168 protein-coding genes, 1 tRNA gene and 2 pseudogenes (1 of these 171 running past the window's edge) are annotated in these 170,542 nt (G+C 68.1%); 93 read left to right on the top strand and 78 right to left on the bottom strand.

What is annotated here, in order from left to right; all coding sequences use genetic code 11:
• Positions 1–190: 190 nt before the first annotated feature.
• The gene (gene pabB, locus G7043_RS42485; protein ID WP_166054451.1) at positions 191–2,188 is read left to right on the top strand and encodes an aminodeoxychorismate synthase component I; all 1,998 of its coding nucleotides are present in this window, start codon (positions 191–193) and stop codon (positions 2,186–2,188) included.
• A gap of 123 nt (positions 2,189–2,311) precedes the next feature.
• Here the strand turns inward: pabB and G7043_RS42480 are convergent, their stop codons facing one another.
• The gene (locus G7043_RS42480) at positions 2,312–2,653 is read right to left on the bottom strand and encodes a histone-like nucleoid-structuring protein Lsr2 (RefSeq protein ID WP_030476951.1); all 342 of its coding nucleotides are present in this window, start codon (positions 2,651–2,653) and stop codon (positions 2,312–2,314) included.
• Positions 2,654–2,977: 324 nt separating this feature from the next.
• On the opposite strand from G7043_RS42480, the gene G7043_RS42475 reads away from it, so the two are divergent.
• From G7043_RS42475 to G7043_RS42460, 4 genes are all read left to right on the top strand, one after another.
• Positions 2,978–3,259, top strand: coding sequence for a metal-sensitive transcriptional regulator (locus tag G7043_RS42475; protein WP_030466675.1), 282 nt, complete (start codon positions 2,978–2,980; stop codon positions 3,257–3,259).
• 52 nt (positions 3,260–3,311) lie between these two features.
• Positions 3,312–3,385: transfer RNA gene (locus tag G7043_RS42470), tRNA-Leu, on the top strand.
• Positions 3,386–3,749: 364 nt separating this feature from the next.
• Positions 3,750–4,205: a hypothetical protein gene (locus G7043_RS42465; RefSeq protein ID WP_166054449.1), complete on the top strand. Its 456-nt coding sequence runs from the start codon at positions 3,750–3,752 to the stop codon at positions 4,203–4,205.
• Positions 4,206–4,383: 178 nt separating this feature from the next.
• Positions 4,384–5,607: a hypothetical protein gene (locus G7043_RS42460; RefSeq protein WP_166054447.1), complete on the top strand. Its 1,224-nt coding sequence runs from the start codon at positions 4,384–4,386 to the stop codon at positions 5,605–5,607.
• Between the two features lie 71 nt (positions 5,608–5,678).
• On the opposite strand, the gene G7043_RS42455 is transcribed toward G7043_RS42460, so the two are convergent.
• Positions 5,679–8,108: a zinc carboxypeptidase gene (locus tag G7043_RS42455; RefSeq protein ID WP_166054490.1), complete on the bottom strand. Its 2,430-nt coding sequence runs from the start codon at positions 8,106–8,108 to the stop codon at positions 5,679–5,681.
• 407 nt (positions 8,109–8,515) lie between these two features.
• Here G7043_RS42455 and G7043_RS42450 point away from each other — a divergent pair, with 407 nt between their 5' ends.
• The 6 genes and pseudogenes from G7043_RS42450 (at position 8,516) to G7043_RS42425 (ending at position 14,327) form a co-directional block, all read left to right on the top strand.
• On the top strand, positions 8,516–10,099 hold the full coding sequence (locus G7043_RS42450; RefSeq protein WP_166054445.1) for a LamG domain-containing protein: 1,584 nt from the start codon (positions 8,516–8,518) through the stop codon (positions 10,097–10,099).
• A gap of 95 nt (positions 10,100–10,194) precedes the next feature.
• Positions 10,195–11,451 (top strand): tetratricopeptide repeat protein, encoded by a 1,257-nt coding sequence (locus tag G7043_RS42445; RefSeq protein WP_166054443.1) that lies wholly within the window; start codon positions 10,195–10,197, stop codon positions 11,449–11,451.
• A 168-nt stretch (positions 11,452–11,619) separates the two neighbouring features.
• Positions 11,620–12,456, top strand: coding sequence for a cellulose-binding domain-containing protein (locus tag G7043_RS50220; protein WP_207312454.1), 837 nt, complete (start codon positions 11,620–11,622; stop codon positions 12,454–12,456).
• A 106-nt stretch (positions 12,457–12,562) separates the two neighbouring features.
• Positions 12,563–13,068: pseudogene (locus tag G7043_RS50480) on the top strand (SMP-30/gluconolactonase/LRE family protein).
• A gap of 57 nt (positions 13,069–13,125) precedes the next feature.
• The gene (locus G7043_RS42430; protein WP_166054439.1) at positions 13,126–13,740 is read left to right on the top strand and encodes a ClpP family protease; all 615 of its coding nucleotides are present in this window, start codon (positions 13,126–13,128) and stop codon (positions 13,738–13,740) included.
• A complete protein-coding gene (locus G7043_RS42425; RefSeq protein ID WP_166054437.1) occupies positions 13,737–14,327 on the top strand; it encodes a ClpP family protease in 591 nt (196 codons plus the stop codon). The genes G7043_RS42430 and G7043_RS42425 overlap by 4 nt, the downstream gene beginning before the upstream one ends.
• On the opposite strand, the gene G7043_RS42420 is transcribed toward G7043_RS42425, so the two are convergent.
• Positions 14,324–14,671, bottom strand: coding sequence for a helix-turn-helix domain-containing protein (locus G7043_RS42420; protein WP_166054435.1), 348 nt, complete (start codon positions 14,669–14,671; stop codon positions 14,324–14,326). The genes G7043_RS42425 and G7043_RS42420 overlap by 4 nt on opposite strands.
• A gap of 149 nt (positions 14,672–14,820) precedes the next feature.
• Here G7043_RS42420 and G7043_RS42415 point away from each other — a divergent pair, with 149 nt between their 5' ends.
• Together G7043_RS42415 and G7043_RS42410 are read left to right on the top strand one after the other, a co-directional pair.
• The gene (locus tag G7043_RS42415; RefSeq protein WP_166054433.1) at positions 14,821–15,624 is read left to right on the top strand and encodes a calcium-binding protein; all 804 of its coding nucleotides are present in this window, start codon (positions 14,821–14,823) and stop codon (positions 15,622–15,624) included.
• Positions 15,625–15,671: 47 nt separating this feature from the next.
• Positions 15,672–16,424 carry a hypothetical protein gene (locus tag G7043_RS42410; RefSeq protein ID WP_166054431.1) on the top strand — a complete coding sequence of 251 codons (753 nt, stop codon included), beginning with the start codon at positions 15,672–15,674 and terminating at the stop codon, positions 16,422–16,424.
• On the opposite strand, the gene G7043_RS50215 is transcribed toward G7043_RS42410, so the two are convergent.
• The 4 genes from G7043_RS50215 to G7043_RS42390 are packed head-to-tail and all read right to left on the bottom strand — an operon-like array spanning position 16,396 to position 22,381.
• Positions 16,396–19,380 carry a BTAD domain-containing putative transcriptional regulator gene (locus tag G7043_RS50215; RefSeq protein WP_166054429.1) on the bottom strand — a complete coding sequence of 995 codons (2,985 nt, stop codon included), beginning with the start codon at positions 19,378–19,380 and terminating at the stop codon, positions 16,396–16,398. The two genes, G7043_RS42410 and G7043_RS50215, sit on opposite strands and share 29 nt — an antisense overlap.
• A 43-nt stretch (positions 19,381–19,423) precedes the next feature.
• A complete protein-coding gene (locus G7043_RS42400) occupies positions 19,424–20,920 on the bottom strand; it encodes a tripartite tricarboxylate transporter permease (protein WP_166054427.1) in 1,497 nt (498 codons plus the stop codon).
• Entirely contained in the window at positions 20,913–21,404 is a 492-nt protein-coding gene (locus G7043_RS42395) for a tripartite tricarboxylate transporter TctB family protein (RefSeq protein ID WP_166054425.1), read from the bottom strand. The genes G7043_RS42400 and G7043_RS42395 overlap by 8 nt, the downstream gene beginning before the upstream one ends.
• Complete coding sequence (locus tag G7043_RS42390) at positions 21,401–22,381, bottom strand: Bug family tripartite tricarboxylate transporter substrate binding protein (protein WP_166054423.1); 981 nt, start codon at positions 22,379–22,381, stop codon at positions 21,401–21,403. The genes G7043_RS42395 and G7043_RS42390 overlap by 4 nt, the downstream gene beginning before the upstream one ends.
• 145 nt (positions 22,382–22,526) lie before the next feature.
• Here G7043_RS42390 and G7043_RS42385 point away from each other — a divergent pair, with 145 nt between their 5' ends.
• Complete coding sequence (locus G7043_RS42385; protein WP_242643286.1) at positions 22,527–24,098, top strand: ATP-binding protein; 1,572 nt, start codon at positions 22,527–22,529, stop codon at positions 24,096–24,098.
• Positions 24,095–24,766, top strand: coding sequence for a response regulator (locus G7043_RS42380; protein ID WP_166054419.1), 672 nt, complete (start codon positions 24,095–24,097; stop codon positions 24,764–24,766). The genes G7043_RS42385 and G7043_RS42380 overlap by 4 nt, the downstream gene beginning before the upstream one ends.
• On the opposite strand, the gene G7043_RS42375 is transcribed toward G7043_RS42380, so the two are convergent.
• Complete coding sequence (locus G7043_RS42375) at positions 24,751–24,984, bottom strand: hypothetical protein (protein ID WP_166054417.1); 234 nt, start codon at positions 24,982–24,984, stop codon at positions 24,751–24,753. The genes G7043_RS42380 and G7043_RS42375 overlap by 16 nt on opposite strands.
• Before the next feature lie 157 nt (positions 24,985–25,141).
• Here G7043_RS42375 and G7043_RS42370 point away from each other — a divergent pair, with 157 nt between their 5' ends.
• The 6 genes from G7043_RS42370 (at position 25,142) to G7043_RS42345 (ending at position 31,965) form a co-directional block, all read left to right on the top strand.
• Positions 25,142–25,627, top strand: coding sequence for a very short patch repair endonuclease (locus G7043_RS42370; protein ID WP_166054415.1), 486 nt, complete (start codon positions 25,142–25,144; stop codon positions 25,625–25,627).
• Positions 25,628–25,784: 157 nt separating this feature from the next.
• Positions 25,785–27,878 (top strand): helix-turn-helix transcriptional regulator, encoded by a 2,094-nt coding sequence (locus G7043_RS42365; protein WP_166054412.1) that lies wholly within the window; start codon positions 25,785–25,787, stop codon positions 27,876–27,878.
• Positions 27,875–28,858, top strand: a complete 984-nt coding sequence (locus tag G7043_RS42360) for a hypothetical protein (protein WP_166054410.1) — start codon at positions 27,875–27,877, stop codon at positions 28,856–28,858. Before G7043_RS42365 ends, G7043_RS42360 begins: the two co-directional genes overlap by 4 nt.
• Positions 28,858–29,751, top strand: coding sequence for a DUF6339 family protein (locus G7043_RS42355; protein WP_166054409.1), 894 nt, complete (start codon positions 28,858–28,860; stop codon positions 29,749–29,751). Before G7043_RS42360 ends, G7043_RS42355 begins: the two co-directional genes overlap by 1 nt.
• Positions 29,738–30,814, top strand: coding sequence for a DNA cytosine methyltransferase (locus G7043_RS42350; RefSeq protein WP_242643284.1), 1,077 nt, complete (start codon positions 29,738–29,740; stop codon positions 30,812–30,814). The genes G7043_RS42355 and G7043_RS42350 overlap by 14 nt, the downstream gene beginning before the upstream one ends.
• Positions 30,815–30,861: 47 nt before the next feature.
• Entirely contained in the window at positions 30,862–31,965 is a 1,104-nt protein-coding gene (locus G7043_RS42345; RefSeq protein ID WP_207312451.1) for a DNA cytosine methyltransferase, read from the top strand.
• Positions 31,966–32,046: 81 nt separating this feature from the next.
• Here G7043_RS42345 and G7043_RS42340 read toward each other — a convergent pair whose 3' ends face one another.
• Positions 32,047–32,571 carry a M23 family metallopeptidase gene (locus G7043_RS42340; RefSeq protein ID WP_166054407.1) on the bottom strand — a complete coding sequence of 175 codons (525 nt, stop codon included), beginning with the start codon at positions 32,569–32,571 and terminating at the stop codon, positions 32,047–32,049.
• A gap of 133 nt (positions 32,572–32,704) precedes the next feature.
• Between G7043_RS42340 and G7043_RS42335 the strand changes: the two genes are divergently transcribed.
• From G7043_RS42335 to G7043_RS42325, 3 genes are all read left to right on the top strand, one after another.
• Positions 32,705–33,268 (top strand): DUF4232 domain-containing protein, encoded by a 564-nt coding sequence (locus G7043_RS42335; RefSeq protein ID WP_166054405.1) that lies wholly within the window; start codon positions 32,705–32,707, stop codon positions 33,266–33,268.
• A gap of 70 nt (positions 33,269–33,338) precedes the next feature.
• On the top strand, positions 33,339–33,962 hold the full coding sequence (locus tag G7043_RS42330) for a LysE family translocator (protein WP_166054403.1): 624 nt from the start codon (positions 33,339–33,341) through the stop codon (positions 33,960–33,962).
• Positions 33,963–33,981: 19 nt separating this feature from the next.
• A complete protein-coding gene (locus G7043_RS42325; RefSeq protein ID WP_166054401.1) occupies positions 33,982–34,590 on the top strand; it encodes a LysE family translocator in 609 nt (202 codons plus the stop codon).
• Between the two features lie 223 nt (positions 34,591–34,813).
• Here the strand turns inward: G7043_RS42325 and G7043_RS42320 are convergent, their stop codons facing one another.
• From G7043_RS42320 to G7043_RS42305, 4 genes are all read right to left on the bottom strand, one after another.
• A complete protein-coding gene (locus G7043_RS42320; RefSeq protein WP_166054399.1) occupies positions 34,814–37,051 on the bottom strand; it encodes an ATP-binding protein in 2,238 nt (745 codons plus the stop codon).
• Positions 37,052–37,115: 64 nt separating this feature from the next.
• Entirely contained in the window at positions 37,116–39,566 is a 2,451-nt protein-coding gene (locus G7043_RS42315) for a rhomboid family intramembrane serine protease (protein ID WP_166054397.1), read from the bottom strand.
• A complete protein-coding gene (locus G7043_RS42310) occupies positions 39,563–40,858 on the bottom strand; it encodes an alpha/beta hydrolase-fold protein (protein ID WP_166054395.1) in 1,296 nt (431 codons plus the stop codon). Before G7043_RS42310 ends, G7043_RS42315 begins: the two co-directional genes overlap by 4 nt.
• A gap of 92 nt (positions 40,859–40,950) precedes the next feature.
• The gene (locus G7043_RS42305) at positions 40,951–41,889 is read right to left on the bottom strand and encodes a maleylacetate reductase (RefSeq protein ID WP_166054394.1); all 939 of its coding nucleotides are present in this window, start codon (positions 41,887–41,889) and stop codon (positions 40,951–40,953) included.
• 101 nt (positions 41,890–41,990) lie between these two features.
• Here G7043_RS42305 and G7043_RS42300 point away from each other — a divergent pair, with 101 nt between their 5' ends.
• Together G7043_RS42300 and recQ are read left to right on the top strand one after the other, a co-directional pair.
• On the top strand, positions 41,991–43,841 hold the full coding sequence (locus G7043_RS42300) for a Xaa-Pro dipeptidyl-peptidase (RefSeq protein ID WP_166054392.1): 1,851 nt from the start codon (positions 41,991–41,993) through the stop codon (positions 43,839–43,841).
• Between the two features lie 39 nt (positions 43,842–43,880).
• Positions 43,881–45,860 (top strand): DNA helicase RecQ, encoded by a 1,980-nt coding sequence (gene recQ / locus G7043_RS42295; RefSeq protein WP_166054390.1) that lies wholly within the window; start codon positions 43,881–43,883, stop codon positions 45,858–45,860.
• A 20-nt stretch (positions 45,861–45,880) separates the two neighbouring features.
• Here the strand turns inward: recQ and G7043_RS42290 are convergent, their stop codons facing one another.
• The 5 genes from G7043_RS42290 to G7043_RS42270 all read right to left on the bottom strand — a co-directional run bounded on the left by G7043_RS42290 (position 45,881) and on the right by G7043_RS42270 (position 51,583).
• Entirely contained in the window at positions 45,881–46,576 is a 696-nt protein-coding gene (locus tag G7043_RS42290) for a hypothetical protein (protein WP_166054388.1), read from the bottom strand.
• Positions 46,577–46,628: 52 nt separating this feature from the next.
• Positions 46,629–48,665, bottom strand: coding sequence for an NACHT domain-containing protein (locus G7043_RS42285; protein ID WP_207312450.1), 2,037 nt, complete (start codon positions 48,663–48,665; stop codon positions 46,629–46,631).
• Between the two features lie 54 nt (positions 48,666–48,719).
• Entirely contained in the window at positions 48,720–50,222 is a 1,503-nt protein-coding gene (locus G7043_RS42280; RefSeq protein WP_166054384.1) for a galactose-binding domain-containing protein, read from the bottom strand.
• Between the two features lie 161 nt (positions 50,223–50,383).
• Positions 50,384–50,572 (bottom strand): antitoxin, encoded by a 189-nt coding sequence (locus G7043_RS42275; RefSeq protein ID WP_166054381.1) that lies wholly within the window; start codon positions 50,570–50,572, stop codon positions 50,384–50,386.
• Positions 50,573–50,626: 54 nt separating this feature from the next.
• Complete coding sequence (locus G7043_RS42270; protein ID WP_166054378.1) at positions 50,627–51,583, bottom strand: ABC transporter permease; 957 nt, start codon at positions 51,581–51,583, stop codon at positions 50,627–50,629.
• Here G7043_RS42270 and G7043_RS42265 point away from each other — a divergent pair.
• Together G7043_RS42265 and G7043_RS42260 are read left to right on the top strand one after the other, a co-directional pair.
• On the top strand, positions 51,582–51,911 hold the full coding sequence (locus G7043_RS42265) for a hypothetical protein (RefSeq protein ID WP_166054376.1): 330 nt from the start codon (positions 51,582–51,584) through the stop codon (positions 51,909–51,911). The genes G7043_RS42270 and G7043_RS42265 overlap by 2 nt on opposite strands.
• Positions 51,912–51,961: 50 nt before the next feature.
• The gene (locus G7043_RS42260) at positions 51,962–52,666 is read left to right on the top strand and encodes a peptidylprolyl isomerase (protein WP_166054374.1); all 705 of its coding nucleotides are present in this window, start codon (positions 51,962–51,964) and stop codon (positions 52,664–52,666) included.
• Here G7043_RS42260 and G7043_RS42255 read toward each other — a convergent pair.
• The 6 genes from G7043_RS42255 to G7043_RS42230 all read right to left on the bottom strand — a co-directional run bounded on the left by G7043_RS42255 (position 52,663) and on the right by G7043_RS42230 (position 59,319).
• Positions 52,663–53,205 (bottom strand): TetR/AcrR family transcriptional regulator, encoded by a 543-nt coding sequence (locus G7043_RS42255; RefSeq protein ID WP_166054372.1) that lies wholly within the window; start codon positions 53,203–53,205, stop codon positions 52,663–52,665. The genes G7043_RS42260 and G7043_RS42255 overlap by 4 nt on opposite strands.
• A 103-nt stretch (positions 53,206–53,308) precedes the next feature.
• Positions 53,309–54,481 carry an acyl-CoA dehydrogenase family protein gene (locus G7043_RS42250; RefSeq protein WP_313888354.1) on the bottom strand — a complete coding sequence of 391 codons (1,173 nt, stop codon included), beginning with the start codon at positions 54,479–54,481 and terminating at the stop codon, positions 53,309–53,311.
• 1 nt (position 54,482) lies between these two features.
• Positions 54,483–55,568, bottom strand: coding sequence for a CaiB/BaiF CoA transferase family protein (locus tag G7043_RS42245; RefSeq protein ID WP_166054370.1), 1,086 nt, complete (start codon positions 55,566–55,568; stop codon positions 54,483–54,485).
• Positions 55,565–56,683, bottom strand: a complete 1,119-nt coding sequence (locus G7043_RS42240; RefSeq protein WP_207312449.1) for a Glu/Leu/Phe/Val family dehydrogenase — start codon at positions 56,681–56,683, stop codon at positions 55,565–55,567. Before G7043_RS42240 ends, G7043_RS42245 begins: the two co-directional genes overlap by 4 nt.
• 10 nt (positions 56,684–56,693) lie before the next feature.
• Positions 56,694–57,791, bottom strand: coding sequence for an NAD(P)/FAD-dependent oxidoreductase (locus tag G7043_RS42235; protein ID WP_207312476.1), 1,098 nt, complete (start codon positions 57,789–57,791; stop codon positions 56,694–56,696).
• Positions 57,792–57,834: 43 nt separating this feature from the next.
• Complete coding sequence (locus G7043_RS42230; RefSeq protein WP_166054367.1) at positions 57,835–59,319, bottom strand: aldehyde dehydrogenase family protein; 1,485 nt, start codon at positions 59,317–59,319, stop codon at positions 57,835–57,837.
• An 81-nt stretch (positions 59,320–59,400) separates the two neighbouring features.
• Between G7043_RS42230 and G7043_RS42225 the strand changes: the two genes are divergently transcribed.
• Positions 59,401–60,318, top strand: a complete 918-nt coding sequence (locus tag G7043_RS42225) for a LysR family transcriptional regulator (protein WP_166054365.1) — start codon at positions 59,401–59,403, stop codon at positions 60,316–60,318.
• A 7-nt stretch (positions 60,319–60,325) separates the two neighbouring features.
• The gene (locus G7043_RS42220) at positions 60,326–61,054 is read left to right on the top strand and encodes a HEAT repeat domain-containing protein (protein ID WP_166054363.1); all 729 of its coding nucleotides are present in this window, start codon (positions 60,326–60,328) and stop codon (positions 61,052–61,054) included.
• Between the two features lie 11 nt (positions 61,055–61,065).
• Here G7043_RS42220 and G7043_RS42215 read toward each other — a convergent pair whose 3' ends face one another.
• From G7043_RS42215 to G7043_RS42205, 3 genes are read right to left on the bottom strand one after another with little or no spacing between them, the layout of a single operon-like run.
• A complete protein-coding gene (locus tag G7043_RS42215) occupies positions 61,066–61,551 on the bottom strand; it encodes a DinB family protein (protein WP_166054361.1) in 486 nt (161 codons plus the stop codon).
• An 18-nt stretch (positions 61,552–61,569) separates the two neighbouring features.
• On the bottom strand, positions 61,570–62,949 hold the full coding sequence (locus G7043_RS42210; protein WP_166054359.1) for an ArnT family glycosyltransferase: 1,380 nt from the start codon (positions 62,947–62,949) through the stop codon (positions 61,570–61,572).
• Positions 62,950–62,977: 28 nt separating this feature from the next.
• Positions 62,978–64,564 (bottom strand): thiamine pyrophosphate-binding protein, encoded by a 1,587-nt coding sequence (locus tag G7043_RS42205; protein WP_166054357.1) that lies wholly within the window; start codon positions 64,562–64,564, stop codon positions 62,978–62,980.
• 548 nt (positions 64,565–65,112) lie between these two features.
• On the opposite strand from G7043_RS42205, the gene G7043_RS42200 reads away from it, so the two are divergent.
• From G7043_RS42200 to G7043_RS42185, 4 genes are all read left to right on the top strand, one after another.
• Positions 65,113–65,469 carry a PLDc N-terminal domain-containing protein gene (locus tag G7043_RS42200; RefSeq protein WP_166054477.1) on the top strand — a complete coding sequence of 119 codons (357 nt, stop codon included), beginning with the start codon at positions 65,113–65,115 and terminating at the stop codon, positions 65,467–65,469.
• A complete protein-coding gene (locus G7043_RS42195) occupies positions 65,466–66,068 on the top strand; it encodes a signal protein (protein ID WP_166054356.1) in 603 nt (200 codons plus the stop codon). Before G7043_RS42200 ends, G7043_RS42195 begins: the two co-directional genes overlap by 4 nt.
• Positions 66,069–66,266: 198 nt before the next feature.
• The gene (locus tag G7043_RS42190; protein WP_166054354.1) at positions 66,267–67,085 is read left to right on the top strand and encodes a hypothetical protein; all 819 of its coding nucleotides are present in this window, start codon (positions 66,267–66,269) and stop codon (positions 67,083–67,085) included.
• Between the two features lie 42 nt (positions 67,086–67,127).
• Entirely contained in the window at positions 67,128–67,739 is a 612-nt protein-coding gene (locus tag G7043_RS42185) for an ANTAR domain-containing response regulator (RefSeq protein WP_166054351.1), read from the top strand.
• 1 nt (position 67,740) lies between these two features.
• On the opposite strand, the gene G7043_RS42180 is transcribed toward G7043_RS42185, so the two are convergent.
• Entirely contained in the window at positions 67,741–69,372 is a 1,632-nt protein-coding gene (locus G7043_RS42180; RefSeq protein WP_166054349.1) for a hypothetical protein, read from the bottom strand.
• A 351-nt stretch (positions 69,373–69,723) separates the two neighbouring features.
• Between G7043_RS42180 and G7043_RS42175 the strand changes: the two genes are divergently transcribed.
• The 5 genes from G7043_RS42175 to G7043_RS42155 all read left to right on the top strand — a co-directional run bounded on the left by G7043_RS42175 (position 69,724) and on the right by G7043_RS42155 (position 75,066).
• Complete coding sequence (locus G7043_RS42175) at positions 69,724–70,821, top strand: branched-chain amino acid ABC transporter substrate-binding protein (protein ID WP_242643281.1); 1,098 nt, start codon at positions 69,724–69,726, stop codon at positions 70,819–70,821.
• A gap of 78 nt (positions 70,822–70,899) precedes the next feature.
• Entirely contained in the window at positions 70,900–71,814 is a 915-nt protein-coding gene (locus tag G7043_RS42170) for a branched-chain amino acid ABC transporter permease (protein WP_166054346.1), read from the top strand.
• The gene (locus G7043_RS42165; RefSeq protein WP_166054344.1) at positions 71,811–73,547 is read left to right on the top strand and encodes a branched-chain amino acid ABC transporter permease; all 1,737 of its coding nucleotides are present in this window, start codon (positions 71,811–71,813) and stop codon (positions 73,545–73,547) included. Before G7043_RS42170 ends, G7043_RS42165 begins: the two co-directional genes overlap by 4 nt.
• A complete protein-coding gene (locus G7043_RS42160) occupies positions 73,544–74,353 on the top strand; it encodes an ABC transporter ATP-binding protein (protein ID WP_166054342.1) in 810 nt (269 codons plus the stop codon). The genes G7043_RS42165 and G7043_RS42160 overlap by 4 nt, the downstream gene beginning before the upstream one ends.
• Positions 74,350–75,066 (top strand): ABC transporter ATP-binding protein, encoded by a 717-nt coding sequence (locus tag G7043_RS42155; RefSeq protein ID WP_166054340.1) that lies wholly within the window; start codon positions 74,350–74,352, stop codon positions 75,064–75,066. The genes G7043_RS42160 and G7043_RS42155 overlap by 4 nt, the downstream gene beginning before the upstream one ends.
• Positions 75,067–75,117: 51 nt before the next feature.
• Here the strand turns inward: G7043_RS42155 and G7043_RS42150 are convergent, their stop codons facing one another.
• The gene (locus G7043_RS42150; RefSeq protein ID WP_166054338.1) at positions 75,118–76,290 is read right to left on the bottom strand and encodes a lipase family protein; all 1,173 of its coding nucleotides are present in this window, start codon (positions 76,288–76,290) and stop codon (positions 75,118–75,120) included.
• A 76-nt stretch (positions 76,291–76,366) separates the two neighbouring features.
• A complete protein-coding gene (locus G7043_RS42145; protein ID WP_166054336.1) occupies positions 76,367–76,726 on the bottom strand; it encodes a hotdog fold thioesterase in 360 nt (119 codons plus the stop codon).
• A 154-nt stretch (positions 76,727–76,880) separates the two neighbouring features.
• On the opposite strand from G7043_RS42145, the gene polA reads away from it, so the two are divergent.
• From polA to G7043_RS42130, 3 genes are all read left to right on the top strand, one after another.
• A complete protein-coding gene (gene polA / locus G7043_RS42140) occupies positions 76,881–79,505 on the top strand; it encodes a DNA polymerase I (protein ID WP_242643300.1) in 2,625 nt (874 codons plus the stop codon).
• A gap of 129 nt (positions 79,506–79,634) precedes the next feature.
• Positions 79,635–80,792: a glycosyltransferase gene (locus tag G7043_RS42135; RefSeq protein WP_166054334.1), complete on the top strand. Its 1,158-nt coding sequence runs from the start codon at positions 79,635–79,637 to the stop codon at positions 80,790–80,792.
• Between the two features lie 64 nt (positions 80,793–80,856).
• Entirely contained in the window at positions 80,857–81,912 is a 1,056-nt protein-coding gene (locus G7043_RS42130) for an Hsp70 family protein (RefSeq protein ID WP_166054332.1), read from the top strand.
• Here G7043_RS42130 and G7043_RS42125 read toward each other — a convergent pair.
• Together G7043_RS42125 and G7043_RS42120 are read right to left on the bottom strand one after the other, a co-directional pair.
• Positions 81,902–83,119, bottom strand: a complete 1,218-nt coding sequence (locus G7043_RS42125) for an aminotransferase class V-fold PLP-dependent enzyme (protein WP_166054331.1) — start codon at positions 83,117–83,119, stop codon at positions 81,902–81,904. The genes G7043_RS42130 and G7043_RS42125 overlap by 11 nt on opposite strands.
• Positions 83,106–83,579 carry a DUF1453 domain-containing protein gene (locus tag G7043_RS42120; protein WP_207312448.1) on the bottom strand — a complete coding sequence of 158 codons (474 nt, stop codon included), beginning with the start codon at positions 83,577–83,579 and terminating at the stop codon, positions 83,106–83,108. Before G7043_RS42120 ends, G7043_RS42125 begins: the two co-directional genes overlap by 14 nt.
• Positions 83,580–83,642: 63 nt before the next feature.
• Between G7043_RS42120 and G7043_RS42115 the strand changes: the two genes are divergently transcribed.
• Positions 83,643–84,245 carry a TetR/AcrR family transcriptional regulator gene (locus G7043_RS42115; protein ID WP_313888352.1) on the top strand — a complete coding sequence of 201 codons (603 nt, stop codon included), beginning with the start codon at positions 83,643–83,645 and terminating at the stop codon, positions 84,243–84,245.
• Here the strand turns inward: G7043_RS42115 and G7043_RS42110 are convergent.
• Positions 84,202–84,816, bottom strand: a complete 615-nt coding sequence (locus tag G7043_RS42110) for a class I SAM-dependent methyltransferase (protein ID WP_166054330.1) — start codon at positions 84,814–84,816, stop codon at positions 84,202–84,204. The genes G7043_RS42115 and G7043_RS42110 overlap by 44 nt on opposite strands.
• Positions 84,817–84,900: 84 nt before the next feature.
• On the opposite strand from G7043_RS42110, the gene G7043_RS42105 reads away from it, so the two are divergent.
• Positions 84,901–85,812: an Lrp/AsnC family transcriptional regulator gene (locus G7043_RS42105; RefSeq protein ID WP_313888351.1), complete on the top strand. Its 912-nt coding sequence runs from the start codon at positions 84,901–84,903 to the stop codon at positions 85,810–85,812.
• Here G7043_RS42105 and G7043_RS42100 read toward each other — a convergent pair.
• Positions 85,799–86,245, bottom strand: a complete 447-nt coding sequence (locus G7043_RS42100; protein WP_166054328.1) for a winged helix-turn-helix transcriptional regulator — start codon at positions 86,243–86,245, stop codon at positions 85,799–85,801. The genes G7043_RS42105 and G7043_RS42100 overlap by 14 nt on opposite strands.
• A 76-nt stretch (positions 86,246–86,321) precedes the next feature.
• Between G7043_RS42100 and G7043_RS42095 the strand changes: the two genes are divergently transcribed.
• Positions 86,322–86,834 (top strand): GNAT family N-acetyltransferase, encoded by a 513-nt coding sequence (locus tag G7043_RS42095; protein WP_166054327.1) that lies wholly within the window; start codon positions 86,322–86,324, stop codon positions 86,832–86,834.
• A gap of 230 nt (positions 86,835–87,064) precedes the next feature.
• Entirely contained in the window at positions 87,065–88,531 is a 1,467-nt protein-coding gene (locus G7043_RS42090) for a hypothetical protein (RefSeq protein ID WP_166054326.1), read from the top strand.
• Positions 88,532–88,590: 59 nt separating this feature from the next.
• Here G7043_RS42090 and G7043_RS42085 read toward each other — a convergent pair whose 3' ends face one another.
• Both G7043_RS42085 and G7043_RS42080 read right to left on the bottom strand, forming a co-directional pair.
• Entirely contained in the window at positions 88,591–89,100 is a 510-nt protein-coding gene (locus G7043_RS42085) for a hypothetical protein (RefSeq protein ID WP_166054325.1), read from the bottom strand.
• Positions 89,101–89,155: 55 nt separating this feature from the next.
• Positions 89,156–90,058: a nucleoside hydrolase gene (locus G7043_RS42080; protein WP_166054324.1), complete on the bottom strand. Its 903-nt coding sequence runs from the start codon at positions 90,056–90,058 to the stop codon at positions 89,156–89,158.
• Between the two features lie 166 nt (positions 90,059–90,224).
• Between G7043_RS42080 and G7043_RS42075 the strand changes: the two genes are divergently transcribed.
• The 10 genes from G7043_RS42075 (at position 90,225) to G7043_RS42030 (ending at position 98,285) form a co-directional block, all read left to right on the top strand.
• Positions 90,225–91,490, top strand: a complete 1,266-nt coding sequence (locus tag G7043_RS42075; protein WP_166054323.1) for a Gfo/Idh/MocA family oxidoreductase — start codon at positions 90,225–90,227, stop codon at positions 91,488–91,490.
• A gap of 34 nt (positions 91,491–91,524) precedes the next feature.
• Complete coding sequence (locus G7043_RS42070) at positions 91,525–92,766, top strand: ABC transporter substrate-binding protein (protein ID WP_166054322.1); 1,242 nt, start codon at positions 91,525–91,527, stop codon at positions 92,764–92,766.
• Positions 92,766–93,581 carry a carbohydrate ABC transporter permease gene (locus G7043_RS42065; protein WP_390829426.1) on the top strand — a complete coding sequence of 272 codons (816 nt, stop codon included), beginning with the start codon at positions 92,766–92,768 and terminating at the stop codon, positions 93,579–93,581. The genes G7043_RS42070 and G7043_RS42065 overlap by 1 nt, the downstream gene beginning before the upstream one ends.
• The gene (locus tag G7043_RS42060) at positions 93,578–94,405 is read left to right on the top strand and encodes a carbohydrate ABC transporter permease (RefSeq protein ID WP_166054321.1); all 828 of its coding nucleotides are present in this window, start codon (positions 93,578–93,580) and stop codon (positions 94,403–94,405) included. Before G7043_RS42065 ends, G7043_RS42060 begins: the two co-directional genes overlap by 4 nt.
• Entirely contained in the window at positions 94,402–94,890 is a 489-nt protein-coding gene (locus G7043_RS42055) for a hypothetical protein (protein WP_166054320.1), read from the top strand. Before G7043_RS42060 ends, G7043_RS42055 begins: the two co-directional genes overlap by 4 nt.
• Before the next feature lie 5 nt (positions 94,891–94,895).
• On the top strand, positions 94,896–95,945 hold the full coding sequence (locus tag G7043_RS42050; protein ID WP_166054319.1) for a Gfo/Idh/MocA family protein: 1,050 nt from the start codon (positions 94,896–94,898) through the stop codon (positions 95,943–95,945).
• Positions 95,946–95,981: 36 nt separating this feature from the next.
• Positions 95,982–96,497 (top strand): hypothetical protein, encoded by a 516-nt coding sequence (locus G7043_RS42045; RefSeq protein WP_166054318.1) that lies wholly within the window; start codon positions 95,982–95,984, stop codon positions 96,495–96,497.
• Between the two features lie 177 nt (positions 96,498–96,674).
• On the top strand, positions 96,675–96,878 hold the full coding sequence (locus G7043_RS42040) for a cold-shock protein (protein ID WP_086665400.1): 204 nt from the start codon (positions 96,675–96,677) through the stop codon (positions 96,876–96,878).
• A 325-nt stretch (positions 96,879–97,203) separates the two neighbouring features.
• Positions 97,204–97,776, top strand: a complete 573-nt coding sequence (locus G7043_RS42035) for an AAA family ATPase (protein ID WP_166054317.1) — start codon at positions 97,204–97,206, stop codon at positions 97,774–97,776.
• Positions 97,773–98,285, top strand: a complete 513-nt coding sequence (locus G7043_RS42030; protein ID WP_313888350.1) for a hypothetical protein — start codon at positions 97,773–97,775, stop codon at positions 98,283–98,285. The genes G7043_RS42035 and G7043_RS42030 overlap by 4 nt, the downstream gene beginning before the upstream one ends.
• 3 nt (positions 98,286–98,288) lie before the next feature.
• Here the strand turns inward: G7043_RS42030 and G7043_RS42025 are convergent, their stop codons facing one another.
• Positions 98,289–98,735, bottom strand: a complete 447-nt coding sequence (locus G7043_RS42025; RefSeq protein WP_166054316.1) for a hypothetical protein — start codon at positions 98,733–98,735, stop codon at positions 98,289–98,291.
• A 145-nt stretch (positions 98,736–98,880) separates the two neighbouring features.
• On the opposite strand from G7043_RS42025, the gene G7043_RS42020 reads away from it, so the two are divergent.
• Both G7043_RS42020 and G7043_RS42015 read left to right on the top strand, forming a co-directional pair.
• Positions 98,881–99,435 carry a DUF4328 domain-containing protein gene (locus G7043_RS42020; protein WP_166054315.1) on the top strand — a complete coding sequence of 185 codons (555 nt, stop codon included), beginning with the start codon at positions 98,881–98,883 and terminating at the stop codon, positions 99,433–99,435.
• Positions 99,435–99,941 carry a hypothetical protein gene (locus G7043_RS42015; protein WP_166054314.1) on the top strand — a complete coding sequence of 169 codons (507 nt, stop codon included), beginning with the start codon at positions 99,435–99,437 and terminating at the stop codon, positions 99,939–99,941. Before G7043_RS42020 ends, G7043_RS42015 begins: the two co-directional genes overlap by 1 nt.
• On the opposite strand, the gene G7043_RS42010 is transcribed toward G7043_RS42015, so the two are convergent.
• The 5 genes from G7043_RS42010 to G7043_RS41990 all read right to left on the bottom strand — a co-directional run bounded on the left by G7043_RS42010 (position 99,938) and on the right by G7043_RS41990 (position 104,905).
• Positions 99,938–100,513: a TetR/AcrR family transcriptional regulator gene (locus tag G7043_RS42010; protein ID WP_166054313.1), complete on the bottom strand. Its 576-nt coding sequence runs from the start codon at positions 100,511–100,513 to the stop codon at positions 99,938–99,940. The two genes, G7043_RS42015 and G7043_RS42010, sit on opposite strands and share 4 nt — an antisense overlap.
• Entirely contained in the window at positions 100,510–102,435 is a 1,926-nt protein-coding gene (locus G7043_RS42005; protein ID WP_166054312.1) for a YhgE/Pip domain-containing protein, read from the bottom strand. Before G7043_RS42005 ends, G7043_RS42010 begins: the two co-directional genes overlap by 4 nt.
• Entirely contained in the window at positions 102,432–103,061 is a 630-nt protein-coding gene (locus tag G7043_RS42000) for an ATP-binding cassette domain-containing protein (protein ID WP_166054311.1), read from the bottom strand. Before G7043_RS42000 ends, G7043_RS42005 begins: the two co-directional genes overlap by 4 nt.
• Positions 103,062–103,139: 78 nt before the next feature.
• Positions 103,140–104,060, bottom strand: coding sequence for a GNAT family N-acetyltransferase (locus G7043_RS41995; protein WP_166054310.1), 921 nt, complete (start codon positions 104,058–104,060; stop codon positions 103,140–103,142).
• Positions 104,061–104,071: 11 nt separating this feature from the next.
• A complete protein-coding gene (locus G7043_RS41990) occupies positions 104,072–104,905 on the bottom strand; it encodes a class I SAM-dependent methyltransferase (protein WP_166054309.1) in 834 nt (277 codons plus the stop codon).
• A gap of 179 nt (positions 104,906–105,084) precedes the next feature.
• Here G7043_RS41990 and rpsA point away from each other — a divergent pair, with 179 nt between their 5' ends.
• The 4 genes from rpsA (at position 105,085) to coaE (ending at position 109,598) form a co-directional block, all read left to right on the top strand.
• Positions 105,085–106,575, top strand: coding sequence for a 30S ribosomal protein S1 (rpsA, locus tag G7043_RS41985; protein ID WP_166054308.1), 1,491 nt, complete (start codon positions 105,085–105,087; stop codon positions 106,573–106,575).
• Positions 106,576–106,781: 206 nt separating this feature from the next.
• Positions 106,782–107,693, top strand: coding sequence for a hypothetical protein (locus G7043_RS41980; RefSeq protein ID WP_166054307.1), 912 nt, complete (start codon positions 106,782–106,784; stop codon positions 107,691–107,693).
• Positions 107,694–107,818: 125 nt separating this feature from the next.
• On the top strand, positions 107,819–108,439 hold the full coding sequence (locus G7043_RS41975) for a hypothetical protein (protein WP_166054306.1): 621 nt from the start codon (positions 107,819–107,821) through the stop codon (positions 108,437–108,439).
• Between the two features lie 10 nt (positions 108,440–108,449).
• The gene (gene coaE, locus G7043_RS41970; protein ID WP_166054305.1) at positions 108,450–109,598 is read left to right on the top strand and encodes a dephospho-CoA kinase; all 1,149 of its coding nucleotides are present in this window, start codon (positions 108,450–108,452) and stop codon (positions 109,596–109,598) included.
• Here coaE and G7043_RS41965 read toward each other — a convergent pair.
• Positions 109,574–110,092, bottom strand: coding sequence for a DUF402 domain-containing protein (locus G7043_RS41965; protein ID WP_166054304.1), 519 nt, complete (start codon positions 110,090–110,092; stop codon positions 109,574–109,576). The genes coaE and G7043_RS41965 overlap by 25 nt on opposite strands.
• An 88-nt stretch (positions 110,093–110,180) precedes the next feature.
• Positions 110,181–110,690, bottom strand: coding sequence for a DUF402 domain-containing protein (locus tag G7043_RS41960; protein ID WP_166054303.1), 510 nt, complete (start codon positions 110,688–110,690; stop codon positions 110,181–110,183).
• A gap of 50 nt (positions 110,691–110,740) precedes the next feature.
• Here G7043_RS41960 and G7043_RS41955 point away from each other — a divergent pair, with 50 nt between their 5' ends.
• The 5 genes from G7043_RS41955 (at position 110,741) to G7043_RS41935 (ending at position 117,116) form a co-directional block, all read left to right on the top strand.
• Positions 110,741–111,847: a DUF5685 family protein gene (locus G7043_RS41955; protein WP_166054302.1), complete on the top strand. Its 1,107-nt coding sequence runs from the start codon at positions 110,741–110,743 to the stop codon at positions 111,845–111,847.
• Positions 111,848–111,902: 55 nt separating this feature from the next.
• Positions 111,903–114,065: an excinuclease ABC subunit UvrB gene (gene uvrB / locus G7043_RS41950; protein ID WP_166054301.1), complete on the top strand. Its 2,163-nt coding sequence runs from the start codon at positions 111,903–111,905 to the stop codon at positions 114,063–114,065.
• Positions 114,066–114,638: 573 nt separating this feature from the next.
• Entirely contained in the window at positions 114,639–116,282 is a 1,644-nt protein-coding gene (locus G7043_RS41945; RefSeq protein WP_166054300.1) for a hypothetical protein, read from the top strand.
• Between the two features lie 50 nt (positions 116,283–116,332).
• Entirely contained in the window at positions 116,333–116,764 is a 432-nt protein-coding gene (locus tag G7043_RS41940; RefSeq protein WP_313888349.1) for a MarR family winged helix-turn-helix transcriptional regulator, read from the top strand.
• A 13-nt stretch (positions 116,765–116,777) separates the two neighbouring features.
• On the top strand, positions 116,778–117,116 hold the full coding sequence (locus G7043_RS41935; protein ID WP_207312467.1) for an MmcQ/YjbR family DNA-binding protein: 339 nt from the start codon (positions 116,778–116,780) through the stop codon (positions 117,114–117,116).
• Here G7043_RS41935 and G7043_RS41930 read toward each other — a convergent pair.
• Positions 117,113–117,493, bottom strand: coding sequence for a VOC family protein (locus G7043_RS41930; RefSeq protein WP_166054298.1), 381 nt, complete (start codon positions 117,491–117,493; stop codon positions 117,113–117,115). The two genes, G7043_RS41935 and G7043_RS41930, sit on opposite strands and share 4 nt — an antisense overlap.
• Positions 117,494–117,549: 56 nt before the next feature.
• Here G7043_RS41930 and G7043_RS41925 point away from each other — a divergent pair, with 56 nt between their 5' ends.
• Positions 117,550–117,942, top strand: a complete 393-nt coding sequence (locus G7043_RS41925) for a VOC family protein (RefSeq protein ID WP_166054297.1) — start codon at positions 117,550–117,552, stop codon at positions 117,940–117,942.
• On the opposite strand, the gene G7043_RS41920 is transcribed toward G7043_RS41925, so the two are convergent.
• Genes G7043_RS41920 through G7043_RS41910 form a run of 3 tightly spaced genes read right to left on the bottom strand, consistent with a single transcriptional unit; the run spans position 117,939 to position 121,937 of the window.
• Positions 117,939–118,865 (bottom strand): ABC transporter permease, encoded by a 927-nt coding sequence (locus tag G7043_RS41920; RefSeq protein ID WP_166054296.1) that lies wholly within the window; start codon positions 118,863–118,865, stop codon positions 117,939–117,941. The genes G7043_RS41925 and G7043_RS41920 overlap by 4 nt on opposite strands.
• A complete protein-coding gene (locus G7043_RS41915) occupies positions 118,862–119,113 on the bottom strand; it encodes a hypothetical protein (protein WP_166054295.1) in 252 nt (83 codons plus the stop codon). The genes G7043_RS41920 and G7043_RS41915 overlap by 4 nt, the downstream gene beginning before the upstream one ends.
• Positions 119,106–121,937, bottom strand: a complete 2,832-nt coding sequence (locus G7043_RS41910; protein WP_166054294.1) for an alpha/beta fold hydrolase — start codon at positions 121,935–121,937, stop codon at positions 119,106–119,108. Before G7043_RS41910 ends, G7043_RS41915 begins: the two co-directional genes overlap by 8 nt.
• A gap of 356 nt (positions 121,938–122,293) precedes the next feature.
• Between G7043_RS41910 and G7043_RS41905 the strand changes: the two genes are divergently transcribed.
• Positions 122,294–123,292 (top strand): TerC family protein, encoded by a 999-nt coding sequence (locus tag G7043_RS41905; RefSeq protein ID WP_166054293.1) that lies wholly within the window; start codon positions 122,294–122,296, stop codon positions 123,290–123,292.
• Between the two features lie 69 nt (positions 123,293–123,361).
• Here G7043_RS41905 and G7043_RS41900 read toward each other — a convergent pair whose 3' ends face one another.
• Entirely contained in the window at positions 123,362–124,570 is a 1,209-nt protein-coding gene (locus G7043_RS41900; protein ID WP_166054292.1) for a metal-dependent hydrolase family protein, read from the bottom strand.
• An 89-nt stretch (positions 124,571–124,659) separates the two neighbouring features.
• Here G7043_RS41900 and G7043_RS41895 point away from each other — a divergent pair, with 89 nt between their 5' ends.
• Positions 124,660–126,519, top strand: a complete 1,860-nt coding sequence (locus tag G7043_RS41895) for a S9 family peptidase (RefSeq protein ID WP_166054291.1) — start codon at positions 124,660–124,662, stop codon at positions 126,517–126,519.
• Here G7043_RS41895 and G7043_RS41890 read toward each other — a convergent pair.
• From G7043_RS41890 to G7043_RS41880, 3 genes are read right to left on the bottom strand one after another with little or no spacing between them, the layout of a single operon-like run.
• Positions 126,509–127,867: a hypothetical protein gene (locus G7043_RS41890; RefSeq protein WP_166054290.1), complete on the bottom strand. Its 1,359-nt coding sequence runs from the start codon at positions 127,865–127,867 to the stop codon at positions 126,509–126,511. The genes G7043_RS41895 and G7043_RS41890 overlap by 11 nt on opposite strands.
• A gap of 54 nt (positions 127,868–127,921) precedes the next feature.
• Positions 127,922–128,578, bottom strand: a complete 657-nt coding sequence (locus G7043_RS41885; protein ID WP_166054289.1) for an RES family NAD+ phosphorylase — start codon at positions 128,576–128,578, stop codon at positions 127,922–127,924.
• Positions 128,579–128,606: 28 nt separating this feature from the next.
• A complete protein-coding gene (locus tag G7043_RS41880) occupies positions 128,607–129,191 on the bottom strand; it encodes a DNA-binding protein (RefSeq protein ID WP_166054288.1) in 585 nt (194 codons plus the stop codon).
• Positions 129,192–129,347: 156 nt separating this feature from the next.
• Here G7043_RS41880 and G7043_RS41875 point away from each other — a divergent pair, with 156 nt between their 5' ends.
• Positions 129,348–130,517 carry a glycosyltransferase 87 family protein gene (locus G7043_RS41875; RefSeq protein ID WP_166054287.1) on the top strand — a complete coding sequence of 390 codons (1,170 nt, stop codon included), beginning with the start codon at positions 129,348–129,350 and terminating at the stop codon, positions 130,515–130,517.
• Here the strand turns inward: G7043_RS41875 and G7043_RS41870 are convergent.
• The gene (locus G7043_RS41870; protein ID WP_166054286.1) at positions 130,459–131,004 is read right to left on the bottom strand and encodes an HdeD family acid-resistance protein; all 546 of its coding nucleotides are present in this window, start codon (positions 131,002–131,004) and stop codon (positions 130,459–130,461) included. The two genes, G7043_RS41875 and G7043_RS41870, sit on opposite strands and share 59 nt — an antisense overlap.
• Before the next feature lie 53 nt (positions 131,005–131,057).
• Here G7043_RS41870 and G7043_RS41865 point away from each other — a divergent pair, with 53 nt between their 5' ends.
• Positions 131,058–131,582 (top strand): hypothetical protein, encoded by a 525-nt coding sequence (locus G7043_RS41865; protein ID WP_166054285.1) that lies wholly within the window; start codon positions 131,058–131,060, stop codon positions 131,580–131,582.
• Positions 131,583–131,585: 3 nt separating this feature from the next.
• Here the strand turns inward: G7043_RS41865 and G7043_RS41860 are convergent, their stop codons facing one another.
• The 7 genes from G7043_RS41860 to G7043_RS41830 all read right to left on the bottom strand — a co-directional run bounded on the left by G7043_RS41860 (position 131,586) and on the right by G7043_RS41830 (position 139,626).
• A complete protein-coding gene (locus G7043_RS41860) occupies positions 131,586–132,491 on the bottom strand; it encodes a hypothetical protein (RefSeq protein ID WP_166054284.1) in 906 nt (301 codons plus the stop codon).
• Between the two features lie 96 nt (positions 132,492–132,587).
• On the bottom strand, positions 132,588–133,016 hold the full coding sequence (locus G7043_RS41855; protein ID WP_166054283.1) for a hypothetical protein: 429 nt from the start codon (positions 133,014–133,016) through the stop codon (positions 132,588–132,590).
• A 4-nt stretch (positions 133,017–133,020) separates the two neighbouring features.
• Positions 133,021–133,506, bottom strand: a complete 486-nt coding sequence (locus G7043_RS41850) for a hypothetical protein (RefSeq protein ID WP_166054282.1) — start codon at positions 133,504–133,506, stop codon at positions 133,021–133,023.
• The gene (locus tag G7043_RS41845) at positions 133,451–138,238 is read right to left on the bottom strand and encodes a hypothetical protein (RefSeq protein WP_166054280.1); all 4,788 of its coding nucleotides are present in this window, start codon (positions 138,236–138,238) and stop codon (positions 133,451–133,453) included. The genes G7043_RS41850 and G7043_RS41845 overlap by 56 nt, the downstream gene beginning before the upstream one ends.
• The gene (locus G7043_RS41840) at positions 138,238–138,540 is read right to left on the bottom strand and encodes a type VII secretion target (protein WP_207312444.1); all 303 of its coding nucleotides are present in this window, start codon (positions 138,538–138,540) and stop codon (positions 138,238–138,240) included. Before G7043_RS41840 ends, G7043_RS41845 begins: the two co-directional genes overlap by 1 nt.
• A gap of 37 nt (positions 138,541–138,577) precedes the next feature.
• Entirely contained in the window at positions 138,578–139,108 is a 531-nt protein-coding gene (locus G7043_RS41835) for a YbaB/EbfC family nucleoid-associated protein (protein ID WP_313888348.1), read from the bottom strand.
• Between the two features lie 143 nt (positions 139,109–139,251).
• A complete protein-coding gene (locus G7043_RS41830) occupies positions 139,252–139,626 on the bottom strand; it encodes an FKBP-type peptidyl-prolyl cis-trans isomerase (RefSeq protein ID WP_166054278.1) in 375 nt (124 codons plus the stop codon).
• A gap of 169 nt (positions 139,627–139,795) precedes the next feature.
• Between G7043_RS41830 and G7043_RS41825 the strand changes: the two genes are divergently transcribed.
• Both G7043_RS41825 and G7043_RS41820 read left to right on the top strand, forming a co-directional pair.
• On the top strand, positions 139,796–140,602 hold the full coding sequence (locus G7043_RS41825) for a S1 family peptidase (protein WP_166054277.1): 807 nt from the start codon (positions 139,796–139,798) through the stop codon (positions 140,600–140,602).
• 73 nt (positions 140,603–140,675) lie between these two features.
• Positions 140,676–142,637 carry a beta-propeller domain-containing protein gene (locus tag G7043_RS41820; RefSeq protein WP_166054276.1) on the top strand — a complete coding sequence of 654 codons (1,962 nt, stop codon included), beginning with the start codon at positions 140,676–140,678 and terminating at the stop codon, positions 142,635–142,637.
• On the opposite strand, the gene G7043_RS41815 is transcribed toward G7043_RS41820, so the two are convergent.
• A complete protein-coding gene (locus G7043_RS41815) occupies positions 142,627–143,382 on the bottom strand; it encodes an EI24 domain-containing protein (RefSeq protein ID WP_166054275.1) in 756 nt (251 codons plus the stop codon). The genes G7043_RS41820 and G7043_RS41815 overlap by 11 nt on opposite strands.
• A 98-nt stretch (positions 143,383–143,480) precedes the next feature.
• On the opposite strand from G7043_RS41815, the gene G7043_RS41810 reads away from it, so the two are divergent.
• The 3 genes from G7043_RS41810 to G7043_RS41800 all read left to right on the top strand — a co-directional run bounded on the left by G7043_RS41810 (position 143,481) and on the right by G7043_RS41800 (position 145,318).
• Positions 143,481–144,809, top strand: a complete 1,329-nt coding sequence (locus G7043_RS41810; protein ID WP_166054274.1) for a helix-turn-helix domain-containing protein — start codon at positions 143,481–143,483, stop codon at positions 144,807–144,809.
• 84 nt (positions 144,810–144,893) lie between these two features.
• A complete protein-coding gene (locus G7043_RS41805) occupies positions 144,894–145,055 on the top strand; it encodes a hypothetical protein (RefSeq protein ID WP_166054273.1) in 162 nt (53 codons plus the stop codon).
• Positions 145,052–145,318, top strand: coding sequence for a hypothetical protein (locus tag G7043_RS41800; protein ID WP_242643280.1), 267 nt, complete (start codon positions 145,052–145,054; stop codon positions 145,316–145,318). The genes G7043_RS41805 and G7043_RS41800 overlap by 4 nt, the downstream gene beginning before the upstream one ends.
• Here the strand turns inward: G7043_RS41800 and G7043_RS41795 are convergent.
• A complete protein-coding gene (locus tag G7043_RS41795; RefSeq protein WP_207312442.1) occupies positions 145,301–146,053 on the bottom strand; it encodes a GNAT family N-acetyltransferase in 753 nt (250 codons plus the stop codon). The two genes, G7043_RS41800 and G7043_RS41795, sit on opposite strands and share 18 nt — an antisense overlap.
• Before the next feature lie 61 nt (positions 146,054–146,114).
• Here G7043_RS41795 and G7043_RS41790 point away from each other — a divergent pair, with 61 nt between their 5' ends.
• The gene (locus G7043_RS41790) at positions 146,115–146,477 is read left to right on the top strand and encodes a hypothetical protein (protein ID WP_166054272.1); all 363 of its coding nucleotides are present in this window, start codon (positions 146,115–146,117) and stop codon (positions 146,475–146,477) included.
• Here the strand turns inward: G7043_RS41790 and G7043_RS41785 are convergent.
• Together G7043_RS41785 and G7043_RS41780 are read right to left on the bottom strand one after the other, a co-directional pair.
• Positions 146,448–147,374, bottom strand: a complete 927-nt coding sequence (locus tag G7043_RS41785) for a YihY/virulence factor BrkB family protein (protein WP_166054271.1) — start codon at positions 147,372–147,374, stop codon at positions 146,448–146,450. The two genes, G7043_RS41790 and G7043_RS41785, sit on opposite strands and share 30 nt — an antisense overlap.
• Complete coding sequence (locus tag G7043_RS41780; protein WP_166054270.1) at positions 147,361–147,546, bottom strand: hypothetical protein; 186 nt, start codon at positions 147,544–147,546, stop codon at positions 147,361–147,363. The genes G7043_RS41785 and G7043_RS41780 overlap by 14 nt, the downstream gene beginning before the upstream one ends.
• 91 nt (positions 147,547–147,637) lie before the next feature.
• On the opposite strand from G7043_RS41780, the gene G7043_RS41775 reads away from it, so the two are divergent.
• Positions 147,638–149,239, top strand: coding sequence for a hypothetical protein (locus tag G7043_RS41775; protein ID WP_166054269.1), 1,602 nt, complete (start codon positions 147,638–147,640; stop codon positions 149,237–149,239).
• Here the strand turns inward: G7043_RS41775 and G7043_RS41770 are convergent.
• Genes G7043_RS41770 through G7043_RS41760 form a run of 3 tightly spaced genes read right to left on the bottom strand, consistent with a single transcriptional unit; the run spans position 149,232 to position 151,645 of the window.
• Positions 149,232–150,374: a cysteine desulfurase-like protein gene (locus tag G7043_RS41770; RefSeq protein WP_166054268.1), complete on the bottom strand. Its 1,143-nt coding sequence runs from the start codon at positions 150,372–150,374 to the stop codon at positions 149,232–149,234. The two genes, G7043_RS41775 and G7043_RS41770, sit on opposite strands and share 8 nt — an antisense overlap.
• A gap of 4 nt (positions 150,375–150,378) precedes the next feature.
• Complete coding sequence (locus G7043_RS41765; RefSeq protein WP_166054267.1) at positions 150,379–150,975, bottom strand: TetR/AcrR family transcriptional regulator; 597 nt, start codon at positions 150,973–150,975, stop codon at positions 150,379–150,381.
• A 13-nt stretch (positions 150,976–150,988) separates the two neighbouring features.
• The gene (locus tag G7043_RS41760; protein ID WP_166054266.1) at positions 150,989–151,645 is read right to left on the bottom strand and encodes a YqeB family protein; all 657 of its coding nucleotides are present in this window, start codon (positions 151,643–151,645) and stop codon (positions 150,989–150,991) included.
• A gap of 90 nt (positions 151,646–151,735) precedes the next feature.
• Here G7043_RS41760 and G7043_RS41755 point away from each other — a divergent pair, with 90 nt between their 5' ends.
• The 3 genes from G7043_RS41755 to G7043_RS41745 all read left to right on the top strand — a co-directional run bounded on the left by G7043_RS41755 (position 151,736) and on the right by G7043_RS41745 (position 154,469).
• Positions 151,736–152,239: a DinB family protein gene (locus tag G7043_RS41755; RefSeq protein ID WP_166054265.1), complete on the top strand. Its 504-nt coding sequence runs from the start codon at positions 151,736–151,738 to the stop codon at positions 152,237–152,239.
• Positions 152,240–152,319: 80 nt separating this feature from the next.
• A complete protein-coding gene (locus G7043_RS41750; RefSeq protein WP_166054264.1) occupies positions 152,320–153,234 on the top strand; it encodes an NADP-dependent oxidoreductase in 915 nt (304 codons plus the stop codon).
• Between the two features lie 71 nt (positions 153,235–153,305).
• Positions 153,306–154,469, top strand: coding sequence for an endonuclease (locus tag G7043_RS41745; RefSeq protein WP_166054263.1), 1,164 nt, complete (start codon positions 153,306–153,308; stop codon positions 154,467–154,469).
• Here G7043_RS41745 and G7043_RS41740 read toward each other — a convergent pair.
• Positions 154,456–154,911: an NUDIX domain-containing protein gene (locus tag G7043_RS41740; RefSeq protein WP_166054262.1), complete on the bottom strand. Its 456-nt coding sequence runs from the start codon at positions 154,909–154,911 to the stop codon at positions 154,456–154,458. The genes G7043_RS41745 and G7043_RS41740 overlap by 14 nt on opposite strands.
• A gap of 17 nt (positions 154,912–154,928) precedes the next feature.
• Here G7043_RS41740 and G7043_RS41735 point away from each other — a divergent pair, with 17 nt between their 5' ends.
• Entirely contained in the window at positions 154,929–155,990 is a 1,062-nt protein-coding gene (locus G7043_RS41735) for a DNA polymerase IV (protein WP_166054261.1), read from the top strand.
• Between the two features lie 28 nt (positions 155,991–156,018).
• Entirely contained in the window at positions 156,019–156,234 is a 216-nt protein-coding gene (locus G7043_RS41730; protein WP_166054259.1) for a hypothetical protein, read from the top strand.
• Positions 156,235–156,236: 2 nt separating this feature from the next.
• Here the strand turns inward: G7043_RS41730 and G7043_RS41725 are convergent, their stop codons facing one another.
• A complete protein-coding gene (locus G7043_RS41725) occupies positions 156,237–156,977 on the bottom strand; it encodes a class I SAM-dependent methyltransferase (protein WP_166054258.1) in 741 nt (246 codons plus the stop codon).
• A gap of 71 nt (positions 156,978–157,048) precedes the next feature.
• On the opposite strand from G7043_RS41725, the gene G7043_RS41720 reads away from it, so the two are divergent.
• The 4 genes from G7043_RS41720 (at position 157,049) to G7043_RS41705 (ending at position 161,117) form a co-directional block, all read left to right on the top strand.
• Positions 157,049–157,876 (top strand): hypothetical protein, encoded by an 828-nt coding sequence (locus G7043_RS41720; RefSeq protein ID WP_166054257.1) that lies wholly within the window; start codon positions 157,049–157,051, stop codon positions 157,874–157,876.
• A gap of 156 nt (positions 157,877–158,032) precedes the next feature.
• On the top strand, positions 158,033–158,212 hold the full coding sequence (locus G7043_RS41715) for a DUF397 domain-containing protein (RefSeq protein WP_166054256.1): 180 nt from the start codon (positions 158,033–158,035) through the stop codon (positions 158,210–158,212).
• 168 nt (positions 158,213–158,380) lie between these two features.
• On the top strand, positions 158,381–159,247 hold the full coding sequence (locus G7043_RS41710; protein WP_313888347.1) for a helix-turn-helix domain-containing protein: 867 nt from the start codon (positions 158,381–158,383) through the stop codon (positions 159,245–159,247).
• 283 nt (positions 159,248–159,530) lie between these two features.
• Positions 159,531–161,117, top strand: coding sequence for a toll/interleukin-1 receptor domain-containing protein (locus G7043_RS41705; protein ID WP_166054254.1), 1,587 nt, complete (start codon positions 159,531–159,533; stop codon positions 161,115–161,117).
• A gap of 172 nt (positions 161,118–161,289) precedes the next feature.
• Here the strand turns inward: G7043_RS41705 and G7043_RS41700 are convergent, their stop codons facing one another.
• From G7043_RS41700 to G7043_RS41690, 3 genes are read right to left on the bottom strand one after another with little or no spacing between them, the layout of a single operon-like run.
• Positions 161,290–162,171, bottom strand: coding sequence for an SRPBCC domain-containing protein (locus tag G7043_RS41700; RefSeq protein ID WP_313888346.1), 882 nt, complete (start codon positions 162,169–162,171; stop codon positions 161,290–161,292).
• A 4-nt stretch (positions 162,172–162,175) separates the two neighbouring features.
• A complete protein-coding gene (locus G7043_RS41695) occupies positions 162,176–162,487 on the bottom strand; it encodes an ArsR/SmtB family transcription factor (RefSeq protein WP_086664002.1) in 312 nt (103 codons plus the stop codon).
• A 37-nt stretch (positions 162,488–162,524) separates the two neighbouring features.
• Positions 162,525–162,980, bottom strand: a complete 456-nt coding sequence (locus G7043_RS41690) for a GyrI-like domain-containing protein (protein ID WP_166054253.1) — start codon at positions 162,978–162,980, stop codon at positions 162,525–162,527.
• 74 nt (positions 162,981–163,054) lie between these two features.
• Here G7043_RS41690 and G7043_RS41685 point away from each other — a divergent pair, with 74 nt between their 5' ends.
• Positions 163,055–164,191, top strand: coding sequence for an aminotransferase-like domain-containing protein (locus G7043_RS41685; RefSeq protein WP_166054252.1), 1,137 nt, complete (start codon positions 163,055–163,057; stop codon positions 164,189–164,191).
• Positions 164,188–164,811 (top strand): class I SAM-dependent methyltransferase, encoded by a 624-nt coding sequence (locus G7043_RS41680; RefSeq protein WP_166054251.1) that lies wholly within the window; start codon positions 164,188–164,190, stop codon positions 164,809–164,811. Before G7043_RS41685 ends, G7043_RS41680 begins: the two co-directional genes overlap by 4 nt.
• Here G7043_RS41680 and G7043_RS41675 read toward each other — a convergent pair.
• Entirely contained in the window at positions 164,806–165,219 is a 414-nt protein-coding gene (locus G7043_RS41675; RefSeq protein WP_166054250.1) for a PPOX class F420-dependent oxidoreductase, read from the bottom strand. The genes G7043_RS41680 and G7043_RS41675 overlap by 6 nt on opposite strands.
• 102 nt (positions 165,220–165,321) lie before the next feature.
• Here G7043_RS41675 and G7043_RS41670 point away from each other — a divergent pair, with 102 nt between their 5' ends.
• Together G7043_RS41670 and G7043_RS41665 are read left to right on the top strand one after the other, a co-directional pair.
• Entirely contained in the window at positions 165,322–166,014 is a 693-nt protein-coding gene (locus tag G7043_RS41670) for an SDR family NAD(P)-dependent oxidoreductase (protein WP_166054249.1), read from the top strand.
• Positions 166,014–166,805: a helix-turn-helix transcriptional regulator gene (locus G7043_RS41665; protein WP_166054457.1), complete on the top strand. Its 792-nt coding sequence runs from the start codon at positions 166,014–166,016 to the stop codon at positions 166,803–166,805. The genes G7043_RS41670 and G7043_RS41665 overlap by 1 nt, the downstream gene beginning before the upstream one ends.
• Positions 166,806–167,055: 250 nt before the next feature.
• Here the strand turns inward: G7043_RS41665 and rnhA are convergent.
• From rnhA to G7043_RS41650, 3 genes and pseudogenes are all read right to left on the bottom strand, one after another.
• Positions 167,056–167,493 (bottom strand): annotated as a pseudogene (rnhA, locus tag G7043_RS41660) (ribonuclease HI); the annotation flags it as partial.
• 11 nt (positions 167,494–167,504) lie between these two features.
• Positions 167,505–167,882, bottom strand: a complete 378-nt coding sequence (locus G7043_RS41655) for a DUF1801 domain-containing protein (protein ID WP_166054248.1) — start codon at positions 167,880–167,882, stop codon at positions 167,505–167,507.
• Positions 167,883–167,886: 4 nt separating this feature from the next.
• Complete coding sequence (locus G7043_RS41650) at positions 167,887–168,477, bottom strand: TetR/AcrR family transcriptional regulator (RefSeq protein ID WP_166054247.1); 591 nt, start codon at positions 168,475–168,477, stop codon at positions 167,887–167,889.
• Positions 168,478–168,538: 61 nt separating this feature from the next.
• On the opposite strand from G7043_RS41650, the gene G7043_RS41645 reads away from it, so the two are divergent.
• Positions 168,539–169,081, top strand: a complete 543-nt coding sequence (locus tag G7043_RS41645) for an NADPH-dependent FMN reductase (RefSeq protein WP_166054246.1) — start codon at positions 168,539–168,541, stop codon at positions 169,079–169,081.
• Here G7043_RS41645 and G7043_RS49005 read toward each other — a convergent pair.
• Both G7043_RS49005 and G7043_RS50475 read right to left on the bottom strand, forming a co-directional pair.
• A complete protein-coding gene (locus G7043_RS49005) occupies positions 169,078–169,734 on the bottom strand; it encodes a hypothetical protein (protein WP_242643279.1) in 657 nt (218 codons plus the stop codon). The genes G7043_RS41645 and G7043_RS49005 overlap by 4 nt on opposite strands.
• Positions 169,735–169,776: 42 nt before the next feature.
• Positions 169,777–170,542, bottom strand: partial view of an amidase family protein gene (locus tag G7043_RS50475; protein WP_166054245.1) — the 3' portion only. It continues 212 nt past the right edge of the window; the window shows 766 of its 978 coding nt (coding positions 213–978); the start codon falls outside the window, past its right edge; it ends in the stop codon at positions 169,777–169,779.

Here is a 170,542-nt window from a genome sequence, read left to right as displayed (position 1 = left end):
TACCCAGCCTCGAACAACGCGACAGCAGCCTCCCGCTGCCGCTCACACAACGAACTTCGTGGATGCAACGAACCGCTCCCCGGAGAGTCGGAACTGGATACCAGTCCAACTTCCGGGGAGCGGTTCATTTGTGGCCGCCCTCTCTCGTTGCTCTTTTAGGGTGTTTTGGCAGGTAGAGTGCCGTCCTGCAATGCGCACTCTGCTCATCGACAACTACGACTCGTTCACGTTCAACCTCTTCCAGCACCTCGCTGAGGTGAACGGTGCCGAGCCCGTGGTCGTCCACAACGACGACCCGCGATTTCGGCTGGCCTCACTGCGTTCGTTCGACAACGTGGTGATCTCGCCCGGACCCGGCCGGCCGGGCAATCCCGCCGACTTCGGCATCTGCCGCGCGGTGATCGAGCACGCCGAGATTCCGTTGCTGGGCGTGTGTCTCGGACACCAGGGACTGTGTCTTTCCTACGGCGCTGTGGTCGGCCCTGCGCCCGTGCCGCGCCATGGGATCGTTTCCCCCGTCACGCACACGGGCGTGGACGTGTTCGCCGGGTTGCCGTCGCCGTTGGACGTCGTGCGCTACCACTCGTTGGCGGTCACGGACCTGCCTTCTTCTTTGGAACCCGTCGCGTGGAGCGACGACGGCGTGCTGATGGGTGTGCGCGCTCTCGACCGACCCGCGTGGGGTGTGCAGTTCCACCCCGAGTCCATCTGCACGGACTTCGGGCGCGAGATGCTCGCGAACTTCGGCGCGCTGACCCCCACGCGGACGGTCGCGGTGCCGGAACCGGTGCTGGTTCGTCGAGAGCCTCAGCGGCGCGCTGTGCACGTCCGGCGCCTGGACCTGCCCGTCGACGCCGAGGCGGCGTTCGCGGCGCTCCACGGGGCGTCTGAGGCCGCGTTCTGGCTGGACAGCGGGTCCGGTGGGCGGTTCTCCTTCATGGGGGACGCCTCGGGGCCCCTCGCGCGCGTCGCGCAGTACTCGGTGCCGGACCAGGAACTCGTGCTCGACGGCGAACGGTTGTCCTGTCCGTCCTTCTTCTCGTGGCTGGACGACGACCTCGCGCAGTGGGGCGTGGAGCAGCCCGATGTGCCGTTCGACTTCGCACTGGGGTGGGTCGGGTATCTCGGCTACGAGTTGAAGGCGGAGTGCGGCGGCGACTTCGCACACCGCGCGGAACAGCCTGACGCGTCGTTCGTCTTCGCGGACCGTGCCGTGGTCATCGATCACGTTGATGATTGCGTCTATTTGCTGTCGTTGACCGACGACTCCTGGTTCGGCGACGTTTCTGCCGTCCTGGCGGACTTGAGGCATTTGGGTGAGCCTTTGCGGCCGGTCGTGTCCGATGTGACGCTGCGGCATCCGCGTGCGCACTACCTGAAGCTGATCGGTGCCTGCCAGGAAGCGATCACGGCGGGGGAGACGTACGAGGTGTGCCTGACGAACATGATGTCGTGCACGACGCCGGGACCCGCCTCGTTCGACCCGTGGGACACTTATCGGCTGCTTCGTGCCGCAAATCCCGTTCCGTTCGGGGCGTTGCTGCGTTTCGGTGAACTGTCCGTGCTCAGCACGTCACCCGAACGATTTATCCGGATCGACCGAGATGGCGTCGTGGAGTCATCGCCGATCAAGGGCACCCGCCCTCGCGGTGTTGATGAGCCGGCCGACGAGATGTTGCGCACTGCGTTGGTCCGTTCGGTCAAGGACCGGGCGGAGAACCTGATGATCGTGGACCTCGTCCGCAACGATCTCGGCACGTGCGCGGAAGTGGGTTCGGTCGAGGTGACGCGGTTGTTCGACGTCGAGACCTATGCGACCGTGCACCAATTGGTGAGCACCGTGAGGGCCAGGCTTCGGCCGGACAGTTCTGCCGTCCGATGTGTTCGAGCCGCGTTTCCCGGTGGATCCATGACCGGTGCACCGAAGATCCGGACCATGCAGATCCTTGATGGGTTGGAAGCCGGTCCACGTGGGGTGTACTCGGGAGCGCTCGGTTACTTCTCGCTCAACGGAGCCGCCGACTTCAGCATCGTCATCCGAACCCTCGTCGCGAACGGCGACCAGGTCAGTTTCGGTGTTGGCGGAGCTGTGATCTCGCTGTCCGACCCTGACGAGGAATTCGAGGAGACAGCGGTCAAGGCAACAGCGGTGTCACGCCTGTTCGGAGCGGACTTTCCCGGTCGTTGATCCCACGTTCCGGGGATGGTGTGAACGAACCGGACTGTGTTTGATCCTGATGGATCGCAAACCTCGGGTTAACACGTCGGCCGGCGACCCGGCCGACGTGTGGAAACCTCGCATGTGCGCAGGTCAGGAGGCGTGCGCTTCCTGGAACTGCACGACCAGGTTCTGCGGAATGCGACCACGGTCCGAGATCTGGTGCCCCTGTGCGCGGGCCCAGTCACGAATGCGCTGCGCCTCGGCCTTGTCGGTGGCCTTCACCGTCGACTTGCCGGTGCCCTTGCGCTGCTTGCGGCCACCCGCACGACGGGCCTTGCCGACGAAGTCTGCCAGCGACTCGCGAAGCCGCTCCGCATTTCCCTTCGACAGGTCGATGGCGTACTCGACACCGTCAAGTGCGAAGGTCACGGTCTCGTCGGCTTCTCCGCCGTCGAGGTCGTCGATGAGTTGGACGACGGTCTGCTGTGCCACTGTTCCTCCGTTGGGTACTCACATAGCACGCGGATCCTCGACGTAACCACGTGCTTCGACAACACCATAGTCCAGATGAGGAAAAACGGCGAACCTTTCGCCGCTAAAATGTGACCCAACCGCCCGGTCGGGTCATTTACCCGGTGAAACCGCAGGGGTGTTATGGGTCCAAAATGTGCAGCTAGTCGTCTCACATCGACCCGTTGCTGGGCTTGCTGGCCGCTTCGCCATTCCCGCTGACGGAGCAGCGTTGCACATAACGCACCCCCAACCGGTGCGGGTATCCTCGACATACCCGCCAGGGGTAGGGAAGGTCAGGGGCAGATGCACGGGTACACCGCGGACAAGGACGCATACCTCAAGCGACTGCGCCGCATCGAGGGACAGATCCGCGGTCTCCAGCGCATGGTCGAGAACGACGAATACTGCATCGACGTCCTCACTCAGATCTCCGCGGCCACGAAGGCGCTGCAGGCGGTGTCGCTCGGGTTGCTCGACGAGCACCTGAAGCATTGTGTGGCGCAGGCCGCCGCCGAGGGCGGGCCGGTGGCGGAGGAGAAGCTCGCGGAGGCGTCAGCGGCCATCGGACGGCTCGTCAAGTCGTAGGGGTCCCCTGCGGAAACCTGTTGGCCTGATCCGCTAGAGTTCACTCCGCTACGCCCCCGTAGCCCAATCGGCAGAGGCAGCGGACTCAAAATCCGTCCAGTGTGCGTTCGAGTCGCACCGGGGGCACGGACTTCGGGCGAGGTGTGTTCGCGGAAAGCGCGAACCATGCCTCGCCCGTGGTGTTTTCTGGGGGCCGAGCCCCCAGACCCCCAGCCGGGGCGCTGCGCCCCCGGACCCCCGCTTCGGGTCGTCGCTTCGCTCGACCCCCGCTTCGGGTCGTCGCTTCGCTCGACCCGGAGCCCGCCTGGGCTGTGCGCTGAGGCGGTCGGGTTGTTGTGATCGTTTTGGTTCGGCAACGGGAACGATTGACACGAACTTCAGTGGGGCTGTCGGACTGCTGGGTATTCCAGGTGTGGTCGACAGCGGCAACCCGATTGGGGTCGGTTTCCGTCCTTTTGGTGTGGCGGTTGGGCCGGAGGAAGGAATTGCCGTGAGCGCTCGAATAATTTGGTGCCTGTGTGCTGGTTTCGCCCTGCTGGTCGGTTCGTGTGCGGCCGGAACTGACTCGGCGCAGCAGCCTCGGACGCTCGGTCCGCTCGCCGTGCTCGAAGATCCGGCGCAGGGCGAGTCGACGAGCTTGGGCGGCACCGGGCGGGTGCACGTCACCGAACGGTGTGTGGAGCTGGAGGTGGCCGAGACCGGTGCGCGCAGGCTGCTCGCGTGGCGATCGGCGCAGGTCGAGTGGGATTCCGGTGCGATCACGTTCATCAGGGCCGACGGCGATCGGCTGACGATCAAAGCCGGTGACGCGGTGACCGTCAGCGGCGAGGACCTCGTCGGTGACGAGCCGGTCGAGCGCCGTGTTCGCTGGGTTGCGGAGCCGGACGCGAGCTGTGCTCGCGACGTGTTCGTCGTCCACGACGCGAGGCGGGTGGAGCCGAGCTGATACTCGTATTATCAAGTGAATACTCTCCGGTTGGTGTCACGATCCGTTGATTTATCTCGCATCGGAAAGATTTCGAATCGCTTTGGTGCGTACATAAGGCGGTACCTGGTGGCGATGTGGCCTGTCAGGGTTCCTGGCCGAGGACGTCTGTTCCTCATTCGTCATCAGGGGAGTCGCCGTGAAGTTTTCGAGGATTCCAATAGCACTCGCATCGTGCGCGCTCGTCGGCGCCGCGTTCACCGCACCGGCCACCGCCGGTCCGCTGGGTACGGGCAGCGGACCGGCGGTCGTCGAAGGTTCGACGGGACCGGAGGCGTTGGCCACCGATCTGGCGCTGGTCGCCAAGAGCAGAGGCTGGACGGTCGAACAGGCCGCCGCGCAGCACGCGGTGGCCGAGGCGTTCGGCAAGGTGCAGCAGGAGATTTCGGTCAAACGCCAGGACGCCTACGCCGGTGCGAAGCTGTCCGAGACGCCGGGAGGCGCGCCGACGCTCTACGTCAAGGGCAAGGCCGACGACGATCTGCTGGCGCGGGTCCGCGCCTCGGGCGTCGCGGTCGAGATCGCCGACAACCGGCCGCATTCGTGGCTGGAGCTCGAGGAACGGTCGATCCGGCTCAACCACCGGCTGGTCGGCATCGGCTTCCAGGACGTGGTCACGTCCTTCGACGAGACGACCTCGACGGTCGAGGCCGTGGCGACCAGGAGACCTAACCTGCCCGCCCAGGCCCAGCAGGTCCTCTCCCGCCTCTCCGCGGACGAGGCGCGAGGTGTCCGGCTGGCGCTGATCGACGACGACGTCGCGTCCGACGAACAGGCTTTCGGCGGAATGTCGGTTCAGGACGACGGTGTCTTCGAGTGCACCAGTGGCTGGGCCGTGCAGAACGGCTCCGGCACCACCGGCGTGACCACGGCGGGGCATTGTGACGGCATCAACCAGATCGTCGATCCCGCCGTCGGCACCCACGCGGTGGTCCACCAGGCCGAGCACCGCGGCGAGTGGGGCGACGTCGAGTGGAAGACCTCCGCGGTGGCCGAGCCCGACGACTTCTACGCCAGCGCGACGGAGGTGCGGGACGTCGCGGCGGTGGAGCCGCGTGCCTCGATCACCGTCGGCGAGGCGGTCTGCGTCTACGGGCGCTCGTCCAACTCGCGTGACTGCGGCGACACCGTGTTCCGGACGTCGATCTCCTGCACCAACAGCGGTGTGTTCAACGACCGCCTGGTGGCGATGAACGCGAAGAACACCACGATCGGTGGCGACAGCGGTGGCGGCTGGTCGTTCAACTTCACGGCCTTCGGCTCGCACAAGGGTGGCTGCACCGTCGACGGCTCGGTCCGCAACGTCTTCAGCGTCGCGGACCTCTACGACGAGGCATTGGGTGTCAGCGTGCGCACGAGCTGAGTGAACGCTTGACGTTGTTCCTGCGGCGGCCGGTGCCGAGTTGCACCGGCCGCCGCAGGACTTGACTGCTGTTACCTGCGTTCCTTGGCGGTGCTGGCCGAGCGGGTGCAGACGTCGCCCACGTCGGTGGTCTGGCCGCGGTCCACGTAGATCTCCGCGAGGCCGACCAGCCGGCCGCGCGAGTCGCTGCACGTGAGGGTGTACGGCTCCTTGGGGCCGTAGGTCATGGGCAGCGGTGAGGAGAACTCGACGGCCAGGTTGGACCAGTCGTCCGTCTTCGCCGGATCGGCCTGGGAGTAGTTGACCAGCACGGCGGTGTAGTCACCGGCGGGCGGGTCGAACACCCTGGCCTTCTCGGAGTTGGTGCCGCCGGTGGCCGACGACGTGACCAGGTTGCCCGCCGAGTCGAAGACGTAGAGGTCCCAGTCGGTGTCGGCCTTGGCCCAGTTGACGCTGATCTCCATCTTGCCGTTGTCCGCGGTGGGCATGCCCTCGACTCGGAACGGGATGCGCTCGGCGACCGGGTTGTTCGGGAAGTCCGTGTTGGTCGCCGGAACGCCGTCCGGGTTGGCCAGCACCAGCTTCTGCTGGGCCGGGCCCTGCGGGTCGCGGCCGTAGTTGCCGGCGACGTACGGACGGGTCGAGGGGTTGACCGCCCAGTTGAACTTGCCGCCGGTGCTGACCAGGTCGGACTTGATCACGTCGGCCCACTGGATCGGGTCGGACGTGGTGCCGCCCGGCTGCATGATCCGCGAGGTCGGCGTGCTGAAAGCCTTGCGCACCTGGAGCTTGTAGCCCTTGGGGGCCGAACCGACGAGAGTGGAGTGCGCGGTCTGGTCCGCGGTGTTCGCGAGCATGTCGACGAACGCCTGCCGGTTGCCGCCCTTGCCCTCACCCGCGGCCGGAGCGAGGCCCGCGTACTCGGCGACGACCTTGCTGAACTGCGGGTGGAACTCGTCGGGGCCGACCTCGAACGTGAACGCCCAGCCGCCCGTCGCGTAGTACGACCAGTCCTCCAGGCCGCCGGTCGCGTCGTACAGCTGCCACACCGGCTGGCTCTTGTAGCCGTTGCGGGAAGCCAGCTTGTCGCCCAGTGCGCGGTAGGCCGGCTCGTCGAGCGGAGGCCGGACGTCGGCGACGCCGGGCACGCGCAGCACCAGGTTCGAGTAGGTGTGCAGGGTGATCAGGTTGGTCACCGCGTGGGTGGAGACGATCGAGCGGACGTTGCGGGTCTCCGGCTCGGAGAACGGCCCGGAGCCGCGGTAGGTGTCGCTGCTCCACTGGAAGGACGCGCCGGGGCCACCCCAGAGACCCGCGTAGTTGCGGTTGGGGTCGGTGCCGCGCAGCCGGCCCGCGGGGTTCGCCCCGCAGGCACCGGTCCGCAGTTCCTCCGGCGAGTCGGACACGTTGCAGTTCTTGCGCTTCATCTCGTAGTCGAACTGGCTGAAGTCGCCCTTGGGCTCGGCCTCGCGGGAGACGCTGAACCCGTCCGGGTTCACGATCGGCACCACGATGTTGCGCGTCTTCTGCACCAGCGACTTGAGCTCTCCGCCCGCTCGGAAGCCCTTCACCAGTTCGTACGCCCACTCCACGGCGTGCTCACCGGCCGGCCATTCCCGCGCGTGGTGCACGCCCATGGTGAAGTTGACGGGCTTGCCGTCACCCACCTTGGTGACCGGGGTGGCGATCTCCACGCCGACGACGTCGCGGCCTTCCCTGGTCGGTTCCGGCAGGGTGAAGGCCCTGACCAGACCGGGGTTGCGGCGGGCCAGCTCCTTGAGCTCGTACTCGTACTCGTACAGGTGCCGGTAGGAGGTTCGTCCCGACGGCAGAACGGACTTCTCGGTGCGGGCGTCGTACTCGACGTCCGCTTTCGCGTTCTCGATGGACTTCGCCGAGAGGTTCGGCTGCACGACGGTGGACCGCATGCCGCTGTCGCTCAGCTTCTTGCGGTCCTCCGCGCCGGCCAGCACGACCTCGACGCCGGTGGCGTCGGCCTTCTCGGTGACGTCGAGGCCGAGCGCGAACAGGTGGTCCTTCTGCTTCCTGGTGGGCGTTTCCACGCGCACGATCTCGGCCTGCTGCGCGGAGTCGCGCGGCGCGACGGCGAGGAAGTCCACGCCGAGGGTGACGGTGCGGGAGGAACCGGACAGGCGGCAGGCCTGGACGACGAGCTGCTGGCCCTTCTTCACGAAGCTCTCGGCGAGCTCGGCGCTGCGCAGCGCGGCGGAGGCCGCCACGACCGCGCCGGTGTCCCGGTCGAACACGGCGACGTCCCAGTCGCCGGACCCGCTGCCGTGCGGGCGGAGCCGCGCCTGGACGAGACCGTCCACTGTGGAGGTGACCTGGTGCAGGGCGACGCCCCGGTCGCGCTTTGTCAGCGGCTTCTCGAAGCACGAGCGCGCGACGGCCTGGTCGCTGCGCAGAGTGCTGTCCTGCGCGCTGGCGGTCGACGCGGTCAGCCCGGCGACCACAAGACCGCTGACGCCGAGCGCGGTGATCGTCCGCCAGGCGGGCAGCCGCGTTCTGGAAGAGCCGCCGGAACGATCTGGAGCAGGTGAGTTGGGCACAGGGTCTCGCACGATGAATTCTCCGAATTCCCAACGAAGTCGCGTAGCGGGGTAGAGGCGCGACGGTAGCAACGAGTTGCGTCTCAATTGAGAGCCGGAAGGATGGTTCCCTCCTTGGTGTGCAACTGTTCCTGCGGTTGGGCGGGTCGTCTTTCGCGGCCTGACGTGCCGGGAGGTTTCCGCGAAGGGCGGAATTTTTTCTGCGGTCCACACTGCTCGTGCGCGCTGTTGTACAGGCGGGAGTGCGCGTGCGAGGCTTCGGGCGGATTGACGTTTCGCGGGTTGTCGGGGGCGCGCGCGGATCGCTTGGGGGCTTCGTCTTGAGACGTGTATTTGTCGTGCGCGCAGTGCTGCCGGTGGTGGCGGCGTTGTCGCTTTTGCAGGTGGTCCAGGCGCCGGCGGCGATGGCCGCGCCGGACGCGCCCACGTTCTCCTCCTCGGTGTACAAGACGTCGGGCTGTGCCCCGGAGGGGTGCGGCGGGATCGGTGTCGAGGACACGTTCGTGTTCTCGAGCTCACCCGACGTCGTGAAGTACCGCTGGGGCTTCACCGACCCGCCGTCGACGACGGTCGCTGCCGGCACTCCAGTGCAGTGGACCCCGGACACGCACGGCTCGAAGAACCTCTACATCGAGGCGGTCGACGCTCAGGGAGCGTGGACCCGCAGCATGTTCGAGTTCTACGTGGCGGGTCCGACGCCTCCCGCGGCGCGATGGTTCCTCGATGACGACCCCGCGTTCGACGGCACTGGCAATGGTCACGACCTGGTGCTGACCGGTCTGGACACGGCTCGCGCCGGCCGGACGGTCGCGGGGTGGGGTGCGATCGGGTTCGACGGTGTGACGTCCAACGGCGCGACGACGGCGAAGGTGTTCGAGGCCGGTCCTGGGATCTCGGTGTCCGCCTGGGTTCGTCTTGCCGACGACACGGCCAGCCGGACGGTGGTGAGCCAGCAGGGTTCGGTGGAGTCAGCGTTCCGGCTCGGCTACGACGCCGCCTCGCACAAGTGGGAGTTCGCGTTGGCTGAGGAAGACGCCGCGAACGCCGAACAGAAGGCGGCAGAGTCGAACGCACCCGCCGCTGCGGGTGTCTGGACGCATCTGATCGGTGCGTACGACAGCGCGAGCCGCGAGGTGAAGCTGTACGTGGACGGCGTCTTGCAGAGCACGATCGCGGTGGTGAACAACGGGTTCGTTGCCAACGGTGAACTGTGGATCGGCAAGGCGCTGCGCAACTCCGCGGCAACCGAGGCGTGGCACGGAGATCTCACCGAGATGATCGCGTGGAACCGCGCGATCATGCCGCAGGAAGTCCGGAAGATGACCGACGCCGCCGAGGTCAGCGAGGTTGGCCGCTGGATGTTCAACGAAGAAACCGGCTCGCTCGCGCGCGACAGCTCGCTTTACTCGCGTGACCTGAGGCTGAACATTGCCGGTGGCGCCAAGTGGGGTGCGGGTGTCGCGGGTGCCGCGGGTCTGGAACTCACCGGCGGCACCAGTTCCGCGAGCACGAGTGAACCTGTGCTGTACACCGATCAGTCGTTCGCGGTGGACATGTGGGCCAAGCTCAACGACACCGGCACCGCCCGCACGGTGGTGGCCCAGCGCGGGTCGTCCGGAGTGGACCCGTTCACGCTGAAGTACGACGGCTCGCGGTGGAGCGCCGAGATGCCGAACGCGGCTGCAAAGACAGACGCGGTCGTGAACAAGTGGACTCACCTCGTGGCCAGCTACGACGCGAGCGCGCGCACGCTCACGCTGACGGTCGGTTACCAGGACAGCCCTGACGTGCTGAAGAGCGTTGTCAGCGGTGTGGTGGGCTGGAACTCCGACGGTGTGCTGTCGGTCGGTCGTGGCAGCACGGGCGAGTCGTTCAACGGCAACGTCGACGAACTGACGGTGCTGCAGGGCGTGTATCGCTGACGTATCGAAATCCGGATACGCGCCGGCAACGTGCCGTCCCCTTGACTCGACCACAGGTCTGAGGAATTGGGGGCAAGACTTTGACTGGTGAAGGAATGTGGGATCGGCGTTCGATCCTTCGCGCCGCTGGTGTGATGGCCGCGGCCGCGCCACTGCTGGGGGGCACGGCCTCGGCGTCACCGGGCGACGCGGACGCGTTGTTCAAGGCCGGGAAGTTCGAGCAGGCCGGCCGTGCGTACGAGGAAATCCTGAGGAACGACCCCCGGAACGTGCACGCCGCGAGTCAGCGCGGCTATGTGGGGTTGCTGGCCAACAGGTTCGCCGACGCCGAGAAGTACCTCAAGATCGCCGTGGACCTGGCACCCGGCGACAAGGCGATCCACCGGTTCCTGGCCGACTGCTACACGCGGCAGGACAAGTTCGCCGCGGCCGCGCCGCATTGGCGTGCTGCCGACGAGGAGAGCTACGCCAAGGTGTCCGAGGCGATCGGACCCGAGCCGTACCGGATCAACGGCGACATCGGGCGCGCGCCGTGGTCGGCGCTGGATCCGATGGCGTTGATGCCGGTGTCGCTCAACGGCGGGTCGCCGAAGAGCTTCGCCTTCTACACCCGCATCGGGCCGATGAACATCTCGGCGGCTGCGGCGCGGGAAGCCGGGCTGCACGCGGTGGCCGAGGAGGAGTACGAGTACCTCGGCAAGATCCGGCGGGCCTACGCCGGGATCCTGAGCTCCTTCCGGCTGGGTGACATCGAACTGTGCAACGTCCCGGTGCGCTGGCCGGAGGTGGACGACGGTCCCGGCCCGGACGGGATGATCGGCACGTGGGTGCTCTACCACTTCCTGAGCACGATCGACTACGCCGGCCGGTCGCTGATCCTGCGCCGCAGAACCCCCGAAACGGCCCGGCAGGCCCGTGTCGACGCGGGGTCCGAGCCGTTGCCGCTGTGGCTTGCCCGCGAGCAGCTGACGTTCAGCAAGGGCAGCTTCGCCGGCTCCGGGCCGAAGGTGATCGGACTGCACCTCGGTGGCATCGGCAGCAACGTCGCGGGCATGTGGGAGGGGACGGCGAAACAGTTGCGCATCCGCACCGACCACGACCGTCCTGAGGAGACTTCGGCCGGCGGTCAGGCGATCGTCGTGCATCCCTGTTACCCGAACGAGATCCGCCTCGGCACCGCCACCGCCAAGGGCGCCTACTCCGTCGCGAGTGTGCGGAACCTGCACGACGGCCACGGGTTTGACGTGCTCGGGGACCTCGCGCACAGCTTCTTCAAGCCCTATCGCGTCACCCTCGATTTCGTCGACATGATGGTCCACATCGCACGAGGTGCGGCTGGCTCGCGTAGTTGATCAAGTCCGAACGGCGGAGTGAGCGAAGCTCGCAAAACGATACGGTCGTCAAAGTTTCAACGACCGCGTCGGGAGCTCTTGGTGGTCCGGAAGTTCTTGTCAGTTCTCATGGTTCTCCTGACGTGCGCGTGCACGACGGAGAGTCCAGCGCCCCCTGTGGACACTCGGGTGTGGACGCGGCCGCCGACGTTGGTGACCGATGCGCAGGAGAACGTGCCCAGGTTCGTGCGCGAGGTGATCGACGGCCGCACGGTCGTGCTGGACACCGGTGAGCGCGTCCAGATCTCGTTGCTCGCCCCGGCCGCGGAGTGCTGGGCCGCGGCCGCGATCGCCTTCGCGACGAAGACCTTGGTGGCCAAGCCGGTTCGGATGACCTCGTTCATCCCTGGTGAGATCAACCTGTGGCTCGAGGACGGCACCGACTACGCGCTCCTCGCCGTGCGGGAGGGAGTGCTGCGCGCTCAGGGCGCGGCCGGTGCGCTGGCCGAGGCGGAAGCCGCCGCGGCGCGCGAAGACCGTGGCCTGTGGGGACTTCCGTGCAACGGCATGGATGTCACGCCGACGACCACCACCACTGCGCCGAAGCGGGTCCAGCAGCCGGAACCGGTCGTGACGACCACTGCCGCGCCTCCGGTGGTTACCACGACCACTCCGCCACCACCGCCACCGCCTCCGCCCGCCGCGCCGCCGTGCGCTGTCATGTACCGGATCAGCGGGCAGTGGCCCGGCGGGTTCCAGGGCGGCGTCACGATCAGGAACACCGGCAGCGCGGCGATCAACGGGTGGACGCTGGCGTGGTCCTTCGCCGACGGTCAGACCGTGAACCAGATGTGGAACGCGACCTCGTCGCAGCGCGGTGCGACCGTCAGCGCGGCCAGCGTGCACTACACGGCGACGATCGCGCCGGGGCGTGAGGTGTCGATCGGGTTCCTCGGATCCATGCGCGGCAAGAACACCGCCCCCGCGTCGTTCACGCTCAACGGAACGGCCTGCTCGACGAGCTGACTGTTGGCCCCTGTGGTCGACCATGGCAAGATAAATTAGTAATTAACTACTGATTTGATCATGTCAGGGACGAACTGTGCAGGTCGCCAGGGTTGTGCCGCTGCCGATGGCCTACGGCACCGAACCCGGCACCGGCGCCGTGCACCGGCTCGGGACGCCGTCTCCCGTCCTCAAAGGACTGACGATTCCGAACGGCCCGGCGTTCACCGGCGACGGCAGGCTCATGTACCTCGCCGACAGCGCCCGCGGCCTGGTCCACCGCTTCGACGTCGACCGCGACGGCGAACTGAGCGGCCGCCACGTCTTCTGCACACCCCGCAACACACCCCGGACGGCATGACCACCGACGTGGCGGGCAACGTCTGGATCGCGTTCTGGGGCTCGTCCTTCGTCCGCCGCTACCACCCGGACGGCACGCTGGACCGGGAAATTCGCCTGCCCGCCAGCCAGCCCACGAGCGTCTGCCTCGGCGGGCCGGACATGACCCGGCTGTTCATCACCACGGCCAACTACGGCCTGCACCGCTCGACGCCGCACGACGGCGCGTTGTTCGCCGTCGACGTCGACATCCCCGGCCGCCCGGCGAACGAGCACGTGCCTGCTGTGGGCTGATCTGCCGACAGCAGAGAAAGCGGCGGGCGACCTCGTCGAGTGGGCATCGTCAGCACCATGACGAACAACGAGAAGCTGTTCAGCCCCGGGCTGCGGGAACGGTTCTTCGGTCAGCGGGTGCTGATTCTCGACGGCGCGCTCGACGACGACAACGGCACGGTGCTGGCGACCCAACTGCTGTCGCTGGCGAGCGAGGACCCGCGGCAGGACATCGCGCTGTGGATCAACTCGCCGGGCGGTTCGGTGCCCTCGATGCTGGCGATCCGGGACGTCATGCGGCTGGTGCCGTGCGACGTGGCGACGCTGGCACTGGGACTGGCGTGCAGCGCCGGGCAGTTCCTGTTGTCCGCGGGGACTCACGGCAAGCGGTTCGCGTTGCCGCACGCGCGAATCCTGATGCACCAGGGGAGTTCGGGCATCGGCGGCTCGGCCGTCGAGGTGGAGGTGCAGGCGGACGACCTGCGCTACACCAGGGACACCGTGCTCGGGCTGATCGCCGAGGACACCGGGCAGCCGTTCGACCGGATCTTCACCGACTCGCTGCACGACCGGTGGTTCACCACGGCGCAGGCGCTCGAATACGGGTTCATCGACCACGTCGTCAGCGATCTGGCTCAGGTCGTACCTGTCCGCACGCACAAGCTGGGACTGCACTCGGGGGCTGTCGCATGAGCACTTACACGATTCCCAACGTCATCACGCGGGACGCTCGCGGCGAGCGGGTCATGGACGTCTACTCGCACCTGCTGTCCGAGCGGATCGTCTACCTCGGCACCGGGATCGACTCCGGGGTGGCCAACGCGTTGATCGCCCAGTTGTTCCACCTGGAGGCGGACAACCCGGACCTGGAGATCAACCTCTACATCAACTGCGAGGGCGGCGACCCGTCGGCGATGCTCGCGTTGTACGACACCATGCGCTACATCAAGGCACCGGTGGCGACGACGTGCGTGGGCCAGGCCGTCGCGGCCGGAGCGGTGCTGCTCGCCGCCGGTGCGGAAGGGCGCCGGTCCGTCCTGCCGCACTCCAGGGTCGTGTTGCACCAGCCGGCGGCGCAGGGGCGCGGCACGATCCCGGACCTCATCCTCGCGGCGGACGAGGTGGTCCGGGTGCGCACGCAGCTGGAGGAGATCCTGGCTCGGCACACCGGCCGGGACGTGGCCCAACTGCGCCACGACACCGACCGCGACCGCGTGTTCGACGCACCCGGTGCCGTCGAGTACGGACTCGCGGACCAGGTGCTCGACCAGCGGGCCTAAGCCACCAGGGCGAAAGCCATGGCGACCGGGCCCGAGGGACGACCCATCGGACGTGAAGTGTGGAACTGTTGTGCGCGTTGAACGAGGCGAACCTGGCCGGCGATGCTGATCAGCAGGTCGGCCAGGTCGATGCCCAGCGCCCCGGTGACCGCGGCGATCATCTCGCTCGACGGCTCCTTGCGGCCGCGTTCGATCTCGGACAGGTACTGCACCGAGATGCCGGCCCGGTCGGCGACGTCGACCAGGCGGTCGCCCCGCTCCTCTCTGGCCTCGCGCAGCTTCCGGCCCAGGGCCTCACGCCACAACGGTTCAGGAGCGCGCTTGAAGTCCAGAATCTCCGCCATGTCGTCATGGTGACAGCACCGCGACCACCGCAAAGGGCCGTTCTGCTACGAGCAGAAAGACAGCCCTAAAACAACCCGAAGGTGGCGGAAAGACCGCTGAGCAGGCTGTTCCCCGTACACAGCAACAACCACCAAGGGGAGAAAACAGCATGAGGATGCTCATCGGTCTGGGTGCCGCCACCCTCGCCGCGATCGCCATGCCCGCCGTTGCGCACGCCCAGCCGCACACCACGGTGTACGTGCAGAACAAGGTGCTGATCGTCGAGGCGGAGGCCGGCAAGACGAACAACATCACCATCGGCCTGGACCCGGTGCTCCACCGGCTCACCGTCACCGACTCCGGTGACCTGATCGCCGTCGGCGCCGGTTGTTCGCTGGGCGGAGCGAACGCGAACTGCACCTACGAGTCCGGTGCCACGAAGCTGATCACGTCGATCCAGGTCCGGGCGAACGACCTCAACGACCGCATCAACATCGCGTACGACAACACCAACGCGGACGCGATGCCGGCCCACGTGTACGGCGAAGCGGGCAACGACGTGATCGAGACCCGTGCCAGGGGCACGATCAGCGGCGGCGACGGCGTCGACCAGCTGCGGCCGAAGCGCGGCGGTGTGTCGGTGTACGGCGGTGCCGGCGTCGACCGCGTCGACTACAGCATCGGCAGCTCGCTGCACCCGAACTCGGGTGTCTCGGTGACCATCGGCTCGGGCACCGACGACGGCTACGACACGTTGGCGCTCAAGGACTACGTCGCGGGTGACGTCGAGAACCTGACCGGCACCAACTTCGTCGACCACCTGGTCGGCAACGGTCTGGCCAACAGCATCTCGGCTCTCAACGGCAACGACCTCATCTGGGGTGCGGCCGGCAACGACACCCTCAACGGCGGCCTCGGCGTGGACACCTGCCTCGACGCCGCGGACGGCGACACGCTGGTCAGCTGCCCCTGACCGGGCGACCTTAAGACCGCTTTAAGCGAGCTCGACATCCTTCGGGCATGAACGCGAAGGTGATGAGCACGGCCCTGTTCGTGCTGAGCTTGACGAGCCCGGCCGTGGCGAACGCGGCCACCGACGAGGTCGTGCAGGTGCAGAACACCAGCGCGGCCTCGTCGGCTGCCAAGACCGTGTCGGTCAGCTGCCCGAGCGGGACGAAGGTCGTCGGCACCGGCGGTTCGGTGACCGGGGAACGGACCACGATCACGCGGGTGCGGCCGAGCGCGGACCTCACCAGCGTGGAGGTCACGGCGGTCGAACACGGGGCGGGGACCGTGCAGTCGTGGACGGTGAAGGTGCGGGCGAACTGCGCGCCCGGCGACTTCACCCTGGTGTCCAAGAGCGGCACGAAGAACGCGGAGGCGACCTGCCCGGACGGCGAGAAGTCGCTCGGCGTCGCGGGCGAGACCGACGGCGTGCACCTGACCAGGTCGGCGCCCAAGAGCAATCTCAAGGGCGCCCTGGTCGAGGCACCTGATTCGGCCACCGTCACGGCGCACGCGATCTGCGGCACCCGGCCGGGACTGGTTCTGCGCGGCGGCACGTCGTCGGTCGTGATGACCAAGACCGCGACGAAGTCCGTTGCGTGTCAGGGAACCGAGCAGCCCGTCAGCGCCGGCGGTGCGGTCGGTGGCGCGGTCATCGACGACGTCGTCCCGGACAGCACCGGCGCGTCCGTCACCGGTGAGGCGGCGAGCGCGCAGGGGCAGGCAATCCGCTGGTCGATCACGCCCTACGTCGTGTGCTCGCAGTGAAAATTCCTGGGAACGGGCGCGGATCCACTTCGATCTCGCGCATCCGCGTGACGTAGGTCTGGTAGCACCGCCGTGCCTCGCCGTGGCTCCCTGCGGCGGCGAGGACGCGCACCAGCATCAGGTGCGCCGGCTCGTCGTACGGGTCGCGTTCCAGTACGCGCAGGCAATACCTGCTGGCCAGCGCGTACTCCCCACCGGACTCGGCCCGTGCGGCGAGCACCGCCACCACCTGCAGGTAGATCAACCGGGCTTCCTCGCGCAGCCTGCCCGCCCAGTCCTCGTACGGGTCCTCCTCCAGGAAGTCGCCGTGGTACGCGGACTCGGCGGCCGCCAGCAGTGACTGCGCCTCGGACGAATTGCGTTGTGCCGCAGCGAGTCCCGCTCGTGCGTCGGCGAGGAACGCGACCACGTCGACGGGCAGCACGTCCGGGTCGAGCCGGATCGCGTCCCCCTCGGCCACGATTCCGGTGCCGGCCCGCAACACACTGCGTGCCGTGGACAACGCCACCGCGAGCCGGTTCGCGACCTTCTCCGGTTCCTCGTCTGGCCACAGCAGGTTTCCCAGGCCCTCACGGGTGATCGGCCTGCCGCGCCGGGCGATGAGGATCTTCACCAGGTCCCTGGCCTTGCGCGACTGCCACGCGGCGGGCGGCAGCGGTTCGCCGTCGCGCAGCACCCGGAACCCGCCCAGGGTTTGGATGAACAACTCGGGTCGGCTCGCCTTCCGGCAGGTTTCGGCCACCGCTGCGGCCTCCTCGGCGAGCACTCGCGCGCCGAGATCCGCGGCCTGCTGCCGTGCCTCACCGGCGAGTTGTTCTCCGGCCGCACCACCGATCAGCATCGCCTGCGCCGTCCGCACCCGGATCTCACCGAGCGGGTTGCCGATCTCGCGCCACAACGTCAGCGCCTGGTCGAGCAGCACCGAGTCGCGTTCCAGCACTCCCCGCAGCCGCAACGACCGCGCGAACCCGGCCCGGTCACCGCGCCGGGGCGCGATCTCCGCGGCCTCCTGGCACAGGTCCTTGTCGTGGTCGAGCCATCCCAGCACGAGCAGCGCTGCCACGTTTTCGCCGTGTTCCAACGCTTCGCGTGCGTGCTCACGTGCCAGGTCGGGGTCGTCGTCGGAGAACAGCTCGGCCAGCCCGACGTGCGCCAGCACCATGTGCGGCACGGTGTTCTTGGCCGACGCGAGCCGCAACGCCTCGTGCAGCGCGAATCCCGCCAACGCCCGGTCGCCCCGTTTGCGGTGCACCTCGCCCAGGTAGACCAGCGGTGCCGCGGCGAGCCAGCTCCCGGCCTGGTCGAACACCTTCTGCGCCGCCAGGAAATCAGCGGCCGCCTCGTCCAACCGGCCGAGCCCGAGCAACGCCTCACCGCGGTTGTGCAGCCCGATCGCCCGGTACGTCGCGAACCCGGTGACGTCCGCGAGCGGCAGCATCTCCTCGATCTCCTGCAACGCCGCCCGGTGCTCACCCGCCTCCACGTGATGCGAGGCCCTGTTCGAGCGGATGCGGATGACGCCGAGGACGTCCCCGGCCTTCTGCGCGTGGTCCAGCGCGATGTCGTAGTGCTCGGTCAGCTCGTCGCGTTTTCCTTGTGCCGCAGCGACCATCGCGAGCACGGTGTGCGCGGTGCCGATCGCGGCGTCGTTCGTCGCCGTCTTCAACGCCCCGGTCGCCTTGTCAGACGCGGCTTCGATGTCGCCCAACGCCCAATGCGCGCTGGCGGCCGTGCTCAGCAGCATCGACTCCGCCGTCGGATCCGAGCCGTCCGGAACGTAGTCGTCGCAGATCTTCAGCGCGTCCTGGGGTCCACCGCGCAGATGCTGGATCCACGCCATGCGCCACGCCAGTTCGGCCGTGAGCCCGTCCTCGGTGGCCTGAGTGAAGCGGTCCGCCGCCTGCCGCCACTCACCGCGCAACTGGTGCGCGACACCTTCGAGCTGCCACACCTCGGCCGTGCGTTGGTCCTCGGGAACCAGGCTGGTCGCGGCGAGCACCGCGTCCGCGCCACCCGTCCGCAGCACGTCGTCGAGCAACGCCGTGACGCCGGACCAATCCTCCAGCGCGGCAAGGGAATCCACCGCGCGGACGTACTCGCCCTTCGACGTGAACCAGTGCGCCGCCGCCGCGTGCACGTCCACCGCGGGCTCCAGGAACTCCCGCGCCAACGGCACCAGCGTGAACCACCCCGGTTCTGCCCGGACCTGTTCGACGAAGAGCCCGCGCCTCGCCAGGTCGGTCAGGATCGCCGAGGCCTCGGCATGCCCCAGCGACGTCAGCAGATCGGACGTGAACCGATCGAACGCGGCGGCGGTCCTCAGCAACGAACGGGTCTGCTCCGGTTCCCTGCCAACGACTTCGTCGACCAGATCGCCGAGTTCCTCCACCGTGCCCGTCTCCGCCACCAGACGCACCGCGATCGGCCACCCGCCGGTCACCTCGTGCACGTCGTGACCAGCGACCACGGTGGTCTCCTCAGCGGTGAACGCGAGCTGGGCCGCGTTGACCTCGGTCAGCTCGCCGTCGACCTTCAGCCGCCGCAACGAGAAAGGTGGCAACGTCCGTCCGGAGAGAACCACTCGGGCGCTCTGCGGCAGTTGCAGGCACAACGCCTCCACCAGCTGCGCGGCCGAATCTCCCCGTCTGAGCACGTGCATGTCGTCCAGCACGAGCAACACGTCGTCCGGCCACGCGTCCGCCAGCAGCCCGGCGATGGCCTGCGCCCGGCCGGCTTCGTCCTCACCGGACACCGACGGCACGCTGGTCCACCCGGCGGACAAGGCAATGGCCATCGGCTGCAACAGCCGATGGCCTTCCTGGCAGGTGTGCCACACGACCGGACGGTCGGTGTCGGCTTGCGTCAGCAGCGTCGTTTTGCCGTAGCCGGCGGGTGCGACGAGAGTCGTGAGCCTCGTCGTGCAGAGCAGCCCCTCGAGCCGGGGCCGCCGGATCACCGTTGTCCTCCCACGCCCCAAGATCGTCGCTGACGCGGTTGTGTTACACCAGGACCTTCGCCTTCTTCCGGCGCACTCGAACCACGACCGCCACCGCCAGCAGCACCGCGAGCACGCTGTACGCGACCGCGGCGAACGGGCTGGTGACGAGGGCGCTCAACGAGCCCTCGCTGATCTGCAGCGTGCGCCGGACCTGTTCCTCCGCCATCGGTCCGAGGATCAGCCCGACGACGAGCGGCGCGACCGGATATCCGTGCCGCCGCATGAAGAACCCGGCCACACCGATGATCAGCAGCACGATCAGGTCGTCCACCACGAAGTTCACCGCGTAGGTGCCCAGCGCCGCGAACAGCAGGATCCCCGCGTAGAGGTACGGCCGCGGGATCTGCAGCACCTTCACCCACATCTTCACCAACGGCAGGTTCAGCACGAGCAGCATCACGTTGCCGATGTACAGCGACGCGATCAACGCCCACACCATCGCCGAGTTGTTGGTGAACAGCAACGGTCCCGGCTGGATGCCGTAGCTCTGGAACGCCGCCACGATCACCGCGGCCGTCGCCGACGTCGGCAGGCCCAGCGTCAGCAACGGCACCAGAACGCCCGCCGCGGCAGCGTTGTTGGCCGCCTCGGGACCCGCCACGCCCTCGATCGCGCCGTGGCCGAACTCCTCCGGCTTCTTCGAGAGCTTCTTCTCGGCCGCGTAGGACAGGAACGTCGACACATCGGCGCCACCGGCCGGCACGGTGCCGATCGGGAACCCGATGAACGTGCCGCGCAGCCACGGTTTCCAGGAGCGCGACCAGAACTCGCGGTTCATCCACTTGCCGCCGATCGGGATCACCTCGATCGGCCCGTGCCGCAGCCGTGACGCCACGTACAGCGCCTCACCGACCGCGAACACACCGACCGCCACCACGACCACGTCGATGCCGTCGGCCAGCGTCGACACCCCGAGGGTGAAGCGCTGCTGCCCCGACAAGGTGTCCGTGCCGATCAGGCCGATGAACAGCCCGAGACCCAAGGACGCCAGCCCGCGCACCGGTGACGAGCCGAGCAGTGCCGCCACGGTCGTGAACGCCACGACCATCAGTGCCACGTAGTCGGCCGGACCGAGCGTCACCGCGATGTCCGCGATGGTCGGTGCCAACAGGGTCAGCAACACCGTGGCGATCGTGCCCGCCACGAACGACCCGATCGCCGCCGTCGCCAACGCCGCCGCGCCCTTTCCGGCGCGGGCCATTTTGTTGCCCTCTAAGGCAGTGACGATCGATGCGGACTCACCCGGCGTGTTGAGCAGGATCGACGTGGTCGATCCGCCGTACATGCCGCCGTAGTAGATGCCCGCGAAGATGATCAGCGCCGCCGTCGGGTCGAGCGTGTAGGTCAGCGGCAGCAGCAACGCCACCGTCATGGCCGGTCCGATGCCCGGCAGCACGCCGACGGCCGTGCCGAGCGTGACGCCCAGCAGCGCGTACAGCAGGTAGGTGGGCTGCGCGGCGGTCGCGAAACCCTCCAGCAGAGCGGTGATGCTATCCATCGAGGAACGGCACCCCTTCGAAGATCCCGGCGGGCAGTGAGAGACCCAGACCGGACGCGAACACCACCTGCACGACCAGCGCGAGCACCACCGCGATCGGCAGCGCGCGCCACCAGACCGCGCCGAGCGTCCACGCCGCGCCGAAGAACAACACGGTCGCCGCGACCGGCCAGCCGGCGATGTCGATCAGCACCAGATGTGCGACCAGCACGGCCACGAGCTTGCCCACGGTGACCCAGTCGGTGCGGACGTCCGCGTCGACGTCCTCACCCTCCTCGGCCTGGCCGAGCTTGCCGCGGGCGGTGGCGATGATCGCCGCCAGGCCCGTGGCGACGAGCAGAGCACCTACGGCGTAAGGAAAAGCACGCGGTCCGACCGCGTTGTCCGCACGCGCGGCGATCGTGGTCGCGTCGACCAGGGTGAAGACCCCGATCGCCGCGACCAGACCGCCGAACGCGTACTCCTCGACTTTTTCCGAGATCACTTCACGAGCCCGATGTTCTGCAGCGCCGGGCGGATGCGGCCGATCTCCTTGTTCAGGAACGTGGAGAACTCGCTACCGGTGAGGAACGTGTCGGTCCAGCCCTTCTTGGTGAGCTCTTCCTTCCACTGCGGGCTCGCGTGCATGTCGGTGACGAGCTTGGTCAGCCGGTCCTTGGCCTCGGGCGTGATCCCGCCCGGCGCCACGACGCCGCGCCAGTTCGTGAGCTCGACACCGAGGTTGAGCTCCTTGAAGGTCGGCACCTTCAGCGTCGGGTCCTGGTTGGGCCCGGACGTGCCGAGCGCGCGCAGCTTGCCCGCCTTGATCTGCTCGCGGTACTCGCCGATGCCGGAGATGCCGGCGTCGACCTTCTTGCCCAGCAACGCGGCCAGCGACTCGCCACCGCCCGAGTAGGGCACGTAGTTCAGCTTGTCCGGGGCGATGTCCTTCGCCTTGAGCAGCAGCCCGGCGAGGATGTGGTCGGTGCCGCCGGCCGAACCGCCGGTGATCGAGACACCCTTGCCCTTCTCCGCGATGGCCGCGAGCAGGTCGTCGACCGACTTGTACGGCGAGTCGGCGGGCACCACGAGCACCTCGTCCTCGGCGGTGAGCCGGGCGATCGGCGTGGTGTCCTCCAGCCGTGCCGTGGACGCGTTCGTCTCCACCGCGCCGACCATGACCAGGCCGGTGATCATCAGGTACGACGTGGACTTCTCGTTCGCGAGCTTCTGCAGGCCGACCGTGCCACCTGCCCCGCCGACGTTGCTGACCTGCACGGATCCGGCGAGCTTCGCCCCGGACACCGCCGCGGACATCGCCCGCGCCGTCTGGTCCCAGCCGCCACCGGGGTCGGCCGGCGCCATGATCTCCAGCTTGCCGATGGCGTCACCGCCGCCAGAGCTCTTGGCAGCCTGACCGCATCCCGCGAGCACCAGTCCGACGGCGGTCAACGCGACCGCTCGTCTCCAGCCTGCACCCATCGAGCCCACTCCTCAGCTTCGTTGCCGGACGTTGGGCGGGAACGGTAGGTATGTCGGCTGCGTAAACGTGTGCATCGGTCGTAAAAGACGTATTGGTCGTTTAGTTCGTGACCTGATTCACACGCGTTGCGCAAGAATGCACTCCATGTTTCGCCGGTCTCTCTCACTGGGCGTGTCGCTCCTGGTGTTGCAGGTGGTCATCGTGCTGATGACGACCTGTGCCGCCGGGTTGTTCGCGGCCAAGTTGCAGAGCGACCGGATCCGCGAGGCGTACAAGGACCGGATGCTGTCCGTCGCGTTGAGCGTGGCCCGGCTGCCGACGGTGGTGCAGGCGTTCGACTCGCCAAACCCGTCCGCGACCATCCAGCCGCTCGCCGAACTGATCCGCAACGCCTCCCAGGTCACCTACGTCGTGGTCACCGATCACAACGGCGTCCGGTACGCCCACCCCGATCCGAAACGCATCGGCGAACGCGTCTCGACCGATCCGAGCACGCCGCTGTCCGGTGACGTGTTCGTCGGCACCGAGACCGGCACGCTCGGCACGTCCCTGCGGGCGAAGGTGCCGGTGCGGGCCGAGGACGGACGGATCATCGGCATGGCCTCGGTCGGCATCCTGGAGAGCCAGCTGTCCGACGACCTCGCCGAGGACCTGCCCGAACTGATCGGGTGGCTGGCCGCCGCCGCGTTGGTCGGGGTGCTCGGCGCGGCACTGGTCACGCAGCTCGTCCGGCGCCGCACGTTCCGGCTCGAACCGGCCGAGATCGCGCAGCTGCTGGAGACCAGGGACGCGATGCTGCACGGCATCCGCGAGGGCGTGGTGGCCGTGGACGACCGGCAGCGGCTCGCGTTGGTGAACGACGAGGCGATGCGGTTGCTCGGCCTCACCGACAACCCCACGGGACAGCCCGCCGAGGAAGTCCTCGACGACGGGCTGCTGGATCTGGCGCGCTCGGTGGACGACGTAGCGGACCGGCTCGTTCTCGCCGGCGAACGGGTGCTGGTCGCGAACCGGATGACCGCAAAGACGCACGACCGTGCGGTCGGTGTGGTGCTGACGTTGCGCGACCGCACCGAGCTGCACGACGCGTTGCGCGAGTTGGACGGCCAACGGACCGTCACCGAGGTGCTACGCGCGCAGGCCCACGAGTTCTCCAACCACCTGCACGTCATCGGTGGACTGCTGGATCTCGAACGGCAAGCCGACGCCGTCGCCTACATCGAACGGGTCGGCGGCGCCGGCTCGCTCACCGCGGACATCATCGACGGCGCGAACGCGGACCCGGCGCTGGCGGCGTTGCTGCTGGCCAAGTCCTCCACCGCGCACGAACGCGGCGTGGAACTGCGGCTGGATCCGGAGAGCTCGGTGGACATCCGCGCGGGCGACGACGCGTTGACCGTGCTCGGCAACCTGGTGGACAACGCGGTGGACGCCGTGGAGACCGGGGGTATCGTGCGCGTGCTCGTGCGCTCGTCGGTCACCGGTGTGCGCGTGGTCGTGGACGACGACGGACCGGGGGTGGCGGAGTCGCAACGCGGACGTATCTTCGACCTGGGCGTCAGTTCGAAGGACGCTGAGGGAGCGCACGGCCGGGGGATAGGACTCGCATTGGTGTCGAGGGTGGTCACCCGGCGCAGCGGCCAGGTGGCGATCACCGACTCGGAACTCGGCGGCGCGTCGTTCGACGTGTGGCTGCCGGAAACGGGGAACCGATGAGCGTGCGGACGCTGGTCGTCGACGACGACTTCGCCGTGGCCGCGATCCACCGCGGTTTCCTGGAGGCGATGCCCGAGTTCGAGGTGGTCGGCGAGGCCCACCGCGGCGGCGAGGCGTTGCGGGCGGTGGAAGCGCTGCGGCCCGACCTGGTGCTGCTGGACATCCACCTGCCCGACATGTCCGGGCTCGAGGTGCTGGCCCGGTTGCGCGCCCGCAGCGGACCGCCGGTCGACGTCATCGCGGTCACCGCCGCGCGCGAACGGGAGACCGTGCGGCAGGCCATGTCCCGGGGCGTGGACAACTACCTGGTCAAGCCGTTCACGCGGACGGCGTTCATCGACCGGATGCGGGAGTACCTGGCCCAGCGGATCGAGGTGCAGCGGCTCGGGCAGGTGCTGGACCAGGACGAGGTCGACCAGCTGATGCACCACCGTCCGCGCAACCTGGTGATGCCCAAGGGGTTGTCGGCCGTGACGCTGCGGCTCGTGACGGATGCGTTGCGCGACAGCGACAGCGACCTCTCCGCACAGGAGGTGGGGGAGCGCGCCGGGATGTCCCGGGTGAGCGCGCGCCGTTACCTGGAGCACCTGGTCACGATCGGCAAGGCCGAGGTGCAACCGCGGTACGGCATGGCGAACCGGCCCGCGCACGGCTACCGGCTGACCTGAGCGTCCCAGTCGATCCGGTACTGCTGGTCCTTCGTGAACGCCTTGGCCCCGAACGTCTTCATCACGATCGGCATCAGCAACCGCGTGAAGAATCCCGTTTCCCGCTTATCGCTGTTGGTCCTGGCCGCGCGCGCCGTGATCCGTACGTCGTACTCCACCTTGACCTGATGGGACACAGTCAGCTCGCGCAACCGTTGGTAGAGCTCGGCCCGCGTCACGACGCGTCTCGTCTCCTGCCAACTGTTCGTCCCTGAGCATTGGCCATCACCATGTGGTGCAAGGGTTCGCCGAAGTCAGAAGCCAGCCCGACGTAGCCACACGCCGGGCTGTACAGCAGCAGTCGCACTGAGACCGAGCGTTGCTCAGGAGACCGGCATGTGGAAGGCGGCGAACAGCCTGTGCGATCCGACCGGGGATGTGGCCGGACAGAATGGGTCCGTGGATTCCCTGGAGACGACGCCCCAGACCCGAGTTCGTATGAGCAGGCAGAAGTCGAAGGACACACAGGTGGAGATCGCCCTGCGCAAGGCGCTGCATGCTGCGGGGCTCCGCTACCGGGTGCATCAACGTCCGGTAAGCGGAGTGCGACGTGAAGCGGACGTTGTGTTCACAGCGGCCAAGGTCGCGGTGTTCGTCGACGGTTGCTTCTGGCACGGATGTCCTGAGCATGCGACGTGGCCGAAGAACAACGCTCAGTTCTGGCGGGACAAGATCGAAGGAAATCGGCGACGCGACGTCGACACCGACGCACGTTTGGCGCAGGAGGGATGGTTGGCCGTTCGGGTGTGGGAGCACGAGTCGGTCGAGGTTGCCGCTGATCGGGTGAAGGAAGCGGTCGTGGGTCGAAGGAGGCCGAAGTAGCACAACCCGCCATGGCAGCGATGAGACCCGTACGGGGGACAAGCAGGCGGCCTGTATGTCGAAATTTGATTCCCGTAGCGCTGTCAAAATTCAGCTGATAGTGTGACGTGGCCCGCCCCAGCCGGAGCGAGCTACGGGACTGGAGGCTGTTGCTGCGATGAGTCCACAGCAGGGAGAGAAGTTCGGCTCCTGGTTGGCACGCCAGCTCCGCCGGGCGGGCATGAACCAGGCAGAGCTCGCCGACGAGCTCGAGATGACCCGTGCCGCGGTGTCGGCTTGGATCAACGACCGCGCCGAGCCACGTCCAGAGACGCAACGCAGGATTGCCGCCATTCTCGGCACCGACTCGGCGTCGATCTACAACAGGACCGATGTCGCACCGGATCTGCCGCTTCAGTGGCATCACCGATCCGCGTACAAGGACGGTGGTCGTGAGTACGGCAACGCCGCTGCCTTCGCGTTCAACGCCGATCTGTCGGCACTGGCTCGCGAGGCGACGCAGAACTCACTGGACGAGCGGTACGACGAGCGGAAACCCGTTCGGGTGCGCTACACGTTGGAAGAGCTGACCGGCGAACACCTCGACCAGTTCCTCGCCGCACTCCACTGGGACGAGCTTCGAGAGCACTACGACGAGGCTGCGTTGTTGGAGCAGAAGGTGTCCCGAAGCCTGAAGGCCGCGCTTCGCGACCTGGACGAGAACAAGAGCCTGATCCTGCTCCGCGTCGACGACTACAACGCGGCAGGCCTCACCGGTGACGAATACGGCGACGGTCGGTACACCGCTGTGGTCCGAAGGCAGCTCGACAGCCGCAAGGAGTCAGGTGCGAAGGCGGGCGGGTCGTACGGGCTCGGCAAAGTTACTCTCTGGGCCACCAGCCGGTTCAACCTCGTGCTGATCAATTCGACGCTTTCCGAGTCGTACGAGGGGCGTACCGAACGGCGCGTCGTGGGTCGGGTGGACCTGCCTTGGCGCAAAGTCGGGAATGAGGCCTACGCGGGTCCTGCCTGGTTCGGCCAAGCCGACACGGAACCGAACCGACAGCAGGTCTCCCGATCGTGGTGGGCGGACGAGCAGACTGTCCGCGATCTGCATCTGGATCGATTGTCTGATGAGCCTGGCACGTCGTTTCTCATCGTGGGGGCGCATGATGCGTCCGGAACCGCCGAGTCTTTGAAAGACATGCACGAGAAGCTGGTCATCGCGCTGGCCGAGGGGTTTTGGGCGGCCATGGTCGGCGGCAATGACGGTGGTCCGTTGTTGGAAGCCAGCGTCGTGGCGATGCGGAACGGTCGTGTCGTTGTCGACGAGAAGCGGGTCGATCCGCATACCAGCCACCCGGCGTTGAGCCGGGCGTTCAAGGCGTACCTCGACAGGGACACGGTCGAGGAATTGACGACGAGCACTCAGGTTGCGCGGGCCGATGTGACGCTCGTCGTTCCGCCGCGCAAGTCGGACAAACGGAAGCAGGGCGGCGGGCATCATCGCGCTGTTCTTCTTGTCACTCCCGCTGGCGAAGATGACGATCCGGTCAACCAGGTCGTGTACATGCGGGGAAATCGCATGACGGTGATGAGCAAGCGACCACGTGAGCTGCCGCTTGGCGCAACTCGATTCCACGCGGTGTTGCTGGCCGGGTACGCCACCGAGCAGACCGGTGCCGACGTCGAACTCGCCGAGGAGTTCCTCCGCGCCTCGGAGCCCCCCGAGCACAACGACTGGAAGCACACCGAGGAGCTCACGTCGGTCTACGCCCGTGGTGCCCTGAGCCGACTCCGGGAGTTTCGTGTCGAGATCGACAAAGCGGTCCGTCAGCTCGTAGGGCGCCGCACGACTGTGCGAGGCGAAGGGCCTGCGGCGTTGCGGGAACTGCTGAAACTGGATGTGTTCGGACCTGCCGGCTCCCGTAGCAGGCGGAACGTTCCGCTGGTGGAAATCACCCGAGGTGACCTCGATGACACCGGAGCGTGGAACGTCTGGGTTGATCTCAAACTCCCGGAATCGGACAGCACCTGGCGGCTGACCCCGATCGCGAAGTTCGACGTGCGGTCTGGGGGGCGGCCCGTGGTCGCGTGGAAGGAGATCGTGCCCAGGGACAACTGCCGTGAAGAGGACGGAAACTTGGTGATCGAAGCCGGTGTGCGGTTGGCCTCGTTCTCCGGCATCACGGATCCGTCCTCGCATCCGGTTCACGGCAATCTTGCCGGGTTGATCATCGACATCCAGAAGTCGCGCGGAGGTGCGCTGTGAGGCCCTTCCTCAGCTACCCGAGGATTCCTGACACGGTCGAACTCGAGATCGTCTCTGTTTCCGTGGACGGCAGGGATCTGCCGTACTCGCAGATCTCCCGAACCGAGAAGACCGTGGCGCTGCACCAAACCGGGCGCGGTGACTGGGACTTGGCCACGTTGCACCTAAAGGCCGTTCTGCCGGATCAAGAGATCGCCGACGGACCGTGGTCCGACGTCGTGTGTTTGGCCGTGCTCTCCGAGAACAGCACGAACGTGCGATCCACCGCACGGCTCGCCAAGGGACGCGACGGCACTTGGCAAGGGAAGATCGAACTGGTGCGAGGCCGACACCTCCGCAGGGCGGTCCTCTCTCTCGCTGTCGTCGGCGAGGTCAACGGAGTGCCGGGTCGCGCCATCGGCAAGTCGGAAGCTCCCTGGTACCTCGACCTGAAGGAGTCGACGCCGCGTCGCCAACGCGAGATCAAGATCGTGGAGGCCGACTTCCGTGAGGCATCTGAGGAGTGGCTGCGTGGGTTCAAGGACTCCGCGTGGGTGGTTGCGACGGTCGAAGATCCGGAGATCCCGATCGTCTACCTGAACACGTCCGGGGTGGAGGGGCTTGTCGAGGTCCTCAACGGCACCAGCGGTTCCGCGGCGGAAAAGGTGCTGCGGGACACAACGACGAGCCAAATCGCCCAAGATGCCTGGATCGCCATGTTCCACACGGCGGTGAGCAACCTCGACCAGGACGACGACGGGACGCCGATCATGCCGACCGGCTGGCAGGAGCCCGTCCTGAAGATGATGTTGCCCGATGTCTTGCCAGGCAGACAGCTGACCGACGCGTTGCGCGAGATCAACGAATGTCGGACCAGCGGTGCCGGATGGGCGGAGCTGCAGACGAACATCCAGTTCGCAGCGGGCAAACGCAGCCAGATCGCGAAGAAGTTGACCGGCGCGGTGCGCACCGTCGACCGCGAGGAGAGGAGCGAACCCTGATGAGTGAGTTGCCTGCAGTGGACTTCCCAGCTGTGCTCGGACTTCTCCCCGACACGGCCGTGACCAAGCATCTCAGCCATGCGGTGCAGGCCGGCAAGGACTTCTTTGTGCCGTCGGCGCTGCGCAGAGCGGTTGACGCCGAGTTTGAGGACCAGCCCAGGTGGCACGTGGGACCCGTGCGCGTGCTGGTGGACGAGGCGATGGACCGGTTCGAGGGGCGGAGGTCCAAAGCCGATGTCTGGCTTGCACCACGACTTCACGCGACGTTGCGCATGACTCGTGCGGAGGCGGCCGACAGCCGGCTCTGGAACTATCTCGCGATGCTCGTCGCCCCTGACTACGTGGTGTGGCGACACCGGGGCTCGAAGAGCGGGATCGCGAAAACGTCACGGTTCAGCGGTCGTCACGACTTGCAAGCGTTCGCACGGTTGTGGTGGTCGGCCGAGCTGTTCCGTGACGGCTCCGACTACCGCCCGGTGGAACCATTTTGGGCGTACCAGGACGCCGTGAACAGCATCATGCGATTGGAGATCATCGACCACCGCCCAACCGCGGCGGCGATGGTTCGCATCGTGGAGCGGTTGGCCAACGAAGGCGTGCCCAACGCTTCCGACCACGTCAACGGCTTGTCCAAGGCGGTCAACGCCGCAGGCAGCACGCTGGTGTTCGACGTCATCGCGCCTGACTCGCCCGTTGACCACGATGCGCGCCTCGACTGGATCGCCGAGTCCGCTCACGCGGCCGAGGTTCCCTGGGACAGGTTGCCGGACGGCCCGGACGACGGGGCGGTGGACAAGCGTGCTGTGGACGTCCTGGTGCCCATGTTCGAGAAGCTTCTTGCCGAGGCTCCACTCAGGGTGCGCTCGAAGAAGGACGCGGATGACGACGACTGACCACCGGCATTCGCAACAACAGGATTCAAAGGGGCGGAACATCCACATGACGGCAGTGTCGGACATAACTTCGGAAGATGATCGAGGGCGGGCTCGCCTCAGGTCGTTGGAGCTGTGCGCCGGTGCCGGGGGGCAGGCGCTCGGACTTGAGAGCGCGGGGTTCGACCCGGTCCTGCTCATCGACAACAAGGACTACGCGGTCGAGACCTTGCGGATGAACCGTCCGAGTTGGGACGTCCGTGAGATGGAACTCGCCGGCTTCGACCCGGCTGAGGACCAGCGCGCTTACGACGTCGACCTGCTGTCCGCGGGCCTGCCCAGGGTGCAGGCCTCGGCTGACCGCAAGCGGTCTCGCGGCAGCGCCACGGAGCTGGCGGTACTGCGAGACACCGTCCTGCTCATGCACGGTGTGCAGCCTCGGGCGTTGCTGATCGAAAACGTTCCGGAGCTCGTCACGAAGGACATGTACCAGGATGCGAGGACGGACGTCGAAGCAGAGCTCGAGCACCTAGGTTATGGATTCCGTTGGCTGGTGATCAACGCCGCTGACTACGGGGTGCCCCAGGATCGAAAAATGGGCGTTCTCGTTGCGTTCAAGAACAAGTGTGCGGACTCTTTCGAGGTGCCGCCGATACAGGACTCTCAGCCCACGGTCGGCAGCGCGCTGTTCGAGTCCATGGCGTCTCGGGGATGGGAGCAAGCTGCAGAATGGGCTGGGCAGGCGGATCGACTCGCCCCCACTCTGGTGGGTGGTTCGGAGGACAGGGGAGGGCCTGACCTCGGACCACGCGGATCGAAACGTTTGTGGGCTGCGATGGGTGTGAACGGAGGCTCCATCGCGGACGTTCCGCCCGGAGCCGGTTTCCGGTGGGATCCGAACGCCGGAACCGAGAGCATGATCAAGCTCACTGTAGGCCAGACCGCGCTCATCCAAGGATTCCCGAAGGACTGGCGGTTCGCGGGCGGCAAGACCAAGCAATGCCGTCAGATCGGCAACGCTCTGCCTCCGCCGGTGGCGCACGTACTTGGGCAGGCGATTCGCGGGGTGTTGGAAGAACACTGACCCGCCCTCACCTGGCTGCGGCGCAACACCGGATAAACTCCCGCTCCATGATCCCTGAACAGTCTGTGTCCCATGAGCCTGGGAAGATCCACATGGTGGATCTCTTCGCCGGGCCCGGTGGGCTGGACGTCGCCGCACACTGGTTGGGCATGGCGGTGGATGGGATCGAATGGGACGCGAACGCGTGTGCCACCCGAGCCGAGGCCGGGCTGGCCACCTGGCACGCCGATGTGCGGCACCACAAGCCTGCGGACTTTGAGAAAGCCACGGTCCTGGCAGGTGGCCCACCTTGTCAGACCTACACCGTGGCAGGTGGCGGCGCCGGTCGCCGTGCGCTGGACCAAGTGCTTCGATACGTGAAGCGCATGGCGGCCGGTGAGAACGTCAAGGAGAGCTTGGCCGACCTGGACGACGAACGCACCGGACTCGTGCTGGAGCCGCTGCGGTGGGCGCTGGAGGCCGTCCACGAAGGCCGTCCCTACGAGGCGATCATCCTCGAGCAAGTCCCTGCGGTGCTTCCCGTGTGGAATGCAGTGCGTGAAGCGCTGGAAGGCGTTGGGTACAAAGCCGATTGCGGCATCTTGCACACCGAGATGTTCGGGGTGCCGCAGACGCGACGCCGGGCGATTCTGATTGCGCGGCGTGACTGCAAGCCAAGCCTTCCCATGCCGACGCATCGACGCTACCGCAAGGGTGTTCCTTCCTCAGAAGGGGATGCTCAGCTGTTGCCGTGGGAAACTATGGGCAGCGCAGTCAAGCGGGAATCGCCGTACATGGTGATTTCCAACTACGGCACCGGAGGGGACCCCAAGCTGCGCGGTAGGCGCACGTCCGACGAGCCGTCTGCCACCGTCACCGGGAAGGTGTCGCGCAACCGCTTGGTCACGTTCGATGAGCACGAGCTCGAGCTTGACCGGTTTACCGAGCAGGAGGCAGGACGTCTGCAGACGTTCCCTCGCGACTACCCGTGGGCAGGGAAGGATCGCTCCCAACAGATCGGCAATGCCATCCCCCCGAGACTCGCGGCTCATGTTCTTGCTGCGGCGATGGGATGGAAACTTGACGAGAAAGCCCTTGACGCTGCTGTTGACGGTGACTGGAAAGTCACCAAGAAGAGCATGCCTCTGGCCGTGAAGAAGATTGAAGAATAGCGACAACTGCGTGTTGCGTGAACTGTCCATCGTGGACAAATGGTGAGTCGGTGTCGGATGACACCGACTCACCGAGGCTGCTCAGCAGTTGTAGCTCTTCGTCGAGATGTCGCCGTAGTACGTCACGGCCTTGCCGTGCAGGATCGCCTTGACGTCGTTGTCGTTGAGGCGCTGTTCGTAGTGCAGGTGGGTGTAGGTCTGACCGCCGCTCTTGCCGACCGTGCCGACTCGCGCGCCGCGCGCGACCTTCTGGACGTCCTTCACCGCGACCGAGCCGAGGTGGGCGTAGTAGGTGGTCCAGCCGCCGCCGTGGTTGATCACGACGTAGCCCGAGGCCGCGTAGCGCACGTCGACGGTGCCGCCGGCGCTGGCGATCACCGGTTTGTCCTTGTCGGAGTCCCCGCTGCCCATGTTGAAGTCGATGGCGTACAACGGTTTGTGGTTGGAGCGCGTGCCGGCGCGCCAGATCTGGCCGCACGGGAACGGCATCTCGAACGCCGGTCGCGCGACAGCGTCCACAGTGGACTCTTCGGCGGTGGCGGTGGTCGTGAACGCGAGCGGTGCCAGCAGCGCGAGCGCCGCGGCGGCCGGGCGACTGATCCTCATGATTTGCCCCTCTCCAGGCGAAGATCCCGATGGCTGAAGGCTGGCAGCGGGGCTCGACCGGGACCAGAGAGGGAAATCCCTCCCCTGTGACATGATCGGTCGCATGAGACCTGGGGGCAGGATTCTTGGACTGGTGGCCGCGCTCTTGAGCCTGGCCGGATGTACGAGTCCGGAGATTCTGCCGGATTGGGAACCGGAGGTCGCGCGGCCGATCACGGTGACGACCACGCCTTCGTCCGTGCCTTCGTCCACGCCGCCGTCGTGCGACACCGGGCTGCGGTTCACCGAGGTCGGCGGCGACTCGGCGATGGGCCTGCGCATCCGAGGGATCGAAGTGGTCAACTGCGGCGCGCAACCGCTTGAGCTGAACGGATACCCGCAGGTCAAGCTGCTCGACGAGCAGTGGCAGCAGCTGGACGTGCAGATCCTCGACGGGTCCGGCGGCATCGCGTCGGTCGAGGGCTTCGACACCCCGCCGCAGCCGATCACCCTGCAACCGGGAGAGCGCGCGAAGAGCGCGTTCATGTGGAAGAACACGAACACGTCGATCGACCCGCCGCTGGTCGGCCGCCACGTCGACATCGCGGCCGTGCCGGGCGGCACCTGGCAGCCGCTGGTGCCGATGCCGCCGGGCGACGACTTCCACGTCGACCTGGGCAGCACCGGGCGAATGGGCGTCCGCGCCTGGTACCGCTAGTCGCGGTGCTCTTCGTGTCGGGCCGGTTAACTCTTCTGGCAGAACGGCACTTCCGTGTTCTCATGACGACATGTCGACCACCGCGCTCCTGAGCTTCACGTTCGTCGCGCTGCTGACCGTCATCACGCCGGGCCTGGAAACGTTGCTGGTGCTCAGGACCGCGCTGCTGGTCGGCCGCCGCGCCGCGATGGGCGTCGTGGTGGGGAGCACCCTGGGCTGCCTCGTGTGGGCGACCGCCGGACTCGTCGGCCTCACCGCGCTGCTGCAGGCGTCCGAACTGGCCTACGACATCGTCCGCTGGCTCGGCGCCGGCTACCTGATCTACTTGGGCGCCAAGGCGTTGTGGCAGTCGTTTTTCTCGAGGCACCGGCATCCCGCCGAGGCTGACGAACCCGCGCCGGTGCCGTCGGTGCGCGCGGCCGTCCGGGTAGGACTGCTGACGAACCTGCTCAACCCGAAGCCGGGTGTCTTCTACCTGTCGCTGCTGCCGCAGTTCCTGCCCGTCGGACAGCCCGCGTGGGGCGGCGTGCTCGTGGCCATCCACCTCGGCATCGGCCTGTTGTGGTTCCCGATCGTGATCACGGCCGCCGGCCGGGCGCGTGCTTTCCTGCTGCGGCAACGGACTTTGCTGGACCGCCTCTCCGCGTCCGCACTGATCGCCTTCGGTCTCAAAACGGCGGCGGACGCGCGCTGACGTGTGATCTGATGTGCTCATGTCGACTGCCGCACTGCTGAGCTTTTCGCTGGTCGCGCTGCTGACCGTCATCACGCCCGGCCTGGACACGGTGATGGTGTTGCGGACGGCGTTGCTGAGCGGCAAGCGCGCGGCGTTGGGCGTCGTCCTCGGGATCACGCTGGGGTGCCTGGTCTGGGCGGTGGCGAGTCTCGCGGGCCTGACGGCGCTGCTCACCGCGTCCGAACTGGCCTACGACATCGTCCGCTGGCTCGGTGCCGCCTACCTGATCTACCTGGGCGCCAAGGCGTTGTGGCACTCGCGGAAGGCCGTGTCACTCGACGACTCGCGTCCGGTGCCGGGCGCCGGGGCGTCGTTGCGCGCCGGACTGCTGACGAACCTGCTCAACCCGAAGGTCGGCGTCTTCTACCTGTCGCTGCTGCCGCAGTTCATGCCCGCCGGACAGCCCGCGTGGGGCGCGGCACTGGTGGCCGTCCACCTCGGCTTCGGCCTCGTGTGGCTGCCGATCCTGATCGCGATGGCCGGTCGCGCCCGTGCTTTCCTGTTGCGTCAACAGGTCCTGCTGGACCGCCTGACCGCATCGGTGTTCGTCGCACTGGGGCTGAAGCTGGCGTTCGAAGCGCGCTAGTAGTCCAGTCGGGTGAACATCGGCTACCCCGATCAGAATGCGCAATTTTGCCGATGCGTTCGTATGAGGGCCTGGGTGAGATTGATGGTCCGGCGTCGAGCTCAGCGTCGGACGGGCACTCCCGGTGGGTTGGGTCGGCCACGGTGATGACCGTGATCATCCGGGGGGAAGTGATCGCGGGGCGTTGGCTCAGCACACCGGGTGCCCGTGCAAGTCTCAGGTTTCAGTGCTGGCCGGTGGCGGTGCGGTGCCAGGCCGCGAGCGCCACCCGGTTCGGCAGCCCCAGCTTCGCGCGGATGTTGACCACGTGCCGGTCCGCCGTCCGCGGCGAGATGAACAGCCGGGCCCCTATCTGCTTCGACGTGAGGCCGTCCGCGACGAGCCCGGCGATCGTGAACTCCTGCCTGGTCAGCCCACCCGGCAGGGCGGGTTTGGCCGGTCGCCGCTCGGAGTCCGGCACCGGTTCGAGAGCGAACTCCATCGCCTGCTCGTACCGCAGGTCGGCGCCCAGCGTCATGATCACCGGGTAGTCGTCGCCGAGCGCCCGGCGGACGGTCCGGTCGGCGCGTTCCAGCATCTTGTGGAACGGCCTCATGCTCCCGAACGAGACCCGCGAGATCCGCTCCTGCGAGCGCAGCGCACCGAGCAGACGGGCCGCACGGTCGTGCGCACCCAGTTCCGCGCACGTGCAGGCGAGCAGCCACAGGTTGTACGCGGGACCCCACGCGTCGCCGAGCACGAGCTGGATCCGCAACGCCTCCAGTGCCAGCGGGTGCACCTGCGCGGGGTCTCCGTGCACCAGCTCGTAGAGACCCTGCTGCCAGAGTCCCCAGGCGTGCGCCCAGTCCGCGCCGCTGTCCTCGCCCAGCCTGACCAGCCCGGCCGTGGCCTTCTCCGCCGCCTCGGCGTCCTGCAGGAAGCACGCGGCCATCGTGTGCAGCAGCTCGGTGATGTAGGTGTCGCCCGGCGACGCGAAATCGCGCGAGAGCTCGACGACGTGCGCGTACAAAGGCACGCAGTCCGCTGAACCCTCCACGTAGAAGAGGTGCGTGGCCTCGACGAACACCAGGTGCACGTCGGTCATCGGCAGCCGCGGCAACGCACTGGCCTCGTTCATCAACGGGATCGCCGCCGCCATGTCCCCCTGCGTCTGCGCCAGGTAGGCGATGTGCGCGAGCAGCGACGTGCGCAGCGGCGGCTCGGTGATCACCTTGAGCGCCACCGCGAGCAGGTCGCGCGCCTGGCCGAGCATGCCCGCGAACGACGTGAACCGGGTGCGCTGCACGTTCATCGCCATGAGCGTGCCGATCTCGGCCAGGTCCGGGGTCTCGAGCGCGTACCCGATCGCGGCGCGGATGTTCGGCCACTCCTCGCGCAGCCGCCCCATCCACAGCGCCTCGTCCGGCGAGAACCACGAACGGGTCGCCTCGTCGACGAACTCGCTGTAGTGCAGCACGTGCCGGCGCAACGGCTCGTCCGCGCTCGCGAGCAGCCGGGCGCCGAACTGCGCCACGGTGTAGAGCAGCCGGTAGCGCGTGCGCCGCGTGACCGGACTCGTCGTCGCCACCACGATCGACTTGCGGACCAGCGCGGACAACGGCTCCAGCACGTCCGCGCCCACCACCGCCTCGGCCGCGGCGCGGTCGAAGTCCGCGGGGAACACCGACAGCGTTCCCCACAGCTGCCGTTCCTCGTCCGTGCAGTGCCGCGCCGACCACTCGAACGCCCGCTCCAGGGTGGCGTGGTGGGCCGGTCCGTGCGTGTCGCCGATCAGCAGGTCGAACCGGCGGTCGAGCTGGTCGAGCACATCGGTCAGTGACATCTCGGCCAGCCGCGCGGCCGCGAGCTCGATCGCGAGTGGCAGCCCGTCCAACGCCCGGCACAGTGCCGTGACCTCGGGCAGGTCGTGCTCGGTCAGCATGGCGCCGGCCGCGTCCGCCCTCTCCAGGAACAGCTGCACGGCGTCCTCGTCGACGGTCAGCGGCGGCACGCGCAGCAGATGTTCGCCGTAGACGCCGAGCTGTTCCCGCGAGGTCGTGAGGATCGTCAGGCCCTCGCAGTCCCGCAACAGGTGGTGCACGAGGTGCCGCACGGCCTCCAGCAGGTGCTCGCAGTTGTCCAGCACGAGCAGCAAGTGCTTGTCGTACAACGACTCCACCAGCCGGCCGAGGCCGGCGTCCGGCGAGTTGTCGACGATCCGCAGCTCGGCCGCGACCGTGCGCGCGAGCAACGCCGGATCCTTGAGATCCGCGAGCCGCACCTCCCAGACCCCGTGCTGGAACGCGGACGCCCGTGTCATGGCGCGCCCGGTCTCCACGGCGATGCGTGTCTTGCCCACACCGCCGGCACCCACCAAGGTGACCAGCCTGGCCTTGCCGAGGAGCGCCTCGGTTTCGGCGAGCACCGCCCGGCGGCCGATGAACGTCGTGGTCTGGGCAGGCAGATTGCCCCGCACGGTCATCGGCGCATCTTCGCTCAGTGACGCTCAGGTGTGATGATGAGGCTCGCCTCACCACCCTTTCGGCCTAGCGGGTTCGACCGTGCGTGGTGGCCCGCTCACGAGTACGAATGATCATCTTGGTCGCCAGTCGCAGCCCCTGGCGCGCGTTGAGGTGCGGCAGGTAGGCCCGGCTGACGGCGTTCGCGATGCGGGGCAGCGCCGCGGAGTCCGGGTAGGCCATGAACATCGGCCGGTACGTCGGCTGGAACTTCGCCTTGAACGCGAACAGCGACCGGAACCCGTAGACCGGCTCCAGCACCTGCCCGGTGAGGTCCAGGACGCGCTGCAGCGCCCGAGGACGTTCGCCTCGGTCCAATCGGGCCAGCGGCGCTCCCGACAGGCTCAGGAACCGCGCCCCCTCGGCCTGGAGCTGCTGCGCCGCCGAGGCGATCAGGAACTCCATGGAGCCGCGGAAGCCGTGCGTGCGGCGGCGCATGAAGTCGAGGGTGTACCCGACGACCTCACCGTCGGCGTACACCGGCAGCCAGCTCGTGATGCCGTGCACCGTGCGGTCGGCGTCCACGGCGAGCAGACAGCGGACACCGTCGCCCGCCAGCTCCTCCAGGCCGCCGAGCGTGAACCCCATCTCGGGCAGGCCCTTGTCCGCCACCCACTCCGACGAGATCGACCGGATCTGGTCGGTGATCGCGTACGGAGCGTTGGCGTACGTGCACCACTCGGCGGTGATGCCCTCCTTCCCGGCCTTGTTCAGGGCCGTGCGCACGTCCTGCCACTTCTTGCCGGTGAAGCTCAGCGTGTCCAGCTCGATCACGGTGTCCTCGGCGACCTGCACCGCGGACCACCCGAGGCTCTCGACCGCCTCCCGCGTCTGCCCGCCCACGCTGTACAGGCACGGCGTCCAGCCGTTGCGCGCGCAGAACTCGGCGAACCCGCGCACGGCGTCCACCGGCGCCGGACCGATCGGGTCGCCGACGGTGAGCGCGATCGTCGCCACCACCCGGTACGCGATGGCCGTCTCACCGTCGGGCGTGAACCAGTACTGGTTGCCACGCCACGTCGTCATGTACGACAGCGACGAACCGCCGTAGCGCAGCATCAGCTCGCGGGCGTGCGCCGCCTCCTTCTCGCACGAAGACGGCCACGCGCGCCACGACGCCATCAGCAGGCCCGCCAGCACGATCAGCCAGAACACCACGCCCGTGTACTCGAACAGCAGCGTGCCGATGAACCCCTCGGCGGAGAACTGCAGCGGCACCAGGTCGAGGTAACCCGGCGGCAGGAACCTCGTCGGCAGGTCCGCGAGCAGTTCGGTGAAACCCGGCTCCGGCCTGAACTGGTCGCGCACCAGGTACCCGCCGAAGACGTACAGCGCCGACAGCAACCCGATGCTGCCCGCCGTGAACCGCCAGAACTTCCTGACGGCATGCCGAGGCAGCCGCACAGCGAAGTGCTTGCGCGTCACCAACAGCACCACGGTGATCGCGAGCGGCGCCAGCATCGGCACGCCGAACGAGACCACGAGCTCCAGCAGGCTGGCGTCCGGAAAACGCGCGACGTACACGACGTACGAACCGATGAACGCCGCGAACGCCACGTTGAACACCAGCGCCGACCGCCACGCGAACCGCCGGCCGCGCCGCAGCCCTTCCGCCAGCACGAGCAGCAGCAACGCCGGCAGCAACGACATCACGAGCGCGGGGAACCGCCCGTACGACAGCTGAACCACCATCGTCCGGCACAGCTCGACCGCGTCCGAGGCGCACATCGCGTCGACGTCTTCCGACGACGGCTGTGCGACCGCCACGACGTCCGCGAACCACCACAGCGGGCCGTTCGGATACGGCGACATCATCGACACCACTGGCCCGAGCGCCGAAGCCGCGAGCAGCAGCGCCACCAGCACCCGCGTCTCCTGCAGCGAGCGGTTCGTCCGCTCGCCCCGGCTCTTCAGGAACAACGCCCCGATCAGCAACCCGGCCACGCCACCGGACAGTCGGAGCAGGTCTTCCAACCAACCCGAGTACAGCGTAAAGACCAGCACCGACAAGATCATCAACAGCCGGACCCGGCGCCTCCACAACGGCGGCAGCCGGAACGTGAGCGCGAGCGCCAGCCCCACCCCGCCGATCGACGGCCCCGCCGCGACCTCGCCCACCAGCGACTCGAGCCAGCCCCAGTGCACGTTCCGGCCGACCAGCACCAGCCCGAGCCCCAGGAACGAGCCGATCACGTGCGAGGACAGGAAGATCGCCGCCGTGCGCAGCGCGCCGAACGAGCGCTCGGCCAGCGGGCCGAACGCGAGCAGCAGCACGGTGGTTCCGACGTAGCCCAGCAGGTCCATCGACCAGAGGGCGGAGGTGAACACGGTCCACACCGGACTCCCGGTGCCGAACCCCGTGACCGCGAGCAGGTCGCCGCTCGCGTCGGCGATGGCACCGGTCAGTGCCCCCGCGGTCCAGAAGACGACGAGGAACGTGCAGGTCAGCGGCGCGGTGCGGAACAGCCGGGCGATCATCTGACCAGCCCTGTCCGCTGCGCGAGCCACGGCAGCGAGCTGTAGAAGCCCGGCCGCCACACGTTCCAGTCGTGTCCTCCCGGCAGTTCCTTCCACTGGACGTCCATTCCGGCCTTGCGACAGGCCTCGAACACTTCGACCTCGGCCGGGCGGTAAAGATCGTCGCCCTGGCCGGCCACGATCACGCCCGCGATCTGCGGGAACCGTTGCCTGGCAAGGATGTCCATGGGATTTACGCGGATGAACGCCGCTTCGTCGCCGCCGAACGCGGCCTTGACCGTCTCGGCGCGCGTGCCGAGCGTGGGCTCCCGCTGGCCGGACAGGTTGATGAAGTTTCCGTACACGTCAGGCGCGCGCACTGCGAGCTGAAGAGCGCACGTGCCGCCGTGTGAGAAGCCCGCGATCGTCCAAGCTTCACGGCGTTCGTCGACCGTGAGGCGTTCTTTGATCCACTTGGGCACGTCGCGGGCCAGGTAGCTCTCCACCTGGCCCAGCTTCGAGTCGAGACAGAGCGTGTTCGCGGTGGTCGAACCGAGCTGGTCGGCCATCACGACGATCGGCGCCAGGCCGTTGTGGGCGCGCGCGAACGCGTCCATGTTCTCGATGATCCCGCCCGCGTCGTACCAGTCGCGCGGCGTGCCGGGCTGACCGGAGAGCAGGACGATCACCGGCAGCCGCGGCCGGGGTTTCGCGGTGTACGCGGGCGGCAGATAGATCCACGCCGGGCGGGCCCGGAACGTGCCGGGGATCTCGATCTCGGACAACGTGCCCTTGTCGGGCAGTCCGGTGGTCTTCCAGACGTCGGCGAGGGTCTTGCCGGGCGGTACCTCGAGCACGTCCGAGGGCGTGTCCTCCTTGTCCGGGAGGTTCACGCTCGGGTTGTGGAACAGCTGCATCACCGCGCGCGTTGTCGGGTACTGCCCGAAATACGCGTTGGTGGCCGTTATTGCGCTTGTGACGACCACGATCGCGGCGATCACGCTCAACACACGTCCGTACCATCGCGACGGACGTAGTCGTGCAACGGCGAGAGTGAACGCCACCAGTGCCAGGCCCAGCCACACCATCAGGATGACCGGCATGGGTTCGGGCCATGGTTTCCACAGGTTGTTGACGACGAGCGTCAGCCCGGTCACGAAGAGCGCGCACGCGAGCACGGCGATCGGCAGCACGCGAACCCACCAGGTCCGGTTCTTCCGAATCACGAGGTATGTCAGAGCGAGCGCGGCAGCGACGGTGGCGGCCTTCGGGATCGGTCCGTTTATCAGGGACAGATCCAACGGGCTGAGCATGCCGATGATTCTTCAGGAAGCCTTCAGGTGGTGGCATCGGAGGATCGTCTTAGTTCAAGGCTGTGAACATCAGCCTTAAGAATGACAACCGGTCAGTCCGATGATGCGTCCCGCCACGCGTTCGTCAGCACCCGCAACGCGTCCGGATGATCGGCGATCTCCGCAGCACGGGACAAATCGGACTCCGCCATCCCCAGTTCGCGCAACGAGGTCGCCGCGCCGAACCGTTCTGCCGTGTCGTGGATCTGTTTGGCGAGGTCAGCAGGTGCCGTGTGGGAGAGAAGCGCCGTGTGCGTGGCGGCATGCGGCAATCCGAACGTACCGCCCAAAACGTGCGCGAGCTTGTGGTGAAGTCCCATCGGGACGGACGCGAGACACGTGCCCGCGAGCCACGCCGAGGACAACAGCTGGGTTCGCGCGTCCACGGTGGAGGGGTTTCCGCTCAACGCGTGCAAAATGCCGTCGATCGCTCTCGTCGCGATGGCGTCGATCAGCGGGTTCTCATTGCCTCGGGCCGTGACGGCGTGCGCGAGTGCGTTCAGCGCGCTCGTCACCGTCACGTCGAGCGGCAGATCCAGGGTCAGGTCGACGTCGTAGATCACCGTGTCCGGCTGGATCGACGCGTCCCGTCGTGTCTTCTTCAGCCCCGACGCCGTCTCTCCGAGCACCGGTGTGACCTCGGACCCCGCGTAGGTCGTCGGAATGATGATCTGAGGCACGCCGGCGCGCACCGAGAGCGCCTTCGACAGTCCTGTGCTCGACCCGCCGCCGACCGACACCACGCAGTCCGCGCCGTGTTCGCGTAACAACGCGAGCGCGCGCTCCGTGACCTCGACCGGCGTGTGCATCGCCGCGCCGGTGAACCGAGCCGTGAACAGCGGCCCGAGTTCGGCGGCCACCTTGTCCCCGCCGTGCCGGGCGATCAGCAGGACCTGGGTCGCGCCCAGTCGCTCGGCCTCGGCGCGCACGGTGGCGGCGGTGCCCCGGCCGAAGACGACGCGAGTGCGCGCGGGTTCGAAGGTGAAGCTCACGGAGGTCGAATATTCGCCACCGGGCGTAGTGGGCGCAACCGCGGAGGATCAAGCCTTTCGGCTCTGACGGGTGATCTCGTCACTCCATAGCGTGAAACTTTATGAAGCGTGTTCGTGTTGTAGTGGCGTTAGCAGGGGCCCTGACCCTGACGCCAATCCCTGCCACAGCGGCGACACCGGCGTTCACCCTGTCCGACGGCGTGTCCGCACCGATCCACTCGATGGCCGACGCGGTCCGCGAGACCGTCTACGTCGACTCGGGTCTCGACCTCGACGGCGACGGCACCCGAGACCGGGTGACCGCCGACATCATCAGGCCGTCCACGACCGGGCGCGTGCCCGTGATCATGGACGCCAGCCCCTACTACCAGAGTGCGGGCCGCGGGAACGAGAGCGAGGTCAAGACCTACGACTCCGCCGGTGTGCCGGTGAAGTTCCCGCTCTTCTACGACAACTACTTCGTGCCGCGCGGCTACGCCGTCGTGCTGGTCGACTTCATGGGCACGAACCGGTCGCGCGGCTGCGTCGACGTCGGCGGGCAGTCGGAGATCACCTCCGGCACCGCCGTGATCGACTGGCTGAACGGCCGGCGTACCGGCTACACCACCCTGACCGGCACCGCGACGAAGACCGCCTCGTGGTCGACCGGCGCCGTCGGCATGATCGGCAAGTCGTGGGACGGCTCGATCGCGAACGGCGTGGCGTCGACCGGGATCGACGGGCTGAAGACCATCGTGCCGATCGCGGCCATCAGTTCCTGGTACGACTGGTTCCGCTCGGACGGCGTGTCCTTCAACGGCTACGCCACGCCGACCAGCCTGGGTTCGAACTTCGAGAACTCCAACGCGCGTTCGCGGTGTGGTGCCGTGCGCACACAGATGACCAACGGTGCTCCGTCCAACGGTGACTACACGGCGATGTGGCAGGCACGGGACTTCGTGCGCAACGCCTCGCGAGTGAAGGCGTCGGTGTTCGCGATTCACGGGCTGAACGACCTGAACGTGAAGACGCTGCAGTACGGCCAGTTCTGGGACGCGCTGCCCGCATCGGTGCCGAAGAAGCTCTGGTTCTCGCAGACCGCGCACGTCGACCCGTTCGACTTCCGGCGCGGTGAGTGGGTCGCGACGCTGCACCGGTGGTTCGACCGCTGGCTGCTGAACGTGCCGAACGGGATCGAGAACGAACCGCAGGTGTCCTCGGAGCGTGCGCCGAACCAGTGGGCGGACGACCAGACGTGGCCTCCTCCGGGCACCGTCGGCACCGTGCTGCGTCCTTCTTCTTCGGGCCTCGGCACGGCAGCGGGCACCGGCACCGCGGCGTTCACCGACAACGGCAGTGGCACGCCATCGAACTGGCTCTCCGGTTCCAACACCGGCAGGGCGATCTACTCGACCGCGCCACTGGCCTCTGACCTGCGCGTGGCCGGCACGTCGTCGATCACCGTGGGGGTGTCGTCGTCGACGCCGACCGCCCATCTGACGGCGTACCTCGTCGACTACGGCCCGGCTGTGGTGCGAACCGGCGAAGGAATCCGGACCTTGACCACGGAGTCGTGCTGGGGCGAAAGCCGTACGGGTGATGACGCCTGTTACCGCAACACGGAAGCAACGACGGGCAACGTCGACGCGCAGATCATCGCGCGTGGGTGGGCGGACTTGGCGAACTACGCCTCGCTCTCCGCTCCGCGCACGATCACGCCGGGAACTAAGTACCGGATGACGTTCCGACTGTCCACAACGGACTGGGTGGTCCCGGCGGGACACCGGCTCGGCCTGCTGATCGGCGGCACCGACACGAGCGCGACCCTGCGCCCGAGCCAGCTGCCGAGGCTGACCGTCGACCTGGCGGACACGTCGGTGCGGATCCCGTTGCGGGGCGCGGTGCCGTCGGCCTCCGCGGTTCCACTGATCGCCAACAGCGTTTCCGCAGGTACGAAGAGCGAGTTGGGCTAGCGACCCGGACTGTCGGTGCTGCTCGCTAGCATCGGCGCCATGGGTTCAACCGATTACGGAGACGCGCTGCAGGTCCTGCGGCGCGTCTTCGGGTATCCCGAGTTCCGCGGCGACCAGGCCGACATCGTCGAGCACGTGATCGCGGGTGGCGACGCGCTCGTGCTGATGCCGACCGGTGGCGGCAAGTCGCTGTGCTACCAGGTGCCCGCCCTCGTCCGGCAGGGCACCGGCGTGGTGATCTCCCCGCTCATCGCGCTGATGCAGGACCAGGTGGACGCACTGCGCGCGTTGGGCGTGCGTGCGGGCTTCCTGAACTCCTCGCTGTCGTGGGACGAGCGCCGGATGGTCGAGGCCGAGTTCGTCAACGGCGAGCTCGACCTGCTCTACCTGGCGCCGGAGCGGCTGACGTCCGAGGCCACCCTGCGCCTGCTCGACCAGGGCGAGATCTCGCTGTTCGCGATCGACGAGGCGCACTGCGTCTCCCAGTGGGGCCACGACTTCCGCCCCGACTACCTCATGCTGGCGCACCTGCACGAGCGCTGGCCGAAGGTGCCGCGCATCGCGCTCACGGCCACCGCCACGGACGCCACGCGCAAGGAGATCCTGACGCGGCTCGAACTGGGCGAGGGCCGCCAGTTCGTGTCGAGCTTCGACCGCCCGAACATCCAGTACCGCATCGTCGCGAAGAAGGAACCCCGCAAGCAGCTCCTCGACCTGCTGCGCGGCGAGCACCAGGGCGACGCCGGCATCGTCTACTGCCTGTCCCGCGCCTCGGTGGAGAAGATCGCGGAGTTCCTGGTGGCCAACGGCATCCAGGCCCTCCCGTACCACGCGGGGCTGGACGCGTCGGTCCGTCAGCGCAACCAGGCCCGGTTCCTGCGGGAGGATGGGCTGGTCATGGTCGCCACCATCGCGTTCGGCATGGGCATCGACAAGCCGGACGTCCGCTTCGTGGCCCACCTCGACCTGCCGAAGTCGGTCGAGGGCTACTACCAGGAGACGGGCCGGGCGGGCCGCGACGGTCTCCCGTCCACCGCCTGGCTCGCGTACGGCCTGCAGGACGTGGTGCAGCAGCGCAAGATGATCGAGTCGTCGGAAGGCGACCTGGCGTTCCGCCGCCGCTCGCAGGCCCACCTCGACGCGATGCTCGCCCTGTGCGAGACCATCACGTGCCGGCGCACCATGCTCCTCGACTACTTCGGGCAGACCGGCGTCCCCTGCAACAACTGCGACACCTGCCTGACGCCGCCGGAGTCGTGGGACGGCACGGTCGCCGCGCAGAAGGTCCTCTCCACGGTCTGGCGCCTGCGCAACGAGCGCGGTCAGAAGTTCGGCGCCGGCCAGACCATCGACATCCTGCTGGGCCGCAAGACCGCCAAGGTCATCCAGTTCGACCACGACCGCCTCAGCACCTTCGGCCTCGGCGAGGACCTGAACGAGAGCGAGTGGCGCGGCGTCGTCCGTCAGCTCCTCGCTCAGGGCCTGCTCGCCGTCGAAGGCGAGTACTCGACCCTGGTCCTCACCCCGGCGAGCACCGAGGTCCTGAGCCGCAAACGCGACGTCCTGATGCGCAAGGACCCGACCCCGGCCCGCTCCACCACCCGCGTGGCCTCCCCGAGCGCCGCCAAGGCGAAGGTCGACCTCCCCGCCGAGGCCGGCCCGCTGTTCGAAGCCCTGCGCGAGTGGCGCGCCCAGCAGGCCCGCGAACAGAGCGTCCCGGCCTACGTGATCTTCCACGACGCCACCCTGAAAGCCATCGCGGCTTCCCGCCCCGGCTCGCTCACCGACCTGGGTGCCGTGAGCGGCGTGGGGCAGGCGAAGCTCACGAAGTACGGCGAACAGATCCTGGAAGTGGTGGCCGCCGGCGGCCCCGCCCCTGCTGCCGAGCAGGCGGCCCCGGCTCCCAAACCGAAGCCGAAGCCGAACACGACGAGCACCGGCGGCGCGGCGTGGGGCTCGAGCGCGGACGCCGACGAGTGGCCGGAACCGGAGGAGCCGGACGAGCCGATGGACTGGTAGCGGCCCGACCGCAGGCGTGGTCAGGCCACCTTTTCGATTTGGGCGCGCTTGATGACGTTCTTCCCCGACTCGCCGACCAGGTCGAAAGCCGCGCTGTTCAACATCACACAGCTCGATCCGACCCCGACGATTCGCACGGTCGTCTGCCGTCCGTTGTCGAGATTGGTCACCCGGACCGACGTTCCGACCGGCAGCTGCGACGAAAACGCTCCAGGTGTGCCACCGACGGCAGACAACCCGACCGTCGCGCCGTCGCAGACGACCTGACCGACCACTCCGGAGGCCCGGACCCGGGAGGTCGAAGACCGTGTGGGCGTCGGCGCGGGCGCATTCCCCACGATCTCCACGCGTACGCGCCGGAGAACGCTTTCCTCTGCGGTCTGCCCCGAATCGGCGGATCGGAGCGAGTCAAAGGCGGCGGTGTTCACCAATGCGCATCCGGTCGACACCCCGACCACCGAAACGGTGATCGCGCGTCCGTTGGCGAGATTGGTGACCCGCACTGCCGTTCCGACCGGGAACTGGTCCGACAGCACACCGGCGGGCCCGCCGGACTTCACCGCGCTCAACGGCTTTCCCGCGCAGACCTCCTTGCCCGCCGGCCCCGACTGCGACGAAGGGGCACCGGAACCGGCAAGGGCGAAGGCGGTACCCCCGATGGCCGCGGCGACCGAGAACGCCCCAGTAGCCGCGATCCAGCCCTTCGACCAGCGCATGTGCAACACCCGACCCTTCTTCCAGGCCGTACGGCCCGCAGATCGGGAAGGTTCAACGGCGCGTGGCTCGAACCAGCGCTGTTGGGTCACATGACGCCAAGTGATCGCGCAGGGCGACGTGCACGAACCGGTACTCGCCGTCGACGCGGGTGAGCAGCAACCGGTCCTGCGCGACGTGCAGCAAAGCCTTGCGGCGGAACGACAACTCGCCGAGCGACAACGGGCGCGTGACGCCCTCCGCGGCGAGTTCGGCGAGCGCGTCGAACGGCCAGACGTAGTCGCGGGCTGCGGTCGGCGTCACCAGCAAGCCCAGTGCGATGCCCAGCGCGGGTCCCCATGATCCCATCGCTCCGAGCCCGCCCAGCGCACCGATCAGTCCGAGCACCGGTACGGCCGGCTGAACCCACCACGGCCGTCCGATCCTCATGCGTTCCTGTTGCACCGGACGCACCGTGCGCCACACGCGTCCCACGGCCGCCGCGTACACACCGCCTGCCACACCTGCGGAAAAGCCGATCCCCATGCCCGCCAGCACCGGGTAGGGCCCGGTCCAGATCATCAAGACTCCGGGCGCGGCGGCGATCAGCACGGACCACGGCACGGGCGCTTTGCCTGGCACGAAGCCCAACGCCAAGAAGAATGACGTCACCACCACGAACACATACGCCACGAAGTACGGCCACGGCGTGCCAATGCCACCGAGCCACAAACCGGCGAGTCCGACCAACAAGCCGGCGAACACACCGGCGATAAAACCGAGTGCGGCGGTCAGAACGCCGTGCGCGCGTCCAGGCGGATGGAAGACGTGCGGCAGTTTGTTCACCAGCACGAGCAGAGAAGAGGCTGCGACAACAAAGACCAATGCAGGCAACAACCCGAGCTGCACACCCGTCAAAAACGCCACGGCACACACACCACCGGCATATGCGGCAGGCACCGCGCGCACGAACAGCAACCACAATGGACGCGTTGGCAGCAGTGGAATCCACGCACGGCGGTGAGGCATGTGCACGGGCGCGCCGAGGTCTGGCCGGCCCAACCGTGCGAGGAACTTCAACGCGCGAATGGTCGGGCCCGCGGCACGTTGATTGGAAAGCCGCTCCACCACGAACGACCCCACGAAGTCGGTGCCGATCGTGTCGACCTGCTTGTCCAAGTGCGTGAGCGCCACCAGGTTCAGCGCGAGCGGGGAGTCGAGCCGTTCCCAGATCGCCGGCGTCAGCGCCGCTTCCAGGCTGTCGAGCCGAGGGCTGACCGAAGCGATGTAGGCGAGCACCTGACCGCGTGACAACGGCTCGACGTACACCGACGGCAGGTTCTCGATCGGAGCCGTCGAGCACACGACCGAAGCGAACGGCGCGAGCTCGGACTCACAGTGCGCGCGGTCGACGAGCGGCACCTCGTCCAGGCCGTCGATGAGCACGGCAACCCGCTCGCGGCGCAGCCAGATCGTGCCGGCCGAGCGGCTGATGCCGTAACGGCGGTTCATCTCCCGCAGCAGCCACGCGGTGAACTCGGTTGGCTTGCGCGTGCCGTACGCACGCCACGTGGCCAAGTCCACGACGACAGGAATCGGTGCCTCGGGGTCGTTTCGCGCGCGCTCGACCAACACCAGGCAAAGCTCGCGCAGCAAAGTCGAACGCCCGCTGCCGACCGGTCCGACCAGAACCATGGTGTGGCCGAGCCGGTCGTAGACGGCTTCCAGGTCCGAAGAAGCGATTTCCTCGCCCTCGACCCGAACGGAGAGCTGCGGCTGCCGCAGCACGCCGAGTTTGATCTGGGTCTGTGCGGCCAGGGAGGAAGCGAGCAAGGCCCTCACTCGCGTCTCGACCCGTCCCAGGGCGGCGGTGCGGCTGCTCGTCTCGTGACCGCGCACACGTTCCCAGATGGCAAGACCGATCGCGACCAGCACCATCGCGCCGACCGCCGGCCACAGCCACTGACCAAACCGGCCCAGGAACTCCGGAGTGGCCCCGCCGGTGCTCACGCTGATGGCCGCCGGGAGCAGTAAAACGACGGTGACCAGGCACAACGCGGCCAACGCGGTCAGCCGTGCCGCTCTCGTCACCCCGCTCGGATCCACCTTCACCTCCGCGATCCCGGCGAACGACGGTAACTGTGCCGCCGGGATCGCGGAAGTGACTCAGACGCGCTGCCAGAGCGATGCCGCGTTCGGTGGTTCCCAAGTCGTGATCGAGGTGTGGGCCTGCAGGCACTGATAGTCCAATCCGGCGTAACTCACACGCGAACCAGCCGCATAAGCAGTCCCAGGCGCCCACGCTGGGTATGTCCCACCGCCGGGAGGTTCCGTCGATGTGATGGTTGGTTGTGATCCACACGCTCCGAAGACTTCGAACTCCCAGAACGAGAATCCGTACACCGTTCCGCGGTTCATGCCGTTGAACCTCACATATCGCGCGTTGCCGGAGATCCCGATGTCCTCCACGCCACCTGCACCGGTGAACGTCGTGTGCGCGTCCCGCCACGAACTTCCGTTGTCGGACAGCTGAATCGAGTACGCACGCCCGTACGCGGCCTCCCAGTTGATGCGCACCCGCGAGAGAGCGCGCGAGGACCCGAGATCGACCTGCCACCAGTGCGGTTCGCTGTGCGCTGACGACCAGCGCGTCGACGTCGAACCGTCGACCGCGAACGCCGCTGCCTGGTTCCCGCTCTCCACGCTGGACGCCGACGTCGGCCGGTTCCGCGACAGCAGCGGCCCGCACGTCGGCGGGGGAGTGGTGGTGGTCGTGGGTCCGCCGCCGGAGCCGCGTGTCCACACGCCCACGTAGTCCACGACCATCGGAACACCGGGCACGATGCCCGGCCCCGGCGTGCGCGTGCCGGAGTAGTTGTCGGGGAACTCGCCGCCGATCGCGACGTTCAGGATGATGAAGTACCCGGCGTGCCCGGTCATCTGGTTCCAGGTGTCCGCGGGCAGCTGGTTCTGGTTGACCTGGTGGAACAACTCGCCGTCGACGTACCACCGCAGCTGCTGCGGCGACACCGAGGCGTCCCACTCGAACCGGTAGGCGTGGAAGCCGCCCTGGCACGACGCACCGGGGCACGGACGGCTGTTCGCGATGCCGTTCTTCTCGTTGCACGGCCCGCCGGGCGAGACGCCGCAGTGCAACACCCCCCACACGCGGTTGACGCCGTTGACGTTCTCCATGATGTCGAACTCGCCGACACCGGGCCAGTTCCACCAGTTCCCGCGATACGGCGAGCCCAGTGCCCAGAACGCCGGCCAGTACCCCAGAGCCGCGGCACCGGAGACGTTCGGCATCTGGATCCGCGCCTCCATCCGCAGCACGCCACCGGAGGGCGCCTTGAAGTTCTGCGCGTTCGTCTCGATGCGAGCGGACGTCCAGTTGCCCGCGCCGTCCCGGCGCGGCGTGATGCGCAGGTTCCCGCCTCCGTCGAGCGAGACGTTCGCCGGATTGCCGGTGTGCGCGGCGATCTCGCCGGTACCCCAGTTCGCCGGCCCGCCCGGATAGCCGTGACCGAGCGAGAAACGCCAGTTTCCGGTGTTGGGCAACGAGTTCGCTGGTCCGGTGAAGTCGTCGCCGAACACCTGCGTCCACCCGGCAGGGGGAGGTGGAAGCGCGGCGTTGGTGTCGTGAGCGACAGCGACCAGTGCGCTCACCGAGAGCACACTGGCCGCTGCCAAGGCGATGGATGTTCGTTGTCGAGTGAGCCTCATTGCCAACCCTCCGAACGAGCGCGTGAGAGCGCTCCCACGGAAGATGGTGGCAGGCCTGTCAACGGTGAGGGGACATCACCTTCGCCGGTACCGGTTCCGTGCGATCACTGCCGGTCGCCGAAATTCCGGAGGCCTTCCTTGAGCTTGTCCTCACCCTTGTCGATGTGCTCGCTGTGCTTGCCGCCGGTCTTCTCGTCGGCGAACTGCCCGGCGCGCTCGACGCCGTCGTCGACCTTGTCGCCGTGCTGGCCGATCAGGTCCTTGGCCTTGTTCTTCAGGTCATCGAAGCCCATGACTGCATCACCTCCCTATGGAGTTCGGGTACCCCGCCTCGGATCCGGTACACGTCACTGGATGGAGTGAAGCGCGGCCACTGGACTCACGCGTGCCGCGCGGCGGGCAGGCAGCAGCCCCGCACCTGCTGTGAGTGCGGCCAGGACGAGCACCACCACGGCGACGGCGACCACGGGCACCTGCAACGGCCACTCGACGCCGAGCGAGATGATCGCGAGCCACGCGTAGGGAATCCCGATGACGAGCCCGACCACCGCGCCGACGACTCCGTACAGGCCGGCCTCGGTCGTGACCAGGCGACCGAGTTCGCCGCGGGTCAACCCGATCGCGCGCAACAGCCCGGACTCACGAGTCCGTTCGAGCACCGAAGACGCCGTGGTCGAGCCTACTCCCACCACGGAGATCAACATGGTGAGGAACAGCAGTCCGACCGCGATCACCACCAATGTGGTGAACCAGTTCTCCTGAGCGAGACGGCGGTCGGCGAGCGACTCGAACTCGAACCCCGCCGGCACGCTTTCCTCTGCACCGTTGGCGAGCACCCCGGCCGGTTCACCGTCCACATCAGACGTGTGCAGCACCGCGGTGCCGAGCGGAACACCGCCGAACACGGTCGCCGCCACCGTCATCCGCACGCCGTTGACGTCGGCCTGCGATCCGGCCGCCAGCCCCAGCCTGCTCGCGGTGTAGGTGGAAAGGACGATCCTGCGCGGCCCCATGTCGCGGAGGGCGCCGGTGTCGACCTGGAAGTCCGAGAGGTCGCGGAGGCTGGTCAGGTCGAGATCGGTGGCCTGCATGGTGAGCTGCCCGTTCACCGTGATCTCGGTGCGCCGGTACGGGAGCAAGCCGGTGAGTCCGGCCGCTCGCAACGCCGCGACGTCGACCGGTCCGGTGATCTCCAGATCCGCCGGGTAGGCGCTCGCCATCTCGGCCTTCCCGAGCCCCTGCAACGTGTTCGCGCCCGTCAGCGTCGCGATGATCAGGCTGACGCCCAGCGCCACCACCGCCATGACCGAAGCGGCTCGGCGAGGCGCACCACCGACCCCGCTCACCGCCAACGTCCCGATGGTGCTGCGCCGCAACGGAATGCTGATGATCCGCAACACCGGCGAGATCAACGCGGGCCCGAGCGTGATCAGCGCGCCGAACGAGACCGTCGACCTGCCGTTCAAGAACCGCGCGATGCTCGCCAACGCCCTCGGCAAGATCACCCTGACGGTCAAGCCGCAGAACGGTCAAGCTACCTGCAAGTTGCGCGTGGAGAAGGAAAAGGAGATCACGAACGCGGGCAGACCCGCGACGTGCTCCTACGAGATCACCGAGGACACCGACAATTGAGTGATCCGTTAAACCTTGCCGGTCACCGTCGATTCCACTAGGAAACGCGCATGAGGCGATTCGCAGCTGGCCTGGCAGTGGCGGCACTGGCCGTTGGACTCATCACCACCGGAACGGCGTCCGCACAACCATCTGTGCAACCTGACGCACGGCCTGACTGCGGTTACACCGTGACGCCGGACGAACCTCCCGCTCGCCCGGTGTCCGTTCCCCACGACCCGTGGTTCACCAAGGGCAAGGTCCTGGTCAAGGTCAAGACGAACCAGGGCGACATCCCGCTGGTCCTCGACCGCGCCAAGGCGCCGTGCACCGCGCACAGCTTCATCCACCTGGCACACCGCGGCTTCTACAACCAGACCGAGTGCCACCGCCTCACCGCGTACCCGACGCTGAAGGTGCTGCAGTGCGGCGATCCGTCCAACACCGGTGAGGGCGGCCCCGGCTACAAGTACAAGGACGAGCTGCCGACGGACCTGAAGCCCGCGCCGAACGACCCGACGGGCCTGCGCCGCATCTACCCGCGCGGCACGCTCGCGATGGCCAACGCCGGCCCGGACACGAACGGCTCGCAGTTCTTCCTCGTGCAGTCGGACTCGATCCTGCGCCCGAACTACACCGTGTTCGGCCAGATCCTGCCCGAGGGCCTGAAGACCCTCGACAAGATCGCCGCGGGCGGCATCGCGGGGGAGAACCCGCTGGACGGCCGTCCGAACATCAAGTCCGAGCTCAAGTGGGTGTTCCCGCTCGGGCTCTAGTGCTGAGCCCATCCCAGCAGCGCTCCGTAGAACGCATCCGACAGCCGCCGGACCACCTGCTCCTCAGGTAGTCCGGCGGTTTTCGTCAGATCGATGATCTCCCGCGGGTCGAACAACGCGTTGTGCAGGAACCGCGCCACGGGAAGCAACGTGTCCGGCAGCGCCAGTTCGATCAACACTCCGCGCAACGCCCGGTCCCAGGCGTCGCACGACAGCGACGTCAGCACGTCGGCGGAATGCAGGCGTTCCAAGAACCCGTGTTGCGACCAGAACCGCACTATCACCGGACCGTGCACGCTCTGCATCTTCACCCAGTGCGCTGCCTGGTGTTCGAACAACTCCTTACCGGTCTTGCGGGATCGATCGCCGTGCTCGACCAACGACGCGATGACGTCCTCGTGGTAGGCCGCCACAAGTGCCTCCACGGAAGGAAAGTGGCGGTACGCCGTTGCTTGCGAAAGCGCCGCCCTGCGCGCGATGGACTGCATCGTCGCCGTTGCTGGTTCAGTCCGCAGGACGTGCGTGGCGGCATCCAGCAATCGTTTGCGGTTGCGGCGCGCGTCGCTGCGGCTGCTCGTCTCCTCCGGCAGAGCGTCCTCCCACCCGCGAACCCCGTTGCGAGTTGCAGGATAGGGGGAACGATCAACGGAATGAGGCGATTCCGGTCAACGCGTGGCCGATGGATAGCAGGTGGATGTCGGAGGTGCCTTCATAGGTCAGCACGGACTCCAGGTTGTTCGCGTGGCGCAACGGCGAGTACTCCAACGAGATGCCGTTGGCGCCGAGGATCGTCCGGCTCTCCCGGGCGATCGCGATGGCCGACTCGACGTTGTTGTACTTGCCGACGCTGATCTGCTCGGGCTTCAACGTGCCGGCCTCCTTCAGCTTCGCCAGGTGCAACGCCAGCAGCATCGCGTTGCTGACCTGGACCGACATGCTCGCCAGCTTCCGTTGCGTCAGCTGGAAAGCGGCGATCGGCTTGTCGAACTGGATGCGCGTGCCCGAGTAGTTCAGCGCGGCCTGCAACGAATCCCGCGCGGCGCCGACAGTGCCGAACACGATCCCGAAGCGGGCCTCGTTGAGACACGAAAGCGGAGCGCGCAAGGAAGTCGCAAGCGGTAGCCGCGCGCTTTCCGGAAGCCGCACGTCCTCCAGGATCAACTCGGAGGTGACGGACGCTCGCATCGACAGCTTGTTCTTGATGTCCTGCGTCGAGAATCCCGGTGTGCCGCGGGGAACGAGGAATCCTCGAACTCCCTCCTCCGTCTGCGCCCACACCGTGGCGACGTCCGCCAGGCCGCCGTTGGTGATCCACATCTTGGTGCCGTTGAGCACCCAGTCCGAGCCGTCCCGCACGGCGCGCGTACGCATGCCGGACGGGTTGGAACCGAAGTCCGGTTCGGTGAGCCCGAAACACCCGATCGCCTCACCGGCGGCCAGGCGCGGCAGCCACTCCTGCTTCTGCTCCTCCGAACCGTACTTCCAGATCGAGTACATCGACAGCGAACCCTGCACGGACACGAAGCTGCGGATCCCGCTGTCCACGGCCTCCAGCTCCAGGCAGGCGAGCCCGTACGCCAGCGCCGACGTGCCCGCGCACCCGTAGCCCTCGAGGTGCATGCCCAGCACGCCGAGCTTGCCGAGCTCCTGTGCCAGTTCGCGCGGCAGGACGCCCTGCTCGAACCACGAGCCGATGTGCGGCCGGACGTGATCGGACAGGAACGCCGCGACGGTGGCCTGGATGTCGCGCTCCTCGTCGCTCAGCAACGACGGGATGTCCAGCAACTGCAACGGGTCCTGCACTGGCTCCGGCACTTCACTGCTCCAGCTTCGGCGGGCGCAGCCGGTAGGTGACCGGCGTGCGCGACAGGCGGATGGGGTTCGCGACGAGCGTCATGTCGCCGATCGTCGCGGTGGGGTTGAGGTCCAGCGACTCGGCCAGCGCGAACGCGTGCGCGACGTCGTTCACCGGACCGCACGGAACACCAAGTGGCGTCAGCGTTTCGAACCAGTGCTGCGCCGGGCGGGCCCGCAGCCGCGCCGAGAGGAGCTCGAACAGCTCGTCGACGTGCTCGACCCGGTCGGAGTTCGTCACGAACCGCGGATCCGTGGCGAGCTCGGGCACGTCCAGCACCGAGCACAGCCTGCGGAACTGCCGGTCGTTGCCGACCGCGAGCACGATCGGCTGGTCGATCGTCGGGAACACCTCGTACGGCGCGATCGACGGATGCCGGTTGCCCATCGGCTTCGGCACCGCGCCGGCCAGGGTGAAGCCCGCGCTCTGGTTCACCATGCTGGACAGCAGCACGGTCAGCAGGTCCAGCTCGACCAGCTGGCCCTGCCCGGTCGCCTCCCGGTGCCGCAGCGCCGCCAGGATGCCCACACAGGCGTGCAACCCCGTGAGGACGTCGACCAGCGCCACACCGGTCTTCACCGGCTCGTGCGGACCGGGCCCGGTCACGCTCATCAACCCGCCCACGGCCTGCACGAGCAGGTCGTAGCCGGGCAGCTCCGCGCCCTTGCCCGAACCGAACCCCGAGATCGAGCAGTAGACGAGGTCGTCACGCCCCAACGACTCGTAGTCCAGCCCGAACTTCTTCATGGTGCCCGGCTTGAAGTTCTCGACCACGACGTCCGCACGCGCGATGAGCTCGCGCGCCTGTTCCCGGCCTGCCCGGGTCGACAGGTCGATCTGCACGGACGTCTTGTTCCTGTTGACGGACAGGAAGTACGTCGCCTCGTCTTCGTAGTGCGGCGGACCCCACGTGCGGGTCTCGTCGCCACGGCCCGGTTGCTCGACCTTGATCACTTCGGCACCGAGGTCGCCGAGCATCATCGTCGCGTACGGCGCCGCCAGCACCCGGCTGAAGTCCGCGATCACCACGCCTTCGAGCGAGCTCATGCGACCCGCCCCCGCAGCTTCATCGCGGTCAGCACCCGGTCCTGCGCCAGCTCGCGGGCAGCCACGTGCGTCGTGGTGCCCCGGTTTCTGGCCTCGGCGATGACGTTCGCCGCGTTCGCCCTCAGCTTCGAGGACACGGCGTCCAGCACCGTCGCCGGGTTCACCGGGAACGGCGAGTACCGCGCGTCCATCCCGAACGCCGCCGCGACCACGCCACCGGCGTTCGCGATGAAGTCCGGCACGACCGTGATCCCGCGGCGCGCGAGAACCTCCTGCGCCGCAACGGAAGTCGGCAGGTTCGCGCCCTCGACCACCAGAGTGGTGTCGAGCTCGCCCGCGAGATCCGCGTCGATCACGTCCTGCAGCGCCGCCGGCACCAGCACGTCGCACGGCACGCGAAGCTCGGCACCGAGCTCGCGCACGTCGCCGTACTCCTCGACCGCGAGGTCACCGAATTCTCCTCGCAGCTTCAGCAGTCGTGCGACATCCAGCCCGCCGGGGTCCACCAACGCACCGTGCACCGAAGACACGGCGACGACGACAGCGCCGAGTTCGGCGAACCGCTTCGCCGCCGCGGCACCGACCGCGCCGAAACCCTGAACGGCCACGCGTTTGCCTTGCAGGGCCATCAGTTCGTCCGCCACCTCGGCCACGCCGAACCCGGTGACGCCCAGCTCGTCGTACGGAAGACCGCCGAGTTGAGCCGGTGCGCCCATCATAGCGCCGCGGTCCGACAGTTCGTCCTGGACGATCGCGGCGTCCCGTTCGGTGAGGCCCATGTCGAGCCCGAGCACGTACTCGCGCGGCACCTCGTTGGAGAGCTTGCGCGCGAACGCCCGCAGCGCCGCTTCCTTGTCGGGAGAAGAAGGATCGAACACGATCCCCGCCTTGGCGCCGCCGAAGAACAGGTCGACCCCGGCCCACTTCCACGTCATCACGCGCGCGAGGCGGGCGATCTCCGCGACGGTCACGTGCGGGCTCATCCGCGTGCCGCCCTTGCCCATGCCGCGCGCGGTGTTGTCGATGACGAGCACGCCCTTCATGCCGGTGCGCCGGTCGGACACGCAGACGACCTTCTCGGGTCCCCATTCGTCCATGAGCTGGAGAACGTCCATCAGCTTTCCCTCACACGCAGTTGAGTTCCGGCCGCGCCTGGTCGGCGGCGAACCGGGAGGCGTCCAGACTGGACACGTCGACGAACGGCTCGCGGCCGAGCACGAGGTCGCGCACGACCTCCCCGACCGCGGGACCCTGCAGGAAACCGTGCCCGGAGAAGCCGGTGGCGTAGAAGAACCGGCCGGCCGAACCGATCAGCGCGTTGTGGTCGGGCGTCACCTCGTACAGCCCCGCCCATCCGTTGCGCACGCCCACGTTCAGCAGCTTCGGTGCGCGTCTGCCGATCGCCTCGGTGAGCCGCGGCAGCCAGGCGTCGGACATGTCCAGTTTGAAGCCGGGGGTCTCGTCCGGGTCGGACATGCCGAACAGCAGCCCGCGGCCCTCGCGGTGGAAGTAGAAGGTGCTGCCGAAGTCGATGGTGAAGGGCGTCACCCGATCGTGTAGTTCGGGCATGGGCTCGGTGAACATGATCTGCCGCCGCAACGGAGAAACCGGCAGGTCAACGCCCACCATCTCGCCGATCTCACGCGACCACGCGCCGGCCGCGCAGACCAGATTCCCGGTCGAAACCTCGCCGCGGTCGGTCTGGACGCGAAAAGTGTCGGACCCCGTCCCTACGATCGATCTCACGGTGGTTCTGGTGTGGAAACGGACACCGAATCGGCGGGCCGCGGCGGCGTAACCGAGGACGACGGACTCCGGAGTGCAGTGTCCGTCGTCCGGCGAGAAGGTCGCCGCGAGCAGGCCGTCCGTTTCGATCAACGGCGACATCCGTCGTGCTTCCTCGACAGTCAGCATGCGACTGCGCACTCCGAGGGAGTTCTGGAGGTCGACGTTGCGCTCGAACGCCGTGACGTGTTCCCGAGACGAAAGGAGGAACAGATAACCGACCTGGTGCAGATCGATCTCCTGCCCGGGCCGCTGCGGAAAGCGCTGGAACGCTTCGAGTGATCGGGCGCCGAGCCTGATGTTCAGCTCGTCGGAGAACTGGGCGCGCACTCCACCCGCTGCTTTGCAGGTGGAGCCGGAACCCAGCTCATCCCTCTCCACGACCACGACATCCCGGACGCCTGCCTCGGCGAGGTGGAAGGCAACGGATGTGCCCATCACCCCGCCGCCGATGACGACGACCTCGGCCTGACCAGGCAGCTCAGCCGAGCCGGTAGTCAAGGTTCGCCTCGATCTCGAGCGTGTCCATCTGCGCCTTCTGCAGCTTCCCGGAGTAGTCCCAGTTCATGGACTGCCAGCGGGTGAACTGGTCGAGCACCCACACGCCCGACTGCCGGGAGCCGTTGCCGCTCTTGCCGTTCCCGCCGAACGGCAGGTGCGCCTCGGCCCCGGACGTCGAGTTGTTGACGCTGACCATGCCGGCGGAGATGCCGGCCCGGAACCGGAAGGCCTTGTTCGGGTCGGTGGTGTAGATCGAGCACGACAGGCCGTAGCCCGGCTTGTTGCCGAGCTCGATCGCCTCGTCCAGGTCCGAGTACTTCATGACGCCGACGATCGGGCCGAACGTCTCCTGCAGGAACAGCTCGTCGTCGGCACGCACGCCGGAAACGATTGCGGGGTGGTAGAAGAAGCCGTTCTCACCAGTGAAGCCGTTGCGGGAACTGGCAGCCGTGATGCGGCCGGTCGGGCCGTGCACCGTGTGGTGCTCGCCGACCCAGCCGAGGTACTTCTCGTACGCCAGTGCGAACTTCTCGTCCAGCAACGGTCCATAGAGGACATCGCCGGTCGGGTCGCCCACGGTGGCACCGGCGACGGCCTCGACGAACCGGGACAGGAACTCGTCGTACACCGACTCGTGCACGATCGCCGTGCCGAGCGAGGTGCAGCGCTGACCCGCGGAGCCGAAGCCGGCGAACAGCGCGCCCTGCACGGCCAGGTCCAGGTCGGCGTCCTCGGTGACGACCATCGGGTTCTTGCCGCCGAGCTCCAGGCACGGCGTCTGGAGGTGGCGTCCGCACAGTTCGCCGATCCGCACACCGACCTCGCTGGACCCGGTGAACCCGACCTTGTCGACGAGGCCTTCCCGCAGCGACTGCTCCAGGCCGTTGAACGTCTCCGACCCCTCGGCGAAGACGATCTCGAACACGCCGGCCGGGATGCCGGAAGCCTGGAACACGTCGTAGAAGGCCTGGGCCGACGCGGCGGAGTACTCGGCGGGTTTCCACACGACCGAGTTGCCGCACAGCAGTGCCGGGATGATGTACCAGGACGGCACGGCGACCGGGAAGTTGCCGGCGGTGATGATGGCCGCGACGCCGACGGGGTTGCGGAACGTGAAGAGCTGCTTGTCGGGCATCTCCGACGGGACGGTCTGCCCGTAGAGGCGCCTGCCCTCGCCGACGAAGAAGTTGCAGGTGTCCACGATCTCCTGCACCTCACCGCGGGCCTCCGCGATCGGCTTGCCGATCTCGCGCGTCACCAGCTGGGCGAGCGGCTCGAAGTTCGCCTCGACGAGCCGGCCGATGTTGCCGATGACCTGGCCGCGCACGGGCGCGGGCACGCGAGCCCACGCGCGCTGTGCCGCCTTCGCCCGCTGTGCCGAGTCGACGAAGGTGCGGCTGGTCCCGAGCTCGACCTCGGTGACCACGTCGGAGGTGTTCGACGGGTTCGTGGAGACATAGGGCATGCATCCACCCTGGTAGTTGCGCGGTGGTTGCGCCAGGGGCCGCAGAATGAAACCTCGCGACGTCGAGCATAAGCTGACCTGGTGCTCAACCCGGTCCATCTCCGCACGCTCGTCGAGGTCGTGAGGACGGGCTCGTTCGCCGAGGCGGCCCGCCGCCTCGGCTACACGTCGTCGGCCGTCTCGCAGCAGATCTCGGCGTTCGAACGCGCCGTCGGTGTGACGCTGTTCGAACGTGAGGCGCACTCGATCAGACCGGCCAGCGCCGCGCTGCTGATCGCCGACCGCGGTGGCGAGTTGCTCGCCGCGTTCGACGGCTTCGAGCACGAGGTCAAGGCGATGGTGCAGGGGCTGCGGGGGCGCCTGCGGATCGGCACGTTCCCCACCGCGAGCTCGCGGATCGTGCCCAAGGCGCTGGCGAAGCTGTCGGCGGACCTGCCCGATGCCGAGATCCGCCTGGACGAGGCCGAGCCGGACGACGTGCTGCCACTGGTGCTGACCGGCGAGCTCGACCTCGCGCTGGTCTACGCCTACGACCTCGTGCCGCGGACGTGGCCGGAAGAACTGACCGTGTTGCCCTTGCTCGACGAATCCCTCCTGGTCATGGTGCCGGCCGAACACCCGGCCGCGAAAAACAACGTCAAACTCGAAGATCTCAAAGACGAACGCTGGATCGCGTCACGTGACGGCACCTCCGGGGCCACCTGTCTCACGCGCTTGTGCGCCGCTTCGGGTTTCGCGCCGAAAATTGCTTTTCGAAGCAACGACTACGAGGTCGTGCAGTCACTCGTGGCGGCAGGCGTCGGTGTCGCTCTGGTGCCCGCGCTCGGTTACAAGGGGCTACCCGGCACGCACGCGATGCCGTTGCGCAGCAAGCCGTTGCGCAGGCACGTGCACGTCGTCCACCGCACCGCGAATACCAACCCGTTGTTGCGCGACGCGGTAAACGCTCTCCAGGAAGTTTGCCAAAACGCTGTGGGCGGCTACATATCTCGGCCATGATGGAGAAATGGGGGAACTCAGCAGCGACGGGGCGCTGGCTGGGATCGGGGACTGGGGTTCACCGGATCAGCACGCGCACATCAGACATTTGATCGACAGCACCGCGCCGGGTGTCGAGGAAATGATCCTCGGAGCTCTCGGCGAGGCGGACGCGGCGCGCCCGCTGCTGTGCCGGGTGCTCGCGGAACGCGATCCTGACCGCGACCCGGAACACGTGCTCCGGCATTTCTACGCCGAGACCGACGGCCCGGTCCGCAGGTGGCTCGGCCAGGAGGTCTACCGCAGTCCGTGGATGTGGCTCTACGGCATCACCAGGCTGCGCAAGGCGAACCCGGTCGCCCGCGTCACGCCGGACGCGACGCACTGGCTGGCCACCCGCCGCCAGATCGCGGTGATCGCGCTCGGCGACACCGCCGACCCGGCCGCTCTGCCGCCGGTCGTCGGCAGGCTGCGCGACGCGAAGTGGTGGGTCCGGTCCCAGGCGGCGGCGGCCGTCCGCCGGCTGGCGAAGTCGGGCGTGCAGGTCGGCGACACCAGCGAGGCGTTGCTCGGGTGTCTGCACCACGACCGTCAGGAGGTGATCGAACAGGCTGCTGCCGCCCTGGCGCTCCCGGCCTTGCGTGAACGCCTCCTGTGGTCACGTGCGACGTTGATGCCACTGGCCGGCGCCGTCGTCGACAACGCGCTCGACGGGGTGGTCGTGCCCCTCGCGCCCCTGTGGCCGGGCGAGGTCTGAGAACGTCCGGCCTATTCGCTGGTCTGCCCGTCCGCGAGCTCGCGGAGCAGATCCAGGTGTCCCACGTGCCGCGCGGTTTCCTGTGCCACGTGGGCCAGGATCCACCGCACGGTGAACTTCTCGTCCGCCGCGCTGTCGTCGGGACCGCGCTGCTTCAGCGCCTCGGCGTTGGCCCATTCCTCGCGGTACGCCCGGATCAACGACTCAGGCGTGTCCTCGTCCGCGAGGTCCCACGACGGGTCCGGATCGCCTTCCCACAACGACGGCAGCTCCAGCCCCGCACCCGCGATGCACAGCCAATACCGTTCCACCGCGACGAGGTGCTTGAGCACGCCCAGCGCGGTCAGTTTCGGCGACGTGGCGATGGGGGACGCCGCGGCCTGGTCGCGGGTGAGCCCGTCGACCTTCAGCACGGCGGTCTCGCGCAGGAAGTCCAGGAACTCCCAGGCGAGCACGCCTTCGTCCGTGGCGAGGTTCGCGGGCCAGGTTCGAGTCACCGCGCGAGTCTGGCAGCCTCAGTAGTAACGACGCAGCTGCGGCCAGATTTCGTCCCACGACTGCGGTGGCGCCGTGCACGCCCAGATCTCCGTGCCGTCCTCTTCGTTCTCGATGACGTTGCGGTGCTGTGCGACGCTTTTGCACTCCGTGAACGGTGTCGCGTTGAAGCCGACGAGCAACACGTTCTTGTTCACCGTCTCGGGCGGTCCCCAGTCGTAGAACGACATGTGGCCGGAATAGACCTGGATCGGCGTGAAGGTCTCGATCGCGCCCGCCTGGCCGTAGTTGCGGGCGATCACGACCGGGCGGTCGTTCGCCCAGTACGCCTTCTCGACGGTGTTGGCGAACTCGTTCCAGCCGACCTGCTCGCCGGGTTCCTGGTTCAGGGCGAGGATCGGCCCGATCGCCTCCTTCGGCAGCACCGGCAACGACACGACCACCGCGGGCACCACGCTCGCGACCACCAGCACGGCGCCGATCACCTTGCGGCGCAACAACCATTCCTGGGCCTGCCGTGCGCCCGCGGCCAGCAGCACGAGCAACAACGACACCGCGTAGTACGGCTTGCCGCCGGTGATCAACGTGAGCGCGCACAGCACCGGGTAGGCCAACGCGATGGAGCGCAACGTCTTGTCGCGCCACAGGTTCCGGAACCCGATCACCCACACCGGCACCAGCAACGGCGACAGCAGCAGGAACTGCATCGGCACGAACATGACGCGGTTCTCCAGGCCGTCGTCCTCGCTGATGCCCCGCGCGACCGTGAGCAAGGGGAAGTCGTGCAACGCCTGCCACGCCACCACCGGCGCCGCGATCACCATGCCCACCGCGATGCCCGCGGGCAGCCACCACGTGCGGAACACGTCACGCGGCCCGGTGATCAGCAGCGAGATCGCCAGCGCCGCGACCAACAGCAGCAGCAACCACTTGTTCGCGAGCCCGACGCCGATGGTCGCGCCGATCGCGAGCCACCACCGCCCGTTCCCCGACTTGAGCAGCCTGATCGTGAAGTACCCGACCAACGTCCAGATCAACAGGTCCAGCGTCGCCGTCGACAGCATGTGGTCCACCGCGAGCACGTACGACCCCGTGGCCGACGCGGCCGCGGCGAACACCGCGCCACCACCGAGTTCCTTGGCGATGAGCGCGACCACGACGGTCGTCGCGAGCGCCATCAAGGTCGCCACGACGCGCAGTCCCGTGGGCGTCCTGCCGAACAGCTCGGTCGAGATGTCGGCGAGGATCGGCGTGATCGGCGGCTGGTCGACGTACCCCCACGCGGGCCGGTCGCCGGCCACCATGAAGTAGAGCTCGTCCCGGTGGAACCCGTACCGGCCCGACAACGCGGTCAGCACCACCGCCTGCGCAGCGAGCACCATCCCCAGCCCACGCCTCATGGGCGGACGGTACCCAGCGAGCGGATGATCAGGAGGCGTTTTTCCGGTACCAGCGCGGCGAAGTGTTGATCGGCGGCTTGAGCCCGGCGTTGACCACGATCATGGCGGGCCCCGTCGCGCCGGCCAGCGCGTCCCGGAGTCCGTCGAAGCCCTCGAGCGTGACCGCCGGAATCCCGAAGCTCTCCGCGAGCTTCGCGAAGTCGGGCCTCGTCAGGTCCACCCCGCTGATGGCGTGGTTCGCGATCTGCTGGTCGTACCGCAGCATTCCGTACCCGCCGTCGTCGACGAGCACGATCGTCAGCGGCAGACCCTCCTGCTTGAGCGTCGCGAGATCCCCGCACGCGAACAGGAACCCGCCGTCTCCCACCACCGCGATCGTCCGCCCGGCGACGGCCGCCCCGAGCGCCGCCGGAAACCCGAACCCGAGCGTGCCCCACCCGACCGGGTAGGCCAGCCCGCGCGGCTTGGTGACGTGGTGGAAGCCGCCGATCCAGTACCCCGGGATGCACATGTCGGCGACGATCGTGGCGTCGGTGCCCTCCAGCGCCCGCAGCAGCGTCACGGCCTCCGGTGAATCCGCTTCGGCCAACGCCCGCACTTCAGCGTTGACCGCCTCGACGTCGACCGCGGCGTCCTTGCCCGCAACCCTGGCCGCGAGTGCGGTGGTGACCGCGGCCGCGTCGCCTTCGAGCGTGACGTCCGCGGGGTAGTTCTTGTTCGCCTCGGCCTTGTCGATGTTGACGGCCACGAGGGTGTGCGGCTTCGGCTGCAACCAGTTCTGCGTCATCATCCCGTCGAAGTCGGTGCCGATCGCGATGACCAGATCGGCGTCGTCCCACAACTTCCCCACTGGCGGCGCGTGCACCGGTCCCCGCACGACCTGTGGACTGTCGACCAGCCCTCGCGCGCCGTAGGTGGTGACGACCGGCGCCTGCAACCTGGCTGCCAGCGCCCCTACCGCCGCCCCGGCTCCCGACCGCGCGGCGCCACCACCGACCCAGATCAGCGGCCGTTCGGAGCGGGCGATCAGCGCCTCGGCCTCGGTGAGGTCCGGGACGAGAAAGGTCTGTTCCGCCGTCGACGGCGCGTGGCCCGCAACCTCGGCGGACAAGAAATCCGTTGGGACACCGAGATAAACAGGCCCGTGCGGGCTGCGCACGGCCTGCTGCACCGCCTTGTCGGCGAACACCGCCAGCTCGTCGGCCGCCGGCACGTCGAACGCCGCCTTGGTCACCGGCCCGAACATGGCCTTCTGATCCCGCGTCTCGTGCAGCACGCCCCGGTAGACGCCAGGCTGCCGGAGCGTGGACGGGATGTCCGTGGCGATCACCAGCACCGGACTGCCGGACGCCCACGCCTCACCCGTGGCACCGAGCGTGTTCGCTGCCCCGGGCCCGGTCGTCACGACCGCCACACCGAGCCTGCCGGTCGCCCGCGCGTACCCGTCCGCCGCGTAAACCGCCGTCTGCTCGTGCCGCACCCCGATCATGCGGATGCCGGGGTGCTTGCGCAGCGCCTCCCAGATGGCGAGGTTGTGCACGCCCGGCAGGCCGAACACGACCTCGACCTCGTGCGCGGCCAGCACTTCCAGCAGCCTCTCGGCACCATTGGGCATGAACCCGACGCTAAGGCCTGCTTACTGCCCCGACAACGGGTGTGCAGCAGGTCTGGTGCTGAGCGTCAGCGCACCTCACCGGTGACGGTCTTCCGCGCGAACGTCGTGGCGCGAAGTCTCCATTGACCGATCGCGCCGAGTGCGGAATCGAGGGGAGAACGGAATCCGAGCCGGCGATGCGATGTGCGCGTAAATTCGGCTCGGCGTCGCGCGGATTCACCCTCTGGGGTGAAATGGCTGATCGGGTCGGACGATGGTGGCAGGCCCGTTCAGCTGAGCGTCCGAACCGTCGCCCGCAGAGTGTGCACCCCCGGTTGACCAGGGAGATTCCACCTGGGGTAGTACTACTACCTGGCGGTATGCCTGGTCGAGACGCCGTTCCGGGAAAGGCGGAACGGAATGGGTGTGTTAATGGGATGTGTCAACTTTCATTTCTTGGGGATTCGCCACCTTGTGAAATGGTCTTCAGATGATTGAGGACTGAACCATGTTCAGCGCATGGCCCCTTGTGTCACGATGTGCGCGACCGCGCGACCTGGGGGTGGGAGATGCTGTACTTCGGTGGGCTGTTCGGAGTGCTGATGCTGGGACTGACGATCTTCGCCGTCGTGGACGTGATCACGACCGACGACGGGTCAGTCCGCAATCTGCCGAAGATGATGTGGCTTCTCCTGGTCTTGCTGTTTCCGTTGGTGGGCTCGATCGCGTGGTTCGTGGCGGGTCGTCCGGTGGTGGGGACCGGACGCGCGCGCTTCGGTGCGTTTGAGCGCGATGCTTCTGCTTTTCCCGAGTACAACCGGCCGGGGCGGTTCGCGGCCACCAATCCTGACGACGACGAGGAGTTCCTGCGCCGCTGCCGTGAGCGCGCGGAGGAACAACGACGCAAGGGACGCGAGAACCAGTGAGGAAAGTCCTGCTGTTCTTAGTTGTTCTGCTCGCCGGTTGCGGAGGCAACGCGCAGCTGGCGGCCCCACCCCAGGCAACCCCGACGTCCACTTCGGACAAGCTGGCGCCCGGCGAGTTCCAGGCGCGCTGGTGGACGTGGGCATCCCAGCCGACGAACACCAATCCCGTCTCCGACACCTCCGGGCGCTTCTGCATGCGTGATCAGCCCGTCGAGGTCTGGCTGCTCGCCGGGGCCCTCGAGAACGGGCCGGTCGAGCGGCAGTGCCGGGTTCCCGCCGGCAAGCCGCTGCTCGCGCCCGTCGTGAACCTGGCCAGCGACGTCGCCGGCTGCGAGACGTTCATGAAGAGCGCGCAGGGCGAAGTGCTGCTGGACGGCTCCACGCAGGCGTTGACGAGGGTGTCCGCCACGCCGTTCACCTACGAGGCGCGTGCGGGCAACCCGTTCGGCGCCCAGGCCGGGCGGATCAACTCGGTCGGCTGCGGGCTGTACGCGTGGATCACGCCGCCCGCGTCCGGTGAGCACGAACTGGTGATCCGCGGGTCGGCGGACGGCAAGGAAGTCGACGTCAAGTACAAGCTGATCGTGGGCGCCGACTAGAAAATCGGGTGCACGGGTCCGGTAACGTGGTCGGTGGCGTCGAGCAGACGTGAGGCTGGAGCCGCTCCCCGGCAGTGAGCGGCACGTTCCGCCGCAGTGTTCAGCAACTCCTGCTCATCGAAGCGAACCGACCACGTAGACGCGTGCACATGCGTCCTTGTCGTGCCGAGCCGGGCGGCGGAAACGAGGACTGCTGTCATGGCACGTCTGTCCACCACGGACCAGCTCGCCGATCTGCGGCGCCGCTACACGGGCGAGAACCTGTCCCAGGCGGTTCCGGCCGTCCGCGACGGGGACCTGCTGCCCGACGCGACCACCGAGGCCCAGCGGCAACTGGAGGCCAAGGTGCTGCTCGCGGGCTGCACCGCGGCCAGCATGCTCCAGCTGATGCCGCCCGCGAGCATCATCAGGCCCGCCCACGCGTTCCGGACCGTGGAACCGGGGGAGACCCTCAGGCTGCACCTGAGCGACCGGGCTCTCGGCCCGGTGCTGTTCGAGCTGCTGCCGCGCACCGAGGCAGGCTTCGGCATGGGCGTCGCCGGACTCGAGCACCGGCAGTACCGGCGGTCGGCCGAGCTGACCACGGGCGATGCCGGCGTAGTTCTCGCCGGGGTCGACGAGAACGCGTGGGACCTCGGCATGCGGTACGTGCGCTGGATGCACGAGTTCCGCGGCGTGGAGTACGTCGACGGTGGCGGCAACGACGAGGACATCGCCGAAGCGGCCACTGGGAGCGCTCTACTGCGCCGGGTACACCTGTGGCATGACGCGAGCTGGCTGCGAGCACTTCCGCTGGGAACAGGGTGGTTCGTCGAGTGGCCGGGTGGGCCGCGGGAGAGCGAGATCGCTCAGAAGCTCGCCCACCCGCGGTTCGGCACGACCCGGAACATCACGCTGCGCCGCGCCGAAGCACCTGACCAGGACGTCGAGGAGGGCATGCGGACCTATCCGTGGCCTGAGGAGTTCGTGTCTGCCGTCACGGCCGGCGAGCCTGATCAGGGGCCTGCCCGCCGGTAGACTGCCCTTTCGCTCGCAGGAACGATCGTCAGGAGGACCCCGGTGACCCAGCAGGCTGCCGAGGCCCAGTCCGAAGCCACGCGCAAGGCCCCTCGCGTGCTCGTCGCCGAGGACGAGGCGCTCATCCGTCTCGACCTCGTCGAGATGCTGCGCGAAGAGGGCTACGACGTGGCGGGTGAGGCTGCGGATGGTGAAGAGGCCGTCAAGCTCGCGACCGAGCTCAACCCCGACCTGGTGATCCTGGACGTGAAGATGCCCAAGGTCGACGGGATCGAGGCTGCCCAGCAGATCGCGGGGAACCGGATCGCGCCGGTCGTGATCCTCACCGCGTTCAGCCAGCGCGACCTGGTCGAACGCGCTCGCGACGCCGGTGCGATGGCCTACCTGGTCAAGCCGTTCGCCAAGCGGGACCTGGTGCCCGCGATCGAGCTGGCCATGAGCCGGTTCAGCGAGCTCGCTGCTCTTGAGCAGGAGGTCGCCGGGCTCACCGAGCGGCTGGAGACGCGCAAGGTCGTGGAGCGGGCCAAGGGCGTGCTCATGACCAAGCAGGGGCTGAGCGAGCCGGAGGCGTTCCGGTGGGTGCAGCGCACCGCCATGGACCGCCGCACCACGATGAAGGCCGTCGCGGAGGCCGTCATCGAGAACTTCGGCTGAGTCAAGACCGGCTGAGTTCTAGCCACACGGAGTCCGTCTGCCGCCCCGGATCCTCGGGGCGCAGGCGGACTTCGACGTTGTGGCTGCCCTTCAGCGAGATCTCCAGTTCGTGCCGGCCACCGACGCCACCCGGCATCGGCATGGTCGCGACGTGGCCGCTGTCCACGTACACCTCAAAGCCCGCCAGTGGCGCCACGGAACGCGCGTGAGCGGCGTCGAGGGTGATGGCCAGGGTCGCGTCGTTCGGGGTCACACGGATGAACTCAGCCGTCAGCACGGGCAGAACGGGCGCCGGCTCGTCCGGCGCGTTCGCCAGCTTCACCGGCGACTGCCCCGGCACCTCCAGGTAGCTCTCCAGCACCTGGGCCTGCGACGCACCGGGCATGCGCAGCACGAACGGCGACAGGGCGTCGGGTCCGGCCGGTCCGAGCAACTCGGCCGGCACGTCCCCGGTCACGGTCAGCTCGCTTTCCTCCGCCCCGGACCAGCCGCTCACCACCGGCCGCAACGGCACTCGCGCCGAACCGAGCTGCGCGACCAGGCCGTTGGGATCACCACCGTCGCCAAGACGCACCGTTGCCCGTAACCGCGCCGAAGAAGCGCCACGCAACGGTGCGCGCGCTGTGCCAATGCCCGGCGCCTCCTCATCGGGCTCCAGCACGCGCAGCGTTCCCGCCACGATCGACGTCTCGGTCACCTCGGGCACGGACTGGAGCGAACCCGTGATGCCGACCGCGTCGACCTCGACGCGTCCCGGATAGCCGATCGGAGGCGTCATGCTGATCAGCACGCTCGCCTCACGCCATTTCGGCACAACTGGTGATGTGGCGATCTGCCCGCCGTCTTGCAGAACGCGCACACCGTTCCGTGTCAGCACTACTTCGAATCGATGCAGAACGCCCGCACCTCGGATACCGGGTAGTACGGAGTCGTCCACCACCACCCGAATCGCATCAGCGGGAGGTATGGGTCCGACGCGATCCGGTGTTCCCGGAACCAGGTCGAGCACCAGCTTCCCGCGTGGCCCGGCCGCGTCCGTCACGACGGCCACTCGCCCCAACTCGTCTGCGTCGTTCAGCTGCAGCAACGTCCGTGCGCGCAACACGGCCGTGTCGTTCCCACACGGCATGTCGATCACCAACCGGCCACCCGAGCCGGAGCTGGGATTCACGCAACCGGGTCGCCCGCTCAGGTGGTAGCGGCGTTCGAGGAACGTGTCGTCGAAGTCGTCCAGCCAGCCGTTGACCGCCCGGCGCCACCCGTCGTCACCTGGACGTTCCTCGGCTCTGGCGGCCAGCGAGCGCTGGCCGAACGCGTCCACGGCCCGCACGTCGGCCCTGCCAGGACCCGCGATCTCGGGCGACGCGACCAGCTTCCCGAAGACCTCGTACCCGGACGCGCCGGTGACCGGCACCCATTGGATTCTGCCGTCACTGCTCCATACGGAGGACGGCGCGCTGAGCGGAGCCGGCTGAGTGGGCAGCTTGACGAAATCCGCCGCGTACTTCGTCAGCCGAACGGGCTGTGAGCTGGGCTTCTTCGTTGCGTCGTCGGTTTCGCGCAAAACCAGCACCGCGGCGACGAGTACGGCGGCGGCGCCCACTGCTGCGATCACCCGACGACGCGGAGTCATACGTCCACGTTATGGCAGCCGTCCAAAGAGTGAACGGAGGTTACGGTATGTGACATTGCTTAAGTGAAACATAACGCCGCGTTGCGTTATGGTCACGAGCCCATTGGCTTTGATGACTGGGGTCACAGTCATCGCCTAGGTTCCGGCCATCCCTCAGGAGAGGGTGCAGGAGCGGTGCGCGGAGAACTCGCGTCGCCGGGAGCAGGGATATAGGAGGGACATCACGTGCGTAAGCACTCTGTGAAGTCCGCTGCGATTGTCGGCGCCACGCTGCTTGTCGTCGCAGCCTGTGGCTCGAACAAGGAAGAAGGCGGCACTGCGGGGGGCAGCTGCGACACGTCGAAGGGCACCTTGACCGTCGGTGTAGTCGCCCCGCTGTCCGGCAACCTGTCCGCTCTCGGCATCGGCATCAAGCAGTCCGCCGAGCTCGCCGTGGACGAGGCCAACCAGAAGTGCACGGTCAAGGGTTACAAGCTGACCGTGTCCGCTCAGGACGACGAGGCGAACCCCGCCAAGGGCGCCCAGGCGGCCACCAAGCTGTCGACCGACCCGAACGTCGTCGGCGTCGTCGGCACGCTGAACTCGTCGGTCGCCCAGACGGTGCAGCCGATCCTGCGGGACAAGAAGATCCCCCAGGTGTCGCCCGCCAACACGAACCCGACGCTGACCAGGGGCAACGACTTCCTGACCGCCCCGAAGCGCCAGTTCGACAACTACTTCCGCGTCTGCGCCACCGACGACCTGCAGGGCCCGTACGCGGCCAACTACCTGGTCGAGAAGGCCGGCAAGAAGAAGATCGCCATCATCACCGACGGCAAGACCTACGGCGCGGGCCTCGCGGCCGAGCTGTCGAAGCAGGTCGCCAAGAAGGGTGGCCAGATCGTCGGCCAGGAGACCGTCGGCGAGAAGGACACCGACTTCTCCGGCGTCATCGCCAAGGTCAAGGCGCTCGCGCCGGAAGCCGTCTACTACGGCGGTGAGTACCCGGCCGCCGGCCCGCTGTCGAAGCAGATGGCGAGCGCGGGCCTGAACGTCCCGGTCATGGGTGGCGACGGCATCTTCGACCCGAAGTTCATCGAGCTCGGCGGTAAGGAAGGCGACCTCGCCACCTCCGTCGGCGCGCCGACCGAGTCCCTGGCCACGGCCAAGGCGTTCGTCGACGCGTACAAGAAGAAGTTCGGCAAGGAGGACTACGCCGCCTACGGTGCGTTCTCCTACGACGCCGCGAACGCGATCATCGGCGCGCTGGCCAAGACCATCGACGGTTCCGCGTGGGACGAGTCGAAGCGTGACGCGATGCTGACCAACGTCGGCTCGTACAGCGGTTCCGGTGCCACCGGTGAGGTCAAGTTCGACCAGTACGGCGACAGCACGAACAAGGTGCTGACCGTCTACTCGGTCACCTCTGGCAAGTGGAAGGACGTTCAGACCGGCGAGTTCACCGGCTGATCGACTACCTAGTCACTGATTGAAGCCACGGCGGGGGCGGGCGTTGTTTGCTCGCCCCCGCCGTCTACGGAGGTAGTCGTGTCAGTCCTGCTCCAACAGCTGGCCAACGGGGTGATCCAGGGCGCGTTGATCGCCCTGATCGCTCTCGGGTACACCATGGTGTACGGCATCATCCAGCTGATCAACTTCGCCCACGGCGAGGTTTTCATGGTGGCCTCGTACGGAGGCCTCGCCACGTTCACGCTTCTTCCTGACGACCTCAAGAAGTCGCCTGCCGTGGCCCTGCCGCTCATGTTCGTCGGCGGCATCGTGGTGGCGGTCCTCGTGGCCGTGATCATGGAACGGTTCGCCTACCGGCCGCTGCGCAACGCGCCCCGGCTGGCGCCGCTGATCACCGCGCTCGGCGTGTCCGTGTTCCTGCAGGAAGCCGTGCGCGTGTGGTACCCCGACGCCACGTCGAACCTGCCCTACCCGAAGGTCTTCCCCGAAGGCGGCCTGTCGCTCGGCTCGGTCAACATCGCGTGGACCGGCGTGCTGCTCGTCGGACTGTCGGTCGGCCTCTCGGTCATCCTGCAGACCTACATCAACAAGTCGCGGATGGGCCGGGCGATGCGGGCGACCGCGCAGGACCCCGACACCGCGAAGCTGATGGGCGTCAACCCCGACCGCGTGATCGTGCTGACGTTCATCTTCGGCGCGGTGCTCGCCGGTGTCGCCGGTGTCATGTTCGGCGGGTACCTGAACAACATCAACATCGACATGGGCTTCCAGAACGGCATCTTCGCCTTCACGGCGGCCGTCCTGGGCGGCGTCGGCAGCATCCGCGGCGCGGTCATCGGCGCGTTCATCATCGGTCTGATCAAGACCCTGGCCGGTCAGTACATGCCGGGCGGCACCCAGTACGACTACGTGTGGATCTTCGTCGTGCTGATCCTCGTGCTCGTCTTCCGCCCGCAGGGTCTGTTCGGTGAGCCGGAAAGGGTGCGCGCATGAGCACGAGCACTGTGTCCACTCCCGCCGCGACGGCTCCCGTCGAGAAGCGTTCCGCACTCGCGCCGCTGGGCAAGCCGTTCGCGGTCGCGGGTGGTGTCCTCGGGATCGTCGCGGCACTGCTGCCGTGGGTCACCTTCAGCCTCAACGACGGCAACTGGCCGGACAAGTCGACGCTGCAGTTCTTCGACGCGCCGTTCGCCGTCACCGGCTTCCGCTGGCACGTCCTGCTGCTCGGCGTCCTCGTCCTGGTCGCGGCGTTCGCGCCGGTCCCGTCCAGGGGCCGGGTCGTCCGTGCGCTCGGCTGGGGCCTCACCATCGTTTCGTTCGTCAACGCCGCGTACATCACGGTCAAGGGCGGCGGCCTGGCCGCCATCACGGCCCTCGACGGCGCCACGGCGTTCGGCAGCGTCGTCGGCCTGATCGCCGGTGTGCTGGCGATCCTGGCGGGCTACGGCATCGGCATCGAGCCGGTGGGCGAGTGGAAGTTCAAGGTCTCCACGCCGGTCGCGTACCTGGTGCTGCTGGTGTCGTTCGGTGCGGTGCTCTACGCCGTCGCCGCGATGCTGACCACCGGTGGCGTCGGCGCCTCGAACCCCTACGCGGGTGCGATCTTCCTGTCGTTCCTCGGGTTCGCCGGTGGTGTGCTCGGCGCGCTGAGCGGTGTCGGCTTCGTCCGCTGGCTCTCGGCCCTGTCCGAGCAACACCGCGTGTTCAGCGTGATCGTGCTGGCGGCGTGCGCGCTGCTGCTGCCGTTCACCGACGCCGGCAACGAGTACTGGATGACGGTCGCGGCGAACATCGGCATCTACGCCGCCACCGCGATCGGCCTGAACATCGTCGTCGGTCTCGCGGGTCTGCTCGACCTCGGGTACGTGGCGTTCATGGGTATCGGCGCCCTGGTGGCGGCGAACTTCTCCGGTGCCGCCACGGCGCACTTCGGCATCACCCTGCCGTTCCCGGTCGCCGCGGTCGTCGCGGCCATCGTGGCCGGCATCTTCGGCGCCATCGTCGGTTCGCCGACGCTGCGGGTCCGCGGTGACTACCTGGCGATCGTGACGCTCGCGTTCGGTGAGATCTTCACCCGCTCCGCGCAGAACAACATCGGTGGCATCACCAACGGCTCCAACGCGATCCCGGGCATCCCGCCGCTGTCGCTGTTCGGTGCGGAGTTCAACAAGTCGATCTCCATCGGCGCCGTCAAGCTGCCCGCGGGTGTCCTCTACTACGTCCTCATCGTGCTGCTCGTCGCGGCGACGATGGCGGTGTTCGCGAACCTCAAGTTCAGCCGCATCGGCCGCGCTTGGATCGCGATCCGCGAAGACGAGGACGCGGCCCGCGCGATGGGCATCCGCACCGGCAAGATGAAGATCCTCGCGTTCCTCATCGGTGCCACGCTCGCGGGCCTCGCGGGCGCGGTGTTCGCGCACAAGAACGGCACCGTCTCGTACGAGTCGTTCAAGTTCCTCGAGTCGGTCACGCTCCTCGCGGCGGTCATCCTCGGCGGCATGGGCTCGATCCCCGGCGCCGTGCTCGGTGCCGCGCTGCTGTTCGTGCTGCCCGAGAAGCTGCGCGACTTCGAGGACTACCGCCTCATGATCTTCGGCCTCGCGCTGATCCTGATCATGCGGTTCCGGCCGGTCGGCCTGATCCCCGATGCGCACAGGCGCGCTGAGATGATCGAGCGCGCCGATGAGAACGCCGAAGAGGCGCACGTGGAGGCGAAGAAGGCATGAGCACGCCCGTATTGGAGGCGCGTGACGTCTCGATGGTCTTCGGTGGCCTCAAGGCGTTGAAGGGCGTCACCCTGACGCTCGACGAAGGCAAGATCGTCGGCCTGATCGGCCCGAACGGCGCGGGGAAGACGACGTTCTTCAACTGCCTGACGGGTCTGTACACGCCGACCACGGGTCAGGTGCTGCTCAAGGGCAACGTCCTGCCCGGCGACCCGGCCCAGGTGACGGACGCGGGTGTCGCCCGCACGTTCCAGAACATCCGCCTGTTCCCCAGCATGACCGTGCTGGAGAACGTGATGGTCGGCCGGCACGTCCGGATGAAGCAGGGCCCGCTGGCCTCGCTGTTCCACGGTCCCGCCTACCACCGCGGTGAGAAGGCGGCCCGCGACCGGTCGCGGGAACTGCTCGCGTTCGTCGGTCTGAACAACTTGGACGACGAGCTCTCGCGCAACCTCCCGTACGGCGACCAGCGCCGTCTGGAGATCGCGCGCGCGTTGGCGACGGACCCGGCGGTGCTGCTGCTGGACGAGCCCACGGCGGGTATGAACCCGCAGGAGACGGAAGCGACGCAGCAGCTGATCTTCCGCATCCGCGAGACGGGTGTGTCCGTCGTCGTCATCGAGCACGACATCAAGTTCATCTTCGGTCTGTGCGACTCGGTTTCCGTGCTCGTGCAGGGTGAGCTGCTCGTCGAGGGCAGCCCCGAGGTCGTGCGGGCGGATCCGCGGGTGGTCGAGGCCTACCTCGGCAAGCCGCCGGAGGAAGTCGAGCACGAGATCGAGGCAGCAAAGGGGGAGCAGGCATGACCGCGCTGCTCGAAGTCCGCAACCTCTCGGTCGCCTACGGCGCGATCGAGGCCGTCCGCGACATCTCGTTCACCGTCGAGGCCGGCCAGATCGTGTCGCTGATCGGCTCGAACGGTGCGGGCAAGACCACGACCCTGCGCACCATCTCGGGTCTGCTGCGGCCGGCGTCCGGCGAGATCCTGTTCCAGGGCAAGCCGATCCACAACGACCCGGCGCACGCGATCCTCGGTGAGGGCATCGCCCACTGCCCCGAGGGCCGCCGGCTCTTCCCGCGGATGACCGTGGAGGAGAACCTGCAGCTCGGTGCGTACGTCCGCAAGGACGACGGCGTCGAGGCCGACATGCAGCGCGTGTACGACCTTTTCCCCGTGCTGGGGGAGCGGCGGCACAACAAGGCCGGGCTCTTCTCCGGTGGTGAGCAGCAGATGCTGGCCATCGGACGCGCGATGATGTCCAAGCCCCGTCTGCTGATGCTCGACGAGCCCTCGATGGGTCTGTCGCCGATCATGACGCAGCGGATCTTCGACACCATCAAGGAGCTGCAGTCGCTCGGCACCACCATTCTGCTGGTGGAGCAGAACGCGCTGGCGGCGCTGGCGTTGTCCGACCACGGGTACGTGATCGACCTCGGCAAGACCACTTTGGACGGTCCGGGTCACGAGCTGCTCGCGTCGCCGCGAGTGCGCGAGGCGTACCTGGGAGAAGCCCACTAGTTCAGTTGTCGTGAGAGCGGGGCGGAGGCTTGTCCTCCGCCCCGCTTTCGTTCATCCGCGGTCGAAGTCGGCCAGGATGCGGGGCAGCGCCAGCTTCGCGGCCTTGCCGTGGTTCACGTCCGCGCCCAGGTCGATCAGCGTGGACTTGGCGTGGTGCCGCTTCAGGCGTTGGTCGCAGTAGGCGGAGGTTTCGAGCAGGGTGTCCTTGTCGCCGGCGGAGGAGTAGATCGTCACCGGGACCGCGGGGCGCCAGTCGCAGTAGCCGTCCGCCTGGCGCAGTTTCGCGCGCAGGACGCCCGTCGGGTGCTTGACGCGGTCGAGGTAGGTGGCGGTCAGGAGTTCCGCCATGGTGGCGGGCAGGTGCCGGAAGATCTCCTCGTTGCGGTGCTCGCCGTCGAAGAGCGCCTCGATCGCCGGGTCGCGGAAGGCCTCGGCCGGGTGGTCGTAGAGATGGTGGAGCCGGTTCCACGCCACCGTCCAGTACGCCATGTACGCGACGCCGTTGGCGATCTCGTCGTTCGTGGCCTTGGCGACCAGCAGGCTCGGCTTGAAGGGTCCGCCGATGGGCGCGAGGCCGCCCACCTTCAGGCGGGCATCGGCGCCGGACTGCAAGGCCTGACCGAGGGCCATGGCGGCGTGGCCGCCCTGCGAGTGGCCGGTGATCATCACCCTCGGGTCGGGACGTAAACCCTTCCACGCGGCGAACTCGCGGGCCGCGCGCAACGCGTCCACCGAGGCCGTCACGGTGGACGGGGCGTCGACGTACGGGTGGTGGCCGGGGCCGGTGCCCAGACCCAGGTAGTCGGGAGCTGTGGTCAGGTAGCCGGCGGAGGCGAACAGCAGGGCCGCGGCGCGGTCGTTGCCGTCCGCCACCGAGGCGACCGAGCCCCGGTAGCCGGTGGTGCCGTGCAGCCAGGCGGCTTGGCGGGGCGTGCGGTCCTCGTTGCGCGGTAAGGCGATCAGGGCGCTCGCGGTCGTCGGTTTTCCGAACGGGTCGATGGTGCGGTACGTGATGCGCTTCGCGTCCACGGCGAAGCGGACGCGCGAGGCGTCCAGGTCGTGGTCCCCCAGATAAGTGACCAACTGGTTGGTGTCCATGGTGGACACCGGGACGACGTCGAGGAGTTCGCCGCGGGTCGCGTGTGCGGAGGCGGTGGCCGGGACCGAGGCCGCGACCACGACGCCGCACAGGACTGCTGCTGTCAGCCGAGTCGTGAAGGTCATGCCTCCACGATGTCGAGGTGATCTTGCCGGCACACTGGGGCTGACCGCAGAGATGGGGTGTGGTTCACCCCAGTGTTCAGGCGCCCGGCGGCTTCGCGCGGAGGATGCACGTGAGGCGGGCGGTGCAGGTGCGCTTGCCGTCCTCGTCGGTCACGACGATCTCGTACGTCGTGGTGCTGCGGCCGAGGTGGATGGGGCGCGCCACGCCGGTGACGATGCCCTCGCGCGCGGCGCGGTGGTGGGTGCAGGACAGTTCGAGTCCTACCGCGATCGAGCCGAACTGGTGGGCGTGCATCGCGGACCCGAGGGAGCCCAGCTGCTCGGCGAGCACCGCGTTCGCACCGCCGTGCAGCAGGCCGAACGGCTGCCGGTTGCCCTTGACCGGCATGGTGCCGATCATCTCCTGGACATCCCATTGGGTGATTTCGATGCCCATGCGGACGTGCAACTGCTCGTCGGCGTACTCCACTGGCAGGTCGGGGGTCACACGCGCTCCAAGGGCTCAAGCAAAACTGTCAGACCCCCACCCTAGACTCGGGCTCGTGACTACCTCAGACGTGAAGCGGCTCCTGCTCATCGACGGTCACTCGATGGCCTACCGAGCGTTCTACGCCCTGCCCGCCGAGAACTTCGTGACGAAGACGGGCCAGGTCACGAACGCCGTGTACGGGTTCACGTCCATGTTGATCAACATTCTGCGCGACGAGAAGCCGACGCACGTGGCGGTGGCGTTCGACGTGTCGCGCAAGACCTTCCGCTCCGAGCAGTACCCCGAGTACAAGGCAGGTCGCTCCAAGACGCCGGACGAGTTCCGCAGCCAGGTCTCCCTGATCAAGGACGTGCTCGCCACGCTCCGGGTCCCCACGATGGAGAAGGAGAACTACGAGGCGGACGACATCATCGCGACCCTGACCACGCAGGCCGTGGCGCAGGGCTTCGAGGTGGAGATCGTCACCGGCGACCGCGACGCGTTCCAGCTGGTCAACGACCAGGTCACGGTGCTGTACCCGGTCAAGGGCGTCTCGGAGATGGGCCGTTTCACCCCCGCGTACGTCGAGGAGAAGCACGGCGTGCGGCCCGACCAGTACGCGGACTACGCGGCGGTGCGCGGTGACTCCTCGGACAACCTGCCGAACACGCCGGGGGTGGGCCCGAAGACGATCATCAAGCTGCTCAACCAGTTCGGCGGGCTCAACGAGCTGGTCGACCGCGTCGACGAGGTGCCGGGCAAGGTCGGCGAGGCGCTGCGCGGCAACCTGGCGAACATCATCATGAACCGCCAGCTCACGGAGCTGATCAAGGACGTCGAGCTGCCGTACACGATCGACGGCCTCGAGGCCCAGGCGTGGGACCGCGACGCCGTGCACGCGCTGTTCGACGAGCTGGAGTTCCGCGTCCTGCGCGACCGTCTGTTCCAGACCCTGACGACCGCGGAGCCCGAGGCCGAGGAGGGTTTCGAGGTCTCCGGTGGCGCGATCCCCGCCGGCACGCTCGCCACGTGGCTGGACCAGAACGCGCGCAAGACGCGCGTCGGCGTGGCCCTGCGCATCACGACCGACCTGGAGGGCGTCGCGCTCTGCACGGCCGACGGTGAGGGCGGGTACGTCGACGTCACCGAGCTCAACGAGGCCGACGAGCAGGCACTGGCCGCGTGGCTGGCGGACGAGAGCGTCGCCAAGGCGGGCCACGACCTGAAGTTGCCGTTGCGTCGCGTGCGTGCCCGCGGGTGGAAGCTGCGCGGCCTGTCCTCGGACACGGCGCTCGCCGCGTACCTGGTGCGGCCCGGCCAGCGTTCGTTCGCCCTCGACGACCTGGCGCTGCGCTACCTCAAGCGCGAGCTGCGCGCCGAGGAGTCCGGCGACGGCCAGCTGTCGTTGCTCGCCGACGAGTCCGAAGAGGCGCAGAAGGTCGCCACCAGCACCATCCTGCGCGCACGGGCCGTGGCCGAGCTCGCCGACCGCCTGGACACCGAGCTGGTGACCATCGGCGGCGCCGACCTGCTGGCGAACCTCGAACTGCCGCTGATGAACGTGCTCGACGAGGTGGAGGCCGTCGGCATCGCGATCGACGTCGAGCACCTCTCGGAGCTGGAGGCGCACTTCGCGGGCGGCGTGAAGCAGGCGGCGCAGGACGCGTACTCGGTGATCGGCAAGGAGATCAACCTCGGTAGCCCGAAGCAGCTGCAGACGGTCCTCTTCGACGAGCTGAAGATGCCGAAGACGAAGAAGACCAAGACCGGTTACACCACGGACGCGGACGCGCTGCAGAACCTGTTCGAGCAGACCGAGCACCCGTTCCTGCAGCACCTGCTCTCGCACCGCGACGTCACGCGGCTGAAGTCCACTGTGGACGGCCTGCTGAAGTCGGTGGCCGACGACGGCCGCATCCACACCACGTTCCACCAGACGATCGCCGCCACCGGCCGGTTGTCCTCGACGGACCCGAACCTGCAGAACATCCCGATCCGCACGGACGAGGGCCGCCGCATCCGGCAGGCCTTCGTGGTCGGCGCGGGCTTCTCCGAGCTGATGACCGCGGACTACAGCCAGATCGAGATGCGGATCATGGCCACGCTGTCGGGCGACGAGGGCCTGATCGCGGCCTTCAACAGCGGCGAGGACCTGCACACCTACGTGGCCTCGCAGGCGTTCTCGATCCCCACCTCCGAGGTGACGGGAGAGATGCGCCGCCGCATCAAGGCGATGTCGTACGGTCTCGCGTACGGCCTGTCGGTGTTCGGTCTGTCGCAGCAGCTCCGCATCCCGACCGAAGAGGCCCGCGAGCAGATGGAGGCCTACTTCTCCCGCTTCGGCGGCGTGCGCGACTACCTCAACGAGATCGTCGAGAAGGCCCGCAAGGACGGCTACACCGAAACCGTCCTGGGCCGCCGCCGCTACCTGCCGGACCTCACCTCGGACAACCGCCAGCGTCGCGAGATGGCCGAACGCATGGCCCTCAACGCCCCGATCCAGGGCAGCGCGGCGGACATCATCAAGGTCGCCATGCTGGGTGTCTACCGCGCGCTGGAGGAGTCCGGCCTGCGGTCGCGGATGCTGCTGCAGGTCCACGACGAACTCGTGCTGGAGATCGCCGAGGGTGAGCGCGAGGCCGTGGAGGCCCTGGTGCGCGACCAGATGGGCAACGCCTACCCGTTGCAGGTCCCGCTGGAGGTCTCGGTCGGCGTGGGCCGCTCCTGGGACGACGCCGCGCACTAGTGCGCACGAATTTGATGGGGAGACGTTCCTTGCCCCACCTCAACTTATAACCGACGGGGGGACTTGCCGCAAGACCAGGGGTGACCCTCAGAATTCGTGGCCTCACCAGCGGATTCGAGGGGATTCACGATGCGGTTTCTGGTGTCCACGATCGGTTCGCGGGGAGAGGCGCAGCCCGTCACCGCACTGGCGGTGCGGCTGCGGGCGCTGGGCAACGACGTGAAAGTCGTTGCGCCGCCGGACTTCGAGGACCTCGTGACGGGCAACGGCCTCGACTTCACGCCGGTCGGTCCGCACCTGCGCACCGTCACCGCCGTCAAGCTGAAGCCCGAGGACCTGGGCAGGCTCGCCGAGGAGTCGGTGCGCGAGCAGTTCCGGGTCGTCGGCCAGGCCGCGCGGGGAGCGGACGTGCTGGTGGCAGGCGGTGCGCTGCAGCACGCCACGCGTTCGATCGCGGAAAGCATCAACGCGCACTACGTGTACGCGAGCTTCTGCGCGAACACGTTGCCGTCACCGCACCACGCGCCGCCCGCGATGTTGGGCCGCGTTCCGGTGAACGGAACGCCCGAGGAAAACCTCGCGCAGTGGGACCAGCAACGCCACTTGTTCGGGAGTTCGCGCGCCGCGATCAACGCCGAACGGGCCAAGCTCGGCCTCGGCCCGATCGACGACGTCCGCGACCACATCTTCGGCGACGCTCCGTGGCTCGCCGCGGATCCGGTGCTGGGGCCGTGGCCCGGCCCCGGCGACCTCGTCCAGACCGGCGCCTGGCTGACCGACGACCAACGCCCGCTCGCCCCGGAACTGGAGGCGTTCCTCGCGGCCGGCGAACCGCCGATCTACTTCGGCCTGGGCAGCATGCGGGGAGCTCAGGACGCGGTGGATCACGCCGTCGAGGCCGCTCGCGCGTTGGGCAAACGCGTTGTCCTGCAACGCGGATGGGCCGATCTGCGGCTCACGGACGACGCCGCGGACTGTCTCGCGATCGGCGAGGTGAACCAGCAGGCGCTGTTCCGCCGCGCCGCCGCGGTCGTGCACCACGGTGGCGCCGGCACCACCACGACTGCTGCCGCGGCGGGCACACCCCAGATCGTGCTGCCCCACATGTACGACCAGTACTACTGGGGCAACCAGGTCGAACGCCTGAACATCGGCCGGTCGGCGAAGGCCGTGACCACCGAAGTCCTCGCGGAGGCGCTGCAACTCGCCGACCAGGCCGCCAAGGTGGGCACGCAGGTGCGCACGGACGGTGCGCTGGTTGCGGCGAAACGGCTGATGACGTTGTAACCAGGTGAACCGAGCCATCTGAGACGTACGTGTTGTGGGTGTCCGCGCATGAGGGAGACCCGCGATGTCGTATCAGGTTGGGCTCGATCTCGGATCCGCAGGCACCACGGTCGCCACCGGCCGTGGTGTCACGACCACCCGTGAACGCCGTCAGCACGCCACGGCCAGGGAGATCGCGAACGTCCTCGACGACCTCGCGGACCGGTACGGGGAGCCGCCGAGCCGGGTCGCGATGACGCACTCGTTGAGCTGGCCGCACGAGTATCTCGAACAGTTCCGCAAGGACCTGATCGACGAGGGGCGTGCGGACGTGTTGTTCGTGCCGGCGCCACACGCCGCCGCCATCGCGTTCGACGACAACGCGCAGATGCCCGAACACAGCACGGTCGCGGTGTTCGACTTCGGTGCCACCGGTTGCGACATCACGTTGCTGCGCAAACAAAGCGTGTTCCTGCTGGCCGGGCAGCCGGAACGGGTCGAGATCGGCGGGTTCGACCTCGACGACCTGGTCGCGGAACACGTGATCGCGAAGATCCGGACGCACAGCCCCGAGCTCGTGCGCAGCTGCGTCGAGGCGAAGGAACTGCTCGGCAGCTATCCCGAGGTGCGCATTCCGGTGGTGGTCGACGCCGAGGTCCGCGAGATCAGGCTCAGCCGGCTGGAGTTCGAGTCGATCATCCGGCCGTCGGTGGAGCTCGTCGTCGACGCACTCGAACGCGTCGTCGCAACCGCGGGTCTGTGCGAGCCCGACGTCATCCTGCTCGTCGGCGGGTCGGCGCGGATTCCGTTGGTGGTCAAGGAGATCGTGGAGCGGCTGCACATCCCGGTGATGAGGGCACCGGACGGCGCGGCCGCGATGGGCGCGCTGCTCGAAGCCGAGCAACTGGAACCCGAACCGTCCGAGGAACCGACGGTCTTCCTGCCGGCGCCGCGTGAGGAGGAGCAGTCGAGGCGGAGGATTCCGACCACGCCGTTCATCGCCGCCGGACTGCTCGTGCTCGTCCTCGGCGGCGGCTGGGCCGCGCACGAGGCCATGAACCGGCCGAAGGTGCAGGTGGAGACCACCAGCGTCGTGTTCAAGCCGCCCAGCACGGCGGAACTGCCCCGCATCAACGGATGAACGCGCGGATCTCCTTCAGCGTCCGGTCGATCTCGCTCGGCGTGTTGAGGATCGCGGTGCCGATCCGCGCGTACGGGATCCGGTACGCCGCCGTGGTGATCTGGATGCGCTTCTGGGCCAGCCGTGCCACGACCTCGTCACCGCTGTGCCCGGTGACGTCGAAGCACACCATGCCCGCGGACATCCGCGGATCACGTGGTGTGTGGATGACGACGCCGGGCATCGCGGCGAGCCCGTCCTTGAAACTCGTCGCCAGCTCGGTGATCCGGGCCGCGACCCGGTTGCGGCCGAGGCGCTGGTGGAACTCGACGGCCGCCTTCACCGCGTAGAAGTGCTCGAACGCGTGGAAGCCGCCTGGCCCGAGCAACGCCGTTTCGCTGCGGTTGCTCAGGCTCGGCAGCAACGGCATGATCTGGTCGCTCACCTGGGGATTCACCCACACCATGCCGGTACCGCGTGGTCCGAACAACCACTTGTGCGTGCCCGCCACCACCACGTCCGCACCCATGCGAGCCGCGTCGTCGTCGACGGCGGCCAGTCCGTGCACACCGTCGACAACGAGCAGACAGCGGTCTTCTTGCTTACGGCCGTTGTTCGCCTCGGCGACAACGGCCGCACACGCCCGTACGGGCATCCTCACACCCGTGCTCGACTGCACCCAGGTGATGCCGACGGCGCGGGTCTGCGGTGTGATCGAGTTCCGCAGCCTCGTGGCGACCTCGTCCTCGGTGACCTTCGCCGAGTTCTCGTAGAGCGTGCCGATCCTGACGTTCGCGCCGACCCGTTGCGCCGCCAGTTGCGCGGCCTGCCGGTGCCATCCGTGGTCCTGGTCGCTGAGCAGCAGTTCCTGGTCCGGCCGGAGTCGCAGACCGCCGTAGACGATCGAGAGCCCGACGGTCGTGTTCGGCACGAACGCGATGTCACCGGGGTTGCCGCCGATGTACTGCCCGAGCGCGACGGCGACCTCCTGTTCTCGTTCGAACATCAGCTCGTGCGAGTTGGCGTCGAGTTTGCGCTTGAAGTTCTCAACGGCCGTGCGCACCTCACGCGGGTTCGACGCGAGGTAGAACAGCCCCAGGTTGATCAGCGTCGGGTCCAGCCGGAACTCGCGGCGCACGGCACCCCAGTCCACTCCCTGCGCTGCCGACGCGGCGGTCGGCGTGACGGCGATGAGTCCGGTCCCCACGAGGAAGTCACGACGATCCATGCCGTCCATAGAACCGCTCGCGGGCGTTGTTGGACAGCTGTTCGTTGTCCGGGGCAAAAGGGATTCCGGTGTTCAGCGCCTTGGCCCCGATGGTGAACAACTCGCCGAGCATGCTCACGCCGATCGACAGCTGCGTCGGCGCGTGCCCGCCGACGAGCATCCCCAGCCCGAGGCTCGCGCCGAGCGACGTCACCCACACGACCAACGTCCACGGCGTGTAGCGCTGCCACAGGTGCCCGCCGCGCTCGAACAGCTTGATCGTCATGCCCCGGAAAGCCCCGAACGCGAACCCGGCGGCGAGCGGGAGCAGGTAGCTCAGGTGGAACTCGTCCACCGCGCGGATGCCGAAGAACAGCAGGAACGCCGGCGGCGCCAGCAGGTCTCTGGCGTTGAGCGGCTCACCCCTGAACCGGCGCACGAGTACGTACAGCACACCGGCCGCGATCAGCGCATATGTCATGGCATCCCCCTTAGTAGCATGACCATGCTACTTAAACTAGCAGGGTCATGCTACAAAAGGGAGGTGTCACCCCGAGTCGTCGATCCCGTCGCCCGTCGCCAAGCCGTCGCGGAGGCGGTGTTCCGCGTGGTCGTGCGGGACGGCGTCGAGCAGGCCTCGCTGCGCAACGTGGCGGTGGAGGCGGGTCTTGCCATCGGCTCGATCCGGCACTACTTCGACAGCCACGACGACATGATCATCTTCGCGGTCGAGGCGTTGATCGCGTCGATCGACCAGCGCGTCATGGACCACGTGCAGTCGCTCGCGGACCGCACGGACCTCCGCCGCCCGGCCGAACGCGTGCTGTCCGAGGTCCTCCCGCTCGACGACCGCCGGCGCGACGAAGCCGTGCTGTGGCTCGCCTTCGTGACCGCCGCCAGGACCCGTCCCTCGCTGCGCCCGCACGCCGAACGGCTCTACGACGGCCTGCGCGCGCTGTGTCGCCGGGCGCTGACCGTGATGTCCGAGGCCGGCACCGTGGCGGCCGATCTCGACATCGCGCTGGAGACCGAACGGCTGTCGTCGCTGCTGAACGGCCTCACCGTCGACGGCGTGCTGCACCCGGACCGGATGACGCCGGACCTCACGGTGTCGTTGCTGCGCCGCCACCTCGACTCGCTGCGGTAGCTTCCACGACCCACACCGGCAGTTCGGGCATGTCGTAGACACCGGTCAGCGAGATGACGTCTCGGCCGAACTTGGTGATCTCCCAGCCGCCTTCTTCCAGGGCGGTGCGCAGTTCGGTTTCCGTCACGTCGAACGGGCTTTCCTCGACCGCGAGCGAGGTGAGGTTCAGCAGCGCGCCGTCAACGGCCGCGTTCCGCAGGGCGGCGGCCAGCCCGGGACGTTGGTCCGGCGGCACGCAGTGGATCAACGCGCTCGCCAGCACCGTGTCGAACTGCCCGGTGAACGCCGCCGAGTCGCCCACGACCCAGTCGACGCCGTCACCTCGGGTGCGAGCCGTCTCGATCGCGGTGGGCGCGATGTCGACCGCCGTCACCCGGAATCCGCGCGACGCCAGGAAGACCGCGTTGTCGCCCGTCCCGCAACCCGCGTCCAGCACGTGGCCGCGGAACCGGCCGGCGGCTTCCCAGTCCACGACGACCGGTTGCGGCGCACCGATGTCCCAGGGCACGCCGGCGTGCGGCATCCCCTCGACCAGTTCGCCACCCCGGTAGAACTCCTCGAAATCAACCATGTCACCCAGCCTGGCGGACCCGGCTCCGATCCATCAGCGATGAACGGAAATGCGGTGGAATCCGGCAGCAACTACCCTCGATCGGTGGAATCCATCGACCAGAGGCTGGCCCACGCCCTGCAGATCGACGGCCGCGCCCCGTTCGCGAAGATCGCCGAGGTGCTCGGGACGTCAGAACACACCGCCGCCCGCCGTTACCAACGGCTCAAGGAGCGCGGCGTCAGGGTGAAGGGTGCGCTCAACCGCTTCCGGCTCGGCCACCACGCCTGGACGCTGCGGCTGCGCTGCACCCCGGACGCCGGGCCGGTGCTGGCGCAGGCGCTCGCCAACCGATCGGACACGTTCTGGGTGCACCTGATGTCCGGCGGTACCGAGATCTCCTGCCTGCAACAGGTGGAAAGTCCCGACGAACTGCTGCTGGACCGCCTGCCCAGGCGGTTGGTGGACGTGAGCGCGCACAACATCCTCCGCGGCTTCGCCTCGCCGGGCACCTGGCGCGGCGTCGCCTGTCTGACCGACGACGAAGCCGCGGCCCTGAAACCGGAGTTCGAGCCTGAACCGCCAACCGGGCTCACCGGCCTGGACGACGCGCTGATCGCCGCTCTCACCATCGACGGTCGCGCCAGTTTCGCCGAACTGGCAACGACAGCAGGCACGTCCGAGACGACCGCCCGCCGGCGCGTCGAGCACCTCAGGCGCACCGGCGTCCTGGAGTTGCAGCTGGACGCCGATCCGGCCCAGTTCGGCTTCCACACCCAGGCCAGGCTCTGGATGCGCGTTCAGCCCCGGCATCTCGCGCAGGCCGGCGCGGCCCTGGCCACCCACCCCGAGGTGTACTTCGCCGCTGCCACAACGGGTCCGGCGAACCTGGTCGCCAGCGTCGCCTGTCGCAGCAGTGGCGATCTCTACCGCTATCAGACCGAGTGCATCGGAATGCTCGACGGTCTGGCGGAGCTGGAAACGGCTCCAGTTCTGCGCACGCTCAAACGGTCGTGACCTTGACATCGCGCGCGGTCAGTTCGGCGCCGCACTCAGTGCATTCGACCTTCGCGCGCACGCCACCGCCGCAGTCACGGTGGTGCAGGTGGAACGACTCGTCCTCCTCCTCGGGAGCCATCCACCTCTCACCCCACGTGCGCAGCGCCATGAGCACCGGGTAGAGGTCGCGGCCTTTCTCCGTGAGTCGGTACTCGTGCCGTGTGCGCCCATCGTGCTGATAAGGCACACGCTTGAGCACGCCTTCCTGCAGCAGCACGTTGAGCCGGTCGGTCAGCACGCTGCGCGAGATCTCCATCGCGGACTGGAAGTCCTCGAACCGACGGGTCCCCAGGAAGATCTGGCGGAGCAGGAGCAGCGTCCAGCGCTCGCCCAGCAACGCTGCAGGACGGCTCAGCGTGCAGGGCATGCTGGCGAAACTCGCGTACGACATGAACCCAGGATATCCCTTGCGTTCGATTTTCGAACTCAGCTACAGTTCGGATTCCGAACTCAGGGAGTCGATCCTCATGCGCGTCACCGAGCTCAACCGCGACACCGCGCCGGAAGCCGTCGACGCGGTGTTCGCGGGACTGTCCGCCCGAAGCCGCTACCTGCGGTTTCACTCGCCGACGCCACGGCTGACCGCCTCGGCCCGGCGAGTGCTGGTCGACGTGGACGGCGAACGGCACGCGGCCGTGTGTGCCCGGATCGGCGGCGACCCGGTCGGCATCGCACGGTTGATCAAGACCGGCGAGTGCGGGGCCGAGATCGCCGTGGCCGTGATCGACCTGTGGCAACGCCGTGGTGTCGGGCGCCGGTTGCTGGAGGAGCTGACCGCGGTGGCCGCCAGGATGGACATCGCGACCCTGCACGGCGACGTGCTGCCGGACAACGAGGGCATGCTCGCGTTGGTGCGCAAGGTGTTGCCCGGCGTGCGCCTCACCAGGGAGATCGACACGATCCAGCTGAGCTACCCGCTGGCGTGGGTGACCGCCGAGATCACGGACGCCGATCTCGTGGCGAGCCTTCAGGGGCTTTGAGGGCCGGCCGCGGAGGAGGGCGACACCGCCCGCGCGGGCGGAGTTCGCTGCCCGCGGGTTCGGCCGGCCGTTCACGGTTGACCGCCTGGCCGGCGTCGGCGGCTGACGTACACCCCGGGCGACCAGTCCTGCACCGCGAGTTCAAGATCGTCACCCGACTGGGCGCTGAGGCAGAACTCGGTCCGTTCGACCGGACCAAAACTTCACCTCGGCTTGCTACGGTGACCGGCATGAAGTCGTGGGGGATGTTGGCGGTCGCCGCGGCGGCGATCACGTTCGGCTCGACGCTGGCGATGCCAGACGTCGCGGTCGCTGCTGCCGAGGGCGGGGTGGTCTGCGGAACGTACGAGGCCAACTCCAAGATCACGCGCACGGAGATCCTGGCGCGCTCGCGCACGTGGATCAGCGCCCGTGTGCCGTACAGCCAGAGCGACTGCTTCGGCAACAAGTACGGCGCCTACCGCACCGACTGCTCCGGCTTCGTCTCGATGGCCTGGGGCCTGCGCATCTCCTACACGACCCACATCCTCGAGCAGGTCGCGCACCGCATCGACTGGGCGGACCTGCGTCCCGGTGACGCGCTCAACGACCGCGAGAACCACGTCGCGCTGTTCATCGGCTGGGCGGACGCCGCCAAGACGCGGCCGATCGTGCGCGAGCAGGCCGGACCGGACGGCAGCCGGCCGGTGCAGCGCGTCTGGAGCGCGAGCACGGCCAAGCGGTACGTGCCGCTGCGCTACAACGGCCTCGTCGAGGCCGGTGGCACCACGACCAGCGACACCCCGGTCACGGACAAGCCGGTCGTCAGCTCCGGCCCGCAGATCTCCAACACCGGCCAGCAGCAGCTGGAGGTCTACGCGCGCGCCGCGGACGGCACGATCATCACGAACTTCCACAAGACGAGCCGCTGGAACGGCTGGCAGCAGCTCGGGGCCGAGATCTTCGCGAGTGACCCGGTCGCGCTGATGAACCCGGAGACGAAGATCGTCGAGGTGTTCGCGCGCGGCACGGACGGCAAGATCTACCGCCGCGTCGACGGCAAGTGGCTCGCGGTCGGCGACACGGCCGTCGCGGGCAGCCCGGTGCTGAGGTGGAACGACAAGACCAAGGCCGTCGAGGTGTTCGCCCGCGGCGTGGACGGCGTGCTGCTCGGCTTCACGGACAAGTGGGCGCCGGTGGGCGACCGCAAGATCCAGGGCGACCCGGCCGTCGCGGACAAGGACCTCTACGCGCGTTCCGCCGACGACAAGCTCGTCAAGTGGGACGGCACCGCCTGGCAGGACCAGGGCGAGACGAAGATCGTCAGCGACCCGAGCGTCGCCGTCGACCAGATCTTCGTCCGCACCGCCACCGGCAGCGTCGAGCAGTACGCGGCCGGCGTCTGGAAGTCGCTCGGTGGCAAGGGCACCGGCGCGCCGTCGGCGGTGTTCAACTCGACGACCGGCTCGATCGACGTCGTGCAGCTCGGTGAGGGCGGCATCGTCGAGCACTCGCGCGCGACCGACAGCGGCTGGACCTCGTGGGCGAAGCTCGGCACCACCAAGGTGTCCGAGGCGCCGACCGCGATGTACCACGCGCAGACGAAGACCGTCGAGGTCTTCGCCCGCACCGACGACGGCAAGCTGATCCGCCGCTTCTACAAGGAGAAGGCGGGCTGGAGCCAGTGGGCGCTGCTCAGCGACCGCGGGATCAGCTGACCTGAAAACGAAAACGGGGCGGCGACTCACTCGAGTCGCCGCCCCGTTCTTTCGCCTGATCAGCAGTGCGTGAAGACGTCGAGTGCCGCGGTCTGGCCCTTGGCCTCGTCGTTCGTGATGGCGGCCGACCTCAGCGCACGTGCCGCGTCACGGCACTGCTGGGACGTCGCCGCCTCCGCCTCGGCTTTCTTCTGCGCGGCCTCTGCCTTCTTCTGCGCGTCCGACGCCCGCAGCGCGTCGTCCTCGCTGTCCTTGGCCTTCTTCGTGAGGTCCGCGGCCTCGCGATCCTTGGTCTCGATCTGCTTCGAGAGGTCGGCAGAGCGCGCCTTCTCCAGGAAGAAGAGCGTGCCGAACGTGGCCGCCGTGCCGAACTGCAGCACGGTGAAGATCGCGAGCACGACCAAGCCGGTCCTCTTCGGCTTCGGCTGGACCTGCGCCGGCGCGACCGGCGGTGGCTCCGGCGTGGACGCCGGAGGCGTGTACACCTCGAACTCCGGTGCGGCCGACGGGGTCTCCGGCTGCGCCGCGGCGTCCGCAGGCTGCTGCGGATCGAAACCTGGACTGGTCATGGTTCCCCCCGAGGAATTGCCCCTCGGGCCTATCATCGCCAGCCGGTCAACGCTGTTACGAGAGACGGCGCACGGCGTCCACGACCAGGTCGAAGAACCGGTCCACGTCCAGCCCCACGGCGACCTGGGCGTTCGGCGGCCGTCCCAGCCTGCCGTGCAGGTCCACGACCGTCGCGCCGCGCGTGAACGTCCCCGTGGTCTCGATCCCGACGAACGCCTCGACGCACGTCACCAGCGTCGGATCGATCACCCGCGCCACCGCCACCGGGTCGTGCAACGGCGGCGCTTCGAACCCGAACACCTCGCGGTAGGTCGCCGCGAAGAACGTCATCAGGTCCCCGCAGATGCGTCCGAGCGACCCCAGTTCGTTCAACTGAGCCACGATTCCCGGCGTCACCAGTGCCTGGTGCGTCACGTTCAACCCGATCATCGTGATCGGCACGCCGCTGCCGAAGACGATCGCGGCGGCCTCCGGATCGACGTAGATGTTGAACTCCGCGTACGGCGTGGTGTTGCCGCGCTCGGTGGACCCGCCCATGAGCACGATCTCGCGCACGGCTGAAGTCCCGTATCGGGTCAGATAGGCGGCCACGTTCGTCAACGCTCCGGTCGCGACCAACGTCGCCGGCATGTTCCGGTGTATCACGTCGATCGCGTGGTCCTCGACCACGTCTACCGTGATCGAGCCGAACGCCGGTCCGTCCATTCCGGACTCGCCGTGGATGTCCTCCGCCACGTACAAAGGTCGCACCAACGGCCGTGCGCACCCACGCGCGATCGGCACCGAAATTCCGGCGGCCGAGCAGATCCGTTGTGCGTTTAGCGTGACCTTGTCGAGCGTCTGGTTCGCGGCGACGGTCGTGATCGCGCGGAGGTCGATCTCGGGCGAGCCGGCGGCCAGCAAGATCGCGATCGCGTCGTCGTGGCCGGGGTCGCAGTCGAGGACTGCTGGGATCATCGGTCAATCGTGGCCCTGGCAGGCGCCCCGGCGCACTTGGGGCAAGCCCGTGATGTGCAAGTTACTCGTTCAAGATACTGAAACAGCCGAAAAGGTTTTCGCGAACTCTTGACGAGGTCAGGGCTGGTGCGGCTAGCGTGAGGAAACCGTTTACCGGGAGGTTCTGATGGCCCGCAAGCGCTATGCCGTGGTCGGCACCGGGTCACGGGCTGAGCGGCACATCCACGCCATCGCGGTCGAACACGCCGACACCTGCCAACTCGTCGCGTTCGCTGACGTGAACCGCACCCGGATGAACGTCCACAACGACCGGCTCGCTGAGCTGGGGGTCGAGCCGGTCCCCACGTACGACGCCGAAGACTTCCTCAAGATGCTCGACGAGCAGCAGGTCGACGTGGTGGTGGTGACCACTGTCGACCGCTTTCACGACATGTACATCGTCGAGGCACTGGACGCCGGTCGCGACGTCGTGACGGAAAAGCCGATGACGACGGACGTCCCGTCGGCGGGCAAGATCCTGGACGCGGTGCACCGCAACGACGGCAACGTCACCGTCACGTTCAACTACCGCTACAACCCGATCCACGAGAAGGTCCGCGCACTGCTGGCGGACGGCGCGGTCGGCGAGATCGGATCCGTGCACTTCGAGTGGCTGCTCGACACCCGGCACGGCGCCGACTACTTCCGCCGCTGGCACCGCGACAAGGCCAACTCCGGCGGTCTCATGGTGCACAAGGCGACCCACCACTTCGACCTGCTGAACTGGTGGGTCGGCTCGGTGCCGGAAACCGTGTACGCGCACGGCCGTTTGTTCTTCTACGGCGAGGAAAACGGCAAGCGTCACGGGTACTCCGACGACGACCGGTTCGAGATGAAGCTGGAGCAGAACGACTGGCTCAGGAAGCTCTACCTCGACGCGCAGCACGAGGACGGCTACCGCCGCGACCAGAACCCGTTCGAACCCGGCGTGTCCATTGAGGACGACATGTCGGTGCTCGTCCGCTACGCCAGCGGTGCGAACCTCACGTACCACCTCACGGCGTACTCGCCGTGGGAGGGCTATCGGCTGATGGTCAACGGCAGCAAGGGGCGTCTCGAACTCGAAGTCGTCGAGAACTCCTGGGTGTCGAGCCAGAACCCGGCGGTGCACGGCGTGAACGCCAACCCGGAGGAGGGGCGGGCGACGCTGTCCGTGCAGCGCCTGTTCGAACAACGGGAGGAGATCCCGCTGGAGTACGACCGGAACGGTCACGGTGGCGCCGACCAACGCATGGTGGACGCGCTGTACGGGCCTCCCGGGCAGGAAGACCCGTTGGGACGCAAGGCAACGCACTACGACGGCACGCTCTCGCTGCTGACTGGTTTCGCCGCCAACCGCAGCTTCGAGACCGGGGAACCGGTCCGCGTCGCCGACGTCATCGACCTCAGATGAGGGGAGACCAGTGGAAGCGCACAAGATTGTGGGCTTGGCACTCGGCGCCGTGCTGGTGGCGTCGGGCTGTGGCGGCGGATCCAGCGCGAACGGTCAGACCGAGATCCGCTTCATCTGGTGGGGCAACGACGACCGCGCCAAGGTGACCACCGAGGCGGTGAAGCTGTTCGAGAGTCGCAACCCGAACATCAAGGTCTCGACCTCGTTCCAGAACTTCCAGAACTACTTCGAGAAGCTCTCCACCGAGATCGCGGGCGGCAACGCGCCGGACGTGATCCAGATGGACTACCGCTACCTCAACGAGTACGCGGGCCGCAACGTGTTGCTGGACCTCACCCCGTACGTGGGCAAGGAGATCCGCACCGCGGACTGGAACGCCGGCTTCGTCGGCAGCGGCGAGCTGAACGGCAAGCAGGTCGCGATGCCCTTGGCGCAGAACGCCACCACGATCGTCTACGACCCGAAGCTGTTCGCGGCGGCGGGTGTGGCCGAACCGAAGATCGGCTGGACCTGGGCCGACTACAAGGAGATCGCGGGCAAGATCCAGGCGAGCACCGGCGGCAAGATCGCGGGCTCCACGGACTTCGGCGGCACCGAGGACGTCTTCGAGACCTGGCTGCGGCAGCGCGGCAAAGCGCTCTACGACAACGGCAAGCTCGGTTACTCGAAGGACGACCTGAAGGCGTTCTGGCAGCTCTCCAAGGACTTCCGCGACGCGCGGGCCACGACTCCGGCCGAGCTGGTGACGACGCTGAACGCGGGTGCCGAGCAGACCCCGATGGGCAAGAAGCTCAGCGCCTCCGAACACAGCTACGACAGCCTCTACGGCGGTTACAACACGGTGCGCCCGGACGAGCTCAAACTCGGCCCGTATCCCAGTGACAACAACGAGACGCTCGGTTCGTACCGCAAGCCGTCGCAGCTGATCAGCGCGTCCGCCCGCACCAAGAACAAGGACGCGGCGGTCAAGCTCATCGACTTCCTGCTCAACGACCCGGACGCGGGCAAGGTTCTCGGCGCGAACCGCGGCCTGCCGGCGAACCTGAAGATCCGCGAGGCCGTGGCGCAGAACCTCAGCGGTGCCAACAAGGTGATCTTCGAGTACGAGAAGTCGGTCGACGCGAAGCTCGGTGACGCCCCGCCCGCCCCGCCGAAAGGTGACGGCGCGATCTACAAGCTGATGCAGCGCAAGCACGAGGAAGTCGTGTTCGGGAAGAAGACGATTGACCAGGCGTTGGACGAGTTCTGGCGTGACGCGGAAGAAGCTTTGAAGTAGTGCCGTACCTGTTTCTGGGACCGTGGCTGCTCGGCGCTATCGGTCTCACCGTCGCGCCCATGGTCGTGTCGCTGTACCTGTCGTTCACCGACTACGACCTGTTCAACGAACCTCAGTGGGTCGGCCTCGACAACTACGCCAAGCTGTTCGGCGATGACCCGCGTTATCTGCAGTCGGTCGGCGTGACGTTGAAGTACGTCGCGTGGTCGGTGCCGTTGAAGCTCGTCTTGGCGTTGGCCGTCGCGTTGCTGCTGAACTCGTTGCGCGGCAAAGGGCAGGCGTTCTTCCGGTCGGCGTTCTACGCACCCTCGTTGCTGGGTGCGTCGGTCGGGCTGGCGCTGGCGTGGCGGGCGATCTTCGACACCTGGGTCGACCTGCCGGACACCTCCCTGGTCACCATCGTGCTGCTGTCCGCCTGGCAGTTCGGCGCCCCGATGGTGATCTTCCTGGCGGGCCTGCAGCAGATCCCGCGCGACCTGTTCGACGCCGCCGCGGTGGACGGCGCCGGGTGGTGGCGCAAGCTGGCCTCCATCACGCTGCCGATGCTCTCGCCGGTGCTGTTCTTCAACCTCGTGCTGGAGACGATCCACGCGTTCCAGGCGTTCACGCAGGCGTTCGTGGTGAGCGGCGGGCGCGGGGGACCGGCCGACTCGACGTTGTTCTACACGCTCTACCTGTACGAGCGCGGGTTCACGGAGTTCCGCATGGGTTACGCGTCGGCCATGGCGTGGGTGCTGCTGGTGGCGATCGCGCTGATCACCGCGGTGCTGTTCCGCACTTCGCGGTACTGGGTGTTCTACGGGGACGAACGATGAAGCGGGCTGTGGTCTTCCTGCTGTGCCTGGCCGCGCTGGCGTTGGTGCTGTATCCGATCGTGTGGCTGATCTCGGCGTCGCTCACACCGGTCGAGGACCTCGTCTCGAACCTCCGGTCGCTGTTCCCCGGACGCGTGACCACCGACGGGTACCGAGGTGCTCTCGAAGGTGCGGGCGGCGAGTCGTTCTGGACGTTCCTGGGCAACTCGACGATCGTGGCGAGCGGTGCGGTGATCGGCAACGTCGTGTCGTGCTCGCTGGCCGCGTACGCGTTCGCGCGGCTGCGGTTCCGGCTCAACGGCCCGCTGTTCGCGTTCGCGCTGGTCACGATCATGCTGCCCGCGCACGTCACGCTGATCCCGCAATACGTGGTGTTCCAGCAGTTGGGGATGATCGACACGTTCGTGCCGCTGATCCTGCCGAAGCTGCTGGCGACCGACGCGTTCTTCGTGTTCCTGATGGTGCAGTTCATGCGCGGCATCCCGGCGGAGCTGGACGAGGCGGCGAAGATCGACGGGTGCGGCCCGATCCGCAACTACCGGTACGTTGTGCTGCCGCTGTCCAGACCGGCGATGGTGACCACGGCGATCTTCACGTTCATCTGGACCTGGAACGACTTCTTCTCGCAGCTGATCTACCTGTCGTCGACCGAGAACTACACGATCCCGATGGGGCTGCGGCTGTTCATCGACCAGACGTCGTCGTCCTCGTACGGGCCGATGTTCGCGATGTCGGTGCTGTCGCTGGTGCCGATCGGGTTGTTCTTCCTGGCGTTCCAGCGGTTCCTGGTCGCCGGCGTGGCCACGACGGGACTGAAGGGATGACCCCGAGAGATGCCACAGGACGGCTGGAGACTCTCGCCGACACCCTGCTGATCGGCGTGTTCGTGTTCGTGGCATCGCTCCCGCTGGTGACCGCGTTCTCGGCTTTCGGGGCGGCGTGCGCCGTCCTGCGGGGCGGTCTTCCGGCCGGGCGGTTCTGGTCGCTGCTGCGTGTGCGGTGGGTGCCGGGTGTGGTGTTCGCGGTGGTGGGCCTGGTGCTGGTGGTGGACGTCGTGCTGGTGATGACCGTGCTGCCCGCGCCGTGGCCCGTTCGGGGCGCTGTGCTGGTCGCCGCTTCCGCCATCGGGGCATGGATCCTGGCGCAAGCGTGTCTTGGTGGGCGCGGCGCATTGAAATTCGAAGCACCTCGGCCGATGCTGATGGCCGCGTTGGTGGTCGCCGGTGTGCTGGTGTGGGCCCTGCCTCCGCTGGCGCTGGTGATCGGCGGACCCCTGGCGCTGGCGGCGGAGTCCACCCGAGAAGGGTGAGAACGATGCGTGTTGCGCTGGTCGGCGCTCGGGGGCACGGGGCGCGGCACGTGGAGAACCTGCTCCGGCTCGGCCACGACGGGGTCGCCACCTTCGTCGGCGTCGTCGACGTGGCGGACGTGGGAGACGTGCCGGTGCCGTCCTACCCGGACCTGCCGTCGCTGGCGGCCGAACTCCACCCCGAGGTCGTGCTGATCTCCTCACCGCCGTCGACTCATCGGGATCTCGTGCTCGACGCGTTCGAGCTGGGCTGCGACGTGCTGGTGGAGAAACCGGCGCTGCTGTCGGTGGCCGACTACGAGGAGATCGCCGCGGCGGCGGTGAAACGCGGGCTGGTGTGTCAGGTCGGGTTCCAGTCGCAGGGGACGGGGTCGTATCGCCGGCTCTGCTCGTTGATCGGCTCCGGCGCGTTGGGCGACATCTCCGGTATCGGCGCCGCAGGCCGTTGGGTGCGCACGGACTCCTACTACGAGCGCGCGACGTGGGCTGGCCGGCAGGGCGAGGACGGGACTTTGGTGAACCCGTTCGCGCACGCTCTGCAGAACGCACTGTTGCTCGCCGACGTAGAAGAACGGTCGGACATCACGGTCGAGCTGGAGCTGTTCCGTTGCCGCGACACGATCACCGCCGACGACACGGCCTGTGTGCGAGTGACGGCCGATGGCGTTCCTCCGGTCGTGGTCGCCACCACGCTGTGCGCCTCGACATCGTTGCCACCGGTCGTGCTGGTGCACGGCTCGTTGGGCCAGGCTGTGTGGTGGTACGACGACGACCGGTTGACGGTCAACGATCACAAGATGGCCGTGCCACCACCCGTCGACCTCCTGGAGAACCTGATCAGGCACCGGCAGACCGGCGCACCCCTAGTCGCCCCGCTGGCCGCCGCACGGGCGTTCACGTCCGTTGTGGAGCAATGCGGCAAGGCGGACGTGCCACTGCTGCCCGCCCGCCGCATGGGCGATCGGGTGATCCTGGACGGCATCGACGAGGTGGTCGTGCGCGCCGCCGAGAAGATCGCGACTTTCGACGAGCTGGGCTGCGGTTTCGGGCGGTAGTCTCCCGCCGGATCCGCTGTGTTCGGGGAGTTGTGCGTGGACACCTACATCGACTTGAAGGACGTCCGGCTGACTGGCCACGTGAGCCAGGGCTTGATCGCGCTCGTCGCGGCCGAGTCGGTCTGGGGCACGATCAACGACTGGCGGGGCGGGTCGTCCTCGTGGAGCTTCCTCGCCATCGTGCTGATCGTGCCGGCGGCCGTGGCGTTCCTGCTGTGGTTCCGTGCCGCCACCCACAACGCCGAGGCGATCGCCCTGCACGGCGTGCGGATGATGCCGCAGGTGTGGAAGGCCAGTGACCCCGAGCAGCGGGAGGTGCCGTTCGACCAGCGCGTGGCCAGCCCGTTGATCAGGCCCTGGCAGTACGCGTTCCTCGCCATGGTGATGTGCGACATACTCGAGTCACTGCTCCTCGACACGCCCGCCTACGTCGTGTTTTCGACCCTGTCGACGCTATGTGCGCTGGTAGCGGCCGGTCTGGCGGTCTTCCTGATCTGGCGGATCACGTCCATGCAGCAGCGGTTCGCAGTTCCTCAGCGGAAGCGACGCTAGCGGCTCGGATGCGGTAGAGTGTTCGCTGGTTGCGGTTTTGTGTTCGTGTCATTTCACGCTCGCCGAACTTCAGTTGCGAGCGATTCTCCTTCTTAGCGGTTGGGGCGGTCAGCTCACGACCAACCACTGGAGCGGCCACAAAGTGTGGTCTGCTCTTCAGCATTGAAGGAGCAGTACATGGCAAACGGCACCGTCAAGTGGTTCAACGCCGAAAAGGGCTTCGGCTTCATCGCCCCCGAGGACGGCGGCGCTGACGTCTTCGTCCACTACTCGGCCCTCAACGGCGGCGGCTACCGCAGCCTCGAGGAGAACCAGAAGGTCTCGTTCGACGTCACGCAGGGCCAGAAGGGCCCGCAGGCGACGAACGTCACCGCTCTCTGACGTTGTTTCAAGGCGCAGGGTCCCCGGAGTTCCGGGGGCCCTGCGTTTTTGTTTTCCCGCCTGGCGCAGCGGCTCGACGATCCGCCACACCACCGGGATCGGCAGTGACGGGTTCCAGCAGGCGCTGAGGAGCACCAGCAGGTTGTGGTCGCCGAGAGCCAGCTCACCGAGCACCTCGGTCGGAGCGGTCCGGTTCGACGCCAGGCCGATCCAGCGGATCTGCTCCGGATCCCTCGTCGTGATGCCGCGGAACACCAGCTCCTTCATCTTCGGAGCCTGGCGACGAAAGTGTTGTGATCATTGGCTTCTGGCCTAGCCTGACCCGATGCCGTTGCTCGGACCAGCTGATCCGCTGCCGCACGTGCCCCGGCGCATCCTCGTCGCCGGCAACACGGGATCCGGCAAGTCGACGCTCTGCCTGCGCATCGCCGGGCAGCACGGCCCGCGGCGGGTCGAGCTCGACAGCCTCTACTGGGGTCCGCGGTGGACGCCCCGGCCGGAGTTCCTGAGCGAGGTCGAGGCCTTCGCGGATGACGACAGCTGGGTGACCGAGTTCCAGTACCACGAGGCGCGGCCGGTACTGCTGGCGCGCGCGGACACGGTGGTGTGGCTCGATCACCCGTTCGCGACGGTGATGGGACGGCTGGTCAGTCGCACGATCAGACGTCGCGCGGGCAGGGTGGAGTTGTGGAACGGTAACCAGGAATCGCCGCTGTGGTCGGTGTTCACGGACTCCGAGCACATTCTGCGATGGGGCTGGAAGACCTACCGGCGCAACCGGGCCAGGGTGCTCGCCCTGGTCGACCAGGTCGTGGTCGTGCGGTTGCGCGGGCAGGGGCAGGTGGAACGGTGGCTGGCAGGGCCGCTGGCCTCGGTCGGGGAGGAGCGTGCTCGGTGAGAACCGCACTGGTGCTCGGCGGGACCGGGATGTTGGCGGGGTGCGCGCAGGTGCTGACGGCGCGCGGGTGGCGGGTGGTGCTGCCGTCGCGGACCCAGCCGTTGATGGCCGACGACGGGCCCGGACGGGCGGCGCGGGCGTCGATCTCGCGGGGACACCGGCCTACGTGGGTGCGAGCGGACTGGGCGAAGCCCGCTGAGCTGGCGTCCGAGGTCGAGTACGAACTGCAGGGCAAGCCGGTGAACCTGTTGGTCGCGTGGGTGCACACCACCTACCGCGCGAACGTTCTACAAGCCGTGCACCACCTTCTGGCAGAAGGCGCGCCGGTGGTGGAGGTGCACACGTGCGCGCCGGTGCCGGATCCGGTGCTGCCGAACCCGACGCAGCAGGTGTTGCTCGGTCACTTCTCTCACGACGCCGCACAGCGCACGAGCCGTGCCGTGCTGGAGGCGGTCGAACGGGCGTTGGAAGGGCGGGCGCCCTCGCTGCACTACGAGGACGCCCGCTGACCGCTACTTGACGACCTTCGTGCGGCCGATCTCGGCCTGCACCTTGATGCCTGCCGCCACGTCCACGAGCTGACGGATGACCACGTCCTCGTTGCGGATGTCCGCGATCTTCTGCTTGGTCTTCGTGGTGAACTCGAACTCCTCGACCGCCGGCGGCGTGATCTCGGCGACCTTCTGGAAGTCCTTGCTGAAGTCCACGACCACCGTGGTGTTGTCGAGGACCTGCAGCTGGTAGTCGTCCGGACTGCTGGAGGCGAAGCCCTTCTGGAACTTGCCGACGACCTTGATGCCGTCGGCTGTCTCCTCGAAGTCGAGGGTGCCGTCGACGGGGGAGAACAGCGCTTCCTGGAAGTCGGCGGTGGCCGTGGCGGGTTCCGCGGCGAGCGCCGGGGAGGTCGTGAGCGCGACGGTCGTGAGCAGGGCGGCGGCGAGGCTCAGCAGTTTCGGCATGCCTTCGTTCGTACCGGCGGCCTTTTCGCCCCGCACGACCAAAGGTATCGCTCGATCGGGCGTTGAGGATGTACGCTCCGCGCCGACGTCGGGGGACGTGCGCTTTTCCTGGGGGAATCACTTGAGCTCAGAGGTTGTCAGACCCGTGCGCGGAATCGGCACGGCGGCGACGGGGATGATCGCGTTCTCGGCGGGGACCCAGGTCGTCACGGCCGCCCTGCTGTGGACCTCCGTCGACCCGGCGTCGGACTTGGCCGCAAACTTCATCGCACTGTTCGTGCAGCTCGTGGGAGGTGTGCTGTTCGTCGCCTGGATGCGTCAGGCGCGGCTCAACTCCGACACCATCACGTCCAGGCACCAGCACCGCTGGACGAACATGTGGGTGGTCCTGGGTTGGTTCATCCCGTTCGGGAACCTGTTCATCCCGTACGCGGTGATGCAGGACATCTGGCGTGGGTCTGACCGCACGCAACCGATGGTCGGGCTGCAGAAGCGGCCCCAGAGCGGTCTCGTCACGGCCTGGTGGATCACCTACATCGGTTCGAACGCGCTCGGTGTGGTGTCCGGCCGGGCCGCGCTGGACGACTACGCGTTGCTGTCGACGATCTCCGCCGCGGGCCTGGTCGTCGCGGCCGTGCTGGCCGCGCAGATGATCAAGCGCGTCAACGCGATGCAGGAAGCCGTCCAGGTGGAGGCGTGATGGGTGCGTACATCGATCTGAAAGACGTCCGGATCACCGGCCACGTGACCCAGGTGATGATCGTGGGGGTGGCCGTCACGTCCGTGGTGGCCACCGCGCTCCACCCGGACGCCCGCGACGCGCTGCTGGACCTGTTGGTGCTGCTGCTGACGGGCTTCGCCGGCCTGGTGTTCGGGTTCTGGGTCCGCAACGCGTCGCACAACGCCGGAGCCATCGCGTTGCGCGAGGTGAAGCGGATGGCGGACATCTGGCGGGCGTCCGATCTCGCTCAGCGGGACGTGCCGTTCGAGCAGCGCGTGCCCAGCCGCTGGATCAAGCCGTGGCAGTGGACCTTCCTCGCCATGATGGCGTCCGAGGCGGTCGAGGTCTTCGCCGGCAGCGGATCCGGCTACCGCGCGGTCGCGATCACGTCCGCCGTGCTGGCCGTCGTGGCGGCCGCACTCGCGGTGGTGGTGATCGCGCAGGTCAGCGCCCTGCAGCGGCCCGAACGGCTGACTGAGCTCTAACGGCCCGGCCCGAGCCCGCGCACCAGGTGCATGACGGAGTCCCGCACCTCCGCCCGTGACCGGTCCGGCTGGAACACCTGCCAGTCCAGCGCGATCACGAGCAGCGTTCCGAACAACGCCGCCGACGCGGTGCCGACCTCGACCCCCTCGGGCAGGCGGCCCGCGTCGGACAGGCGCTTCATGTGACCGCGCACGATCGACACGATGTCGTCGCGCAGCAGCGAGAGAGTGCCGTGCCACTGCCCCGGCGTGCGCCACAGCTCGGAGACCAGGAGCTGGCCGAACGCCGGGTACTCGGCCCAGAAGCCGAGCATCTCGTCGACCAGCGCCTCCAGCGAGTCCTCGGAGCCCTCCGCGGACCGCAGCCGGCCCGCGAGGATCTCCACGCCGTGCCGCAGCAGTGCCTCGACCAGGGCGTCCTTCGAGGCGAAGTTGTAGTAGATGGTGCCCTTGGCGACGCCCGCCTCCGCGGCGATCTCGTCGACCGTGACCGAGGCCGCGCCCCGTTCGCCGACCAGCTTCAACGCCGCGTCGAAGAGCTTCTGCTTGGTCGCGGTGGTTCTCGCGCTCACAGGACCAGCTCCGGCTTCAGCTTCGACGCTGTCCACACCCGCTGCTTGTAGGCCGCCACGGACGTCAAGGCTAGGGCTCCGACCAGCCAGGCGAGAAGGATCAATGCGTCCTGTCCCACGCTGCCCAGGTCGCCGCCGTACATCAGATGGCGCAGGCCGTCGACCGCGTAGCCCATCGGCAGGCCGTAGTGCAGCGGGTACAGCGGCACCGGGATCGTCTGCCACGGGAACGTGCCACCCGCGCTGACCAGCTGCAGGATCAGCAGGATCAGGCCGAGGAACTTGCCGACGGCACCGAACGCGGCGTTCAGCGCGTGCAGGATCGCCACGAACGTCAGCGACATGAGCACGAGGAACCCGAACGTGCCGACGGGGTTCGACGGCTCGATGTCCACCACGAACCGCACGACCGTGAACATCACCAGCACCTGCACGATGCCGAGCAACGCGCCAGGCAACCAGCCGCCCAACGCCACTCGCAGCGCGGACTGACCGGCCGCCAGCGCACGGCGTGAGAGCGGGCGCAGCAGCAGGAACAACACGAACGCGCCGATCCACGTCGCCAGGCCCAGGAAGAACGGAGCCAGGCCCGCGCCGTACGTGGCGGCCTTCGTCTGGGACAGGCCGCGCACCGCCACCGGGTCACCGATGGCCTGGGCGATCGCCGCACGAGTCGGGTCGTCCGCGTTCGGGATCTTGTCCACGCCTCCGGTGAGGCCGTCGCGCAGCTGGGCGGAGCCGTCGGCGAGCTGGTTCGAGCCGTCCTTCAGCTTGGTGGTGCCGTCCACGGCCTTCTGCTCGCCGTCTCGCAGCTGTGCGGTGCCGTCCGCCAGTTTCGTGGCACCGTCGTCGAGCTTGCCGACCCCGTCGACCAGACCGGGCATCTTCGACGCGAGCAGTTCGGCGCCGTCGGCCACCTGGTCCGCGCCGTTCGCGAGCTTGCGGAGATCGCCGGCGGCACCCTGGACCTTGCCGTTGGCGTCGTCGACGGGCTTGCGGACCTGACCGATGGTGGACAGCACGTGCTGCACCTGTTCCTCGGTGAAACCCAAGGTGCGCAACCGGTTCGCGATGTCACCGTTGGCCTGGTCGAGTACTCCGACGAGCGCCTGGGCCTTCTGCGCGTACGCCTCGGCCTGTGCGGCGGCGGTCGCGTTGCCGTCCGAGACCTGGCGTGCGCCGCTCGCGAGCTGCCGGGTGCTGTCGGGCAGGACCGAGGTCTGCGAACGCAGCTGGTGCGTGCCGTCGCGCAGCTGTGCGGCGCCGTTCGCGGCCTGCGTCGCGCCGTCGAGCAGCTGGCGTTGGCCGCTGTCGAGCTCGTTCACGCCGTTGCGCAGTTGTGAGGCGCCGTCCGCGAGCTTCGTCGCGCCGTCCGCCGCCTTGGTGGTCTCCTGGCGGATCGTGGAGAAGCCGAGCAGCAGCTTGTCGGCGGCCTCGGTGGAGACCTTCGCCGTGACGGCGCGGCGCACCTCGGAGACGACCTGGTTCGCGATCGTGCTGCCCAGGTAGTTGTTGGCGTCGTTGGTCGTCAGCGTCAGCACGCCTTGGCGCGGCTTGTTCTGCTCGGCCGACGTGAGTGCTTCGGAGAAGTCCTCCGGGAGCGTGAGGGCGAAGATGTACTTGCCCTTGCGCACGCCCTCGTCGGCGTCGGCAGGGGTGTCGACGACCTGCCACTTGAACTTGTTGCCCTTGAGCAGCTCGTCCCCGACGTCTTTGCCGGCGTTGAGGTCCTTGGTGCCCTTGTCCTTCACCACCAGTGCGGCGGGGACCTGGTTGAGGTTCGCGTACGGATCCTTGTTGGCGTACAGGTAGAGCGACGCGTACAGCAGCGGCACGAGCGCCAGGGCCAGGACGGCGAGCTTGGGGAGCTTGCCGGAGGTGATCCGGCGAAGTTCGTTGAAGGCCATGCGAAGGGCGCTCATGCGTTGATCTCCATCTTGGTGTCGTTGTCCTCACCAAGGCGCGCGTGCGGGATGTCGAGGATGTGAGCGGAGGAGTTCGAGCACAGGGCGACCACGGACCGTTCAGGGTTCACGTAGTCCTGAGCCAAGGCGAACCACTCGCGCGGGTTGGGGTGATACCGGTCCGGGCAGTCGAGGACGAGCGTCGTGACGCCGGGACGTGCGGAGGCCAGTTCGAGCATCACCGCGCACCGCGTGTGCGCCGGCACGTGCTCGAAACGCTTGGTCGCGTGCTCGTCGGCGGCGTGCTCGACCAACCAGTCGTGCACCGCCTTCTTGCCCGACGGCATGCCGTTCATCGCGAGCTCCTCACCGACGACGGCGGCCAGGGTCAGCGCTTCCTCCGGCTCGTTCACTTCAGGGGCGTCGACCAGCACGACCTGCTTGCGCAGCAGCTTCGCGTCCGGCGACACCGTGCCCGTGGAGGGCTTCATGCGGCCGGAGAGCAGCAGGCCGAACGCGGTGTGACCGGTGCCCGGCTCGCCCGCGACCAGCGTGAGCTCGCCCGGCTTCACGGTCAGCGAAGTCGGCCGGAGCAGGGGACCATGTCCCCCGTTGACACCTGCGCGACTTGCGTGGATCTCCACGTCTTTACCTTCCGTTTAAACTGACCGGTCAGTACAAATTCTCGCGCAGTCCTGGTCGCGTGGCAACTCGGACATTGGTCACCTAAGGGCGGAGGCGGGGCGTACTTCCCACACGGTCCACAGCGGCCGGTAGCCCTGACGCGGCCAGAACACCGAGCTCAGCGGGTTCGGCGGGTTGTAGTAGAGGTACGTGCCGACCGCGCCCATCCGGTGAAGTTCCTGGTGGGCGTAGGCGACGAGCTGCTGGCCGATGCCGGCGCCGCGGGCCCCCGGCAGCACGGAGACGCAGTTCACATAGCCCCAGCGGCCGCGCGGCAGCCTCGTGGCCGCGCTCGTGCCCGGTTCGGACGACACGATCGCGCACTCGGCGAGCGCCACCGCGATGCCGTCGCGTTCGGCGAGCCAGATGGGGCTCGCGGCGTTCAGCCGTTCGGCGAGCGCGCGCCGTTTGAGGGCCGTTGCCTCCGGGCGGACGATCGTCGAGCCGACGAACGACGAGTACTCCAGTTCCGCGAGCGACAGCTCCAGCACGGATTCGAGGTCGTGCGGGGTGGCCCGGCGGATCGTGAGCGTGCGGGGGAGGTGCTGCTGCGGAGTGCGCAGCCGGACGCCGAGCACGGACAGCGGCACCAGACCGTGGTCGAGGAACGCCCGTGCGGCCTTCGTGTCACGGCTCGGCCAGTGCACGACGCACGCCGTGTCCTCGCCTATCTCCTGCGTGTCGAGGTGCCGGCGCCACCGCGTGAGGAGCGCGTCCATGCCTTGTGTCTCGCCGACCAGCGGTAGCAGCTCCCACACCTCCGCCGCCGACCACAGCCGTGTGGTCGAGTGCCGGTCGAAGGTCTGGTGGCTGATGAGCCCGGCGACGCGCGCGCCGTCCGCGAGTGCCGCCGTGATGACGTGGCCGTCCATCGGCGGTTCCGCTGCCGGCGGGAGCAACGGGTCCAGTGCCGCGAAACGAGCTGACTGGGCCGCCACTAGTCCGCGTGCCGAGGTCATGAACGAGGAGGTTACGACGTCAGACGGGTCCGGAAGATCGCGGTGCCGGGGAAGAGCTTGCCCCGCAGCGGGCTCCACTGGCCCCAGTTGCGGGTGTGGCCCTTCGGCCACTCGGGCTCGACGAGGTCTTCCAGCACGAACCCGGTGTTCGTGAGCGCGCGGACGTAGTCGCCGAGCGTGCGGTGGTGCTCGACGTAGGTCGCGTGGCCCTCGCCGTCGACCTCTACATAGGGGGTGCGGTCGAAGTACGACTGCGTGACGGTGAGGCCGAGCGGGCCGGGGTCGTCCGGGAAGATCCAGCGCATCGGGTGGTTGACCGCGAAGACCCAGCTGCCGCCCGGCCTGAGCACGCGGGCGACCTCGCTGAAGACTTCCTGCACGTTCGCGACGAACGGCACGGCGCCGAACGCCGAGCAGGCGGCGTCGAAGGAGTCGCTCGTGAAGGGCAGTTGGTCGGCGCTGGCCTGGACGAGAGGCACGTCGATGCCGGTCTTGGCGTTGTTCTCACGCGCGTGGCGGAGCATGCCCTCGGAGATGTCGAGCGCGACGACGTTCGCCTTGTTCGCCTTGAGCCAGCGGGCGCACGGAGCACTGCCGGCGCCGACCTCGAGGATGCTCTGACCAGCGATTTCGCCGAGGAAACGAACCTCTTCCTCGCGCACTCCCTCAGGGCACCAGACGAAGTCCGCCGCGCCGAGGAATTCGCCGTGCGTGTCGTGGTAGTCGTCCGCGTCCGCGTCCCACCAGATGCGGTTCGCCGAGCGTGACTCGGCGGCGTCCGCCCCGCGCTTCACGATGCCGGCCGTGCCGAGCGCTTGTTCGGCACTCGCGTGCTGGTTGGACACACTGCTCCTTCACATGGGGGCTGGTTTGCTTGCGCGTCTCGCGGCCGCGTACGATATCGCGTGCGTAGTGGGTTAGTGCTGCCCATGATCCAGAACCGCCGGATTCCAGGTCGCTGCGACGCTGCGCGCGCACCACTACCAGACCATCAATGCCAATCCGTACCGGAGCCACCTACCTAATGTCCACCGACACCACCACCGCCCCCGTTGCCGCTGCGCCCAAGCAGGTCGCGATCAACGACATCGGGACGGAGGAGGACTTCCTCGCAGCTATCGACAAGACGATCAAGTACTTCAACGACGGCGACATCGTTGAGGGCACCATCGTCAAGGTCGACCGGGACGAGGTCCTGCTCGACATCGGCTACAAGACCGAGGGCGTCATCCCCTCGCGCGAACTGTCGATCAAGCACGACGTCGACCCCAACGAGGTTGTCAAGGTTGGTGACGAGGTCGAGGCGCTTGTTCTCCAGAAGGAGGACAAGGAAGGCCGTCTGATCCTCTCCAAGAAGCGCGCCCAGTACGAGCGCGCCTGGGGCACCATCGAGGCCCTCAAGGAGAAGGACGAGCCCGTCAAGGGCACGGTCATCGAGGTCGTCAAGGGTGGTCTCATCCTCGACATCGGCCTCCGCGGCTTCCTCCCCGCCTCGCTCGTCGAGATGCGTCGCGTCCGCGACCTCCAGCCGTACGTCGGCCGTGAGCTCGAGGCGAAGATCATCGAGCTGGACAAGAACCGCAACAACGTGGTCCTGTCCCGCCGCGCGTGGCTCGAGCAGACCCAGTCCGAGGTCCGCAGCGAGTTCCTCAACCAGCTGCAGAAGGGCCAGGTCCGCAAGGGCGTCGTGTCCTCGATCGTCAACTTCGGTGCCTTCGTGGACCTGGGTGGCGTCGACGGTCTCGTCCACGTCTCGGAGCTGTCCTGGAAGCACATCGACCACCCGTCCGAGGTTGTCGAGGTCGGCCAGGAAGTCACCGTCGAGGTCCTCGACGTCGACATGGAGCGCGAGCGCGTGTCCCTGTCGCTGAAGGCGACCCAGGAAGACCCGTGGCGCCAGTTCGCCCGCACCCACGCGATCTCCCAGATCGTGCCGGGCAAGGTCACGAAGCTGGTTCCGTTCGGTGCGTTCGTCCGCGTGGACGAGGGCATCGAGGGCCTGGTCCACATCTCCGAGCTGGCCGAGCGCCACGTCGAGATCCCGGAGCAGGTCGTCCAGGTCGGCGACGACGTCATGGTCAAGGTCATCGACATCGACCTCGACCGCCGTCGCATCTCGCTGTCGCTCAAGCAGGCCAACGAGGGCTTCACGGTCGACACCGAGTTCGACCCGACCCAGTACGGCATGGCCGCCGAGTACGACGACCAGGGCAACTACATCTACCCTGAGGGCTTCGACCCGGAGACCCAGGAGTGGCAGGACGGCTTCGACAAGCAGCGTGAGGAGTGGGAGCGCCAGTACGCCGAGGCGCACACTCGTTACGAGGCCCACATGAAGCAGATCCGCAAGGCCGCCGAGGCCGAGGAAGAGGCCACGGCCGAGGGTGCGGGCAACTACACCTCCGGTGGCGACGCTCCTTCCACGTCGGTCGGCGCGCCGGCCCAGTCCGGTGGCACGCTGGCCTCCGACGAGCAGCTCGCGGCGCTCCGCGAGAAGCTGTCGGGCGGCATGTGAGTCGCTGTCGGCTCCTTCGGGTAGCTGACTGAACGCAAGGCCCCCGCACTTCGGTGCGGGGGCCTTCGTCGTTCTGGTCTTCTGGCGTCTGCAAGTACCACCAACCCAAGATCAACTAGCACTTTTCTACTACCAACTGTCTGGGTTATCCACAGGTTGACGAGTGCCGTCACATCGCTCGGTCGCGCTGGGTCATTGTGTGGCACATGGACGAGTGGATCGACGATGTAATCGAGCACGACGGATTGATCCTGCGCGAGCGAGCGCTGCGCGCCGGCGTGGATCCAGACCAGATCATGAAGGCGCTGCGCACGGGACGAATTCGCCGTGTGCAACGTTGCGTGTATGTGCGACGAGCGCCGGAGATAGCTCCGTTGGCCTTGGCAAGAGCTGCCGTGCTGAGTTCCGGCGTGACAGATGCTGTCGCCAGTCACCAGACGGCTGCGCGGGTCCATGGTCTGGCAACACCTGACGGGAGATGGCCTGAGCACGTCACCGTCGCTCGCAACGAGCGACGTATTCGGAGACGCGAGCTGATCTGTCATGGCAGGACTCTTGCGCTCGGTGACGTCGAATTTCGTGATGGAGTGCCTGTCACCACCGCGGTGCGATCGTTGCTCGACATGTCTGCTGACGTGGCCAGACTCAATGCCGTGTGGGCCATCGACGATGCCGTCCGCCGCGGGATCGTCTCCCTCCGTGAGATCGCGAAGTCTTTGTCTGCTCGCGCTGGAGGGCGAGGCGACGGTGTGGTCAAGCTGCGGGTAGCTGAGGCTGACGGGTGTGCCGAATCCATCCTGGAAACCGCCGGCAGGCTTGCCCTGAAGGATGGGGGCGTTGTGTTGCCGGTCGCTCAATACGAGGTGTTCGACGGTGACGAGTTCGTAGCTCGCCTTGATGCCGCCTATCCGGAGTGTCGACTCGGTCTGGAGTTCGATGGCGTTGCCGTGCACAACGCGCCGCGCGCGTTGTACCGCGATCGGCAGAGGCAGAACCGCCTGCTGCAACTCGGTTGGACGCTGCTCAGATTCACGTGGTGGGACGTGATGCACGATCCGGACGGGTTCGTGGCTGCGGTGCGGCGAGGCTTGAGCGCCAGAGGAGTTGGGGGTAGTTAGCGGCGATTTGATCATGAGTTGGTGGTACTTGCAGACGCCTCGACCGGACGCTGGGCCACGACATGGTGCGCCACCCGTTCACTCTGTGGTGGAGGGCTGAGTCCGTTGTGTAGGTTGACAAACCTATGCGTGGGAACATGTTCGTCGTGGCACTGGGCGCGGTTGCGCTGACGGTCTGCGCCGCCTGCTCGCCCTCGGTGCCGCAAACCCAGGCGCCGCCGCCGCAGATTCCGAAGATCACGCCGCCTACCACGCCGTCGCGGATTCCGGTGATGGTGGATCGGCCCGCGTTGCCGGACGACTGCGAGCTCGTGGTGCCGGTCGAGGTGATGAACGCGACGCTGGGGCAGGAGTTGCCGGGGGAGCCGCGGATCATCATCGGGATCAAGGAGCCCGGGATCGGGCGGACCGGCAAGATCGATTGTTACTACGGGATTCCCGAGAAGAAGAACCTGCCGGACGCGAAGATCGTCATCGGGTTGTCCACGTACACGGACGAGTTGACGGCTCGTACGCGGGTCACCGAGAGCGTCGACGCTGAGCGGGCCGACGGGGCGAAGGTCACCGAGGTCGATGTCGGGAAGCAGAAGGGGACGTTGATCGAGGGCAAGGACGAGCAGTTGCTCATCGGGTCTCTCGGGAAGTCGACGTTCGTGGTGCGCAACCGCAACAACTTCATCCCCCAGGCCAAGCTCCTGGCCATTTTGCCGGTGCTCGCCCAGCAGTCGATGACGCCGCCGGTCTAACCTGTGCGGCATGCTCAGGGTGGGGTTGACCGGGGGAATCGGGTCCGGCAAGTCGACGGTGGCGAAGCTGCTCGCGGAGAACGGCGCGGTCGTCATCGATGCGGACAAGCTTGCGCGTGAGGTGCTGGAGCCCGGCAGCGACGGGCTCAAAGAGGTCGTGAAGGCGTTCGGTGCGGACGTGTTGAACGGCGACGGCACGTTGAACCGGGCCGCGTTGGCGGCCAAGGCGTTTGCGAGTGAAGAGGCTCGGCAGACGCTCAACGGGATCACGCATCCGCGCATCGGGGCGTTGACCGGGCAGCGGATGGCCGAGGCGGCCGAGGACGCCATTGTCGTCCACGACATCCCGTTGCTGGTGGAGCGGGACATGGCGGCGGCGTACCACCTGGTGATCGTCGTCTACGCGGACTCGGCCACGCGGTTGGAGCGGCTGGTCACCAGTCGGGGCATGGATCGGCAGGACGCCGAGAACCGGATTGCCGCGCAGGCCACCGATGAGCAGCGCCGGGCCGTTGCGGACGTGTGGCTGGACAACTCCGGTGAGGTTCCGGACGTCACGGGGTTGTGGGACCGGCTCGTGGGGTTCGAGAAGAACGTGCGGACGCAGTCTTACGCGTCCGGTTCGCCGATCGTGGTGCCGTACGACGAACGGTGGCCCGCGCAGGCGCGGCGGATCGCGCGGCGGATCAGTGTGGCGGTCGGGGGGCGGCACGTGGAGCACATCGGGTCCACGTCGGTGCCTGGGCTCGCGGCCAAGGACGTGCTCGACTTCCAGCTCGCGGTCGAGGACATGGAGAGTGCGGACGGGTTGCGGGAAACGTTGGCACAGGCCGGGTTTCCGTATGTCGGGCCGTACGAGGACACGCCGCGTGGTGAGGGCGAGTGGAGCAAGCGGCTGCACGCCGGGGCGGATCCGGGGCGGCGGGTGAACCTGCACGTGCGGATCGAGGGCGCGGCCAACTGGCGGTGGGCGGTCGATTTCCGCGACTGGCTGCGGCACGACGCGCAGGCGCGGGAGGAGTACGCGGAGCTCAAGCTGGCGCTGTCGGGGCGGTTTGCGGCCGACGCCAACGGTTTTGCCTACGGTGAGGCGAAGGAACCGTTCATGGAGTCGGCCGTCGCGCGGGTCGCGGCTTACAGGGGCGGCCAGGCGTCGTAGATGCCGTGCCACGTCAGCCACGAGGTCAGGTTGTGGTTGACGTTGCTGAGCTCTTCGAGGGTGCGGTGGACCGTGCGCAGAGCCTGGTCGGCGTCGCCCGGTCGCAGCACGCGGCCCGCGACGGCGGCGGCGAACTCCTCGCTGCGCACGATGCGGGCCGTGGTGCCGCCGGGAACTGCCAGTCCCAGCAACAGGTCCGTGGTCTGCCAGTGGCGGTGGTCGCGCTCGACGCGCACCGCGGACAGCACGCTCGGGCCGCTGCGGGCGTGCCGGGAACGGGCGCGGTAGGTGGTCAGGCGCACGCCCAGTTCGGGCATCAGCCAGGTGACCTCGGCGTCGGAGAACGGGTCCTCCGGCGTGGGATGTTCGATCCTCAGGCCCCACCGTTCGACATCGCACGAACTGAGAGTTCGCGAGCCGCCGGACGAATAGGTGCGCACTCCGGAAATGGTGTCGACGACATCGACCAGCTGAGGTGTAGTGACCGCTCCCACGACGCCGAGGGTAGTCAAATAAGTGCTCCCAGTTACACGCCGGGTCGATTCGTTACGTCACGGTCAGATGACGAACACACTCTGTGTATCAACGCCACGAGGTAGGACAACCCGAAGAGGTGAGCCACCTGACGACATCGTGACCGTGCGCTGAAATGCCGGACACCGCCGAGTAGGTGGTTTCCAGCGCCCACTGCGCGCGTTCCGGAGTGATCAGGTTGTGCTGAACTGCGGAGATCAACTCGTCGGTGTCCAGAACGATCGTGCTCTGGCCCGTCCGGACGATCAGGTCGAGGTACAGATCGGTGGTTTTCCAGACACTGCCGACGGCGGAGATCTCGACGACGTCGACGTAGAAGTCGAAGTCCAGCTCGTGCCCGGGGTGCCAGGACTGGCGGGTGACCCGGACGTTGAGCTTGGGCACGAACCAGCTCTCGAAGTGGCTGATCTTCGGGTGCCCGGCGAGCGGCCGGAACATGTAGAGGCCGGTCGGGGTGAGGCGGTACTCGTCGACGCTTCTCAGCAGCCCCTTGGGATCCGTGTTGCTCTTGGCGTCCAGGTCGAAGTACTCGATCTTCGGCGGATGGATGTGTGCCACGTGGCCGATACTGCCATCGAAACCTGAGACGGCCACTTAGGATGCGCCGCATGTTCGGGATCATCCGCCCCTGCCGCAACAGAATGGGCGCTGAGCTGCGGTCCTCGTGGCTCGCCCACCTGTGCGGGATGTGTCTGTCGTTGCGCGACGAGCACGGTCACCTCTCGCGCCTTGTCACCAACTACGACGGGTTGATGATCTCGGCCGCGGTCGAGGCGCAGTCCGCGGTGTCGCGGCGGACGGCGGGTCCGTGTGCGTTGCGGGGCATGAAGTCCGCGGACGTGGCCATCGGCGACGGCGCGCGGCTGGCGGCGTCGGTGTCGCTGGTGCTGGCATCGTTGAAGATCCACGACCACGTGGACGACGGGGACGGGCTGGCAGGCCGGCTCGGGTGGGCGGGGCGCGCGGTGGCGCAGCGCTGGGCCGCCAAGGGGCTGGGTACGGCGTCCGACCTCGGGTTCGACGCGTCGGTGATGGTGGATTCGGTGCGGCGGCAGCCGTTGGTCGAGGCCGCGGCGGGGCTGGGCAGCTCGGTGCTGGTGGTGACCGAGCCGACGGAGACCGCGACCGGGTTCGCGGTCGCCCAGACGGCGTTCATCGCCGGGAGACCCGGCAACGCGGAGCCGTTGCGCGAGGTGGGACGGCTGTTCGGACGGGTCGCGCATCTGATCGACGCGGTGGAGGACCTGGAGGAGGACCGCGCCGCGGGCGCGTGGAACCCGTTGATCGCCACCGGGACGTCGGTCGACGAGGCGCGCCGGCTGTGCCTGGACGCCGTGACGGGCATCAGGCTGGCGCTCGACGAGGTCGAGTTCACCGACGCGCGGCTCGTGCACAAGCTGTTGGTGCACGAGCTGGAGGAGTCGATCATCCGGGTGTTCGGCAAGCGGAAGCGGCACGAGCACCCGCCGGGCAAGCCGCGCTGGTCGGATCCGGGCAGCGGCCTCTGGTCGTACCCGAGGCTGAACTGGCAGCCGCAGCGGCGCGGGTGCTTCGAGGGCTGCGGGGCGTTCCTCTACATGTGCGGGACCTGCCAGTTCTGCTGCCGCGACCCGTTCCCCGGTCCGTGGAGCGACAAGCGGCGCGACGGATGCGACCCCGGTGGGGACTGCGGCCCGAACTGCGACTGCGACTGCAACTGCTGCCCGTGCGATTAGGGGCCTGACCAGGGGCGATCTGAAATTGTCAGACCCCCGGCGTAACGTGCTTCCCGTGGCTTTCGCAACCGAGCTCCCGCCAGAGGAGAGCACCGTCAAGGCGCACTCCGAGCACCGTCCCGTCGGCGACATCGTCCGCTCCGACGGGCAGTTCCGCGTGGTCAGCGAGTACCAGCCGGCCGGTGACCAGCCCGCTGCCATCGACGACCTCGAACGCCGCGTGCGCTCCGGCGAGCGCGACGTGGTGCTGCTCGGCGCCACCGGTACCGGCAAGTCGGCGACCACGGCGTGGCTGGTCGAACGGCTGCAGCGCCCCACGCTGGTCATGGCGCCGAACAAGACGCTGGCGGCCCAGCTGGCGAACGAGCTGAAGGAGCTCTTCCCGCACAACGCGGTCGAGTACTTCGTCAGCTACTACGACTATTACCAGCCAGAGGCGTACATCCCGCAGACGGACACGTACATCGAGAAGGACTCCTCGATCAACGAGGACGTCGAGCGTCTGCGTCACTCCGCCACGATGTCGCTGCTCACCCGGCGCGACGTCATCGTGGTCGCCTCGGTGTCGTGCATCTACGGCCTGGGCACGCCCCAGTCGTACCTCGACCGCTCGATCAGGCTGGAGACGGGCGTCGAGGTCGACCGCGACGCGTTCCTGCGCCTGCTGGTCGACGTCCAGTACACCCGCAACGACATGTCGTTCACCCGCGGCTCGTTCCGCGTGCGCGGCGACACGGTCGAGATCATCCCGTCCTACGAGGAGCTCGCGGTCCGCGTCGAGTTCTTCGGCGACGAGATCGACAAGCTCTACTACCTGCACCCGCTGACCGGCGACATCGTCCGAGAGGTGTCCGACCTGCGCATCTTCCCGGCCACGCACTACGTCGCGGGCCCGGAGCGGATGGAGCGGGCCATCCGCGACATCGAGGCCGAGCTCGAGACGACGCTGGCCCAGATGGAGCGCCAGGGCAAGCTGCTGGAGGCGCAGCGCCTGCGCATGCGCACGTCCTACGACATCGAGATGATGCGTCAGGTCGGGTTCTGCAACGGCATCGAGAACTACTCCCGCCACATCGACGGCCGCGGCGCGGGCACGGCGCCGGCCACGCTGCTGGACTACTTCCCGGACGACTTCCTGATGGTCATCGACGAGTCGCACGTGACCGTGCCGCAGATCGGTGGCATGTACGAGGGCGACGCGTCCCGCAAGCGCAACCTCGTCGAGCACGGCTTCCGGCTGCCGTCCGCGCTGGACAACCGCCCGCTGACCTGGGAGGAGTTCGCCGACCGGATCGGCCAGGTCGTCTACCTGTCCGCGACGCCCGGCCCGTACGAGCTGGGGCAGTCCGGCGGTGAGTTCGTCGAGCAGGTCATCCGGCCCACCGGTCTGGTCGACCCCGAGGTCGTGGTGAAGCCGACCGAGGGCCAGATCGACGACCTCGTGCACTCGATCCGCGAACGGGCCGAGCGCGACGAGCGCGTCCTGGTCACGACGCTGACCAAGAAGATGGCAGAGGACCTGACGGACTACCTGCTGGAACTGGGGATCCGGGTCCGGTACCTGCACTCCGAGGTCGACACCTTGCGCCGGGTGGAGTTGCTGCGCCAGCTCCGCCTCGGTGAGTTCGACGTGTTGATCGGCATCAACCTCCTTCGGGAGGGGTTGGACCTTCCCGAGGTGTCGCTGGTCGCGATTCTGGACGCCGACAAGGAAGGGTTCCTGCGGTCGGGGACTTCGCTGGTGCAGACGATTGGTCGTGCCGCTCGTAACGTGTCCGGTGAGGTCCACATGTATGCGGACCGGATCACGGACTCGATGCGCCACGCGATTGAGGAGACCAATCGGCGGCGCGAGAAGCAGGTCGCCTACAACACCGAGCGCGGAATCGATCCGCAGCCTCTCCGGAAGAAGATCACGGACATTTTGGAGGCTGTTTACTCCGAGGTCGAGGACGAGGTTCCGGTCGGGGGGTCTGGGCGGAACCAGTCTCGGGGGAAGCGGGCCACCGGGGAGGGTGGTCGGTCGGCTGGGGTTTTGCAGGCGCATGAGCGGTCTGGGATGGCCCGGTCGGAGCTCGCTGATCTGGTGCAGTCGTTGACCGATCAGATGATGAACGCGGCTCGGGAGCTGCAGTTCGAGTTGGCGGCTCGGTTGAGGGATGAGATTCAGGATTTGAAGAAGGAGCTGCGGGGGATGGACGCGGCTGGAGTGAAGTGATCCATCGCGACCGGGTGGGTGGTCGGGTTGCGTTGGGCGTGTTGCGTTGCGTGCGTGGGCTGGGGGCTCTGCCCCCTGACCCCCGGCACTCCCAAAGGAGCCGTCCAGCGCCGCGCGCGGGTTGATGGCACGCCTGTTGCGTTTGGCGGGGTGCTGTTGCGTTGGTGGTTGCGTTTGGGTGGCTGACTGCTCGGCTTCGCCGTCGCGTTGACTTTGGCCTCGCTGCACTCGTCCGTCTGGTGCTTGACGGAAAACGGTTTCCCGGCCAGTGTCGGGTTGCGCACTCGCCGCTGCGCTGCTGGTTCGTGCTGGTGGCGGGAGGCGTTCATGCTGCGCGGGGTTGCGGTTGGTGCTGTGGTTGTCGCGGTTGTGGGGACTGTTCTGGTTCCGGCGGCTGTGGCGGAGCGGCTGCCGTCCAGTGTGCCGCGGCTGGCTGCGCCAGCTCGGATTGTCACGCTCGGGTCGGGCGATCGTGTTGCTGTGCAAGGGGATCAGGTCACGATTCTGCCTGGGGCTGGGCGGGATGAGGTGTTCTTCCGGCAGTGGCGTACCAAGGACGGGCACATTCACGTGGTGCCGCGGGATGCTGTTCCGTTGCTGCGCGGGGGCAAGGTCGACAAGAGGTTGTTCGACGTCACCGCGCTGCTCGGGGAGGCGGGTGACGGCACGGATCCCCTGTCCCCTGTCGTTGGGCGCGTTGCCGAGCGGCGCGGGGACCTGCTCGAGTTGACGGTGACCATTGTTGGGCGGGATGGGCGGCCGTCGGATGCCGAGGTCAGCGCGCTTGATCTTGGGACTGGGGAGAGTTCGGACTTCGAGGCGCCGGTGGGTGGGGTTGCCAAGTTGCGGTTGGCGCCTGGTGAGTACTCCTTGGACGTGGTGGTTCACGGGGATCGTGAGCACACTTGGGCCAGTACCGGGAAGATCCGGTTGGATCGGGATCTGGCCATTACTGTTGATGCGCGCCAAGGGAAAGAGGTCGGGGCGCAGTTCGATCGGGTGGTGGGGCGGAAGTACGTCGGGATGGACGCGGTGTACCGGGTCGGCGGGGGCCGGGTGCAGACCGGGGTGTCCACGCGGTCGCAGGATCGGTTGTTCGCGGTGCCGGTGAAGGCGGATGCTGGGTACTTCAACTTCGGGACGTTCCAGGTTTGGGGTGGGGGCGGGCACGAGTACTTCGTGGCGTCGCCGTACGAGGGTGGGATTCCTGAGGTGCTCGCGCCTCGGGTGCGGGATCGCGAGTTGTATGCGGAGAAGGCTCGGTATCGGGCGCAGGGGGCACCGGCTGTTGGGTCGCGGTCGTCGTCGCCGTTTTACGTGAAGGGGCAGGGCGTTACGTTCGGGGTGGTGTTCGATCTGCCGATTCCGTCGCGGCGGGTGGAGCACTTCACGGGGCGTGCGGACGTCAAGTGGGTCATGGACTTCTTCCAGCGGCCCTTGTCGCAGCCTGGTGTCGGGTTCGACGGGCACATCAGTGCCGGGCGGCCGGTGTTCGTGGCTGGACGGACCGGGATTCGGTCGTGGAACGGGGTGGCGGCCAGCACGGATCTGAACTTGCGCGGGTTTCACGGGTTGGTGCGGTTCGGGGACAGCGGGTACGTGCAGCACTGGCCGTTCGCGCCGGGGGAGGCGGACGCGTCGGACGAATTCGTGTTCGGTGGGCCGTACGTGGTGGCGCGGACTCAGCTGTCCACTGTGGAGGGTGAGGTGATCGTGGAGCGCGATGGGGTGTTCGCGACGTTCTCCGGGTTGGCTGAGGCGCCGGTGCGGTACGTGTTGGACGTTGAGGCTTCGCGCAGCCCCAAGTGGACGCCGTTCGCGCCCAAGGTGTCCGGTCGGTTCGAGTTCGTGTCGGGGAAGACCGAGGGGAACGTGTACCTGCCGGTGCCTACTGTCCGGATTTCCGGCGCGTTCGACGATCTGAACCGCGCGCCTGCCGGGTGTCGGGTGTTTCCGGTGGACGTCAACGTGGTGCCGCAGGCCGGGTCGGTGGGCGCGGCGGCGGTGAAGAGCGTGGCGGTGCAGGCGTCGGTGGATGACGGAGCTACCTGGCGGCGCGTGCCGGTGGTCGGGGCCAAGGCGCGGTGGACGGCGCTGGTGTCGCATCCGGTGGGGGCGGAGTTCGTGTCGCTCAACGTGAAGGCGGTGGATGCGGCGGGTAACTCCGTTGAGCAGACGACCATGCGTGCTTATGGCATAAATCGCCCTCTGGGGTGAGATGTCGGCTGACAGCTTTCGTCACGGCGCAGGACGGCAATGATCTCGGGGTGAACGTGGACCCCCACCTCGCCGCGGTGGAGCAGGCACTCATTGCGATGCGGCGCAGCCAGTCCCGCCGAGCGCTCGCCGAGCTGGCCGTACCGGCGTTCGACGTGCTCGACGTCGTGGAAACGGCCGAGCGCACCGGTGTCCAGGCGACAGTGTCCAGTGTGGCTTCGGCGTTGCACGTCGATCAGCCGCGGGCCAGCAAGCTCGTCACGAGTGCCGTCGACGCCGGGCTGATCTCGCGGGTCGCGGACAAGGCGGACGGGCGGCGCGTGTTGCTCGTGCGCACGCCGCGTGGACGTGCTACGTCGGCGGAGTTGCACCGGGCGCGGCAGGCCGCGTGTGCGACGGCGATGGCGGACTGGAGCGACGAGGAGCGGGCGGCGTTCGCGCAACTGCTCACGCGTTTCGTCGCCGTGTTCGGCGGGCGATAATCCTGTCGTGACAATGGATGAGCTGATCGCCTACTGCGCAGGGAAGCCGGGCGCGGAGGAGACGTATCCGTGGGGCGACGCCGAGTTGGTGTGCAAGGTGGGCGGCAAGGCGTTCGCGTTCATCGGGCTGGACGGGCACACCGTCGGCCTCAAGTGCGGTGCCGACGCAGAGGCCGCCGCGCCGTGGCGCGAACGCTTCCCCGACGACATCACGGTCAGCGGGTACGTCGGGCGCTACGGCTGGAACACCGTCGCGCTCAAGGGTTCGGTGCCCGACGACGACCTGCTGGAGCTGGTCGACGGCTCCTACGAGGCCGTCGTCGCGCGGTTGCCGAAGAAGAAGCGCCCCTAACGCTCGTCGGGCTGCAGGATGCCGAAGATGTTGCCCTCGGTGTCCTTGTAGTAGGCGAGCAGGCCGACGCCGGGCATCTTGCCCTTCGGCAGCGCCACCGTGCCGCCGCCGGCCTCGATGGCCGCGATGGTGACGTCGATGTCGACGACGCTGATCGTCATGACGAACCCGTGGACCGGTGCGTCGGGTGCGGGGTCGGGACCGCGGCGGGGCAGCAGTCCGCCGTTGACGCCGGGCTGGTCGTCGTCGCCGGTGGTGATGATCCAGTAGGGGACGTCACCCCACTGCTCGATCTTCCAGCCGAAGACGGAGGAGTAGAAGTTCCGCGCTCGCTCGGGATCTGCGGCGTGGATCTCGAAGTGCACAGGACGTGACATGAGCCGGGACGCTACTCCGGACAGTGGTTGTCCGCATTGGCTCTTACGGTGGCGTCATGGCTACCGAAATCCAGATCTCGTTCGACGCGAACAACCCGCCGAAGCTCGCCGACTTCTGGGCTCAGGCGCTCGGTTACGTCCACCAGCCGCCGCCTCCCGGGTTCGCCACCTGGGAGGAGTTCGCGATCAAGAACAACATCCCGTTCGACTCCGCCGACGACTACGCGGCGCTGATCGACCCGGACGGCAAGGGACCGCGGTTGCTGTTCCAGCGCGTGCCTGAGGGCAAGACCGCGAAGAACCGCATGCACCTCGACCTCCGCACGGGCCTCGACGCAGTGGACCGCCTGGTCGGGTTGGGTGCCACGCGCGTGCGTGAACACAACGACCAGACGGGCCACTGGGTCGTGATGCTCGACCCCGAGGGCAACGAGTTCTGCGTGAGCTAACTCGTGATGTCCTTCGTCTTGAACTGCCGTGCCGCGAGCAACGTGAAGACGCCGCCGTAGACGAGCGCGGAGAACGTTCCGCGGGCCATCTCCGACCAGTCGATGTCGGTCGAGAGCAGGTCGACCCACGCCATCGCGTAGTGCGTCGGCAGGTAGTTGCGCAGGTCTTCGAGCGGCTGGATCTGGTCGAGGATCTGCGACAGGATCGAGACGAGCACCGTGCCGCCGACCGCGCCGAGCGGCGCGTCGGTGGACACGGACAGGAACATCGCGAGGCCCGCGACCCAGAACAGGTTGATCGCGATGTAGCAGACCGCCAGCGCCATCCCGAGCACGCCGTCGGCGAACGGCGCCGCCTCGCCGGTGGGGCTCACGACCTCGCCCGCGCCGTACCAGACGACGCCGACTCCCAGCGCCACCGCGGGAAGCAGGGCGAGGGCGAAGAAGCTGAGGATGCCGCTGCTGATCGCCTTCTGCCGCAACAACCGGTGCCGCGGGATCGGTGCGGCCAGCAGGTACTTGAGGCTCGACCACGACGCTTCGGACGCGATCGTGTCGCCGAAGAACAGCGCCACGATCATCGGCAGCAGGAAGCTGCCGCTCACGAACAGCGTGAGCACCACGAAGTTGATGCCGCTGGCGGTGGCCAGGTCGACGAAGCCGCCGGAGCGGCGGTTCGGGTCGGACTGACCGATCTCGAAGCTCAGCGCGAGGATGAACGGCAGCAGCACCAGGAAGCCCAGCACGAGCTGGGTCCTCCTGCGGCGGATCTGCCGTTGCAGCTCCACTCGGATGCGCAGCGTCTTCCTTGCCTTGTAACCGATCGCCGAGCCGTCGGGGGCCACCTTGGTGTGCTGGTGGGCGGCCGCGTCGGTGAGCTCGGTGATCGCGCCGGGGTCGGTGTGGACGTCGTGCTCGTTCACCGGTTCACCTCCTGCCGTGCGGGCGCCTTCGTGCGGTTCGGGTTCGCGGTGAGCACCGTTTTCACCGTGGGCGAAACGCTCGCGGGAGAGTGCTCCGCGGGCCCGGAATTGTCGGTGCCGGCTGGGATAATTGAGTCAAGGGGTCCCCCAACGCCGGCGAGCAACGTCTGCTCACTCGACGAGGGGACCTCTGCCTCGGCCTGGGCGTCCGTCGTGGCGGACGCCGCTGCCATCAGGAAGTCATTCACCGACCAGCTCCAAGAACGCGTCTTCCAGCCTGCGTCGCGGACCCGCCTGGTCCACCGCCACACCGGCCGCCACGAGAGCGGACAGTGCCGCGGCGCGCGGGACGCCGTTCATCGACGCGTGCACGGCGTCCTCGTCCTCGTGCACGTCGTGCACGCCTTCGAGGCCCCGCAGGACATCGGCTGCCTTCGAGGGGGAGTCGACGCGGAACGTCGCCTCGCCGCCTCCCGCCGCGATGTCGGCCACCTCGCCCGCGGCGACGAGCTGGCCCTTGTGCATCACGACCACGTGCGAACAGGTCTGCTCGACCTCGGCCAGCAGGTGCGACGACACCAGCACCGTGCGGCCGGCCGCGGCGTAGCGGCGCAGGACCTCGCGCATCTGGTGGATCTGGGGCGGGTCGAGACCGTTGGTCGGTTCGTCCAGGATCAACAGGTCCGGGAGACCGAGCATGGCCTGGGCGATCGCGAGCCGCTGGCGCATGCCCTGGCTGTACGTGCGCACCCGGCGGTGCACCGCGTCACCGAGGCCCGCGATCTCCAGCGCCTCCTCGACGTGCGCCTCTTCGAGCGGCCTGCCGGTCGCGGCCCAGTACAGGCGCAGGTTCGCGGCGCCGGACAGGTGCGGCAGGAAGCCCGAACCCTCGACGAACGAACCGATGCGCGACAACACGGGCGCGCCTGGCGTCACCTTGTGGCCGAAGACCCTGATGTGGCCCTCGGAGGGGTGGATGAGGCCCATCACCATGCGCAGGGTCGTGGTCTTGCCGGCGCCGTTCGGGCCGAGCAGACCGAGGACCTGGCCGTGCTCCACGCGGAAGGACAGGTCCTTCACCGCGGTGAGGCCACCGGGGTACGACTTGGTCAAACCGGAGATGACCAGTGGCACGTCGGCCAGGTCGGGGTCCGAGTCGTGGGCGAGGCGGCGGCGGAACATCGCGACGATGCCGGCGCCGATCAGCACCAGCAGCGCGATCGCGATGCCCCACAGGGCACTCGTCGGGAAACCGGTCGTCACGTTGCGGCCCGGCACCACCGGCACCGAGATCTCGTCGGAGGCCAGCGAGATGCGGTACGCGGCGGGCTGTTCGGCGTTCGCGAACGCCTGGTCCGTCGTCGACACCACCAGCGCGAGCTTGTGCTCACTCTCGACAGGACGCACGGCAGGAGGCAGCGTCACGGTCACCTCGGCGGCGGAACCGTCCGGCGGCAGGGCCACGCGGAACGGGGCGACGGCCGAGCCGGGCAGCACGCGGGTGCCGTCCGCCGAAACGTCGTAGAGCTTCGCGAAGAGGATCGCCTCACCGGACGTCTGGTCACCGCGCGCGACGCGCAGCCGGACCGTCGACGAACCGGTCAGCAGCACCTGCGAGTCGAGCGCGTCCGAGGTGAACACCGCGGCCTGGCCCGGCAGGTCGATCGACAGTCGCGACGAGATCGCCGACGACCGCGACAGCGCGGAACCGAGACCCGGCAGGTTGCTGATCGCCGCCGGGTTGCCGCCCGCCGGATTCACCGCGACCTGCTCGCGTCCGCTCAGCTTCAGCGTCTTGCGCTCGGTCGGGGAGCCGGAGAGGCCGGGGTAGGCGGGCGCCTGGACCGTGCGCAGCGAGGGCTGGCCGGACGAGCGGAAGGCGCCCTGCACCGTGTACTCGAAGCCCGTGCCGGGGTCGGTTCCCTTGCCCTGCAAGTGGAACGCCATCCAGTCGCCGATCTCACCGCGCAGTGCGGTACCGGGGTTGCCGCCGTCGTGGCCGCCCGCGTACCAGACCGTCTTCACCTTGCCGCCGGCCGCGGCGATCTGGCGCGCGGTCGCGTCGGACTGGTCGAGGCCGAACAGGGTGTCCTGCTCGCCCTGCACCAGCATCGTCGGCTGCTTGATCTGGTCGGCCACCGCGACCGGGGACGACTTCCGCAGCAGCTCCAGCGTTTTCTGCGACGCGCGGCCCGTCGTGGCGACCTCCGTGTAGGCGGTGCACACCTCGGGGGTGAAGCGGCCGCACGCGCCCAACGAAGGCGTCGGCGGCTGACCCGCCGCGCCCGAGTTGCCGCCCGGCTGTTGCTGGGTGGCGGGCTGGTTCGCCTCGGTCTGGCCCATCTCGGGCGCTTCACCCGTGGGCGATGAGAGGTCGATCGACGTCATGCCCGCCGAGAAGAAGATGCCCGCCCACGAACGCTTGAAGACGCCGTCCTCGCCGAACGCGGTGGCGGCCGGCGTGGCGTCCGAGCGCGGTGTCGCCATCGCGGAGTTCGGCAGCAGTGACTGCGCGAGGTCGTTGTACGTGATGACGGGAACGAGTGTGTCGACACGCTTGTCGACGCCCGCGAGCAGCAGTGACAACGCACCGCCGTACGACGCGCCTGTCACACCCACGCGCGGGTCGCCGCCGCCGTCCTTCTGCACCTCATCACGTGTGCCTAGGAAGTCGACGAGCTTCTGGGCGTCGCGGACCTCGCGGTCGAGGGAGTTCAGCGCGATCTGGCCGGTGCTGCGGCCGAAACCGCGCGCGGACCACGTCAGGACGACGAAGCCTCGCCGGGCGTACTCCTCGGCCTGGGTGTGCACGCTGCGGAGGCTGCCGCCGAAGCCGTGCGCGAGCATGATCGCGGGCGCGGGCGTCTGCTGGGGGAGGTAAAGACGCGTCTCGATCGTCACCGTCTGAGCGCTGTCGGGGCTCTCAGGTGCGTCGATGTTCGCTTCTTTGAAGGAAACGGGCACGGGGTCGTCCCCGGATCGAGTGAAGTACACGCCACCTGCGACAACGGCGAGAACCACGATCAATGCGGGGATCGTCCACCTGCCGCGAAGGCGGGAGAGGCGGGACACGGTGATGACGATATGCGAGTTTTGCTGAGAACGACCTGTCGGGATCCGGACCCCGTCTCAGCATGAGTGGATCTTCAGCCGAGCTTCAGCTACGGGCGGTTTCAACCCGTACGACACGCTCTGTATTCCCGTTGCACCTGGTTGCGTGGGTCTGCTCACCCTGTGTGGCGCTAACCGGTCTTCGTGGAGCACAATATTCACGCAGGATGGAGGGGAGTACTCCCTAAGCGGCGGTGTCGTCAGTACGGAGCTCGGCGTGGAGCTTCCGGTGCCGTCGGTCGTTCGAGAGATCATCTCGGCGGCGGAGGAGACCTCCGGGTCATTTGGCGTGCGCTGATTATCCCGGAGGTTGGGTTGTGAACGTCCCCGCATGGATGTGGATCGCGACGATCGGTGGTCTGCTCGTTCTGCTCGCTGTCGACCTTGTGATCGTCGATCGAAAACCCCATGAGGTGACGATCGGTGAAGCCGCCCGCTGGGTGATCTTCTACGTTGCGATGGCCGCCGTCTTCGGGCTCGGCATCTGGTACTTCTCCGGTGGGCAGTACGCCACGGAGTTCTTCGCCGGGTACATCACCGAGTACTCGCTGAGCGTCGACAACCTGTTCATCTTCTTGATCATCATGACGACGTTCAAGGTGCCCGCGATCCACCAGCACAAGGTGCTGCTGATCGGCATCCTGCTCGCGCTCGTCATGCGCGGCATCTTCATCGCGGCCGGTGCGGCGCTCATCAGCCAGTTCAGCTGGGTGTTCTTCATCTTCGGCGCGTTCCTCATCTACACCGGCTGGCAGCTGGCGCGGGAGAACCACGACGAGGAAGAGGAGTACAAGGAAAACCTCATGCTCCGCATGGTGCGCAAGGTTTTCCCGGTCACCGACGACTTCCACGGCTCGAACTCGTTCATCAAGATCGACGGCAAGCGCTACGTGACCCCGATGTTCATCGTGATGGTCGCGATCGGCTCCACCGACCTGCTCTTCGCGCTCGACTCGATCCCCGCGATCTTCGGCCTCACCAAGGAGCCGTTCCTGGTGTTCACGGCCAACGCGTTCGCGCTGATGGGTCTGCGCCAGCTGTACTTCCTGCTCGGTGGCCTGCTGGCGAAGCTGGTCTACCTCTCGATCGGCCTGTCGGTGATCCTCGGCTTCATCGGCGTGAAGCTGATCCTCGAGGCGTTGCACACCAACAACCTGCCGTTCCTCAACGGCGGCGAGCCGTTCCACGTGCCGACGATCGGCATCGAGGTCTCGCTGTCGGTGATCATCGGCGTGCTGGCGATCACGACGATCGCCAGCCTCCTCAAGGTGCGGCGCGACCCGGAGGCCGCAAAGCACGTGGGCGCCAACCACTAACGGGTGATTCTCGCGCCACGCGGGGGCCTTTCGTACCGTCTGAGAGTACGTAGGGTCCCCGCGTGACTTTTAAGCCTGGACGAGTGGGGTGCCGTTTTGGTATACGGCGCGGATGGCCTGTTTCAGGGTGCCGGCTTTGACGTGTTGTTCGGCGTCGCCTTCCACCAGGACCAGATCGGCGAGCTTGCCAGGGGCGAGCTCGCCGAGTTCGTTTCCGAGGCGCATCAGCTCGGCGGCGGACGCGGTGGTCGCGTAGATCGCCTCGGCGGGCGACATGCCGTACTCGACCATCAGCGAGAGCTCGTTCAGGTTGTCGCCGTGCGGACCGACGCCGGAGTCGGTGCCCATCGCGATCTTCACGCCCGCCTGGTGGGCTTTCTGGAACGCCTGGAAGTGCTGCGCCACCACGGACTTCGCCTTGTCGAGGATGACGTCCGAGATCGCGACGCCGGCCGCGGCCTGGTCGAGCACCATCCGCGGCGCCATCAGCGTCGGCACGAGCCAGGTGCCGTTCTTGAGCATCTCTTCGACGCCCTCGTCGGTGAGGAACACGCCGTGCTCGATGGAGCGCACGCCGTTGCGCACGGCCGTGAGGATGCCGTCGCCGCTCATCGCGTGCGACATCACCGCGATGCCCGCCGCGTTCGCCTCCTGCACGATCATCGCGATCTCCTCGTCGCGGAAGTGCGCGTGCCGGGGGTTGCTGCGCGGTGACATGACGCCGCCGCTGGACGCGATCTTGATGATGTCGGCGCCATGGCGGACCAGCGTGCGGATGACCTTGCGCAGCTCCTCGGGACCGTCGGCGACGGTGTCCGGCAGGCCGGGGTGCAGCGGGGGTGAGATGTGCGCGCCGCACTGCATCCAGTCGTCGTTGTGGCCGCCGGTCTGCGACACCATGTTGACCGCGATCTGCATGCGCGGCCCCTGGATCAGCCCGCGCCGCACGGCTTCCGCGACCCCGAGGTCGGCGCCGAGCGCGTCGCGGACCGTGGTGATGCCGCACTCGAGCGTCGCTTTCATGTTCCCGATCGCCTCGTAGAACGGCAGCGAGAACGGCGTGTTCAGCGACCGCACCAGGTCGGCGCCGCTGAACATGAAGTGCACGTGGCAGTCGAACAACCCCGGCAGGACGGTGTGGCCGGTCGCGTCGACGACGGTGTCACCGTCGAGTCCGATGCCCACGTCGACGATGCGGTCGCCCTCGACGACCACGTCGCCGGGCTCCGTCGCCCGGCCGGTGAAGACCCTGCCCCCAGAGAACACGATGCGCGTCATACGCGGAAATCTATGCCGCGAGTCAATTTCTGTGATCCGTCAACAAACAGTTATGAGCGTTGCTAACAAGTTCTGTTAGCGTCCACGCCGTGCGCCCTGAAGACCTGCAGCTGCTCACCACGCCCGGCACCGTCGCCGTGTCCGGAGACCTGGTGCTGGTCAGCATCACCACGCCCGATCTCGAGAAGAACACCTACCGGGGCGGACTGCACCGGGTGTTCCCGGACGGCACGACAACACCGTGGACACACGGTGATCGCGACAATGCACAGCGCATTTCTCCGGACGGTCGTTCGGTCGCGTTCCTGCGTGTTTCCGGTAAGTCGAAGCCGCAGCTCTACGTCGCTCCGGTGGACGGTGGCGAGCCCCGCCGGTTGACCGATCTGCCGCTGGGCGCCGGTGCGCCGGTGTGGTCGCCGGACTCGTCCCGCATCGCGTTCGTGGCCCGCGTGCCCGAGGCCGGTCGCTACGGCACGACCGACGAGGGCCCAGAGGCCGAGGCGCCACGCCGCATCACGCGCCTGGACTACCGCTTCGACGACGTCGGCTTCCTCGCCGACCGGCGCCCGCGTCTGCACGTGGTGTCCCTCGACGGTGAGGTCATCGAGGTGACCGACGGCTCGTACGACGTCTCCGACCCGGCCTGGCTCGACGACTCGACGCTGGTGTTCGTGGCGCCGCGCGACCTCGGTGTGGTCGAGACGCTGCACTGCGACCTGTACTCCGTGCCCGCTGCCGGTGGCGCCGTGTCGCTGTTCGTGCGCGGTGCGGGCGAGGTCTCGATGCCGTTCGTCGCCAACTCGTCGTTGTACTGGCTCGGCACGGAGTTCACCGGGATCGACGCGGTGGCGCGCAACCACGGCCTGTGGCGGTCCGGGCTGGACGGCTCCGCGCCGGTCCGGCTCACCGACGCGGAAACCGTTGACGTGGAACGGCTTTCGGGCCAGCCCGTGGCCGATGCCGAGGGCGTGCTGCTCGTCGTGCGCAACCGCGGCGCGTTGGAGCTGCGGCGGATTCCGTTCGACGGTGGGCCCGGCGAGGTGCTCGCCGGTACCTCGGCGGCGGTTCGCTCGTTCGCCACGGACGGATCCACCGTGGTCGCCGTGGTGTCCACCCCGGACAGCCCTGGCCAGGTCGAGTTCGTCGGAACCGGTGTGCGCACGGCGTTCTCGTCGGTGTCCGCGCGTGAGGTCGTGGAGCTTTCCGGTTCGGCGTCGGACGGTTACCCGGTGCACGGCTGGCTGGTGCTGCCCGAGGGCGAGGGCCCGCACCCGGTCGTCATGGCGGTGCACGGCGGCCCGTTCATGTACCACAGCTGGGGTTTCTTCGACGAGGCCCAGGTCTACGCCTCGGCGGGCTACGCCGTCGTGCTGCCGAACCCGCGCGGTTCGGCGGGCTACGGCCAGTCTCACGGCCAGGCCGTGATCGGCAAGTTCGGCACCGTGGACGTCGACGACGTGCTGTCCCTTTTGGACGTCGCGCTGGCCCGCCCCGACTGCGACGCCGAGCGCGTGGGCGTGATGGGCGGCTCCTACGGCGGCTTCATGACGTCCTGGCTGTCCGCGCACCACGGCGAGCGTTTCAAGGCCGCCTGGAGCGAGCGCGCGGTCAACGCCTGGGACTCCTTCTCGGGTTCCTCGGACATCGGCTACTTCTTCACCGACGCCTACTGCGGCACCGACCCCGAGGCGCAGCGCGTGATGTCGCCGCTGACCTACGTGGAGAAGATCAACCTGCCGTTCGCCGTCGTGCACTCCGAACAGGACTGGCGTTGTCCTTTGGAGCAGGCCCAGCGCATGTTCGTGGCGTTGAAGCGGCGTGGGGTCGAGGCCGAGATGCTGATCTTCCCGGGCGAGGGGCACGAGCTGACCCGGTCGGGGCAGCCGCGGCACCGCAGGCAGCGCTTCGACGCGGTGCTGGAGTGGTGGGGCCGCTACCTCAAGAGCTGACCAGCTCGGAGGTGATGGTCCGGAGCAGTTGCTCTCGCGGCGGTCCGGCGGACGGGCGGGTGAGCCCCGCCCAGATCCGTTCGATGCGGTCGTGCAGGTCGCTGTCGGTGTCGAACACCGAAACCGGGTCGAGCAGGCCGATGCGGCCGATGGTCCGGCGCAGCACGTGGTCGTCGTGCGGTGCCGCGGCCAGCGCCGCCGCGAACGCGAACAGCGGGTAGCAGCCGTCGCGGCTGCTGAGGTCGACGGGCGTGCCGCTCCAGGCGAGCGTGCGCGCCGCGTCGGTCTCCAGCGCGAACGTGTGGCGTGCGCGGGCTTCCGGGCCGACGTCGGCGAGATAGGCCTCCGTGAGGTCCGCCGGTGTCGTGTGCACGGCACTGGCGCGACCCAGCGCCTGCGCGTGCACCAGTGCGAACGACAGCCCGTATGCGAACGCGGGATCGGTGTGGCACAACGCGTCGCCGACCGGCACGAGTCCCGGCACACCGGATCCGGCGGTGCGGTCGATGTTGGCCAGGCCTCCCATCGGCATGACGTCGGTGATGGGCCGGGCGTGGTCCGGTGAGGTCATCACGTCCAGCGGGGAGACCGCTCTGGCTGCCGCCATCCACGCGCGGTTGTCCCGCAGCGCCCGCAGGTCGTGGTCCGCGGTCGGGACCAGGAAGATCACCGCGAAGGTCCGGTTGTCCCCGCGGAAGGTGTTGAAGCCCATGTACCCGAGGTCGCCGCGCGGGTTGAGCAACCACGGCCCGGTGACGTGCTCGGCGCCGGGATTGAGCGCGAAGTAGCGGCAGTAGTAGATGGCGCCGCACTCGCTGGGCCGTGCCTCGGCGCGCGGCCAGCCAGGCGGGCAGCGGTACCGGCCGAGCGCGTCGACCACGACGTCCGCGGCGATCTCCTCCCCGTTGTCGAGGTGGAACCCGCTCGCTGCGGGACCCGTGATCTGCCTGCCCGCGACCAGCTCGATGCCGGGCTCGGCCGCCGCGGCGCGACGCAGTGCCCACTCGACCATCGGCCGCCGCACCCAAAGGTAGACCAGGTCCTCGTCGCCCGGCTGCCGCGGCCCCGACAGCTTCGCGGCGACGTCCTGCTCCTCGGCACCGGCGTCGAGCAGCGTGTCGATGACGTCCGGTGCGAGCTCGCGCAACACCTTGCGGCCCCGCGGCAGGAAGGTGTGCGGCTGCTGGAAGTGTGGGATGCCCTTGCGCACCACGGTGAACGCGTCCCGCGGCCGGTCCTGCGCCGTCACCCGATCACGTTCCACCACGACCGCCGAATGCCCGGCACGCGCCACCGCCAGGCCGGCGGCCAGCCCGGCGACACCACCCCCGGCGATCGCGAACCGCATCCGTTCAGGCTAGCCATGCGGCCGATCGGCCTACCAGGGTCATCAGGCCCCCGCTCAGCCGAGCAGCGTGTAGTTCAGCTCCTCGCACACCCGCGCCAACGGCAGGTCCAGGCCCGGGTGATCCAGCGGCAGCAACACGTCCGGCGCCGCGGGCAGACCGGAAGCCCCCGGCGGGTCCCACAGGCAGATGGCCGGGTCGCCGGAGTCCATCGACGACCGGTACCAGAGCCCGTCGAGCTCCGGATAAGCCGCCCGAATAGCCCGCGACCAGGCCTGCGTCACCAGTTTCGGCCCGGTGGAGATCTCCTGCGAGGCGCCGACGCGGGTGGGCCACAGACCGCCGAGGTCCAGCAGCCGCAGGGTGCGGCGAGGGCGCAGGACCACGAGGAACGGGCTGCGGGTGCGGCGGTCCACGATCGACGTGGCCTGGAAGACCTCGGCGATCGACGTGCGCACGGACAGTCCGAAGTAGAGGACGCCGTTCTCGTGGTCCTGGACCGGGCCGCCGTCGTCGGCCGGCTGTTGCGCGTCGAAACGGGCGTGGGGCAGCGGGCCCGTGTAGCGGAAGGTGTTCCAGCGCTGGGGGTGGGAGCCCTTGGCCGTGAACACGCGCACCAGGCGGGTGGCCCGGTGCACCGCCACCACGTCCTCGGTGCGGCGCAGGTGTGCTTGCAGCACGGCAGGGGCAGGCGGCTGCGGAAGCCGTGACATTCGGGTCCTGTCGGGTGTTCGGGAGCGCTCAGGCGGGGGTGCCGAGCACGGAGGCCAGGTCGGCGACGCGGCGCGGGTCTCCTCCGGCGAGGAGCCAGTCGCGCGGAGTCGCGGGCAAGCCGTCGACGGGCAGGTCCTCCTGGAGGGTGGTCATGAAGGCGGCGACTACGAGTGCCGGTTGGTCTGACGGGATCTCCGTCAGCACGGTTTCCAGGCCCGGCAGCACGCCGGTGCCCGCGAACTGCCACGCGGGCAGCCGCCAGCTGCCTCGGTCCTTCCAGCCCACGAGCCTGCCGACGCCGAGCCGGTGCCGGATGCGGCTCGTGTCGACCTGCAACTGGCGCGCGGCCTCTGCCACGGTCAGCGCCGAGTCGCGGAGCACGGCGTGCGCCACGACCGTGCGGGTGCGCGGGCGAGCATCGCCGGGGCCCATCGGGGACAGGTCCAGGCCGACGTCGGTGAGCGCCGCCTGCTGGTCGGGCGTGAAGTAGGTGGCCGGTTCCGGGTGCGGTGGAGCGAGCCTTCGCGCCGCATCGGTCACGAGGGCGAGGAACTCGTCGGGGCTCACCTGCAGGCCGGCCTTGGCCAGCACCGTCTCCAGTGCGGGACTCATGCGCACAGAATATCCCGTGCGTGCGCATTTGTGCGCCCTACGAACGGCTTAAGCAGGGACATTCGACGTTGCGCTCTCACACGGCGACGCTACGTGAGATTTCCTGGTGCAGACCGGTGACGTGGGCCTCATGTGGCACATCGATACCATTCCCCGATGCACCTGGACCGCACCGCCAAGCGGGTCGTGGTGGCGTGGGCCGCCGTCATGGTCGCCACGCTCGCCTACGTCATGATCCGCCCGCCGGGGTGGTCGCTCGACCTGCGCGTCTACCGCAACGGTGGCGATGCGCTGCTCCAGGGCCTGCCGCTCTACGTCGAGGGCTTCGCGAAGCCGCTCGGTGGTCCTGACCTGCCCTTCACCTACCCGCCGATCGCCGCGGCGCTGTTCAGCCTGCTCGCGCTGGTGCCGCTCGTCGTCGCCATCTTCGTGGTGGCCGCGGTGAACCTCGCGATGCTCACGGCGTTGTGCCTGATCGCGGCGCAACGCGTGCTCGGCTGGGGTCCCGAGGCCGTGAAGTGGGGCCTGGGGGCGGCAGCGGTGTCGTCGATCTTCGACCCGCTGCGCGAGACGCTGTGGTTCGGCCAGATCAACCTGTTGCTCGGCGTGCTCGTGATGGCCGACTGCCTGCTCGAACGCACCCGGTGGTGGCCGCGCGGTGCGCTGATCGGGCTGGCCGCGGCGATCAAGCTGACGCCGGCGTTCTTCGCGTTGTTCTTCGTGGCGCGAAGGCAGTGGAAGCCCGTGTTCGTGTCGATCGGCTCGTTCTTCTTCTTCGGGTTGGTGGGGTTCCTCATCGCGTTCGGCGACGCGAAGGAGTACTGGACGCACGCGCTGCTCGACCCGAGCCGCGTCGGACGGCTCACCTACGCGTCGAACCAGGCCATTCGCGGCACGCTCGCGCGTTTCGGACTGGAGAACACCGCCCAAGTCGCCGTGTGGGCCGTGCTGGCCCTTCTGGTCGTGGCGACGGTGTGGTGGTTGGCGTCGCGTCTGGGTGAGATCGAGGCGTTTTTTGTGGTCGCGATCGGTGGCCTGCTGATCTCGCCCGTGTCATGGGGACACCACTGGATCTGGATCGGGCCCGCGCTCGTGCTGCTGTCGCGTCCCGCGTTGCGCCGCCACTGGGCGCCGTGGGTGGTCGTGGCGGTGTTCGCGATCGGGCCGCACTGGCTGTTCCCGCGCGACAACGACGTCGAGCAGAAGTGGGCCTGGTGGCAGCAGGTGATCGGCAACCTCTACGTGTTCGTGGGGATCGCCGTGCTGGTCACGCTCGCGGTGCGGGTTGTGCGAGATCGGCGCCGAGCTTCCTCAACCGCAGGCTGAACAGCACCAGCACCACGCCCCAGAGGATCGCGAACGCGCCGATCGTGATCACGAACGCCAGCGCGCTCGCGGCCGGGTTCACGATCAGGATGATGCCGAGCAGCACCGTCAGCACGCCGGTGATGACGTAGAACCACTCGTTGCGCATCACCTTGCGCAGGCGGATGGCGTCGATGATCTGCAGCACGCCGGTGACCAGCGCCCACGCCGCGATCAACAGCAGCAGCGCGGTCGCCGTGATACCCGGCCAGAACAACGCGATCAAGCCCGTGACCAGGCCCAGCGCACCGATGAGACCGAGCGCCCAGCGGGCGGGCCACTCCTTGTGGGTCAGCGTCAGGTACAGCATCATCGCGCCGTCGACGAACGCGTAGGCGCCCCACAGGATGATCAGGGCGAGCAATGTGAGGCCGGGCCAGATCAGCGCGGCCAGGCCGAACAGGACAGCGAACACTCCGCGCACCGTGAAGATCCACCACCGTTGCATGTCGAGGATGGTCTCCACTGTTGGTGGGGTCGGCAACCTGAGACCCTCGTTCGGTGCTGATCCGAGTGGCTGACTGGGAACGGATTCGTTCCGGCGAGGTCACGCTGCAGTTCCGCCGGTGGAAGCGGCCGACGGTGCGTGCGGGCGGGACCTTGCGGACCTCGCAGGGCGTGCTGGCGATCGACGCGGTGGACGTCGTGTCGCGGGTGACGCGAGTGGAGGCGAACGCGGCGGGATATCCGACCGTGAAGGCTCTGATGTCCTCAATGGACGGACGTGAGGGTGCGCTGCACCGCATCAGTCTGCGTTTCACCGGTGAGGATCCACGGGCTGAGCTGCGGGCATCGTCCGATGTGGACGGAATAGAGCTCGCTGAACCGGCGGTGGCGCTGCTGCGGCTGATCGCGGCGAACCCCGGCGTGCGGGCCCAGGACCTCGCTTCGAGCGTGGGCCGCGAGAAGGCGCCGTTCAAGGCGGACGTCCGCAAGCTCAAGGCGAAGGGGCTCACCGAGTCGTTGCGGGTGGGGTATCGCCTCTCCCCGCGGGGAGAGGCGTACCTGCGTTCACTTGACGACTAGGGCCTAACCCTGCCCCGTGATGATCGACACCGCGAGGTCCTGCGCCTGCTCGTTGACCTCGCCGACCTGGAAGTTGCGCGACATCGCGTGCGCCACCAGTTCGGGCTCCGGCGGCAGGCCGTACTTGCGCAGGTAGTGCGGCACGGCGCCGGCCCAGATCCAGGTGCCGTCGGTGCGGAAGTTGAGCGGCACGTCCTGCTCGCCGGTCTGCGAGAACTCGTCGAGGTCGTAGCTGCGCGCGGCGAGCACCACCGGCGCCGACTCGAGGTAGTTGAGCAGCCCGTCCATCAGCTGCGGGTCGACCGGCTGGCGGTTCACGATGATGCGGCCGTCGTCGTTCTTGCCGTCGTAGACCCGCGCGGTCCGCAGCTCGTTCGACCCCGCGACCTGGGCCGGCTGGTCCGGCGTGACCACGGGCGGGACCTGGAACTCCTGCTGCGGTGCGGGTTCCGGCTCGGGCGCGGGCAGCGGCGGCAGGCCGACGCGCTGACGCCACCAGTCCGGGATCTGCCGGTCCGGGCGGGGGAACGTCTGCAGCTCGTCGCGGAAACCGATGGGCGGCGGCGCGTTGCGCCAGCGCGGCTCGTCCTCGGCGTTGAAGTCGACCGTGAACGCCGCGGGCGCCTCGATCTCGTACGTGGCGCTCAGCCACGTGCCGCGGTCCGGGTGGTACATGCCGCCGCGCAGGTGGCCGAACATCTGCACCACGTCCATCGGCGGACGCACCGGACGCAGTTGACCGTCGGGTCCCGCGAACGCCAGGTCGACCTCGATGTGCCGGCCCGCGGCGCGGTACTCGGCCCGGATGCGCTGCCAGCCCTGCGGTACGGCCGGCAGCATGGCACGGCCGATCTGCCGCACCAACTGCTGCTGGTCCTGCTCGCTCAGCGGTGTCGCCGGCTGGCTCATGTGGTCCTCGCCCCTCTCCCCGTGCAAAACGCCGCTGATCTTATCGGGCTGCCGCCGCACGTGCGGCGGTTGGCGGGGGAGAGCCCGGATGACGGATCACGGCGTGGCGGCGGCGCCCAGCCAGTCCGGCACGTGCTCGTCGGTGCGCGGGAAGAGCTCCAGCTCCCGCGCGTGGGCCGGCGGGGGCGGCGGGTTGAGGAAACGCGGCTGGTCCTGGCGGTTGTACTCGATCGCGTAGTTGTCCGGGTAGTCGAGCCAGTAGGTGGCGTGCAGCCACGTGCCGCGTTCCGGGCGGGCCATTCCGGCGCGCAGCCGGGCGAACAGGCCGGGCACCTCGTCGGGCAGGTCCCAGCCCCACATGCCCCCGTCCGTCATGCGCAGCAGGCCGCCCGCCTCGACGTGGTCGCCGATGGCCTTGTAGTCGACCTGGAGGTGCTTCCATCCCGCCGGCAGGGCCAGCACCAGTCGCCCGGTGATCAGTTGGAGCAGCTCGTCCTGCTGGACCGGGTTGAGTGGTTCCGTCATGGCCTCAGTATCCCGCAGTCGTCTGGTCGTCTTCGGGCAGCTTGGCGCGCAGCCAGTCGGGGACGTGCTCCGGCGCGCGCGGGAAGCGCTCCAGGTCGCGTGCCCACTCGTGTGGGCTCAGGTCCGGGTACCACTTCGGGTCGAAGTCGTAGTTGTAGACGACGTGGAACGCGGCCGGCGGGTCCATCGTGTACCGCAGCGAGAACCACGTGCCGCGCTCGTCCGTGTACATCAGCTCGCGCAGCTCCCGCAACGCCCGGCCCACCGACAGCGGCAGGTCCGCGGACGGGCTGGAGTGGTCCGGCATCAGCACGACGAGGGACATCAAGTCCTGCGTGAGGGCCACCGACGCGCTCAGGTCGATCCGGGACCAGCCCTGCGGGCACCCGCCGATCAGATCACGGCCGATCTCCTGCAGCAGCTCCTGCTGCCGCTCATGGGGTGGGCGGGGGGAGGACGACTCGGTTGTTCCTGGCGGGGTCGGGGACATTTTCGAAGCTCCTGATCACCAATTGGGTCTTGGGCGGTGGCGGGTCGGACACCGTGAGGTGGTAGCGCGCGTGCAGCCTGTCCGGCGTGTGGATGTCCGGCGTGGTGCGCTCGGCCCAGAAGTCCACCCGGTCCACGGTCGTGCCGTCGGTCGCCGCGTGCCGTGCGATGTCCTCCTCCATTCGCCGCCAGGTGTCGTCCGTCGACCCGCCGTCGATCCTCATCGGGCGGTTCTCGTAGGCCCACTGCGGGACGTGGTTGATCCGCTCGCCGGGACCGCCGGCCTCGAACGCCACGATGTGGCCGCCGTCGAACTTGAACAGCTCGTGCCGGTTGCCGTAGTAGTTGAACGGCGCGTACTCGCCCGCGGTCGGGCTCTTGTAGCCCTCCGGGCCACCGCTCGCGATCCGGCCAGTGTCGGGCTGGACGCCCTCGCCGGGCGAGCCCGGCTCGACACCGCGCCGCGGGCCCCAGAAGTCCTCGGCCCTGGTGCCGCTCGGCGGGTACACCGGGCGGCCGCTCGCGGCGGCCGTGTCGCCGTGCACGTCGGTCCGGTACAGCTGCTGGGGCACCTGCGGGTCCATGCCGTCCATGTGCCGCGGACCGACCGCGAACGTCGTGTTCGGCGCCGGGACCGGCAGGCCCGCGTCCCACGTCTGGGCGGTGCCCAGCTCGGGGTTGAAGCCCTGGGCGCTGTTGCCCGACCAGGTGTGCACGTGCGACACCCGGCCGTCGGCGCCGGTGTAGAAGGTGCCGTGCCAGTCGCCGTTGTCGTTGTAGACGTCGTAGCGGGCGTGCGGCTGCAGCGGGTTGTCCGGATCGTTGCCGCGCAAGGAGAACGGACCGTCGCCGTCCGGCGGGGGAGCCGGGTTGTAGTTCTCGTGCGGCGGCATCGTCCGGTAGTTGCCGTCGGGTCCGCCGGGCGGGTTCCACTCCACGGCGGGTGGCGTGCGGGTCTGGTCGAAGTCGTCGAAGCGGTCGGCGGGGCGGTGGTCCGGGGACACGTCGGGTGTGGTGTCCGGTGACGTGCCGGTGTCCGTCGTTCCCGTGGTGGTGTCCGGGCGGGACGTTCCGACGTCGGGATCCTGCCCCTGGAACGTGTGCGTGCTGGTCCCGGTGCTCACCTGGTACACGACACCCCGCTCGGGCCGGGTGACGTCCGGGTTGGCCAGGGCGCCCGAGCTGTCGCGGGTGTTCGACACGCTCGTGTCGACGTGCGTGACGTTGCGGTTCGCGTCCGTGTAGTACGTGCCGCGCACCGAGCCGTCCGGGTGGTGGACGACGACGCGGGAGTTCGGCTCCAGCGGCGGGCCGCCGTTGAAGTCGAGGACGCGCTGGTTCGGGTCGACCTCCACGTCCACGCGCGGCAGGTTCTCGGGCGGGTCCCACGGCACGGTCCGCTGCGGCGTCGGGTCGCGGCCCTCCGGCGGGTCGGTGATCGTGTTGTCCCGTCCGCGGTCGCGTGCGTCGTCCGGGTCCAGGTCGTGCTTGTCGGCGTCGTTCGTGCCCGGCGCGAAGCCGTCGTCGCTCGCCCTGGTGCGGGTGCCGTCCGGGCTGTGCGTCTCCCACTCACCGTTCGGTGGGATGCGCGGCCGGCGGTTGCCGTCGGGGTCGACCTCGGCGTCACTGGTGTAGACGCGGCCGTTGCTGTCGGTCCAGGCGGGCTTGGTCGGCGCGAGGACGTCCGCGCCGGTGTGCCGGGAGAGACGGTTGGCGAAGTCGTTCGAGCCCGCGTCGCAGCCGATCAGGCGGATCGGCGTCTTGCCGTCCCAGCCGTTGCGCCGCAACAGGTCGCCGTACTCCTCCGGGCTGTAGCTGTGGTTGCCGATGCGGGCCCGGCCGTCCGGGGTGACGTGGACGTCGGCGGTGAAGTAGCGCGGGTCGTGCGGGACGCGCTGCGGCAGGTCGCCCATGTCCGAGTCGCCCCGGTGGTGCGAGATGCCGGCGGGCGTCGTCTCGCCGTGCCGGGCGTGGGCGTCGTCGATGTCGGGCCGGTCCGGCGTGCCGGGGCCGTCCGAGTCGTGCGGCGGTGACCAGGGGTCCTGGTCGGATCGCTGGTGCGGGACCGAGTCCTGGCGCGGGGTCGGCTCCGGGGTGTGCCGTGCAGGCGCGCTGTCCGGCGCGTGGCGCGGGGGCGGCGTCTGCGCGTCCGGGTGACGCTGGGGTGGCGGGCCGTCGAAGGGCCGGTTCGGGGCGTGCGGGGACGACGGCTGGTGCGGCGCGTTGGGGTGGGACGTCGGCGCCGGGCCCCGGCTCTGTGGGCCGGTGTTGGGCTGGTTGCTGTGGGGCCGGTTGGTGTGGGGCGCGCCGCCGGGGGCCGGGTTGCCGTGGGGCGGGTTGGCGTGGGACGGGCCCGTGTTGCCGGGGCCGTGGTGGGGCGGGTTCGCGTGGGACGGACCTGCCTGCGACGGACTCGTGTGCGAAGGCCCGCTGTGCGGTGGCGCGTTGTGGCCGGGGCCGGTGTTGGACGGTCCGGCGTTGCTCGGCCCGCTGTGCGATGGGCTGGTGTTGCCGGGCGCGTTGTGCGATGGGCTGGTGTTGCCGGGCGCGTTGTGCGAAGGGCCGGTGTTGCTGGGCGCGTTGGGGCCGTGGGACGGACCTGCCTGCGACGGACTCGTGTGCGAAGGCCCGCTGTGCGGCGGCGCGTTGTGCGGCGACCCGTTGTGACCGGGGCCGGTGTTGGACGGTCCGGCGTTGCCCGGCCCGTTGTGTGAAGGGCTGGTGTTGCCGGGCGCGTTGGGGCCGTGGGACGGGGCGCTTGGGCTGTGCGGGGCGGACGGGCCGCCCTGCGCAGTGTTCGGGCGCGTCGGGGCCTGCGGGGCGTCGGTGCGGGCCGAAGGTGCCGATGGCGTGTGTGGTGCGTTCGGGGACGACGGCTGCGGGCGCATCGGGGCGTCAGTGCGCGGGGCGCCTGCCGAAGGGGCGTGCGGGGCTCCACCGGACGGGGCGCCGCTGGCGGGCATGCCGCCGGACGGGGCGCCGCCGAAGGGCGTGCCGCTCGACGGGGCGGACGGCGTTGACGGGGAGGACGGGGCCGGCGGCATCGACGTCGGGCGGGACGGGGCGTCGGCGCGGGAGGCTGACGTCGACAGGTCGGGAGAGCGCGGGGCCGGGGCGCTGGAGCCCAGGTCGCCCCTGCTGCCGGGAGTGCCGGTCCAGCCCTGGCCGCCGGTCTGCGGGCGGCCCGCGGCGGGGGAGGACGGGGCGTTGCCGCCCGCGTTCGGGGTGCCGCCGCCCATCGGGGCCTGTTGGGTGGGCGTTGACGAGGGCGTGCTGTCCGGGGTTCGGGTGGGGGCCTGCGGGGCGTCCGGGCGGGACGGGGCCTCTGGCGGTGCCACCGACGACTGGACGGTCTGGCCCGTGTTGCGGGTCGGGGCCGGGGCGTCGGGAGTGGAGGACGGGCCACCGGTGTGCGGGGCGCTGGAGGGCGCGGACGACGGAGAGCTGTCCGGGGTGCGCGGGGCCGACGGCGCCGACGCGGTCGAGGCGTTGTCGGGGGTGCGCGACGGGGCGTCGGGGGACGAGCTGTCCGGGGTTCGGGACGGCGACGGGGTGTCCGGGTTCGACGCGCTGTCAGGGGTTCGCGACGGTGAGGGCGCGGACGACGGTGACGAGCTGTCCGGTGTCCGGGAAGGACTTGGCGCGTCCGGAGTGGAGGACGGCGGAGTGGAGGACGGCGAAGAGGAGGACGGCGAGGAGGAGGACGGCGAGGAAGGCGAAGACGAGGACGGAGAGCTGTCCGGCGAAGACGAGGGCGAAGAAGACGAACTGTCCGGAGTGGACGAAGACGAGCTGTCCGGAGAGGACGAAGAGGAGGACGACGACGAAGAAGAGGAAGGCGAGCCGTTTCCGCCGGAAGGCGAGAGGTCCGGAGAGTCGGTGCGGTGGAACAACCCGCCGGGCTTGATGGACTTCGTGGAGATCACGTCCAGGCCGGTCACCTTGCCGACCAGCTTGCCGACGACCTTCATGATCTTCGTGAAGATCTCGACCAGGCGGCCCAGCAGCGGCGAGACCTTCTTGATGGTCTTGATGAGCTTCTGGATCAGCTCACCGATCCGGGCCGCCCACTTGGAGATCGCGGTCACGGCCTGCGCGACGATCACCGGCGTGCCGAAGCCCAGGGTGAAGACGGCTTCCAGGACCCACGTGATCAGCTTGGCCACCAGGTCGGCGATCAGGTCGCGCACCATCTCGCGCACGAACCCGACGACCATGCCCATCACGCCGACGACGGTGCCGACCGAACCCGCGGTGGAGGCGGCGCCGGACAACGCGTCCAGCTGCTCGCCGGCGGCCTTGCGGTAGGCGTCACCGGCGGCGCCCGACCACGACGCGGTCTGGTCGACGGCGGCCTTGTAGTCGGCGGCGACCTTGCCGAGCTCGGCCGAGACGTTGCCCCACGTCGTGGAGTACGACTCGATCACCGGCGGGTCGCCCGCCAGCCAGTCCAGCGCCTCCTTCAACGGCTGCATGTGCTCCATCAGGAACGAGGCGGCGGAGGACAGCAGCGTGCCGAACGGGTCGATCGCCATCGAGGCGGCGTCGGCGACGAGACCGACGACGCCGAGGCCGCCCTCGATCCAGCTGCCCTCGGAGATGCCCTTGTAGGCGTCGACCGCGGAGTCGGCGATGGAGAAGCCGGTCGCCCAGCCGTTGTCACCGGTGCCGGCGTTGAAGAAACCGGACGGCTCCGCGGGCGCCTGTGCCACCAACGGGTTCGGTGTGGACATCAGAAGCCCTTCAAGGTCTTGGTGATCTGGTCCTCGACCTCTTGGTAGTGCTTCGCGGTCTCGGTGACCTTCTTCGCGGTGGAGTCCATCGCCTCGGCGACGCCCTTCAACGCGTTCATGCCCCACTGCTCAACGGGGTCGAGCAACATCCGGAACGGCTGGCAGATGATCCCGTACGCGTCGGTCGGCATCGACACGGTGTTCGCCGCGTCCACCGCTCCCTGCAACCGCCCGTGCAGGCCCTCCAGGGCCTTGGCGTGCGCTTCCAGCACGTCCGACGTGACGTTGAAACCGGAAGTCATCACGAACCCCCTCAAGTTCGAGCAGCGGACAGAAAGATCAGGAGAGCACGGAGTTCCCGCCGAAGTCGTCGTCATCGTCCGACGGGGGACGGCGACGAGGCGGAGGCGGTGCGGACGGCCTCGGGGGCGGCGGCGCGTCGTCCTCGACCCGGAAGCTCATCTCGTTGCGGTCGTACGGCGTGCGGGTGGGCTCTTCCGCCGGTGGCGCCGGGAAGTTCTTCTTGGCCTCGTTGAACAACACGTTGGCCGTCTCGTCCTGCGTGCCGATGGTCTCGGCCATGGCTTCCTGCAGCAGCTCGGGAATCCGGGACTGCGCGCGCTGCAGCAGCTTCATGATCTCGCCGCTGATCTCGGACATGCGCTTGCCGGCGGCCGACTCGTTGATCACGAGGTTCTGCAGGATTCCGTTGGACCCGACCAGGATCTCGATGGAACCGTCCGACGATCGCTCGTTGATCGTCATTCCCTGCACGCGCGTCGCCATCTCCTGATAGCGCGCGGCGCGTTCCTGGATGTTCTGGTTCCAGTTCGCGAGCATCTGCTCGGACCCGGCGATGTCCTCGGGCACCGGTTGTTCCCTCCCACAGCGGCAGCGGACTCAAAGGATGACGCAGCCGGATCCGATCTCGTTCCGTCTGCTGATCAAATGGACCGTTCAGACCAACGGCGTCCCACTGAACGGACCAGTGGGACGCCGTCGCGTCATCGGGCCTAGTTCACGCCCAGCAGGTCGACGACGAAGATCAGCGTCTCGTTGGGCTTGATCGCGCCACCGGCGCCGCGCGCGCCGTAGCCCAGGTGCGGCGGGATGACCAGCTTGCGGCGGCCGCCGACCTTCATGCCCTGAACACCCTGGTCCCAGCCGGCGATGACGCGGCCCGCGCCGAGCGGGAACTGGAACGCCTCGCCGCGGTCCCAGGACGCGTCGAACTGCTCGCCGGTCGAGTGCGAGACACCGACGTAGTGCACGGACACGAACTGACCGGCCGTGGCCTCCGCACCGTCGCCAACGGAGATGTCCTCGATGAGCAGGTCGGCGGGCGCCGGGCCGTCGTGCGGGTCGACCTCAGGCTTCGTGGGGGCCATCACAACTTCCTCTCGGAACGGGATTGTTCGCGGTCGATCCAATCACGCGTGCCCGGACACGGCCGAATGGCCTACGCAGACCAGCCCTTGCCGGTCTCAAATTCCTCTGTTGATCTGTAACGACCTCCGGCCCTGCATCCGGGGGACACAACCGAAAAAGGAGATGATCATGGCGGCAACCCTGCACCGCCTCCGGTCATGGCTCGGCGCGGCATTGGCGGCAGCGACGCTGTCGATGGCGTGCGTCAGCGTGGCCGAAGCAGCTCCGACCCCGACCACCGACGGTGAGTTCGGCGTCCAGATCGTGGGCGGCACGCGCGCGAGCACGTCCACCTACCCGTGGGTCGTCTACCTGGCGACCAGCAGCGGCTTCCAGTACTGCGGTGGCACGCTCGTCGCTCCCAACAAGGTCGTCACCGCCGCGCACTGCACCGAGGGCGACTCGGCCTCCGCGGTGCGCGTCGTGGCCGGCCGGGACGACAAGAACTCCACCGCGGGCACGGTCGCCCGCGTCACGAAGATCTGGATCCACCCGAGCTACACCGACGTGACCCGCGGCTACGACGTCTCGGTGCTCACGCTCGACCGCAACCTGTCCCAGACCCCGATCAAGTTCGCCACCTCGGCGGACAGCGCGCTGTACGCGGCGGGCACCAGCTCGACGATCCTCGGCTGGGGCGACACCTCGTCCGGCGGTTCGGCGTCGCGCTACCTGCTCAAGGCCACGGTGCCGCTGACCAGCAACTCCACCTGCGCCAGCGCGTACGGCAGCAGGTTCAACGCCACGCACATGGTGTGCGCCGGGTACACCCAGGGTGGCACCGACACCTGCCAGGGCGACTCCGGTGGCCCGCTCGTGGCCGGTGGCAAGCTGATCGGCATCACGTCGTGGGGCGACGGCTGCGCGGACCCCGGCATCCCCGGCGTCTACGCACGCGTCTCCACCTACGCCGCGCAGATCCAGGCGCAGCTGTAAGACCCAGAAAACTCCGGGAAGGGTTGTCGCAACGGCGCGCAACCCTTCCCGGTGTTGTTTCCGTCCTGAGGGCATGAACGGCAGAAAGCTGTTGGCCGGCGCCGCCGTGCTGGCCGTCGCCGGAGTGAGTGTGAGCTCCGCGGTGAGGGACGAAACCCTCACGCCACCACCGATCGTGGACTACGGTCCGGTGCGTCTTGTGGCGTTCGACTCGTGCGACAACGCACTGACCGAACTGCGCAACGCCATGGCGCCGTACGTCAGCGCGTACGGCCTCGGGGGCGGTCCCATCATGTACGCCGAAGGCATGGCGGCCGCGGACACCAACAACAGCGCGGGTGTCGCGCAGAAGAGCATGCCGGAGGCGAGGGCTGCCACGCCGCCCGAGCAGCAGCAGGAGCACTCGACGACGAACGTCCACGAGCAGGGCGTCGACGAGCCGGACGTCGTGAAGACGGACGGAAAGCGCGTCTTCTCCATCGCGGACGGCAAGCTGCGCGTGATCGACGTCGCGAGCCGGAGCATCACCGGCACCGTCGACCTCGGTCAGCGGCACGCGAGCCAGCTGCTGGTCTCCGGTGACCGCGCGCTGGTGGTCGCGGAGAACCAGGGCCCGATCATGGAAAAGCCCGTGCTCCCGCCCGACCGCCCGTACATCGCCGAGTCCGGCACGGAGCTGGTCCTCGTCGATCTCAAGGCGCTCAAGGAGATCAGCAGCCTCAAGACCGACGGCTTCTACCTCGACGCCCGCCAGATCGGCGGCACCGCCCGCGTCGTCGTCCGCTCGCAGCCGCGCATGCCGTGGGTGTACCCGAACGAGACGATCAACGAAGCGGGTGCGTTGCGGCGCAACAAGGAGATCCTGCAGAGCGAGCCGATCGGCTCGTGGCTGCCGCGCTACGAGCTGAACCAGAACGGCGCCAAGACGAGCGGCAGCCTCGTCGACTGCGCGAACGTCAGCCACCCCGTCGTGCACTCGGCGGCGTCGATGCTGACCGTGCTCACGTTCGACCTGTCCGGTCAGCTCGGCACTGGCCAGCCGGTCTCGATCGTGGCCGACGGCGACACCGTCTACGGCACCGACCGCAACCTCTACATCGCCGACGACCACCGGCTGCTGCCCGAACTTCCCACCAGGCCACCGGTGCAGCGGCCGATCACCACCGCGATCCACCAGTTCGACATCAGCCAGTCCGGCCCGCCCAAGCACGTCGCGTCCGGTGACGTCGGCGGCACGCTGCTGAACCAGTACTCGTTGTCCGAGCACGACGGCGTTCTCCGCGTCGCCACGACCACGGGAACAGCGACGCGTTGTTGTTGGCGCATGGGCGATTTCGCACCTCCGCAGCAACAGCAGCCGTCGGAAAGCTTCGTCACGACGTTGCGCCGCAACGGAAACGAGCTGAGCAAGGTCGGTCAGGTCGGTGGGCTCGGCAAGGGCGAGCGCATCTACAGCGTGCGGTTCATCGGCAAGATGGGCTACGTCGTCACGTTCCGGCAGACCGACCCGCTCTACACGCTGGACCTCAGCGATCCGAAGCAGCCCAAGGTGATGGGCGAGCTGAAGATCACCGGCTTCTCCGCCTACCTGCACCCCGCGGGCGACGGCAGGCTGATCGGTGTCGGCCAGGAGGCGACCGATCAGGGCCGGACCACCGGTACCCAGGTGTCGTTGTTCGACGTGAGCAACCCCGCGTCACCGCAACGGCTCGCGCAGTACCACCTGCCGAACTCGAGCTCCGAGGCGCAGTTCGACCCGCACGCGTTCCTGTACTGGCCCCAGGACGGCACGCTCGTCGTCCCGGTGTCGCAGTACAAGACGAACTACGAGGTCGCCTCGCTGGTGCTGAAGGTCGACGGCAACCAGCTGCGCGAGTCCGGCAAGATCGTCGAGCCGTCCAGCCGCAACTACGGCGGCGGTGCCAGGCGCACGATGGTGATCGGCGACCAGCTGTGGTCGATCTCCAACGTGGGCGTGCAGATCAACGCGCGCAACGGCCTGGCCCAGCAGGCCTGGCTGCCGTTCACGCCGTAGCGCGGTCCCCGTTGAGCAGGCGGTGCGCCAGCACCGTGCCGCCTGCCATCGCCGCCGGGATCACGATCATCGCGGCCAGCGGGATCAGGCACAGCAAATACGCGGGCACGGCGAACCCGAGCACCATCGACCGCCGGGTCGCGAGGATCTTCCTGCGCTGCTTGAACGAACGACCGCGGCGCGTGAACGGGATGCCGGTCAGCTCGATGCCGAGCAGGTAGCCGTTGATGCACACGGCGATGATCGGCACGAGGGTCTGCCCGACGACCGGGATGAACCCGCAGAAGAACAACGGGATCGCGAACAGGATCGAGGTGCCGACCAGCAGCAACGTGCTGCGCAGCCCCACCAGGAACCCGCGCCACCAGCCGACCTGCTCGGCCTCGGGCACACCGCCGAGCTCGTCCTCGACCTCCTCGGCGATGTACTCGTAGAACGGGCCGCCGATCATGATCGTGATCGCGGTGAACAGCAGCACGCTCAGGCCGAGGAGCGCCGCGATCACCGAAATTCCGACGGCGACCTCGACGACGCCCTTCCACGTGTCGCTCCACGAGTCCGCGAACCCGGTGAGCCAGTCCGCGATGGAGTCGATGTACAGGAACAGCAGCACCCAGCCGGTGATCATCAGCACCGCGGTGATGACCGCGGGCAACGCCCCGACGAGCACGCGCTTGGGCGAGCTGAACACCAGCCTGAACCCGCGCAGCAGCAGAGCGACGCCGGCCCCGAAGTCCTTGATCACGCGCGCAGGATAGTCGCTGCGGGTCCCAGTTGAGACGAGGTGGAGTGAAATCGCCGGGACCGGCATGATGATGAACTTGAGTGCGGGAGGCGTTGAGGTTGAGCAACCCAGCTAAGAACGCCGTCGTCGTCCCGGACGGGCCGTTGCCGCTGTTACCGCCCGCCATCTGGGAGTCGAGGGAAGTGCACGACGCGGTCGCCGCGGACTCGCCCGGCACCGTGGTGGCCATCGCGCGCAAGGCGCACGGCCTGCGTCAGGACGAGCTGGGCACCCTCGCGGGGTTCTCCCAGTCGGCGATCTCCCGGCTGGAAGCCGGCAGCAACATCGCCTACGACATGCGCGTCCTGCGCACCCTCCAGCGGTTGCTCGGCATTCCTGCCCATCTGCTCGGGCTGATCGACCGCACGGTGCCGATGCGGTCCGGCGAGGCCCGCAGGCTCGGCGTCGGCGGGCTGGAGAACGTGGCGAAAGACCTGGTCGTGGGGATGGAGGGCAAGGCGCTGATGGCGTTGTGCGCCTCCGCTGCCTTCGGCCCGGCGAACGGCACCGGTGCGTTGGCCGACGACGCCGTGAGTCAGCTGCTGGTGTTGCGCAGGATCGTCAACGACGCGCACAACTGGCGTGGCACCGGTGCGCTCATACCCGCCGTGCGCGGCATGTACGACTTCATCGACGTGTTGCGGCGCAACGCGCGGGGCGACGTCCGTCGGCGGTTGCTCGGCACGGGTGCGATGTACGCCGAGTTCTACGGCTGGCTGCACGAGGAGATGGGCGACATGCGCGGTGCGGGCGCGTGGACGTCGCGCGCTCTCGAGCAGGGCCAAGCGGCGGACGACCGAGATGTCGTCGCGTACTGCTACGTGCGGATGAGCCAGCTCGCCGAGGTCGAGGGCGACGACGACCGCGTCATCGGCCTGGCGCGCGCTGCCCAGCGCGAGACCGGGCTGAGCTCGGTCGTGCGGGCGATGGCGTTGCGGCAGGAGGCCCGCGGCCTCGCTCGGGCGGGCGTCGACGCGTCCATGCAGCGGTTCGACCTCTCTCACTCGCTGGTGCAGACCGTGCAACGGCCGCAGACCGACGAGTACTCCATCGGCTACTGCTTCACCGAACTGCACGTGCAGATGCAGCGCGCCGCCAGCATGGTCGACCTCGCCGACCACCAGCACGCCATCGACGCCTACACGGCCCTCATGCCCAGGTGGGGCGGCATCTGCCAGTGGGAGCAGGGCGTGCACACGGCCAAGCTGGCCTATGCGCACGCGGCCAGCGGTGACGTGGAACAGGCCGTCACCTTCGGGTTCGCGGCGCTCGACCTGGCCCGCGCGACGGGCTCGCAGCTGATCGTGAACGAGCTCGACAAGCTCGACCCGTGGGCCGCCTCGCCGGCGATCGCCGCACTCGCCGCCGAAGTCACTCAGCTGCGCTGAGCCGCGTATGCGAGTTCCGCATACGCGACCTGGAAATCGTGGGTAAACCTCCCGATTTCGTCCTGCGGCCCGCACGATCTAGGTGTGATCGACCTAGCCGAACGAACGCCACGATCGGACGAGGTCAGCGCCGAGAGCTACTGCGCGGCGGTGGCAGAGCGGAACTCTGGCCCCTACCGGCTCAGGTTCTACGCGACCACGCACGCCGTCGTGTGTGTGGTGGACGACGCCGAGGTGAAGGCATGAGCGCCCAAGAACGAATGGAAACGCGCATGCCGGTATTGCTGGTCCGCAAGCGTGCGGGTGTTGTTGGAGAGACACAACGCACGTGCCACCTCGTACCCATGCCCGACGACGACCGCACACCGCTCGCGCTCACCGCGTACTGCGGCGAACTCATCCACAGCGGTGAGGCCGAACTGCTCGAACAGCCGTCTGGGATGCCCTGCGTCGGCTGCTTGTTTCGCGTCCCGATGCCCCGCAGCGGGGAGCTAGGCCAGGACTGGTGACGCGATGCAGGCCGTTCCGACGTGACGGAACCCGACGCGCTCGTAGACCCGCGCGATCTCAGGGCTTCCGGCCGAGAGGAACACCAGCGCAGCGCCCCGGTCCAGCGCATCGCGCGCCAGTTCCGCGGTGACCGCACCACCGAGGCCACGTCGCCGTGCCGCCGGCAACGTGCCGATCCCCGCGATCTCCACGACGTCACCCGCCCGTTGCGCGGTACCTACCGCCAGCACGCCCTCGCCTGGCAGGTCGGCCACCGCGTGACGGTGCCGGGTGCTCAGCGGAGTCGCTCCGCGCACCGCCGCGTCCCGTTCCTCGACGCCGATCTCGCCACGTGAGGTGCCCGGTGAGGAGAACGCCAGCTCCGCCACCACCGAGACCTCTGCCGGCCGTGTGTCGAGCACGCGCACATGCGGGTGCGGCTCCGGCAGCTTGTCGGGGTCGAGCACGAGCAACGGCGCCCGCAGCACCTCCAGGCCGGCCGCGATCGCGTGGTCGTAGAGGTCCGGCGTCGTCTCGTGCACCCACTCCAACGCCTCGGGCACACCGAGTTCGCGTTGCCGTGCCCTCATCTTCACGACGTCCGCGACCGTCGGCCGCCCGCCGGGATGCCGCGGCCGCGCGTAGTACGGGTAGCCGTCGCCCGCCTGCAGGAACAGCACCAGCTCGCCGTGCTCCTCAACGCGAGATCCCGGTCGGGGCACAGAGTCGTAAAAGTCCTCGAGAACGTCCCACACGGACGATCACGCTAGCTACCTTTGGCGGTATGACGCACGGCAATTCCCGCATCGAGCCGACATGAGGCTCTTCGCGGCCTGCACCGCCCTCCTCCTCGTCCTCACCGGCTGCGGCAGCGACGAGGACCGGTTCGCCCGGCCCGGCGCGCCCAAGGCGTCACCCAGCGGGAAGTTCGTCGCGCACGCCGAGAGCGCGAGCGAGGTGCGGGTGACCGACCGCAACGGCGGTGAGGTGTTCCGCAAGTCCTACGAGTACGCCACGAGCTCGCGCGCCGACGCCATCGGCGTGGTGTGGTTGTCCGAGAAGGACCAGCTGTGGGTGCTCGTGCCCGGTGACACGAGCGAGCGCGTCGAAGCCGGGCCGGACGGGGTGTGGACCGCGGTCACGGCCGAACTACCCGGGGAGATCACGCGGCTCGGGTGAGGCCTGCTCCTCGGACTCGCCCTGCGCGAGCCGGCGGCCGCGCTCCAGTTCCGCGTCGAACTCGGCGCCGAGCAGCACGGCGATGTTGGAGATCCACAGCCACACCAGGAAGACGATCACACCACCGAGTGAGCCGTAGGTCTTGTTGTAGGACGCGAAGTTCGCCACGTAGATCGCGAAACCCACGGTCGCGAGCGCCCACAGCACGATCGCCAGCAGGCTGCCGGGGGTGACCCAGCGGAAACCGGGCTGCCGGACGTTCGGCGCCGCCCAGTACAGCACCGCGAACGCGAGGCTCACCAGCAGCAGGATGACCGGCCACTTCACGATGTCCCACACGGTGACGACCGTGTCGCCAAGCCCGATCGCGTTGCCGACGGTGTCCGCGACGCCGCCGGTCAACACGAGCGCGCCCAGCGTGAGCGACACCAGCACCACCGATCCCAGCGTCAACAGCAGCCGCAACGGCACCGTCTTCCAGAACGGCCGGCCTTCCTCGACGTCGTACACGGCGTTGCACGCGCGCATGAACGCGCCGAGGTAGCCCGACGCGGTCCAGAACGCGGTCAGCAGAGCGATGATGCCGAGCAAGCCGGCGGAGTTCTGGCTTTTCCGCAACTCGCCGATGGACGACTTCACGAGCTCGCCCGCCTCACCAGGGGCGACCTGGTCGACGTACTTCAGCAGCTCCTGCGTCGTCGTCTCGCCGAGCAGCGCGAGCACGGACGTCAGCACGATGAGGCCGGGGAACAACGACAGCACCGCGTAGTAGGTGAGTGCCCCGGCCCAGTCGGTCAGGTTGTCGTCGTTGAACTCTTTGACTGTCCGTTTGAGAACGCCCCACCAAGCGCCCTTGGGCAACTTGGTGGGGTGGTCGACCGTTTTACCTGCGGGCACGGCGCCAGCTCCACGAACGGCTGCCGGTACCGACTCCAGCCAGGTGCAGGGCGATGAGCAGCAACCCGAGCGTCACGAGGGTGCCGCCGGTGATCGCGCCACCGAGTGACACGTCCGCGAGGTCGAACAGCAGGGCAAGGCCGAACGCCACTGCGGCGATGATTGCCAGCACGTCTACCTCCTCAATGAAGTGACCTGCGGATACCCACTTCGTTAGCCGGGAATCACACCGTTCGGAGCAATGGTCGTGCCATGATCCGCACATGAACGTCCAGCGGTGGCAGGCGGCCGCGGTTCCGTGGTGGGTGACCAAGGTCGGGCTCGTCGGTGGCTGGATCGTCGCTTTCTACTTCGCCGCGAGCGCGAACGAGACACCCTGCACGGCCGCACAGCCATGCGTGCCGGACCCGCTGTTCTCTCTCGCCGTGGTGCCACTGCTCGCTACGCCGTTGCTGTTGTTGTTCGGTCGTGTGCTCACTGGCTGCGCGATGGGCGTGTTGTTCGGCGTGCTGGACCTCGTTCTCGACGGCAGTGCGACGGCGAACCTCGCGTTCGGCCTGCACGCCGGTGCGTGTGCGTTGGTGGCGGCGTGGACCGTCAGGTCGCGTGCCGATCAGCACGAGGCCGCGGGTGCGACGATCGTTTCGTTGCCGGACATGCCGCCGCAACGCGGAGTCCTTCGCATCATCGCCGTGCTGCTGGTGGTGTTCGGGTTCCTGACATTCGTGCAGTACGACCTCACCAACGGCGAGATCGAGCGGCACGTCGCGAAGGCCAGCCGGGTCGAGGCCGAGGTCGTCGAGATCAAGAACACCTACGAGGTGTGGGTGGAGCTGCCGGACCGGCAACGCACCTCGTTCGAGCCGCTCGCGCCGGAGACGTACCACGTCGGCGACACCGTGCCGGTGCTCGCGGACGGCGACTGGGTGCGGATGGTGAACGAACCCGAGGACGTCACGTGGTGGCTGACGCTCGGTGGCGCGACCGTGTTCCTCGCGATCGTGCTGGCCGCGCGGGAACGCCGCCGCCGCGCGTTGTGGACGGGGCCGGTCAAGGCGATCCGGCTGCAGGCGCTTCCGCTCGGCCCGCGCCGGATCCTGTTGCGGCACAACAAGGAGGACATCGCCACCGTCACCACGCTCGCCGACCTCGGGCTGGAGGAGCCGCTCTACCACGACACCGACCAGTTCGGCCGGGTGTGGCGCGGCGAGGAGGACCCGCCGGTGCAGCTCGACCCGGCGGAGGTGCTGGTCGCCGGGGAGTGGCACCACGGCGGTCAGGTCGCGTTGCTGGTCGAGGGCGAGGTCGTGGCGACGAGCACGCTGGGCCGGGTGCGCCCGCGACACACCGTCCACAGTGCACACCTGCCGGGCGAACCGGTCACCGCGGGCACGCCGGTCGAGCTGCCGCACGCGATGTGGCCGGGTGAGCGGCGGCGCACCGAGGGCGTGGTGTTCCTGCTGGCCGCCGCCGGTGCGTTGATCGCGATGAAGTACTACCCGAGCCTGATCCTGCTCGGCCTGATCGGCGGGCAGTTCCTGTTGTCGGCGGTGAACAGGTTCCAGCCGTTGATGCGCCTCGACCACACGGCTGTGCACCTCTACACGGGCGTGTGGACCTATCGCGTGCCTTGGTCGCAGCTGCACGGAGTTCGTCGATCGGGTCCGCAGCTCATGCTCGCGTTCGGCCCCCACGGCGACGTGATCACGACCCCGCACCTGCCGGACGCGAAGGCCGGCGAGAAGCTGATGTGGGCGCGCGCCCGCTCGTTGATCGCCGACCACACCGGGGAGCGGGTGAGCCGCCGGCTCAACATCGGCGTGGTCATCGGACTCGTCTACCTCGGCCTGATCCTGTTCATCTGAGCCGGGCCACGGCCTTGAGCAGACGGTCCACATCGGACTCGTCGGTGTACGGCCCGATGCCCGCCCGCACCGCGCCCTTGTCGCCCAGCCCGAGCCAGCGCGAGCACTCGATCGCGTAGAAGTGCCCGGCGGGCGCGTTCACGCCCTCGGCGCCGAGCCTGCGGTACACCTCGGCCGGGTCCAGCCCGTCGACGGAGAACAGCACGGTCGGGGTCCTCGACGACGCCTTGCTGTAGATGCGGACGCCCAGCTCCTGCAACCCGGACTCCAGCTGGTGGCGCAACCGGAGTTCGTGCTCCTCCAGTCCGTCGAGCCCCCGCATGAACTCCACCGCCGCGGTCGTCCCGGCCAGCAGCTCGTACGGCAGCGTGCCCAGCTCGAACCGTTCCGGCACGGCGTTGGTCGACGGCAGCAGCTTGTCCGGCCGCAGCGTCTCCAGCAGCTCCGGCGCGGCCGCCAGCACGCCGAGGTGCGGACCGAGGAACTTGTACGGCGAGCACACGAAGAAGTCCGCGTCCATCGCCTCGACGTCGACCGGCACGTGCGGTGTGTAGTGCACGCCGTCGACGTAGACGAACGCCGCCATCTCATGCGCCGCCCGCGCGATCTCCGCCACGTCCGGACGCGTGCCGAGCAGGTTCGACGCCGCCGTGATCGCCACGACGCGCGTGCGGTCCGACAGCAGCTTCGTCACCGACTCGACGGGCAGCTCACCGGTCGTCCGGTCGAACGGCGCCCAGCGCACCGTGGCCCTGGCCGCCTCGGCCGCCTGCACCCACGGCCTGATGTTCGCGTCGTGGTCGATCCTGGTCACGATGATCTCGTCGCCCGGCCGCCAGTTCTTCGACAGCGTGCGGGCGAAGTCGTAGGTCAGCTGGGTCATGCTGCGGCCGAACACGATGCTGCCCGCGTTGAGGAACTCGCTCATCGTCCGGCGCGCGGTCGCGACGATCTCCTCGGCCCGGCGTTCGGCGGCCGTCACGCTGCCGCGGTTCGCGATCGCCGAGGTCAGCGTCTCCCTGACCGCGTCGCCGACGACGTCGGGCACCTGCGCGCCGCCGGGCCCGTCGAAGTGCGCGGCACCCTCGCGCAACGCCGGGAAGTGGGCGCGGACAGCGGCGACGTCGTAAGCCATGACCTCATGGTGCTTGAGCACCCACGAATCGGGAAAGGATCAACCGGAGGGTGCTCACCTGTGCGGTCGCGTCGAAGTCCGGGTCGACCAGCCTGCCGTACAGGCCGTCGACCAGTCCCTGCGCCCACGTCGCCGCCGTCCGCGCGTCGACCGGGAGCGCGATCTGGCCGGCGTCGTGGGCGGCCTGCAGGAGTCGGGCCAGCTCGTCGCGCACCACCTGTTCGTTGCGGGCGACCAGGTTCCACAGCTCCGGGTCGCGGCTCGCCTGCGTGACGACCTCCAGAACCAGCCCGGCCACCGTGCGGTCCAGCGCGGGCACGCACAGGTGGTCGACCACCATCAGCACGCCGTCCCACGGGCTGAGGGTTTCGGCGCGGGCGAAGACCTCGGCGTTGTCCTCGCCGTCCTGCTCGAAGATCGCGAGGAAGATCGCCCGCTTGGTGGGGAAGTAGTGGAACAGGCTGCCGGTGCTGATGTCGGCGGCCTTGCAGATGTCCGCGACGGTCGTCCGGTCGAAGCCCTTCTCCGCGAACAGGCCCGCCGCCGTCTCGGTGATGTGCCTCTTCTTCGCGGCGTGCTTGGCCGGATCTACGGTTCTCATGTCTTTTTGGTCATCACCTGTAGTACTGCCTCTTCTTCAAGTCCTTGACGCAGACACCGCGCTTGCGGATCTCCCGCGCCAATTCTGCGGCCTCCTCGTGCTCGTACTTCGACATGGCCTTCCTACGGGCCGTGAACAGCGCGTTCACGTCCGCGGGCAGTTCCGGCGCGTGCTCGACCCACATCCGGAACTCGTCCGCGAACGGATCGGCGGCGCGCCAGCGGTAGCCCTGGCCCGTGAAGGCCTGTTCGAGCTTGGCCTTGCTCAGATCGGAGGTCTCGCGGGCCAGTTCGGCGCCGGTCGGGGACAGCAGGACGAGCTGCTTGCCCTCCGCGAACGCCGACTCGACCTCGTTGCGCCCGAAGTCGAAGGTCTTGTCGTCCTTCCTGAGCGTGACCCGCTCGTGCGAGACCTCGACCGTCATCATCTCGGCCGCCCAGAGCAACGCGAGCAGTCCGCCGCCGACGGCACCGATCGCGAGCGCCGCGACCGTCGCCCACGGCTCCGGAACATCCGTGACCAGCTCGAACACGCCTTGGAACGGGAACCACCTCAAAGTCGTGATCCACCCGGCTGCCAGCTTGAGCCCCCACACCGCGGCGGCTCCCAGCACCGGGCACAGCACCCAGATGCCGTACCGGACCACCGCGGTCTCCTGCACAGTCGTCATGGCCGCAATACTAGACCGAGCGCTCGGTTTATTGATCCGAACGAGCGTTCAGGGCGCTGGTTGTCCGCAATGGGTCCTAGGTTCGGGCGCATGGACTGGAACAAGCAGCTGACGGACCAGCTCGACTTCCACTGGCGGTTGCAGGCGCGGCCACGACTCGAAGGCATGACCGACGAGGAGTACTTCTGGGAGCCCGTGCCCGACGTGTGGACGATCCACCGGGACAACGCGATCGACTGGGAGTACCCGACACCGGAACCCGCGCCGGTCACCACGATCGCGTGGCGGATGGCGCACCTCATCGTCGGCGTGTTCAACATGCGCACGGCCTCGCACTTCGGGGGCCCGCCGGCCGACCACATGACGTGGCAGTACGCGATGACCGCGAAGGACGCGCTGAAGCAACTGGACGACGCCTACGAGGCGTGGATGGCCGGCGCGCGCAAGGCCGACCTCTCGAAACCGGTGGGTCCAGCCGAGGGACCGTTCGCGGAGGAGCCGATGGCCACTCTGGTGCTGCACATCAGCCGGGAGGCGATCCACCACCTCGCCGAGATCGCGCTGCTTCGTGACCTGTATCTGCGGGAGAGTTAGTCACCTGAAAGTGCCTACTTTCTAGAAGTTGGCGCTAACTGCAAGATGGTGCCCGTCGAGAACATCGAAGGGGGATCATCATGCGGGTCATCACGCAGAAGACCGTTGGCGACGCGTCCGTGCTGGAGGTCGCGGAGGTGGCGAAGCCCGTGCCCGGACCGGGCCAGGTGCTGGTCGCGGTGGGGGCGGCCGGGGTGAACCCGGTCGACACCTACATCCGCGGCGGGGGGTTCCCGGCGCTCGGGGAGCCGCCGTTCACGCTGGGCTGGGACGTCGCGGGCACCGTCGAGCAGCTCGGTGAGGGCGTGGAGGGGTTCGCGACCGGCGACGAGGTCTACGGGATGCTGCCCTTCCCCGGCGTGGGCGGTGGCTACGCCGAGTACGCCGTGGTGAGCGCCTCCGACGTGGCCCCTCGGCCGTCGTGGCTGACCGTCGAGCAGGCGGGCGCGGTGCCGCTGGTGTCGCTGACGGCGTGGCAGACGCTCGTCGGTCGCGGCGGGCTTGCCGCCGGGCAGCGCGTGCTCATCCACGCGGCGGCGGGTGGGGTCGGGCACGTCGCGGTGCAGATCGCCAAGGCACGTGGTGCGCACGTGATCGGCACGGCGTCGGCGGCCAAGCACGACTTCGTGCGCTCACTCGGCGCGGACGAGGTCATCGACTACCGGCACCAGGACTTCACCGAGATCGAGCCGGTGGACGTCGTGCTCGACACGATCGGCGGGGAGTACGCCGAGCGGTCCGCCAAGGTGGTCAAGCCCGGCGGCGTGCTCGTGTCGATCATTCCCGGCAACCCGGGTTTTGACGTTGACCGAGCTGTGGACCTCGGCATCCGGTTCGAGCTCTTCGGCAGCGTCGTCGCCTCCGGTGCCGATCTCGCCCTGTTGCCGCAGCTCAAGGTGCAGATCGACCACGCAGTGCCGCTCGCGGACGCCGCGAAGGCGCACGAGCTCGTCGAGTCGAAGAGGACCACGGGCAAGGTCGTCCTGGTGCCGTGACATTGCGTTTACCGCGCGTTGACCGTATCCCCTGATCGTGTGCACAACATCCACACGATCGGGGAGTGTTCATGGCGCGGTGGAGTCCACTCGCTCTAGTCATCGCTTTGCTGGCGGCGGTCGGCCTGTACGGGTCGACCGCCGCTGTCGCGGCCGCTCCGCTCACCGTCTCCCAGGCGATCAGCCAGCAGTCCGGTGCTTCTGCGACGGTCCGGGGGTATGTCGTCGGTCAGCCGACGGCCACCAGCACCGTCATCCGTTCGGGTTTCCCGGACGACAACGCGCTGGCGCTGGCCGACTCGGCGTCCGAGACCGGCACGTCGCGCATGATCTACGTGCAGATCACGGCGGACTTCCGCGCGTCGTGGGGACTCAGGTCCAACCCGTCGCTGATGGGCAAGCAGATCGATGTGACCGGCCTGCTGACCGCGTATTTCTCGCACGCCGGTCTGAAGACGCCTACTGCGTTCGCGTTCGCCGGCACAACACCGCCGCCTACTACTACGACGACGCCTACGACGACGACCACCTCAGCACCGCCTTCGACCTGTGAGAGCTACTACGCGGCGGCCTGCGGCAAGTCGGGGGCAGCGTTGAAGACCGCGCTGAACAGCATCATCCGCAACCACACCGTGATCACGTACGGCGAGGTCTGGGAGGCGCTGAAGGTCACCGACCAGGACCCGAACAACTCGAACAACGTGATCCTGCTGTACAGCGGCACCTCTCGGCCGAAGTCGTCGAACGGTGGTGGCAGCGGCGTCCCCGGCCAGTGGAACCGTGAACACGTCTGGGCCAAGTCGCACGGCCAGTTCGTCGAGGAGTCCGTCCCCGGCTCCGACATCCACCACCTGCGGCCCGAGGACGTGGACGTGAACGCCGACCGCGGCAGCCTGGACTTCGACAACGGCGGCAACCCTGTCGACGAGGCCCCGCTCAGCCGCATCGACGGCGACTCGTTCGAGCCGCGCGACGCCGTGAAGGGTGACGTCGCGCGGATGCTCTTCTACATGGCCGTGCGGTACGAAAGCGGTCCGAACCTGGAGCTCAACAACTCGGTGAACAACGGCACCGCGCCGTACATGGGCAAGCTGTCGGTCCTGCTGCAGTGGAACAAGCAGGACCCGCCGGACGCGTTCGAGAAGCGGCGCAACGACGTGATCTACAACAGCTACCAGCACAACCGGAACCCGTTCATCGATCACTCGAACTGGGCCGACCTCATCTGGAGCTGAGCCTGTCGAGGAAGGGGCGTTGCGCGGAGACGATCTTCGCGCTCGCCTCTTCCACGCTGAACCAGGCGACCTTGTCGACCTCGGGGAACGTCTTGCGCTGACCGGACTTCGGCGGCCACTCCATCTCGAACGTGCCCGGCGTGACCGTCTCCGGGTCGAGGTCGCCCTCGAGCGCCCACACCGTGATGACCTTGCCGGAGCCCTTGGCCTCGCCGAGCGGGATCAGCTCACCGTCGGGCACTTCCAAGCCGAGTTCTTCTGCGAACTCACGCCGGGCGGCCGCTTCGGGCGTCTCGTCGTCGGTGTACTCGCCCTTCGGCACGGACCACGCGCCGGCGTCCTTGCGGGCCCAGAACGGGCCGCCCATGTGCCCCAGCAGCACTTCGAGCTGGGTGGTTCGTCTGAACAGCAGGATTCCGGCCGACCGTTTCACACTGTCCATTATCTATTCTGGCCAGCATGGCGGACTGGGTCCTGCACGTGGACCTCGACCAGTTCATCGCGGCGGTCGAGGTGCTGCGCGACCCGTCGTTGCGCGGCAAGCCCGTGGTGGTGGGCGGCAACGGCGACCCGACCGAGCGCGCCGTCGTGGCCACGGCGTCCTACGAGGCACGGGAGTTCGGCGTGCACTCCGGCATGCCGCTGCGGACCGCGTTCAAGAAGCTGCCCGACGCGATCTTCCTGCCCGCAGACCACGCCCTGTACGAGGCGGCGTCCGCGGACGTGATGGCCGTGCTGCGGTCGTTCCCCGTGGTCGTCGAGGTGATGGGCTGGGACGAGGCGTTCGTGGGCGCCACCGTCGACGACCCGGTCGTGCTGGCCCGGTCGCTGCAGGCCGCGGTGTTGTCGGAGACCGGGCTGCACTGCTCGGTGGGCATCGGTGACAACAAGCTGCGCGCCAAGATCGCGACCGAGTTCGGCAAGCCCGCCGGCGTGTTCGAGCTGACCCGCGCGAACTGGGCCGAGGTGATGGGACACCGGCCGACGTCCGCGCTGTGGGGCATCGGCGCGAAGACCGAGCGCAAGCTGGCCGAGCTGGGTCTGTCGACGGTCGCGGACCTCGCTTCCGCCTCCGTGGACGCGTTGGCCGCCCGCTTCGGCCCGCGGATGGGCCCGTACTTCCGGACCGTGGCGCTCGGTGCGGGTGACACGGTCGTGAGCGCGACACCGTGGGTGGTGAAGTCTCGTTCGCACGAGAAGACGTTCCAGCAGGACCTCTCCTCGCTGGAGGACATCCGGCGCGAGGTCGTGGCGCTGGCCCACCAGGTCGCCGCCGACGTGGTCGCCGAAGGTCGTCCGGCGGTGCGCGTGGGCGTGAAGGTGCGCTTCGTGCCGTTCTTCACGAAGGTGCGCGCGATGAAGCTGCCTGCGCCGACGTCCTCGGCGGAGGAGCTGGCCGCGGCCGCGCTGGTGGTGCTGGACCGCTTCGAACACGGCCGCGCCGTACGTCTTTTGGGGGTACGCGCAGAATTCTCTGCCGATGATGTCGAACCGAAGCCTTCTCCTTCGACGTATCAGTAAGTAGACGCTTTACCGCTAGGAGAAGAAGATGACCGACTCATCGCTCACACACCGCGACCGCGCCGTTCTCCGAGCCGTTGCCGACGGCCGTTGCGAGATCGCCGGAAGTTCACTGCTCGTCGACGGCCTGTGCTGCGCCGACCAGTTCGCCGGCCTGCGCCTGGCCTCAGCGGGCCTGATCAGCGCCACGTCCGGCCCCGCCGCGCTCACCTCGGCGGGCTACGAGATCCTCGCCGCGGCCTGATTTCACTTTCTGGGGATCTCGTTCTTGCGGAAGATCGACATCAGGTACTTGTTGGTCAACCGATAGCTACCGTCTGGCATTCGGAACGGTTCAGTCGCCGCCCTGATCTTCGCCGCGACGCTTTCTTCACCTTCGCTCTCGATGAAGGGCTGGTAGCCGCCTGTGCTCAGGAAGGCGCGCAACATCGTCGCCTCGTCGGGATGTTCCTGGGGAATGTCGATCGTGAGTTTCTCGCTCGGCTCCGGCGTCTCCGCGCGCCTGCGGCCGCTCGGACCCCGGACGGCCCACCCGACGGTGACGATGTCGCTCGGGTGGTCGGGGTGCCAGTCGCACACGACCACGTAGTCCTTGCTGACCCTGACCGCCTCGGCGAAGGCCTCCTCGGGATCCGCCGCGAAGAACAGCGCGTTGAACGCCGTCACGACGTCGAACGTGTTGTCCTGCCAAGGCAACCGTTCCAGCGTCCGGACGTGGAACTCGGCGTCCGGTGCGGCCTGACGGGCCAGCTCGATCATGTTGTGCGACGCGTCGATCCCGGTGGCGTGCGCGCCCGCTTCCGTTGCCAGGGCGCAGAACTCGCCGCTTCCGCAGGCCAGGTCGAGCACCGTGGTGTTCGTCGTGATCCCGGTGCGCTCGATGGCGGTCTTCCAGGCCGGCGTGGACATCTTCGCGCCGAGTGCGGCTCGTTGTGCGGCCCTGCGGCCCCACAGTTCGCCTTCTCGCATCGCCTGAGGGTCGGTCATGTGGTCGACCCTAGTCAGGTGATCCGCTGGCTTGCGGAAATCCGCTGGCCGGTGCGCGGATCATGGTGGGCATGGGTGTCTTGACGCGGGTGTTGCGGTCGTTGGGCGGCGAGGAGGCGCTGGAGCGGCTCGCGGCGTTGCCGGGCAGCGACCTCACGTCCGTGCTGCTCGCGCTGATGCGCCGGCGAGCGGGTGCGTTGTCCGGGCCGGATGTGTTGCGGCAGTACCGTTCCGACCGGTTCGTGGCGCCGTCGGAGGTGCCGTTCGAGGTGTTGCGCGCCGCGGAGGACCGGTTGCTGGGCGCGTTGCCGCCGTCGTTCTCCGTGCTGGGCCTCGCACCCGTGGCGCCGCTGGGGACGTGTTCCGTGGTGGCCGAGCAGGACCAGAACAACGTGGTGTCGACCGTGCGCGGCACCGAGGTCGCGGCCGACCCGACCAACGCGTTGGCGTTGGAAGCCGCTCTGCGCAGGCAGACCGGGCCGGACGACGTGCGACTCGCCGCGGTGCAGCGCGTGGTGCGGGCGCAGTTGTTCAGCGGTGCCGGGAGGTCCGCGCACTTCACGCTGTTCGCCGCCGTGTCGGCAGGGAGGGATCGCGGGTCGCTTTCCTTTGAGCGCCAGCACTTCGCTGAACACATCGCGTTCCTGCGCGAGGCTTGTGGAGACGTCGAGGTGCGGGTGACCGTGCTGGACCCTCGATTCGAGGAGCTGCGCGGTTCGTTGCCCGCCGATCCGTCTCGGCGCACCGGGTACTACAAGGGCTTGTGCTTCAAGGTTTTTCGCGATGGCGTGGAAATCGGCGACGGCGGGTTCGTCGACTGGACGCAACGGCTGACGGGCAACCGCAAGGAGCGTCTGCTGATCACCGGCGTGGGTGTTGACCGCGTCGCCACACTCTGATTCCATGTCGTACCAACAACTTCCGCCGCGCCTGTCCTTGAAATGACAACTTTCTGTCTACTGGGTGGCGCACCTCTGGCGGTGTCTCGATCAACTTGGCGCACCTAGGCTCAGGGCTGGCCTTGTCGGGTCGGGGACCATGCCGGGAGGGCGACGATGGCGGCGGAGCTCAGGTGGAAGCGCAGTTCGTACAGCGGCGATTCCGGCACCAGTTGTGTCGAGTGCGCCGCAGACGGTCGCGTCGTGCGGATCAGGGACTCCAAGGACCGCGGTGGTCGCGAGCTTCGTGTTCCGGTGGTCGCCTGGAGCGCCTTCGTGGCCTTCGCTCGCGCCTGATGTTGCCATACGGGTGACGTCTTCCCTCGTACGGGTCTCGAAATTTGATCTTCCTCGCTTCAGAGTGCTATCACTCGCCCTGAAACTGGTCAATTGGTTGACAACCATTGTGGAACCCCTCCAATTGACCCTTACCATTCTGCTAGGTCGCAGAATGAGAAGGGGGGAGTGTTGCCCCGCGAGGAAAGTCCCGTCGTGCTGCAGAGGCGCCTGCTCGCAGAGTTGAGGCAGACGCGGGAAGGTCGTGGCCTCAGTCAGCAGGCTGTCGCGGACGCCATGGACTGGTCTGTTTCGAAACTGATCAGGATTGAAAAAGGAGAGAACAAGATCTCCGTCACGGACGTGCAGGCGCTCCTCCTGCACTACGACGTGCGGGACGACACCCGTGTCGCTGACCTGGTGGGGATCGCCCGAGCCATTCGCCAATCCAAGTCGGCGTGGATGGAGAAGTACCGCGGTTCGTTCACCGAGCAGTTCGCGAAGTTCCTCGAACTGGAGACCTCCGCCATCCGCATCCGGCAGAGCCAGCTCAACGTCATCCCCGGACTGCTGCAGATCCCGGACTACGCACGTGCGTTGGTCAAGAGCTACGGCAACCTCGACGACGTCGTCGAACGCAGTGTGGAGATCCGCATGCACCGCCAGTCGGTGCTGGAGCTGGACGGCCCGCAGATCTTCATCATCCTCGACGAGGCGGTGCTGCACCGCGTCGTCGGGAGCGACGACGTGCTTCGCAGGCAGCTGCAGCGGATCAAGGAGATCGCGGCGCTGAAACACGTGACGATCAAGATCTTGCCCTTCTCCGCCGGCATCCACCCGGCGATGAAGAGTTCGTTCTCGATCCTCGAGTTCTCCGAGGGGGAGGAGGACTTCGCTTTGCTGCTCGAGCATCCGGGGCGCGACGAGCTCATGACGTCCGGGCCGGAGCTCAAGGAGTTCCTGAACTACTTCTTCCAGCTGGAGGACTTCGCGTTGCCGGCTGAGGAGACGCCGAAGGTGATCGACCGACGACTTGCCGAGCTGGGAGGTTCCTGATTCGCAAGGCCGGGCGGGTGGCTGCGCCAACAGCCACCCGTCCGATGGCAACCCACAACCGAACCCCAAGTCCCATGAGGCGAGGCGATGTCGCCGTCCGTCAGAGTATGACGTTCGAACCCAGATGAGTGCCGCCATCCAGGTCCCGTTCGGGTGATTGGTCCTCGCCGCACCGGTCCAGCCGGATCGGTGCGCGACCACATCCGCAGGAGGCGCACCATGTGCAAGGACACCAGAGATCGCGTTCAGCCCCTCGTGAGTCGTGCCGGGAAGGGTTGCTGCGATGGCCATATTCGTTAGCTACAGCAGTAGCGATGGAGGGCCTGCGGCCTCGGTGGTGGTGGAGGCGTTGCGGGCCAGAGGTTTCGACGTGCTCTGGGACGGCGATCTCACCATCATCCACCCGCTGTCCATTCCGGCCTGGATGGAGACCGCCGTCCGCGACCGCACAGTGCTGGTCATCGTGTCGGACGACTACCTGAAAGCGTTGCTGTCCAACGACTTCGTCGAGCGCAGGGGAGTGCGCTACGAGGCGGGGCTGGTGCGGCACAAGATCTACCACCACGGCGGGGCGCACGGGTGCGCGGTGTTACCGGTGGTGCCGCCGGAGATCGACGCGAACGCGTTGCCGTCCGTGCTGCAGCAGCTGGTGATCCACCGCTTCGATCCCAGCACCCGCAACGGAGAGGAGGACCTGGTGCGCAGTCTCGGTGCGCTCGAGGTGGGGAACGGGGGTGGCGCGATGTACTCGGAATCGGAGGGGATCCACCAGACCCGGATGATGCTGGCCGGCCTGGAGGCCTGTCCGCCGTCCTCCGCGCAGGCCTACCGGCTGGCGCACGATCTGGTGCGGCACGGTGAGGGGGACCTGGAACTCGCCAGGGCGTTCGACTCGGTCGTGGGCGTGGCCAAGGCGCACGGCGACGTGCGGCTGGTCAGCCGGCTGTCCGAAGTGTGCCTGAAGACGCTCTCGTCAACGTTGCCATTGAAGGGCGAGGGAGCGCTGAAGGCGAAGATCCTCATCTCGGGGCAGGCGTGGCACCTGTTGCGGGAGCACCGTTTCAGCCAGGCGGCCTCGGTGGCCGAGGAGGGGACGCAGATCGCGAAGAAGTACCGCGACCTGTACACGGCCGCACGAGGGCAACGTGCCCACGCACGGGTGTTCCTGCACATGGCAGCGGAAGCGCTGCCGTACGACCGTGAGTTCTACCTGCGCAACTGCGAGCATCTGGTGATCCTCGCGACCACGCTGTTCCGCTCCATCTGCGGTCCGACGAGCGAGGAGGTCGGGGTGTGCGCCTCGCTCGACGCGGAAAAGCGGCTGCTGCGGTACGAAATGACTCGGGAACGCTCCGAGCTCACGGCCGCGTGGGACCGCGCGCAGCTGGCCGAGGGACTGCTGACGCCGGGCACCGAGCCGTACCAGTGGCTCACCGTCCTGCAGGCCAGACTGTCCCTCGCCGCCCGCAGGTACAACGAGGGCAAGGAGCTCGTCACCGAGGTCATCGCCACTGCGGACTTCCCCGAGGTGGTCGCCAGGTCCAGACAGGTGCGCGCCGACCTGCTGCTCGCCACGCGGGACAAGGCCGAAGCGCTGCAGGACCTCCTCGACGCCGAGAAGCAGTTCCGCGAGCTCGGCTGCGACTACGCGGCGGCGACGTGCTGGTGGACGGTCGCGAAGACCGACTCGACGAAGCTGGTCAGCTTCCGGCTCTCGACGGCCGACGTCCTGAGGCTGGAAGACCTCGCGCCGGACCCGCGGGACCGGCGGCTGGCCGTCCTCGAGCACGAGCACCGATCGGCGAAGCGGCTGGGCCGGCGTTCCGCGCCGGACTGGGCCTGCCTCGTCGACCGCGTGCAGCACGAGTGACCACCCGCCGACGCGGCCGTTGCGCGGCGGCCGCGTCCGGGTCGCGGGGTCGGCTGGTCCAGCGTGCCCTGCCGGGATGTTGTGGTGCAGGGGCGGCTGATCGGCCCGGTGCGGCGGCCGGGTCGGTGTGCGCACGCCAGCAGGACGAGGCTGTGGGCGTCCGGGGCCTCGGTCAGCGCTCGGCGTAGCGCTTGGTCAGCTCCTCCTCCCGTTCCGCGGGCCACGGGCAGCGGATCTCGCCCTGCGTGGCCGCGAAGAACAGCTCCAGGTGCACGTGCCACGCCGCGAGCGCCTCGGGGCCGTGGGCGTTCTCCTGGAGCAGCGTGACCGTGGTGCCCTGCAGCGGCACGTGGTCGAACTCCCAGCGCACTACGCCCTGCGGTTCGCCGTCGCGCAGCCACTCGTACTCCAGCAGGCGCGGCGCCTCGGACCGCGTGACCCGGCCCGGTTGGAGGCCGGGATGTGCGGCGCGGGTCGGCACGGCGTCCTCGGTGCCTTCGGTGAGCAGTTGCCAGACCTCGTCGAGCGGTTTCCAGACCAGATCGCGCACGAACAGCACGCCGGCGGCGGAGTCCGTGCCCTCGTCCAGGCCGAACTTCGCGATGTAGTGCTCGATGCGCGGCAGCCACTCCGTGGGCGGTTCGAACTTGGTGCCGTCCGCGTGCGCGACCAGTGCGTCCAGGCAGGTGGTCCAGCCCGGGGCGTCGCGGCCGACGGACAGCTTGTTGGTGACCACCGCGGTGAACACCAGCAGGCAGCCGTCCTCGCGCGGCAGGATCTCGAAGCGCAGCACGTCGTTGATCCAGCGGAAGGCGAAGACCTTCGGCGGGTCTGACTCGAGCAGTTCGCCCTCGCCGCCGTCCGCGTCGACGGGGGCCGCCTCCGGGAACGTGAAGCGCATCTTCTGGCCGTCGATCTCGACCTCGGCCGGGAACCAGTGCTTCATCTCGGCCGGTTCGGTGACCACCCGCCAGACCTTCTCCGGCGAGTGCCGCAGCCTGCGTTCGAAGCGCAGGACGGGCTTGCCCTCGATCATCCGCAGTTCGGCGTCCACGGGTTCAGTCCCCTTCGATCTCGTCGAGTCGTCGTTCGAGCGCGTCCAGGCTCTTCTCCCACATCCGCCGGTAGGGCGCGAGCCAGGCGTCGATCTCCTCCAACGGGCCGGGGGAGAGTCGGTACCAGCGCCGTTGGGCGTCGGTGCGCACCTCGACCAGACCGGCCTCGCGCAACACCTTGAGGTGCTTCGAGACGGTCGGCTGGGTCAGCGTCAGCCGGTCGACGAGGTAGCCGACCGGCCGCTCGCGTTCACGCAGCAGGTCGAGGATCTCCCGACGACTCGGATCCGCCAGCACGGCGAATGTAGATGCCATGCCAGCAATATAGCTCATTCGGCATATAAGCGCGAACTCAGTCGGCGAGCCTGATGGCCACCTCCGTCGTCCACTTGCTCTGGTCCGGCTCCACCGCGGGGTCGGTGAAGTACGTCTCGACGCGCGCACCCCAGCGGTCGCCGTCGCGGTCGAACCGCAGCGCGCGGGCCAGGAGTCGATCGGTGACGGCGGCCAAGCCGTCCGGGCTGCCCTCGTGGAGCGCGACCACGTACTGGCCGGCCGGCAGCGTCGCGGTGAACACGTCGCCGGCGCCGGGCACCTCGGCGACGGTGGGGATCCCGGCCTCCACCTCGAACTCCTCGCCGGTGACGCGTAAGTACCGGAAGAACGGTGCGCCCAGGATCGGTAACTCGCGATCAGCCAGCCATCGCATGACCTCGGGGAACCGGTCGGCGATCTTGGCGAACGTCTCGGTCGTCACCGTGGCCTTGACGGCGGCGTAGGGCTGCTCTTCACGCGTCTCGATGTCCATGGCACCACGCTAACCACGACCACCGACAGAAAATCCGCGTCCGGCTGGAGCCGGTGCCGATTAACGTGAAGTTCATGCACCGCACCCTCTCCGTGGCCAGCTCCCCGGTGCGCGACCTGCTCGCGCTGACCTCGCGTCCCGAGGTGATCTCCTTCGCGGGTGGGCTTCCCGCCCCCGAGTTGTTCGACCTGGACGGTCTTCGCACCGCTTACGACACCGCGTTGCGGGACCAATCAGTGCTGCAATACGCCCCTACAGAAGGAAATCCGGCTCTGCGCGCGCTGGTGTCCTCCCGCCTGACCCGCCGCGGACTGCCCACTTCGGACGTCCTGATCACCACCGGTTCCCAGCAAGCCCTGGCCCTCGTGGCCACCGCGCTGCTGGAGCCGGGCGCCGTCGTGGCGGTGGAAGAACCGACGTATCTGGCCGCGCTGCAGTGCTTCCAGATGACCGGCGCCCGCGTCGTGCCGGTCGCCAGTGACGCCGACGGTCTGGACCCCGAGTCGCTGCGATCCGTTCTGGCCACCGAAAAGCTGTCCATGCTGTATCTGGTGCCCACCTTCGCGAACCCGACCGGCCGCACCTTGTCCGCCTCGCGCCGTGCCGAGATCGCCGAGCTGGCCTCCGCGCACGGCTTCTGGGTCGTCGAGGACGACCCGTACGGCGAGCTCCGCTACCGGGGCGCCGCGGTCGCGCCGCTGGCTTCCATCAGCGACAGAACCATTTACCTGGGCAGCTTCTCGAAGATCGGCGCTCCCGGCATGCGGCTCGGCTGGCTGAGGGCGCCCGTGGATCTGCTCCGCGCGTTGGTGATCGTGAAGCAGGCAGCCGACCTGCACACGTCCACAGTGGACCAAGCGGCCGCCGCGGAGTACTTGAAGCACAACGACCTCGACGCTCACGTCGCCCGGCTGTGCGTCGAGTACGGCGCGCGCCGTGATGCGATGATCGCCGCACTACCGCACACCGTTCCCGACGGCACGACGTGGTCGGATCCGGACGGTGGCATGTTCGTGTGGCTGCGGTTGCCGGGCGACGTGGACAGCGCGGAGTTGTTGAAGAAAGCGCTGACCCACGAAGTCGCCTTTGTGCCCGGTGCGCCGTTCTTCGCGACTTCGCCGGACCACGCGACGTTCCGGATGTCCTTCACCACGAACACGCCCGCCGAGATCGAGGAGGGCATGGTGCGCCTGGCGAAGGTGCTCCGATGAGCCTGCTCGACGACGAGACGCTGTGGGGTTCCTCGGTGGTCGCGAACTGCGAGATGAACCGGGAACGAGGCTTGGCGAGCTACCGGCGCGAGCTGGGCATCGATCTCTCGCTGAGACCCGGTGACCGGTGGGTGGATCTTTGTTGCGGCTCGGGCAAGGCACTGGCGGAAGCCGCGCGGGAGGACGTGACGATCGTCGGCGTGGACCTCGTCGATCATCACGTGCTCGCCCGCCCAGGCCTTAGCTTCGTCGTCGCGCCGGTCGACCAGTGGCAGCCTTCTGACCCCGTCGACCTCGTGACGTGCGTGCACGGCTTGCACTACGTGGGCGACAAACTCGGCCTGCTGGAGCGCGCCGCGTCCTGGCTCGCGCCGGGGGGCCGGCTCGTGGCGAACTTCGACGTGGCCGGCGTGCGACGCGCCGACGGCACCCCGTTCGGTCGCACGCTGACGAAAGCGTTGCGTGCAGCCGGATTCACCTATGACAACCGCAAGCGCCATGTCGGCTACGCAGGAGAGGGCCGGCCACAGCTGCCGTTCGCTTACCTGGGCGCTGACGACAAGGCCGGCCCGAACTACACGGGCCAGCCCGCTGTCCACTCCTGCTACGAGCTCCTATGACACCCAGGGGCCGACGCCGGTCACGCGGTCGACCTTGATGCGCGTGATGAAGCCGGGTGGCGGGTTGTCCATCGGTGGGTACTTCACATCCGGACCGAGATAGCTGTGCCCCAGGCGTTCGAGCAGCTCCGGCGCCCCGCCCTCGGTGATCCGCGCGGTGCCGTACACGACCAGGTACTCCTGCAGGCCGTGCTCGTTGATGTTCGGGGTTTCGAGGGACAGGACGACGCGGCTGTCGTTGCGGATGTTGCGGACCTTCTGGTGCTCGGAGAGGTGGGCCGAGACGATCTCGTCGCCGTCGAGGCCCACCCAGACGATGGTCACCTGCGGCGCGCCGTCCTTGCCGAGCGTCACGAGGTGGGCCAGCGCGTTGGACTCCAGCACTGCCCTGGCGGATTCGGGAAGCATGCCGAGGACGCTACGCCGGTTCGGGCGGCTCAGCCTGGTCTTGGCAGACCCAGGAAACGGCGGGTCTGGTTCGGGGCGCCCAGACGGCCGAGGCTCGAAGCCATGAAGACGTTTCTGATCACGGGTGGCGGTAGTGGCATCGGGCTGGCGACGGCGCGGGTGCTGGTCGAGGAGGGCGCGCGGGTGGTGGTGGCCGGGCGTTCGGAGGAGCGGTTGGCGTTGGCGCGCAAGGAGCTCGGCGTGGAGACCGTGGCGGCGGACGTGTCGAGGCTGGCCGACGTCGAGGCGTTGACCGAACGGGTCGGGGAGGTCGACGGCGTCTTCGCGAACGCCGGGATCGGGGTGTTCACCGAGTTCGGGACGGTGACCGAGGAGGACGTGGACCGGGTGCTGGCCACGAACTTCAAGGGCGTGTACTTCACGGTGCAGCGGGCGCGGTTGAAGCCCGGCGCGTCGGTGGTGATCAACGCGTCGTGGACGGTGCACCGGGGCCTCGCCGGCGCGTCGCTCTACACGGCCAGCAAGGCGGCGGTGCACAGCCTGGCGCGCACACTCGGTGCGGAGATGCCCGGGATTCGGGTCAACACGGTGAGTCCCGGGTACATCGCGACGGACATGTTCCGGGACAACGTGGAGGACGACGAACCGTTCCGGCGTCAGGTGCCGATGGGACGGCTCGGCGTGCCGGAGGACGTGGCGCACGTGGTGGCGTTCCTGCTGTCCGGCCGCGCGGCTTACGTCACGGGGCAGGACTTCGTGGTCGACGGCGGCCTGGTGGGGGCGATCCCGGCATGATGGGAGCCGTGAGCGAGTTGGGGGAGTTTCTGCGCGCCCGGCGGGCAGCACTGGATCCGCCGGAACGAGCGTCCCGGCGGCGCGTTCCAGGGCTGCGCCGCGAGGAGCTGGCGCAGCTGGCCGGTATCAGCGTCGACTACTACACGCGCATGGAACAGGGGCGCGCCTCCAATGCGTCCGACTCGATCCTGGACGCGTTGGCGCAGGCACTCGGCCTGGACGTGGCCGAGCGCACGCACCTGTACCGGCTGGCGCGGCCCACCAGGGTGGAGGCGCCGTCGGAGGAGGTGCGGCCGGCGTTGCGCTGGTTGCTCGACGCGCTGCAGGGCGTGCCCGCGATGGTCCTCGGCCGGCGGCTCGACGTGCTGGCGTGGAACCCGCTCGCCGCGGCGCTCGTCACCGACTTCCGCGAGCAGCCGAACATGGTGCGGTACATGTTCACCGACCCGGCCGCGCGGGAACTGTTCGTCGGCTGGACGGACTGCGCGCGCGAGAACGTCGGCTACCTGCGTGCGGACTACGGCGTGCACCCCGACGACCCGGCACTGCTCGCGCTGGTCGAGGAGATGTCCGAGGCGTCGCCGCTGTTCCGCGCGCTGTGGGCCGAGCACCCGGTGCGCGAGCGCGGGCCGATGTTCAAACGCCTGACCCATCCTCAGCTCGGACCGCTGGAAGTGGCCGCGGAGCCGTTGACCTCGGACGCGGGGCAGGTCCTGGTGACCTACGTGGCCGCGCCGGGCAGTCCGTCGGAGGAGGCCTTGCGACTGCTGGCCTCCCTGGCCGTCACGTGAACAACTCCAGCGAATCCTGGTGGTACTCGCACCGTCCGCCGCCGGTCGCGATGGTGCAGGGCGTGCCCTTCTTCGTGAGGGCACCGCACTGCAGTGCTGGGTCGTGCACGTGACAGAGGCCGTTCGCTCCCGCGGTGATCGGGCACGGCGTGCCCTTCTTCGTGGGCGCGCCACACGGTTCGCCGCTCAGTTCGCGCTTCAGCTTCGGCTTGGCCGCCTTCTTCGGTTTTGCTTGGGGCTGCAGGATTTCTCGCCCCGTCACCTCCTCCACTCCGCGCACGGCCAACCGGTCCGCGCGCTCGTTCTCCGGGTGACCCGCATGCCCCTTGACCCAGTGCCACTCCACCTCGTGCCTGTTGGCAGCTTCTTCCAGGCGGCGCCACAGGTCGGCGTTCTTGACCGGCTCACGCGCCTTCGTGAGCCAGCCGTTCGCCTTCCACCCGTGCACCCATGAGGTGATTCCGTTGCGCACGTAGGTGCTGTCTGTGTAGAGCTTCACGGTGGATGATCGCGTGAGGCTCTCCAACGCCATGATCGGCGCCATCAGTTCCATGCGGTTGTTCGTCGTAGGGCCGATGTCACCACCGTGCATGTCCTTCTCGTGCTCGCCGTAGCGCAACACAGCACCCCAACCACCCGGACCGGGATTGGGGCTGCAGGCACCGTCGGTGTAGATCTCGACCTCCATGCGACATGAGGCTACCGACGGGGTCTGACACTCTTCCGGCGGCGGTTGTTCGCGATGATGTGGCGGAACATCTCGACGAGCGCCGGCGCGTTGATCGGCTGGTCGCGGTACACGGAGATCATCCGTGCCGTCTTGTTGCCGTGGCCGCTCGTGATGATGTTCTGCGGGTCCGGCACGATCGCCTTGTCGTAGAGCATCACGTTCACGTGGTCCTTCGTGCCGAGCAACGCGCAGATGTTGCCGTCCAGCACGAAGTACGGCCGGTTGGTGAACTTGATCGTCTCCTCGACGTCCGGGTCTGCCTCGTGGACGAGCCGGCGGACCTCGCGGCAGATGTCCTGCTGCCAGTCCGGCAGCCCGGCGATGTAGTCGTCAACGCGTGTGTCCATAGCCCTATGTCGCAGCCTCGTGCCGTTTCTCGACATCGTGCCCGTGCAGAAATACCCGCACGCCCGCCACTATGTCGTCCTCATCCGGACGCGTCCCCCTGATGCTGGGGTCACCGGTCATGGTCAGCAACATCAGGTGGACCGCCGCCCGCCGCGGGTCGGTGAACCCCAGCTTCTCGAGCTCGGCCGCGAGGGTTCGTTCGACCTTGCGCGGCCCCGTCTCCTGCCAGGCTTCGATCGCCTCGGCGGGGATGTGGCCGAGCTCGGCGTTGATCTGCCGCACCAGCGCGAAGTGCTCGGCGTTCCCCAGTTCGGCGCCCATGGCCCTGCCGAACGCGACCAGGTCCTGCTCCAGGTCGGTGACCTTGTGGAAGTGCCGCTCGATGATCGCGATCTGGTCTTGGGCCGCCTTGCCCGCGCTGACCTGGATGACGTTGCGGAAGAGGTCGGCCTTGTCCGCGAAGTGGTTGTACAGCGTGCGCGTCGAGACCTCCGCCTCCTTCGCGATGGCGTCGATGCTCGCCCGCGAGTACCCGTCCCGCGCGAACACGCTCAACGCTCCGCGCAGGATCGCCTGCCGCTTGTCCGGTCGCATGGCTGAAGCTTAGTACAACGCTCGTTGCACGAAGTACTACGAGCGTTGTACTTTGGTTGGCATGCGAATTGCAGTGATCTTGGGGAGCACGCGACCTGGCCGCCGTTCCGAAGCCGTGGGGCAGTGGGTTCTGAGCGTTGCCAACGCGCGTTCCGATGCGTCGTTCGAGCTCATCGACCTGGCGGAGGTGAACCTGCCGTTGCTCGACGAGCCCGTACCCGCGATCTTCGGCGAGTACGCCCACGCACACACACGCGCTTGGGCGTCGCTTATCGCGCCGTACGACGGATTCGTGTTCGTCACGCCCGAGTACAACCACTCGTTCTCGGCCGCACTGAAGAACGCGCTCGACTACCTGTACGCCGAGTGGAACGACAAGGCCGCTGGGTTCGTGGGCCTCGGTGGCACCGGCGGTCTGCGCGCCGTCGAGCAGCTGAGGCTGGTGCTGGCGGAGCTCAAGGTGGCGACTGTGCGCACTCAGGTCGCGTTGGGGCGCGGCGAGTTGCAGGAAGGGCTGCAGCAGCACGAGGAGCTCAACGCCATGCTGGACGAACTGGTGGCGTGGGCGTCGGCACTGAGGTCGGTACGCGCGGTCGCGGCCTAACGCGGCAGCCAGCTCGCCATGTCGGCCACCGCGTCCAGCACCTCACCGCTGACCTGGCCGGACGCTGGTTCCGTCTCGGCGATCACGACGGTGCTGCCGTCCGACCGGGACTGGTAGTGCAGGCCGGTGAACCTGATGTCCGCCAGGTCGAGCAGAGGCGTGGCGAGCGGGGTGATGTCGCCCGTGCCGTGCACGTCGATCAGCTTCTTGAACTCACCCGCGTCGCCGCGGTTGCGGAAGCCGACCCACGCCACGGACACGACCGCGACGTTGCCCTGGTCGTCACCGATCGCGAACAGCGTGCGGTCGAGCGACTTGCACGGGTTGCGCACGAAGTGGTCCCGCACCTGGCCGAACGAGTGCGACAAGCACTCCAACGCCGGTTTGGCCGTGCGCTTGAGCGTGCGCATGTTCACCTGACGCCAGGCGCTGTCCGCATCACCCTTGCGGGCGGACTTCCTGCCTTCCGTCCTCGCTTTGGTGAGGTTCACCCCGGCCGAGTCGATCGCGGTCGTCGAAGCGCCGCCGCCGCCGAGCGACAGGCCGCCACTGCCCGCGGTGAGCGCCACCGCCAGCACCCCGGCGGCCACCACCGCGCCCGACTTGCCCGCGGGATCCGATCCGCCTCCGGCACCGCCGATTCGTCGCGCCATCCGTCACCTCCTCGGGCGACGAGGACACCGCACGTGACGCGATCAGCGAGGTGGATTGGGATCAAACCACTCGATCGGGTGAGGCTGGGCGTCCAGAACGTTGTCCAGAACGGCACGGGCGGCGGCGATCAGATCAGCCTCCCGTCCGTGCCGCGCCACGGCTTGCAGTCCGACCGGCAGTCCGTCGGAGTCGAAACCTGCCGGGATGCTGATCGCCGGATGTCCGCTGAGGTTGAACGCCCAGGTCAGCGATGTGTTGATGCGCGCGCCTGGCCCGTCGTGCCCGTGCGGTGGGCCGGGCGTGGTCGGGGTGAGCAACAGGTCGGCGATCTCGAACACGGCGTCCAGCGCGGGGTTCGGGCCGCAGCGGCCGGCGAACCAGTCTTCGGCGGGGTCCGGCAGCGTCAGGTCGACCGGCTTCGGCTGGAGTGGGGCCGCGGCGCGCCAGGCGATCTCGGCCTGTTCGTCGTCCACGGTCGCGAACCCCAGGTCGGACGACCAGACCGCGGTCGGTGAGCTGACCTCCGGCGTGCCCAGGTAGGTCGCGAGCAGGTCCGGGTCACGGGTGAACACACCGACCGCGGCCCGTTCGGTCGACGTGGTCTTCAGACCCAGCACGCCGCACCACGCCGCCGGGATGCGGATCGAACCCGCGCCGTCGACACCCGTCGCGAGCGGCACCACACCGGCCGCGACGGCTACGGCGGAGCCCGCGGACGAGCCACCGGGCGTGCGGTCGAGGTTCCACGGGTTGCGTGTGACGCCGCGAGAGTTGCGACCCCACGTCTGCCAGGGAGTGGTGCCATCG

It is taken from the genome of Lentzea alba, from assembly GCF_011067745.1.
GTDB lineage: Bacteria > Actinomycetota > Actinomycetes > Mycobacteriales > Pseudonocardiaceae > Lentzea > Lentzea alba.
This window is presented reverse-complemented; position numbering and strand designations above follow the sequence as displayed.

Coding starts and splice junctions, on each gene's coding strand:
- G7043_RS41830 (WP_166054278.1), bottom strand. CDS start 139,626: ATGGCCCCCACGAAGCCTGAGGTCGACCCGCACGACGGCCCGGCGCCC.
- G7043_RS41900 (WP_166054292.1), bottom strand. CDS start 124,570: ATGACGCGCATCGTGTTCTCTGGGGGCAGGGTCTTCACCGGCCGGGCG.
- G7043_RS41655 (WP_166054248.1), bottom strand. CDS start 167,882: ATGGACACACGCGTTGACGACTACATCGCCGGGCTGCCGGACTGGCAG.
- polA (WP_242643300.1), top strand. CDS start 76,881: ATGGCCTACCGAGCGTTCTACGCCCTGCCCGCCGAGAACTTCGTGACG.
- G7043_RS41825 (WP_166054277.1), top strand. CDS start 139,796: ATGGCGGCAACCCTGCACCGCCTCCGGTCATGGCTCGGCGCGGCATTG.
- G7043_RS42345 (WP_207312451.1), top strand. CDS start 30,862: ATGATCCCTGAACAGTCTGTGTCCCATGAGCCTGGGAAGATCCACATG.
- G7043_RS42150 (WP_166054338.1), bottom strand. CDS start 76,290: ATGACCTTCACGACTCGGCTGACAGCAGCAGTCCTGTGCGGCGTCGTG.
- G7043_RS41690 (WP_166054253.1), bottom strand. CDS start 162,980: ATGGACATCGAGACGCGTGAAGAGCAGCCCTACGCCGCCGTCAAGGCC.
- recQ (WP_166054390.1), top strand. CDS start 43,881: ATGGGTTCAACCGATTACGGAGACGCGCTGCAGGTCCTGCGGCGCGTC.
- G7043_RS42275 (WP_166054381.1), bottom strand. CDS start 50,572: ATGGGCTTCGATGACCTGAAGAACAAGGCCAAGGACCTGATCGGCCAG.
- G7043_RS42075 (WP_166054323.1), top strand. CDS start 90,225: ATGGCCCGCAAGCGCTATGCCGTGGTCGGCACCGGGTCACGGGCTGAG.
- G7043_RS42015 (WP_166054314.1), top strand. CDS start 99,435: ATGGGTGCGTACATCGATCTGAAAGACGTCCGGATCACCGGCCACGTG.
- G7043_RS42420 (WP_166054435.1), bottom strand. CDS start 14,671: ATGGCGGAGATTCTGGACTTCAAGCGCGCTCCTGAACCGTTGTGGCGT.
- G7043_RS41855 (WP_166054283.1), bottom strand. CDS start 133,016: ATGACGGAACCACTCAACCCGGTCCAGCAGGACGAGCTGCTCCAACTG.
- G7043_RS42350 (WP_242643284.1), top strand. CDS start 29,738: ATGACGACGACTGACCACCGGCATTCGCAACAACAGGATTCAAAGGGG.
- G7043_RS41725 (WP_166054258.1), bottom strand. CDS start 156,977: ATGACCGACCCTCAGGCGATGCGAGAAGGCGAACTGTGGGGCCGCAGG.
- G7043_RS41735 (WP_166054261.1), top strand. CDS start 154,929: ATGGCGGACTGGGTCCTGCACGTGGACCTCGACCAGTTCATCGCGGCG.
- G7043_RS41980 (WP_166054307.1), top strand. CDS start 106,782: ATGGACGAGTGGATCGACGATGTAATCGAGCACGACGGATTGATCCTG.
- G7043_RS42055 (WP_166054320.1), top strand. CDS start 94,402: ATGACCCCGAGAGATGCCACAGGACGGCTGGAGACTCTCGCCGACACC.
- G7043_RS42050 (WP_166054319.1), top strand. CDS start 94,896: ATGCGTGTTGCGCTGGTCGGCGCTCGGGGGCACGGGGCGCGGCACGTG.
- G7043_RS41695 (WP_086664002.1), bottom strand. CDS start 162,487: ATGGCATCTACATTCGCCGTGCTGGCGGATCCGAGTCGTCGGGAGATC.
- G7043_RS42060 (WP_166054321.1), top strand. CDS start 93,578: ATGAAGCGGGCTGTGGTCTTCCTGCTGTGCCTGGCCGCGCTGGCGTTG.
- G7043_RS42035 (WP_166054317.1), top strand. CDS start 97,204: ATGCCGTTGCTCGGACCAGCTGATCCGCTGCCGCACGTGCCCCGGCGC.
- G7043_RS42180 (WP_166054349.1), bottom strand. CDS start 69,372: ATGACTCCGCGTCGTCGGGTGATCGCAGCAGTGGGCGCCGCCGCCGTA.
- G7043_RS42390 (WP_166054423.1), bottom strand. CDS start 22,381: ATGGGTGCAGGCTGGAGACGAGCGGTCGCGTTGACCGCCGTCGGACTG.
- G7043_RS41875 (WP_166054287.1), top strand. CDS start 129,348: ATGCACCTGGACCGCACCGCCAAGCGGGTCGTGGTGGCGTGGGCCGCC.
- G7043_RS42425 (WP_166054437.1), top strand. CDS start 13,737: ATGAGCACTTACACGATTCCCAACGTCATCACGCGGGACGCTCGCGGC.
- G7043_RS41740 (WP_166054262.1), bottom strand. CDS start 154,911: ATGGACAGTGTGAAACGGTCGGCCGGAATCCTGCTGTTCAGACGAACC.
- G7043_RS42290 (WP_166054388.1), bottom strand. CDS start 46,576: ATGCGCTGGTCGAAGGGCTGGATCGCGGCTACTGGGGCGTTCTCGGTC.
- G7043_RS42135 (WP_166054334.1), top strand. CDS start 79,635: ATGCGGTTTCTGGTGTCCACGATCGGTTCGCGGGGAGAGGCGCAGCCC.
- G7043_RS41750 (WP_166054264.1), top strand. CDS start 152,320: ATGCGGGTCATCACGCAGAAGACCGTTGGCGACGCGTCCGTGCTGGAG.
- G7043_RS42085 (WP_166054325.1), bottom strand. CDS start 89,100: ATGACCAGTCCAGGTTTCGATCCGCAGCAGCCTGCGGACGCCGCGGCG.
- G7043_RS41675 (WP_166054250.1), bottom strand. CDS start 165,219: ATGCTTCCCGAATCCGCCAGGGCAGTGCTGGAGTCCAACGCGCTGGCC.
- G7043_RS42230 (WP_166054367.1), bottom strand. CDS start 59,319: ATGCCCTATGTCTCCACGAACCCGTCGAACACCTCCGACGTGGTCACC.
- G7043_RS42200 (WP_166054477.1), top strand. CDS start 65,113: ATGCTGTACTTCGGTGGGCTGTTCGGAGTGCTGATGCTGGGACTGACG.
- G7043_RS42270 (WP_166054378.1), bottom strand. CDS start 51,583: ATGGCGGTGGTGGCGCTGGGCGTCAGCCTGATCATCGCGACGCTGACG.
- G7043_RS41850 (WP_166054282.1), bottom strand. CDS start 133,506: ATGTCCCCGACCCCGCCAGGAACAACCGAGTCGTCCTCCCCCCGCCCA.
- G7043_RS41705 (WP_166054254.1), top strand. CDS start 159,531: ATGGCCATATTCGTTAGCTACAGCAGTAGCGATGGAGGGCCTGCGGCC.
- G7043_RS42245 (WP_166054370.1), bottom strand. CDS start 55,568: ATGAGCTCGCTCGAAGGCGTGGTGATCGCGGACTTCAGCCGGGTGCTG.
- G7043_RS42445 (WP_166054443.1), top strand. CDS start 10,195: ATGTGGGATCGGCGTTCGATCCTTCGCGCCGCTGGTGTGATGGCCGCG.
- G7043_RS42325 (WP_166054401.1), top strand. CDS start 33,982: ATGTCGACTGCCGCACTGCTGAGCTTTTCGCTGGTCGCGCTGCTGACC.
- G7043_RS42320 (WP_166054399.1), bottom strand. CDS start 37,051: ATGACCGTGCGGGGCAATCTGCCTGCCCAGACCACGACGTTCATCGGC.
- G7043_RS42300 (WP_166054392.1), top strand. CDS start 41,991: ATGAAGCGTGTTCGTGTTGTAGTGGCGTTAGCAGGGGCCCTGACCCTG.
- G7043_RS41870 (WP_166054286.1), bottom strand. CDS start 131,004: ATGCAACGGTGGTGGATCTTCACGGTGCGCGGAGTGTTCGCTGTCCTG.
- G7043_RS42330 (WP_166054403.1), top strand. CDS start 33,339: ATGTCGACCACCGCGCTCCTGAGCTTCACGTTCGTCGCGCTGCTGACC.
- rpsA (WP_166054308.1), top strand. CDS start 105,085: ATGTCCACCGACACCACCACCGCCCCCGTTGCCGCTGCGCCCAAGCAG.
- G7043_RS42005 (WP_166054312.1), bottom strand. CDS start 102,435: ATGAGCGCCCTTCGCATGGCCTTCAACGAACTTCGCCGGATCACCTCC.
- G7043_RS41720 (WP_166054257.1), top strand. CDS start 157,049: ATGGGTGTCTTGACGCGGGTGTTGCGGTCGTTGGGCGGCGAGGAGGCG.
- G7043_RS41680 (WP_166054251.1), top strand. CDS start 164,188: ATGAGCCTGCTCGACGACGAGACGCTGTGGGGTTCCTCGGTGGTCGCG.
- G7043_RS41820 (WP_166054276.1), top strand. CDS start 140,676: ATGAACGGCAGAAAGCTGTTGGCCGGCGCCGCCGTGCTGGCCGTCGCC.
- G7043_RS42260 (WP_166054374.1), top strand. CDS start 51,962: ATGAGGCGATTCGCAGCTGGCCTGGCAGTGGCGGCACTGGCCGTTGGA.
- G7043_RS42475 (WP_030466675.1), top strand. CDS start 2,978: ATGCACGGGTACACCGCGGACAAGGACGCATACCTCAAGCGACTGCGC.
- G7043_RS42315 (WP_166054397.1), bottom strand. CDS start 39,566: ATGATCGCCCGGCTGTTCCGCACCGCGCCGCTGACCTGCACGTTCCTC.
- G7043_RS42400 (WP_166054427.1), bottom strand. CDS start 20,920: ATGGATAGCATCACCGCTCTGCTGGAGGGTTTCGCGACCGCCGCGCAG.
- G7043_RS41800 (WP_242643280.1), top strand. CDS start 145,052: ATGAGCGCCCAAGAACGAATGGAAACGCGCATGCCGGTATTGCTGGTC.
- G7043_RS41775 (WP_166054269.1), top strand. CDS start 147,638: ATGAACGTCCAGCGGTGGCAGGCGGCCGCGGTTCCGTGGTGGGTGACC.
- G7043_RS42235 (WP_207312476.1), bottom strand. CDS start 57,791: ATGGGCACATCCGTTGCCTTCCACCTCGCCGAGGCAGGCGTCCGGGAT.
- G7043_RS42100 (WP_166054328.1), bottom strand. CDS start 86,245: ATGTCGTACGCGAGTTTCGCCAGCATGCCCTGCACGCTGAGCCGTCCT.
- G7043_RS41880 (WP_166054288.1), bottom strand. CDS start 129,191: ATGAGTCCCGCACTGGAGACGGTGCTGGCCAAGGCCGGCCTGCAGGTG.
- G7043_RS41670 (WP_166054249.1), top strand. CDS start 165,322: ATGAAGACGTTTCTGATCACGGGTGGCGGTAGTGGCATCGGGCTGGCG.
- G7043_RS42210 (WP_166054359.1), bottom strand. CDS start 62,949: ATGAGGCGTGGGCTGGGGATGGTGCTCGCTGCGCAGGCGGTGGTGCTG.
- G7043_RS42155 (WP_166054340.1), top strand. CDS start 74,350: ATGACCGCGCTGCTCGAAGTCCGCAACCTCTCGGTCGCCTACGGCGCG.
- G7043_RS41995 (WP_166054310.1), bottom strand. CDS start 104,060: ATGACCTCGGCACGCGGACTAGTGGCGGCCCAGTCAGCTCGTTTCGCG.
- G7043_RS42110 (WP_166054330.1), bottom strand. CDS start 84,816: ATGGTTGATTTCGAGGAGTTCTACCGGGGTGGCGAACTGGTCGAGGGG.
- G7043_RS42365 (WP_166054412.1), top strand. CDS start 25,785: ATGAGTCCACAGCAGGGAGAGAAGTTCGGCTCCTGGTTGGCACGCCAG.
- G7043_RS42310 (WP_166054395.1), bottom strand. CDS start 40,858: ATGCTCAGCCCGTTGGATCTGTCCCTGATAAACGGACCGATCCCGAAG.
- G7043_RS42145 (WP_166054336.1), bottom strand. CDS start 76,726: ATGGGCATCGAAATCACCCAATGGGATGTCCAGGAGATGATCGGCACC.
- G7043_RS41890 (WP_166054290.1), bottom strand. CDS start 127,867: ATGCGGTTCGCGATCGCCGGGGGTGGTGTCGCCGGGCTGGCCGCCGGC.
- G7043_RS41745 (WP_166054263.1), top strand. CDS start 153,306: ATGGCGCGGTGGAGTCCACTCGCTCTAGTCATCGCTTTGCTGGCGGCG.
- G7043_RS42240 (WP_207312449.1), bottom strand. CDS start 56,683: ATGGACGTTCTCCAGCTCATGGACGAATGGGGACCCGAGAAGGTCGTC.
- G7043_RS42090 (WP_166054326.1), top strand. CDS start 87,065: ATGAAGTCGTGGGGGATGTTGGCGGTCGCCGCGGCGGCGATCACGTTC.
- G7043_RS41845 (WP_166054280.1), bottom strand. CDS start 138,238: ATGTCCACACCGAACCCGTTGGTGGCACAGGCGCCCGCGGAGCCGTCC.
- G7043_RS42125 (WP_166054331.1), bottom strand. CDS start 83,119: ATGGATCGTCGTGACTTCCTCGTGGGGACCGGACTCATCGCCGTCACG.
- G7043_RS42130 (WP_166054332.1), top strand. CDS start 80,857: ATGTCGTATCAGGTTGGGCTCGATCTCGGATCCGCAGGCACCACGGTC.
- coaE (WP_166054305.1), top strand. CDS start 108,450: ATGCTCAGGGTGGGGTTGACCGGGGGAATCGGGTCCGGCAAGTCGACG.
- G7043_RS42080 (WP_166054324.1), bottom strand. CDS start 90,058: ATGATCCCAGCAGTCCTCGACTGCGACCCCGGCCACGACGACGCGATC.
- G7043_RS42355 (WP_166054409.1), top strand. CDS start 28,858: ATGAGTGAGTTGCCTGCAGTGGACTTCCCAGCTGTGCTCGGACTTCTC.
- G7043_RS42165 (WP_166054344.1), top strand. CDS start 71,811: ATGAGCACGAGCACTGTGTCCACTCCCGCCGCGACGGCTCCCGTCGAG.
- G7043_RS41650 (WP_166054247.1), bottom strand. CDS start 168,477: ATGCGACCGGACAAGCGGCAGGCGATCCTGCGCGGAGCGTTGAGCGTG.
- G7043_RS42385 (WP_242643286.1), top strand. CDS start 22,527: ATGTTTCGCCGGTCTCTCTCACTGGGCGTGTCGCTCCTGGTGTTGCAG.
- G7043_RS41760 (WP_166054266.1), bottom strand. CDS start 151,645: ATGACGACTGTGCAGGAGACCGCGGTGGTCCGGTACGGCATCTGGGTG.
- G7043_RS41790 (WP_166054272.1), top strand. CDS start 146,115: ATGAGGCTCTTCGCGGCCTGCACCGCCCTCCTCCTCGTCCTCACCGGC.
- G7043_RS42040 (WP_086665400.1), top strand. CDS start 96,675: ATGGCAAACGGCACCGTCAAGTGGTTCAACGCCGAAAAGGGCTTCGGC.
- G7043_RS42410 (WP_166054431.1), top strand. CDS start 15,672: ATGAACGCGAAGGTGATGAGCACGGCCCTGTTCGTGCTGAGCTTGACG.
- G7043_RS41685 (WP_166054252.1), top strand. CDS start 163,055: ATGCACCGCACCCTCTCCGTGGCCAGCTCCCCGGTGCGCGACCTGCTC.
- G7043_RS41860 (WP_166054284.1), bottom strand. CDS start 132,491: ATGAGCCAGCCGGCGACACCGCTGAGCGAGCAGGACCAGCAGCAGTTG.
- G7043_RS42095 (WP_166054327.1), top strand. CDS start 86,322: ATGCGCGTCACCGAGCTCAACCGCGACACCGCGCCGGAAGCCGTCGAC.
- G7043_RS42160 (WP_166054342.1), top strand. CDS start 73,544: ATGAGCACGCCCGTATTGGAGGCGCGTGACGTCTCGATGGTCTTCGGT.
- G7043_RS41730 (WP_166054259.1), top strand. CDS start 156,019: ATGACCGACTCATCGCTCACACACCGCGACCGCGCCGTTCTCCGAGCC.
- pabB (WP_166054451.1), top strand. CDS start 191: ATGCGCACTCTGCTCATCGACAACTACGACTCGTTCACGTTCAACCTC.
- G7043_RS41755 (WP_166054265.1), top strand. CDS start 151,736: ATGGACTGGAACAAGCAGCTGACGGACCAGCTCGACTTCCACTGGCGG.
- G7043_RS42205 (WP_166054357.1), bottom strand. CDS start 64,564: ATGCCCAATGGTGCCGAGAGGCTGCTGGAAGTGCTGGCCGCGCACGAG.
- G7043_RS41645 (WP_166054246.1), top strand. CDS start 168,539: ATGCGAATTGCAGTGATCTTGGGGAGCACGCGACCTGGCCGCCGTTCC.
- G7043_RS42415 (WP_166054433.1), top strand. CDS start 14,821: ATGAGGATGCTCATCGGTCTGGGTGCCGCCACCCTCGCCGCGATCGCC.
- G7043_RS49005 (WP_242643279.1), bottom strand. CDS start 169,734: ATGGCGCGACGAATCGGCGGTGCCGGAGGCGGATCGGATCCCGCGGGC.
- G7043_RS41840 (WP_207312444.1), bottom strand. CDS start 138,540: ATGACTTCCGGTTTCAACGTCACGTCGGACGTGCTGGAAGCGCACGCC.
- G7043_RS41975 (WP_166054306.1), top strand. CDS start 107,819: ATGCGTGGGAACATGTTCGTCGTGGCACTGGGCGCGGTTGCGCTGACG.
- G7043_RS42380 (WP_166054419.1), top strand. CDS start 24,095: ATGAGCGTGCGGACGCTGGTCGTCGACGACGACTTCGCCGTGGCCGCG.
- G7043_RS42340 (WP_166054407.1), bottom strand. CDS start 32,571: ATGAGGATCAGTCGCCCGGCCGCCGCGGCGCTCGCGCTGCTGGCACCG.
- G7043_RS42025 (WP_166054316.1), bottom strand. CDS start 98,735: ATGCCGAAACTGCTGAGCCTCGCCGCCGCCCTGCTCACGACCGTCGCG.
- G7043_RS41935 (WP_207312467.1), top strand. CDS start 116,778: ATGGATGAGCTGATCGCCTACTGCGCAGGGAAGCCGGGCGCGGAGGAG.
- G7043_RS41930 (WP_166054298.1), bottom strand. CDS start 117,493: ATGTCACGTCCTGTGCACTTCGAGATCCACGCCGCAGATCCCGAGCGA.
- G7043_RS42370 (WP_166054415.1), top strand. CDS start 25,142: ATGTGGAAGGCGGCGAACAGCCTGTGCGATCCGACCGGGGATGTGGCC.
- G7043_RS41885 (WP_166054289.1), bottom strand. CDS start 128,578: ATGTCACGGCTTCCGCAGCCGCCTGCCCCTGCCGTGCTGCAAGCACAC.
- G7043_RS42265 (WP_166054376.1), top strand. CDS start 51,582: ATGACCGAAGCGGCTCGGCGAGGCGCACCACCGACCCCGCTCACCGCC.
- G7043_RS42120 (WP_207312448.1), bottom strand. CDS start 83,579: ATGACATATGCGCTGATCGCGGCCGGTGTGCTGTACGTACTCGTGCGC.
- G7043_RS41765 (WP_166054267.1), bottom strand. CDS start 150,975: ATGAGAACCGTAGATCCGGCCAAGCACGCCGCGAAGAAGAGGCACATC.
- G7043_RS42430 (WP_166054439.1), top strand. CDS start 13,126: ATGACGAACAACGAGAAGCTGTTCAGCCCCGGGCTGCGGGAACGGTTC.
- G7043_RS41925 (WP_166054297.1), top strand. CDS start 117,550: ATGGCTACCGAAATCCAGATCTCGTTCGACGCGAACAACCCGCCGAAG.
- G7043_RS41715 (WP_166054256.1), top strand. CDS start 158,033: ATGGCGGCGGAGCTCAGGTGGAAGCGCAGTTCGTACAGCGGCGATTCC.
- G7043_RS41665 (WP_166054457.1), top strand. CDS start 166,014: ATGGGAGCCGTGAGCGAGTTGGGGGAGTTTCTGCGCGCCCGGCGGGCA.
- G7043_RS41770 (WP_166054268.1), bottom strand. CDS start 150,374: ATGGCTTACGACGTCGCCGCTGTCCGCGCCCACTTCCCGGCGTTGCGC.
- G7043_RS41955 (WP_166054302.1), top strand. CDS start 110,741: ATGTTCGGGATCATCCGCCCCTGCCGCAACAGAATGGGCGCTGAGCTG.
- G7043_RS42220 (WP_166054363.1), top strand. CDS start 60,326: ATGGGGGAACTCAGCAGCGACGGGGCGCTGGCTGGGATCGGGGACTGG.
- G7043_RS42190 (WP_166054354.1), top strand. CDS start 66,267: ATGGCACGTCTGTCCACCACGGACCAGCTCGCCGATCTGCGGCGCCGC.